The sequence below is a fragment of the Nocardia harenae NBRC 108248 genome (assembly GCF_001612885.1).
GTDB classification, from domain to species: domain Bacteria; phylum Actinomycetota; class Actinomycetes; order Mycobacteriales; family Mycobacteriaceae; genus Nocardia; species Nocardia harenae.
The window spans coordinates 1-224584 of record NZ_BDBH01000004.1; the positions used below are offsets into that span (position 1 = coordinate 1).

Sequence of the window (224584 nt, forward strand, 5' to 3'; positions counted from 1 at the left end):
CCGGCCGCCCCGGCCGCCGTGCCGACCGCGCTCCCGGCCCGCGCGCGAGCCCGGCCGCCGCCGGGCGTCCGTCCGCCCCGCCGCCGCCCGGCGCGCTCAGAACCACTCCGCGCGCATGTCCAGCGTGGTCCGATCCAGGCTCGCCAGCAGGTCGAGCCCCGGCCCGGTCCTGGGTAGCTCGTACCGGTGGAAGTACCGCGCCGCCTGCCGCTTCCCCTCGTGGAAGGCATCGTCACCGCCCGCGGCGGCCAGGTACTGCTCCAGCCAGATCCACGCCACCACGGTGTGCCCGAACACCTCGAGGTACACGCTGCTGTTCGCCAGCGCCGCCTCGATGTCCCCGCTCGCGTAGAGCCCGCCGGTCACCTCGGTCAGCCGCTGCCAGACCGCGCCGAGCCCGGCCGCCAGCTCGGCGGCCTCGTCGCCCGCGGCTGCGGCGGCCGCCAGCGTGGCCGTGATCCGCGCGTTCAGGGCGAGCAGGCTCGCCCCGCCCTGCTGTGTCACCTTGCGGCCGAGCAGGTCGAGCCCCTGGATTCCGTGCGTCCCCTCGTGGATGGGGTTGAGCCGATTGTCCCGGTAGTGCTGCTCGACGTCGTACTCGCGCGTGTACCCGTACCCGCCGAGCACCTGGATGGCCAGGTCGTTGGCGGTCAGGCACCACTGCGACGGCCAGCTCTTGGCGATCGGGGTGAGGATGTCGAGCAGCAGCCCGACGGAGCGCCGCTCCTCCTCGCTCTCCGCGATCCGCTGCTCGTCCACCAGCCGGGCGCAGTACAGCACCAGGGCGAGCGCGCCCTCGGCGTAGCTCTTCTGCGCCAGCAGCATGCGCCGCACGTCGGCGTGCTCGATGATCGGCCGCTGCGGGCTGCCGGGGTCGGCGCCGATCTTGGCCCGCCCCTGCGGCCTGCCCCGCGCGTACTCCAGCGACTTGAGGTACCCGGTGTAGCCGAGCGCCGTCGCCACCAGCCCGACCCCGATCCGCGCCTCGTTCATCATGTGGAACATGAGGCTCAGCCCCCGGTGCTCCGAGCCGACCAGGTACCCGACGGCGCCCGGCGCGCCGCCGGGGGTGTGCGTGCCCTCGCCGAAGTTCAGCAGCGTGTTGACGGTGCCGCGGAACCCCATCTTGTGGTTCAGCCCGGCCAGCGTGACGTCGTTGCGCTCACCGAGCGCGCCGTCCGCGCCAACCAGGAAGCGCGGCACCACGAACAGCGAGATCCCCCTGGTTCCCGCGGGGCCGCCGGGGATCCGGGCCAGCACCAGGTGCACGATGTTCTCGCCCAGCTCGTGATCGCCGCCGGAGATCCACATCTTGGTGCCGAAGAGCCGGTAGCTGCCGTCGCCCTGCGGCTCGGCCCTGGTGGTGATGTCGGCCAGCGACGACCCGGCCTGCGGCTCGGAGAGGCACATGGTGCCGAAGAAACGACCCTCCAGCATGGGCCGCACGAACCGCTCCACGTACTGCTCACCGTGCGCGACGAGCAGATTCGCATTGGCGATGGTGAGAAAGGGGTACGCCGCGGTGCCCGGGTTGGCGGCGTGGAACCACGCGAACGACGCCTGCGCCACGACCGCGGGCAGCTGGATCCCGCCCAGCTCGGCCGCCACCGTCGCGCCGGGCAGCCCCGCCTCGGCGAAGGCCCGCAGCGCCGTCGCCACCTCGGGAATCAGCTCCACCCTGCCGTCCACGAACCGCGGCTCGTTGGCATCGGCCTTCTTGTTGTGCGGCGCGAAGTGCGTCTCGGCGAGCTCGGCGCTGAGCGCCAGCACCGCGTCGAAGGTCTCCCGCGAGTGCTCGGCGAAGCGCGGGTGCTTCGTCAGCGCCTCGACGTCGAGCCACTGGTACAGCAGGAACTCCAGATCGCGAGGGTTGAGCAGCAGGGTGCGCATACGCCGTCCTTTCGAGACACGTACCGCGCAGAGTATCAAATACGCGCACCCGCCGGATCAGAACCGCAGCAGCTCCGCGATCCGCGCCGCCTGCCCGGCCGGGTCGCCGTCCTCGGGCCGCAGCACCAGGTCCGGCTGCTCCGGCGCCTCGTACGGCGCGTCGATCCCGGTGAAGCCGCGCACCTCGCCCGCGCGCGCCTTGGCGTAGAGCCCCTTGGGATCGCGAGCCTCACACACCGCGAGCGGCGTGTCGACGAAGATCTCCAGGAACGGGAGCCCGGCGTCCAGGTGCGCTCGCCGCGCCCGCTCCCGGTCCTCCCGGTACGGGCTGATCAGCGAGACCACCGCGAGGACCCCGGCCTCGGCGAAGAGCTTGGCCACCTCGGCCACCCGGCGGATGTTCTCGGTGCGGTCCGCCGGCGCGAAGCCGAGGTCGGCATTGAGGCCGTGCCGCAGATTGTCGCCGTCCAGCAGGAAGGCCGGCCGCCCGGCGGCGATCAGCCTGCGCTCCAGCTCCACCGCGACGGTGGACTTGCCGGAGGCGGAGAGCCCGGTGAGCCACACCGTGCCGCCGCGGGTGGCACGCTCGGTGCGCTCGACCGCGCTGCGGTGCCACACCACCCCGCCGGTGGTCGGCGTCGGCCCGGTGATCATGCCCGCGGCCACGGTGTTGTTGGTGGTGTCGTCGACCAGCACGAAGCTGCCGGTGCCGCGGTTGCGCCGGTACGGGTCGAAGAGCAGCGGCCGCCGGGTGCGCAGCTGCACCCGGCCGATCTCGTTGAGCGCCAGCGCGTTCGCGGTCTCGTCGCGGTGCAGGGTGTTGACGTCGAGGCGGTAGTCCAGCCGCTGCACCCGCACCGGCTCGGCGCGGGTGGTGTGCCGCAGGGTGTAGGTGGCGCCGGGGGTGAGCGCGCTCTCCTCGGCGAACCAGCAGATCATGGCGTCCAGGTCGCGCGCCGACTGCGGGCGGTTCGCCGGGCGGCAGAGCAGGTCGCCGCGGGCCACGTCCAGCTCGTCGGTGAGTTGCACCGTCACCGCCTGCGGCGGGAAGGCCTCGGCCAGTACCGCGCCGCCGGGGCCGTAGAGCGCCGCCACCGTGCTGCTGAACCCCGACGGCAGCACCGTGACCTCGTCGCCCGGCTTGAACACCCCACCGGCCACCGTGCCCGCGTAACCGCGGAAATCCGGGTCGTGCGTGCGGGTCACGTACTGCACCGGCAGCCGCGCGTCGATGAGGTTGCGGTCCGAGGCGATGTGCACCTGCTCCAGGTGGTGCAGCAGCGGCGTCCCCTCGTACCAGGGCATGCTCGCGCCGCGGTGCACGATATTGTCGCCGTGCAGGGCCGACACGGGGACGAAGGTCAGGTCGCTGACCTCCAACCGCGCGGCGAACCGGGTGAAGTCGTCCCTGATCTGCTCGAAGCGCTCCTGGCTCCAGTCCACCAGGTCCATCTTGTTCACGCAGAGCACCAGGTGCGCGACGCCGAGCAGCCCGGCGAGGAAGGCGTGCCTGCGCGTCTGCTCCACGATGCCCTTGCGCGCGTCGACCAGGATGAGCGCGACGTCGGCGGTGGAGGCGCCGGTCACCATGTTGCGGGTGTACTGGATGTGGCCCGGGGTGTCGGCGACGACGAATTTCCGCCGGGGCGTGGTGAAGTAGCGGTGCGCGACATCGATGGTGATGCCCTGCTCGCGCTCGGCGCGCAGGCCGTCGGTGAGCAGCGACAGGTCGGTCTGGCCCGCGCCGCGCTCCCTGCTGGTGCGCTCGACCGCGGCGAGCTGGTCGGCGAAGATCGCCTTGGAGTCGAAGAGCAGGCGGCCGATCAGCGTCGACTTGCCGTCGTCGACGCTGCCCGCGGTGGCCAGCCGGAGCAGGGTGGTCATCAGAAGTACCCCTCACGTTTGCGGTCTTCCATCCCCGCCTCGGAGATGCGGTCGTCGGCGCGGGTGGCGCCGCGTTCGGTGACCCGGGTGGCGGCCACCTCGAGCACCACGTCGTCGGGGGTCGCCGCGGTGGACTCCACGCAGCCGGTGCAGGTGGCGTCGCCGACGGTGCGGAAGCGGACGGTGGCCTCGTAGGGCTGCTCGCCGTCGAGCAGTCGCAGGAACCTGGTCCGCGCCAGCAGCATTCCGTCGCGCTGCACCACCTGCCTGCGGTGCGCGTAGTAGAGCGGCGGCAGCGCGATCCGCTCGGCGGCGATGTAGCTCCAGATATCCAGCTCGGTCCAGTTGGAGAGCGGGAAGACCCGGATGTGCTCGCCGCGCCGGTGCCTGCCGTTGTACAGGTTCCAGAGTTCGGGGCGCTGGTTGCGCGGGTCCCACTGGCCGTACTCGTCGCGGAAGCTGAAGACCCGCTCCTTGGCGCGCGCCTTCTCCTCGTCGCGCCGGGCGCCGCCGAAGACGGCGTCGAAGCCGCCCTCCCGGATGGCGCGCAGCAGGGTGTGCGTCTGCAGCCGGTTGCGGCTGGCGCGCGGGCCGGTCTCCTCGGTGACCCGGCCCGCGTCGATGTCGTCCTGCACGCTGCCGACCAGCAGCCGCAGCCCGAGCCTGCGCACGGTCTGGTCGCGGTAGGCGAGCACCTCGTCGAAGTTGTGGCCGGTGTCGACGTGCAGCACCGGGAAGGGCAGCGGCGCAGGCCAGAACGCCTTGGCGGCCAGGTGCAGCATGACCACCGAGTCCTTGCCGCCGGAGAAGAGCAGCACCGGGCGTTCGAAGGTGGCGGCCACCTCGCGGAAGATGTGCACCGATTCGGCCTCCAGCGCGTCGAGGTGCGACAGCTCCCAGCCGGTAGCGGACTTCTGGTTCGGGCTCACGAGAAAAAACTAGAACACGTTTCTATCGAACCGTCAACGCTTCAGCGCCGTGGCGCGTGCCCGCCCGCAGCCGCGGTGACGGCAGCCGCGGCGGCGGCGAGCGCGGTGCCGCGGCGTTCGATCTCGGCCCCGGTGATCGCGCGGCCGACGTCCATCGTGAGCACCATGCTCTGCCTGCCGCGCTCGTCGTAGGTGGGCGCGGCGAGCAGGCTCACCGGGTGCTCCTTGCGCGGCCGCAGATCGCTGCCCAGGTACACCCGTTCACCCAGGCTGGTCACCAGCTCGGCGACGAGTTCGCGCAGCTCGCCGGGCATGTCCTTGCCCGCCGCGCCGGCCAGCAGCGAGTACAGCCGCCTGCCTGCGGCGGAGACGCTCTCGATCAGGTACCCGCGCTCGCGGCACTCGGCCACCACCGTGCGCAGCCGGTGCTCGTCCTGCTCCAGCGGCACCGTGGCCGGGGTGCGCAGCCAGGCGTCGAAGGCGGCGTCGGTATCCCAGAGCACGTACATGAGCCCGACCGGCGGCGCGAAGGGGTAGGTGGCGCCCACCTGCACCCGGCCGGGGCCGGTGGCGTCCAGCACTACGATCTTCTCCCCGGCCACGGCCGATGCCGTGCAGGTGGTGCGGTATCGCTCGCTCAGCGGCTCCAGTTCGGCGCGGGCCAGCGCGGCGACCGCGAAGTTCTCCTTGGCCGCCCGCCCGGCCCCGATCAGCGCGGGGCCGAGGCCGTAGCCGCGGGTGCGCGGATCCCGGATCAGGTACCCGGCGGCGGTGAGCTCGGTGAGAATGCCGAGGCAGGTGGGCTTGGCCAGCCCGAGCTCGCGCGCGATCTCGGAGAGGCCGTACCGCGAGCCGCGGTTGGCCACCAGGAAATCCAGCACCCGCAGCACCCGCACGGTGGGCGCGGAGCGCCGGGCGACGGCGCCGTCTCCGATCGCGACCTCGGACACTGTTGACCACTCCTAGAACAAGTTCTAATCTGCGAACAGACGAAATGTACCACGCCGGTACATATATGGAACACGACCGGGAGGCTACGTGCTCAGCAAGCCGTTCGCGGAGGCGATCGCCGAGGCCGAGGAGATCATCACCTCGGCCGCGCAGGTGAAGTCCGAACAGGATCTCGTCGAGGGGTACGACTACCTGGGCGGCAGCATTCGCGCCGCGCTCCAGCTCGCCTGGGCCTACGACCGCGACTTCCCGTTCTTCGCCAGGTCCACCGGCCCCTACACCAAGATGGGGCTGGACAACCCGGACACCCTGTACTTCCACGCCTTCCTCCGCCCGGACGCGGAGTACCTGGTCACCGGCGTCCGCGGCAGCACCCGCGACCTGAGCTTCCAGGTGCTCAACGGCAACTACACCCCCGCCGAGGTGCCGGACAGCCTGACCGCCTTCGACGACCGCGAGCTCGATATCGCCCCGGACGGCAGGTACGAGCTCCGCTTCGGCCCCGGCCCGGCCCGCCCCGGCTACGTGCAGCTGGCCGCGGACTCGTCCATGCTCGCGGTGCGCGAGGTCTACGGCGACTGGTCCGAGCGGCCAGGCACCATCCGGATCGAGCGGGTGGACACCGTCGGGGACGCGCCGCCCGCGCCCACCCGCGACCTGCTGGCCAAGCGGTACCGGGTCGCGGCGAGAAACCTGACCTCCCGGCTGCGCACCTTCCTCGCCTTCCCGGAGTGGTTCTACCTGAACCTGCCGGTCAACACCATGACCGAGCCGCGCCGCACCCCCGGCGGGCTCGCCACCCAGTTCTCCTCGGTCGGCCACTACGACCTCGCCGACGACCAGGTGCTCATCCTGACCGTGCCCAAGTCCGACGCCCCCTACCAGGGCTTCCAGCTCGGCACCATCTGGTATTTCTCGCTGGATTACATCAACCACCAGACCAGCCTGAACGCCGACCAGTCCCGGGTGGACCCGGACGGCAAGATCCGGCTGGTCGTCAGCGAGCGCGACCCCGGGCTGGCCAACTGGGTCGAGCGCACCGGCCACGACCGTGGCTACCTGCAGTTCCGCTGGCAGCGGCTGGCCCGCGACCTGAAACCGGAGGACGGGCCGGAGGTGCGGCTCGTCTCCTTCGACGAACTCCCGGAGCAACTGCCCTACTACGACGAGGCCAGGGTGACCCCGGAGCAGTGGCGGGAGCGGATCGCCCACCGCCAGCGCACGCACGCGGATCGGATGCTGGGATGAGCGGCCCGAAAGCCACTGTCGCGGGGCAGGATTCGACGCCGGGTGCGGAGCCGAACGACCACGACGCGGCCGCGGATGCCGCGCTCGGCGGTGCGGGGCTGCTGGCGGGCAAGGTCGTCGTGGTCTCCGGAATCGGCCCCGGGCTCGGCCGCTCGATCGCCGTCCGGGCCGCGCGGGCGGGCGCCGACGTCGTGCTCGCCTCGCGGACCGAGAAGCGGCTGGCCAAGGTTGCCGCCGAAGTGCGCGAGATCGGCCGGAAGGCCCTGGTCGTCCCCACCGACATCACCGACGAGGCCGCCGCCGGGAACCTGGTGCGCGCGACCGTGGACGAGCTCGGCCGGGTGGACGCGCTGGTGAACAATGCCTTCGCCATCCCGCCGATCACCGACCTCGCCACCGTCGAGCTGGACGGCGTGCGCGCCGGGTTCGAGACCAATGTGCTGGCCGCGCTGCGGCTCACCCGGCTCTTCGTCCCCGCGCTCGCCGCGGCGAAGGGCTCGGTCGTGATGATCAACTCGGCGGTGCTGCGGCACTCCAGGCGCACCTTCGGCCCGTACAAGATGGCCAAGGCGAGCCTGCTGGCGCTGGCGCAGAGCCTGGCCACCGAGCTCGGCCCGCAGGGCATCCGGGTGAACTCGGTGGCGCCCGGCTACATCTACGCGGGCAGCCTGAAGTGGTACTTCGACTACCAGGCCGAGGAGCGCGGGATCACCCACGAGGAGGTCTACGCGGAGACCGCCGAGACCACCGACCTGCGCAAACTGCCGGAGCCGGACGAGATCGCCGACGCGGTGCTCTTCTTCGCCTCCCCGCTCTCCCGCATCGTCACCGGCGCCTGCCTCGACGTCAACGCCGGCGAATTCCACCACTAGGAGCCCTGTCATGACCACGATGGGCCGTGCCGAGATCGGCACGATCGACGACCTGCACGCCTCGGCGACGAAGGTGATCGGGCCGGCGGATTTCGGCGCCGACGACTACCGGGCCGGGCTCGGGGTGCTGCTGGAGTCCTATGCCGCGGACGCCGAACTCACGCCGTGGGGGAACAAGATCAACCGGGCCCTGCTGCGCGGCGCGCTGATCGCCAGGGCGCTGAGCGAGAGCGCCTGGCAGCGGTACCCGGAGTACGCGCGGGTGCCGATCGAGCGCCCGATCTTCGTCACCGGGCTGCCGCGCTCCGGCACCACCGCGGTGCACCGGCTGCTCACCGCCGACCCCATGCACCAGGGGCTGGAGATGTGGCTCACCGAGATGCCGCAACCGCGCCCGCCGCGCGCCACCTGGGCGGAGAACCCGGTATACCGGGGCATCTCGGCCGGGTACGAGAAACATCACGTGGAGCACCCGGAATTCATGGGCGTGCACCACATCTCGGCCGACCAGGTGGAGGAGTGCTGGCAGCTGCTCCGGCAGTCGGCCATGTCCATCTCCTACGAGTGCCTGGCCTACCTGCCCACCTACTCCGAGTGGCTGCGCGAGCAGGACTGGACCCCGGCGTATCGGCGGCACCGGAAGAACCTGCAGCTCATCGGGTTACCGGATGCCGGGCAGCGCTGGGTGCTGAAGAACCCGAGCCACCTCTTCGCGCTCGACGCGCTCTTCGCGGTCTACCCGGACGCGCTGGTGGTGCAGCTGCACCGCGAGCCGAGCACCATCATCGCCTCGGTGTGCAGCCTGAACGAGAAGGCGAGCGCGGGGTGGTCGGAGAAGTTCCGCGGCGACGTGGTCGGCAGCACCCAGCTCGAGCTGTGGGCGCGCGGCGCGGAGAGCTTCCTGGCGGATCGGGCGAAGTACGACCCGGCGCAGTTCATCGACGTCTACTACGACGACTTCGTGGCCGACCCGATCGCCGCGGTGCGCGGCATCTACCGGCACTTCGGCATCGACCTGAGCCCCGCCGCCGAGCAGCGGATGATCGCGCTGCACGGCCGCAGCACCTCCGGCGCGGCCCGGCCGCAGCACCGGTACGCGCTGGACGACTACGGCCTCACCGCCGGGCAGGTGGACGAGCGCTTCGCGGCCTACCGCGCCGCGCACTTCGGCTGATCACTGCTGACCCGGCCGGAGCACGATGAAGAGCCCGTGCGCCTCGGCGCAGAGCCGCTCGCCGTCGTGCAGGGTGGCGCGCACGAAGACCTTGCGGCCCTCCTGCCGCTCGGTCCAGGCGTGCAGCGCGAGCGGCCGGTCGAGCGGGGTGATGGCGCGGTAGTCGACGGTGAGCGAGGCGGTGCGGGTGATCGAGGCGGAGGAGAGCGCGGCGGCCATGCCGAGCAGGTCGTCGAAGCCGAGCGCGATGTGGCCGCCGTGCGCGGCCGAGTTGCCGCCGAGGTGGAAGGGGCGGAAGACGATGCGGGCGTGTACGCCGGTGGCGTCGGCGGACTCCACCTCGTACGGGGGCAGCGTGACGTTGCCGCGGGCGGGCAGGTCGGTGCGGGTCCAGTTCGGCAGCGACCACTCGTCCACCGCGGCGCCTGCCAGCTCGTCGTTCAGCTTGGTGAGCTGGGTGATGATGTGCTGGGAGAGCTCGTCGCCGGGGTCGGCCATGCGGGCCCGGTCCATCAGGATCCGGACCTGCTCGATGAAGTCGCCGTAGAGCTCGCCGCCGCGCTTCCGCGCATCCGGCGCCGCATTCGCCTCGATCAGCTCGACTATCGGCCGGAAGCCGCCTTCGTGGTGGTCGGCGCTGGGCAGCGCCGGGTCGAGCCGCTGTTCGTTCATCCCCTCACGGTAACCGTAACCGGATGGTCGCTTCGCACGTGGGAGCCACAGAGGTGAGCAGCTGCACACCCGACCCCTCGAGGGCGGGGAGCGCCGCGCTATCGGGCCTCGTACCGCCCGGCCTGCTCGCCGGCGAGCCGCCCGGGCGGGAGCCTGCGCCCGCAGAGCACGAGAAGCAGGTCCTGGGCGGCGCCGGTGACCACGGACCGCGGATCGTCGCCCGCGAGACCCCACTCCAGGTCCTCGGCGCGCAGCTCGACGCCGGTGAGGTCGGTGCCGAAGTACCGCACCTGCTCGGGCTTGGTATCGGCCAGCACGACCGCGACCCGGTCGACCGGGACCCGGCGCGGCAGGTCGAGCGCGACCGTGATGTCCATCCCGTGGATCACCTCGTGCGCCAGCGTGGCCTCGTACCCGCTGCCTGGCGGCTTCCAGGGGTGGCCGGCATGGTCGCGCAGGCTCGCCACCAGCTCCTCGGGGGTGAGCGCCGCGGCATCGGCGCGGGCCCGGCGGTCGGCCATGCGGTTGAAGTTGCCGCGCGCCCGCACCATCTCCAGCGCGAAGCGGGGGAGCGACAGGCGATAGGCCATGGTCATGTGCGCGAGCACCTCGCGCGGCCGCCACCCGGCGCAGAGCGTCGGCGCCTCCCACGCCGCCGCGTCCAGCCCGGCGAAGACCTCGGCGAGCTCGGTGCGCTCTGCCGCGATGCTGGCGCGCACCTCGGTTTCGGACATACCTCTCCCTTCGGAATTGCCTTCCCGAATGGAGACGGCGTGCGGCCCCGGAAGTCATCGGTATCTGCGACACTCGGGCTCGTGTCCGCCGAGAACCGCACGCCGCTGCTCGAGCTCCGCCGCGGCGCCTGCCACATCCTGGCCCGGCGGCTGCCGGACGGGGTGTACGAACTCGAGCACGGCGACGGCGGCGACCGGTTCCAGCTCTACACCTCCGACGCCGTGCTGGTCCGCGACGTGCTGGTGTCCTGGCTGGACGAGGCGGCGTGGTGGCATCGCAGCGTGGCCTGGGCGCGGGTCGACCCGGCCGTCGCGGAGATGCACGCGCTGCGCGACGAACTCACCGGCCTGCTCGACGGCGCTTGCGGCTTCGACGCCGCGCTCGGCGTCATGGACGACGCGCTGGCCCGCTTCGACGCCGGGCTCGCCGCGCTGGAGGCCGACGAGCCCTGATCAGCACGGGCGGAGGTGGGTGAGGACGGCGCGCTCGAGCACCCCGCCCAGCCACGGCGCGTACCGCTCCGGATGCTCGGCCAGGTCGCGGCTCAGCAGCGCCGGCTCCACCCAGGCGTAGTCGGCGACCTCGTCGGGGTCGGGCCGGAGTTCGCCGCCGAGGTGCAGCCCGGTCACGACGTGGTCGAACTCGTACTCCACCCGGCCGGTCCCCGGGTCCGCGGCCCGATACGTGAAGGTGCCCGCCTCGCGCAGCTCGGCGCCGAGCCCGAGCTCCTCGCCGAGCCGGATCCCGGCGGCCTCGGTGACCGGCTGCCCCGGCGCCGGGTGGCCGCAGCAGCTGTTGGCCCAGCGCAGCGGGAAGCGGGTCTTCACCGCCGCCCGCTGCTGCAGCAGCACCCGCCCCGCCCCGTCGACGAGCAGCACCGAGAAGGCGCGGTGCAGCAGGCCGGGGGAGCGGTGCGCCCGCGCCACCGAGCAGCTGCCGACGGCGATCCCCGTGCCGTCCACCAGCTCCACCGGCAGCTGCTCCCGGCTCACCACGTGCGGTCCGCCGCCAGCGCGGCCAGCCGGTCCAGCTCGGCGCCCGCCGCCGGATCGCGGGCCAGCTCGGCGATCATCGACCTGGCGCCCGCGCAGAGCTCGGCGGCCTGCTCCCGGCTCCAGGCCCTGCCGCCCGCCGCCTCGACGAGGTCGGCCGCGGTGAGCAGCTCGGCGTCGTCCAGTGGCTGCTCCCGGTGGTAGAGCGCGGCGAGCGCGGCGCCCTCCGCGGTGCCCGAGTTCAGCGCGAACACGACCGGCAGCGACTTCTTCCTGCGGCGCAGGTCGGAGTAGACCGGCTTGCCGGTGCTGTGCACGTCGCCCCAGATGCCGAGCAGGTCGTCGACGTGCTGGAAGGCGCGGCCGACCAGCCTGCCGATCTCGCGCAGCCGGAGCAGCTCGCCCGGCCCAGCGGCGCCGAAGAGCCCGCCGAGCTCGGCGGCGCAGCCGAAGAGCGCGCCGGTCTTCCGGTCGGTCATCGCCAGGCACTCGGTGACGGTCACGTCGCGGCGCCCCTCGAAGCTCAGGTCCGCGCACTGGCCCTCGACCAGCTCCAGCACCGCGCGGTCCAGCAGCTCGGCGGCGGCCGCCGCCTTCCCGTCCGCGGTGGCGGTGAGCAGGGCGAAGGCCTGCGAGGCCAGCGCGTCGCCCGCGAGGATGGCGGGGCCGACGCCGAAGACCGCCCACGCCGTCGGCCGGTGCCTGCGGGTGGTGTCGCGGTCCATGACGTCGTCGTGCAGCAGCGAGAAGTTGTGCACCAGCTCCACCGCGGCCGCGGCGTTCCCGGCGTCGGCGACATCGCCGCCGGTGAGGGTGGTGGCCGCCAGCACGAAGGCGGGGCGCAGCGCCTTGCCGCCCGCGTGCTGCTCGGGGCGGCCGTCCCGATCCCACCAGCCGAAGTGGTAGCCGGCGATGTGCCGGATGGTGGGCGGCATGGTGTGCACGGCGCTGCGCAGGGTCGCGGCGCAGGCCGCGCGGCCTTGGGCGAAGGTGTCGGTGTGGTGATCCTTGGCGATTTCCCGGGTCATGAGCGGTGTCCTGATCGGTTCGCAGGGACGGGAGGGTCTACAGACTCAGTTGCACGCCGGTGAGCGCGCCGAGCGCATCCGGCACCAGCACCGCCGCGGCGTGGTTCGCGCTCACCAGGTAGGTGGCGACCGCGTGGTCGTCGATCCCGGTGAAGCGCACCGAGATTCCGGGGCGGTACTCGTCCGGCACCCCGGTCTGCCGCAACCCGATCACGCCGTCGTCGCGTTCGCCGATCCGCATGGCGAGGACGGTGCTCGTCCCGGCGCGCGAGATCGGGATCTTGTCCGATGGCAGCAGCGGGATATCCCGCCACGCCTGCACCCGCACCCCCTCGACCAGCGCGGGCTCGGGGTAGAGGCCGCGCGCGGTGCACTCCCGGCCGAACTGGGCGATCACCCGCGGGTGCGCGAGGAAGAACGCGGTCTTGCGGCGGCGGGCGAGCAGCCGGTCCAGGTCCTCCGGGGTCGGCGGGCCGGTCGCGGGCACCAGCCGCTGCGTGGCGTCGACGCTGTGCAGCAGGCCGTACTCGGGATGGCCGAGCAGGTCGCGCTCCTGCCGCTCACGCAGCGCCTCGACGGCCAGCCGCAGCTGCTGCTCCAGCTGGTTCATCGGCTTGTTGTAGAGGTCGGTGACGCGGGTGTGCACCCGGAGCCGCAGCTGCGCGACGCCGAGCTGGTACTCCCGAGGCCGCGGCTCGTAGTCGACGTAGGTGCCGGGGACGGCGGGCTCGCCGTCGTGGCCCGCGGCCAGCTCGATCGCCGCCTGGCCGTGCTTGTCGACCCCGGTCACCTCCCGGAAGGAATCGAGATGCGCGGCGAGACCGGGGATCTCGGCTCGAAGCGGGTCGAAGCGCCCGCGCGGCAGGGTGAGCACCGTGCAGGCGGTCTCGGCGGTGGCGGTGAACTCCCAGATCGGCCGGGAGCCGGTGAGCAGCTCGGCGCCGAGGTGCGCGCCCGCGTCGGCCACCTCCAGCCGGACCTGCTCGCCGTACGCGTTCGGCGCGCCGACGGTGACCCGGCCGTGCGCGATCACGTGGATGCCGTCGACCTCGTTGCCGAACTCGCACAGCGTCTCCCCGGCCCGGTACTCGCGCTGCCGGAACGCGGCGGCGATGGTGCGCAGCGCGTCCTCGTCGAGCCCGCGCAGCGCCCGCAGCTCCTGAAGCTCGCCCGGCACCAGCCGGTACTCGCCGCCGGCTGAGGTGCTGGTGATGCGGCCGTCGCCGACGGTGTAGGTGAGCCGCCGGTTCACCCGGTAGGTGCCGCCGTCCACCTCCACCCAGGGCAGCATGCGGAGCAGCCAGCGCGGGGTGATGCCCTGCATCTGCGGGACCGATTTGGTGGTGGTGGCGAGGGTCCGCGCCGCCGCGGGGTGGAGTGCGGTGCGCACCTCGGCGGAGTCGAAGGTGGTCACGAAGCGGTCCTTCCGTCGAGTGCGGGAGCAGTCGTGCGATGACCGTGTGCGCGCGAGCCGATCCGGGCCGCCGACGTGCCGAGCCCGCGCGGCGCGCCGAGCCGCGGCGCCTCGGCCGCGGGGTGCCCGACCGGGTAGCGCAGATTCTCCGGCCGGTACCGGCTGGTGCCGCGGTGCCAGTGCAGGATGCCCGCGATCCAGTCGCGCAGCTCGCCGATGTAGCCGGTGACCCCGGCACGGGCCGCGGCATCCAGCCCGTGCAGCTCGAAGAGCACCGGCAGCTCCTCGGCGACCAGCCGCTGGAACTGCCGCATCCTGGCCCGCATGAGATCGTCGACCACGGCGGCGGCCTCGGCCCGCCCGCAGCCGAAGAACACCTCGACCACCAGCACGGCATTGTGCAGCTCGCCCTCGTACTCGATCTCCTTCTGATAGGAGAACAGGTCGTTGATCAGGCAGCCGAAGTCCTGGGCGGCGTGCTCGATGCCGCGCATGGTGCTCGACTCGAACACCGCGTCCGGCACGGTGCCGCCGCGGGCGAGCTTGGAGAGCGCGATGGTGAGATCCGAGCCGAAGGTGCGGCGCCGCATCTCCAGGTAGTCCACCGGATCCGGCACCCGGTGCTGGATGTGGTTGGCGAGCTCCCACAGCCAGCTCTCGACCATGGAGTTCACCGCGGCCGCGAAGGTGCGCCGCGCCGCGGGCGCCATCGGCCCCGCGGTCCGCGGCCAGAGGTCGGCGAGCCCGCGCTCGAGGGCATTGCCCGGCTCGGGGCCCGCCCCCGGCTCGACCGGCATGAACTCCGCCAGCCGGGCGGCGCACGCCTTCGCCGCGGCCATCGACCCGATCGAGCCGGCGGCCGGGAAGACCACCGGGAAGTAGTCGTCGCCCCAGGTGCCCCAGGTCAGCCACTCCGCCGAGAGGGTGAGCTCCGCCGCGGTGGCGTCCGGGTCGAGCCCGGCCGAGCACAGCGCGAAATCGAAGCCGACGGTATCGGCCCTGGTCCAGAGCCGCCGCCCGCCCAGCTCCGGCAGCGGATCGTGGAACCCGGCCCGCTCGGCCCACTCCACGCTCTCGGCCCGCGCGGTGCCGAGGTGCGGGCTCAGCCCGAGATCGAACGGGACGTCGAACTCGGGCAGCGGCAGCGGTCCGGTGCGGGCGAACGGCACCCGGGTGTGGCTGCGCGCACCGCCCGGCCCGGCCAGCCCGCGCCAGAACCCGGGGCGGGCGAGCGTGGTGCCGATTCCGCTCGGCCCCAGCGGCATCGCGTGCGCGCCCGCCGCGGCGTTCATGTAGCGGTTGGAGCGCAGGTGCCACTCGTGCCCGCCGGACTGCCAGTCCTGCAACCCCTGCGCGTAGGAGAGCGCCGCCGCGCGCTGCCCGGCATCCAGCCCGCGCTCCTCGAAGAGCGCGGGCAGCTCGGTCAGCACCGTGTTCTCGAACTGGTGCATGCGCGAGGTGAGCTGGTCGTTGACGATATTCGCGGCCTGCTGCGGCGAGCAGCCGAAGAACCGCTCGACCACGAGCACGCCGTTGTTCACCTCGCCCTCCTGCTCGGTCTCGCGCTGGTAGGAGAAGATGTCGTTGCGCAGGTGCACCGCGTCGGAGAAGGTGTCCTTCAGCACCCGCATGGCTCGCGTCCCGACCAGCGGCTCCGGGATCTCGGTGCCGCGCGCGTACTCCACCAGATCCGCCGACCACGGCGCGCCGCCGACCTTGCGCCGCATCTCGATGTAGTCGATCGGGTTCGGCACCCGCGCGGTGTTGATATTGCGCAGCTCCCAGACGCAGTCGAGCAGCAGGTTCCGCGTGCTCTGCGCGAACCGCTCGCGCCACCCCGCCGACATGGCGGGCACCGTGCGCGCCCACAGGTCGCCGAGGCCGCGCTCGTCCGGGTTCGTCGGCTCCGGCGCGGCGGCGCCGTCGGCGGGCATGAAGGTGGCCAGCCGATCGAGGTAGTCGCGCGCGCCGCTCAGGTCGCCGGTGCGCTTGAACCGCTCCAGGAAGTGGTCGTCGAAGTAGAAGACCCAGGTGTACCAGTCGGTCACGGTGTTCAGGGTCGGCGCGTCCGCCTCCGGGTGGGTGTACGCGCACAGCCCGGCATAGTCCATGCCGTCGAAGGCTTGCTCGTCCCACACCACCGCGCCGCCGACGGTGTCGCCGAGCATCCCCATCGCGTACGCCCAGCGCTTGGTGTGCGTGCGCGCGGTCTCCACGTGCGGGTTCAGCCGCGCCGGGTGCGCGGTGTAGAACTCCGGCAGTTCGAAGGGCTGCACGAGCTCAGCTCTCGGCGCCGAGCTGCACGTCGTCGAGCACGCCGAGCGCGTCCGGCACCAGGATCGCCGCCGAGTAGTAGGTGCTGACCAGGTAGGAGATGACGGCCCGGTCGTCCACGCCCATGAAGCGCACGTTCAGCCCCGGTTCGTACTCGTCCGGAATCCCGGTCTGCCGCAGCCCGATCACGCCCTGCGCGGCCTCGCCGGTGCGCAGCAGCAGGATCGAGGTGGTGCGGGTCGCGGAGACGCCGAGCTTGTTGCAGGGCAGCAGCGGGACTCCACGCCAGGACGGCACCCGATGGCCGTTCAGCTCGGTGGTCGACGGGTAGATGCCGCGCTTGCTGCACTCGGCGCCGAAGGCGGCGATGGCCTTGGGGTGCGCGAGCAGGAAACTCGGCTCCTTCCACACCGTGGCGAGCAGCTCGTCCAGGTCGTCCGGCGTGGGCGGGCCCGAGCGGGTGCTGATCCGCTGCTCCGGCGCGGCATTGTGCAGCAGCCCGAAGTCGCGGTTGTTGACCGTCTCGTCCTCCTGCCGCTCGCGCAGCGCCTCGATGGTCAGCCGCAGCTGCTGCTCGATCTGGTCCATCGGCTTGTTGTAGAGGTCGGCGACCCGGCTGTGCACCCGCAGCACCGTCTGCGCGACGCTCAATTCGTATTCGCGCGGGGACAATTCGTAGTCGACGAAGGTGCCGGGCAGCTGCGGCTCGCCCTGGTGCGCGGAGAGCAGGTCGATCGAGGCCTCGCCGTACGGATTGGCCGCGCCGTTGCGGTTGGTCTCGGCCAGCCGGGCGGTCCTCGCGTGCTCGCGCAGCGGCGCGATGCGGTCGCCCGCCTCGGCCAGCGCCCGCTCGGTGAGGACGAGGACGGTACACGGCGTGACGGCCCTGACGGTGAACTCCGCGGGGGTGCCGTCGCCGGCGAGCAGCTGCTCGCCGAAGAAGCGGCCGGTGGAGAGCACCTCGAGGCTGGTGTCCTCGCCGTACCGGCCGGTGCCGCGCTTGTCGGCCTTGCCGTGCGCGAGCACCACCAGCTCGGTCGCCGGGTTCCCGGCCTCGGCGATGACTTCGCCGCGCTCGTACCGCCGTTCGACGAAGCGGTCCGCGAGCGCCCGCAGCGCGTCGTCGTCGGCGAAATCGCGCAGGTAGCGCAGCTCGCGCAGGTCGCGGGCGAGCACCTTGGTCTCGCCCGCGGTGGTGACGCAGGTGATCAGCCCGTCGCCGAGGGTGTAGGTGAGCCGGCGGTTGACGCGGTACACGCCGCCGTCGGCCTGCACCCAGGGCAGCAAACGCAGCAGCCACCGCGAGGTGATGCCCTGCATTTGCGGAGTGGACTTGGTGGTGGTCGCGAGATTTCGCGCGGCATCGGTGCTGAGGCTCGACTGCGGAGCCTCGTCGAGCGCGGACACAGGTTCAGCCAGTTCGGTCATGGGCTTCTCTCGTTTCGCGGTATGCGTGCGTACAACAGATGACGTCCGAGCGCGAACACGGAGGGCTGGAGCAGCAATCCCCCGGTTAAAGAATGGTGCGCTCACGATGGTAGCTGAGATCGGCCCGCGCCCGCCAGTGCCGAAAATTGTTGAAGGGGAACAACTTTGCGCCGATTTACCGACCGTTGATCTTGTGCGCGGCGATCTCCGGCCCGGCCGGTCCGGTGCGAGCGCCGAAAGCCGGACGGGCGTCGGGTAATTGCCGGGGACACGGGCATCGGGACGGTATGAATCGCTGTGTCGCAGGGATTTCCGCCGTTTGACGAATCCGCCCTAGCCGCCGAGCGCGGTGCTGATGCGCTGCGCGGCAGCGATTGTCGCGGCCACGTACGCGTCGCGCTCGGCCCGCGGGACGGCGGGGCGCAGCGGCCCGAGCTGCACCTCGTGTGTGGCGATCGAGCCGGTGAAGACCGGGGCGGCCAGGTAGCTCACCGGCAGCGGGTCGGCGGAGTCCAGGTCGGCGGCGGTGTAGGGGCGGGCGGTGAGCTCGCTCAGCCCGCGCAGGGTGCGGGTGCGCAGCCGCGGCTCCAGCATCTCCGGCCCGAGCGCGGTGAGCAGGTCGGCGAGCAGCTCGACGGTGTTCGCGTCCTCGGGGCGCGGCCCGAACACCGCGACCCCGCGGGCCCGCACCAGCTCCGGCAGCGCGGCCGCGCGCTCGGCGTCCGCCGCCGTCGCCAGCCAGCGCCGCAGCTCGGCCCGCGGCCGCCACGGCAGCACCGCCGCGCCCACCGGGAAGCGGATCGGAATGCGGTGCCCGAGCGGCACGCCCGCGATGTCCCGGTCCGGGCCGTGCCGCACCGCGAGCACGGTGAGGCCGTCGCTGTCCACCCGGGCGAGCGTCGCGCCCGCGCCGGTGCGCGCCACCAGCGCGGCCAGCGCCTCGGCGACTCCGTTCGCCGGGGCGGCGCCGAAGAGCGCGGCGGGGGCGGGGCCGAGCCGATAGCGCCGCTCGCCATCGCGCTGCGCCCAGCCCGCCGCGGCCAGCTCGGCCAGGATCGCGGTCACCGTGGCGCGGGCCAGCCCGAGCCGGTCCGCCACCGCGGCCACCGACAGCGGCTCGGTGGCATCCGCCAGCAGCGTGAGCACCTCGAGCGCCCGCCGGGTCGGCGGCGATGGCGAGCGTTCCACGGCGACCTCCGGAGCGGATTCCGCGCGAGCCCTTGTGATCCGCGCGCACTGGTTCGTACCATGACGAATATTAGTCGTTTTTGTGTCGAATAGTCGACGAGAGGCAGGGATATGATCCTCGACAGGTTCCGGCTCGACGGCAGGGTCGCCGTCGTCACCGGTGCGGGCCGCGGGCTGGGCGCCGCCATCGCGCTCGCCTTCGCCGAGGCGGGCGCGGACGTGCTGATCTCGGCGCGCACCGAGGACCAGCTGCACGAGGTGGCCGAGCGGGTCACGGCGCGCGGCAGGCAGGCCCACGTGGTCCCGGCCGACCTGCGCGACCTGGAGGCGGTCGCCGGGCTCGCGGACGCCGCCGTCGCCCGCTTCGACCGGCTCGACATCGTGGTCAACAATGTCGGCGGCGCCCCGCCCGCGCCGCTGCTCGACCTGACGCCGAAGGCGCTCACCGCGGCCTTCGAGTTCAATGTCGGCACCGCGCACGCGCTCACCAGGGCCGCGGTGCCGCACCTGCTGGAGCACGCCGACGGCGGCTCCATCATCAACATCACCTCGGCCATGGGCAGGCTGGCCGGCCGCGCCTTCGCCGCCTACGGCACCGCCAAGGCCGCGCTCGCGCACTACACCCGGCTGGCCGCGCTCGACCTGAACCCGCGGATCCGGGTGAACGCCATCGCCCCCGGCGCCATCCACACCTCGGCGCTGGAGATCGTGGCGAACGACCCCGGCATGCGCGGCGAGATCGAGAAGCACACCCCGCTGCGCCGGCTCGGCGCCCCGGAGGACATCGCCGCCGCCGCCGTCTACCTGGCCTCGCCCGCGGGCGCCTACCTCACCGGCAAGGTGCTGGAGGTCGACGGCGGCCTGATCGTTCCCAACCTCGAACTCCCGATCCCGGATCTGTGACATGACACTTCGCGTAGCGCTCTTCGGCACCGGCAACGTGGGGCGGCACGCCCTGGCCGGAATCATCGCCCACCCCGGGCTGGACCTCGCCGGCGTGCGGGTCAGCTCCGACGCCAAGGCCGGGGTGGACGCCGCCACCCTCGCCGGGCTGCCCGACCTGTCCGGCGTCGCCGCCACCACCGACACCGCCGCGCTGCTCGCGGCGCGGCCGGACTGCGTCGTCTACTGCGCCATGACCGACAACCGCCTGTTCGAGGCGGTGCAGGAGCTGGCGGCGATCCTGCGCGCCGGGATCGACGTGGTGGCCTGCGCCCCGGTCTTCTTCCAGTACCCGTACGGCGTGCTCCCGGACGACCTGCTGCGCCCCATCGAGGAGGCCGCGGCGGCGGGCGGCGCCACACTCTGGGTCAACGGCATCGACCCCGGCTTCGCCAACGACCTGCTGCCGCTCGCGCTCACCGGCACCTGCCTCGCGGTCGAGCAGGTGCGCTGCCTGGAGATCGTGGACTATGCCAGCTACGACAACCGCGCGGTCATGGTGGACATCATGGGGTTCGGCAGACCGCTGGACGAGACCCCGATGCTGCTGCAACCCGGCGTGCTCTCGCTCGCCTGGGGCAGCGTGGTGCGGCAGCTCGCCGCCGGAATCGGGATCGAACTGGACGCCGTCACCGAGAGCTACGAGCGCGCGCCCGCCCCGGAGGCGTTCGACATCGCCACCGGGCACATCGCGGCGGGCAGCGCGGCGGCGCTGCGCTTCGAGGTGCGCGGCATGGTGGGGGAGCGGGTGGTGACGGTGCTCGAGCACGTCACCCGGCTGCGCCCCGACCTGTGCCCTGAGTGGCCGCAGCCCACCCACCCGGAGGGCTGCTACCAGGTGCGGATCACCGGCGAGCCGTCGTACGCGCTCGATCTCGTCGCCTCCAGCCGCCACGGCGACCACAACTACGCCACCCTGGTCGGCACCGCGATGCGGATCGTGAACGCGGTGCCCGCGGTGGTCGCCGCCGACCCCGGCATCCTGACCGCGCTCGACATCCCGCTCATCACCGCGCCCGCCGCGCGCTGACCGGACCGCCCCGGTGCGCGGCGCGGGGGCGGGTTCGCCGTTAACCGGAGCGGCGCTCGGTGTTCACCCGGGGCGCGGTGTCGCGCGGCACCCGCCGGGTAACCGGACGAACGGCACGGGGGAACCGTGCCGTGCCGAACCCGCACACCGAGGAGTTCTCCGATGAGCGACGAGCACATCGCCCCGCCCCCGCAGCACGACCCCACCCTCGATCCCGACGTCGCCCTGCACGCCGCCGCGCGGCGCCTGGAGCAGGAGTACGGCGACGTCGCCGACGAGACCACCATCGAGCGGGCCCTGCACGACTCGCACCAGGAGGTCGCCGAGGGCGCCTCCGTCGAGACCTTCCTGCCGCTGCTCGCCGAGCGCAATATTCGCGAGCAGCTGCAGGACGCGGCGGAGGCCGAGCGCACCGAATCCTGACCCCGGCCGGTCCGCGTCGAGGTTGCCGCCGCGACGGCCACCGAATTCCTGTGACGTGTCACACGTTAGAACCGCCAGGAATGGTGTGTCCACGGACGGAATCCCCCTAAGCTGGTCCCGCCAGGCTTTGGAGGATGTTGTGATGACGGTCGACGCGCTACCCCACGCGGACCACGGGGCCCGCTCGACCGCGGGCCGCTGTCCCGGCGCCGCGCCGGTCTCGATGATCGAGCGGATGACGCTGATCCTGGAGACCTTCGACGCCGCCTCGCCCGCCCTCACCCTGGTGGAGCTCTGCGAGCGCACCGGGCTGCCGCGCTCGACGGTGCACCGCATCCTGGATCAGATGATCAAGCTGCGCTGGCTGACGCACGCCCCTGGCGGCTACCGGCTCGGCTCCCGCACCCTGGAGCTCGGCGGGCTCGCCGCCGACCACAACGAGGTCAGGGAGGCGGTGAGCCCGCTGCTGCACGACCTCGCGCACCGTGCCGACATGGTCGGCCACCTCGGCGTTCTGGACGGCCGCGACGTGCTGTACCTGGACAAGGTCGGCCGCTCCGCCCCCACCCTGCCCACCCGGCTCGGCGGCCGCATGCCCGCGCACAGCACCGCGCTGGGCAAGGCGATGCTCGCCGCCCAGGAGCGCGGCGTCGTCGCCGCGGCAAGGGAGCCGCTGCCGCGCCTCACCCCGCGCACCATCTGCGACCGGATCGAGCTGAACCGCGAGCTCTCCCGGATCCGCGGCAGGCAGGGCGTCGCGGTGGACAGCGAGGAGTCCTTCGCCGGCGTCACCTGCGTCGCCGTCCCGGTGCGCGCCCGCGGCGCGGTGGTCGCCGCGCTCTCGCTCTCCGCCCGCGTCGGCGCCGAACTCCCCGCCATCGACACCGCCCGGCTGGCCGGGCTGCTGGTCGAGGTGGCCAAGGAGTGCGGGCGCTCACTGCGCCCGCAGCCCACCGGCAGGCACTGACCCGCCGTCGATCGCCCGGCCCGGCCGCTACTGCTCAGCTCCGCGCGAGCTCCGCGGCGATCGCGCGCCCGGCCGAGCGGCCGGAGAAGATGCAGCCGCCGAGGAAGGTGCCCTCCAGCGCGTTGTACCCGTGCACCCCGCCGCCGCCGAACCCGGCGACCTCGCCCGCGGCCCAGAGCCCGGGCAGCGGGCCGCCGTCCGGGCCGATCACCCGGGAGTCCAGGTCGGTCTGCAGCCCGCCCAGCGTCTTGCGGGTGAGGATGTTGAGCCGGACCGCGATCAGCGGGCCCGCCTCGGGATCGAGGATGCGGTGCGGTTTGGCGACCCGCCCCGCCTTGTCGCCGAAGAAGTTGCGGGCGTTGTGGATCGCCATCACCTGGGCGTCCTTGGTGAACTTGTTGGTGATCTCGCGGTCGCGGGCGACGATCTGGCGCTCCAGGTCGCCGAGGTCGAGCTTCGGCCCGCGCGCGATGGCGTTCATTCCGTCGACCAGGGCGGGCAGCGTGTCGGCGACCACGAAGTCGACGCCGTGCTTCTTGAACGCCTCCACCGGGCCGGGCGCGCCCTTGGCCACCCGGCTCTTCAGCACCAGTGTGAGGTCCTTGCCGGTGACGTCCGGGTTCTGCTCGGAGCCGGAGAGCGCGAACTCCTTCTCGATGATCGACTGGGTGAGCACGAACCAGGAGTAGTCGTGGCCGCCCGCCAGGATGGCCTTCATGGTGCTGGTGGTGTCGAAGCCGGGGAAGCAGGGGGCGGGCAGCCGCTTGCCCTCGGCGTCGAACCAGAGCGACGAGGGGCCGGGGATGATGCGGATGGCGTGGTCCGGCCAGATCGGGTCCCAGTTGACGATGCCCTCGGTGTAGTGCCACATGCGATCCCGGTTCACGATCCGGCCGCCCGCGGCCTCGGCGATGCCGAGCATCCGGCCGTCCACGTGCGCCGGGACGCCGGAGATCAGCGTCTCCGGGCACCTGCCGAGCCGCTCGGCAGGCCAGTTGCGCCGGATCAGGTCGTGGTTGTGGCCGATCCCGCCCGAGGTCACCACCACGGCCCTGCCGCGGAACTCGAACTCCCCGGTGACCTCGCGCGAGGAGGCCCGCCCGCGCTCCAGCTCGCTCGGCTCGAGCACGCTGCCGCGCACCCCGGTGACGCTGCCGTTCTCGACCAGGAGTTCGTCCACCCGGTGCCGGAACTCGAAGGTCACCAGTCCGCTCCGCTCGGCGGCGAGCACCGGCTCCAGGAAGACCCGCACCACCTCGGGGCCGGTGCCCCAGGTGAGGTGGAAGCGCGGCACCGAGTTGCCGTGGCCGTCGGCGAGCCCGCCGCCGCGCTCGGCCCAGCCGACGAGCGGGGTCACCCGCAGCCCGAGTTCGCGCAGGTACTCGCGCTTCTCGGTGGCGGCGAAGCGCACGTACGCCTCGGCCCAGCGGCGCGCCCAGTGGTCCTCGTCCTCGCGGTCGAACCCGGCCGAGCCGTACCAGTCCTGCAGCGCCAGCTCGTAGGAGTCGGAGATGCCGAGCCTGCGCTGCTCGGGGGTGTCGACCAGGAAGAGCCCGCCCAGCGACCAGGACGCCTGCCCGCCCAGGTTGGCCCGGTTCTCCTGGTCGAGCACGCGCACCCGGTGCCCGGCGCGGGTGAGCTCGTAGGTGGCGACGAGCCCGGCCAGCCCGGCCCCGACGACGATCACCTCGGGGTCGCTGCCGATCGATGTCATGGTCTTCCTTCCGTGGTGGTCCGCCGGGGGGTGCTGTAGGCGAGCACCACCCGCCGGAAGAGTTCGGTGCGCTCGCGCCGCACCGCGGGGTCGCCGGGGGCGAGCACCACCTGCAGGCTGGTGCCGTCGTGCACCGCGACCAGCGCGCGGCCCAGCCCGGCGGGGTCGGGAACGGCGCGGCCTGCGCGGGCGAGCGCGGCAACCACGGTCGGCACCAGCGCGGCCACGATGGCCTCCTCGCGCGCGGCGGTGACCCGGCGCAGCGCGGGGTTGCGCAGGGCGTGCGTGGTGAATTCGGCGGTGATCCGGTACCAGGGCTCGTCGACCGGAACGGCGCGCTCGAAGCGGGCGACCATGGCGGTGAGATCGGGCTCCGCCACCGCGGCGAGTTCGTCCAGGGCGGCGGCCACCCCGGCGACCATGGCGGCCGAGCGCTGCTCCCACATGGCGAGGAAGAGCTCGTCCAGCGAGGTGAAGTTGGAGTAGAAGGCGCCGCGGGTGAATCCGGCGCGCTCGCAGACCTTCTCGACGGTGGCGCGGCCGAAGCCGTCCTCGGCGAAGACCTCGTAGGCGGCGGCGAGCAGCCGGGCGCGCGTCTCCTCGCGCCGCCGGGTGACCCGTTTGCCGCCGATCGCGGGCATCATCGCCCCTTCCTCTCGATACGCGAACGTATCAGATACGTCCGTGTATCGAGCGGGAACGGCGATCAGACCTCGGCCATGGCGCGCCGCGGGGCGGCCGCGGTGCTGCGGTGCACGCTCGTGAGCGCGAGCGGGGCGGTCGCGGCCTCGCGTCGCCACTGGGCCCAGAGCCGGTCGGCGTAGCTGTCGAAGCCGGGCACCGCGATGCCGGTGTGCCGCAGCCGGGCGCGGGTGGTGTCGTCGATGAACTCGGCGGCCACCCGGACCTGGGCCGGGGCGTGCGCGGGGATGCCGAGCAGGTCGAGCACGTGGTCGCGGAGCAGCGGGTAGCCGGGCAGCTTGGCGAGCCGGTCGAAGAGGAGCCCGCTGCCGGGCACCGCGATCCCGCGCGGGGCGCCCGCCGCGCGGGCCAGCGCCGCGTACAGCTCGCCGAAGCTCTGCCTGGCCGGGTTGACCAGGTGGAAGGTGCGGCTGTGCTGGCCGGGCCTGCGCACCAGTTCGGCCAGCGCGGAGGCCACGTAGTCGACCGGCACCACATTGGTGGTGCCCCAGTCCGGCAGGATCAACGGCAGCTCGGCGGGGAGCTCGGTGAGCCGGGCGACCGCGGCCAGGAAGGGCGCGGTGCCGCAGGCGCGGTCGATCTCGCCGGTGCGCGAGTCGCCGGAGAGAATGCCGGAGCGGAAGATGCGCCAGCGCACGTCGCGGGCGCGCCGCACCAGCTCCTCGGCGGCGAAGGCGAGCCGGTGCGCGGCGCAGGTGAGCGGCTGGCCGATATCGAAGTCGTCCTCGAAGAACTTGCCGGGGTGCGCGCCCGCGACGGCCACCGAGGAGAGGTAGTTCAGGGTGGCGCCGAGCCGCGCGGCCGAGGCCAGGGTCCAGCGCAGCTCGGTGAGGTGGTTCGCCTGCGCGGTGCTGCCGCTCACCGGGCCGAGGTGCACGATGTGGTCGACCGCGGCGACGTCGCGCTGCGGCACCCTGACCCCCGCGGGCAGCGCGAGCAGGGTGGCGCCGGTGCGGTCGGTGGGCACGTGCACGACGGCCGAGCCGTCGGCGTCGAGTAGTTGCCGCACGACTCGCCCGCGCAGGAACTCGCTGCCGCCGGTGACGATATACGAAACCATGACTCCTCCGGGGTCGGCTGGGGTGCGTGCGGAGGCGGCGGTGCCTCCCGTGAGGTTCCCCGCGCCCTGGCCCGAGGCGCGGTGCGGACCGGCCTGTGTTGCGGCATCACGCCGCGAAAAGGGTGTGCGACAGCGGCATTCGGGCGGTAGCGGTGCGGGGAACCTGGTGCGGGAGCAGCGAGCGCGCTGCCTGCCGGCCCCCGCGGGTGGAACGTCGTCGTCCCGACTGATAGTCGATGGTAATGGTGCACCCGCACCGGGGGCAATGTGATCCGCTACCTGGCCAGATGCCGCACGGAACGGATCACCAAGTGCCGCAGGGGATTACCAGAAATATGTCGATCTGGTGTCAGGAGAGGCGGCGCTCGGCGAACTCGGCGTCCAGCTCGGCGAAGACCGCGGTGTTCAGCGCGAAGGCGCGCTGTCCCTCGTCGAGCACGCGGCGCCGCTCCAGGTCGTCCAGCTGCAATTCGTCCAGCAGGGCGCGGTATTCGCGTTTGAACGCGGCCGGATTGCGCACGCCCTCGAAGACGTAGAAGCGCACGCCGTCGCCGCGGTGCGGCAGGTCCCACAGCTTCTCGGCGGTGCCGCGGATCACCTGGCCGCCGGAGAGATCGCCGAGATAGCGGGTGTAGTGGTGGGCGATGTAGCCGGCCGGCCAGTCGCGGGCGCACTCGTCGATGCGGGCGGCGTAGGCGGCGGTGGCGGGCAGCGCGGTGAGGCCGTCGCGCCAGTCCGGGCCGACCAGGTGGGTCAGGTCGCGCTCGAGTTCGGCGGTGCGGGCCAGCTCCGGCTTGATGAACGGACCGGCCACCGGATCGTCGGCGAGCTCGGCCCAGCGGCCCTCCAGCGCCCGATACACGAACCACAGCTGGCCGGTGTAGCGCTGGTAGGAGTCGAGGCCGAGCATGCCGCCGAGCATGTCGGCCATGAAGCGGGAGTTCTCCGCCTCGGTGTGCTGCCGCTCGGTGGCGGTACGGATCTGAACGGAGAACGGAACCGTATCCGACATGAGCGGGCCTCCACCTCGACTCGCCGCCCGGCACCCGCCGGAGGACCTGATTGACGCTACGAACGATACCGGGCGGGTCTGTCGGCCGCAGCAGCGTTGTGCGCGATAGCGGCGTTGTGCGCGATAGCGGCGTTGTGCGCGACCCCCGCCGATTCGGCGCACCGCCGGGGGCCGGGTCAGCGCTTGCGGCGCAGCGAGATCTTCGGGCGCCGGACAATGGTCGGCTTGCGCAGCGCGCCGAAGCGGCGCAGGATCCGCGGCTTGCGCACGGTCCGGTCCACCCACTCGCCCAGCGTGACGCCTGCGGCCAGCGCGCAGCCGACGCCGATGGCGCCGAAGAGCTGGTTGAAGCCGAGCAGCAGCTGGTCGTTGAGCAGCCCGTACAGCCCCCGGTACAGCGCGAGGCCGGGCAGCAGCGGGGTGATCCCGGCGACCGCGACGACCAGCGGCGGGGTCAGCGCGCGGCGCGCCATCAGGCCACCGGCGAGCCCGACCACGACGGCCGCGAAGCCGGAGCCGGTCACCGGCCCGAAGCCGATGTGCCCGGCGACCACATAGCAGATGGTGCCCGCGGCCCCGCTGAACGCCGCCGCGGCCAGCGCGCGCCGCTCCGCGTAGCAGGCGAGCGCGAAGGCGGCTGCCGCGATCGCGCCCGCGATGATCTGCACCGGCAGGTCGGTGAGCGCGCGCGGCGGGCTCATGTCCACCGGCAGCACCGGGGTCGCGATCACCTCGCCGACCCGCAGCGCCAGCGCGATCCCGGCGATGATCGCGCCGGTCATCATGACGACCTCCAGCATCCGGGCCGCCGCCGTGATCGGCGCCCCGGTGATCGCGTCCTGCACCGAGCCGACCAGCGACAAACCGGAGAGCAGCACGGTGATCCCGGCCGCGATGATGAGCGTCGGGTCCACCGTGAGGCCGAGCGGCCCGGCCACCGCGGCCAGCCCGACGGCCGGGGCGGCGGCCAGCGCGCCACCCACCATGTGCTGGAAGAAGAAGGGCAGGCCGTACCGGTTCAGCAGCCGGTTGGTCCGGTCGATGGCGGCGGTGGTCAGGAAGGCGAGCAGCGCGACGATCGGCCCGGCGCCGAGCAGCGCGGCGATCGAGGCGGCCAGCAGCGACCAGCCCAGCGTCGCCGCCCAGCGCTGGTAGGGGTGCGGCGCACCGGTGATGGCGTCCAGCGCGGCGCGCGCGTCGCCGGGCGGCACGATCTCGGAGCGGATGCGCCGGGTCAGCCGGTCCACCGCGGCGAGCCGGGTGAAGTCCAGCGAGCGGTAGCGCACCACCCGCATGGTGCTGGCAGGCGGCAGCAGCGAGCCGCGGTCGGCCCAGATCCGGATGCTGTCGTAGGTGACATCGACGTCGACCTTGGCCAGGCCGTAGGTGGCGGCGATGAACTGCACCTGGGTGGTGGTGTCGACCACCCCGGTGCCGGAGGCGAGCACCACCTCGCCGACCCGGACCGCCAGGTCGAGCACCTCGGTGACCTGGGCGTCGTCGCCGAGGTCGATGGGTTGCAGCGGCGCGGGGGCGGCGACGATGGTGTCGGCGGTGGCCTGCCGGTCGGCGACCAGCAGGCCGACCGCCTGGCTCACCACCGGCGAGACCCGGCTGCGCCGCCGCCACGGCCCGCGCCGCCACCCGTGCTGTCGCGTGCTCCGGGCGGTCGCGCCGCCCGCTGTCTCGTCGGCGCCGACGCCGCGCGAGAGCGCATCCACTCCGGATCCGCCACCGAGGACGTCGGCGCGCGGGGCCCGGCCCGGCCCGCGACCATCGCGGGCCGGGACCACCCCGGGAAAATCTCCTCGCACCATGCCCGCGAAAGTAGTCACGTTCGGGCGGTCGCCGCATCCGCCCCCGGCCGGAAATGGCTCCGATCACACCAAGACCGGTCGGTGTCAGCGCAGATCACGCCGCCGAAAGCCGATCACCCCCGCCGCGAGCAGAATCGTGGCGATCGCGAGCAACCAGAGCAGCGGCTCGGCGGTGAATTCCGCGCCGGGCAGCTTGGGCGGGTGCGTGAACGGCACCAGGTCCATGACCCACTGCGGCAGCGCGTCCAGCGAGCCGACGAAGTAGACCACGATCATGGCGCTGAGCACACCCCAGGCGAACGGCGCGAAGCGGGGCAGCAGGCCGTAGAGCGCGGCCGCGATCCCGGTGACCACCCAGACCGCGGGCAGCTGCACCGCCGCCGCGGCCACCGTGGCGTCGAAGGTGTGCTCGGGGTCGGCGGTCTGCGGGGCGTAGACCAGTCCGACGGCCACGCCGGCCACGACCAGCAGCAGCGCGGGGCCGGCGAGGGCGAAGGTCAGGTGCGCGGCGGCGAGCCGGGTGCGGCTCACCGCACCGGCCAGGGTGGCCTCCATCCGGGAGCTCGATTCCTCGTCGTGCAGCCGGAGCAGCGCCGAGACCGAGTAGGCGGCGGCGACCGCGGCGAGCAGGGTGAGTGCGTAGGTGATGAAGGAGTCCTCCAGCGCCGTCGACCCGCCCATGCGGTCCATGAGGTCACGCAGGGTGTCGTTGTCGCCGAGCAGGTCGCCGACGCTGCCCACCGCGCCGCCGATCAGCAGCCCGTACAGCGCGAAACCGACGGTCCAGCCCAGCAGGGCGCCGCGCTGCAGCCGCGCCGCCAGGCCGAACGCGCCGGAGAGCGAGTTCCCGGCGGCCGGGCGGCCGGGGCGCTCGGCGAGCAGCCCGGCGCCGGTGTCGCGCCGGTCGAGCAGTGCGTAGGCGAACCCGGCCGCGAAGACCGCGACGGTGAGCAGGGGCAGCAGCACCCACCAGCGCTCCTGGGCGAAGGGGCGGATCTGCAGGCACCAGCCGATGGGGGAGAACCAGGAGAGCACGCCATTGCCCGCGTCGCCCGCCGCGCGCAGCGCGAAGGCGGTGCCGAGCGCCGCGAAGGCCATGCCGCGCGCCACCCTGGCGCCGGTGCTCGCCTGGGCCGCGACCGCCGCGATCCCGGCCCAGACCAGCCCGGACGCGGCCAGCGATGCTCCCCACGCCAGCGATCCGGCGAGCGGCTCGCCGCTGCCGAGCAGCGACAGCGTGCAGACCAGCCCGGCCAGCAGCGAGCCGCCGCCGGTGAGCAGCAGCGCGGCGGTGAGCCCGGCGAAGCGGCCGATGCCGGTGGCGCCGACGAGCTCCGCGCGCCCGGTCTCCTCCTCGACCCTGGTGTGCCGGATGACGGTGAGAATGGTGGCGATGGCGATGACGGTGTACATCGCCCCGGCCTTCCAGGTGCCGATCGAGCCGAGCGAGGTGCCGAACACCGGCCCGTACATGGCCAGCAGCGCCGGGCTGGCCGCGGTGGTCACGGCGAACTGCTCCAGCTGCTCCGGGGACGAGTACAGGTCCTTCACGCTGACCAGCTGCAGGGCGGGCATGAGCCCGATCACCAGCACCCACAGCGGCGCGACCACGCGATCCCGGCGCAGGGAGAGCAGCAGCAACCGGCGGGTACCGGTGAGATCCGCCGCCCGGCGCGGCGCGCGAGCGCCGCTCGCCGCGGGGCGATCCGGCGCGTGCCTCCGCGCTGCTTCCGCTCCCCGCTCCGGCGCGCTCATGCCCGCACCCGCTGCCGGTCGGCGGGCTCGGCGCCGTCGGCGCTGTAGTGCCGCAGGAACAGCTCCTCCAGCGTGGGCGGCGTGCTGGTGAGGCTGCGCACCCCGGTGTCGCCGAGCAGCCGGACGACGGCGCCCAGGTGCTCGGCGTCCACCTGCAACCGCAGCACCGACCCGTCGCGCTGCACATCAGCGACACCGGGCAGTGCCGCCACATCACCTGGGTCGCCGGTCAGTTCGGCGGTGATCGAGGTGCGGCTCAGATGCCGCAGCTGCGCCAGCGACCCGGTCTCCACCGTCTTCCCGGCCCTGATGATGGTGACCCGCTCGCACAGCGCCTCCACCTCGGAGAGGATGTGGCTCGACAGCAGCACCGTCGCCCCGCGCGCCCCCGCCTCCCGCACGCACTCCCGGAACACCTGCTCCATCAGCGGATCCAGCCCCGAGGTCGGCTCGTCGAGCAGCAGCAGCGGGACGTCGGAGGCGAAGGCCGAGATCAGCGCGACCTTCTGCCGGTTGCCCTTGGAGTAGGTGCGCGCCTTCTTTCGCGGGTCGAAGTCGAAGCGCTCGATCAGCTCCGCGCGCCGCCCGGCATTGATCCCGCCGCGCAGCCGGGCCAGCAGGTCGATGGTCTCCCCGCCCGAGAGCGAGGGCCACAGCGTGACATCGCCGGGCACGTAGGCCAGCTGCCGGTGCAGCGCCACCGCGTCGCGCCACGGATCCCGGCCGAGCAGCGCGACCGCGCCCGAGGTCGCGCGCAGCAACCCGAGCAGCACCCGGATGGTGGTCGACTTCCCCGCCCCGTTGGGGCCGAGGAAGCCGTGGATCTCGCCTTCGGCGACGGACAGTTCCAGCCCGTCGAGCGCGGCCACGTGGCCGAAGGTCTTGCGCAGGCCCTCGATGTCGATAACGGACATCACTTCTCCTGGAGGAAGGAATCGAGAACGGCGGGGTCGGTGAGCAGGCCCTGGGTGTACATCTCCAGCGCCGGGAGGGCGAACTCGGACATGAGATCGCGCAGCGCCTGCCGATCGTCCAGCTCCGGATCGCGGCGGCGCCGCATGCGCAGGTAGAGCAGCGTGGCGCCGAGATTGAGCAGCATGAGATACCGGGCGCGGGCCGCCGGATCCCGGCTCGGCTTGATGATTCCGGCCGCCACCGCCTCTTCGGTGTAGGTGACGGCATCGTCGACGATGTGGTCGAAGAGCGAATCCGCCAGCGGCCCCCCGTCCTCCAGGCTGCGCACCAGGTAGGCGAAGAGCGGTGCGTACTCCTCCATCTCGGCCATGGCGGCGAGCATCCCGCCCGCCATATCGCCGCCGGTCAGCACCTCCACCCGCTGATCGCGGACGAAGCCGAGCACATGGTCGTCGCAGGCCCGGCGCAATCCCTCCTTGGAGCCGAAATGATGGTTGACCAAACCGGGGGAGACCTCGGCGCGGGCCGCGATGGCCCGCACGCCGACCCCGAAGCCGTGCTGCCCGAACTCCAGCACCGCCGCGTCCCGGATGCGGGCGGCAGTGCTGAGGTCGGCACGGTCGTTGAACACCCGTTCAGCATATTAAACAACCGTTCAATCCACAAGGGGACAGGATGCGGCGACACGATGTTCGTCACGGTTTGCCCGGCATCCGGCGGGCTATCGTCTGGAATATGGAGAGCGGCACGTCGACGACGACTGAGAACCCGGTGATCACGCACCTGCGCGGTGCTCTGGACGGTCCGTGGGGCGCCGTCCGGGAGGAGGCCAGAGCGGCGCTGGCGGACGACAAGTTCGCCGGCGATCCGACTCTCGACTACCGGGCGGCCCGCACCCGGGTGCTCGAGCAGATGCGGGAGATCGTGAAGCTCGGCTTCGCGGACCGCAACTTCCGCCGCGAGAACGGCGGCACCGGGGAGCCCGGCGCCGCCGTCGTCGGGCTGGAGATGCTGGCCTACGCCGACCTCTCGCTCTGGGTGAAATCCGGCGTGCAGTGGGGGCTCTTCGGCGGCGCGGTGGAGAACCTCGGCACCGAGCGGCACCGGGAGTACGTGCGCAGGCTCATCTCGCTGGATCTGCTCGGCTGTTTCGCCATGACCGAGACCGGCCACGGCAGCGACGTGCAGAGCCTGGAGACCACCGCCACCTACGACCCGGCGACCGAGGAGTTCGTGGTGCACTCGCCGACCCCGTCGGCGCGCAAGGACTACATCGGCGGCGCCGCCGAGCACGCCCGGATGGCCGCGGTCTTCGCCCAGCTCATCACCGGCGGCGAGAGCAAGGGCGTGCACTGCTTCCTGGTGCCGATCCGGGACGAGGAGGGCAACGACCTGCCCGGCGTCACCACCTCCGACGACGGCCTCAAGGGCGGGCTGCCCGGCGTCGACAACGGCCGCATCGTCTTCGACCAGGTGCGCATCCCGCGCGAGAACCTGCTCAACCGGTACGCTGACGTCACCCCGGACGGCGAGTACACCTCCGATATCGAGAACCCGAGCAGGCGCTTCTTCACCACCCTCGGCACCCTGGTGCGCGGCCGGATCAGCGTGGGCGGCGCCGCCGCGGCGGGTGCGCGGGTGGCGCTCAGCATCGCGGTCAAGTACGCGGTGCAGCGCAGGCAGTTCTCCGACCCGGACACCGGGGAGGAGGTCGTGCTGATGGACTACCGGGCGCACCAGCGCAGGCTGATCCCGCTGATCGCCAAGTCCTACGCGCTGGCCTTCGCGCAGAACGACCTGGTGCGCCGGATGCACCTCATCCAGACCGGGCAGGACCTGGACACCAGCTCGCAGCGGGCGCTGGAGAAGCGCGCCGCTGGGCTCAAGGTGGCGCAGACCAGGCATGCCACCAGGGCCATCCAGGAGTGCCGCGAGGCCTGCGGCGGCGCGGGGTACCTCACCGAGAACCGGCTGGTGACGCTGAAGGCCGACACCGACGTCTTCACCACCTTCGAGGGCGACAACGTGGTGCTCACCCAGCTCGTCGCCAAGGAGCTGCTCACCGCCTACGCCGACGAGGTGCGCGACCTGGACGCGCTCGGCTGGGTGCGTTTCGTCGCCACCACCGCCGGCGACGTGGTGCGCAAGCGCTCCGGCGTGCGCCAGCTCATCCAGACGCTGCGCGACCGCGGCGACGACACCGTGGACGAGGGCGACCTCTCCCGCCGCTCCACCCAGCTCTCGCTCTTCGCCGACCGCGAGGACTACCTGGTGCGCACCGCCGCGCACCGGCTGCGCGCCAGGGCGCAGGAGACCGGCCCCTTCGAGGCCTTCAACAATGCCCAGGACCACATCCTGACCGCGGGCACCGCGCACATCGACCGGCTGGTGCTGGAGGCCTTCATCGAGGGCATCGCCGACATCGCGGACCCGGAGGCCCGCGCCCTCGCCGAGACCGTCTGCGACCTCTTCGTCTTCGCCACCCTGGAGGAGAACGCGGACTGGTACATCATGCACCGCTTCATGTCGGTGGAGCGGGCCAAGGCGGTGCGCCGCGGCGTCAACGAGCTGGTCGACCGCCTCCGCCCCGACGTCCTCACCCTGGTCGACGCCATGGGCGTTCCCGACTCCATGCTCCGCGCCGCCCTCCTCAGCGACGCCAGCGTCTACGACCGCACCTGATCCCACCGGGCCGGGCCCGCTCCGAAGGCCCGGCCCGGGTCAGGGCTGCTCGAGCACGTCGAACGGAATGGTCGCCTCCACCGGGTCGTCGAGGAGCAGCACCCGCCGGTGGACGGCGTGCACCCGGTACCGGCGCCCCGACCAGTCGAGCCGGTAGTCCTCGATCTCCTCGATGCGCTCTTCCTTCTGGTCGAGCCGGACGATCAGGTAGCGCGGGATGCCCGCGGTCGCGTACTGGATCCGCTTGTCGGTGATGTCGGCGTCGATGGTCGACTCGGAGGTCACCTCCACGACCAGCAGGAGATGGTCGCGAACCGTGTTCACGTCGTACGGTTCGCAGTCCCGGATCCAGATATCGGGGTAGCGGATGTTCAGTCGCCGATCCGCCGCCTGCGCCTCGGCATCCGCGAACCGCGCCGCGACGTCGGAGTCGACCTCCATGCACGGCCCGCCGTCGCGCCGGGCCGCCTCGAGCAGCCCGGCAAGCCGTCGGACGACCCGGCTGTGCAGGCGGCTCTGCGCCATCATGCGGATGACCCGGCCGTTCACGATCTCGATGTCACCCAGCTCCGAGGTTGCCCCGTCGGCGAACTCCGCGGCGGTGACATGACGCTCGCGGCTTCCGTCAGGTGCGCCCATGACGACGATCATCGCAGGTCGCGGTCGCACGGCACACGGCGGCTCAGGTGGCGACGGTGAGGATGGCGGTGACGACGAACCAGAGGATCCAGACGAAGGCGACGAACATGCCGAGGGCGAGGCCGGTGCGCATGACCGCCTGGCCGAAGTCGATGTCGCCGTGCTTGCGCGGGTACAGCTTCCAGGGGCTGTACCAGGGGGACTGCACGGAGAGCAGGGGGAGGCGGGTGTCGGTGCCCGCCGCCTGCTCGGCGGCGTACGCCTCGGCCTGCGCCTGGTTCGGCCCGCCGTGCCAGAGCGTGATGTCGATCGGCCCGAGGAACCCCTCGTTCAGCAGCTCCTGCGGGGCGGGCAGGTAGGGCAGGATGCCGAGGCCGCGGAAGGCGACGGCGACGTCGTTCGCCGTCCACAGGTGCTTCTCCTGCACCGCGAGCGTCTGGAAGTAGTGCCGCAGCCGCTCCGGGTCGTCGCCGAGGATGACGTCGAAACTCGGGTCGCTCCAGCCCTGTTCGACCGAGACGTCGGCGCCGCGCATCGGCACCACCAGCGCCAGCCCGTGCACCACCCGCTGCCCGAGCCCGCGCGCGGAGAGCCAGTCCTGCAGCGCGAAGGTGTGCTCCCGCGACCGCTCCAGCGGGGTGCGCCGATCCCGCCCCTCCAGGGCGGCGGGCTCGCCGTCGATGGTCCACGGCCCGTTCAGCGGAATGCGCAGGACACCGTCCTGGCGCGCGGCCAGCGCCTCGGCCTCGATGATCACGCAGCTGGTCGGCGTCCAGATCACCGCGTCCAGCGGGAAGAGCCGATTGGTGTGGAACAGGCTGACATTCAGCGTGGCGACGCCGTGCGGGCTGCGCGGGTCCTTCCAGGTGCGCAGCCAGTCGAGCAGGGCGCGTTCGGCATTGCTGCCCCCGGAGTTCTGCATGCGGACGAGCATTCGAGAGAACCGCCCTTCGCGTCGAAAGTGACGTGTTCGAAATTACCGGGGGTCGTCGGCCGCGACAACGCCGGAGCGGATCGCCGCGGTCAGCTCGGCGTGGTCGGCTTCCGTGCGGTCGGCGTAGCGCACCGCGAAGTTCTCGATCGCGGTGTCGAATTCCGCGTCGTCGCCGAGGTATCCGGCGAGCAGCCGCGGGTCGAGCGAGCGGGTGTGCGCCCTGGCCAGCAGGGCGCCCGCCAGCCTGCCGTAGTCGTCCAGGTCCCGGCTGGTGAGCCCGGCCGGGTCGATGCTGCCCTTGAGGTTGCGGAACTGCCGCACGATGAAGGGCAGCTCGGTGCCGGTGCCGTCCGGGTCGAACGAGGTCCAGCCGAGCAGGATGTCGGTGTCCACCTGAACCAGCCTGGCGCCCTGCACGATCCGCTCGCCGTTGTGCGCGGGCGGGGTGCCTGGCAGGAACGGCGCCAGCGAGGAGGGGATCGCCTGCTTCACCTGCAGCACCAGCGACTCGCCGTGGTTGCCGTGCAGCAGCGCCACGTAGGTGCGCAGGCCCACGCTGCCGGTGCCGACGATCCGGAACGCCACGTCGGAGAGCGCGAACCGGGAGAGCAGGTTGCGCCGCGATTCGCGCAGCGAGGCGCCGTACCGCTCCAGCCCGCCGAGCACCGCCTCGCGCACGCTCTCCTCGACCCGGGTCAGCAGCGGCGGGTCGCTGACGAAGCGGTGCCTGCGCAGCCCGGCGCCGTGCTCGTCGCTCTCCTCCACCCACTTGGCGACCACCTTGGCGCTGGTGTTCTTGCGCGCCTTCTTCGCGGCCTTCTCGAAGTCGTCGATCAGCCCGTGCGCCTGCGCCCGCTCCAGCACCGATTCGTCCGGCAGTGCGCACCAGGACTGCATGAAGGGCAGTTCGGCCAGCTCGTCGACGGCCCGGCGGTAGGAGCGCGCGGCATCGCGGGCCGCGGTGCGGCAGTCGTCCTCGCTCGCCCCCGCCACCCGACCGGCCAGCACCAGGCTGGCGGCGAGCCGCTCCAGATCCCACTCCCACGGGCCGTCGACGGTCTCGTCGAAGTCGTTGATGTCCATGATGATCTCGCCGGCGGCGCTGCCGTACAGCCCGAAATTGGCGGCGTGCGCGTCGCCGCAGAGCTGCGCGGTGAGCCCGGAGTCCGGCCCGCCTGCCAGGTCGGCGGCCATCAGCCCGGCGGCGCCCCGGTAGAAGCTGAACGGCGACGCCGCCATCCGCCCCATCCGCAGCGGGATCAGGTGCGCCAGCCGCTCGCGGTTGCTGGCCGCGATGAAATCGAGCACCGCGGGCCGGTGCGCCCCCTCGGCGGGGCGGTCGCGGGCGATGAGCGGCGTGCGCTGTCGCAGCGCGCGGCCGCGCTCGCGCATCTCCGCGGCGGGCAGGTAGGTGCGCAGGTCGAGCAGCTCATCGGACACGAAGGAATACGCTAGCCGGTTGCCGGGCAGACCGACGTGGCTGGTCCGGAACGTCCGTTTCGCCCGCGCCGCGGAAATGATCTTGCGCACACTCGCTGGTGCCGGGGTCGGGGAAACACCGGCCCGGCCGTGGCGCGGTGGCCGCCGGTGCGGTAAGCACGGGGCGTGACGAGCGACCGGATCCTCACCGTGCCCAACGTGCTGAGTGTGCTGCGCCTGGTCGGCGTCCCGGTCTTCCTCTGGTTGCTGCTCGTCGAGCGCGCCGACGGCTGGGCCTTCGCGCTGCTGATCGCGAGCGGCGTCACCGACTTCCTGGACGGCAAGCTGGCCCGGCTGCTCGACCAGTCCTCCCGGCTCGGCGCGCTGCTCGACCCCTTCGTGGACCGGCTCTTCCTGGTCACCACGCTGGCCGCCTTCGTGCTGCGCGACCTGCTTCCGCTCTGGGTGGCGCTGGTGCTCGTCGGCCGCGACCTGGTGCTGACCGCGACGCTCTCGATCTACCGGCGTCGCGAGCTGCCCCCGCCGGAGGTGATCTACCTGGGCAAGGCCGCCACCTTCGCGCTCATGTCGGCGCTGCCGTGGCTGCTGGCGGGGGAGATGGACTGGCCCGCCGACGGTTTCGGACGGGCCTTCGGCGGTGCCCTGTTGATCTGGGGCACGGCCGTGTACGTCTGGACCGGCCTGCTCTACCTCGGAAAGGCCATCGCGGTGGCGAGGGCGATCCCGCCGGTCGCCGGTGGCGGACCTCGCATAGAGTTGCCCCGACGTTCACGACGAAAGGACGGCCCGTGACCCTGACTCCGGAGGACCTGCGGTACACCGAGGAGCACGAGTGGGTGCGCCGGGTCGGCCCGGCGCGGGTCCGGGTCGGCATCACCGACTATGCCCAGTCACAACTGGGTGACGTCGTGTTCGTGCAGTTGCCCGAGGTCGACAAGGAGGTCGCCGCGGGCGACGGCATCGCGGAGGTGGAGTCGACCAAGAGCGTCTCCGACATCTACGCCCCGCTGGCCGCGAGAGTCGTTGCGGTGAACGGCGATCTGGGGTCGGAGCCGGAGGCGCTGAACAGCGACCCGTACGACGCCGGGTGGCTCTTCGAGCTGGAGGTCGCCGACGCGGGCGGCCTCGATGAAACGCTCGGTGAACTGCTCGACGCGGAGGGTTACCGAGGAGTTATCGGGGGCTGATCCGGCCTTCCCGGTTCTCCCTGCACAGCGACACCCTGGCAGGGTACGGTCGATGCCAACGCCATCGGCCGTCGCCGAGTGCGGAAATCCGGCGTCGCGGCACAGTCGTGTCGGACATGGCTTCACCTGCTTGCATGGATAATCAGGTTCGAGGAGGAGAGAAACGGTGAGCGAGAACAATGACCCGGGTTACGGGGAGAGCGCGGCCGAGACCACGTCGGTCTTCCGCGCGGATTTCCTGAACGAGGTCGACGCGTCGCGCTCCGCAGAGCCGACCGGCGAACAGCCGGTGCAGGGGGTCGAGGGGCTGCCCGTCGGGGCCGCCCTCCTGGTCGTCAAGCGGGGTCCCAACGCGGGTTCGCGATTCCTGCTGGACCAGCCGACCACGTCGGCGGGCCGCCATCCGGACAGCGACATCTTTCTCGACGACGTCACCGTGAGCCGTCGGCACGCCGAATTCCGGCAGGACGACGATTCGTTCCAGGTGGTCGATGTCGGCAGCCTGAACGGCACCTACGTCAACCGGGAGCCGGTGGACTCCTCGGAGCTGCAGAACGGCGACGAGGTCCAGATCGGCAAGTTCCGTCTGGTCTTCCTCACCGGGCCGCGGGCCTCGGTGAACGAGCCGTCGACGGGCGCGGGCAGCCGGTGAGACCGGCGGCGCCGGGGCAGGGCGGTGGGTCACCGCCGGGCCGCGGGCGCCGCGCACGGTTCCGGACGGAGGAAAGGGACGGATTGCGGTGACCGGGGCGGCGCAGTGGGCACGCGGAGGGATGTCGATCGGCTCCGTGCTGGATCTGCTGCGCCCCGATTTCCCGGACATCACCATCTCCAAGATCCGGTTCCTGGAATCCGAGGGGCTCATCCGCCCCGAGCGCACGCCGTCGGGGTATCGCCGCTTCTCGCCGGCGGACTGCGAGCGGCTGCGCTTCGTGCTCACCGCCCAGCGGGATCAGTACCTCCCGCTCAAGGTGATCAAGGAGCAGCTCGAAGCGATCGACAGTGGCGCCGCGACGCTCGGCGTGCGGGAGGCACGCGCGCGGGCGGCGGCGCCGGAGCGTCCGGCCGACCGCGCGCCGCGCGGTCCGGCGAGCGTGCCGCCGCCGCGCCGGCTCGGTGTCGTTCCGGGGGAGATCAGCGCGGACGAGCTGCGAGTGGACCACCAGATCCGGGTGACGAGGGCCGACCTGCTCGCGCAGGCGGAGATCACCGATGCCTTCCTCAACGATTTGATCCGCGCCGGGCTGATCACCCCCGGCGCGGCCGGCTTCTTCGACGGCGATGCCGTCACCCTGGCCAGGGTCGCGCGGGCGATGGCCGAGTTCGGGCTGGAGGCCAGGCACCTGCGCGCCTTCAAGCTGGCCGCCGATCGGGAGGCCGCGCTGGTGGCCCAGATCGTCGCGCCCATCGCCAAGAGCAGGGACGAGGGCGCGCGGGAGCGCGCCGAGGAGACCGTGCGCGAGCTGGCCGCGCTCTCGCTCACCCTGCACGCCTGCCTGGTGAAGGCGGGCGTGCGCGCGCTCGGTAGCTGACCCCGGCCCCGCCGGACCCCGGTCATGCTGGGGCAACGGTCTTCCGGCCCGGCGCACGGCGGAGATCCGGGTCATCGCGGTGCCGCTCGGAATTCGCTTAGACTCGTGGTGCGGCGAGCTCCGCGGCGTCATGCCGGTTGGCCGGCGAGGTATGGGAGGCAGTGCGATGAGCGAAATGCGCGTGATCGGCATCCGTGTGGAGCAGCCACAGAACCAGCCCGTGCTGCTGCTCCGCGAGGTCTCCGGCGACCGGTACCTGCCGATCTGGATCGGGCAGGCCGAGGCCACCGCGATCGTGCTGGAGCAGGAGGGCGTGACCCCGATCCGGCCGCTCACCCACGACCTGATCAAGCTGATCGTCTCCGAGCTCGGGCACACCCTCAAGGAGGTCCGCATCGTGGATCTGCAGGAGGGCACCTTCTACGCCGACCTGGTATTCGACAACGACAAGCGGATCTCCGCCCGCCCGTCCGACTCGGTGGCCATCGCGCTGCGCGTCGGCTGCCCGATCTATGCCGAGGAGCCGGTGCTGGAGGAGGCCGGGCTGGTGATGCCGGACGAGCGCGAGGACGAAGTCGAGAAATTCAAGGAATTCCTCGAGTCGGTTTCGCCCGATGATTTCAAGGCCACCGACAGCTGAGCCGGAAAATGTCTTGACCTGAGGTACAGGTCGAGACATTGACCGCGCGTCGCGTTTGGTTCGATGATGCCCTTCCACCGAGAATCAGGAAGAGTAATCTCGAAAGTTGGATCGGGACCCCAGGTGCGGGGAACCGGTGGTGACAAAGCCGGACGGTGACCAGAGCCGTGAGGTGAGCGCGGCTCGGTGCCGGGATGCATCGGGTGCGCGCCGGTCGGGTGCGGCGTCGCGTAGCAAGGGAGTGGTCAGTGGCAGAGGAATCGCAGGACGCAGTACAGCCAGGCCTGTTTCCCGACGACACGGTGCCCGACGATCTGGTCGGTTATCGCGTGCCCAGCGCCTGCCAGGTGGCCGGCATCACCTATCGTCAGCTCGACTACTGGGCCAGGACCGGCCTGGTGGTGCCGTCCGTCCGCGGTGCGGCCGGTTCGGGGAGCCAGCGGCTCTATTCCTTCAAGGACATCCTGGTCCTGAAGATCGTGAAGCGCCTGCTGGACGCCGGTATTTCCTTACAGAACATCCGGATCGCGGTCGATCATCTGCGCAGCAGGGGCGTGCAGGATCTGGCCGGGATCACGCTGTTCTCGGACGGCACCTCGGTCTACGAATGCACGTCGGCCGAGGAGGTCGTCGATTTACTGCAGGGCGGGCAGGGCGTCTTCGGAATCGCGGTGAGCGGCGCCATGCGGGAACTCACCGGCGTGATCGCCAACTTCCCGGCGGAGCGGGCCACCTCGGCCACCGACCGCCCGGAGGACGAGCTGGCATACCGTCGCAAGGCGAAATTGAACCGCAAGACCGGCTGAGCCACGGGGGACGGGCGGCGCCGGGCCGGGAGGGCCGGCCGGTGCCGCCGCGCAGCGGCTGGTGCGGATCGGCAGGTAAAGGGGGGACGTGAGCCAGGGGGACGTGATGGGGGTGGCCGAGGTCGTCGGCCGGGTCGGCCGGATCGACGCCTTCCCCACGGTGGACGAGCTGTACGCCTTCGCCGACCGGCTGGCCGCCGCGCACCCGGGCCGGGTGCGGATCAGCGAACTCGGCCGCTCCCGCGGCGGCACCCCGATCCGCGCGGTCCGCGTGGGGTCGGGCGGCCACGACATCCTGGTCTTCGGCAATCCGCACCCGAACGAGCCGATCGGGCTCGCCACCATCAGGCACCTGCTCGGCAGGCTGGCCGCGCCCGAGCACGACTGCCTCGGCGCCACCTGGCACTTCGTGCTCTGCGTCGATCCGGACGGCACCCGGCTGAACGAGGAGTGGTACGCCGGGCCGCACACCCGCACCGCGGTCGCGCGGCACTTCTACCGCCCGCCCGCGGCCGAGCAGCCGGAGTGGTGCTTCCCGACCACCTGGCGCGGGCGCCGGGTCGGGGTGCCGCTGCCGGAGACCGAGGCGCTGATGGCGCTCATCGACCGCACCCGGCCCGCGCTCATCGCCTCGCTGCACAACGCCGAGTTCGGTGGCGGGTTCTTCTACACCACCGGCGGCGACCCCGGGTACTGGGCGGCGCTCACCGAGCTGCTCGCGGCGGCCGAGCTGCCGCTGCACCGGGGCGAGCCGGACTCGCCGGGCGCGCGGGTGTGGGCGCCCGGCGTCTTCGAGCTGCCGCCGTTCGGGCAGATGGCCGAGGTGCTCGCCGCCGCGGGGGTGGAGCCGGTGGCGGCGCTCGGCGGCGGGGGCAGCCGCGACTACTCCGCCCGATTCGGCTCCGCGCTGCTGGTCAGCGAGTTGCCGCTGTGGATCGACCCGCGGGTCGCCGACCGCACCCCCGCCGACCGCTCGCTGGCCGATGTGCTCGCCGCCACCGCCGCCGACTACCGGGAGACCGGCGCCATCGTCGGCGCCGTGCTGCACCGGGTGGCCGGGGAGCTGAGCGGGCGGAGCCCGTTCGAGCGGGCGGTGCGCGCGGTGCTCGGCAATATCCCCGGGCTGGCCGCCGCCAAGGAGGCGCTTGGCCGGGAGCGGCCCGCCACGCTCGGCGAGATCTTCGTGGAGAAGTACGTCTGGACCGGCATGCTCCGGCTCCGGGTCGGCGGCATGCTGAGCCGGCTGCTCGCCGCCGAGGCCGGGGACTCGCCGCGCATCGCGGCCGAGCGGGACCGGTTCGCCGCGGTCTTCGCCGAGTGGTGCGCGGCCATCGACTCCGGCGCGCCCGGGTTCCGGGTGCCGATCGACCGGTTGGTCGCGGTGCAGGCGGCCGCCGTCGTCCTCGCCGCGGGGCGCGTGCGCGCCGGACTTCCGGTGTGACGCGGGGCGTCCGGAACACGGGCCCCGACACCGCCGATCGCCGGTGCCGGGGCGCGCTGCCCGCAGTGCCCGAGCGCGGGGCGCTGCCCGCAATGCGCGAGCGCGGGGCGCTGCCCGCAATGCCCGAAAGCGGGGCGCTGCCGCCGGGCCGCGTTCCCCGGCGACGTGAACCCAGGCTGGACCGTCGTCCGCCGGGCTGCGTTCCCGGCGACGTGGCCCCGAGCTGGGACCGTCGTCCGCCGGGTCGCGGCACCCGGGCGCGCCGGCATCCGCGCCGGACGTGACGAGCGCTACAGACCGGCGCGGGCGGGCGACCGGTCACCGCGTCGCGGCTTAGACTGACGGTGCGTCGTCGCCGTGCGGGAGAGTTCCGGCACCGACGAGGTCCGGGCGCCGAAGGAGCAGCACCTCCCCGTCAATCTCTCAGGCACCAGGGACCGTGCGGTCACCGGCGCCTCTGGAAAGCGGTGGCTCCGGGCCGCCCGCCGATGGGGAAAGGGGCCGGATCCGGCCGCCGAATCTCTCAGGCACCACGACAGAGGGGGAGGGCCCGCCGCCCGACCCTGGAGTAGCCGTGACCCGTTCCTTCGCCGACCGCCACATCGGCCCCGACGCGGCCGAGGTCGCCCGGCTGCTCGACGTGACCGGTGTCGCGTCGCTGGACGCCCTCGCCGCCGCCGCGCTGCCCGCCGACATCCTGGACGGCGGCGGCCTCGACGTGCTCCCGCCCGCCGCGGGCGAACACGAGGTGCTGGCCGAGCTGGCCGAGCTCGCCGCCGCGAACACCGTCGCCACCTCCATGATCGGGCTCGGCTACTACGACACCCTGACCCCGCCGGTGCTGCTCCGCAACCTGCTGGAGAATCCGGCCTGGTACACCGCCTACACCCCCTACCAGCCGGAGATCAGCCAGGGCAGGCTGGAGGCGCTGCTCAACTTCCAGACCATGGTCTGCGACCTGACCGGCATGGAGGTCGCCAATGCCTCCATGCTGGACGAGGCCACCGCCGCCGCCGAGGCCATGACGCTGCTGCACCGCGCGAGCCGCTCGAAGAGCAGCCGGGTGCTGGTGGACGCCGATGTCTTCCCGCAGACCCACACCGTCCTCGCGACCAGGGCCGAGCCGCTCGGGCTGGAGATCGTCGTCGCCGACCTGAGCAGCGGCGAGCTCCCGGACGGTGACTTCTTCGGCGTGCTCGTGCAGACCCCGGGCGCCTCCGGCCGGATCGTGGACTGGACCGGGCTGGTCGCCGCGGCGCACCAGCGCGGCGCCCTGGTCGCCGCCGGTGTCGACCTGCTGGCCGCGACCCTGGTGACGCCGCCCGGCGAACAGGGCGCGGACGTCTGCTTCGGCACCACCCAGCGCTTCGGCGTTCCCATGGGATTCGGCGGCCCGCACGCCGGCTACCTCGCGGTGCGCACCGCGCACGCCAGGCAACTGCCCGGCCGGCTGGTCGGGGTCTCGGTGGACGCCGACGGCGCCCCCGCCTACCGGCTCGCGCTGCAAACCCGCGAGCAGCACATCCGCCGGGAGCGCGCCACCTCCAATATCTGCACCGCCCAGGTGCTGCTCGCCATCGTGGCCGCCATGTACGCGAGCTACCACGGCGCCGACGGGCTGCGCGCCATCGCCCGCCGGGTGCACGGCCACGCCGCCGCGCTCGCCGCCGGGCTCGGCGCGGCGGTGGTGCACGGCAGCTTCTTCGACACCGTGCTCGCGCACGTCCCCGGCGGCGCCGACGCGGTGCTGGACAAGGCGCGCTCGCGCGGCATCAACCTGCGCCGGGTCGACGCCGACCACGTTGCCGTCGCCTGCGACGAGGCCACCACCGGCGCGCACATCGCCGCGGTGCTGGAGAGCTTCGGCGCCGCGGCGGAATCCGGCGGCGAGCCGGTCGAGATCGAAACCCGCGGCACCGCGTACCTGACCCACCCCGCCTTCACCCGGTACCACACCGAGACCGGCATGCTGCGCTACCTGCGTGCGCTCTCGGACAAGGACATCGCGCTGGATCGCAGCATGATCCCGCTCGGCTCGTGCACCATGAAGCTCAATGCCACCGCCGAGATGGAGCCCATCACCTGGCCCGGCTTCGCCCGGCTGCACCCGTACGCCCCCGCGGCCGACGCGGCCGGGACACTGCGGCTGATCGCCGACCTGGAGGGCTGGCTCTGCGCCATCACCGGCTACGACGCGGTGAGCCTGCAGCCCAACGCGGGCAGCCAGGGCGAGTACGCCGGGCTGCTCGCCATCCGCCGCTACCACCTCGATCGCGGGGACACGCACCGCGACACCTGCCTCATCCCGTCCAGCGCGCACGGCACCAATGCCGCCTCCGCGGCCATGGCCGGGCTGCGGGTGGAGGTGGTGCGCTGCCGGGAGAACGGCGACGTCGACCTGGACGACCTGCGCGCCAAGATCGGCGACCACGCCGAGCGGCTGGCCTGCATCATGATCACCTACCCCTCCACGCACGGCGTCTACGAGCACGAGGTCGCCGAGCTGTGCGCGCTGGTGCACGACGCCGGCGGGCAGGTATACGTGGACGGCGCCAATCTGAACGCGCTGGTCGGGCTGGCCCGGCCGGGTCGCTTCGGTGGCGACGTCAGCCACCTGAACCTGCACAAGACCTTCTGCATCCCGCACGGCGGCGGCGGGCCGGGCGTGGGCCCGGTGGCGGTGCGCTCGCACCTGGCGGCCTACCTGCCCGGCGATCCGCTGGTGACCGGGTCGCACGCGGTCTCCGCCGCGCACAACGGCTCGGCCTCGATCCTGCCGATCACCTGGGCCTACATCCGGATGATGGGCGCCGACGGGCTGCGCCGCGCCACCCTCACCGCCATCGCCTCCGCCAACTACATCGCCCGGCGGCTGGACGAGCACTTCCCGGTGCTCTACACCGGCGAGCACGGCATGGTCGCGCACGAGTGCATCCTCGACCTGCGCGCCATCACCAAGCGCACCGGCGTCACCGTCGACGACGTCGCCAAGCGGCTCGCGGACTACGGCTTCCATGCCCCCACCATGAGTTTCCCGGTGGCCGGGACACTCATGGTCGAGCCGACCGAGAGCGAGAACCTGGCCGAGCTGGACGAGTTCTGCGACGCCATGATCGCCATCCGCCGGGAGATCGACCAGGTGGGGTCCGGGGTGTGGCCCGCCGACGACAACCCCTTGCGCGGCGCCCCGCACACCGCCGAATCGCTGGTGGGGGCGTGGGACCACCCCTACTCCCGCGAGGTCGCGGTCTACCCGCGCGGGGTCGCGCACACCCGCGCCAAGGTGTGGCCGCCGGTGCGCCGCATCGACGGCGCCTTCGGCGACCGCAACCTGGTCTGCTCCTGCCCGCCGGTCGAGGCGTACGCCGACTGACCGCCGTGCGCTCGGCCATCGTGGTCGGCGCCCCTGGTTCACCGAGTGGGCCGCACACCGGAGCGCGCCGCACGGCATCGCGCCGCCCGGCCGCGAACCGCACCGTCGGCCCGGAGGGCGTGCTCCGGGTGGCGCGGGAGCCGGGGGCGCCGGTGCGGGTCAGGGGTTGGTGAGCGCCTGCACCACGGCGGTGCCGAACTTCAGGTCGTTGGTGCCTGGCACGGTGGCGTAGGTGCCGCCGGTGTTCGCGGCGAGGGTGCGCAGCGTATCGCCGTCACCGGTGCCGATCACCACCACGTCCACCCGGACCGGCGTGGATCCACCCGCCTCCGCGATCCGGGAGAGCAGCTCGGCGCCGGTGAGCGCGGAGTCGTCGTCGGGGCCGTCGGTGATGAGCAGGATGGAGTTGGTGCGGCCTGCGGCCGGTTCGGCCGCCACCTCCTGGTAGGCGGCGAGCAGCGTCGGGTACGCCTGATCGGTCGTGGAGTCCGACGGCTTGACCGCGTTGAGCGCGGTGTCCAGGGTGCTGCGCTGGGCGTCGGTGAGCGCGGCGGTCGGGGTCTGCACCTGGTACGGCCTGCTGCCGTCCAGGTTCTTGCCGAAGGTCCAGACGCCGAGCCCGAAGTCGGGCGGCAGGGTGGTGAGCGAGGAGCGCAGCGCGGCCAGCGAGTTCGCCAGCCGGGTCATGGCCCCCTCCCTGGTGCCCATGGACGACGAGACATCCAGCAGTACCGTGGTGCTCACCCCGAGCACCGGGTTCTCCACGGTCTGGCGCACGGCGTCGAGCGTGGCCTTGTCCGGTCCGGGCACGGCCATGGGCGCGGTGAACCCGGCCTGGGCGAGCAGCGCGGCCTGCGCGGGGGCGCGCAGGTAGTCGGTGAAGAGCCCGGCGATCAGGTTCTCGGTCTCGTCCACCCAGCCGCCGGTCATCAGCGCGGCCGGGTAGTCGGCGAGCGGGGCGGCCCCGATCGGCCGGTAGATCGCGGCCCCGGCCTGCGCCCGCACCTGCTGCTCGGTGGCGGCGACGGCGTGCACGGGGGCGTCCGGATTGTCGGAGGCGGCCTGGATGAGCGCGGTCAGCGGGTCCGCGGACTGCGGCGCCTCGGCGGCCAGCACGGAAATGGCCGAGACCACCTGACCGGTGCGCGCGGCCTCGACGGTGAGCGGGTCGGCGCCGGAGAGCGACGAGCCGACGGCGACCGCGGCCGCGGTGGAGGTGTCGCCCGCGGGCAGCGCCATCCGCAGCCCGCCCCAGCCACTCAGCCCGAGATCGCCGAGCGACCCCTGCTGCAGCCGAGGCAGATCCGACCACGCCGCCTTGGCCTGGTCGAGCGCGGCGCGCAGCGGCTCGGAGACCGCGAGCACGATGGCGCTGGTCGCTACCGAGGTGGGGTTTCCCTCGATCAGCCCAGGCACCCGGACCGCCTCCACCGAGCGGGTGGAGTCCGGGATCCAGAGCGCGGGCTGGGCGCCGAGCGGCGAGGTCCAGGTGCCCGACGCGAAGGCGGCGGCGACGTCGGCGGAGGCGCGGGCGGTCACGTGCACCTCGGCGCAGTGGTCGCGCACGCGGGGCGCGGTGGCGTTGTAGCGGTCGGCGATCGCCCGGACCGGATCGGCGAGCACCGGGTCGACCGTCACGTCCAGCGTGGCGGTGCCCTCCACGCACTCCGCGGCGGCGGCGGTGTCGCGGCTGTCGCCGCGGTCGCGCAGCTGGAACCAGCCCACGACCGCCACGATCAGCACCACCACCGCCACCACTGCGGCGATCACGCCTGCGCTGACGCCCCGCGAACCGGATTCGCTGCTGCGATGAGTTCCCACGGAGCGGCAGTCTATGTGGCGTCCGGGGGTGCGCGCCGCCACCGCTGTTCCGGCGGCGGCGCGCACCGTTCACTCCCGCACGAGCCGGCCGCGGTCGTACTCGCGGCCGCCCCAGACCCCGGACTGGCCGGTGTCCGCGGCGAACTCGGCGCACCCGGCGCGAATCGGGCAATTCGCGCAGATCGCCCGGGCGTAGCCGAAGTCCTCCGACGGGTACGGGAACCATGCCTCGTGGTTCGGGTCGCCCCGGCACGCGGCCCGGTGCCAGCCCCGCGCGTCCGAGAGCGGGAGCAGTACGGCCAGGGTGGTAGCGGTGTCGACGGTCACGTCCCTCTCCTTTCTCGGGTGGTCACTCGGCGAGCCGGCGCCAGATGTCCCGCTGCCGTTTGGCCAGCGGGTCGGGGGCCTTCGGCTGCCAGAGCAGTCTCAGCCCCGCCTCCTCGGGCGTCCGGTTCGCCTTGGCGGTGTTGCAGGGCGCGCAGCAGGCGACGAGGTTGGCCCAAGTGTTCGGGCCGCCCCGGCTGCGCGGCCGGATGTGGTCGACGGTGTGCGCCCGCGCGCCGCAGTAGCCGCAGCGCCGGTCGTCGCGGCGCAGCACGCCCGCCGCGGTCGCCGGGCTCTCGTCGTGCACGGCGGGCCGCTGCGCCACGTGCACGTACCGCAGCAGCCGGATGGTCTCCGGCAGCGCGATCTCGCAGCGCTGCGAGCGAATCGGGAAGTAGGGCTCGCGGGCGAACATGGCCTCCGCCGCCCCGGCGAGCACCAGGGTGACAGCGCGGTCGGCGGTGACCTCGTGCAGCGCCTCGTAGCTGGCATTCAGCACGAGCACGGCGGCGTGGATCCAGTTCTCGGCGGTGGGGGGAGGGTGCGCGGAAACGACGGAGAGCGTCATGGGACACCGGCCTTCGGGGTCGGGCGAGCGAGGAGGAAGCGGAGCGGCGCCGGGTCAGGCGGCCGGGTTGCCCTGGACGCCGTACCGCTGCCGCCGGTGGCCGGGCGGTGTCCGCGATTCGGTGCCCGCCGCGGCCTCGGTGAGGCGGCGGCCGTCACGATGCACACCGCGCATTCCGTCTCCGGGGTAGCTGTCGATCACGGCCGTCACCTCCTTCGCTGTGCTCGTTCCGCCCGATCGGCGGTATGCGGACATGGTGGCACACCGGATCGGCGGCTGTCCGCTCATTTTTTCGCCGGAAAGGGCGCTCGCGCAGCGGCTCCCGGGGTCAGACCGGGCGCAGCTCGGCGGCGCCGAAGGAGACGTCGAAGCGGTCGCACCAGATGGTGACGCTGGTCACCGCGGCGAGATCGGTCTGCGGCGGGATGGGGTAGTTCTGGTTGCCGCGGTTGCCCTTCAGCGCGCCGAGGTCGGTGTGCGCGCCGTCGTCGAAGACGAACCAGCCGTCCCTGCCCAGCAGCACCGGGGCGTCGGTGAGCCAGACGTGCAGGTCGGGGCCGTCGGAGGTGTCCAGGTTCTCCAGCCGGAGCACCCGGCTGCCGTCCGGCAGCGCGATCACCGCCGCGGAGCCGGTGGTGCCGTGCTCGTGCGCGATCAGATCGCCGCGCGCGAGCAGCCGGGGCTGCACGTCCGGGACGCCGGAGCCGGTGCTCGGCAGTACCGGCGCGGCCTCGTTCACGGTGGTGTTCGTGACCAGCCGCCATGGCTGGAACAGGGCGAGCCCGGCGACGACGCCGAGCAGCGCGACGGCGGTGACAGCCCAGGTGAGGGGTGTGCGGGCGAGGGCACGGATGCGGGACACGGAGCCTCCTGTGCGAGCGCGTCCGGTACGCGCCGTCGGACGCCCGACCCTAGCGACTTCGCGCCCGCGCAGCAGTACCGGAGCGTCAGGCGCCTTTACGCTCCTGCGCCTTCTTGGCGGGCGCCTTGCGCGCGGTGGTCTTCTTCGCGGTGCTCTTGCTCGCGGTCTTCTTGGCGGCGGTCTTCTTCGCCGGTTCCTTGGCGGCGGCCTTGCTCGCGGTCTTCTTGGCGGGCGCCTTCTTGGTCGCGCCACCACCCGCGGCCCGGCGCCCGCTCGCCTCCAGACTGCGCTGCAGCGCCGCCACCAGATCCACCACCTCGGCGTCGACCTGCTCCTTCTCCGGCTCGGGGCGGCTCACCAGGGTGTCCGAGCCATTGGCGATGGCCTCGTCCAGCACCTTGCGCAGCTCGATCTGGTACTCGTCGGTGAACTGCTCCGGCTCGAAGTCGTCGGACATCGACTCCACCAGCGTCTCCGCCATGGAGATCTCCTGCGGGCGCGGCTTCGAGGCGTCCTGCAGCGATTCGAAGTCGACCGCGCGCACCTCGTCCGGCCAGAGCAGGGTCTGCAGCAGCAGCACCCCGTCGTGCACCCGGAGCGCCGCCAGCCTGGTCTTCTGCCGCAGCGTGAAGTGCACGAGCGCGGTGCGGTCGATGCGCTCCAGGGTCGCGGCGAGCAGCACGTACGCCTTGGGCGTCGTGGAATCCGGCTCCAGGTAGTAGCTCTTCTCGAACAGGATCGGGTCGATCTGCTCGGATGGCACGAACTGCAGCACCGGGATCTCGTGTTTCTCCGCCGCGGGGAGCTTGGCGAAGTCCTCGTCGGTGAGCACGACCTTCGCGCCCTCCGGCGATTCGTAGGCCTTGTCGATATCGGCGTACTGCACGGATTCCCCGCACACGCTGCACACCCGGTCGTACTTGATCCGCCCGCCGTCCTTGGCGTGCACCTGATGGAACCGGATGTCGTGGTCCTCGGTGGCGGTGTAGACCTTCACCGGGACGTTCACCAGCCCGAACGCGATCGAGCCCTTCCAGATAGCCCGCATCACTCCATCATGGCCGAACCGCCCGGTCTCTGCGAGAGGACGCGCAGGTCGAGGGTTGCGCGAGCCACCGTGAGCCGGGTGCGGCGGGGGAGCCGCGGGAAGAGCCCGGCCATGGCGGCGAGCACCCCGGGCAGGTCGTCCGGGCCGGAGAGGTAGGCGCGCTGGCGGTGCGGCGGCAGGGTGAAGAAGGCGTCGAAGAAGTCAGGGACGCGCTCCGGCGGCAGGGCGAGCAGCGCCCGCAGCCCGGCCGCGCGCAGCACCGCGACCGCCCTGGCGCGCGGGGTCCAGTACGTCCCGCCGGTGGCGACGGTGTCGGCGGCGGCGAGCGCGGCGGCGACGCTGTAGCCGGTAGCCGGGTGCAGGAGGCCGCCCGCCGCGCCGAAGCGCTCCCGGCCCGGCCGCCCGCCCTGCACCGGGAAGCGGACCCGTTCGATCTCCTCGGCGCCGGTCAGGGTGATGTCGCGGGCGGTGAGGCGGTGGTGCAGGCGGCGGCGCAGTTCGCCGTCGTCCAGGGCCGGGCGCCCGGCCAGGCAGGTCTCCTCGAGCAGGACGGTGCCCGCGTCGAGGGGGACGGCGTAGAGGAAGGAGGGCGGGGCGGCGGGGTCGGCGCCGTTGTCGCGGCGCCAGTCCATGAAGAGCGTCTCGGTGCCGTGCACCCGCGCGGCGGGGACGAGCACGCCGTGCGCCGTCTGCTCGGCGCGGGCCGGGTCGCGGCGCAGGCCGCGCGCGTCGACGACCCGCTCGGCGCGCAGCTCGGTGCCGGCGGCCAGGGTCACGCTGTGCGGCTCGCAGCGCACCGCCCGGTCGGCGAAGACCGTCGCGCCGTCGGGGGCGAGCGCCGCCTGGAGCCGCCCGGTGTCGAGTACCGCGTAGGCGCGGGCGAGGCGGTGTTCGCTGCGCCCCCACGCCACCGGCTCCGGCACCGTCGCCGCGATCACGCCCCGATCGAGCCAGCCGGGAAGCTCGTCCGCCCACACCGCGTAGGTGGCCCGCCAGCGCCGCTCCGGCGCCGGGTCGACCACCGCGACCGTGCGGCCGTGCGCCAGGCACCGGTGCGCCAGCGCGCGCCCGGCCGGCCCCTGGCCGCAGACCACGACGTCGAACACCCCGTGTGCGGAATCCGCCATACTGCTCCTCCGGTTTCGCCCGGCAGCCTATCGTCCGCCGGTGCCGCCGCCCGGTGCGACGGGAATCACCTTCGCGCTCAGCGACGTTGCGGCGGGCATTGTTACTATCGCCGCGTGCCGGGCCGGTACGGCGGTGATCGCCCAGGTCGGCGGCGCGAAACGTGACGATCGCAGGACGAGGGGACTCTCGGTGTTCGAACTGACCAGGCGCCGCGCCCGGGTGCTCCTCGTCGTCTTCGCGGCGCTCGCCCTCGGCCTCGGCGCGTTCGGATCGGGGCTGTTCGACAAGGTGCAGGGCGGCGGCTACAGCGATCCGGGCAGTGAATCCGCCCGTGCCGCAACGGTTCTGCGCGATACCTTCGGCGAGGCGGCGCCCAACCTGGTGCTGCTCGTCGAGACCGGCTCCTCGGTGGACGACGCCGCCGCGGCCGCCGCCGCCACCACCCTCGCCCGCGACCTCGCCGCGGAGCCGGGCGTGGCCCGCGTCAGCTCCTACTGGACCGACGGCAAACCAGCAGCACTGCGCAGCGCCGACGGCAGCAAGGGGCTGATCGTCGCCGGTGTGCTCGGCACCGAGCCCGAGGTGGACGCGCGGATCGGCGACCTCGCCGAGCGCTTCGGCGGCGCGCACGACCCGGTCCAGGTCCGGGTCGGCGGCTACGCCATGCTGCTGCGCGAGACGGTGCAGCAGACCGAGAAGGACGTCGTGCTCGGCGAATCCATCGCCTTCCCGGTCACGCTGATCGCGCTGCTCTTCGTCTTCGGCGGGCTGGTCGCCGCCGCGCTGCCACTGGTGGTCGCCGCCGTCACCGTGCTGCTCACGGTGGGCGCGCTCACCGCCGTCGCGAGCCTCACCGATGTCGCCGCCACCGCGAGCAATGTCGCCACCCTGCTCGGCCTCGGCCTCGCCATCGACTACAGCCTGCTGCTGATCAGCCGATTCCGCGACGAACTCGACGGCGGCGCCGAGCCGGCGGCCGCGCTCGCCGCGACCATGCGCTCCGCCGGGCGGACCGTCGCCTTCTCCGCCGTCACCGTCGCCATCGCGCTCGCCGGGCTGCTGTTCTTCCCGCTGGTGGCGGTGCGCTCGATGGGGTATGCCGGGCTGCTGGTCGCGGCGCTCGCCGCGGTGGTCTCGCTGACCGTGCTGCCCGCGCTCCTGCTGCTGCTCGGGCCCCGGATCGACAGCGGGCGGCTGCGCCCGCGCCGCCGCGCCACCGGCGCCGCCGCCGACGGCTTCTGGCACCGGCTGGCCACCCTGGTCATGCGCCGCCCGCTGCCCATCGGGCTCGCCGTCGCCGCTCTGCTGCTGCTCCTCGGCGCGCCGTTCCTGCACGTCAACCTGGGATTCCCGGACGAGCGGGCACTGCCGGGGGACATGGCGTCGCGGCAGATCGCCGAGACGCTCGCCGCCGATTTCGGGATCACCGAGCAGAACGGGCTCTTCGCCGTGCTGCCGGACTCCGCCGACGGCGTCGGCGGGTACGCCACCGCGCTCTCCGAACTGCCCGACGTGCGCCGCGTCGACACCGTCACCGGCAGCTACGCGGGCGGGGCGCAGTTCGCCGCGCCCGGCCCGCTGCACTCCGGCTTCGGCGCGGACGGCGCCGCCTACCTGACCATCGTCCCCGCCACCGACGACCCCGCCGCGCTCGACCGCCTGGTCGACGAGGTGCGCGCGGTGCCTGCCCCCTCGCCGGTGCTGATCGGCGGCCTCGCCGCGACCAATGGCGACGCGCTGGCCTCGGTCACCGCCGCGCTGCCCTGGGCGCTCGGCTTCGTGATCGTGCTCATGCTCGTCGCGCTCTTCCTGCTCACCGGCAGCGTGGTGCTCCCGGTGCTGGCGCTGATCCTGAGCGCGCTCAGCCTCACCGCCACCTTCGGCGCGCTGGTCTGGATCTTCCAGGACGGGCATCTCTCCGGGCTGCTCGACTTCACCGTCACCGGCGACCTGCCGCCCACCGTCCCGGTCATGCTCTTCGGCGTCGCCTTCGGCCTCGCCATGGACTACCAGGTATTCCTGCTCAGCCGGATCGGCGAGGAGTACCGGCGCACCGGCGACAGCGAGGCCGCGGTGGCGCTCGGGCTGGAGCGGATCGGGCGGATCGTCACCGCCGCCGCCGTCCTCATCTCGCTGGTGCTGCTCGGCTTCCTCGCCTCCGACATCACCTTCATGAAGGCGTTCGGCATCGGGTTGCCGCTCGCCGTCCTGGTCGACGCCACCCTGGTGCGCGGGTTCCTGTTGCCCGCCGGGATGAAGCTGCTCGGGGATCGCGTGTGGTACGCGCCCGGGTTCCTGCGCCGGGTGCACGAGCGGTTCGGGTTCGGCGAGGGTTCGCCGGAGCCGGTTGCGGCCGCCGCGCCCGCGCGGTGGTTGATCGACGAGAAGCCGAGCGTTTCGCCCGCTCCGGTTCCGGCGCGGGAGTCGTCGGCGTTCCGGTCCGGGACGCGGGATCGGTCCGCCGTCGAGCGGAGTGGTTCGGCGGCCGCGCGGGCGGTGCCGTCCGGGGTTCGCGGGGGTTCGGCGCGTTCGGCCGAGGTCGCGGAGGTCGGCGAAGCCATTGCCTCGGTGGAGCCCGAGGCGGTGTCGCCCGCGGCCCCCGAGCCCACCGTGCGGAAGGGCGGTGTCGCCGCGTCCGCTGCCGAGAAGGCGTCGCCCGCGCCCGCCGAGCCCGTCGTCTCGAAGGAGGATGTCGCCGCGCCCGTCGCTGAAGCGGTGCCGGAGGCTGGTGAGCCCGCCTGTCCGGAGAGCGGTGTCGCGGCGCGCGTCGCCGAGGTCGATCGCACGCCGGATGTGCCCGACGCGGACCGCGACGCCTTGCCGGTTGCCGACGTCGATGCAGCGGCGACCGCTGCGGACCCGGTCGTCGAGCCGAGCAAAGGGGCGGGGGCGAAGTCCGGCGAGACGGTCGCCGCGGACTCGGCCGACGCGGCGGCTGCGGACAAGGGCTCGGTCACCGCGACCGCTGCCGGAACTGCCATGGTGGAGGTGCCCGGTCGGGCTGCGGCTGCGGAGACCGTTCCCGCCGAGCAGGCGACAGTGCGGAAGCGCACGCCGCGGAGGGCTGTCGTGACAGAGCCCGTCGAGGCCGAGGCTCCCCTCGAGAAGGCGCCCGCCAAGCGTGCGCCGCGCAAGGCGGCCGAGGCATCGGCCGCGGCGGTGGGCGGGGCGCCTGCCAAGCGCGCGGCGCGGAAGACGCCCGCCGAGAAGACGGCCGCGGCCGTCGCGGCGGACGAGGCGACGCCCGCGAAGAAGGCTGCCCCGCGTAAGACCGCTGCGCGCAAGCGGGTGGTCTCGGAACCGCAGGCACCGGTCGAGGGCGCAGCTCCCGTCCCGTCGGCGGCCCCTGCCGGTGCCGAGCCGACGCCCGTGAAGAAGGCTGCTCCGCGTAAGACCGCCCGCAAGGCGGCCGCTCCGCAGGCCGAGGTGCCGCTCGAGGCCCCCGCCGCCCAGGCTCCTGCCCCTGCCGGGGACGAAAACGCCCCGGCGAAGAAGACCGCGCCCCGCAAGGCGCCTGCCCGGAAAACGGCAGCGTCGGCGGCGGCTCCCGCCCGCAAGACGGCGGCACGGAAGACGCCGGCCAAGCGGGCGCCCCGCAAGGCCGCACCTCCGGCCCCCGCGCCGCAGCCGGAGTTCTCGGCCGACGCCGCCCTCCCAGTCGAACCCGCCCCTCCCGCCGAGGCCCCGACACCACTGCCGCTCTTCTCCGACGCGACCCCGCTCGCACCCGAAACCCCCTCCACCACAACCGCTCCCGCGAAGAAGGCAGCGGCCAAGCGCACGACCGCGCGTAAAACCTCCGCGAACGGCGCGACCAGAACCCCGGCCGGGCGCGCACCCCGCAAGACCACCGCGGCGCCGAAGGCCCCGGAGGAAACCCCGTAGCGTCGTCCGGCGGCGAACAGCGCGCCGCCGATCCGAACCGTCTCCTCGGCGAGGAGCCGGCTGCGCCCAGCGGACCGGCGCACTCCGACCGGACAGATCGGCAGCCCCGGCGGGGCCCCGCACGGCGACCGGTAAAATCGGTGGTTCCGGGGCGCCTGGGCCGCGCACACTGCGCGAAGAGAACCGATCGGCCCCGCCGTCCGAGACGAAAAGCGAGGAGATTTTCCTGTGATCACCGCGACCGACCTGGAGGTCCGGGCCGGAGTCCGCACCCTGCTCACCGCGCCCGGCTCGGCGCTGCGGGTGCAGAACGGCGACCGGATCGGCCTGGTCGGCCGGAACGGCGCGGGGAAGACCACCACGCTGCGCATCCTGGCGGGCGAGGGCGAGCCCTATGCGGGCACGGTGATCCGCTCGGGCGATGTCGGCTACCTTCCGCAGGATCCGCGCGAGGGCGACCTGGACGTGCTGGCCAGGGACCGGGTGCTCTCCGCCCGCGGCCTGGACGCGCTGATCCGGCAGATGGAGAAGCAGCAGGCGCTGATGGCCGAGGTCGCCGACGATGCCGAGCGGGAGCGCGCGGTGCGCAAGTACGGCAGGCTGGAAGAGCGCTTCTCCGCACTCGGCGGCTACGTCGCGGAGAGCGAGGCGGCCCGGATCTGCAGCAGCCTCGGGTTGCCGGACCGGGTACTCGGCCAGGCGCTGCGCACCCTCTCCGGCGGCCAGCGCCGCCGCATCGAGCTGGCCCGCATCCTCTTCGCCGCCTCGGACGGCAGCGGCGGCCGCTCGGACACGGTGCTGCTGCTGGACGAGCCGACCAACCACCTCGACGCCGACTCCATCACCTGGCTGCGCGGCTTCCTGCAGAACCACGACGGCGGGCTCATCGTGATCAGCCACGACGTCGAGCTGCTCGCCGACGTGGTGAACAAGGTGTGGTTCCTGGACGCGGTGCGCGGCGAGGCCGACGTCTACAACATGAGCTGGCAGAAGTACCTGGACGCGCGCGCCACCGACGAGCAGCGCCGCCGCCGCGAGCGCGCCAACGCCGAGAAGAAGGCCTCCGCGCTCAAGGCGCAGGCCGCCAAGCTCGGCGCCAAGGCGACGAAAGCCACTGCGGCGCAACAGATGGCCAAGCGCGCCGACCGGCTGCTCGCGGAGCTGGACGACGTGCGGGTCGCCGACAAGGTGGCCAGGATCAAGTTCCCGGAGCCGGCCGCCTGCGGCAAGACCCCGCTCATGGCCTCGAACCTGACGAAGATGTATGGCTCGCTGGAGATCTTCACCGGCGTCGACCTGGCGATCGACCGCGGCAGCCGGGTGGTGGTGCTCGGGCTGAACGGCGCGGGCAAGACCACGCTGCTGCGGCTGCTGGCCGGGGTCGAGCAGCCGAGCGCCGGGCAGCTGGACCCGGGGCACGGCCTCAAGGTGGGCTACTTCGCCCAGGAGCACGACACCCTCGACGATCGCGCCACCGTCTGGGAGAACATCAGGCACGCCGCGCCGGACGCGGGCGAGCAGGAGCTGCGCGGCCTGCTCGGCGCCTTCATGTTCACCGGGCCGCAGCTGGAACAGCAGGCGGGCACGCTCTCCGGCGGCGAGAAGACCAGGCTGGCGCTGGCCGGGCTGGTCTCCTCGGCGGCGAACGTGCTGCTGCTGGACGAGCCGACGAACAACCTGGACCCGGTCTCCCGGGAGCAGGTGCTGGACGCGCTGCGCACCTACGCGGGCGCGGTGGTGTTGGTGACGCACGATCCGGGTGCGGCCGAGGCGCTGAATCCGGAGCGCGTGATCCTGCTCCCGGACGGCGCCGAGGACCACTGGTCGGCCGAATATCTGGAATTGATTCAGCTCGCGTGAGTTTCATCACAAATCGCCGTTGATCGTGGCCGGTGCCTTGTCTAGCCTGGAATGAGCGCTGCTCGGCGACTCGGAGGAAGCCAATGAGCGACAGGCCCACACGCAAGGATCGGCCCGGAACCGGCAAGACTGCCGCGCCCAGGACAGCCTCTACCAGATCGGCCGGCGCGAAGGCCGCCGGTGAGCCGCCGCTCGCGAAGGGAACCCGGGTCACCGGGAAGTCCCGCGATCGGCTGCAGTCCCAGCTCAAGAAGCAGTACGAAGCCGGAGCCAGCATCCGATCGCTGGCCCAGTCGACCGGCCGCTCGTACGGCTTCATCCACAATGTGCTCGTGGAATCGGATGTGCAATTGCGCAGCCGCGGCGGAGCGAACCGGCGCAAGGCAGCGTCCTAGCGCCGGACTCCGGCGGTGCCCGGCTCGTCCGGGTGGCTCGGCTGTGCCCGGGAACGATTGCGGCGCACGGTGGTCCGGCCGAGCACCCGGCTCACAGGTCGGCCACCGCACCGTCCCCGCGGACGAGCAGGTTCGCCAGGCTGCGGAAGATGGGGAGCTCCGCCCTGGTGGCCAGGTGGGCGAATCGGCCCTGCGGGTCCACTTCGAGGAAGTAGTACTCGCCGTCCAGGCCGATCCGCAGGTCCAGCACCCCGAAGCTGAGCCCGAGCGCGCCCATGAGCGTGGTGAGCGACTTGCCCACCGAGGCGGGCAGCCGCTCCGGGCGCAGGTGGACCGGGTGCACGCCGCGATCGCCGTGGCCGGGCACCACCCGGACCGCCCACTCCACCCCGTCCACCCAGACCACGCGCAGGTCGCACTCGGCGGCGATGTAGTCCTGGAACGCGGTCGGGGTGTTCCGGATGGCCTCGATATCGCCCAGGTCGGCATCGGTGCAGAGCCGGGTGCGGGCGCGGCCGCCCGCGTTCCCGCGCTTGCGCACCACCGCCCCCGGCCGGGAACCGACGAAGCTGCGTGCCTCGTCCGGGTCGTTGGTGATCAGGGTCTCCGGGATGGCGAAGCCGGCCCGCCCGGCGGTCTCCAGCTGCACGATGCGCCGGGACGCCGTGCGGTCGGCGCCCGGGTCGTTCACCCAGTAGGCGGGGATGGACCAGAGCAGCCCCTGCAGGAAGCCGTCGCTCTCCGACTGTGCCTCCGCGCCGCCCGTGCGCGGGACGGTGTGCCCGGTGGTGCGCCGCCACCACACCGAGCGCACGTCGTCCAGCCCGACGATGCGGGCGAGCGAGCGCGCGGTGCCGCTCCGATCCACCCGGAAACTGCCGGTGCGGGAGGGGAATTCGCGCGGGTCGAGCCGGATGGCGTTGAGGCCGTGCTGTTCTCGCACGATCGTCGCCAGTGCGGCGGCGTGCCGGTCGTCGGCGTCGGCGACCACGAGGACCGAACTCGAGCCGTGTGCTGTCACCGGCGCTCACCCCCCTCGTCGTCCCGATTGCGGAGAGTTCGCCGATGGATCGCCAGAAGCGCGGGAAAACCGGAGGGAGCGGGCGCGGGCCGAGCGGTCGGTCGCGATCATCGGGGGCTCCGTCCTGCTCGGTTCTGCTGCTCGAGGTCGGGTCTATCCGGCGAGTACCAGCTCGCCGGGATACTCGAGCCATCGCTGCCACCGTGCCCGCCGAGCCGTTGACCACCCGATGCCCCGAGTTTGCGGGCGGCCGATGCACCTGTCCGAAGCTTAGCGCCTGGCGGTGCGTTTCACGGGGCTTTGACGCGGCTCGGGCGCACGTAATGCCGGGTTGTCAACGGCGATTGGCATTGCGTTCGCGCCACCAGTCCGGGGCATCCACGAAGTGGTTGTCGAATTCCTCCTGGCTCGCGGCCAGGTCGTCGAGGGTGGACTCGCCGCGCGAGATCCGCTCCAGCAGCCGGAAGTACTCGAAGCGGCGCACGCCCGGGACCAGCGCGATGAGGATGCGGGCGCCGCTGTCCGGGGTGGCGCCGAAGGCGTGCGGCATATGCCGGGGGACCAGTACCGAGCCGCCCGCGCCGACGGTGACGATGCGGTCGCCCGCCAGCAGCTGGAGTTCTCCGTCGGCGATGTAGAAGAGCTCGTCGGAGCGGGTGTGGAAGTGCGGGGAGGCCCCGTCGGCGCCGCGCGGCACGGTGACCTCGAGCGTGCTCACGGCGCCGCCTGCCGCATCGGCGTCGATGAGCAGGCGCATGGTGACCGTGCCGCGCGGCGCCGCTCGGGCGAGCCGTTCGCGCTCAACCCCTCCGCGCTGGCCGACACGCTCATGCTCTCCAGGGCCGGGATGACCGGGCGGCTGGACCGGCTGGAGCAGGCGGGGCTGGTGCGCCGCGACGCGGACACGGCCGATCGCCGCGCGATCAAGGTGGCGCTCACGACGCAGGGGCGCGCCCTGGTGGACCGGGCGGTGCGCGCGCACACCGAGAACGAGACCAGGCTGCTCGCGGTGCTTCCGGCGGCGGACCGCAGGGAGCTGGACCGCATCGCCCGTACCCTGCTGGCGGGGTTGGAGTCCGAGGGGTAGGCCGGCCGGAGTTCGGTCCGGCCGGGCTCCGCGACCGGGCCTAGGCCCGGCGCCGGACCGAGGCCTCGACCAGGTCGAGCACCGCGGTCAGGTTCTCGTTGGTGTGCCCGGAGGCGATCCGGGCGATCAGCCCGTCGAGCACCAGGTCCAGGTAGCCGAGCAGCACGTCGGTGGGGACGTCGTCACGCAGCGCGCCCGCGGCCTTGCGGCGCTCCAGCCGGGCCAGGGTGGCCGCGGTGAGCTCGGCCGAGCGCTGGCTCCACCCGGCCCTGAACTCCGGGTCGGTGCGCAGCCTGCGCGCGATCTCCAGCCGGGTGCCGAGCCAGTTGAACTCCTCCGGGTGCGCGAGCATGTCCCGCATGACCTGGACGATGCCCTGGTTGGCGGCGACATCGGCCATCCGCTCGGCATCCTCCTGGGCGAGCGCGAGGAAGAGCGCGTCCTTGTCCCGGAAGTGGTGGAAGATCGCGCCGCGGGAGAGCCCGATCTCGTCCTCCAGCCTGCGCACGGTGGCGCCGTCGTAGCCGTACTCGGCGAAGCAGCGCCGGGCGCCGTCCAGGATCTGGCTGCGGCGCGCGGCGAGGTGGTCATCGCTGACCTTGGGCATGGGGCTCCTCGGGGGAATACGGAGCGGTCCGCGCATCGCCGCGCGATGCACGGACCCACTCCGTGACGGAACCTGAGATCAGCCGCGGATCATATTGCGCAGCACGTACTGCAGGATGCCGCCGTTGCGGTAGTAGTCCGCCTCACCGGGGGTGTCGATTCGGACCACGGCGTCGAAGGTGACCTTCTCGCCGTCCTCCTTGGTGGCGGTCACCGTCAGCGTCTTCGGGGTCTTGCCCTCGTTCAGCGCGGTGATGCCCTCGATGTCGAACACCTCGGTGCCGGTCAGCCCGAGCGACTTGGCCGACTCGCCCGCCGGGAACTGCAGCGGGATGACGCCCATGCCGATCAGGTTCGAGCGGTGGATGCGCTCGAACGACTCGGTGATCACCGCGCGCACGCCGAGCAGCCGGGTGCCCTTGGCCGCCCAGTCCCGCGAGGAGCCGGAGCCGTACTCCTTGCCGCCGAGCACGACCAGCGGGATCCCCGCCGCCTGGTAGTTCTGCGAGGCGTCGTAGATGAACGCCTGCGGGCCGCCGTCCTGGGTGAAGTCGCGGGTGTAGCCGCCCGAGACGTCGTCCAGCAGCTGGTTGCGCAGCCGGATGTTGGCGAAGGTGCCGCGGATCATGACCTCGTGGTTGCCGCGCCGCGAGCCGAGCGAGTTGTAGTCCTTGCGCTCCACGCCGTGCTCGTCCAGGTACTGCGCCGCCGGGGTGCCCGGCTTGATCGGCCCGGCCGGGCTGATGTGGTCGGTGGTCACCGAGTCGCCGAGCAGCGCGAGCACGCGGGCGCCCCTGATGTCCTCGACCGGGGCCGGCTCCATCTCCATGCCGTCGAAGTACGGCGCCTTGCGCACGTAGGTCGAGTTCTCGTCCCAGGCGAAGGTGTCGCCCTCCGGGGTGGCCAGGTTCTGCCAGCGCTCGTCGCCGTCGAAGATCGTGGCGTAGGAGTTGCGGAACATGTCCTGGCTGATCGCCGACTTGATGGTGTCGTCGATCTCCTGGGCCGAGGGCCAGATGTCCTTCAGGAAGACGTCGTTGCCCTCGGTGTCCTGGCCGAGCGGGTCGGTCTCGAAGTCGAAGTCCATGGTGCCCGCGATCGCGTAGGCGATGACCAGCGGCGGCGAGGCCAGGTAGTTCATCTTCACGTCGGGGGAGATGCGGCCCTCGAAGTTGCGGTTGCCGGAGAGCACCGCGGTGACCGAGAGGTCGTTGTCGTTGACCGCCTTGGAGATCTCCTCCGGCAGCGGGCCGGTGTTGCCGATGCAGGTGGTGCAGCCGTAGCCGCCCAGGTAGAAGCCGAGCTTCTCCAGGTAGGGCCAGAGCCCCGCCTTCTCGTAGTAGTCCGAGACCACCTGCGAGCCGGGCGCCATATTGGTCTTCACCCACGGCTTGCTGGAGAGCCCCTTCTCCACCGCGTTGCGGGCGAGCAGGGCCGCGCCGAGCATGACCGACGGATTGGAGGTGTTGGTGCAGGAGGTGATGCCCGCGACCACGACGGCGCCGTGGTCGAGCACGAAGTCGCCGCGCTCGGCCGAGCGCACCGTGACCGGCTTGGTCGGGCGGCCCTCGGCGCCGTTCGCGGCGGACGGACGGGCGTCGACCGCGCCGTCGTCGGCGAAGGAGAGCACCGCCGGGTCGCTGGCCGGGAAGGACTCCTCGACCGCCTCGTCCAGCTGGGTGTGCGGGGTGTCCGCGGCGACCGCGCCCTCGGCGTCGCTGGTGTAGTTGTGGATGTCCTTGCGGAACGCCACCTTGGACTCGCTGAGCAGGATGCGGTCCTGCGGGCGCTTCGGCCCGGCGATCGACGGCACCACGGTGTTCAGGTCCAGCTCGAGGTACTCGGAGTAGGCGGGCTCGCGCTCGGCGTCGTGCCACATGCCCTGCTCCTTGGCGTACGCCTCGACGAGCGCGAGCTGCTCGTCGCTGCGGCCGGTGAGGCGCAGGTAGTTGATGGTCTCGCCGTCGATCGGGAAGATCGCGGCGGTGGAGCCGAACTCCGGGCTCATATTGCCGAGCGTGGCGCGGTTGGCCAGCGGCACCTCGGCCACGCCCGCGCCGTAGAACTCCACGAACTTGCCGACCACGCCGTGCTTGCGCAGCATGTCGGTGACGGTGAGCACCACGTCGGTGGCGGTCACGCCGGGCTGGATCTCGCCGGTCAGCTTGAAGCCGACCACGCGCGGGATCAGCATGGAGACCGGCTGGCCGAGCATGGCGGCCTCGGCCTCGATGCCGCCGACGCCCCAGCCGAGCACGCCGAGGCCGTTGACCATGGTGGTGTGCGAGTCGGTGCCGACGCAGGTGTCCGGGTAGGCCTGGCCGTTGCGGACCATGACGGTCGGGGCCAGGTACTCGATGTTCACCTGGTGCACGATGCCCATGCCGGGCGGGACGACCTTGAAGTCGTCGAAGGCGCCCTGGCCCCAGCGCAGGAACTGGTAGCGCTCGCCGTTGCGCTGGTACTCCAGGTCGACATTGCGCTCCAGCGCGTCGGCGCGGCCGAAGACGTCGAGGATCACCGAGTGGTCGATGACCATGTCGGCGGGGGAGAGCGGGTTGACCTTGTTCGGGTCGCCGCCGAGGGTGGTGACGGCCTCGCGCATGGTGGCGAGGTCGACGACGCAGGGGACGCCGGTGAAGTCCTGCATGATCACCCGGGCCGGGGTGAACTGGATCTCGATGCTCGGGTCGGCCGAAGGGTCCCACTCGGCGATGGCGCGGATGTGGTCGGCGGTGATGTTCGCGCCGTCCTCGGTGCGCAGCAGGTTCTCCGCGAGCACCTTGAGGGCGTAGGGGAGTTTCTCGGTGCCCGGCACGGCCGAGAGGCGGAAGATCTCGTAGGAGTTGCTTCCGACCTCGAGGGTGCCCTTGGCGCCGAAGGTGTCGTTGCTCGTCGTCACGTCAGCTCCACTCGTCTATGAGGGTTGGTCATCGGCGGGGCTGTGCCGGTGACCGAGTCTTTCGAGGGTCGTGTGGCGTCCCGAAGGGCTCGGTACGCTGCTTTCCTCGCGGCTCCGACCTTAACAGTACGCTTGTCCTGTGAACGGCAGGGGGCTGCCCGGCGTGCCGCAGGCGGAGCGCCGACGGCCCGGTCGCGTACTGTGCTCTCGGGCGTGTGCCGGTCGGATGCCGGAGAACCGCTGCCACTGTAGGAACCAGGAGCCTCCGCTGTCGAGGCGACGCGAGATCGGATGGATGCGACCACCGTGACCCACTCGGTTTTCGGCCCCATGGCCACCGGCCTGCCCGAGGGCGCCGACCTCGACGAGATCCGCGCGGACCTGGCCGGCGACCACGTGGCCGCGCCGAGCGGCAAGGACCAGTCGGAGCTGGCCGATCTGGTCGCCGCGGCGCGCGCCGACGGCATCGAGCTGAGCGTGGTCGTGGTGCCGGGCAACCCGTGGCACGATTCGCAGCTGCGCGATCTCGCCACCGAGGTGGGCAAGTTTCAGCACGGCACCGTCGCGGTCTTCAGCGACGACTGGATCGGCACCGACAGCGACAGCATCAGCCGGGTCCGGCTGGAGTGGGCCGAGGACCCGGCCAAGTACAAGGGCGGCGACACCGCCGAGGCGGTCGAGGTCTTCGCGAACCGGCTGGAGCAGCCGGAGGGGATCTCCTGGGCGGTGCTGACCGGTGTGCTCATCGCCGTCACCGTGCTGCTGGTCGGCGGGCTGGCCTGGCTCAAGGCGCGCAGGCGGGCCGCCGAGCACTCCTGAGCCGACGCGCCGTCACCGCTCCGGTGGCGGCTTTTTTCGGCCCGCCGTCGAAATTCCAGCTAACTTTTAGAACGCTCGGTTCGTTTCGCGCGGAACATCCCGATACCCCTCCGGCAAATTCGTGGCAATGTCCGAATTACGCGGGTGTAGTTCACCGGGAAAAGTTCCTTCGGTAACTCCTGTGACGTACGGTTCAACGTGATGCGCCTGGGGAAATAGTGGGGGAAGGGCTTCAAAGCAACCCACGTTCCCGGCGGGTCTGCTGTTGCTTCTGAGTAGTGGTGTCCCGCTGGAGGTGCCGATGCGTAACAGTGGCAAATCGAAGAAAAGCCGTCCCCTACGCGTCGCTGCGGGATTGCTGATCGCCGCGGTGTTGCTGGTCGGCACCGGCCAGGCGCTCGCGGTGCCGCCCCCGCCGCCGAACCCCAGCGACCAGGACATCGCGCGGGCCGGGGCGGCGGTGGACTCCGGCGTCACCGAGGTGAGCGGCCTCGTCAACGAGGTCGCCGTCGCCGACCAGCAGCTGCAGGTGCTCGACGACGAGGTGGCGCGCACCCGCGAAGAGGTCAACAAGGCGCTGGTCGACCTGCAGAACGCCAGGGACACCGCGGACGCCGCCGCGGCGCACGTGACCGACACCCTGCAGTCGCTCGCCGCCGCAGGCGACCAGGTGATCCGGGCCCGCTCCGACTTCGACGACTTCGCCACCGAGGCGTACACCCGCCCCGGCGCCACCTCCATGGTGAGCTACCTCTCCGCCGCCACCCCGGACGCCGCGCTGGACCGGGCCCAGGTGCTCGACCTGGTCTCCAGGCGGCAGCAGTCGGTGCTGGACGGGCTGCGCCGCGCGCAGATCGATCAGGGCAACCGGAATTCCGAGGCGCGCCACGCCAAGTCGGTCGCCGACACGGCCGCCGCCGACGCCGAGGTCAAGAAGGACGCGGCGCAGAACGCGGTGACCGCCGCGACCGCCGAGCTGGACCGGCAGACCGTGCAGCGGAATGTGCTGCAGCAGGCCCGCGACGCCGCCCAGGGCCGGCTGGACGCGGCGCGCTCCACCGTCTCCGGGCTACAGGACCAGCGCGCGGTCTGGATCGACTGGGATCGGCAGCGCAAAGCCGAGGAGGCGGCCATCAGGGCGGCGGCCGCGGCGGCCGCCGCCCGCGCCGCCGTCGACCAGGCCGCGCGCGACCGCGCCGCCACCCTGAACCAGGGCAGCAGGCCGCACACCCAGCTGGAGGCGACGCCGTCCACGCCGGGCAAACCGAAGAAGCCCAAGCCCGCCAAGCCCTCCTCGCCCTCGGTGCACGGCTCGGCGGCGGTGGAGACCGTGGTGGACCGCGCCATGTCCCAGCTCGGCGTCACCTACGCCTGGGGCGGCGGCGACGAGGACGGCCCCACCCTCGGCATCAGGGACGGCGGCGTCGCCGACCAGCACGGCGACTACAAGAAGGTCGGCTTCGACTGCTCCGGGCTGATGCTCTACGCCTTCGCAGGCATCGGGGTGGCGCTGCCGCACTACAGTGGCTACCAGTACAACGCGGGCACCCGCGTCCCGGTCGAGCAGCGGCGCCGCGGCGACATGCTCTTCTGGGGCGCGGGCGGGAGCCAGCACGTCGCGCTCTACCTCGGCGACGGCACCATGATCGAGGCACCGCAGTCCGGCGACGTCGTGAAGGTGTCGCCGGTCCGCACGGGCGGGATCATGCCGTACGCGGTGCGGATCGTCACCGGCTGACCGGGTGCGCGGCCTGCGAAGTCGCACCGGTTGCGGCGCAGCGGCCCATTACCTGGAATAGTTGTGGCAGCACGCACAGGACCGAGGCGAAAGCGGGGATGTTGGTGACTTCGACGGATGGTGTGAGCGGGGTAGGTCTGGCGAAGGAGTCGCCCGCACCCGGCAGCACCCTGGAGCGTGACGTGCAGCTCCTCGAGAAGGCGATCTACGAGGTCAAGCGGGTCATCGTGGGTCAGGACCGGCTCGTGGAACGGCTGCTCGTCGGCGTGCTCGCGCGCGGCCACGTGCTGCTGGAGGGCGTGCCCGGCATCGCCAAGACGCTCGCCGTCGAGACCTTCGCCACCGTGGTCGGCGGCTCGTTCTCCCGGGTGCAGTTCACCCCGGACCTGGTGCCGACCGACCTCGTCGGCACCAGGATCTACCGCCAGGGCAGGGAGGAGTTCGACACCGAGCTCGGCCCCGTGGTCGCGAACTTCGTGCTCGCCGACGAGATCAACCGCGCCCCCGCCAAGGTGCAGTCGGCGCTGCTCGAGGTGATGGCCGAGCGGCACGTCTCGATCGGCGGCAAGACCTACCCCATGCCGGATCCGTTCCTGGTCATGGCGACCCAGAACCCGATCGAGAGCGAGGGCGTCTACCCGCTCCCCGAGGCGCAGCGCGACCGCTTCCTCTTCAAGGTCGTGGTGGATTACCCCACGGTCGAGGAGGAGCGCGAGATCATCTACCGGATGGGCGTCACCCCGCCCACCGCGAACCGGATCCTCACCCCCGAGGACCTGATCCGGCTGCAGAAGCTCGCCGCCGACACCTTCGTGCACCACGCGCTCGTCGACTACGTGGTCCGGGTGATCGCCGCGACCCGCAAGCCGCTGGAGTTCGGCATGCAGGACGTCGCGAGCTGGATCGCCTACGGCGCCTCGCCGCGCGCCAGCCTCGGAATCATCGCCGCCGCCCGCTCGGTGGCGCTGATCCGCGGCCGCGACTACGTGGTCCCGCAGGACGTGGTCGAGGTGATCCCGGACGTGCTGCGGCACCGGCTGGTGCTCTCCTACGACGCGCTGGCCGACGAGGTCTCGCCGGAGGACGTCATCCGGCGGGTGCTGCAGACCGTCGGGCTGCCGCAGGTGGCGCCGCAGGCGGTCGCGGGCAGCAACGGCGCGGGTGCCCCGCCGGTCCCGGCCCAGCAGCAGCCGAACCCGGCGCAGCAGCAGGCCGTGCCGCCGCAGCCCGCCCCGCAGCAGCAGCCGTACGGCACGCCGGTCCCGCAGGCCGCCAACAACCAGTCGCAGTGACGGCGGCCTCCGAACCGGCTGCCCGCGTGATGAATCCGACCCACGCCCCGCCCTCGTTCCGGGCCGGCGAGCTCACCGACCCGAAGCTGACGGCGGCGCTGAAGACACTCGAGCTCACCGTGCGCAGGCGGCTCGACGGCGTGCTGCACGGCGACCACCTCGGGCTCATCCCCGGCCCCGGCTCGGAGCCCGGCGAGGCCAGGATCTACCAGCCCGGCGACGACGTGCGCCAGATGGACTGGTCGGTCACCGCCCGCACCACCAACCCGCACGTCCGGCAGATGATCGCCGACCGGGAGCTGGAGACCTGGATCGTGGTCGACCTCTCGGCCAGCCTGGATTTCGGCACCGCGCTCTGCCAGAAGCGCGATCTCGCCATCGCCGCCGCGGCCGCCGTCACCCACCTGACCAGCGGCGGCGGCAACCGGATCGGCGCGGTGGTCGCGACCGGCGAGCGGCTGGTGCGGATCCCCGCGCGCAGCGGTCGGGTGCACGCGCAGTCGCTGCTGCGCGATATCGCCACCACCCCGCACGCCGCCGACGGGGTGCGCGGCGACCTGAGGGCGGGCATCGAGTCGCTGCGCAGGCCGCAGCGCAAACGCGGCCTCGCGGTGATCATCAGCGACTTCCTCGGCGATATCGACTGGCAGCGCTCGCTGCGCGCCATCTCGGCGCGGCACGACCTGCTCGCCGTCGAGGTGCTCGACCCCCGTGACCTGACCCTGCCGGACGTCGGCGACGTGGTGCTGCACGACCCGGAGACCGGGCGCACCCGCGAGTTCACCGTCACGAACACCCTGCGGGCCGATTACGCGGCCGCCGCGGAGCAGCACCGTACCCAGGTGGAGCAGGCGCTGCGCAGCTGCGGTGCGCCGGTGCTCCCGCTGCGTACCGACCGGGACTGGATCGCCGACGTGGTCCGGTTCGTGTCCACCCGGCGCCACAGCTTCGGCGCCCCGACCGGCGGGGTGCCCCGGCAGTGAGCATTTCCCACTTCACCACACCGATCTGGCTCGGATTCCTCGCCGTCGTCGCGCTCATCGTGCTCGGCTACGTGCTGGTGCAGCGCGGCAGGCACCGGCAGATGCTGCGCTTCGGCAACATGGAGCTGCTGGAGAAGGTCGCGCCTGCCAGGCCGAGCCCGTTCCGGCACGCGCCGATCGCGCTCATGCTGGTCGGGCTGATCTTCCTGACCATCGCCGCGGCCGGGCCGACCAGCGTGCAGAAGGTGCCGCGGAACCGCGCGACCGTCATGATCGTCATGGACGTCTCGCTCTCCATGGAGGCCACCGACGTCGCGCCGAACCGGCTGCAGGTCGCGCAGAAGGCGGGCAAGGACTTCGTCGACGGGCTCCCCGAGGGGCTGAACATCGGCTTTGTGAGCTTCGCGGGCACCGCCTCGGTGATGGTCTCGCCGACGACGAACCACGAGGCGGTGAAGGCCTCCATCGACAATGTGAAGCTCGCCGAGCGCACCGCCACCGGCGAGGGCATCCTGACCGCGCTGCAGGCCATCGACACGCTCGCCTCGGTGCTCGGCGGGGCGCAGGAGCCGCCGCCCGCCCGGATCGTGCTGATGTCGGACGGCAAGCAGACCGTTCCCGACTTCAACGACCAGGACGATCCCCGGCACGAGTTCGTCGCGGCCCGGCTGGCCAAGACCAAGAACGTCCCCATCTCGACCATCTCCTTCGGCACCAAGTGGGGCGTGGTGCACATCCCGCGGCCCGAGGGCGGCACCGACGACGTCCGGGTCGAGGTGGACGACGACGCCATGCGCGAGATCGCCCGCCTCTCCGGCGGCGAGTTCTACACGGCGTCCTCGCTGCAGGAGCTGACCTCGGTCTACGACACCCTGGAGGAGCAGATCGGCTACGAGCTCACCAGGGGTGACGCCAGCCGCCCCTGGTTGCTGCTCGGCATGCTGCTCGTCGCCGCCGGCGTGGTCACCGGGCTGCTCCGGCGCCAGCGGCTGCCGTGATCCGTTGTGCTGTCTCACACGGCGGCGGCGGTGCGCGAATGACGGTCGGACAAACCTGGTGGCCTCGTCGTGATCTCGGGATTCGAGCGGGTAGGTTGATCGCATGTCGAACACCACATCCCGTTCGGTCCTGGTGACCGGAGGAAACCGCGGCATCGGGCTCGCGGTCGCCCAGCGTCTGCTCGCCGACGGTCACAAGGTCGCCGTGACGCACCGTGGTTCGGGGGTGCCCGACGGGCTGTTCGGGGTGAAGTGCGATGTCACCGACAGCGCGTCGGTGGACGCCGCGTTCACCGAGGTCGAGCAGCACCAGGGGCCGGTCGAGGTGCTGGTCGCGAATGCCGGGATCACCGACGACACGCTGCTCATGCGGATGGACGAGGAGCAGTTCACCCGGGTCCTCGATGCCAACCTGACCGGCGCCTTCCGGGTGGCCAAGCGCGCGAACCGCGCCATGCTGCGGGCCCGCTGGGGCCGGATGATCTTCCTCGGCTCGGTGGTCGGCCTCGGCGGCGGCCCCGGCCAGATCAACTACGCCGCCTCCAAGGCGGGCGTGGTCGGCATGGCCCGCTCGATCACCCGCGAGCTCGGCTCGCGCAGCATCACCGCGAACGTGGTGGCGCCCGGCTTCATCGAGACCGACATGACCGCCGAGCTCGGCGACGACCTGCGCGACACCGCGAAGAAGTTCATCCCGCTGCAGCGGCTCGGCAAGCCGGAGGACGTCGCCAATGTGGTGAGCTTCCTGGCCTCCGAGGACTCGGCCTACGTCTCCGGCGCGATCATCCCGGTCGACGGCGGCATGGGCATGGGGCACTGACCCCCGCTTTCCGACACTCTCACGAACCTCAGGAGAACCGAGAACCCATGGGCGGACTGCTCGAAGGCAAGACCATCCTGATCACCGGGATCATCACCGACGCGTCCATCGCGTTCCGCGCGGCGGCGATCGCGCAGGAGCAGGACGCGACCGTGCTGATCACCGGGATCCCGGAGCGGCTGCGGCTGATCGATCGGATCGCCAAGCGGCTCCCGAAGGAGGTCCCGCCCGCGATCGGCCTCGACATCACCAACGAGGACGACCTGAACGCGCTGGCGGGCAAGGTCCGCGAGCTGGCCCCGCAGGGCCTGGACGGCGTGCTGCACTCCATCGCCTTCGCCCCGCGCACCCTCATGGGCCCCGAGGCCAAGCCGTTCCTGGAGGGCCCCGGCCCGGACGCCGCCAAGGCCTTCGAGATCTCGGCCTGGAGCTACGCCTCGCTGGCCCGCGCGGTGCTCCCGGTGCTGAACGAGGGCGCCTCGCTGGTCGGCATGGACTTCGACCCGCGCACCGCCATGCCGTACTACAACTGGATGGGCGTGGCCAAGGCCGCGCTGGAGTCGGTGAACCGGTACGTGGCGCGCGAGGTCGGCGAGGCCAAGCGGGCCCGCTCCAACCTGGTCGCCGCGGGCCCGATCAAGACGCTGGCCGCCAAGGCCATCGCGGGCACCGCCACCGACGACGCGGCCAAGCTGAACCAGCTCAACGAGTACTGGGACGGTGCCTCGCCGATCGGCTGGAACGTGGACGACCCGACCGCGGTGGGCAAGTCCATCGTGGCGCTGCTCTCCGACTGGCTGCCCGCCACCACCGGCTCCATCGTCTACGTGGACGGCGGCGCCAGCCACAACACCTGGCTCCCGGAGAGCTTCAACTGACCGACCCCGAGGAGGCTCCCGTGGCCGCACAGGCCGACGCACTCTTGCTGCTGTCGTTCGGCGGCCCGGAGCGTCCCGAGGACGTGATGCCGTTCCTGGAGAACGTGACCAGGGGCCGCAATGTCCCCCGCGAGCGGCTGCTCGCGGTCGCCGAGCACTACCACCACTTCGGCGGGCGGTCGCCGATCAACGAGCTCAACCTGGCGATCATCGCCGCGGTCGAGGCGGAGCTCGCGGCCGCCGGGCTGGAGCTGCCGGTGTACTTCGGCAATCGGAACTGGCACCCCATGGTGGAGGACACCGTGCGCCGGATGGCGGCCGACGGGGTGCGCTCGGCGCTGGTCTTCCCGACCTCGGCGTGGGGCGGGTACTCCGGCTGCCTCCAGTACCACGAGGACATCGCCCGTGCCCGGGGTGCGGTGGGCGATTCCGCGCCGCGGCTGCTGAAGCTGCGGCAGTACTTCGACCACCCGCTGCTCATCGCGGCGTTCGCGGACGCCGTCGAAACCGCTGTGGCCGAGCTGCCCGCCGATCGGCGCGACCGGGCACGGCTGGTCTTCACCGCGCACTCCGTTCCGGTCGCCGCGGACGGCACCGCGGGCCCGCCCGCGCTCGGCGGGCACCTGTACTCCCGCCAGGTCACCGAGGCGGCCCGGCTCTGCGCCGAGGCGGCCGGGTTCGCCGACTTCGACGTGGTGTGGCAGTCCCGCTCCGGCCCCCCGCACATCCCGTGGCTGGAGCCCGACATCGTCGACCACCTGGACGCGTTGAGCGGCAAGGGAATCGACGCCGTCGTGGTCTGCCCGATCGGCTTCGTCTCCGACCACCTCGAGGTCATCTGGGATCTGGACAACGAGGCCGAGGAGCGCGCCCGCGAACTCGGTATGGCCTTCGCCCGCGCCGGCACCCCCGGCGCCGACCCCCGCTTCGCCCAGCTGGTCCTCGAGCTGATCGACGAGCACCTCGCCGCCGCCCCCGCCCGCAAACTCGGCACCGTCCCCGGCTTCGGATCGACTGCTGACGGCACCCCGTGCGCCGTCGGCTGCTGCGCACCCCCGCGACGCCCTTCCTGAGCGAAGGCGAGCTGGTGCCGAAAGCAGGAGTGGCCCCGGAGAGATTTCTCCGGGGCCACGGTGGTAGCGGGGACAGGATTTGAACCTGCGGCCTCTGGGTTATGAGCCCAGCGAGCTACCGAGCTGCTCCACCCCGCGTCGCATCCCCTACGTTACACACCGCCCGCCGAGAAGCGAAATCGCCTGCATACGGCACGATGCTGTGATGCTGCCGGAAATCCTGAACGGCGCGGGCATCGCCGTCTTCGCCGCCTCTGGCGCCCTGGTCGGGGTGCGCAAGGACCTCGATCTGTGGGGCATCCTCACGGTCGGCGTGCTGACCGGGGTGGGCGGGGGCATCCTGCGCGACGTGCTGCTCGGCCGGGTACCGCCGGTCGCGGTGCAGGACTGGGTGCCGATCGGCATCGCCTCGCTCGCGGCGCTGCTGGTCTTCTTCTTCCATCCGGCCTTCACCGCGCTGCGCCGGACGATCCTGGTGTTCGATGCCATCGGGATGGGGCTCTTCGCCGCCACCGGCGCCGCGATCGCGCTCGACCTGCACAGCAGCCCGTCGGCGGCGGCGCTGGTCGGGCTGCTCACGGCGGTGGGCGGCGGCATCCTGCGGGACGTGCTGGTCCGCGAGATCCCGTTGCTGCTGCAGCCATCGGATCTGTACGCGGTGCCCGCGGTGCTCGGGGCGGCGATCGTGGCGCTCGGCGGCACCTACACCGCCGTCGCGCAGTCGGTGTGGCTGGTCATCGGCGCGGTGGCGGCGACCGTGCTGCGGCTGCTCGGCCTGCTCTTCGGCTGGCGGCTGCCGACGGCACCCCGGCCCCGGTTCCCGGGTTGAGCGGCAGCCGGGCCGAAGGGCGCGCGGATCGCTGCCGAACAGTGCCGCGCGGCGGGTCCGCAGGCGGGGCGTGCCGTGCCGTGCCGCCGAACGGCGGTCCTCAGGTGGGGCGTGCCGCGGCGTGCACGGCGACCAGCCGGGCGGCGCGAATGGCGTCCCAGAGCGGGCGCAGCAGCGTCTCCTGCGCACCGTGCGAGCTGGCCGAGGTGGGGCGCGCGGCCGGTTCCCGCTGCGCCACGGTGAGAATGGCGGCGACATGGTCGGCGGTGTCCAGAATTCGCCTGGCGCGCAGCGGAACCGAGTCCGGGTAGTCGTGCCGGGAATAGTCGGCGAGCTCGGCCTCGATCAGCTCGCGCGGATCGCCGGAGCCGCCGCCCATGGCGGTGGTGTGCAGCTGCTGCAGCGCGTCGGCAGCATCCCGGACGGCCTCGCGCATGGCGTACTCGGCCTCGCCGAGCGACATGTCCTGGCCGTGCTCGGGCCGTACCGGCGCGCTGTAGACGGTCCACTGCAGGGTGCCCTCGTCGGTCCAGTGCGGAATCAGCCCGGTGCCCTCGCCGCCGGGGACCCCGATCAGCAGCCCCTCCTCGGCCTCCAGTGCGTCCGCGGCGAACGCGGTGCCCGGCGGCAGGCCGCGCAGGTCACCGGGGACCGGGAGGACCAGCCGCATGCGGGCGCCCGGCTCGGCCATCGCCTCGCGGATCACCTTGAGTAGCGCCATGATTCCGGCTCCGGCATTGCCGTGCGCGGACCAGGGCAGGTCGGTGCGGCCGCCGGTCACCGGGTCGCCCGCCGCGATGGTGTGCGTCGGCGACCAGGCCTGCAGCGCCTCCAGGACGTCGTCGGGTGCGCTGCAGCCGGCCAGCCAGGAGCCGGCCCAGACCGTCAGCGTGGCACTGGGGGAGCACATGACATTCGAGCATAGAGGCTGTCCGCGAGCGGCGGGCGACGTCGAGGGCGGCACCGGCGCAACCGGGCGAACGGCGGTCACTCCGGTTCGGTGACGAAGTCGATCAGCCGCTCCACCGCGCCGATCAGCGGCGATTCCAGATCGCGGAAGCTGTGCACCGCGGCCTGCACCCGCCGCCAGCCGTCCTGTGGCGAACCCCACCGCAACCGGGTGCAGATCCCGGTCTTCCAGTCCTCGCCGCGCGGTACCTGCGGCCACTCCGGGATCCCGAGCGCGGCGGGCTTCACCGCCTGCCACACGTCGACGTAGGGATGCCCGGTGACCAGCACATACGGCCCGAGCCCCTGGGTCAGCCGGTCCTCCTTGGTCCCGGTCACCAGGTGGTCGACGAGCACCCCGACCCGGCGGCCGGGGCCGGGGCCGAACTCGGCGAGCCGGGCGGCCAGGTTGTCCAGCCCCTCCAGGTGCTCCACCACCACGCCCTCGACCCGCAGGTCGTGCCCCCAGACCCGCTCCACCAGCGCGGCGTCGTGCACGCCCTCGACCCAGATCCGGCTGCCCCGCGCGACCCGGGCGCGCAGCCCCTCCACCCGGGTGGAGCCGGAGGCCGAGCGGGTCGGCGCCGCGGGCGCCGCCGCAGCCGGGCGCACCAGGGTGACCGGTTCGCCGTCGAGCAGGAACGCCGCCTCGCGCAGCGCGAACAGCCGGACCACGCCGCGCCGGTCCTCCAGCTTCACGAACTCGCCGTCGTAGCTGCGGTCGAATCCGACCACGGCCCCGCAGAATCCGCTCGCCGCGTCCTCCACCACCAGGTCGCGCTCGGCGGTGACCTCCGGAACCGCGCGCCGCTTCGCCCTGGAATGCCCCGAGAAGATATCGCCGCCGTACCTGTCGCGCCCGCTCACGGCTCCCGAAACTACCCCGCGGCCCGCCGGTTCCGGCCGCGCCGCGCGCAACCGCGCGCAACGTCGGCCCCGGCGGCTAGAGTTGGGGCGTGGCCGCAATCGTCTGGCTGGTCGCGGGCATCCTGCTCGCGGCGGCCGAGATCTTCACGGGGGAGCTGACCCTGCTCACGCTGGGGCTGGCCGCGCTCGGCACCGCGGGGGTGAGCGCGGCGTTCGACACCTCGCTGGTCGTCGACGCGCTGGTATTCGCCGCCATCACGCTGGTACTTTTCGCCGGGGTGCGGCCGGTGCTGCGGCGCAAGTTCGGCACGCCGCCGCCGATCGCCACCAACGTGGACGCGCTGCCCGGCAAGACCGCGCTGGTACTGCAGCGGGTGGCCGAGCACGCCGGGCAGGTCAAGATCGACGGCGAGGTGTGGACCGCGCGCCCGCTGAATCCGGACGAAACCTACGACGAGGGCGCCAGCGTGTACGTGATGAAGATCGACGGCGCGACCGCCGTCGTCTGGAAGGGGCCGTAATGGCTGTACTGATCGTCGCCGCCGTCCTGGTCCTGCTGGTCGTGGTGGTGGTGTTCAAGTCGATCGCGCTGGTGCCGCAGGCCGAGGCCGCGGTCATCGAGCGGCTCGGCCGCTACTCGCGCACCGTCTCCGGTCAGCTGACGTTCCTGGTCCCGTTCGCGGACCGGGTGCGCGCCAAGGTCGACCTGCGCGAGCGGGTGGTCTCCTTCCCGCCGCAGCCGGTGATCACCCAGGACAACCTGACGCTGCAGATCGACTCGGTGGTGTACTTCCAGGTCACCAGCCCGCAGGCGGCGGTCTACGAGATCAGCAACTACATCGCGGCGGTCGAGCAGCTCACCGTCACCACGCTGCGCAACGTGGTCGGCGGCATGACCCTGGAGGAGACGCTCACCTCCCGCGACGAGATCAACAGCCAGCTGCGCGGGGTGCTCGACGAGGCCACCGGCCGCTGGGGCCTGCGGGTCGCCAGGGTCGAGCTCAAGGCCATCGACCCGCCGCCGTCGATCCAGGAGTCGATGGAGAAGCAGATGAAGGCGGACCGGGAGAAGCGGGCCATGATCCTCACCGCCGAGGGCACCCGGGAATCCCAGATCAAGACCGCCGAGGGCCAGAAGCAGGCGCAGATCCTGGCCGCCGAGGGTGGCAAGCAGTCCTCGATCCTGGCGGCCGAGGGCGAGCGGCAGAGCCGCATCCTGCGGGCCCAGGGCGAGCGCGCCGCCGCCTACCTGCAGGCGCAGGGCCAGGCGAAGGCGATCGAGAAGGTGTTCGCCGCGATCAAGTCCGGCAAGCCGACCCCGGAGCTGCTCGCCTACCAGTACATGCAGACGCTGCCGCTGGTCGCGAAGGGCGACGCCAACAAGGTGTGGCTGGTGCCGAGCGATTTCGGCAAGGCGCTGGAGGGCTTCGCGAAGAGCTTCGGCAGCCAGGGCGCGGACGGCGTCTTCCGCTACGAACCGCCCGCCGCCGACACCGCGCAGAGCCGCCCGGAGGACGGCGACGACGAGGTCGCCGACTGGTTCGACACCGCGCCCGACCCGGACATCGCGCAGGCGGTGCGCGCCGCCGAGGAGACCGCCCGTACCCCGGTGGACGCCTCCCCGCCCACCGGGAGCGTCAGCAGGCGCGAGCCCTCGCCGCACCAGCCGGTGCTCCCGCCGCAGCAGGCCTTCCCCCCGGCGCAGCCGCAGCAGCCCGAGCCGCAGCCGGAGCCGCAGCAGCGTCCGCCCGCACCCCGGGCGGACGACCCGCACGGAAAGCCGTGGCAGCCGCCGGGCACCTTCCAGTAGCGAAACGGGGCGAGACCGAGCGGTCTCGCCCCGTTCCGGCTTTCGCCACGGTGACGTGGACGCGAACATCCGTCTGTGCGATTGACGAACGGGCACAGCGGGTTTTCTAATGGTCGGCGGCGCACGTCGCGCGTCCACCCCTGGAGCTCGTGCGCGGAAGTCGGGTGCGCTCCGGGGACCCTCGCTCACGGACTGGAAGGGCCTGCCATGACCACCATCCACCCGACCGCCGAGAAGTGCCCGCGCGCAAGCATTCTCCGCGCGGCAGCAGCAGTCTCGCACGGAGGATAGGGCGCCGTGGCCGTGTCCGCCGCCTCTCCCGTCCGCTTCGACACCGAGGTCCTGCAGAAGCACTGGATACCGCTGCCCGCGGGCGACCACGACACCGCCGCCGTGCTCCGCGAGCGGCTCGGCGTCGACTTCGCCGAGGCGGGCGAGCGGATCTGGGCCACCGAGGACTTCCTCTACGTCCCGGTCGCGCTGGAGCACCTGCGCGCGGGCCGGGTGGAGCACAGCAGCGTGGTGTTCGCGCTCGGGCGCGAGTTCCTGGTAACGCTGCAGCCGCGCGAGCACTTCCCGCCGTTCGACGCCGCCATCGTCGAGATGCGCAGGCGCGCGGAGCTCACCGCCTCCCCGCACGGCGTCATGTACACGCTGCTCTGGGCCATGAACGACGCCGCCGAGCAGGTCGTCGGGCACGGCGGCGCGCTGCTCGACGCGCTGCGCGACGATATCGACGGCCCCGGCGGGGTGCACTACGGCCGGGAGATCGCCCCCACCGCGGTGCGCGAGCTCATGAGCCGGATCGGCGCCGCCGAGGACATCCTGTCCATGGCCCGCCGCTCCCAGGTGCGGCTGGCGCGGGCCGCCAGGCACCTACGGGCCGAGACCGCGGGCCGCGGCGCCGCGCTGCGGCCGCTGCTGGACGACCTGCTCGACGATATCGACGGGGTCGCGCAGCAGGCCGGGTTCGAGCACGACCGGGTCGGCTACCTGCAGCAGTCGCTGCGCACCCGGCTGGATGCCGAGCACACCCGGATCGTGAAGGCGTCGGCGGTGCTCTCGGCGGTGCTGCTGCCGCCCATTCTGATCGCCGCGCTCTACGGCATCGATGCGAGCTGGATGCCGGAGCTCTCCTGGCAGCACGTGGTGCTCGCGACGGTGCCGCTGACCATGCTCGCGGTGGCCGTCGCGCTCGCCGTCGTGGCGCGGCGCACCCGCTGATCCGAGCGGGCCGGGCCGGCGGGACAATCGCCGGGAAACACGCCGTGAGACCGATGTTTTCGGCGTGGCGGCAGCCGGATCGGTGCACCCTGAACGGGGATGTATCCAGCCGGTGAGCAGGGGTGGTGCGCGGTGTCGCGAGAGTTCGAACCCGAGGAGCTGCCGGAACCGGCGCAGGCCGGGGAGCCGGTGCCGGACGCCTACTCGCGCGCGGTCGGCGCGGTCGCCGATACCGTGCTGCCCGCCGTCGCCGGGGTCGCCACCCGGCGCTCGGCCGGCTCGGCGGTGGTGTTCACCGATGACGGGCACCTGCTCACCAGCGCGCACTTGCTGGGCCCGGCCGAGAGCGCCGACGTGCGGTTCGCCGACGGCACCGTCACGGTCGCCGACGTGACCGGCGGCGACCCGCTCAGCGACCTCGCGGTGCTGCGCGCCCGCGGCGGCGGCCCGGCCCCGGCGCGGCTCGGCGATGCCGACGCGCTCACGCTGGGCAGGCTGGTGGTGGCGCTGGCCGACCCGGCCGGGCCCGGCGGCGCGGTGAGCGCGGGCGTGGTCGGGGCCGTCGACCGCGCGGTGCCGGTGCTCTCCCGGCGGGCGGGGCGGCTGGTGGAGCAGGTGTTGCACACCGATGTGCGCTGCGAGCCGCACGCCGCCGGCGGGCCGCTCGCCGATTCCGCGGGGCGGGTGGTGGGGGTGCTCACCGGGGTCGCGGGGATCGGCGGGCTCGGGGTGCCGATCGGGGCGGTCGCGCACCGGGTGCTCGACGCGCTGCTCGCCGAGGGCCGGGTGCGGCGGGCCTACCTGGGGATCGTGGTCGCGGCGGCGCCGGTGCCGCCCGAGCTGCGGGCGGCGGCCGGGCAGGCCGCCGCGGCCAGGGTCACCGCGGTGGTGCGCGGCGGCCCCGGCGACCGGGCCGGGATCCAGCGCGGCGATCTGCTGCTGCGCGCGGGCGACGCCGTGCTCACCGGCGCGCGGGAGCTGCAGCGGCTGCTCTTCGCCGAGGCGATCGAGGTCGCGCTGGCGGTGACGGTGCTGCGCGCGAGCACCGTGGTGACCGTCGAGGTGACCCCGCCGGAGTGGCTGCCCTCCTGATCGGATCGCGCCGATCCGAATGCTTCTCGGGCACGGGGGTCGGCGCCAGGGACGGTGACTCTCGACGAGCCGTCACCGCCGCGACGCTCCCGCTCCGCGCCTACTGACCCTTCCCGGCGATCCCGAACAGCAGCGCATCGATCCCGGCCCGGAACGCCGCATCGGCATCGAACCCGCCACCCGCGGCGGGCGCACCCGCGAAAAGCGCGGCCAGATGCGGATAGTCACCCCGCGCCACCATGGCGAGCATCGCCCTCGGATCCTGCCCAACCGCCCCCGCCCCCTCCTGTGCCGCGAAGGTACTGATCCACCCGGTGAGCTGCGCGATCCCGACCATGACGGTGGTGCCGTCCAAGCCGGCGGGGGCCAGCGCCCCCGCCAGGTGGTCGAGGTAGCGCAGCGAGTTCGGCCCGAGCGCGGTCGGAATCACCCGCTGCACCCACGGATGCCGCCGGTGCAGCGCCCGCGCCTGCTCCGCCACCGCGAGCACGTCCGCGCGCACATCGCCGGTGAGCGGCGCCAGCTCGTACTCCGCCGCCACGTGGTCGACCATGAGCGCGAAGAGATCGTCCTTGCCGTCGACGTAGCGGTACAGCGAGGCGGCCGCGGTGCCGAGCCGCTCCGCCACCCGCCGCATGGCCACCGCCGCCAGCCCGGACTCGTCGGCGATCCGCACGCAGGCGGCGGCGATGTCGTCCAGGGTGTGCGCGGGCCTCGGCCCCGGCCGCACCTGCTCGGCCCGCAGCCACGGTGAGTTCGCGGATGACATCGGACCAGAATGCCTCGAGCCGATAATTGCGAACGTTGTACGCGGTCAGGTAGCGTGAACTGCGAACGTTGTTCCCAAACGAGGGGTTGTGGTGTCCGCCATCGAAACCGAAGCGCTCCGTAGGCAATACGGCGAGCGCGCCGTCGTGGACGGCATAGATCTCCGGGTGCCGGAGGGCACCGTGCACGCGCTGCTCGGCCCGAACGGTTCCGGCAAAACCACCACCGTGCGCATGCTCGCCACCCTGCTGCGCCCTTCCGGCGGCCGCGCCCGGGTGCTCGGCCACGACACCGTGACGGCGGCGCGCGCGGTGCGGCGGCGGATCGGGCTGGTCGGCCAGTTCCACGCCGTCGACCCGCTGGCCACCGGACGGCAGAACCTGGTGATGTTCGCCCGGCTCAACGGTCTCGCCGCCCCCGCCGCCCGCCGCCGCGCCGACGAGCTGCTCGCCCGCTTCGACCTCGCGGAGGCCGGAGATCGCCTGGTGCGCACCTACTCCGGCGGCATGCGGCGCCGCCTGGACATCCTGGCGGGCACCGTGGTCCGCCCCGAGGTCCTCTTCCTCGACGAGCCGACCACCGGCCTCGACCCGCACAGCCGCGACGACATCCACCGCTACCTGGCCGAGGCGGTGGCCGCGGGCACCACCGTGCTGCTCACCACCCAGTACCTGGACGAGGCCGAGCGGCTCGCCGACGCCGTCACCATCCTGGACGCCGGGCGCATCGTGGCCACCGGAACCCTGGCCGAGATCGTGCGGACCGTCGGCGTCCGGCTGGAGGTGGCGGTGCCGGACGAGCAGCGCGCTGCCACCGCCGCGGTCATGGTCCGCCTCGGCGGAACGCCGGTGCCGCACAGCGATTCGGCCTACACGTTCGGAGCCGCCGCCCCCGCCCTGCTCACCGTGGTCCGCGCCCTGGACGCCGCCGGAGTCGAGGCGCGCGACATCGGCAGGCGCACCGGCACCCTGGACGACGCCTTCCTCGCGCTCACCGCCCGGCGGTCCGCGTGACCGCCCCCGACCGCGCCACCTCGGCGGGCACCGCGGTCCGCGTCCTGGTCCGCCGCGTGCTCACCGACCACCGCAACAACCCCGCCCTGCCCGCCATCACCCTGGCCGCCCCCGCGGGCATGATGCTGCTCTTCGGTTTCGTCTTCGGCGGCGCGCTCGCCGCCGGGCAGGACGTCGTCGCCTACCGCTCCTACCTGACCCCCGGCATCCTGGTGCTGGTCGCCGCCACCGGTGTGGTGGCCACCGCGGTCACCGCCGCCGCCGACCTGCGCAGCGGGCTCACCGACCGGATCCGCGCCCTGCCGCTCGCGCCCGTCGCCGCCCCCGCCGGGATCGCCGTGGCGGAGACGCTCATCGGCATCCTCGCGCTCGGCGTCATGGCCGGGGTGGGCTTCCTCTCCGGCTGGCGGATCACCGCCGGTCCGGGCGAGATCGCGCTCGCCCTCGCGCTGCTCGTCGGCTTCCGGTTCGCGCTGGCCTGGCTCGGCGTCGCGCTCGGCGCGACCATCCGGGACGAGCAGGTACTCCAGCAGACGGCGCCGCTGATCTTCGGCACCATCATGTTCTCGAACATCTTCGTGCCGACCAGCACCATGCCCGCCGTGCTCGCCGCCGTCGCGGAGTGGAACCCGGTGAGCGCGGTGGTGGCGGCGCTGCGGCTGCTCCTCGCCGACGCGCCTGCCGCCGCCGACGTGAGCTGGCCGCTCCGGCATCCCGTCGCGGCGAGCCTGCTCTGGATCGCCGCGCTGCTCAGCCTCGCGGCTCCGGTAGCGGTGCGGCGGTATTCGGGGGCGAGCCCGCGGTGACGACGGCGCCATCGGTCTCGGCCGCCGGCTGCCAGCGACTGTCCAGCACCAGCCCGCCCACCCCCATCAGCAGGCACGCCACCGACACCGCGATCATCTCCGGCGAGGCCCCGCCGACCAGCGCGTCCGCCAGGATCACGGTCGCGGCCGTGCCGGGCAGCGACCCGAGCACCGTAGCCACGAGATACGGCCCGAAGCGGATCGCGGAGAGCGCGCAGCAGTAGTTCACCACCGAGAACGGCGCGAACGAGATCATCCGCAGCGACCACACCGCCAGCCAGCCCCGGCGCCGCAGCCGCTCGTCCACCGCGCGCACCGCGGGGTGCGTGAGCCGCGCCGCCACCCGGCGCCCGTCCAGCCTGCGCACCAGCAGCAGCGCCAGCGCGGCGCTCACCGTGGTCGCGGCCAGCGCGACGGTGAGCCCGAGCGCGACCCCGAAGAGCACCCCGCAGCTCACCGTGAGCACGGTTCGCGGCACCGGCGCGATGGTCACCAGCGCGTAGACGGCGAAGAAGACCAGCGGGAACACCGGCCCCACCGAATCGGCCCACTCCTGCACCCGGGCCGGGCCGGGCAGCGGGGCGAACAGCGCCGCCGCGCACACCACAAGCACCGCGGCGAGCAGCGCGAGGGCGCGGGGGGAGCGGATGAGCTGGATCACCCGGGCGAGGTTACCGGTTGGTAGTGCCGGGCCTCGGTCGGCGGCCGGGAGCGGGCCGCTAGCATCGAAGTGACGACAGACGAATCCTCGTTAACCGGAAGCCCCGCTGAGCTGGGCGGATACCCGGTTCGGGCCGGTGCACGCGCGGTGCCGTCCCGGCGAGGGGAGAGAGAAGAGCAGCGATGCCGATTGCTTCAGATCCGGCCACCGAGCCGGTGCCGGAGTACGCCGCGTGGCGCAGGGGTGTGGCGGGGGTGCTGGCGAAGGCGCGCAAGGTCGACGCCGCCGAGCTGCCCGACGAGCCGGAGACGCTGCTGACCGAGACCACCTACGACGGTCTCGCGGTCGCCCCGCTCTACACCCGGCGTGACGAGCGCCCGGAACCGCCACTGCCCGGGACGTTCCCGTTCGTCCGCGGCGTCGACGCCAACCGCGACGTGCACCGCGGCTGGTTCGTCTCGGGCCGCGTCACGGACGCCGACCCGGCCGCGGCCAACCGCAGAATCCTGGCCGGGCTGGAGAACGGCCTCTCCGCGCTCTGGCTCGGCGTCGGCGAGCGCGGCGTGCCGGTGGCCGGGCTCGGCACCGCGCTGAGCGGGCTGCTCTTCGACCTCGCCCCGATCACGCTGGACGCGGGCACCGAGGTCGGTGCCGCCGCCGAGGCGCTCTTCGCCGCGCTGGACGGCTACCAGGCCACCGACCGCACCGCCATCCGCGTGGCGCTGGCCGCCTCGCCGCTCACCGACGAGTTCGCCGGGATCGCCGGAGTCGCGCTGGACGACGCGATCGCCCTGGCCCGCACCGCCGTCGCCCGCCCCGAGACCGTGCGCGCGATCACCGTGGACGGCACCGCCTTCCACGACGCGGGCGCCTCCGAGGCGCAGGAGCTCGGCGCCGCGGTCGCCGCCGGGCTGGAGTACCTGCGCGCGCTCACCGCCGCCGGTACCGATATGGCGGATGCGCTGAAGCAGCTGGAGTTCCGGCTCGCCGCCACCGACGACCAGTTCGCCACCATCGCCAAGTTCCGCGCCGGGCGCACGCTCTGGGCCCGGGTCGCGCACGTCTGCGGCGCCCCCGAGTTCGGCGGCGCGCCGCAGCACGCGGTCACCTCGGCGGCCATGATGGCGCAGCGCGACCCCTGGGTGAACCTGCTGCGCACCACGCTCGCCGCCTTCGGCGCGGGCGTCGGCGGCGCCGACACCGTGACGGTGCTGCCCTTCGACTCCGCACTCCCGGCCGGCGAACTCGGCGTCTCGCAGAACTTCGCCGACCGTATGGCGCGCAATACCCAGCTGCTGCTGCTGGAAGAGTCGCACCTGGGCCACGTGCACGACCCCGGCGCCGGCTCCTGGTACATCGAGGACCACACCGCGCGGCTGGCGGAGGCCGCCTGGGAGTTCATGCGCGAGATCGAGGCCGCGGGCGGGTACCGGGCGGCGCTCGGCGCCGGGCTGCTCGCCGAGCGGATCGGCGCAACCAGGGCGGCCCGCGACGCCGACGTCGCGCACCGCCGCTTCGCCGTGACCGGCGTGAACGAATTCCCGAACCTGGCCGAGGCCGCGCTCTCCGAGCAGGCCCGCGAGCCCGGCCGGGTGGCCCGCTACGGTGCCGCCTTCGAGGCGCTGCGCGACCGCTCGGATGTGTACCTGGCCGCCAACGGCGCCCGGCCGCGGGCGCTGCTGGTACCGCTCGGCAAGGTCGCCGAGCACAATGTCCGGGTGACCTTCATCGCGAACCTGCTGGCCTCCGGCGGGATCGAGTCGGTGAACCCCGGCCCGCTGGCGATCGACGGCATCGCCGCCGCCGCGAAGGAGTCCGGCGCGAGCATCGCGGTGCTCTGCGGCTCCGACGCGCGCTACGCCGAGCAGGCGGGCGAGGCGGTGCGAGCGCTGAAATCGGCGGGCGTGCAGACGGTCCTGCTGGCCGGCTCGGCGAAGGCCGTGGCCGGGGTCGCGGATCAGCCCGACGGCTACCTGGCCGCGAAGATCGATGCGGTGGCGGCGCTGTCCGGGCTGCTGGAGAAGGTGGGAGCATGACGACCGGTGAGATCGAGCACGTGATCGGCAGCTTCGCCGACGTGCCGCTGCACGAGCACGCCCCCGCGCCTGCCGACGTCGGCCCGGACGCGGTCGCGGAGTTCGTCGCCGCGGCCGCGGCCGCCACCAACTACGCCCCCGAGCAGCTGACCTGGGCCACCCCCGAGGGCATCGACGTCCCGCCGGTCTTCACCAAGGCCGATCGCGACGCCGTCGCCGCCGAGGGCTACCCGCTGGACAGCGTGCCCGGCGTGCAGCCCTTCCTGCGCGGCCCGTACCCCACCATGTACGTGAACCAGCCGTGGACCATCCGGCAGTACGCCGGCTTCTCCACCGCCGCCGACTCCAATGCCTTCTACCGGCGCAACCTGCAGGCCGGGCAGAAGGGGCTCTCGGTCGCCTTCGACCTGGCCACGCACCGCGGCTACGACTCCGACCACCCGCGGGTGCAGGGCGACGTCGGCATGGCGGGCGTGGCGATCGACTCCATCCTCGATATGCGGCAGCTCTTCGACCACATTCCGCTGGACCAGGTCTCGGTCTCGATGACCATGAACGGCGCGGTGCTGCCGATCCTGGCGCTCTACGTGGTCGCCGCCGAGGAGCAGGGCGTCGCCCCCGAGCAGCTGGCCGGAACCATTCAGAACGACATTCTGAAGGAGTTCATGGTCCGCAACACCTACATCTACCCGCCCAAGCCCTCGATGCGGATCATCTCCGACATCTTCGCCTACACCAGCGCGAAGATGCCGAAGTTCAACTCGATCTCCATTTCCGGCTACCACATCCAGGAGGCCGGTGCCACCGCCGACCTGGAGCTGGCCTACACCCTCGCCGACGGCGTGGAGTACATCCGGGCCGGGATCGCGGCGGGCATGGAGGTCGACAAGTTCGCGCCCCGGCTCTCCTTCTTCTGGGCCATCGGCATGAACTTCTTCATGGAGGTAGCCAAGCTGCGCGCCGGGCGGCTGCTCTGGAGCGAGCTGGTCGCGAAGTTCGAGCCGAAGAGCGCGAAGTCGCTGTCGCTGCGCACCCATTCGCAGACCTCCGGCTGGTCGCTCACCGCGCAGGACGCCTACAACAACGTCGCCCGCACCTGCATCGAGGCCATGGCCGCCACCCAGGGCCACACCCAGTCGCTGCACACCAACGCGCTCGACGAGGCGCTGGCGCTGCCCACCGACTTCTCCGCGCGGATCGCCCGCAATACCCAGCTGCTGATCCAGCAGGAGTCCAACACCACCCGCCCGATCGACCCGTGGGGCGGCTCGTACTACGTCGAGTGGCTCACCCACCAGCTCGCGAACCGCGCCCGCGCGCACATCGCCGAGGTGGAGGCGCACGGCGGCATGGCCCAGGCCATCGGCGAGGGCATCCCGAAGCTGCGCATCGAGGAGGCCGCCGCCCGCACCCAGGCCCGCATCGACACCGGCCAGCAGCCGGTGATCGGCGTGAACAAGTACCAGGTGGAAGAGGACCAGCAGGTCGAGGTCCTCAAGGTGGAGAATTCCCGGGTGCGCGCCGAGCAGCTGGAGAAGCTGCGCTCGCTGCGCGCCGAGCGGGATTCCGACGCAGTCGAGCGGGCACTGGCCGAACTCACCCGCGCCGCCGCCTCGTCCGAGGGCGGCATGCAGAACAATCTGCTCGCGCTGGCCATCGCCGCCGCGCGCGCCAAGGCCACCGTCGGCGAGATCTCCGACGCGCTGGAGAAGGTGTACGGCAGGCACCAGGCCGAGATCCGCACGCTCTCCGGGGTGTACCGCGACGAAGCCGGAAAGGTCACCAATATCAGCACCGCGAGCGAGCTGGTCGAGGAGTTCGCGGAGGCCGAGGGCCGCCGCCCGCGCATCCTCGTCGCCAAGATGGGCCAGGACGGCCACGACCGCGGCCAGAAGGTGATCGCCACCGCCTTCGCCGACCTCGGCTTCGACGTCGACGTGGGCCCGCTGTTCCAGACCCCCGAGGAGGTGGCGCGCCAGGCGGCCGACAACGACGTGCACGTGGTCGGCGTCTCCTCGCTGGCGGCCGGTCACCTCACGCTGGTGCCCGCGCTGCGGCAGGCACTGGCCGATGTCGGGCGCCCCGACATCATGGTCATCGTCGGCGGCGTCATCCCGCCCGGTGACTTCGACGAGCTCTACGAAGCGGGCGCCGCCGCGATCTTCCCGCCCGGCACCGTCATCGCCGACGCCGCGATCGACCTGCTGCGCAAGCTCGCGGGTGCGCTCGGCCACGAGCTCGGCGGTGGCGCCGCGGAATGAGCAAGCGCGTCATCGATGTCGACGCACTGGCAGGCGCGGTCCGCTCGGGTGAGCGGGCCGCGCTGGCGCGCGCCATCACCCTGGTCGAATCCACCCGCTCCGACCACCGGGATCGGGCGCAGGAGCTGCTGCTCCGGCTGACCCCCGAGGGCGAGGTCGCCGCCTCCAACCGGGTCGGCATCACCGGCGTGCCCGGTGTCGGCAAGTCCACCTTCATCGACGCGCTCGGGATGGACCTCATCCGCAAGGGCCACAAGGTCGCGGTGCTGGCCGTCGACCCGTCCTCCACCCGCACCGGCGGCTCCATCCTCGGCGACAAGACCCGCATGGCCCGGCTTTCGCTGGAAGCCGACGCCTTCATCCGCCCGTCCCCCACCGCGGGCACCCTCGGCGGCGTCGCCAAGGCCACCCGCGAGACCATCGTCCTGCTCGAGGCCGCCGGGTACGACGTCATCCTGGTGGAGACCGTCGGCGTCGGCCAGTCCGAGGTGACCGTCGCCAATATGGTCGACGTCTTCTGCTTCCTCACCCTGGCCCGCACCGGCGACCAGCTGCAGGGCATCAAGAAGGGCGTGCTCGAGCTCGCCGACCTGGTCGCGGTGAACAAGGCCGACGGCAAGCACGAGATCGAGGCCAAGGCCGCCGCCCGCGAACTCGCCGGGGCGCTCCGGCTCATCCACCCGCACGACGCGCTCTGGAAACCGCCGGTGCTCACCATGAGCGGGCTGGAGGGGCTCGGGCTGGACAAGTTCTGGGACACCGTGCTCGAGCACCGCCGGGTGCTCACCGACGCCGGGGAGTTCGCCGAGAAGCGGCGGCGGCAGCAGGTCGATTGGACCTGGACCATGGTGCACGACCAGCTCTTGCGCCGGCTCGCCGAGAATCCATCGGTGAAGGCGGTGCGCGGCGATGTCGAGAAGCAGGTGCGGGAGGGGACGCTGACCGCCGCCCTCGCCGCCGAGCAGCTGGTCCGGGCGTTCGACGGAGATTAGACTCCGCCGTTGCCTGTCAGTGCAATTCGCTATTGCCGAGCGGGCCGATCCAGATCGAAGAGCTCGGCGCCGTTGTCGTGCAGCACCCCGCGCACCCACTCGTCGCCGAGTTCCAACCGCTCCAGCGCCTCGACGGCGTGCGCGTACTCGTAGGGGATATTCGGGAAGTCGCTGCCGAACAGGATCCGGTCGCCGAGATCGCGAACCCGCCCGTACTCCGAGCGCGGGAACGGCGCGTTCTCCTCGCTGAAATCGGTCCAGACCATGGTGGTGTCCAGCCGGACGTCCTCGTACCGCGCGGCGAGATCGAGGAACTCGGTGTACTCCGGCAGGCCCATGTGCGCGATGATCAGCGGCAGCCGCGGAAACCGGCGCAGCACGCCTGCGATCCGGCCGGGGCCGGTGAACTCCCCGGGCGCGGGGCCGGAGCCGCAGTGGATCACCACCGGCACGCGGGCGTCGGACAGGATGCCCCAGACCGGGTCGAGCAGCGGGTCGTCGGGGGCGAAGGCGCCGACCTGCACGTGCACCTTGAACACCCGCGCTCCGGCTTCGACAGCCTCCGCCACATACGTTTTCGCCTCGGGCTCGGGGTAGCAGGTCGCGGTGTGCAGGCAGTCGGGGGTCACCGCGGCGAACGCGGCGGTCCAGGCATTGAGCCAGGCCGCCATCTCCGGCTTGTGCGGGTACACCAGCGAGGTGAACGCCCGCACGCCGAACGAGCGCAGGGTGGCGAGCCGTTCGTCCTCGCCGGCCCGGTAGGTGATCGGCCACTCCCGCCCGGTCAGCGGCCCGACCTGGTCGAAGTAGGCCCACACCTTGCGCATGACGTTGTGCGGCATGAAGTGCGTGTGCACGTCAACGATCCCGGGAATCCGCAGCCGTGCGCGGAGCGCGGCGAGCCGCTCGGCCTCGGTCACGGCGCCTCCCGGTACACGGCCCCGGCGAAGTCGCCGACGCGGTCGATGAGCCGGGTGAAGAACAGCTCCGGGTCGGTGCCGACCACGATGTCGGCGTTGGGCTCCCGCCCCCACATCCCCGACCAATCCGCGACGGTGGTGCCGCGGGTGAGCGCCCCGGTGAGCTCGACGGCGACCGTCGCCGCGCGGGTCACGGCCAGCGCGGGGTCGAGCGTGACGGCGGCGGCGAACGGGTCGTGCATGTGCGCCAGGTAGCCGAGGTCGTAGGAGCGGTGGAAGTCGAAGTAGAAGCGGACGGCGTCGGTGAGGTGCCGCACGATGGGGTTCGAGGTCGCGCTGCGGAAGGCGATCGGGTCGTCCGGGCCGACCGTTTCGACCGGCGCGCTGCCCGCCCGCTCGGCGAGCCGGGTGAGGTGCTCGGGCAGCATCTCGATGGTCTCGGTGATGTCGAGCCCGCAGATCAGCGGGCGCTGCGGCGCACCGGAGAAGGCGTCGAAGACCTCGGCGGCGGCTTCGGGGTCGACGTGGATGTTCCACTCGGCGGTCGGGGTGGTGTTGCCGGGGTGGTTGAAGGCGCCGCCCATGATCACCAGGCGGCGCAGCAGCCGGGGGAGCGCGGGTTCGGCGCGCAGCGCGAGCGCCAGGTTGGTGAGCGGGCCGGTGCAGAGGCCGGTGATCTCGCCGGGGTGCGCGCGCACGGTGTCCACCCAGAGTTCGGCGGCGGTGCGCGGGGAGAGCGCGCGGGTGGTCGGCGGGAGGTCGGCGTAACCGACGCCGTGCGGGCCGTGCGTGTCCTCGGTGGTGCGCAGCGGGATGGCCAGCGGGTCGGCGACGCCCAGCGCGACCTCGATCTCCGGTGCGCGGCACACGTCCAGCCAGGCCAGATTGTTGGCGGCGACCCGGGCGGCCGCCACGTTGCCCGCCGTGGAGGCGATGCCCACGATCTCGGCCTCCGGCGAAGCGAGCAGGTAGAGCAGCGCCAGTGAGTCGTCGATCCCGGTGTCGACGTCGAGCAGAATCCGCACGTGGCGAGCGTAGCCGGGCGGTCGTCCCCGCTGTCGCGGTCGTCGCCCCGACAGCCGCCACGCCGGAAACCACCGGCGCGCGGACCGGCCGGGCAATCGCGGCTCAGCGCAGCGCGGCCGCCCACTCCAGCGGCGACGACCCGTACTTCGGCGCGGGCCACGGATACTCGGGGTACTCGGCGAAGGCGGGCCGCGCGGTGGTCGCCCCGCCGCCGGTGATGGTGAGTTCCGGCGCGGCGGGGGTGGCGGCCGGGTGCCGCGGCGTGCGGTCCGGCGCGGCGAGCAGCCAGGAGGCGGTGCGGGCCAGCGCGGCGCGCACGTCCCGGCCGGAGCCGTCGACGGTGCGCAGCGCCAGCGCGTCCAGCACGCCGGCGGCCAGCAGGTAGCCGGTGGCGTGGTCGAGCGCCTGCGCGGGCAGCATGCCCGGCGCCACCTCGGCGCCCTCCAGCACCGCGATCCCGGCAGCGGCCTGCACGATGGAGTCGAAGCCGCGGCGCTGCCCCCACGGGCCCTTCTCACCCCACGCGCTCACCCTGGCATGAATCAGCCCTGGCCGCACCGACGGGTCGACCCCGGCGAACTCCAGTGCGCCCGGCCGGTACCCGGTGACCAGCACATCGGCCTCGGCGAGCAGCTCGTGGAAGCGGTCGAGATCGGTGCCGAGGTCCAGCAGCGCGGAGCGTTTGCCCTGGCAGGTGTCGGCGAACTGGAGCGGGATCTCGGGCAGCTCGGGCGGGTCGATCCGGAGCACGTCGGCGCCGAGCAGGGCCAGCGCCCTGGTCGCGACCGGCCCGGCGATCACCCGGGTCAGATCCAGCACCCGGAGTCCGTGCAGCGGGCGCGCCGGATCGGTGCCGAGCTTCACCCGGTCGCCGCCGATATCGGCGCGCCGGTCCATGGCGACCAGCGGCCCCGCGGCGGCGGCGCGCCCCTGCTCGCTCTGCGCCCACTCCTCCTCGGTGCGCACCCGAACCACGATGGCGCCGTGCTCGGCGGCGCGGTCCTCCAGGTCGCCCGCCCGGTTCATGGCCAGGTGGGTGACGGCGAGGTCGGTGCTCGCGTCGGCGGGCAGCCCGAGCGCGGAGAGCAGCGCGGCCCGGTGGTGCGGGTAGTTCGCGTGCGTTCGGATCCAGCCGTCGAAGGTCGGGAAGAAGCCGGAGAGATCACCGAAGGCGCTCACCGGCTCGCCGTCGAGCCGCAGCACGTGGTCGGAGGCGAAGGCGGTGCTCACCCGCGCCGGGTCGAGCTCGATCGGCGCGACGGGCAGCCCGCGCACCGCGCGCAGGCGGTTGGCGGCGGCGGTGACGGCGGTCAGCGAGCCGGCCGCCAGCGTCCAGACCGGCAGCGTGGCGGCGAGGTGGTTACCCGCCTCGACGACGGCGGCGGCGCCGGAGGGTGTGATCCCGATCCCGGTCTCGTAGGCATGGACCAGCGGATCGTGGGTGTTCACCGGCACGGAACCCCCCTCTGCGACGTGCTCGTGACTCACGAGGGGACATCGTTCCACAGTGAGCGACGCCGTGTCGCGGTGGAGTGGGCCGTGTCTCGGCCGCGAACCGGGGTGGGCGGGAAAGGTTCATGCCCGCCCGGTTCAGCTCTCGGCGAGCGCCCTGATGTGCCCGAGCAGGTCGGGGTAGCGCTGAGTGTGCGCGCCGCCGTCGAGCGCGATGTTCGAGCCGGTCATCCAGCCCGCCGCGGGCGACGCCACGAAGGCGACCGCCGCCGCGATGTCCTCGGTGGTTCCGGCCCGGCCGAGTGGAGTGTTCGCCACGAAATCCTCGACCAGACCGGGCACCAGTGCCGCGCCCCTGGTGAGCGCGGTCGGCACGAAACCGGGGGAGATGGCGTTCACCCGGATGCCGCGCGGCCCGAGCTCCAGCGCCGCCACCTCGGTGAGCATGGCGACGCCGGCCTTGGCCGCGCAGTACGCGCCCATGGCGGCGCCCGGCTGAGTGGCGTTCAGCGAGGCGATGAGCACGATCGATCCGCCCTCGCGCAGCGCCGGCGCCGCGTGCTTGACCACCAGGAAGGCGCCGGTGAGGCAGACGTCGACGGTGGCGCGCCAGTCCTCGGCGGTCAGGTCGGTGAGCGCGCCGGGGCGGGAGATGCCTGCGCAGTCCACCACGGTGTCGATGCCGCCGTGCTTCTCGGCAACGGTCGTGATCAGTGCCTGCACGCTCGCCTCGTCGGTCACCTCGACCGGCAGCGCCTCGGCGCCGAGCTCGGCCGCGTACTTGCGCGCGTCCGCCTCGTTGCGATCGGCGATCACCACGGTTTCGCCGTCGGCATGCAGCCTGCGAGCGGTGGCCAGCCCGATGCCGGACGCGCCGCCGATCACGATGCTCACCCGCTGGGTCATCTCGTTCCCCGTTCTGTGTGGACAGTGCTCCGCACAGGTGTACAGGAGCCGGCCGGTGCGCGGGCCGGAAACCCGGCGGTCCGGTATCGTCGGCCGGTGACCCTCGAGGCGACCGCATGGCTGCGGATCCTGCGCGCCGAGCCCGCGGCGACTCGCAGCCTGGTGTGCTTCCCACCGGGCGGCGGCTCGGCCTCCGCGTATCGCGAGCTGGCGAACGAGCTCGCCCCCGGCACCACGGTGGCCGCGGTGCAGTACCCCGGCAGGCAGGACCGCTTCGGCGAGCCGCGGGTGCAGAGCATAGCCGCCATGGCGGATGCGGTTGCCGAGGATCTGATCCGGCTGCCGATCGAGCCGGGCGTCGCGCTGTTCGGGCACAGCATGGGTGCCACCGTCGCCTTCGAAACGGCGCGCAGGCTGAGCGCCGCCGGACGCGGGCCGACGGTCCTGATCGTCTCCGGCAGGCCCGACCCGCGCTACGTGGAACCCGGTGCGCTGCACGAGGCCCCGGACGCAGCGCTGCTCGCCGACCTGGAGCGGCTCGCCGACGACCCCGCCTCGGTCGCGGTGCTGCGCGACGACCCCGGCCTGGCCGAGCTGGTACTGCCCGCCGTGCGCGCCGACTACCGGGCCGTCGAGACCTACCGGTACCAGCCGGGCGAGCCGCTGCGCTGCCCGATCGTCGCCCTGGTCTCCGACGCCGACCCGACCACCACCCCGGAGCAGGCCGACGCCTGGCGCGAGCACACATCGGGCCCGTTCGAGCGGATCGTCTTCCCCGGCGGGCACTTCTACCTGGACGCCGCCGTGGCCGAGGTGGCGGCCGCGATCTCCGCCCGGCTGCGCTGATCGTCACCGCGGGATCAGCCAGATCGCCAGGCCGAATCCGCACAGCGCGATCACCCAGCGCAGCGGTCGCGCGGGCAGCACCTTCACCACCGCCGGGCCGCACCAGCCGCCCGCGAACGCCCCCAGCGCCATGGCCGGTGCCGCCACCCAGTGCACCGGGCCGAACAGCGCGAAACCCAGTGCCGCCATCAGATTCGCGATCCCGAGCAGGTAGCTCTTCATGATGCTCGCACGCCAGATGTCCGAGGCGGAGGCGACCAGCACCAGCGCCAGGACCATCACCCCTGCTCCCGCGCCGAAGTAGCCGCCGTAGACCGAGATCAGCACGATTCCGATCGGGTAGGCGCGCGGGAACGTCCGGTGTCCTGCCAGCTCGCGCAGCGTGGGTTGCAGCAGCAGGCTCAGCGAGGCCGCCGCGATCAGGAACGGTACGGCGATCTCGAAGGCGGTGGCCGGGGTGCCGAGCAGCAGCCCGGCGCCGATCGCCCCGCCGAGTGCCGCGCAGAGCCCGTACCGGATCAACGTGCGCCGGTCCTCCTGCAGCGCCGAGCCCGAGTTGGCCGTCGAGCCGACCCCCACCGCCACCATGGCGACGGTATTGGTGACATTGGCCGCGACCGGCGGGAGCCCCGCCGCGAGCAGCGCCGGGTAGGAGATCAGCGAGGCGATGCCGGTGACGTAGCCGATCAGCCCCGCGAAGAACCCGGCGACCACGACCAGCCCGATGGTGAGCAGGGTCAACGGTTTCGCCCCGGGCGCGTGGTCATGCCCGGAGCCTATCGACGGCTGTTTCCGGCCCGGCCCGGCCGGTCCGGTGCTGTGGACCACATCACGCGGTAGCCGGCTCGGCCCGGCGGCGCAGCACCGCGACCCCGGCCCACGAACTCAGGACCAGCGCTGCCACCCCGACCTGCACCAGCGTCAGCGCGCTCGCCGGATAGAGCACCCCCGTCAGATAGTGCGCGATGAATCCGCTGTCCGGCAGCGGTTGTTGCCCGCCACGCTCCCTGGCCCAGCTCTCCAGCGCTGTCAGGGGGCAGTCGTAGCCGATCAGAATCCCGCCGAACCCCCAGGCGACCGCCGCAGTGTGCGCCCAGATCGTGCGCGGTCGGCGCCAGGCGAGGAACCCGCCGACGACGACGTACCCCACGAAGGCGTAATGCACGGCCATCGTGCCGTCGGCGAGCAGGCGGTACAGCATGAACCCAGGTTACGCGCGGTATTCGCGTCCGCCATGAGCATTTCTACCGTGTTCGATCGGTGCCGTCCGGTCGACTCCCGCACCGAGTGGAAGATCATCTGAGCGAGATTCTCGCGGAAGCCGCCGTATTCGGCGGCCTCCGCCGGTGACAGGGGCTGCTACCAGCCGTAGATCGAGAAGCGGCGCTCGGCAGCGATGTGCCGCAGTGCTTCCCGGCAGTACGGGATCATCCGCTCCGGCAGCGCGTCGAGCGCGAACCACGCCAACTCGTCGCACTTGTCCGGCTCCCTGTTCGTCCGGCGCGAATCACCCGGACTATCCCTGATTTCAGAGACCCGGTGAAGGATCTTCCCCGACTGGACTGACGCGGGCGGAGCCGGCTCGCCAGAAGCCGACCGGTGGTGATTCGGTCCGGCTTCGTCGGTCACCAGCCTCGCGACCATCCGTGACGTGCCGTCGGCACCTCTACCAGGGGGACGGCTCGTAGTCCTTGAGAAAGCAGCCGAAGAGATCCTCCCCCGACTCCCCGCGAACGATCGGATCGTAAACCCGAGCCGCCCCGTCCACGAGATCGAGCGGCGCGTGAAACCCCTCCTCCGCAAGCCGGATCTTCGTGTGATGCGGCCGCTCATCGGTAATCCACCCGGTATCAACCGCGGTCATCAAAATCCGGTCCGTCTCGAACATCTCCCGGGCGCTGGTGCGCGTCAGCATATTCAGCGCCGCCTTGGCCATATTCGTGTGCGGATGCCCCGGTCCCTTGTACCCCCGCCCGAACTGCCCCTCCATGGCCGAGACATTCACCACGTACTTACGCCGCGCGGCCGCAGCCGCCATGGCCGGACGCAACCGCGACACCAGAATGAACGGCGCGACCGAGTTGCAGAGCTGAACCTCCAGCAGCTCGGTCGTCTCCACCTCGGCAACGGTCTGCACCCAGCTATTGGTATGCGTGACATCCGGAACCAGCCCACCGGCATCGATGGCAACACCGCGAGCGATCCGCTCGGGGGTAGCCGACCCCGCCACCAACGCCAGCTCGGCGACGTCGGCGGCGGTCAACTCGGGCGCGAGCGCGGCGGTGAGCGCCGTCGGGTGCTGCTGCACCCCGGAGCTCAGCGTCATCACGTCCGGGCGCGGCCCGGACGGCAGCGGCGCCGATTCCGCCTCGACCAGCGCGCTGTAGGCTCCGGTCGAACGCCGCACGGTCTGCGCCGCATTGTTGATCAGAATATCCAGCGGCCCCTGCGCGGCCACATCATCGGCGAGCGCGATGACCTGACCCGGATCCCGCAGATCGATCCCGACGATCCGCAATCGGTGCAGCCAGTCCGCACTGTCCTCCATAGCGCTGAACCGCCGCACCGCATCATTCGGAAACCGCGTGGTGATGGTGGTATGCGCACCGTCCCGGAGCAACCGCAACGCGATATACATCCCGATCTTGGCCCGCCCACCGGTGAGCAAGGCCCGCCGCCCGCTCAGATCGGTACCGGCGTCCCGCTTGGCGTGACTTCGAGCAGCGCACTCCGGACAGAGCTGGTGGTAGAACGCATCCACCCGCGTGTACCGCTGCTTGCAGATGTAGCACGGCCGCGGCCGCAACAGCGTGCCCGCACTGGCCCCGGCGGCAGTGGACGTCAGCCGGATGCCTGCCGTCTCGTCGTCGATCCGATTGGGCGACCCGGTCGCGGTAGCGGCGACAACCGCCTTGTCCGCCGACGCGACAGCCTCGCGGACAGCGTCCCGCCGCGCCTGCTTCAGCTTCTTGAACATGTGCCCCACCGCCCGCTGCACGACGAGCGAATCGGGGTGGTTCCTGTCCAGCCGCCCGGCCTGCTCCAGGACGCGAAGACAGGTCGCGAGGTCGGTGGGATCGATCGTGGTTTCGGCCATCGCGGCGTGCGGCATCTTTCGAGAGTGGGACAACGACCTGCCCATTCTCCCAAACGCCGCGCAGTAGCCCACCCCACCCCGCACCGCTTGTTGACAGCGCGCCAATAGTGCTTGAATCTGGAGCGAACCCGAACGAGGAGCAGAGATGGCACGCGCCGTGTGGAGTGACGACGAGGTCGAGGCGGTCCGGGAGCTGGCCCGGACGTTCTTCGAGAAGGAGGTCGTGCCGCACGCGGAGAAGTTCGTGCAGCAGGGCCACCCGGACCGCGCGCTGTACAACCGTGCGGGCGAGCTCGGGCTGCTCTGCACCGGCATCCCGACGGAGTACGGGGGCGGCGGTGGCACCTTCGCGCACGAGGCCGCCATCATCGAGGAGCAGACGCGGGCGGGCGACGGCTCGCTCGGGATGCCGGTGCACACCTCGATCATCGCGCCCTACCTGCACCACTTCGGCTCCGAGGAGCTCAAGCGGCGGGTGCTGCCCAAGGCGGCCAGCGGCGAGATGGTGCTTTCGATCGGCATGACCGAGCCGGGCACCGGCTCCGACCTGCAGAACATCAAGACCCGCGCGGTCCGCGAGGGCGACGAGTACGTGATCACCGGCTCGAAGATCTTCATCACCAACGGCTGGCTCTGCGATGGCATCATCATCGCCGCCAAGACCGACCCGACCAAGGGCGCGGCGGGTGTCTCGCTGATCTTCGCCGAGGTGAGCGACGACACCCCGGGCTTCGAGCGCGGCCGCATCCTGGACAAGATGGGCGGCAAGTCGCAGGACACCGCCGAGCTCTTCTTCGACGGCCTGCGGGTGCCCGCCGCGAACCTGCTCGGCGAGGCCGAGGGCCAGGGTTTCTATCAGATGATGCAGCTGCTGGCCCAGGAGCGGCTGGTCACGGCGATCATCGCGGTCGCCATGATGGAGCAGGCGGTGCAGCTCACCGTCGAGTACACCAAGGGGCGCGAGGCGTTCGGCAAGCCGCTCTTCGCGCTGCAGAACACCAAATTCGAACTCGCCGAGTGCGCGACGCTGGCCAGGGTGAGCCGCATCTTCCTGGACGATTGCATCGCCAAGCACCTGAACGGCGAGCTGGATATCCCGACCGCTGCCATGTCGAAGTACTGGCTCACCGATCAGCTCGGTATCGTTGTCGATCGCTGCCTGCAATTGTTCGGCGGCTACGGCTACATGACGGAGTATCCGATTTCCCAGCTCTACACCGGCGCCCGCGTGCTGCGCATTCTCGCGGGCAGCAACGAGGTGATGAAGGATCTCGTTGCCCGCTCGCTCTGAGGCCGGCCCGGAGGAGGCGCCGCGCCGCCGTCGGCTGGAGCCGGACGAGCGGCGCGCGCAGATCCTGGCGTGCGCGATCGACATGTTCGGGGAGCGACCGTACGCGGCCGTCTCCACCGCCGAGCTGGCGCAGCGCGCCGGGGTCGCGCGCGGCCTGATCAACCACTACTTCGGCAGCAAGCGCGACCTCTACCTGGCGGTCGTGCGCCGGATGGTGACCCTGCCGCACCAGGACGACATGGTGGTGCCGGTCGGCTCGCCGCGGGAGCGGGTCGGGGCCAGCGTCACCTGGCTGCTCGACACCATCGCCGAGCACGGCAGCACCTGGGTCAAGGTCACCAGCCACGAGGGCGTCGGCGAGGACCCCGAGGTGCAGCAGCTCCTCGACCAAGCCGACGACGCCGCCGCGGACCGGCTGCTCTCCATGGTCGGGCTCGGCGAATCACCGCACGGCGAGGAGTTGCGCGCGGTGGTCAGGGCCTTCGGCGGGCTGGTGAAAGTCGCCGGGCGGGAGTGGATAATGCGGGGGTCGCTGGAACGTGACCAAGTCCACATTCTGTTGACAGACGTGCTGCTCACCCTGGTGACGACGACGATGCCGGAGATCGATCGGCCGCGGAAGTAGCGACCGTTCCCGACCGCTTGCCGGTTTCCTTCCTGGCTCCCGGGCAGTTGCCCCTATTCTTCTCCGTTATCGGGGCGTTATCGGGGCATTTCGCCGCGAGACGAGGTGAGAGGGACCAGATGGCACGGACCGATCGTTGGGTCGAGGACCGCCGCGCGGAGTACCGCTACGGCGACCGCTGGAGCGAGGAGGAGCGCGACGAACGCCCCTCCGGCCAGTGGCCCCGGGTCGAGGACGACGACGAGGGGGACCGCGGTCCGCTGGTCAACCCGTACGCCGTGATCGCGCTGGTCGGCGCGCTGCTGCTGCTCTTCCCCATCGCCCTGGTCTTCGGGTTGATCGCCTTCGCGCACCCGCGCGGCAAAACCATGGCGGTCTTCGCGCTGCTGCTCGGCAGCGCCGAGGCCGCGGTGCTGGCCGGGCTCTTCGTGCTCGGCGGCTCGGCCTGGGAGGACGTGCTCGACCGGGCGCAGAACACCGTCCGCGACACCAGTCAGACTTCCGCGGTGAGCCTGCCGCAGGCGCCGGCTCCGACGCTGCCCGCCACGGTCGCGGTCCCCACCACCGGCGACGCGGGGCCCGGCGCGCCGGAGCCGGTCGCGACCGTCGCGCGCGAGGGTGCCTCCTGCACCGAGGTGCCGGTCGGCGCCATCGGCACCACCGCCGACGGCGACACCATGCTCTGCCTCGGCAGCTCCGCCGGGCAGACCTGGATCGGCCCCTTCACCATCAACACCACCGTGCAGCAGCCGGGCGGCAGCTGCGACCCGAGCAAGGGAAAATCCGCCCGCACCGGCGACAATCGCGCCCTGATCTGCGAGAACGGCTCGCGCGGTACGGTGTGGGGGCTCTGGACCACCGAGTAGTCAGCGGGTGGTGCGGGCGGTCAGATCGTCCAGCAGGATCATCACCTCGCCCGCGCGCGGCACCACCTCGACCAGCCGCACCCGCAGCGCCCTGACCTCGGCGCCCACCAGCGGTTGCACCGGCTCGTGGCCGATCCGGCACCAGTCCCCGGCAGCGGGCACCCGGCCCAGCGGCACTTCGCAGCGCGCGCCGTCCGCGGTGACCAGATCGGCCGAGACCCGGATCTCGGCGTGCGGCGAGCGTACGTACACCCCGACCGCCGACACCTCGCCGCTCGGCGCGAACGCCGGGTCCGGCCGCGCTTCCAGCTCGATATCCAGGTCGTTCTCGGCGTCCCGCACCAGCAGTACCAGGGCCCGCCGGTCGGCTCCGCGCCTGCCGTCCGCGTAGCCGACCGGTTGCTTGTCCGGGGCGCCCTCGGCGAAGGTGGTGAGGTGGGTGCGGGCCGCGCCCGCGCCGGCCGGCGTCCAGCGCGCGGTGTTCTCGAAGTCGTCGAGGAGCACCTCGGTGGTCTCCGGCATCGTCTGCGTCCCTTCGTCGATCGCCGGAGCACCTCCGGTCCGACTGCACCCTATCGCCGCGGGACGCCCGCCGGTCAGCCTTCCTTGCGCGCCTTGCTCGGCTGTACCCGCGGCGGTTCGTTCGGCATCTTGGGATAGTTGGGTGGCCAGGGCGCGTCCATCAGGCCGTCGGCCAGGTCGCGCTCGGACCACTCCAGCAGGGTGGCGATGGACTGCGGGGTGCGGCCGGCCCAGGGATCGCCGTGCTCGCGGAGCAGAGCGGGGACGGTGGCGATGGTGAGCTCCTCGGGGACCACGGTCGCCAGCGCCTCCCAGGTGAGCGGCGTCGAGACCTGCGCGCCGACCTTCGGGCGCACGCACCACGCGCCGAAAACCGTCTTGTGCGGGGCGTTCTGGTTGTAGTCGACGAAGACGCGGCTGCCGCGCTCCTCCTTCCACCAGGCGGCGGTGATGGTCTCCGGGTACCTGCGCTCGAGTTCGCGGGCGAGCGCGACGGCGGCGGCGCGCACCTGGTAGGCGTCCCAGCGCGGTTCCAGGTCGATGTAGAGGTGCAGGCCGCGGGAGCCGGAGGTCTTGACCCAGGTGCGCATGCCGAGTTCGGCGCAGAGCTCGCGGACGCGGAGGGCGGCGGCGCGCAGCTCGGCGAAGCCGATGCCGGGGGAGGGGTCGAGGTCGATTCGGAGTTCGTCGGCGATCGCCATCTCCGGCACGCGGTGCGGCCAGACGTGGAAGCCGAGGCAGCCCAGGTTCACCGCCCAGAGCACGTGCGCGAGGTCGTGCGCGACCAGGGCGTCGCCGGTGGTGCCGTTGGGGGTGGCGACCTCGACGGTGTGCAGCCAGTGCGGGGCGTTGGCAGGCACCCGCTTCTGGAACCAGGACTTGCCGGAGGCGCCGTCGGGGTAGCGCTCCAGCATGAGCGGGCGGTCGCCGATGGCGCGCAGCAGCGGCTCGGCGACGGCCTCGTAGTAACGCACCAGGTCGAGCTTGGTCTCGCCGCGCTTGGTGAAGTAGACCTTGTCCGGGTTGCTGATGGTGACCGTGCGGTCGCCTGCCTCGATCTCGATGCCCTTGGTGCTCACCGGGTCTCCTCGCGGAAGAGGGCGTGCAGCTCGGCCGGGGCCACCTCGTCGAGCTGGGCGTAGGTGCAGGATTCCGGGGTGCGGTCGGTGCGGAAGCGGACCAGCCTGCCGCCGTGCCGGAGCCGCCCGGACTGCACGTGCTCGTAGCGCACCTCGGCGACCAGCTCGACGCGCAGCGCCTCCCAGGAGAGGTCCTTGCCGCCGGTCCAGCGGCTCACCCCGCCCGGCATCTTGCCCTCGGCGGCGGCCTGCGCGGCGGCGTCGGCCCACTCCTTCCACGGATGCTCGGCCAGCGCGTTCTCCCGCAGCGGGGCCAGCTCGTCGACGAGTTCGCGGCGCCGGGCCGCGGTGAAGCTGCTGGCCACGCCGACGTGATGCAGCCTGCCCTCGTCGTCGAAGAGCCCGAGCAGCAGCGAGCCCACGCCCTCGCCGTCCTTGTGCCAGCGGAACCCGGCGACCGCGCAGTCCGCGGTGCGCTCGTGCTTGACCTTGAGCATCACCCGCTTGTCCTGCTGGTACGGCTCGTCGTCGCGCTTCACCATGACGCCGTCGAAGCCGGCGCCCTCGAACCGGGTGAACCAGTCCTCGGCGACCTCGGGATCGCGGGTGATCGGGGTCAGGTGTACCCGGGCCAGGGTGGTGTCGAGGATGCCCTCCAGCCTGCGGCGGCGCTCGGCGAAGGGCTGCTCGGTGAGGTCCTCGTCGCCGAGCGCGAGCAGGTCGAAGGCGACGAAGCTGGCCGGGGTCTCCTTCGCCAGCTTGGCGACCCGGGAGGCGGCGGGGTGCAGGCGGTTCTGCAGGGTGTCGAAGTCGAGGCCGTCGTCGGTGACCACCACGATCTCGCCGTCCACCACGCAGCGCGGTGGCAGCGCCTCGGCCAGCAACTCGGCGACCTCGGGGAAGTAGCGGGTGAGCGGGCGGTCGTTGCGCGACCCCAGCTCGACCTCGTCCCCGTCGCGGAACACCACGCAGCGGAACCCGTCCCACTTGGGCTCGAACGCGAGCCCCGCTTCCCGCGGCACGGCGGGAGCGGTCTTCGCCAGCATCGGCCGTACCGGTGGCATCACAGGCAGATCCACGCAACCTCCTCGGTCGAAAGACAGACGCCCCGACAACCCGAAACTCATCGTTGCACGAGCCTCAGGACGTAACCCGACCACAAGGGGGGCGAGTCTTCAGAGCCCCCGGAGGTAACCCGCCCGGCGCAGCCGGGTAATCAAACACCACCCTCGATCCACCCGTGTTGCTCGGCGAACTCGGTGAGCCGGTCGCGGATCGTGAGGATCTCACCGGCGGTGAGCGCCGGACTCGCCTCGAGCAGCAGTTCCGTCACGAGACGTTTGTGCTCCTCGGCCCCGAGCGGCCCGGCGGCGCGATCGCGCCGGTGCTGCCGCGGCGCGGGGGTGGGCCCGGCGGCGGTGAGGTTGATCGCCTTCGGCCCGCGGTCACCCTCGGTCATGTCGAATTCGAAGACCCTGCCCTGGCGCAGCTCGTCCTCGTCCAGGCCGATGTCGTTCACGTGGACGAAGACGTCGGGGCCGCCGTCCTCGGGGCGGATGAACCCGAATCCACGTGCGGCGTCGAACGACACCAATTTCCCGATGGCCACCAACTCGCTCCTCGCCGTCGCCGTGCGGCCACTGTAGCTCGGGGGGCGGGAGCGGGCCGGGGGAAAGCCGCCTTCTGTCGGGCGCCGCCGCGGATCAGGGCCGATACAGCGCGCGGTAGGCGGTGATGGTCGCCACCAGGTGGTCGGTCATCTGGTCCCGGGTGGCCCGCAGCGACCCGTTCAGCCAGGCCGCGAAGACCCCGGCATTGCCGCTGGCCATGGCGACCGCGGCGAGCCTGCGTCGTACCGGATCCGCGATGTGCGCGAAGAGGTGGTCCTGCAGCAGCCGGGTGAAGGCGGGCATGACCGCGATGGTGGTCTGCCCGAGCCCGGTGCTGGAGTACGGCTCGACCAGGAAGAGCCGGGACTTGCGCGGGTCGTCGAGCACCTTGTCCACCAGCAGCTCGGAGAGCGCCCGGTCCCTCGACGGGTCGTCGGCGACGGCGAAGGCCGTCATCGGCTCCAGGAATTCCTCGGCGACCTGGCGGTACAGCACGTCGAGCAGCTCGTCGCGGCCGGCGAAGCTCTCGTAGAAGTAGCGGTCGGTGAGCCCGGCCCGGCGGCAGACGGCCCGCATGGTGACCCCGGCGGCGCCGGATTCGCCGATCAGGTCGAGCGCCGCGTCCAGCAGACCGGCGCGGCGGGCCTCCCGGCGCTCGGTGAGCGTGGTCCCACCCCAGATCCGGGCTCCCGTGTCGTCGGCTGGTCTGTCGGTCTGCACGGCCTCACCCTAGTCGGTGGTGGTCATGGCTCCGGCCTGCGGCTCCGCGGGTTTCCGGCAAACGGGAATCGACATACCGAACGGAAGGTTTTCGATGAATTGCCGAAATCGCCGGGTCCGTTCTTCCAAGAATAAAAACCGACCGCCTGGAATTGTTCTAGCCGGGTGAACATCGGAATTCGAGAAAACCGGCACTCGTGCCGAATATCGAAGCGGTTATTCGTCGTCCAGGCCGGCTGAGAGATACGCCGCCGCCGCGAGCCACTGCCTGCAGCTGGGGCCGTGCGCGTCGTGCGCCCGCAGCATCTCCCTCGCCTGACGGTAGGTGAGCCCGCGCGGCTCCGAATTGCAATCCGGCACAGTCGAATCCGGCACCGGGCGCGGAATCTGCGCGCTGATCGCGGTGGCCCCGGCGATCCCTGTCCGGTGGGAGGTTCGGAATGGCTGGCTCATCTGGACCGCCCCTCACGTCTGGCTGCGGGAGGCGTCGACACCAGCGGGAACGGCCCGCCGGGCCGAGATGGAGATACCGCGTGCCTCCCCGACTTTCGAGGTCGAGTTTTACATTCATCGCTTACAAATGCAAGTACATCTGTACGAACGATCGACGTCCGCGACGGTCGGGCTCACCGATCTTGCTGGTGCCGATCACCGTTGTGCCTCACGCCCTTCCGGCCTCGCCGCCGGTCCGGGAGAAGGGCCGCGCGCGCCGGGCCGGGTGGGGTCGAGGATACCGGTGCCGTGCCGGGCGGCGCCGTGCCAGAGTTGCCGGATCCGCCACGATCGCGGATCGGTTGCGGCGCGGCGTCTTTGGGTTGGCGCGCGACAGGCAGGGCACTCCCTGTGGGTGGCGCTGGGAAGCCGGGCCGGTAAGGGCACTTGATCGCGAGATCCGGCCTGGCAGTGGCGACGTGGGGGTAAACGCCAGGTCAACGACGTTCCCCGAGACCGCCCCTGACCCCGGCGCCCGTGCTACAGTCCGGACTGTGGGTACAGATGCAAGAACGTTTGCGTGTGCATCTGCAAATTCTGGCGATCTGTCGTAGGAAAACAGGAGACCGAGAATGTCTGCAACATCGGTGCGTGCAACGGAGCGGCCGGCCGACGACGCGTGGAAGAAGAGCACCTTCAGCAATCCGAGCGGGAACTGCGTGGAAGTCGCGGAGACCAGCAACGGCCTGGTGGCGGTGCGCAATTCGCGGGAGCCGGACGGCGCGGTGATCTACTACACCCGCCCGGAGATCGACGCCTTCGTGCGCGGCGCGAAAGCGGGAGAGTTCGACTATCTCACCGCCTGAGCGGTAGTATTGGCGATCGGTGCGGTGTGCCCCACGGCTCGAAGGGTGTTCGGCGAGTAAAGCTGTTCGTGCAAACGAGAAAACAGCGGAAACTCGGAGCGGTGGTGGCACACTGTGGGCTATCCCCGAGTATCGGAGAAGAACCTCCATGATCGCTGAACCCGACGGCTTCGACGAAACCGACGGCACAACCGGCTCCGGCAGCCTCGACGGCTCCGCGGTCCCCGCATCGGGCGGCCGCGGCACCCCCGCCCCCGATCGCGGGCCCACCGTGCTGCGCATCGCGCTCGGCGGCCAGCTCCGGAAGCTCCGGGAACACAAGAACATCACGCGTGAGCAGGCGGGGGATCACATCCGCGGTTCGCACGCGAAGATCAGCAGGCTCGAGCTCGGCCGCACCGGCTTCAAGGAGCGCGACATCCGCGATCTGCTGACGCTCTACGGCGTCACCGATCGAGCGCAGCGCGACGAATTCCTCGAGCTCGCCCGGCAGGCGAACGAGCCGGGCTGGTGGCACCACTACAACGATCTGCTGCCCTCGTGGTTCGGCACCTACCTGGGGCTGGAGCAGGCGGCGAGCAAGATCCGCACCTACGAGGCGCACCTCATTCCCGGGCTGCTGCAGACCCCGGACTACACCAGGGCCGTGGTCTCGCTCGGCTACGAGGACGCCAATACCGAACGTCGCGTCGACATGCGGATGCGCAGGCAGGAGATCCTCACCCGCACCGACCCGCCGGTGGTCTGGGCGGTCGTGGACGAGGCGGCGCTGCACCGCCCGGTCGGTGGCCCGGCCGTGCACCGCGCGCAGATGGAGCACCTGATCGAGCTCGCCGCGCTGCCCAATGTCACGCTGCAGGTACTGCCCTACACCGCCGGCGAGCACGCCGCGGCGGGCAGCTCGTTCAGCATCCTGCGCTTCGCCGAGCAGGAGCTGCCCGACGTCGTCTACCTCGAGCACCTGACCAGCGCGCTCTACCTCGACCGCAGGCAGGATCTGGCGCTCTACCTCTCGGTCATGGACCGGCTGAGCGTGCAGGCCGCGACGCCGGAGGCGTCGCTGAAGCTCTTCGCGGAGTACGCCGAGAAGGTCGACCCGCGGTAGGAACCATCCCCAGACCAGCGCCGCACCGGTGAATACCGGTGCGGCGCTGGTGTTCTCGGCCCCGTGCTCGCGCGCGCCGGTGGGGACGCGCGCGGTACGCCGAAGTCCTGTTCGGTTGTGGCCCGCCACCCGCCGGACCGTTCGTGACGGTGGCCGGGCGGGTGCCGGGCGCGACGGCACCGGCGCGGCGGCGGATCGGCGCCGTCGCGCGCGGATGCGGCGCCCGCCCGCGCCGGGCTCAGCGAGCCGCGCGGGCGGTGCGGATCACGGCGTCAGGCAGGTGGCGGCGATCCGCCAGAAGGTGTCCGGCTGCAGTGCCTCGACATCCCAGTCGTCGGAGAGCGCGTGCGCCGTGCTGACGATGCGGTCGATGTCGAAGTCGGCGCGGGTGGCCGCCCCCGTCGATTCGACCGCATGGATGACGAAGGCCGTCGCGGACTCCCGCGTGCCGATCATCGCTGCCTGTTGCCCGTACCGGGCCGAGAAAGTGCTCATGATCAAACCGTTCGCCGGCCCGTCGGCCAGTGCGATCCCGGCGGCGCCGTCGCGATCGCCGTGTAGTGGTGGATTCATTCGATTAACCCCTTACCTCCGACGGCAGTGAACACCCGGCAACAAATCGCCGGCCACTCCCTGCCGTGGCCTCCCTGTGTCCCCTGTCGTGCGTTGCGCGACCGAGTTTAGGGCTGCCCGCCTTTCAAATGCAAGCACATCTGTACATCCGCCTGACTGTCGGAAACACCGGCCAAAACGTTACGGACCAGTAATTACGCGTGGTAAAGGGTGGTTGGAGCGCCAGTTTTCGGTGGGCATCCGGGGGCTGCACCACGAGTCTTTCAGATCTGCGAATCCCGCGCCGGAGGCAGCTGTGGCCGTAAATATTCCGGTTGAGAACCGGCGGACTCTGCGTATTCGCCGGTCCGGCCCGGTTTGCCTGTGAAGCTCATTCGGGAATCGAGTTATTCGGACGGGTGACCAGTTGCCTGTGGCGCTCGGTATCCGGTATTCCTCCCCGCCGTGCCGGGTGCGCGCCCGGGCCAATTGCCGGGAATGGCGGCAGGCCTTTCCGCTTTATTTGCCGGGAGAAAGCCGGGCGCGCACCGACGGCTATTTCGGAGTTACCGGAGCGCGGCGAGCGCCGCCGCGATCGGAGTTTCCCCGGCGACCACTTCCAGGGTTGCTCCGGCCGTTTCCGGGGCGTCCAGCAGCGCCAGCAGCACCGCCGCGACATCGGCGCGCGGAATGTCGGAGCGGCCGACCCGTTGCCCGATCGTGACCGAGCCGGTGGCCGGGTCGTCGGTGAGCCGGCCCGGCCGCAGCACGGTCCAGTCCAGGTCGCGGTCGCGCAGATCCTGCTCGGCCTGGGTCTTGGCGTCCAGGTAGGCGCGCCACACCTCGTCGGTGCCCGCGGGCGCGGGCTCGCCGGCGCCCATGGCCGAGATCTGCAGAAAGCGGCGCACGCCGACGGCCTCGGCGGCGGTGGCGGCCATCACCGAGCCGTCCCGGTCCACGGTGTACTTGCGCGCGGCGCCGCTGCCCGGCCCCGCGCCCGCCGCGAAGACCACGGCGTCGGCGCCCGCCAGCGCGGCGGCGAGTTCATCGGGGCCGGTGTTCTCCACATCGAGCAGCACCGGCCGGGCGCCGGTGGCGGCCACCTCGGCCTCGTGCGCCGGATTGCGGATCAGCGCCACCGGCTCGTCGCCGCGCTCGCTGAGCAGCCCCGCCAGCAGCAGGGCGATCTTGCCGTGTCCACCCACCAGGACGACACGCATGGTGATCTCCTTCCGGTTCGCTTCGCCCGGCGCCGGAGATCAGCGCTCCGGGCCGCCGGGATTACAGGCCGCCTGCACCACCGCGTCGTAGCCGACGGCCGGACGCCAGGGTTCCAGATTCCAGCTCGGCTTGGTGGGAGCGGCCAGCCGCGCCCATACCCAGTGGCAGCGGAACTGGTCGTACATGCCGGGGGTGTCGGCGTCCGGTGCGCCGGTGAGAATCTCCAGCCAGGCGCGGTTCTCGGCGCCGGGGAAGGGGGTGCGGCGCCCGGCCTCGGTGGGGAAGACCAGCAGCCGGGCGCCGTCCTGGCCCGCGGTCCACTCGGTGCGGTCGATGAGCGGCAGGCCGGCGTAGGGGTCGACGGTGGGCAGCCCGGCCGCGGTCAGCTCGGGGGCGGGACGGGGCAGCGTGCTGCTGGTACTCGGCGTTGCCGTCGGGGCCGGCGCCGTCGTTGTGGTCGGAACGGCGGCGGCCGGTTCGTCCGCACCGCACCCCGCCGTGAGCGCGACGGCGGCCGAGACCGCCGCGAATACTCCGCTTACCCGCCTCGACACGCTCCGGTCCTCCCCGTTCGGCACCCGGCGAGCCTAGCGGGTGCGGGTCAGTGCCAGAGCGAGCGGCAGGGCAGCCTGCCCAGCTCGGGGCGCACCTTGCCGTCCACGGTCACGGTGAGCCCGGCCTGCACCGCGGCGGAGGTGAACTCCCATGCCTCGGTGTGCGTGGCCGCGTACTCCAGGACCAGCAGATCGTCCGGGCTCGGGCCGTCGAAGTAGACGGTGATCCGGCGGGTGGGAACCTCCTCGGTGCCGACGAGTGGGTAGCGGGCCGTGCTGGTGACCGTGCTGTCCATGACGCCGTCTCCTTTCCGGCGCCGGAATGCGACGCCGCCCCTCGACGGTAAATCCAGCACCATGGCCGGGAACATGTTCCGTCGCGGGGCTTGGACAACTCACAGCCCCCTCCGGGGCCGGTGTGGCGTTCTCACGAGGGGGACCAGCGGGGACCCACGTCCGGTTCACAGCGAAACCGCCCGGTGGTTGTGACGTGTCGGTATGTTGTCATCGCGCTCGTCGGACCGGGGTCTTTGCGAACAGTGATGGTCGGTAGCTCGTAGCCAAAGAAGGGCGGAGCCATGGGTCGTACGCGGGTCGTTCTGCGGGGATCGCGAAGACGGTTGGTGGTGCTCGCCGCCCTCGCCATCGGGCTGGCGCCCGCGGCGCCGCCGGGCACCGCCGCCCCGCTCTACCCCGATCCCGACCCCGACCCCTTCTACTCCGCCCCCGCCGACATCGCCGAGCTGGCGCCGGGCGACGTGATCGCGGTGCGGCCGATGCCCGCCCTGCCCGCCTTCCCGGCGACCGCGGTGACGGTGGTGCGCTTCCGCTCCACCAGCTCGGAGGGCGCGCCCATCGCGGCGACCACCACCGTGCTCACCCCGCGCGGGCACCGGCCGGACGGGCCGCTGCTCTCCTACCAGCACATCATCAACGGCCTCGGTGCCGAGTGCTCGGTCTCCCGGGTGCTCTACACCTCGGACCCCGATCTCACCGTGAAGGAGGCGCCCGCGCTGAACCTCGCGCTGGCCAGGGGCTGGAGCGTCGCGCTTCCCGATCACCTGGGCCCCAACTTCGCCTACGGCGCCGCCAAGCTCGGCGGCATGATCACCCTGGACGGCATCCGCGCGGTCAGGCAGGTCGGCGAGCTCGGTGTCGGCGGCTCGCCGGTGACGATGGCCGGGTACTCCGGCGGCGGCATGGCCACCGCGTGGGCGGCGGCGCTCGCCCCGCGCTACGCGCCGGAGCTGGAGATCGCGGGCGCCGCGCTCGGCGGGGTGCCGATGAACCTGGTGTCGATGATGGAGCGGCTCGGCTTCGCCGCGCACCCGGTCTTCGGGCTGGCGCTGGCCGCGGGGCTCGGGCTGGAGCGCGAGTACCCGGACCGATTCCCGCTCAGCGAGCAGCTCAACGACCGCGGCCTGGCGGCGCGCGCGGTCATGGCCAACAGCTGCACCAACGGCATCATCGCCGCGGGCGCGGGCCGCGGCGTCATGGACTTCGCCCGCACCACCTCCATGATCGGCAGCCCCACCGCCCGCGCGGTGGTGGAGGAGAACAGCCTCGAGCTCTACGACGGCGTCCCGGACATGCCGATCTACGAATGGCATTCGCCGATCGACGGGCTCATCCCGATCGACGCCATCGTGCAGACCGATCGGCGCTGGTGCGCGGCGGGCACCCCGCTGCAGGCCGAGCTCACCCCGGTGCCCGATCACCTCACCGCCGCGGTGCTCGGCGTGCCCGGCGCCCTCACCTGGCTGGAGGGCCGCTTCCGGGGAGATCCGGCGCCGAGCAACTGCTGAGGCGTGACAAACGGGTCGCGAGATTGTCTCGGCGCCCGGTTTCCGATTGCGAATCGGCGACGCACCCCCAACGGAACGAATACACGCACCTGCGAGCAACCTTCGTCCCCCACACTGATCTCCCTGGCCTCGGTGCCGGAGGGGGGATTTCGGGGGCCGGAGTCCGCACTTCTCCGATGCCGTGGCAACGCCACCGCACCCGGGGATGTGTGCCATGCGAACTCGTGCCACTGTCGTCACGCTGTTGCTCTGCCTTCCGATCATCGCGGCGCCGGCCGCGTTCGCGGAGCCTGCCGAGCCGCCGCCGGCTCCGCCCATGCTGAATCTGCCCGGGCTGCCGCCGATTCCGCTGCCGGTGCTGCCGGCGCCCGCCCCGGCGGCGGGCATCCCGGTGCCGCCGCTGCACGAGCTGGTGGACGCGCTGGTGCCCGCCCCGCCGGTGCCGATGCTCCCGGTGCCTGCCGCCGGGGGCGAAGTGCCCGAGCTGGCACCGGATCTCGCGGCGTTCCGGCAGGCGGTGCTGCCCGCCGCCACCGGTGACCCGCTCTTCGACGGCTGGCCGCTCGACCTCGCCGACCGGCTGCCCGGCGAGGTGCTGGAGATCCGCGACGTCACCGCCTCGGCGGCGCCGCTGATGCTGGTGCCGATCCGGCAGGCCACGCTGCTCAAGTTCCGCACCACCGACGCGCACGGCGCGCCCTCCTTCGCCACCGCGACGCTGGTGGTGCCCGCCGCGCCGTGGACCGGCGACGGCCCGCGGCCGGTGCTGGTGAACAACCTGCCGATCGACGCGCTCGGCAAGCGCTGCACTCCCGGCTACACCATGGCGCACGGCCTCTCCTTCGATACCAATGTCACCGACTTCGTCCCGCCGACCACCGCGCTGGCCGCCGCCCGCGGCTACGCGGTGCTCATCCCGGACCACGAGGGGCCGTGGATGGCCTACGCCGAGCCGGTGGTCGCCGGGCACGCCGTGCTCGATGCCATCCGCGCGGCGCGCGGCTGGAACCACGAGGAGTTCGCCGAGAGCCGCTTCGCCATGACCGGGTACTCCGGCGGGGCGATCGCCACCCACGGCGCGGTGAAGATGCTGCCCGGCTACGCCCCCGAGCTCGCCGACGCGGTGGTCGGCGCCGCGCTCGGCGGGGTGCCCGCCGACTTCGAGATCCTGGCCCGCAGCATGAACGCGAACCTGGCGTCCGGGGTGTTCATGGGCGCCATCCTGGCCATCGGCCGGGAGCGGCCGGAGATCCTGGACCGGATCAACCACCTGGGCCGCTGGGTCGCGCTCTCGCCGATCAAGGACGAGTGCATCGGGGTCTTCGCGCTGCCTGGGCTGCTGCAGCTGCCGATCGACGTGGCCGCCGACATGGCGAACCCGCTCGGCTCCGAGCTCGCCGCCGAGATCTACGAGGTGACCAGGATGCCCGGCATCCGCACCCCGGTGCCGCTCTACATCTACAACGGCGACCAGGAGTTCTGGATCCCGGCCGAGGGCGCGCGCAACCTGTACCGGGAGCAGTGCGCGCTCGGCGCGAACGCCGTCTACCGCGGAGTGCTCGGCGAGCACATCATCGGCGCGGCGACCGGCTACCCGGAAGCGGTGGGTTGGCTGGACCAGCGACTCGGCGGGGTTCCGGCGATCTCGGAGTGCTGATGTGAGCCTTCGGCGCACGCCGTGCGTCCGCATTGTTGCCCGGCACAGAATCGGCGGCGGCGGCGCGGTCCGCGGCGCGGGGGGCGGTACCGTGAGCCGCTCCGGTCGCACCCGGCGGGCGGAGTTCGCGGAGAGAACCAGATGAACGACAGCACCACCGTCGCCTCCGACCAGGCGAAGGCCCTGGTCGGGTCGCACTTCCGGCTCGCTGACCACTTCGAGGTCGGGCGGGAGAAGATCCGCGAGTTCGCCAGGGCGGTGCAGGACCACCACCCCGCGCACTGGCGCGAGGACGCCGCCGCCGAGCTCGGGTACAAGGGCGTCATCGCCCCGCTGACCTTCCCGTCCATCGTGTGGATGCTCATGCAGCGCGCGCTCTTCGAGTCGGTGCTCACCGGTTACGACATCAGCCAGATGCTGCAGACCGAGCAGCGCATCCGGATGCACCGGCCGCTGGTCGCGGGCGATGTGCTCGGCTGCGACGCCTGGTTCGAGTCGTTCCGGCAGTTCGGCGACAAGGACTTCCTGGTCAGCCGGAATGTGCTGACCGATGCCGAGGGGCAGGTGCTGCAGACCGCGCACACCACGGTGGTCGCGCAGACCGGCCCGGCCCGGGTCACCGGCTTCGCCGACGCGGTGGACGGGGTGATCATGACCGGCAGCTCGCTGAGCGCCCGCACCGGCGCGGCGGCGGGCCCGGCCGAGCCGGGCCTCGTCCCGGTCACCGGCGAGCCGGACGCCGCGCCGGGGGTGCACGAGTCGGCGGTGCGCATCCCGCGCACCCGGCTCGCCTTCGAGGAGTTGCGGGTCGGCGACGAGCTGCCCGCCCGCTCCTTCCCGCTCTCCCGCGGCGACCTGGTGAACTACGCCGGGGTCTCCGGCGACACCAACCCGATCCACTTCAGCGACGAGATCGCGGCGGCCATCGGGCTGCCGGACGTGGTCGCGCACGGACTGCTCACCATGGGGCTCGGCGCCGGCTACCTCAGCGCCTGGCTCGGCGACCCGGCCGCGGTCGTCGAATACGGCGTCCGGTTCAGCGGTTTCGCGCCGGTGGCCGCCGCCCGTGCGGCATCGGTGCGGTTCACCGGACGAGTCAGGGCGCTGGATCCGGTGCGCCGCTCGGCCACCCTGAGCATCGGCGCCACCTGCGGCGGCAGCAAACTCTTCGGCAAGGCGAGCGCGGAGGTGCTGCTGCGCTGAGCCGTCAGGGCAGGGCGGGGGGCGATGCCGGGTCGCGGAGCCCGGTCGCGGTGCCGGTCGATCACAACGGCGAGGCCGGAGCGTGTTCCGCTATGCTCAGCGATTGCCCTGCGCCGGTGCGGAATTCGCTGTTCGTGCAGATGTAAGCACAGATGAGTGCGCCGATGTGAACCGGCGTCGGTGATCGTGGATTCATGTCGTATCCCCATGGCAGTATCGGTCCATGCGAGCCTCGCAAGGACGACTCTCCCCCGTGCGGAACAGCGAAACGCGGTACTCAGAAGTGCAATCTTCAGACGAATCGCCCGATTCGGTTCCGGCCCGCGGGGGTGAGGGCGGGCCGACCGCGCTGCGGATGGTGCTCGGCGCCCGGCTGCGCAGGCTGCGTGAGGCCTGCGGCATCACCAGGGAGGGCGCGGGCGAGGCGATCCGCGGCTCGCACTCCAAGATCAGCAGGCTGGAGCTGGGCCGCACCGGTTTCCGCGAGCGCGACCTGAACGACCTGCTCGCGCTCTACGGCGTCACCGATCCCGAGGAGTGCGCGGAGTACCTGGAGCTGGCCAGGCAGGCCAATGCCTCCGGCTGGTGGCACCGGGACAACGACTGGCTGCCCAAGTGGTTCGACACCTACCTCGGGCTGGAGAACGCGGCGCGGCTGATCCGCGGCTTCGAGCCGCGCGTGGTGCCCGACCTGCTGCAGACCCCCGAGTACGCCCGCGCCCTCATCGCGCTCGCGCACCCGGGGGAGACCGAGGACGTGATCGAGCGCCGGGTCGCGCTGCGCATGCGCCGCCAGGAGATCCTCGACCGTCCCGACCCGCCGCAGCTCTGGCTGGTGGTCGAGGAGGCCGCGCTGCGCCGCCCGATCGGCGGCTCCATGATTTGGCAGGCCCAGCTGGACCACCTGGAGCAGGCGGCGGCGCGGCCGAACGTCACGGTGCAGGTGATCGCCGACCACGTGGGCGGCCCCGCGGTGGCCGACGGCAGCTTCACCGTGCTCCGCTTCGCCGAGCCCGACCTGCCCGACATCGTCTACCTGCAGCAACTCACCAGCGCGCTCTACCTGGACAAGCGCGCCGACGTGGACGCCTACCTCGCCGTCGCCAACCAGCTCTCCGTGCACGCGGCCCCGCCGGAGTACACCCCGGGGCTGCTCGCCGCGCTGCGCAGGCGGCAGCCGGAGATCATGGACCGCCCGGCCGGGGAGCAGTAGCACCGAATACGACGCAGCCGCGCCGCGCGGGCTCCGGTAGCCGAGTGCCCGTGTGGCGCCCCCGGCGGGCGGGGGCGCCGGGAACGGTCCGCGCCGCGGCGATCCGGGGACCGGGTCAGCCGCGCAGCGTGCGCACCGGGAGGCGGCCGTACCGCCGCTGGTAGGCGGCGGCGAACCGGCCGGGGCTGGAGAAACCCCAGCGCAGCGCGATTCCGGCGACGGTCTGGCCGTCGCCGGGGATCGCGGCGATCAGATCGGCGTTGGCGCGCTCCAGCCGGATCTCGCGCAGGTAGCCGAGCGGGGTGGTGTCGTGGTGGGTGCGGAAGGCGTACTGCAGCGCGCGCGGCGTGACCCCGGCCGCCACCGCGATATCGGCGACGGTGACCGGCTCCGCGGCGTGGTCGTGCAGGAACTCGGTCGCCCGGCCGAGCGCGGTGCCCGCGGCAGCGCCGGTCTGCGGCGCGGCGCCGGTCATGGTGGTGTTCGGGAAGACCGCGAGCGCGGAAGCGGCCAGCGCCGCGGCGAATTCGGTGGCGACCAGCGCATTGCCGAGCGCCGAGCCGGCGGTGAAGAGCTCGCGGCAGACGGTGTGGAACAGCCCGTTCCACCACCGGGAGGCGGACTCCGAGACCGGCTGGAAGCCGAGGAAGCGGAAATCGCCCGCCGCCGTGCCGAGTTCGGCCGCCGCCGCCAGCACCGGGGCCAGCGGCAGCCGCAGCCCCGGCATGTCGACCCGGTCGGCGTCGAAGCGCAGCTCGGTGCCGAGCGGGAAGAGCACCGTCGGCCCGCCCGCGTACTGCCGCAGCTCCCGGTCGGCGCCGCCGACGGTCAGCCGTCCCGCGGTGAGCCGGGTGACGAACAGGTAGTCGATGGGCTCGGTGTCCACCCGGTAGCCGATGGTGGAGCTGATCCGATCGGCGGCGAGCAGGCCGTTGCTCGCGGTCGCCACCGCTACCGCGGCGTCCGGGCCGACGTCGTGGAAGGCGGTGTGGTTGCCGACGTAGAGCTGCTCGAACACCGCGGTCGCCGCGTCGGCGTCGGCGGCGCGGAACTCCGCGTGCCGGATGGGCAGCGCTGCCGGTGGGGCCATGGCCGTTCTCCTGCCCGGTACCGATTGCAAGGGACCTGCCGACGGTACCCCGCCCGGACGCACCGAATCCCGGACCGGCGATCCCGGTCAGGTAGGCGGCGATCCGCTCGCGCGGCGCGTCGATCCCGGCGAGGCTCGCCTCGACGGCGTCGGTCGCGCGCTCGAAGAAGTGCACCGTCGCGGCGGTGACCAGCCGCTCCTTGCTGCCCGCCAGGGTGTAGAGCGCCGACTTCGAGCAGCGCAGCCTGGCCGCGATGGCATCCAGCGGGCCGACAGTACTCTGAGGTGGCATCGAGTACTGATGCCCGTACCCAGTTCGAGGAGAGCCTGTGGCCGTCGACCGACTCCTGCCCACCGACGAGGCGCGCGACCTCATCGGGCTCACCCGCGAGCTGGCGGACAAGGTGCTCGCCCCGATCGCCGACGCGCACGAGAAAGCCGAGACCTACCCCGACGGCGTCTTCGGCACGCTCGGCGAAGCCGGGCTGCTGAGCCTGCCCTACCCGGAGGAGTGGGGCGGCGGGGGCCAGCCGTACGAGGTCTACCTGCAGGTACTCGAGGAGCTGGCGGCGCGCTGGGCCGCGGTGGCGGTCGCGGTGAGCGTGCACAGCCTCGCCTGCCACCCGCTGCTCGCCTTCGGCACCGAGGAACAGAAGCGGCGGTGGCTGCCGGAGATGCTCGGCGGCGCCACCATCGGCGCCTACAGCCTCTCCGAGCCGCAGGCCGGGTCGGACGCGGCGGCGCTCACCTGCAGGGCGGTTCCCGCGGACGGCGGCTACCTGGTCACCGGCGCCAAGGCGTGGATCACGCACGGCGGCATCGCCGACTTCTACAACCTCTTCGCCCGCACCGGCGACGGCACGAAGGGCATCTCCTGCTTCCTGGTGCCGCGCGAGCTCGACGGACTGAGCTTCGGCAAGCCGGAGGAGAAGATGGGGCTGCACGCCGTCCCCACCACCTCCGCGTACTACGACGGCGCCTTCCTCCCGGCCGAGCGGCGGATCGGCGCCGAGGGGCAGGGGCTGCAGATCGCCTTCAGCGCACTGGATTCCGGGCGGCTCGGGATCGCCGCCGTCGCCGTCGGGCTGGCCCAGGCCGCGCTGGACGAGGCGGTGGCCTACGCCGAGGAGCGGACCGCGTTCGGCCGCAGGATCATCGACCACCAGGGGCTCGGCTTCCTGCTCGCCGACATGGCCGCCGCGGTGGACTCCGCGCGCGCCACCTACCTCGACGCCGCCCGCCGCCGCGATGCCGGGCTGGCCTACTCCCGGCACGCCTCGGTGGCCAAGCTGGTCGCCACCGACGCGGCCATGAAGGTCACCACCGACGCGGTGCAGGTGCTCGGCGGCTACGGCTACACCCGCGATTTCCGGGTCGAGCGGTACATGCGCGAGGCCAAGATCACGCAGATCTTCGAGGGCACCAACCAGATCCAGCGGCTGGTGATCAGCAGGCATCTCGCGGGCCAGGGTGGCCCGTGATCTCCGTGGCCTCCTGGAACGTCCTGCACCGCGTGCACGCCGAGAACTGGTACGAGGCGGTCGCGCTGCGCTGGCCGGACGAGGCGGCGCGCAATGCCGCCGTCGCCGAGCGGGTGGCCGGGCTCGGCCCCGGGTTCGCGGTCGCCGAGCTGCCGCCGGAGCTCCCGACCCGCCCGCGCCGGGGCAGCGCGCGGAAATCGCAGTTCATCGACCACATCGTCACGCGCGGCACGCTCACCACCACTCGAGCACGGGCTGCAGTTCCCGGCCGAGCGGCCCCGCGAGCGAGCGGGAGTAGCTCGCGGTGAGGTGGTGCTCGTCGTGGTAGACCAGCACGTTGCCCTCCACCACCGCGCACACCTCGGGCTCGCAGACGGCGTCGGTGAGGTCGATGGGGAAGACCGCCGGGTAGTGCGAGGCCGGTTCCAGCAGCGGGTTCACCTCGTCCAGGGCGGCGCCGCGCGGAATGCCGCAGCTCAGCCGGTTACCGCCGGCGGCGAGGCAGTCCACCGCCTTGTAGCGGACGGCGTCGCGGCGCAGCCAGGGGGTGTCGCGGATGGTGATGGTGCGCAGCCCGCGGTCGGAGAGCGCCGACCAGACGTCGAGGTACTCGGCCGGGGTCTCGTCGCCGAGGTCGGGGCGTGGGCGGGTGCCGGTGGTGAAGACCCAGTCCGGGGCGTCGGCGCCGAGCCGGTCGATGACCTCGCGGCTCCAATCGCGGCAGTCCGGGATGGGCTCGCCCTTGTAGGTGACGTCGTCGTCCAGGGTGAGCGGGCAGCCCATCTTCAGGTACACCTGGATCCGGAAGGAGTGCTCCGCGGCCAGCACCTGCAGCGCCGGGAGCCAGTGCTCGGCGTGCGAGCTGCCGACCACCGCGAGCGTGCGCCCTGCCTCCTGGTCGCCGTAGGTGCAGCTGATCACCTCGCGGGTGTCCCAGTCCGCGATACAGCCGTCGTGCGTGGGCGGCGGGCCGTCGGTCGGCGCCTCCAGCAGGGTCGGGCGCATCCGCATCTCCGGCACCGCCGCGCCCGCGACCAGCGCCTCGGCGCCGGGGTAGAGCCGGGCGTCCAGCGCCTCCACCGCCGACCCCGGGTGCAGCCGGTCGGTGATCACCAGCCAGCTGCCTCCTGCCACGAGCACCGCGCCCGCCAGCACCAGCACCCCGGCGCGCCCGCGCCGCGCCGCCGCCGGTGCGGCCGCGCGCTCGCGCAGCGGCTCCTCGATCCAGCGGTGCGTGATCCAGGCCAGCACCAGCGAGATCCCGATGATGACCAGCCCGTCGGCGAACCCGGCCCGCGGCTGCCCGCGGTCGGCCAGGTAGAAGATGAGGATCGGCCAGTGCCACAGGTACAGCGGGTAGGCGATCTCCCCGAGCCGGCGCGCGGTACGCGAGGCCAGCAGCCGGTTCGGCCATGGCCGGTCCGGGGCCGCCGGCCCGTTGCCCGCGACGATCACCGCGGCCGCCGCGCCCACCGGCAGCAGCGCGGCCGGGCCGGGGAAGCGGTTCGCGCCGTCCAGGATCAGCCAGCCGCAGCCCACCACGCCGAGCACCCCGGCCACCGCCAGCACCGAGCGCAGCGGCCGCGGCGGCGTCAGCACCGGGGCCAGCAGGATGAGCGCCGCGCCCGCGCACAGCTCCCAGCCGCGGGCCAGGCTGTCGTAGTAGTTCCAGCCCTGTGCGGTCGCGGCGCCGCGGGTGGCGTGCAGCAGCGAGGCGAGCAACAGCACCGCGACGATGGCGAGCAGCGCGCCGCGCACCGGCGGCGTCCCGCCCCGGCGCCGCGCCACCCAGGTCACCGCGACCACCACGAGCAGCGCGGCCAGGTAGAACTGGCCCTGCACCGCCATCGACCACAGGTGCTGCAGCGGGCTCACCGACGGGTCGGCGGCCAGGTAGTCCGACCAGGACCAGGCCAGCTGCCAGTTCTGGTAGTAGAAGAGCGAGGCCAGCGTCTGCTGCGCCAGCGTCGACCACTGCGTGTACGGGCGCAGCGCCACGGTGGCCACCACCACCGCGGCAAGCACCGTCACCAGCGCGGGAAGCAGCCGCCACGCGGTGCGGCGCAGAATCGCGCCCGCAGGCACCGGCTCCTGCCGCTCCGCACGGCGCAGCAGCAGCCCGGTGAAGAAGAACCCGGAGAGCACCAGGAACACGTCCACCCCGCCGGAGACCCGGCCGAACCAGACGTGGAAGACCACCACCAGCGCGATGGCGATGCCGCGCAGCCCGTCCAGATCCTCCCGGTATCCGGCCCTGCGCTCCGGGGGCGCGGCGGTGGTCGCAGGCGGCTCCTGGCGTGTGCTCACGGCACCTCCCTGATCGGGTCCGGTTCGGCACACGCCGAGTTATCACCCCCGATTATCCCTGTGCGGAGGGATTGCCCTTGCACCTCCCCCGAGGGGAGGTCGCAGGCCGCAGGCCGAGCTGAGGACGCGGCGCTCGTCCATGGCAGGCTGATGCGGTGCGCATCGTGGCCGGAATCATCGCCGCCGCTTCCGGCGCGTTCTGGCTGCTGTGCGCATTCCGGGTGCTGCAATCGCGCTGCACGACCGATCCGGCGGTAAATCCGCACGGCTACGCCCTGATCTTCGGCGCGGTACTCGCCCTGCCCGCCGGGTTGATCTGCGCCCTCGCGCTGCCTGCCCGGGCGCGGCGGATCGCGCTGCCGGTCTACGCGGTGGTGTCGGTGCTGCTGCTCGCGGCCTGGTTCACGGCGTAGGGAATGCGGTACCGGCCCGGAGGCAGCTGCCTCCGGGCCGGTACGCGGGGATGCGGGTCAGCGCTGGCGCCAGCTCAGCGGCCCCGGCAGATCGACGCTGTTCTTCTTGGTGCGGGAGTTCCACGACCAACGGCCGATCTTGATCCCCCACGAGGACATCCCGTTCTGGGTGAAATTGAACTTCAGCGGCCCGAAGGACTTCCGCTGACGGTACTTGATGGGCATGGCTACCTCCCTGGTTCGCACAGTGGATAGCCAATCCTCGCCGAGCCAAACGGGTTTCGCCCGCCGGAAATTTCTGCCGCGGCAGCGATGAGTTCTCCCGGGATGCTCCGTCGTATCCAGTGACTCCCCCACCGACCCGAAGGACCCGAGATGACCACCGCCACCGCCCCCGCCGCCACCCGCCCCGGAACCGTCCGCAACCGCGTGCTGTGGACCCTGCAGATCCTGCTCGGGCTCTTCTTCGTGATCGCCTCCGGCGCCCCCAAGCTCATCATGCCCGGCACGCTCAGCGAGAACGCCTCCGCGAATCTCTCCATCCCGTTCGCGCTCCTCATCTTCATCGGGATCGCCGAGGTCGCGGGCGGTATCGGCCTCATGGTGCGCAAGCTGAGCGCGCTGGCCGCCGCCGGGCTCTCGGTGCTCACCGTGCTCGCCGCGGGCACCCAGGCGTTCATCGCCGACATGCCGGGCATGGCGATCTTCCCGCTGGTGCTCGCCGCGATCTTCGCCTGGATCGCCTACGAGCGCCGCGGCACCGTCACCGAGCTGCGGAACTCGCTCTCCCGCTGAACCATCCCGCGCGCACGGCCGGCGATCACCCGATCGCCGGCCGTCCGCGCTGTCCGGGGTCAGGCGCCGGTGAAGCGCTCGCCCGAGATGGAGATGGACGGCTCGCCGTCGACCCCCACCGGGATATCGCCCTCCAGCGTCGTCCGGTAGAGCACCCGGGTGACCTCGAGGTGGTCGAGGTCGCTGGGCGCGAGGTGCGCGGTCGCCCGATTGTCCCAGAACGCGATGGTGCCCGGCCGCCAGCGCAGCGCGACGGTGAAGGCGGGCTCGGCGATCTGGTCGAAGAGCAGCTTCAGCACGGCGTCGGACTGGGCAGGGCTCAGCCCGATGATTCGCGTGGTGAAGCCGGGGTTCACAAAGAGCGCGCGCTCCCCGGTCACTGGGTGCACCCGGACCACCGGGTGCTCGGTGACGAGCGGTGCCGCCGCCACCTTGCGCGCGTAGTCGCTGTCGTCGGACCAGGCGGGTTTGCTGCCGCCGAAGCGGTGCTCGGCGCGCAGCCCGTCAGCGAAGACGCGCAGCGCCTCCGGCAGGTTCTCGTAGGCGGCGACCAGGTTGGTCCAGCGGGTGTCGCCACCCCGCTCCGGGGCGATCTCGGCGCGCAGAATGGAGGCGGCGGGCGGGTTGATCAGCGCCGAGACATCGGTGTGCCAGTGGTTGGTGTAGCTGAACTTTCGCACCCCGAAACGCTTCTCGTAGAGCCTGCTGTCGACAGCGAGGATCTCCGGGTGCTCGGTGGGGGCGTCGGTGTCGTAGGGGTGCGACGGGGTCACGGCGCCGAACCGGCGGGAGAAGGCGATCTGCTCGGCGTGGCCGATCTGCTGGTCGCGGAAGAACAGCACCTTATAGGTGTGCAGGGCATCGGTGACGGCGTGCACCTGTTCGTCGGTCAGCGGCTGGCGCAGGTCGATGCCGGAGATGTCGGCGCCGATGTGCCCGGCGACCGGGTCGACCCGGACGGCGGTGGTGGCGGCGGATTCGTGGACTGCGGTCATGGGAGGCTCACTCGGGGAGTAGGGATGCGGATCGCGGGCGGGCCGGGCGACAGCCGCGCCGGGGCACATCGATCGGGTCGGTCATCGGATCACCCTTTCCTCGAAGATCCAGGATCGGCGCACGGGGCTCATGCGCTTGCTTCGGCGCGGTCGCCGGCGAAGCGGCTCGCCACCGGCTCGAGTCCGTAGTGGCCGCGCAGCGTGTCGGCGGTGTACTCGTTGCGGAAGAGGCCGCGCCGCTGCAGATCGGCACCACCTGCCCGACGAAGTCCTCGAGTCCGCCGGGCAGGTAGGACGGCATGATGTTGAAGCCGTCCGGCGGCGCCGTTCTCGAACCAGCTCTGCAGGTCGTCGGCGATCTGCTCGGGGATCCCGGCGAAGGAGCGGTGCCCGCGCCCGCCGCCGAGCTTGCCGATGAGCTCCCGCACGGTGAGCCGCTCGTTCTCCGCCAGCTCCTTGACCAGCACGTAGCGGTGGACGCCCCCCTGCCTCCGCTGCCCGGGTCATCTCCGACGACCCGGCCTTGCACCAGCAGCGGCCTGCCCTGCGGGCTGCGCGGCGAGTTCAGCGGGCCGCGCTCCGCGATCCGCCCGAGCTCCTGGCAGTGCGCCACCTCGAGCACCCGGTGCGCCTCGGTGCGCGGGTGCCGCCAGGCCGCCTCGTGGTGGCCGACGCCCATCAGGGAGGCGTTCAGATGGAACTGTCTCGCAGTCATGCCACGTCCCTCCGGGTCAGCGGTCGTTCGGCACGCGCCACCGCGAGAAGCGGCGCTCCAGCGCGACCAGCAGGCCGTTGAAGGTCAGCCCGAGCAGCGAGATGGCCAGGATGCCCGCGTACATGTCCGGGATCTGGAAGTTCTGCTGCGCGGCGGTGATGAGGTAGCCGAGCCCGGCGCGCGCGCCGACCATCTCGGCGGCGAGCAGCACCAGGATCGAGCTGGCCGCGGCCATCCGCAGCCCGGTGAAGACAGCGGGGATCGCCGCGGGCAGGATCACCTTCTGGAACAGTCGCAGCGGGCTCAGCCCAAGCGAGGCCGCCGACTTGATCAGCAGCGGGTCCACGGTGCGCACGCCGGTGATGGTGTTGAGCAGGATCGGGAAGACGCTGGCATACACCACCAGCGCCACCTTCGAGGTCTCGCCGATGCCGAGGATCAGCACGAAGACCGGGAGCAGCGCCAGCGCCGCGGTATTGCGGAAGAGCTCCAGGATCGGGTTGAGCAGCTCGGCCACCGGCTTGTACCAGGCGATGGCGATGCCGAGCGGCACCGCGATGGCGAGCGCCAGCGCGAAGCCGGTCAGCGAGCGGCCGAGGCTGGCCTCCATGTGGATCCACAGCTCACCGCTGGCGAGCAGGTCGGCGAAGGCCTGCACCACCGTGCTGAACGTCGGCAGGAACACCTCGTCCACCAGCCCGGCGCGCGGCGCGACCTCCCAGAGCGCGAGAAAGACGGCGATGGCGATGAGCGGTTTCAGCAACCGCAACAGGGTGCGGAACACCGGCCCGGCGATCCGGGCGCGGACACCGCGTGCCTCAGCCGCCGGTCCGGTACCGGGCGCGGCTTCGGTACCGGGATCCGGTGCGGCGGTGCCAGGCTTCGGCGCCGTCGCGGGGGCGGCGTCGCGGACGAGTTCGGCTGCGGTGGTCATGGCTTCGGCCTCTCGGTGGGTTGGCGTTCTTGGTCCTGGGCGCGCTTCACCTCGCTGTGCAGCAGTGACCAGATCTCGTGCCGGTAGGCGCGGAAGGTCTCGGTGGAGCGAATGTCCTCGCCGCTCTCCCGATCGAGTTCGACCTCGATGACCGCCTTGATCCGGCCCGGCCGCGAGGTAAGCACCGCCACCCGCTGCCCCAGGTAGACGGCCTCATCGATGCCGTGCGTGATGAACAGAATGGTCTTGCCCGTCGCCCGCCAGATGCGCAGCAGCTCGTCCTGCAGCGCCTCCCTGGTCTGCGCGTCGAGCGCGGCGAAAGGCTCGTCCATCAGCAGCACCTCGGGGTCGAAGGCCAGGCTGCGGGCAATGGCGACGCGCTGCTTCATGCCGCCGGAGAGCTCTTGCGGGTAGCGGTCGCCGAACCCGGTGAGCCCGACCAGCTCCAGGTAGCGGTCGGCGATCTCGCGCCGCTCTTTCCTGCGGAGCCCCTTGGCCTCCAGCCCGAACTCGATATTGGCGCGCGCGGTGCGCCACGGCAGCAGCGCGTACTGCTGGAAGACGATGCCGCGGTCCAGCCCCGGCCCGGTGACCGGGGCGCCGTCCAGCAGGATCTGCCCCGAGGTCGGCTTGCTCAGCCCGCCGAGCAGGTCCAGCAGCGTCGACTTGCCCGAGCCGCTCGGCCCGACCAGCACCAGGAACTCGCCCGCCCGCACGTCGAGCGTGATGTCGTCGAGCGCGGTGAACTTCTGCGCCGAGCCGCGCACGGAGAACTGCCTGCGCACCCCGCTCAGCGCGAGTTTGGTCGCGGTGCTCACTTGGCGAGCACCTCCCCGGCCGGGCCGCTCGCGGGCTGGTAGGTGCCGTTGGCGTAGGGGTTGAACTCGTTGGTGAACAGGTCGATGGCCTTCAGCTGGCCCTCCCTCAGCTCGCCGTTGCGCACCAGCCAGTCGATCCAGATCTGCAGCTCCTTCTCCGCTACGACCGCACCCGGCACCGGCAGCCCGGAGCTCTTCCAGAACTTCAGCAGCTCGGTGTTCTCCTGGCGGCCACGCTTCTCGATGATCGTGGCGAACCTGGCCACCACCTCGTCGCGCGGGGTCACCTGTAGCCAGCGGGTGGCGCGGGCGGTGCCCTGCACGAAGTCGGCGACGGCCTCCCTGTTCTTGCCGATGAAGTCGTCGCGGAACACGTACGTGCCGTAGTCGAACTCGCCGAAGATGGCCGTGTCGGTGTAGAGCGGCCGCAGCCCGCCGCGCTCCAGCGCGGTGTCCCGGAAGACCGAGCCGAGCGTGCCGACGTCGACCTGCCCCTTGCGCAGCGCGTCCTCGGTATTGGCAGGTGGCACCACCACCAGCTGCACCTGCTCGATCTCGGCCTCGGAGAGCCCCTGCTGGTGCAGCCACTCCCTGGTGATGAACTCGTGGTGTGCGCCGAGGGTATTGACCGCGACCTTCTTGCCGATCAGGTCGCGCGCGCTGGTGATGGGCGAGTCGTCCAGCACGTAGTAGCCGCTGAAGGACTTCTCGTCGGCGCCGTAGGAGCTGAGCACCGAGGTTACCCTGGCGCCGCCGGAGATCAGCTTGACCACCGCGCCGTTGAAGGCGCTGCCGAACTCGACCTGGTTGGTCGCGGCCGCCTGGATATTGGCGGGGCCGCTGGTGGTGTCGCCCTCCCACTGCAGCGAGATCTTCTCGAAGTACCCGAGGTCCTTGGCCAGCTCGAAGGGGGTGACCTGGCCGGTCTGGCCCTGGTAGCGCAGCACCGTCCTGCCGTCGGCGGTGGTGGCGGTGCCGGACCCGCCGCAGGCGGTCAGCATCGAGAGCCCGGCCAGGGCGGCGAGCGCGGCGGCCGCGATTCGTTGTCTTGCGGTGGAGAACATGGTTGTTCCTTCTGGGGGCAGGCCCGGCCGGGCATGCGGGGAGAACGGGAGAATTCCCGGAAAAAGGAAAGGGGCGCTGGATCAGCGGCGACATATCCCGTGCGGGGTGCGCATCAGGTCGATCGCGCGACGGCGGATCAGCGCGGTGCGAGACAGCACGTCGGCACCTTTCGTCGAGGTGAAGCAGGGTGGCTTGGCTCTCATCGTGAGCGCGGTGCGATCCTGCCGACAACAGCCTTTCCACAATGTGGAAATCACGGTGAGCCGAATGACGGTGCGGGACAGCCGCTCTGCCGGACGACCGCCCCGACGCGCGCGGCGACCTGCCGCATGGCCGGAAGTATGTCCCTGACCAGGGCATCGTCCAGGCGGGCGCAGCGCGCCTGCACGCCGAGCGCGCCCCAGACCTTGCGGTCCCGGTCGAACACCGGGACCGCGACCGAGCGGATGGGGTCGTCGTCGAGCTCCTTGAACTCGAACTCCTCGGAGGCGAACCCCTTGCGGCGCACCACGTCGAGATCGGTCCGCAGCCCGTCGCGTGCGCCGGACCAGGCCAGCAACGCCTGCCCCGGCGCGCTCCGCCGCAGGTGCCTGCGCTGCCGCGGCACCTGGTGCGGGCAGAACAGCACCGGCGGGCGGGCCTCCAGCACGGTGAGCGCCGCGTCGTCGTCGAGCACGCTCAGACTGGTCGTGATCGTGATTCCGGCGGAGAGCGCGTAGAGGTGCGGAGCCGCCGAGTCCAGCCCGAGCCGGGTGAGCGCGGGCCGAGCCAGGGTCGCCAGCCCGTGTCCGACCCGGTAGCGGTCGGTGAGCAGATCCTGCTCCAGCAACCGCCCGCGCACCAGCGCCTGGGCCAGCCGGTGCGTGGTACTCACCGGCACCCCGGCCAGTGTGGCCAGCTCGCTCACGGAGAGTTCGGGGTCGTCTCCCTCGAAGCAATTCAGCAGGTGGATGGCGCGCTCGACCGCCTGGGAGCCGGTGCGCGTCTGGTCAGTGGGGGCCATGGCACCGTCCTCGGGTCCGGTTGCGCTGTGTCGCGGTGAACTGTTCCGCACGGCCCCCGCACCGGCAATCGTTCGGCGCGGGCTGCGCACAACCCTCGGCCTCAGGTGAGCAGGTAGGCGTGCGCCGCGGCGCCCGAGACCGCGGTGACGGCGAGCGCCGCCACCCCGGCGTGCAGCCGCCGGTAGTGCGTGGTGAGCACCGCCGCGAACTCGCGCAGGAATGCCGCCGGGATGAAGTACAGCGCTGTGCGCGCCCCGGCCACCTGCGCCTGCACCCCGAGCCGCCGGGTGAGCGCGGCCGCGCGCAGGGCGTGGAAGTTGCTGGTGACCACGGTGATTCGGGCGTTGCCGAGGTCCATGCCGCCGTCGCGCAGCAGCGCGAGGCTGTTGCGCAGGTTCTCCTCGGTATTGCGCGATTCCCGCTCGCGCACGATGGACTCGTCCGAGACCCCGGCCCGGATGAGGTAGGTCGCCATGGCGTCGGCCTCGCTCAGCGCCTCGTCGCTGCCCTTGCCGCCGGAGGTGACGAGCAGCGGGCCGCGCCCGGCGGCGGTCTCGGCGCGGTAGACGCGCAGCGCTCGCTGCAGCCGCGAGGCCAGCAGCGGGGTCACCCTGTTGCGGTTGAGCCCGCAGCCGAGGACCACGATGGCGTCGGCGCCGATCTCGTCCGGGAGCCGGTCGTAGACCACCGCGTGCCCGGCGAAGGCGAGCAGGTGCGCCAGCAGGTACCCGCCGGCCAGTGTGGTCGCGGTGGCGAGGAGGAGCAGCCACGGCGGCACCTCCGGCCCGCTGCGCAGCGCGGACGCGACCGCCACCGGGAGGATCAGCAGCCCGACCCCGGCGAGCACCGGGGTCAGCGTGATCGGCCGCACCCCCTCGCGCAGCATGACCGCGATGCCGTTGCCGAGCAGCCCGAACCCGGTGGCGAGCACCGCGAGCAGGAACAGCCCGCGCACCGCCAGCGAGATGGTGTCCAGGACATCCGGCGCCGCCACCCGCGCGACTGCCGTCGCCGCGCCGACCAGCACCAGCGAGAGCGCCACCAGCAGCAGGAGTCCGGTGGAGAGGCGGCGCGGCTCCCGGCGCATCCGCACCGTGCCGAACACCGCTGTCGCCCAGCCCGCCACCAGCAATACCGCAGGGTCCACCGACCGCCTCCTCCGCTTCCGGTCGCTGTATACCCAGCGGGGCGCGATTACCATGGCCCGGTGCACGCCATGTCCCTCGCCTCCGTCGTGGCCGCGGTGCGCCGCCGGAGCGATGCCGTGACCGGGCCGGAGCTGGTCGGGCCGGGCGTGCGGCGCGCCCCGGAGGCGTGATGCTCGCGCACACCGCCCTGGCCGGTACCGGCACCCCGCTGGTCTTCCTCGGCTCGATCGCCTCGGACCGCACCATGTGGCGGCCCCAGCTGGACGAGCTCGGCGGCCCCGCGCTCGCCGTCGACCTGCGCGGGCACGGCGGCTCGCCCGCCCCCGCCGGGCCGTACACCGTCCCCGAGCTGGCCGGGGATGTGCTCGAGCTGCTCGACCACCGGGGGATCGGCAGCGCCCACCTGGTCGGGCTCTCGCTGGGCGGCGCTGTCGCCCAGTGGATCGCGGCCCATCACTCGGACCGGGTCGAAGCGCTGACACTCTTCTGCACCGCCGCCCGCTTCGGCACCCCGGCGATGTGGGCCGAGCGCGCCGAACTCGTGCGCCGCGACGGCACCGCGAGCCTCGCCGAATCCGCCCTCACCCGTTGGTTCACCCCCGGCTTCACCGCCGCGCACCCGGAGATCGCCGCCCGCTGCACCGCCATGATCGCGGGCACCGACGACGAGGCGTACGCCGGATGCTGCGCGGCGCTGGGGGAGTGGGACGGCCGCGCCGACCTCGCCCGCATCACCGCCCCCACCCTGGTCGTCGCGGGCGCGCAGGATCCCGGCACCCCGCCGGAGGTGGTCGCCGAGGTGGCGCGGGGCATTTCCGGCGCCGAGTTCGTGGTGCTCGACGACGCCGGGCACCTGCCGACCCTGCAGCACCCGCGCGCGGTCTCCGCGCTCATCGCCCGGCGCTGAGGGGAACGCCGGCTCGTAGCCGCGAGCCTCCCGGCCCGCGGATTACGGTGGAGCCGTGCGCACCGACATCGACCCCGGCGAACTCGGCTTCGGCGGCTTCTACCGCATCCTGACCAGCGTCGTCGTCCCGCGGCCGATCGCCTGGGTCGCGACCCGCTCGGCCGACGGCATCGACAATCTGGCGCCGCACTCGTTCTTCACCGTCTCCTGCGTGCGCCCGCCCATGGTGCAGTTCACCTCGGTCGGGGCCAAGGATTCGCTGCGCAATGTCCTCGATACCGGCGAGTTCGTGGTCTGCCTCGCCACCGAGCCCGCCTTCGAGCGAGTGAACGCCACCGGCACCGACTTCCCGGCCGAGCTCTCGGAGTTCACCGAGGTCGGGCTCACCCCGGAGCCGAGTGCCACCGTCGCCCCGCCGCGCGTCGCGGAGTCGCCGGTCGCGCTGGAGTGCCGCCTGGAGCGCACCGTGGAGCTCGGCGATTCCACGGTGGTGATCGGCCGGGTGCTGCATGCCGCCATCGACCCCGAGGTCTTCGTGACCGACGAGCACGGCGTCAGCCTCCCGGCCGTCGACCGGCTGCGGCCGCTGGCCCGGCTCGGCCGCGACGAGTGGTCGACCATCGGGGAGGTGCTCGATATCGGCCGCATCCCGTACGACCGCTGGCCGGGCCACTTCCGCCGCTGAGCCGGACCGGTACGGTCGGAGCCATGCCGATCGAACTGGAGCTCTCCCCGGACGAACTGCTCACCACCACCAGGGCCGTGCGCAAGCGGCTCGATCTGGATCGCGCGGTCCCGCTGGAGGTCGTGCGGGAGTGTCTGGAGCTCGCGGTGCAGGCGCCGAGCGGGTCGAACCGGCAGGGCTGGCACTGGGTGGTGGTCACCGATCCCGCGAAGCGGAGGGCGCTCGGCGAGCTGTACCGGCGCGGTTTCGAGGCCTACCGGGCCGACCCCGGCTACCTGGGCAGCAAGGTCAGCGGCGATCCCGAGGTGGACGCCGCGCGCCGCCGGGTGGCGAGCTCGGCGGAGTACCTGGCCGAAAAGATGGGCGAGGTGCCGGTGCTGCTGGTGCCGTGCCTCTCCGGCCGGGTGGACAATGCACCGAGCGCGGCCAGCGCCTCCTACTGGGGCTCCCTCTTCCCCGCGGTCTGGAACTTCTGCCTGGCAGCGCGCTCGCGCGGGCTCGGAACCACCTGGACCACACTGCATCTCGGCTACGAGCGGGAGGCCGCCGAGGTGCTCGGGATTCCCTACGAGAAGGTGTCGCAGGGCGCGCTGCTGCCCGTCGCCTACACCAGGGGCACCGATTTCAAGCCTGCCGCCCGCACCGACCTCGACGCGATCGTGCACGTCGACAGCTGGTGACCGGCACGGCACCGCACCCGGGAGCCGACGCGCTCGGCGACGGCGAACGCGTGGCTGCTCGAACGGCGGTGCCGGTCAGCGCCGGAACCCCGCCGCCGCCGATCCGGCGGTGAGCGCCTCCAGCCCGAAGGCGTCCACCGGGCCGAGCGCGCCGGTGGCGCGCAGGCCGCCGTCCAGGGCCGTGATCGCGCCCCAGGCCAGGATGGCCGAGGTGAAGTCGTAGGGGTCGTTGCCGTTCAGTGTGACGGTGGCCAGCACCGTCCCGTTCGCGTCGGCGGCCTCGGCGACCGCCCAGGAGCGGGTGCGTGCCCGCGACTCCGGCCCCGGCCCCCCGGTCGAGCCCTGCACCACCCTCGCCAGCGCGCCCTCGGCCAGCGCCTTCGCCGGGGCGACCCGCCCGAGCAGCCCCGCGACCAGCGCGCCGCCCCGCAGCCCGCGCGCGGCGAGCGGCGGCAGGCCGAGGAAGACGTCGGCCTCGCGCAGCCCCGGGTGGACCCGGCTCAGCGCGAGGTGCTCGGAGCCGGGGATGGAGACGCCGGTGCGCTGCCTGCCCACCACGTCGAAGCTCCGGATCCGCGCCCCCGGGCGCTCCGGCACCACCCGGCCGCCGCGCAGCGCGAACCCGTGCTCGAAGAGCATCCCCGCGATCGAGGCCCTGGTGCCGCCGCTGGTCCCCGGCGCCTCGACGAAGTAGCCGACATCGACTCGCGTCGCCTCCGGCGCCTCCGCCAGCGCCAGCGCGGCGACGAGATTGCCTGGCACGTAGTCGAACCCGAAGGCACTCAGCAGCCCGACCCCCGCCGTGCGGGCCTGCGCGTCGTGGTCGAACACGGTGCGGATGAACGGCCCCTCACCGGTGGAGTCGAAGTAGTGCGCCCCCGCCGCCAGCGCCGCCGCCAGCGCGGGTGCGCCGAACCGCAGGAACGGGCCGACGGTCGTGATCAGCACATCGCCCGCGCCGAGCAGCGCCCGCACCGAGTCCGGGTTCGTCACATCTGCCACCGCGGTCTCCGCGCCGCCGATATCGGCCGCGAGCTTCGCCAGCGCGTCCGGGTTGCGCGCGGCCAGCACCGGGCTCGCGCCCGCGTCGGCCAGCGCCCGCGCGGTCAGCCGGCCGGTGTAGCCGGTGGCGCCGAACAACACGATCTTCGGCATCTGCCGTCACCTGCATTTCTGTTCGTCGGGGTTCGGGATCAGCAGCCCCGTGCCGACCGCTGTCGCGAGCGGCGGGAGCACGGCGTCCGGGTCGGCGCGGTGCCGGTCACGGGTGGACGATAACTCATTCCAATTGTGGATGACCTTCCAGAAGTCTGCGATCCGGGCTCGGCCGGAAGCGCGAGGGGTGCGGGTCGAACAGGGCGCGCCGCAGCCGCTTCGGTCACCCCCGCAGTCGCGCACGCGGCTCCGACACGAAGGCCGACGAGCGCAGCAGCCGCAATCCGTTCAATCCGACGAGGATGGTCGACCCCTCGTGCCCGGCCACCCCGAGCGGCAGCGGAAGCGTGCCCAGCAGATCCCAGGTCACCAGCACCACGATGAAGGTCGCGGCAATGGCCAGGTTGGCGATCACCACCCGACGCGCCCGCCTCGACAGCGCGATAACGGCGGCGACGGCGCCGAGATCGTCTCGCACGACGACGGCATCCGCGGTCCGCAGCGTGAGATCCGACCCCGCCCCGCCGAGCGCGATCCCGGCGTGCGCGGCAGCCAGGGCGGGCGCGTCGTTGATGCCGTCCCCGACGACCGTGACCCGCTCCCCGGCCGCCTCCAGCTCCCGCACCGCGGCGACCTTGTCGTCCGGCAGCAGGCAGGCCCTGATGTCGCCGATCCCGACCTCGGCGGCGAGCCGCTCCGCCGTCACCCGATTGTCCCCGGTCAGCAGCACCGGAGCCGTTCCGGTCAGCGCGGTCACCGCGGCGACGGCGCCGGCCGCCTCGGACCGCGTCCGATCGGCGATCCCGAGCACCCCGACCGGCTCCGCGTCCACGGTCACCACGACCGCGGTGTGCCCCAGCTCCTGTAGCGACGCCACCTCGGCCAGCCCGGGAAAATCGGCGGGGGAGACCACGGTGACCGGGGAATCCCCGACCACCCCCTCGACCCCGCGCCCCGGCCGCGCGACGAAATGTCGCACCGCGCCCGGCGCCACCCCGCGCGCACGGGCCGCCCGCACCACGGCGGCGGCCAGCGGATGCTCACTCGGCACCTCCACCGAAGCCGCGAGCCGCAGCACCGCGTCGGCGTCGAAATTCTCGGTGAGACAGCGGATCTCGACCAGCTCGGGCGTCCCGCGGGTCAGCGTCCCGGTCTTGTCGAACGCCACCCGCGTGGTGGTCCCGAGCCGCTCCATCACCACCGCCGACTTCACCAGCACCCCGTGCCGCCCCGCGGTGGCGATGGCGGCGAGCAGCGGCGGCATGGTCGCCAGCACCACCGCGCACGGCGAGGCCACGATCATGAACGTCATGGCCCGCAGCAGCGCCCGCTGCACCGTCTCGCCGAGCAGCAGCGGAACCGCGAAGACCGCCACCGTCACCGCGACCATTCCCACCGAGTACCGCTGCTCGACCTTCTCGATGAAGAGCTGCGTCGTCGCCTTGGTCCGGCTCGCCTCCTCGACCAGCGCCGCGATCCGCGCCACCACCGAATCCGCCGCCCGCCGATCCACCCGGACGCGCAGCGCCCCCGTGCCGTTCGACGTCCCGGCGAACACCTCGTCGCCGGCGGTCTTGTCCACGGGAAGCGGCTCGCCGGTGATCGTCGCCTGATCGACCTCGCTACCCCCGGCGAGCACCGTCGCGTCGGCGGCGATCCGCTCGCCGGGCCGCACCAGCAGCACGTCCCCGACGGCGAGGTCGGCGGCGCGCACCGGCTCCTCGCCGCCGTCGGTGAGCCGGGTGGCCGTCTCCGGCGCCAGATCGACCAGTCCGCGCACCGAATCCTCGGTCCGCGCGGTGGCCAGCGCCTCCAGCGCCCCCGAGGTCGCGAAGATGACGATGAGCAGCGCCCCCTCGGTGATCTGCCCGATCGCCGCCGCCCCGACCGCGGCCACCACCATCAGCAGATCCACATCCAGCGTCTGCTCCCGCAGTGCCCGCAGCCCGGCGAGCCCCGGCTCCCAGCCGCCCGCGGCGTAACAGGCCAGGTGGAGCCCCCACCACAACCACTCCGGCGCGCCGGTGAGCTGCGCGGTCAGCCCGGCCAGAAAGAGCGCGAGAGCCAGTGCGGCCCAGCGCACCTCGGCCAGCGCGATGAGCCGGGTGCGCCGCACGGGTCCGGCGGAGGCCGCGGATGGGCGGGTCGGGACGACCACGGGCGAACCTCCGGAGCGATGCGGGCACGAACCCGTTCGAGACTAACAGAAGAGATGAACACCTATTCATGCATACGGACCGGAGTAGGATGCGCGCTCATGGGACACGGAGTCGAGGGCCGCAGCCGACCGGCCGCACGCCTCGACGCCGCCGCGGCCGCGCACGTCGCCACCACCCTGCAAGCGCTCGCCACCCCGAGCCGCCTGCTCATCCTCACCGAGCTGCGCAACGGCCCCCGGCCGGTCTCCGCGCTCGCCGAGGCCGTCGGCATGGAGCAGTCCGCGGTCTCGCACCAGTTGCGGCTGCTGCGCAACCTCGGGCTGGTGGTCGGCAACCGCAGCGGCCGCTCCATCGTCTACAGCCTCTACGACGCGCACGTGGCGCAGTTGCTGGACGAGGCCGTCTACCACAGCGAGCACCTGCGGCTCGGCCGGCCGGACCGGCTCCGCGACACCGACGCGGGCTGAGCACCGCCCCTGCGGCGGTGCGAGATTCAGGGTGCGAATCAGGGTTCAGGCCCTCGCGGCGGCTCCCTCGATCTTCTACGATTCGGGGGACAGCCGGTGCGGTTGCTGATACCGAGGAGGACCACGTGAGCACGAGCGGTTACGACCCCCAGATCACGCCCACGACCGGTTCCCCCGGCGGCCTCGGCAAACGCGCGGGCGCCCGGTTCATCGACTGGATCATCGCGGGCGCCATCGGCCTCGTCGTCTTCTGGCTGCTCGACCGGTCGGTGAATACCCCCGACTGGGTCTCGGTGCTGCCCGGCGCCGGCTTCGGCTTCCTCTACTTCCTCTTCTTCGAGGTGCTCACCGGCGAGACGCCGGGTAAGAAGCTGCTCGGCCTGCGGGTGCGCGGCTCCGGCGGCGCCGCCAAGCCGAGCATCGTCGACTCGGCCAAGCGCAATGCCTACATGCTGCTCAACCTGATCCCGTGCGTCGGCGGGCTGCTCTGGTTCATCGCGGCGATCTACATCGCGGTCACCATCAGCTCCAGCCGCACCAAGCAGGGATGGCACGACAAGTTCGCCGGCGGCACGCAGGTCGTCGGTGGCTGAGGGCGCACCCGCACCCCGGGTCACCGTCCGCGGGTTCCGGGTTCCCGCGGCGGAAACGGGGTAGGCAACTCGCGCACGACGAGTTCCGGAGGGCGGGAGACGCGATGCGATCGAGAAGGAAGCGCGGCCGGGTCCCGGCGTGGTTCGCCCGGCTCGACCCCGACGCCAAGCTGGCGCTCCTGGACGACCCGTACCGGGAACTCACCGAACCGCTGGTCACCGCGCTCGGCGCCGACGCCGAGTACGTGGTCGGCCGCGTCTACACCGCGCACGAGCGCAGCACCCGCTACTACCTGGCGCCACGCGCCGCCGTCGAACTCGTCACCACCCGCGATCGGCTGCGCCGCCGGTATCGCACGCGCTCTCCGCTGCACCGGCTGCTGCTGCGGAACCGCCGTGGCGCCCGCCGGCGGCGCCGACCGGCACGCAAGGGCGAGGCGCTGCTGGAGCGCGCGGCGCATTCCTGCCACCCGCCCCGGAAATGCTGAGCGCGGAGCGCGTGTTGTCCGGGGTGTGAAGATTCGATTCGGCGTCGGCATCGGCGCGAACACCGACCCGGAGGAGCTGGCCGGGCTGGTGGACGGGCTCGAGCAGGCCGGTGTCGACTCGCTCTGGTTCTCCGAGCTGATCTACTCACCGGCTGTCGACCCGGTCGTCGGCATGGCGTTCGCGCTGTCGCGTACCCGGAATCTGAAGGTCGGCACCTCGGTCGCGATCCTGCCCGGCCGGCACCCGGTCCTGGTGGCGAAGCAACTCGCGTCGCTGGCCGCGCTCGCTCCCAAGCGCGTGCTCCCGGTCTTCGGTCTGCAACCGGCCGGGCCGGGGGAGCGCGACCTGTTCCCGGTCGCAGGCCGCCGCGGTGAGGTCTTCGACGAATCCCTGGCGCTGCTGCGCGCCGTATTGCGTTCGGACGATGTCGATTTCGAGGGTGCGTACTTCACCGTGCGCGGCGCCGGAGTGGGCAGGCGCCCCGGCCGCCCGCTCGACATCTGGCTCGGCGGCCGCGCCCCCGCCGCCTTCCGCCGCATCGGCCGGTACGGCGACGGCTGGCTCGGCAGCTTCCTCACCCCCGCCGAAGCCGCCGCCGGGGTTGTCGCCATCAACCGGGAGGCCGCCGAAGCCGCGCGGGAAATCGAAGCGGACCACTTCGGGATCACCCTGCTCCTCGCCGAAGACGGCATCCCCGGCCCCCTCGCCTCCCGCATCCGCAGCCAGCGCCCCGACACCGACCCCGCCGACGTCATCGCAGGCAGCTGGCCCGACCTGCACCGCCTGATCGACGGGTACCTGGAGGCCGGGCTCACCAAGTTCGTCGTGGTCCCCGCGAGCGGCAAACCGGTGGACGGCTTCATCGACCGCTTCGTCGCCGAACTCGCCCCCAGGCAGAACTGATCAGCCGCCGCCGCTCAGCTCGGCGATGATCGCCGCCACCCGCCGGTCCCTTGTCTCCTGCTGCTTCGCCGCCGCCACCGGCTCGGCGCGCTGCCGCTGCTTGCTGTAGGACAGGGCGTCGAACGCGGCCCGCGCGGCGGGGTTCTCCGCGAACGCCGCCGCCAGTTCCTCCGGGATCTCGACCGTTCGCTCGGCGGTGTCGAGTTCGATCGTCACCTCGACGGTGTCGCCCGCCGCGATCCCGGCCGCCGCCCGATTGGCCGAGCTCAGTGGAATCTTGTGCCCGCCGCCCCGGACGGCGATGCTGCTCGCATAGGTGTGCCCGCCGATCGTCACCGAGACCTTGGGCCGCTTCCCGCCGCCCAGCGCCTCGACCACCTCGTCCGGCACCGGCAGCCCGGTCGCCGTCTTGCCATCGAGCTCGACCCGCGTCGTGAAGGTCTCCGCCATCGCATGTTCTCCTCAGCCGGGTATGAATGCGTCGCCATCGTCGCACGTCGCTCCCCGCCCGACGAGCCGCGCGACCTCGGCGATCGTGCACCCGGCTCCTGCCGGAGTTCGCGGAGGTGTCGGCGACCGGGGCTGTCGGTGGAATAGATCCGCTCGACCACCGGGTTGGTCCGGCTATGGCCAAATACGATCTCGGCAAGTTCGGTGTGTGGCGCGGCTACCAGGGGTTCACCCCGGAGGACGCCGCGGAACTGGAGAAACTCGGGTTCGGCGCGCTGTGGCTCGGCGGTTCCCCGCCGGCCGAGCTGCCGGTGGTGGAGGCACTGCTGGAGGCGACGGAGCGGCTCACGGTCGGCACGAGCATCGTGAATATCTGGGCGGCGGAGGCGAAGGCCACCGCGGAGTCGTTCCATCGGATCGAGGCCCGGTTCCCGGGTCGGTTCCTGCTCGGGATCGGTGTCGGGCACCGGGAGAACGACGGGTCGGAGGCGATCAAGCCGTACGAGGCGCTGGTGCGGTACCTGGACGAGCTCGACGCGGCGGGCGTGCCGGTCGAGAGCAGGGCGCTGGCGGCGCTCGGACCGCGGGTGCTCGACCTCGCGCGCGACCGGTCGGCGGGGGCGCTGCCGTATCTGGCGCCGCCGGAGCACACGCGGAATGCCCGCGCGCGGCTCGGCGCGGGTTCGCTGCTGGTGGCCGAGCAGAAGGTGGTGCTGGACGAGGACGCGGAGCGGGCGCGGGAGGTCGCCCGGCGCATGGTTCCGTTCTATCTGGGGCTGACGAACTACGTGAACAATCTGCGTCGCCTCGGATTCACCGAGGAGGATCTCGCCAAGCCGGGGAGCGATCGGTTGATCGATGCGCTGGCGGTGCACGGTTCGCCTGCCCAGGTCGCGGACGGGGTGCTGGCGCATCTGGATGCGGGCGCGGATCACGTCGCGATCCAGGCGTTGGACGACGATTACCTCGCGGCGCTGCGCGCGCTGGCCGAGGTACTGCCGACCGACTAGCGGCTCAGCGCGGCACCGGGGCGTGCGGGCCGCCGTAGGGGGTGGGGATCGACTGCGGGCCGACCGGCGGCGGGTCGGCGGTCTGCAGGGGATCGCCGGGCGGGTCGGCGGGGACGGGGTCGTTCGGTGGGCGGGGGGCGTTGGCGGCGCCGCGCGGGATGAGCGTGGGGTCGGGGCACCGCGCGTTCAGGTAGGGCGGAGCGTAGTCGGGGACCGAGCCGGGGCGGCGCGGTGTGCCGTAGTCGCAGGCGTAGCGGGGGTAGATGCTGGCCAGCGCCCAGACGCCGCCGTCGTGGAAGGTCGAGGCGACCGCGTCGAGCGCCGAGCCGGCGCGCTGCTGCGGGAAGAAGAACTCCGCCATCGCGGGAATGCGGGTGTAGGCGACCTGGGAGACGGTGGCCAGGTCGCCGAGCAGCTGGACCATGGTGGGGGAGTTCTGCGCGAGGAGCGCGTCGACGCTGCTCAGCAGGGGCGGGGTCCGGGCGAGGAGCTGTTCGTAGCCGCCGGTCATGGCCCCCAGCCCGCCCGCGGTGACGGCCAGGTCGGCGGCGGTGGATTCCAGGGTGGGGCTGCCGAGCGTCGCCAGCACGACCCTGCTGTTGTGCAGCAGGTTCACGGTCTGCGGGAGCACCGTGTCCAGGGTCGAGACCAGGAACGTGCCGCCGTCGATGATGGCGGCCAGTTTGTCGGGGCCCGCCCGGCCCACGCCGAGCTCGCGGGAGATGGCGGCGAGCCGCTCGGGGTCGATCTGGGCCAGGGTGCCGGCGAGGCTCTCCAGCATCTCCGCGAGCGGGACCGGGGTGGCGGTGCGGTCGGCGGTGATCACGGCGCCGTCGGCGAGGTAGGGGCCGTCGTTGGTGCTCGGCTGGAAGTCGAGGTACTGCTCACCGGCCGCGGAGAGGGCGGCCACCCGCACGAGCCCGGCCGCGGGGATGCGGTCGCGCTCGCCGATGGCGGCGACGGCGACGACCCGGTCCCCGGCGACCTCGACGGATTCGACCCTGCCCACCCGGACCCCGCGCAGGGTGACGTCCTGGCCGGGCAGCAGCCCGCCGGATTGCGCCAGCTCCACCCGCACCCGGTACGGCTCGTCGAACGGGTCCATCCGCAGGGTGCCGATGCCGAGGTAGGCGGTCGACCCGGCGAGGATCACGAGCAGCCCGGCCAGCGAGAGCGCGAGCCGCCGCCGATGCGCGCGCCGCACGGCGCCGACGAGCAGCCGGGCGATCATCGCGGCGGCTCCTGCAGCCGGGAGCCGAGGCGGTCGAGCATGTGCTGCAGCGAGCCGACGAAGGCGGTCCAGTCGGTCGGGTCGGGGAGCCTGGCGCCCGCGGTGCCGGGGAAGCCGGGGTCGGGGACGGCGCCGACGGCGATCTGGGTGATGTCGGCGTTCACGTGGCCGTTCGGGCCGCTGATCATCTTGATGACGACGCCGAGCATGATGTTCAGCTCGTTCAGGTCGGCCTCGGGGTTGAGCGCGGCGGCGTTCAGCCCGGCGGCGAGCTGGTTGATGTTCGCCGCCATCGAGGTGGTGTTGGTGCCCGCGACGCTGGGGAAGCGGGCGAGCTGGGTGGTGAGGGCGTCGATGCGGTCGACCACGGTGAGCAGGGCGTCGGTGTTCTCGGCGAGCGTCCGCACGGCCGGGCCCGCGGCGGTCACGGCGTCGGTGAGCGTTGGCTGTCCGGCGGCGAGCGTGGTGCTGAGATCGGCGGCGGTGTGCAGGATTTCGTCGATTCGGCCGGTGCGGGCGGTGAGCGTGTCGAGCAGGGCGCGGGTTTCGGCGAGGAGCGTCGCGAGGCGTTCGCCGCGCCCGCCCGCGTACTCGCCGAGCGCGGAGATCACCGAGGTCAGGTGCTCGATGGCGCCGCCGCTCACCAGGAACGAGGCGCGGGTGAGCAGCTCCTCGATGGTGCTGGCGGCCGAGGTCGCCGTCAGCGGGATGGTGTCGCCGTCGGCGAGGAACGCGGTGCCTGCCTCCGGGGGCGGGCGCAGCGCGACGAAGACGTCGCCCATGGGGGTGGCCGAGCGCAGCTCGGCGGAGGTGCCCGCGGGGAGCCGCACGCCTGCGGTGACGCGCAGGGTCACCGCGGCGGTGTAGTCGCGGGCGGTCATGGCGTCCACCTGGCCGATGTCGACGCCGTCGAGCTTCACCTTCGCCTTCGCGGGCAGGTTGAGCGCGTTGCTGAAAATGGCGGTCAGGCTGTAGGTTTCGCCGCTCAGCCCCGGCGCCGGGAGCGGGAGCCGGTCCAGGCCGCCCGCACAGCCGGTCAGCGTGAGGGCGGCGGTGAGCAGGGGGAGCAGGTAGCGGGTCATCGGCTGTTCCGTTCCGCGAGGCCCGCCAGGATGGCGGTGATGCCGAAGTCGGGGCCCATGTCGCGCATGGTGCCGGTGGCGCAGCCGAGGTTCTGCAGCTGCAGCAGGTTGCAGATCTCCTTGACCATCTGGCCGTCGAGCAGGAACCGGTTGATGTCGATCGCGGCGCGCAGCGCGCCGACATTGTGGTCGATGGCGTTGTAGGCGTTGTCGGTGACCAGGGGGAAGACGTCCAGGAATTCGGCGAGGTTCCCGTCGTAGTCGGCCAGCGTGCCCGCGAGGGTGCCCACGTCGGTGGTGAGCCCGGCGATGGTGTCGCGGTGCCGGGTAAGCAGCTCGGCGACCTGGACGATGATCCGGTTCAGGGCGGCGCCGGCGTCGCCGGAGCCGAGCTGCTGGCCGGCCAGGAAGTCGCTGAGCCGGGCGACGGCGGAGCCGAAGTCGCGCAGGGTCGCGTCGTTGCGCGCGGCGGTCGCGGTGAGCGTGTCGAGGTGGGTGACGACGGTGGTGACGGCGTCGCGGGTGGCGGCGCCGTTGTCGGGGCCGAGCTGCAGCGCGCGGGCGAGCTCGCTGAGCGCGGCCCGCATGTCGGGGCCGTTGCCCGCGGTCGCGGCGGTGCCGAGGGACATCAGGTCGGCGATCGGGCCCGCGCCGTCGCCGTCGCCGCCGAGCGAGGTGGAGAGTTCGCGGGCCATGGCGAGCAGGGCGTCGAACTCGACCGGGGTCTTGGTGCGGTCGGTGCCGAGGACGGCGTGGTCGGGGAGGGTGGGGCCGCCGCGGTAGACGGGGGAGAGCTCGACGTGGCGGTCGGTGAGGATGGAGTCGGAGATGGTCACCGCCTGCACGTCGGCGGGCAGCGCGATCCCGTCCTCGATCCGCATCTCCACCTCGACGTCGGTGCCGCGGGGGGTGATCCGCACGATCTTCCCCACGCGCATGCCGAGCACGGCGACGGCATTGCCCTCGTAGAGGCCGTTGGCGTTCGCGAAGCGGGCGGTCACCGTCGTGGTGTCGCCGCTGCCGGTTCCGCAGCCGGCCAGGCAGGCGGCGGTGAGCGTCACCGCGGCCAGCTTCACCATGGTCAGGGTGCGGCTCATCGGCAGTCCTCGAGGTAGGGGTCGCGGCCGGCGGCGACGGCGGTGGCGCTCAGCGCGCACATCCAGGAATCGATGAAGGCGCCGTCGGGGGCGTTGGCGTCGAGTTCGGGGCCGCTGCCGGTGGCGTCGGCGAAGAGCCGCCACGGGACCGGGAGGATCTGCAGGATATTGCGGAGCAGGTCGTCGTGCGCGGCGATCATGGCGGTCATGGCGCGCAGGTCGGACAGCAGCTGCTCGATCTCGGCCTGCTCGCCGACCGCGATCGGCTCCAGCCGCTGCACCAGCCCCGTTGTCGCGGTGAGCAATCGGCTCAGCGCGGCCTGGCGGGCATTGATCTGCTGGAGCAGGGTGCGGCCCTCGCCGACGACGGCGGCGAGATCGGCCTGCTGCCGGTCGATGACGGCCCCGACCTCGCCGGTGCTGGTGAGCAGCGCGCCGATCTGGTCGCGGCGCTGGGCGATGATGCCGGAGAGCGCGCGGACGTCGCGCAGGACGCCGGGGATCAGCGCGGGCACGCCGTCGAGTTCGCGGGAGAGCGTCGTCATGGACTCGGCGATGCGGTCGGCGTCGATGCCGTCGAAGGTGGTGGTGACGTCCTGCAGCGCGGTCTCCAGGTCGTAGGGGACGGTGGTCTGCGACACCGGGATCCGGTTGCCGGGCAGCGTGCCCGCGCCGGAGGAGGTGAGCTCCAGGTAGCGGGAGCCGAGCAGGGTGGTGAGCTTGATCGCGGCGCGGGTGTCGGCGCCGAGGACCACGGCGTCGTCCTCGATCCGGATCGTCACCTCGACGTGGTCGCCGGCCAGCCGGGTGTCGGTGACCGTGCCGACCGGGATCCCCGCCCAGGTCACGGCGTCACCGGCGCTGATCCCGGCGGCCTGGGCGAAGTCAGCGCGGTAGGTGCGGCCGCCGATCGGGAGCGTGCCGAGTACCACCAGCACCGTGAGCGCCACAGTGAGCGCCGCGGCGGCGATGATCCCGACCCGCAGCGCGGAGTCGATCTCGGGGCGCGAGCTTGTCATGGTTCACCTGCAGATCGGGGAGTGCTGGGGGCGGCCGGTGGGTGAGGAGCCGGCCAGGACCCGGTCGATCACCGGGTCGATGCCGGGGATCAGGCTAAGGCCGATGTCGCAGACGTAGGCGTTGACGAAGGCGCCGCTGTCGACGGCGCGCACCATGGCCTGCAGCAGCGGCGGCAGGTTGAAGCCGAGGTAGGCGAAGCGGTCGCTGCCCTCGACGAAGTGGTGCGCGAATCCCGGCTCGCGGCCGATGAATTCGGTCAGCGCGGGGGCGGCGCCCTCGACGACGGTGGCGGCGTCGGCGACCACGGTGGCGATGCGGTCGGTCTGGTCGAGCAGGGCGTCGCGGTGGGCGGCGAGGCCGTCGAGCAGGGCGCGGGTCTGGGCGAGGGTGTCCCGCAGGCCGGTGCTCTGGGCGGCCAGGGTGGTCATCACCGACGCGAGGTTGTCGATCAGGGTGCCGAGGATCTGGTCCGGGCCCGCGAAGGTCCGGGCGAGCGCGGCGGTCCGGGCGATCAGGGCGGTGACGGCGCCGTCGTCGCCCTGCAGCGCGCGGATCAGCGCGGAGGTCAGGTTGTCGACGTCGGCGGGGTCGAGCGTGCTGAACAGCGGCTGGAAGCCGTTCAGCAGCCCGGAGATGTCGAAGGAGGGCTGGGTGTGCTCGAGCGGGATGCGAGCGCCGGGGGCGAGCGGTGCGGGGTCGCCGAAGTCGGCGCGGCTCAGCCCGAGATAGCGCTGGCCGATCAGGTTCTGGTAGGTGACGGAGGCGAGGGTGTCGCCGTGCAGGGGCTGGTCGCGGTGTACCCGGAAGGTGACCTCGGCCTGCTGCCCGTGCACGGCGATGGCGTCCACCCGGCCCACCCGCACCCCGGCCACCCGGACGTCGTCGCCGACGCGCAGCCCGGAGACGTCGCTGAAGAGCGCCGAGTAGGTGTCGGTCTCGCCGGTGACGTCGCGCTGCAGGGTGACCTGCACCATCCAGGTCAGCACGGCGGCGACGAGCAGGAACGCGGTCAGCCCGATCAGGTCGCGGCGGTGGGTCATCGTGGCTCCTCCGGGGATGGCGCGACACCGAACAGTTCGGCGAGCGCGCCGGATTCGGGTGGGAGGCCGAGCAGCTCGGTGAGTTCGCGCCGCTGCTCGGGGCTGTCGAGGGAGTCGATCACCGAGGGGCCCGCGGCGGGGCCCGCGGTGCAGCTCGGGGCGGTCAGCTCGCCGTAGCGGGGACAGTCGGTGCGGGTGTACTCCCGGTGCGGGGTGAGCTCGACGATCACCTTGGCGGTGCCGCTCTGGTCCTCGGCGTTCCAGAACTCGTTCGTGAAGACCCGCGCGACCCGGGTCTGCGAGGTGGTCATCTGCACGAAGTTGCCGCTGCCCGCGGCCAGGAGCTGCAGCACCGGGCCCATCCGGCTGTTCACGCCGATGAGGGTGTCGCCGTGCCTGGTCAACGCGGTGCCGAGGGTGGAGGTGGTGGTGCCCGCACCGGTCAGCAGGGCGGTCAGGTCGGCGCGCTTCGCCGCGACGGTCTGCAGCGGGACGACCGCCTCGTGCAGGGCGGTGAGCAGGTCGGGGGACGACTGCTGCAGCCCGGTCACCCCCTCCAGCAGCGCCACCAGGTAGGAAGGCCGGCCGGGTGCGGTCGCCTCGGCCCGATAGGTACGCACGATCCGCTCCAACTGGCCCGCGGCGGCGAGCGCCTCCTCGCCGCGGCCGCGGGTGGCGCGCTCCAGCGTCTCCAGGATGCCGACGGTGGGGTCGTTGCCCGGACGCCCGACGGCGGCGGCGAGCTCGCTGAGCGCGGTCAGCGAGGTCTGCAGCTGCACGCCCGCCCTGCTGCGGTCCTCCGGGATGCGCGCGCCCTCGCTCAGCGCGGGGCCGGGCCCGTTGTCGATGAGCTGCACCGACGGGACGGCGAACACATTGCTCGGGACGACGCGGGCGGTCACCGTCGCCGGGATCCCGCCCGCGTGCGCGGGGAGCAGGTCGATGCGCACCGCGTTGCCCGCCTCCGCCCGCACCACCTCCCGCACGCTGCCGACCAGCACGCCGCGGTACTTGACGTCGGAGCGGGCGGGCAGCCCGTCGCCGACATCGCTCAGCACCGCGGTGACCTCGACGGTGCGCGCGAAGGCCCCCTCGGAGCGGGCGATCATGGCGGTGGCCGTGGCGGCGATGACGGCGAGCACGGCCAGGCCGCGCACGAAGAGCCCGGCATTGGAGAGATTCCGGTCGTCGGATTCGAAAACGATCGCCACGGCGCTACCCACTGATCCTGGAGCCGGCGTCGAAACCCCACAGCGCCAGCGTCATGAGCAGGTTCACCGTGATCATCACGGTGATGCTCGCGCGCATCGCGCGCCCGGCCGCGATGCCGACGCCCTGCGGCCCGCCGCGCGCGTAGTAGCCGTAGTAGCACTGGATGGTGGTGGTCACGATGACGAAGACGATGGCCTTGAGCAGCGAGTAGACGATGTCGGTTCCGCTCAGCACCAGGTCGAAGTAGTGGTCGTAGGTGCCGAAGGACTGGCCGCCGGCGATCCCGACGAAGAGCTTCACCGCCAGGTAGTCGGCGGCCAGCGCGGCCAGGAAGAGCGGGACCATCGCCACCACGGCGGCGACCAGCCTGGTGGTGACGAGGAAGGGGACCGGGCGGATCGCGATCGAGTCCAGCGCGTCGATCTCCTCGGCGATCCGCATGGCGCCGAGCTGCGCGGTGAACCGGCAGCCCGCCTGCGCGGCGAAGGCGATCGAGGCCATGATGGGGGCCAGCTCGCGGGTGGCGGCCGTGGCCGCGATCATGCCGGTGGCGGGCTGCATGCCGAGCAGTTTCAGCGCGTTGAACCCCTCGATGCCGACGATGCCGCCGGCCGCCGCGCCCAGGATGATCATGATCCCCGCGGTGCCGCCGCCGACGATGAGCGAGCCGTTGCCCCAGGTGACGTCGGAGATGATGCGCAGCGTCTCGCGCCGGTACTGCCGCAGCGTCAGCGGGATCGCCAGCACCGCGCGGGTGAAGAAGGTGACCATGTGCCCGAGCCCGATGATCCCCCGCGCGGGCGGCCCGGCCACCGCGGCCACCGTGCGCACGCCGGGCGGGTGGTAGACGCTGGCCATTACAGCGTCGTCCTCGGGAAGAGCATGGTGTAGAGCTGGGTGAAGCCCAGGTTCACCACCATGAGCACGACGATCGAGGCGACGACGGCCGCGTTCACCGAGTTCGCCACCCCGCCCGGCCCGCCCTTCGTGTTCAGCCCCTTCTCGCAGGCGACCACCACCACGATCACCCCGAACACGGCGCCCTTCACCATCGCCAGGTACAGGTCGCCCGAGGTCGCGAAGGAGGAGAAGGTGGCCAGGTAGCTGCCCGGCGTCCCGTCCTGGACGTAGACGTTGAACAGGTAGCCGGCCAGGAACCCGACGAAGCAGCTCACCCCGGTCAGCGCCATCGCGACGATGACGCCGGCCGCCAGCCGCGGCACCACGAGCCTGCGCAGCACCGAGATGCCCATGACCTCCAGCGCGTCGATCTCGTCCCGGATCGTGCGCGAGCCGAGGTCGGCGCAGAGCGCGGAGCCCACCGCCGCCGCGAGCAGGATCGCGGTGACCAGCGGCGCGGACTGCCGGATCACGGCGAGCCCGCTCGCCGCCCCGGCCAGCGCGGTCGCGCCGACCTGGCCGGCGAGCAACCCGAACTGGATCGACAGCGTCGCGCTGATCGGCAGCGCGACGGCCACCGTCGGCAGCAGCGAGGTCTTGACCATGAAGGCCGCCTGGGCGATGAACTCGCCGAACGGGAAGCGCCGGGTGGCGATGTCGGTGACGAGGTGCCGCACGGCCCGCTGCCCGAGCGTGACCTGCCTGCCGACGGTCCGCAGCGCGGCGCCGGGGTGCCTGCGGGCATATCCGCGGGCCCAGTCGGTGATCTCGGTGGCTGGCGGGGAAATCGGGACCGGATCGGTGGTCATTCCGGGCCTCCTGTCGTTGGCCGGTCAGCGGGAGACGGCGAGTTCGCGCAGCGCGGTGAGGAACAGTTCGTCCATGCGCGGGCTGAGCTCGCCCAGGGTGGTGGCACTGGCGTGCCCGGCCGAGCCGAATACCCGCGCGAGGGCGTCGTCGGTGGTCGTCGCGCCGATGGTCAGGCAGAGGCAGGCGACGCCGTCGGCGCGCAGCTCCGCCAGCGCCCTGTGCGCGTCGGCTTCGGCGTAGCGGCCCTCGTACCCCTCGTCGTAGGGGTGGCCGTCGGAGAGCACCACCAGCAGCCGGTTCTGCGTTCCGGCTCGGTTCTTCAGGATGTCGCCCGCCCCGCGGATGCCCGCACCGAGGCGGGTGTAGCTTTCGGGTCGGAGCTGGTTCAGCCTGGCCCGCCCGGCCGCGCCGAAGCGCTGGTCGAAGGTCTTGATGGCGGGCAGGTGCACGGCGTGGCGGCCCTGGGAGCGGAAGGCGTAGACGGCGACCCGGTCGCCGAGCTCCTCCAGCGTGTGCGCCATGGTGGCGGCCGCGCGGCGCTGGTGGTCGTGCACCGCGAGGCCGTCGGTGTCGGTGTCGGTGGCCGAGCCGGAGGCGTCGAGCAGGATCAGCACCCCGAGGTTGCGCTCCAGTTTGCGGCGTTCGAGGTAGATGTTCTCCGCGGGGGAGTGGCCGGAGCGCAGGTCGACGACGAGGTCGATCAGCGCCTCGATGTCGAGCTCGTCGCCATCGGGACGGCTGCGCAGCACCGTGGGGCCGAGTCCGATCCGGGAGAGGCGGCGGCGCAGGACGTCGTCGTCGGCGACGCCCGCGTCGGTGATATCGGCGGCGACGGTGAGCGGGAAGTCGAGCACCCGGCACCAGTCCGGTTTGTAGCGCCTGGCGTGCACGTCCCACTCCGGGTGCAGCGCGCCCCCGATCCCGAGCGCCGCGCCCGGCTTCCCGTCCTCGGTGAACTGGATCCTGGTGGGCAGCGGCTGCGCGCTGGCGCCCACCCGCTGCACCTTGCGCACCGCGCGGACCTGCATCTCCGCCCCGGCGGGGCCGTCGCCGGCCGAGCGGGAGTTGCCGAAGAGCTTGCGCAGCTGGTCGGAGAGGGCGCGGGAGTTGAAGAGCGGGTTCTCGAACAGCTTCAGGATCTTGCTGCCGCCGACCTGGTCGCCGCCGTCGTCGTCGTCCTCCTCGCCCTCGGGCATCTCGATCGGGTCGAACTCGAGGCGCAGCTCCTTGGCGGTGGCCTTCCCGCCCGCCCCCGGCTGCCGGGCCAGCAGCCGGGAGGGTTTGATGACTCCGAACCACGCGGGCGGGTCGGGCACCGGCGCTCGGCCGGTCGCCAGCGCGAGCGACTCCTCGGCCGTCGCGGTGCGCGGCGGCTCGTACGAGCCGGGCACGGCCGCCTCGGAGAGGACGGCGCCGAGTCCGGCCAGCACCCGGCTGCCCTCCAGCGCCAGGTAGCGGCGTGCCGCCGCGGGCCGTGCCCGCAGTGCGCGCACCAGGTGGTTGTCCAGGCTGCCCGCGCCGAGCAGAGCCGCCTGCAGCAGCATCTCCCGGCGTTGCGCGGCGGCGGAGCCGTCGGCCGAGACGTAGACGGCACTGCCGGTGGTGTGGGCGCTCTCGCCCGCCGGCGCCCGCGCGACATCGACCGCCCGGCCGGCGACGTAGCTCGCCAGCAGCCGGAGGTGGCCGACATCGCCGGCCCGCACGACGGTCATGACCGGGGCAGCACGGCGTCGGCGAGCTCGCCGAGCGCCCGCACCACGTCCGCGTCGTCGGAGAGCGTCCGCACCACCGCCGACTGCACGGCGGCGCGCAGCGGCAGCCCCTCGGCGACCAGCCCGCCGGCCAGGATCAGCAGCCGGGTGGAGGCCGCCTCGCGCAGCGGCGACCCGTCGATGCGGCGGATGGCCTGGCCGAGCCGCACCAGCGTGGCCGCCGTCTCCGCGTCGATCCCCGCCTCGTAGGCGACCACGTCGGTCTCGATCTCGGCGGGCGGGAAGTCCAGCTCGATGGCGACGAAGCGCTGTCGGGTCGACTCCTTGAGGCTCTTCAGGACGCTCTGGTAGCCGGGGTTGTAGGAGATCACCAGCTGGAAACCGGGGGCGGCCGGGACGCTGGTGCCGAGGCGGTCGATCGGGAGTTCGCGCCGGTGGTCGGCGAGCGGGTGGATGACAACGGTGGTGTCCTGCCTGGCCTCCACCACCTCGTCCAGGTAGAAGATCGCGCCCGAGCGCACCGCGCGGGTCAGCGGGCCGTCGACCCAGACCGTCTCCCCGCCCTGCAGCAGGAACCGGCCGACCAGATCGGCCGCGGTCATGTCCTCGTGCCCGGCGGCGGTGATCAGCTCGCGGCCGAACTCGTGCGCCATGGCCTCGACGAAGCGGGTCTTGCCGCAGCCGGTCGGGCCCTTGAGCAGGACCGGGGAGCCGCGGCGCGCGGCGGCACGGAAGACCTCGGTCTCGTCGCCGACCGAGCGGTAGAACGGGGCGCGGGTGATCCGCGGTTCGGTGGTCAGGGTCATGTCAGTTACCTCGCTCGTGGGGGACGATCTTCGGCAGCTCGACGCCGTCGGGGAGGACGAGCTTGCCGTCGGGGTCGATGTAGGCGGTGTCCCGGCCGGGGATGGGCAGCGCCGGGTCGGGGCAGAGCCTGCCGGTGCCGTCGCCGCAGACGCCCATGTCGAAGTAGGAGCGCTTCTGGATGTCCTCCGGCCACGGGTCGGCGTTCATCGCGAACCACTGCGCGGGCAGGTTGTAGCAGACGAAGAAGAAGATGCTGCACGCGGCGAAGATGGCGAGGAATCTGGTGCCCTGCTGCCGGACGAAGCCGCCGCCGGTGCGCTCCAGCCCGCGCTCGACGAAGGTGCGGCCGCGGTCGTCGGTGAAGTAGCGCAGCGCGCACAGCCCCGCCTGCACCCCGCCCCACATGAGCCCCTCGTAGATGGGCCACTGGTAGTAGGTGCCCGCGTTGATCGAGAGCGACTGGATGGCGCCGGGGTAGGTGAAGAGCCCCATCGGCATCAGGAACAGCCCCTCGATGACCAGGTCGAAGAAGAACGTCCAGACGATCAGGATCCCGATCAGCCCGTAGTTGTTGATGTTCGGCCACTTCTTCTTGGCCTGCCGCATCACGAAGCAGCCGAGGATGGTGCAGAGCAGCACGCCGTAGGAGTAGCCCGCCGCGTTCATCAGCAGCGGCTCGGCCATCATGGCGCCCGGCTCGGCGTAGGAGCGCCAGCCCGGGATCTCCGCGACCCAGGAGCCGCGGTTGAACATCCAGGTGTTGTAGGTGCTCCAGGTGTTGAAGTAGTTGAGCAGCGGGTCCTGGAAGAACAGCAGCCCGCAGGCCACGAGCAGCATGCCGTCCAGGGTGATCCGGCGCTCGCGCCGCCACGGGCGGACGATGAACCACCAGACGCCGACCGGCCAGCCGGCCAGGATGACGGTGGTCCAGGTGCCGAGGATGATCTTCATCCAGGTCGGCGGATCGCTCGGCCCGGTCGGTACCCGCTCGAAGTGCGGCCCGATCGCCCAGCTCGCCCAGATGTAGATCTGGAAGGCGAGGATCAGCCCGCCGATGATCGCCCAGATCACCACCGGTCTGGAGGCGGATGGTGTTTTCGATCCCAGATCCGCTGTCGCGCCGACTGATTCGGTGACAGTGGAGGGTTTCTTGTTCTCTGCCGGTGCGCTCATCGCAGACCCCTAATTCGGTGACTCAGCAGTTCTCAAGATACCAATGAGTATCTCAGGAGGGGAAGAGTTTCTCAGATTCGGTGGCATACTCGCTGCCATGGCGGAACGATGGACCAGGGAGCGGCGGCTGGAGCACACGCGCGGGCTCCTGCTGGAGGCCGCGCAGGAGGTCTTCGCCGAGAAGGGCTTCACGGCCGCGACCCTCGACGACATCGCCTACGCCGCCGGATACACGAAAGGCGCCATCTACAAGCACTTCTCGACCAAGGAGGAGCTCTTCCTCGCGGTCAACGACTGGTACTGGCAGCGCTACTTCGACACCTTCACCGAGGTGGTGTCGGCGGCCAAGGCCGGCGCGCACGAGCTGGACCGGATCGCGGAGCTCTGGCAGCGGCTCAGCGACGACCGCGGCGCCGAGCACGCCGCGCTCGGCATGGAGTTCACGCTGTACCTGCTGCGGAATCCGGAGGCGAGGCAGCGGGTGGCGGCCAGGCGGGAGCAGGTGGTCGAGGCGGTGGCCCGCTTCATCACCGAGGGGATGGCGCAGGTCGGCGCGACCCTGGCCATCCCGCCGCTGACCTTCGCGCGGATCCTGGTGCACACCACCGACGCGGTGGTGCTCGGCACCAAGCTCGACGACATCGATCTTCATCGGCCCGTCCTGGAGATGTACATGTCGGTGATCGAGCTGCCCTGAGCGTCAGCTCCGGGGCAGCCCGAGTACCCGCTGGGCGATGATGGTGCGCTGGATCTCCGAGGTGCCGCCCGCGCCGGGCTCGCTCATACCGAGTGCCGCGGTGATCTGCGCACGCAGGATCGGCACCGCCCACTCGCGCTTCTGCTCCTCGGGGTCGAACGACAACCGCACAGCGTCTCCTCTAGATTCCGGACACGGATTTGGTGGTGAGGTAGCCGGCCAGCCCCTCGCGGCCGAACTCGCGGCCGATCCCGCTGGCCTTGACCCCGCCGAAGGGGGCGACCGGATCCATGCTGTAAGCGGCATTGATCCCGACGGTGCCGCTGCGGATCCGGCGCGCCACCGCCAGCGCCCGCTGCGGGTCGGCCGACCAGACCGAGCCGGAGAGGCCGTACGCGGTGGCGTCGGCCAGCGCGACGGCGTCGTCGTCGCCGTCGTGCGTGAGCACGGTGATCACCGGGCCGAAGATCTCCTCGGTCGCGATCCGCATTCCGGGCTCGACCTCGGTGAACAGCGTGGGCCGGACGTACCAGCCGCGCTCGCAGCCGGGCGGCGCGCCCGTCCCGCCGACCACCGCCTTCGCGCCCTCGCGGAGCCCGACCTCGAGGTAGCCGTGCACGCGGTCGCGCTGCCCGGCCGAGACCAGCGGGCCGATGTCGGTGGCCTCGTCGGCCGGGTCGCCGACGCGCAGCTTCCAGACCATCTCGCTCAGCGCCTCGACGTGCTCGCGGTAGCGGTGGCGCGGCACCAGGATCCGGGTCTGCGCGACACAGGCCTGGCCGCCGTTCATCAGCGCGGCCACCTGGGCGCCGGTGGCGACCTGCTCGGGATCGGCGTCGTCGAGCACCACCGCGGCCGATTTGCCGCCCAGCTCCAGGCTCACCGTGCGCAGTGCGGGGGCGCAGGCCGCCGCCACCCTTCTGCCCGCCGCGGTGGAGCCGGTGAACGACACCTTGTCCACGCCGGGGTGTGCCACCAGGTGGGCGCCGAGTTCGCCGTCGCCGGGCAGGATGGAGACGACGCCGGGCGGAATCGGGCTGTCCGACAGCAGCTCCGCCATGAGGTAGGCGTCGAGCGGGGTCTCCGGTGACGGCTTGAGGACGACGCTGCACCCCGCGAGCAGCGCCGGGATCAGCTTGGCAACGGTGAGGAAGACCGGCATGTTCCACGGGACGATCGCGGCGACCACCCCGACCGGCTCGTGCGTGACCAGCACGTCGGCCCCGAGGTAGCCGGGGCGGGTCTGCTCCCACGGGAAGGTCGCCGCCACGTCGGCCAGCGCGCGCATCAGCACGCCGGGCAGTTTCGCGTGCGCGGAGCGGGCGAAGCGGGCAGGTGCGCCCATTTCGGCGGTGACCAGGCCGGCCAGCTCCGGTTCGCGGGCGGCGTAGCGATCGGCCAGGGTGCGGATCGCCGCGACCCGGTCGGCGACCGGGGTACGGCGCCACGGGCCGTGGTCGAAGGACTCGCGGGCGGCGAGCACAGCGGCGTCGACATCGGCGACGCCGGGCGCGGCGAGCCGGGCGATCACCGCCTCGGTGTGGGGGGAGACGACCTCGAGGACGCCGTCGCCGGTGGGCGGCTGCCAGCGCCCGCCGATGTACAGCCGATCGTGGGGCTGCGGTGGTGGCACGGCCATCTCAGGGCCGGTAGCAGGCGATGTCGCGGAGCAGCCGGACGGTCGGCGGCGGATCGGTCCGCAGCCCCACCGGCGGCGACGTGTTCTCGGACCGGTCGTGGTAGGCGGCGGCCTCGTCCGCGGACTCGGGGCTCGATTCGACGGAGAGGATTCCGGTCGGCATGGTGACTCCTGTCAGGCGGTGGTGTTCTTGTGCACCACGCCGCCCTTCATGACGAAGGCGACGTGCTGGGTGCGGGTGATGTCGATGGTGGGATCGCCCGGTACGGCGATGATGTCGGCGAGCAGCCCGGGTTCGAGCCTGCCGCGGTCGGTGACGCCGAGCAGTTCGGCGCTCACCACGGTGGCCGCGCGCAGTGCCTGCGCCGGGGTCATGCCGCGGTCGACCAGCGCCCACAGCTCCTTGGCGTTGTCGCCGTGCGGGACGGCGGGCGCGTCGGTGCCGCAGGCGATCTTCACCCCGGCCGCGATGGCCTTCCCCAGCATGCGGCGCGCCCGCGGGAAGACCTCCGCTGCCTTCTCCTGCAGTGCGGGCGGCGCTTTCGAGACGTCGAGCCCCTCCGAGAGGTAGCTGGTCGGCACCAGGTAGGTGCCGTGCTCGACCATCATGGCGATGGTGTCGTCGCCGGCCAGTGAGCCGTGTTCGATGCAGTCGACCCCGGCGCGGATGCAGGCGCGGATCCCGGCGTCGCCGTGCGCGTGCGCGGCCACGTGCAGCCCGGCCCGGTGCGCCTCGTCCACGATGGCGGCCAGCTCCTCGTCCGAGTACTGCTGGATGCCGGGCGCGGTGCTGTGCGACATCACCCCGCCCGAGGCGGAGACCTTGATCAGCTGCGCGCCGTACTTGATCTGGTAGCGCACCGCGTGCCGCACCTGGTCGACGCCGTTGGCGATCCCCTCCTCCACCGCCAGCGGCATGATGTGCGGGGCGAGGCGCTGGAACATGGTGGGGTCGAGGTGCCCGCCGGTGGGGGTGATGGCGTGGCCCGCGGAGTGGATGCGCGGGCCGGGGAACCAGCCCTGCTCGATGGCGCGGTGCAGGTCGACATCGAGCAGGTAGCCGCCGGTCTTCACCATCAGCCCGAGGTTGCGGACCGTGGTGAACCCGGCCTCCAGGGTGATCCGGGCATTCACGGTGGCGCGCAGCGTGCGGTAGACCGGGTCGTCCTGCACCCCGTGCATGGGCAGCGGTAGCCCGGTCGGGGTCTCCGGGCCGCCGATGAGCAGGTTGATCTCCATGTCCATCAACCCGGGCAGCAATGTGACGTCGCCGAGGTCGTGCAGCACCGCGCCGTCCGGGACGACGTCGGGGTCGATCGCCGCGATGTGCTCGCCCCGCACCACGAGCACGGCGGGCGAGTGCAGCTCCCCGGTGTCCACGTCCAGCCACCTGGCGGCGCGCAGGACCACCGTCACGAGCGCGGCTCCAGCACGCAGTGCAGCGCGGCCGCACCGGAATCCGGCACCCTCGGCTGGCTCCACACCTCGACCGGGAAGGAGACCATGATCATCGAGTGCAGCAGCCACAACAGCCTGCGGGCATCGTCGGGCAGATCGTCCAGGGTGAATCGGTCCAGGTAGGTCAGGGCGGCCTCGGCGCGCGGGGTGATCGCGTCGTAGAAGGCCTGCATCTCGGGCATCGAGCCGGCCATCCGGCGGTCGTAGCGCTCGGGTTCGGTGGCCAGGGACCAGGTCTCGGCCCACGGCTCCAGGTCGGCGAACTCGGCGGGCAGCAGCGCGCTCATCGGACCGCCTCGCTCCGGTACGCGCCCACCCACTCGCCCGCGACCTTGTGCAGGTGCCGCAGCAGGATCTCCTGGTCGTTCAGCGGGAAGCGCCGCACCGCGCGGGATTCCAAGGAGATCTGGGTGGCCTCCAGGGTGTTGGAGTCCTGCAGCGCGTACTCCTTGAAGGTCACCGCCGCCATCTCCAGCGCCAACCGCTCGCGCGGGGTCTTCGCCGGGACGAAGTACAGGTTGCCCTCGAAGATGTGCCGGTTGTAGGCGGTCGGCCAGTAGTGGTAGGTCAGGTACCAGCCTGCCGACCAGATCAGGATGGTGAAGTTCGGGAAGAGCTGGAACGAGTCCAGCCCCCACGGGTCGCACTTGGCCGGGTTCAGCCCGCTCGGCATCTCGCCGAGCTCCGGCTGCTGCCACGGGCCGAAGAGCCCGCTGCGGGTGATGTCCTCCATCGGCTTGCGCATGCTCGGGTCGAGCTCCCACGTCACCACACCGGAGGTGCTGACCAGCCGGTGCGGCCCCTCCAGCTGATAGTGCGGCGCCTCGAAACCGGCCGTCTGGGCGGCGGTGGCGTAGTTGTCCGGCGACTGGCTCGCGTGCAGTACCGGCGCGTGGTAGAACTCCTGGAACGCGTCCATGTAGAGCTTCCAGTTGGCGCCCACCTCGGCGCGGTAGGTGAAGCGGTCGGTCATCCGGTCGAAGGGGTAGCCCTCCAGATCGGTCACCATCGGGCCGAGGAATTCGCGCAGGGTCTGCGCCGGTTCGGCGGCGAGATTGACGAAGATGAACCCGGACCAGACCTCGCACCGCACCGGCGCCAGCCCGTAGGCGCCCTTGTCCAGGTCGAAGAACTCACCCTCCTGCTGGACGAAGTTCAGCCCGCCGTCCAGGCCGTAGCGCCAGCCGTGGTACTTGCAGGTGAACTGCCTGCAGGTGCCGGAGGTCTCCTCGCGCGGGAACTCGTTCCACACCAGCTTGTTGCCGCGGTGACGGCAGACATTGTGGAAGGCGCGGACCTGCTTCTCCCGGTCCCGCACGATGATCACCGAGCTGCGCGCGGCGGCGATCTCCCTGGTGTAGTAGCTGCCCACCTTCGGCAGCTGTTCCACCCGGCCGACATTGAGCCAGGCCCGCTCGAAGATGGCCTTGCGCTCCAGCTCGTAGAACTCGGGGGAGATGGAGTCCTCGTAGGACATGGGGTCGGTGCCGAGGTCCGGGTAGTGCTCGGTCCAGCTGCCCTCGGGGGGCTTGGGCCAACGCGGCATGGTCGTACTCCTCACTGAATGGGTTCGTCGCCGAGCACGGTGGTGCGCAGCATCTCGCGCGGCGATTCGGCGTCGTAGGGGGCGGCCCGGTGGATGACGCCGCGGTTGTCCCAGATCACCGTGTCGCCGACGGTCCACTCGTGGCGGTACACCTTCTCCGGCGCGGTGCTGCGGTCCAGCAGCCCGTCCAGCAGGGTCCGGCTCTGCTCGGCGTCCAGCCCGACCACCTCGCCCGCCGAGGCGCCGAGCACCAGCGAGCGCCGCCCGGAGCGGTGCGTCCAGATGATCGGGTGCTCGCGCACCGGCCGCCGTCGCCAGGCCGCGAGCTGCTCCGGGGCCGGGTCGGGGGTGAGCCGGCGCTGCGACGCCTCCAGCGAGTGCACCACCCGCAGCCCGGCCAGGTACCGCTGCTCGGCGGGGTCGAGATCGTCGTAGGCCGAGTAGGTGCTGGCGAATTCGGTCTCCCCGCCGGACTCCGCGACCGCCTTGGCCGAGAGCATGGTCGCCATCTGCGGGTAGGCGTCGTCCTCCGGCGTGCAGCCGTCGATGTGCCAGTCGAAGGTGGCCCGCAGGTAGCTCGCCGACGAGTTCTTCGCGGTGTCCAGGCTGACCCGGTAGATCCCCTCGACCGGGTGGTGGCCGGGGGAGGTGTCGATCGGGCCCAGCGTGCGGCAGAACTCGACCTGGGTCTCCGGGTCCAGGTGCAGGCCGCGGAAGACCAGCACCCCGTTGTCCTCCAGCGCCTGCCGGATCGCGGCGGGCACGCCCGGATCGCCGAGCAGTCGCTCCGGGGTGAGCCCGATGATCTCGGCGCCGACCTCGCGGCCCAGCTTCTCGACGGTGAGTGTCGTCATGGTGGTCTCCGTTCAGGGGGTCGGCTCGCCGACCCGGTCGAGATAGGCGTCGGCGCTGTCCACCGGGGCGGGCTGGGAGAAGATCTCCACCGCCATCGCCGCCTGGACCAGCGAGTACACGAGGTGCAGCAGGTTCAGCGCGTCGTCGGGCAGGTCGTCGAGCGGGAACTTGTCGCAGTAGACGATGGCGTCGTCCAGCCGCGGGAAGAAGGCGTCGTAGAAGTCGGTGAGCTCGGCCATCGAACTCGCCAGGCGCTTGTTCCAGCGCTCCGATTCGGTGGGCAGGCACCAGCTCGCGGCGAAGCGCTCGCACTCGGCGAAAGCGGCGGGCAGCATCGGCATGTCAGCGCACCCCTGCCCCGTGGAAGGCGCCGACCCAGTCCGCGACGGTCTTGTGGAAGTGCCGCACCAGGATCTCCTGGTCGTTCACCGGGTAGTCGGTGATCCCCGCGGTGCGGTACGCCTGCTCCAGCGCGGTCTGGGTGCCGGTGAGCATGCCGGCGTCCTGCAGCGCGAACTCCTTGAACACCACCGAGGAGACCTCGTGCTCGATCCGCTTGCGCACCGAGTCGGCGGGCTGATAGCAGAGCGTGCCCTCGAAGGTGTGCGTGTTGTGCGAGGTCGGCCAGTAGCGGTAGATCAGGTACCAGCCGCGGTAGAAGAGGATCTCGACGTTCGGGAAGATCTGGAAGTTGTCGATGCCCCACGGGTCGATGCGGCCCGGGTTGATGCCGGGCGGCAGCTCCCCGATGTCCGGCGATTCCCACGGCCCGACCAGGCCGCTGCGGGTGACCCGCTCGATCGGGTACATGAACTCCGGCGGCAGCGTCCAGCGGCGGGCGCCACCGGTGCTCACCATCCGGTGCGGGCCGTCCACTTGGTAATGCGCGCAGGTGAATCCGGTGTCCGGCCGGCGCACCGCGCCCGGCACCTGCTGCGAGTGCAGCCCGGGGACGTGGTAGTACTCCTGGAAGGCGTCGGCGAAGAGCTTCCAGTTGCTCGCGTTCTCCGCCTTGAACTCGTACTGCTCGGTCATCCGCTCGAACGGGTACTCCGCCAGCGCGCCGACCATGGGGCCGAGGAACTCGGTCAGCGTCTGCGGCGGCTCCGGCGCCAGGTTCACGAAGACGAAGCCCGCCCAGATCTCGCAGTGCACCGGGACCAGCCCGAACTCACCCCTGTCCAACCCGAAGAACTCCCCCTCCTGCTGCACGAAGTTCAAGCCGCCGTCCAGGCCGTAGCGCCAGCCGTGGTACTTGCAGGTGAACTGGCGGCAGGTGCCCGTGACCTCGTCGCGCGGGAACTCGTTCCACACCAGCTTGTTCCCGCGGTGGCGGCACACATTGTGGAAGGCGCGGATCTGCCGCTCACGGTCGCGCACCACCAGGATCGAGGTGCGCGCGATGGCGATCTCCTTGGTGAAGTAGCTGCCTGCCTTCGGCAGCTGCTCCACCCGGCCGATGGTGAGCCAGGCGCGTTCGAAGATCGCGGTGCGCTCGAGTTCGTAGAACTCCGGGGAGACCGAGTCCTCGAAGGACATCGGCCCGGTCCCCAGATCCGGGTAGTGCTCGGTCCAGCTGCCCGCCGCGGGCTTGGGCCAATCGGTCATCGCGGGTACTCCTTCGTCGGGTCAGATGACGGTGCCGCCGTTGACACCGACCACTTGGCCGGTGATGTAGCGGGCGTCGTCGGAGCAGAGGAACGCACAGGCGGCGGCGATATCGTCGCCGGTGCCGAGGAAGCCGACGGGGATCGCGCTCGCCATGGTGGCGCTGTCCGGCAGCTGCCCGGCGGCCTGCGAGGAGCGCGACATCGGGGTGTCGATACCGGACGGCGGAATGGTGTTCACCGTGATGCCGCGCGCGGCGTACTCGCGGGCGAGCCCCTTGGTCATGGCGATCACCGCGCCCTTAGAGGCGGTGTAGTGCACCATGCCCGGCGAGCCGCGCTGCGCGCTGGAGGAGGAGATCGTGACGATCCGGCCCCAGCGGCCGGCCAGCATGTCCGGCAGCACCGCCTGCACGCAGTGGAATGTCCCGGTGAGGTTCACCGCGAGCACCCGGTTCCAGGACTCGAGCGAGATCTCGGTGAACGGCTGGAAGGCGACCAGCCCGGCGCTGGTGACCAGGACGTCGATCGGGCCGTAGGTCGCGCGGGTCGCGGCCAGCGCGGCGTCGACGGCGGCGCGGTCGGTGACGTCGGCGGCGAAACCCGTTGCGGTGTCGCCCTTGTCGCGGATCTCGGCGGCGGCGCGCTCGGCGCCCGCGCCGTCCAGGTCCAGGATCGCCACCCGGTCGCCGCGGCCGGCCAGGCGCTGTGCGATGGCCAGCCCCATGCCGGAGGCGCCGCCGGTGACCACGGCGGTGTGGGATGAGGGCATCGGTGGCTCCTAGTCGTCGTAATCGACCCGCAGCAGCGGGGTCGCAGGCACGGCCTGGCAGGTGAGCACCCAGCCCTCGGCCACCTCGTCCGCGGTCAGCGCGTCGTTGACGCGCATGACCGCGCTGCCCTCCGTCACCCGCGCGATGCAGGTGGCGCAGTTGCCCATCTCGCAGGAGGAGGGCGGATTCAGCCCGAGGATGCGGGCGATCTGCAGCACCGTGTTGCCGTCCCGGTGCTCGCCGGTGGCGGTGCGGTTGCCGCAGCGGACCGTGACCCTGGCGGGGGTGTCGGGTGCCATGGCGTCCTCCGATCCTCGGGTAGTTTGATCACTCGGTTAAATTGATCGGGTGGTTAAAGTTATAGGGTGGGCTCGATCCCGATGTCAAGGGCCGATGGAGGTGGCGGTGAAGACCGAACGGGCGAGCAGGGCCGATGGTGCGGCCACCCGGGTCGCGCTGCTGGACGCGGCCGAGCAGATCATGCTCGACGAGGGCTACGCGGCGGTGAGTTCGCGGCGCCTCGCCGCGCGGGCGGGGGTGAACCCGGGGCTGGTGTACTACTACTACGACACCATGGACAACCTCTTCGTCGAGCTGTTCCGGCGCGGCGCCGAGCGCAGCTACCGGCACCAGCGCGAGGTGTTCGAGGACGCGCAGCCGCTGTGGGGGCTGTGGGAGGCCGTGCACGGGCAGTCGCAGACCGCGCTCACCATGGAGTTCATCTCGATGGCGGTGCACCGCAGGACGATCCGCGCCGAGATCGCGGAGTCCTCCCGGCGCTTCCGCGAGCTCCAGCTCGCGGAGGTGGGGCGGATCCTGGCCGGGTACCGCGATGTGCCGCCGCCGTGGACCGCGACCACGGTGGTCATGCTCATGTCCAGCGTCTCCCGGCTGCTGCGGATGGAGGAGTTCTTCGACATCGACACCGGGCACGCCGAGACGGTGGCGGTGATCGAGGAGTTCCTGCGCACGGTCGAGGGGGAGCGGGTGCGGCCTCCCGCGGAGCGGGATTCCCCGCTACGCTGAGCGGGTGCACAGCGAGCCGCGGCTGCCCCCGCTGCCGATCGAGAAGTGGGACGACGACGCCCGCGAACTCTTCCGCGGGCGGGTCGGCATGGCCGACCGCTACCTCTCCGGCGCCCCGGATGCCCCGCCGTTGCCGAATATCCTCGGCGTGCTCGGTCACCACCCCGAGCTCGGCGCCGCCTGGCTCGGCTACAACGGATTGCTGCTGGAGCGCGGCACCCTCGCCCCCCGCTCCCGCGAGCTGCTGATCCTGCGCGTGGCCTGGCGCACCGGCTGCCGCTACGAGTGGGAGCAGCACGCGCGAATCGCGCTGCGCCACGGCTTCTCCCCGGAGGAGGTCGCCGCGGTGAAGCACGGCCAGGACGCCGCGATCTGGCCGCGCCCTGAGCGCCTGCTGCTGCGCGCCGCCGACGAACTGCTGGCCGGGCACCGGGTCGGCGACGACACCTGGCGCGAGCTCGCCGCGCACCACGACGCCCCCGAGTTGCTGGAGCTGCTCTTCGTGGCCGGGTCGTACCTGTGCCTCGCCCTGGTCGCCAACAGCGCCGACCTGCGCTCCGACCCGGCGGCCGAGCCGCTTCCTGCCGGGCTCGGGTTCGACGACTGACGGGGCTCAGCCCGAGGCGATGTCGCCCGCGAGCGGCGCGACCGCCGCGATGATCTCCCCGGTCAGCTCGCGCGGCACCCCGGCGTCGGTGAGCGCGTCCGCGAGGTACCCCGTCACCAGCCCGAAGTGTTCCGGCGTGATACCGCGGCCCCGGTGCACCCGCTTCATCGGGGCGCCGGTGTAGGGCTCGGGGCCGCCGAGCGCGGCGGCGAAGAACTCGACCTGCCTGCCGCGCAGGCGGTTCAGGTTCACCCCGGTGAAGAAGCCGGCCAGCCGGTCGTCGGCGAGCACCCGGGTGCAGAAGTCGGCGACCACCGCCTCCAGGGCCTCGTAGCCGCCGATCCGGTCGAGGATCGGCCCGGAGATGTTGCTGGGGGATTCAGGTGAGATAGACATGGAAACTTGCTCCGATCACGAAGAACAGGTCGAAACCCGGGCACATAAGTTACCGTTGATTCTGCCTCGACGTCGAGAGTGGAGAATTGATGTACCCGAGCCGCTTCCCGTTCGTCAGCTTTCCGCACTGCTCGGGCAGGCACGTGTCGACGCTGCCGCAGGCCTTCCAGGCCACCGTCACCGTGCGCCCGGACGCGGTGGCGCTACGCGGACTCGACCCGGCGCGCAGCTACACCTGGGCGCAGTACCGCGACGCGGTGCGCGACATCGCGGCCGGGCTGGCCGCGCTGCGGGTGCGGCCGGGCGAGACCATCGCGCTGCTGCTCGCGAATCGCCCCGAGTTCCACCTGGTCGACACCGCCGCGCTGCACCTGGGCGCGGTGCCGTTCTCGCTCTACAACACCGCGGCGCCGGAGCAGATCGCCGAGGTCTGCGGCAATGCCGGCAACCGGGTGGTGATCACCGAGCGCGCGCTGCTGCCCCGGCTGACCCGGACCGGCCTGCACTTCGCCGCCGTCGTCTGCGTCGACGAGCCGGGCTCCGGCGCCATCTCGCTGGCGCGGCTCATCGAGAACGCCGACCCGGACTTCGATTTCGACGCGTGCTGGCAGCAGGTGCGCCCGGACGACCTCGCCACCCTCACCTACACCGCGGGCACCACCGGCTCACCCAAGGGCGTCGAGCTGACACACTCCAATATCCTGGCCCAGCTGGTGGCGCTCGGCGAGCACCTGCCCGCCGACTTCGACGACCGCATCGTCTCCTACCTGCCCGCCGCGCACATCGCCGACCGGATCACCGCGCACTACGCCGCCACGGCCCGCGGCATCCAGGTGATCTCGCTGGCCGACCCGGCCCGGATGGGCGAGGTGCTCACCGAGGTGCGGCCCACCGTGCTCTTCGGCGTGCCGCGGGTGTGGCAGAAGGCGCGGGCCGGGATCGAGGCCGCCATCGAGGCCGAGCCGCGCCGGGCCAAGCGCGCGGTGGCCGGGTGGGCGGTGCGCACCGGCAGCGCGCACGCGCGGGCCACGCTCGGCGGCGGGCGCCCCGGCCCGGTGCTGCGGCTGCGCTACCGGATCGCGGACCGGCTGGTGCTGCGGAAGATCCGCGCGGGGATCGGGCTCGACCGCATCCGCTTCGCGGCCTCGGGCGCGGCGCCCATCCCGCCGGAGGTGCTCGAGTACTTCCACGGCCTCGGGGTCGGGCTCACCGAGGTGTGGGGGCTCTCGGAGGCGGCCGGGGTCACCACCACGACCACCGCGGGCAACCCCGGGCTCGGCACCGTCGGCGAGCCGCTGCGCGGCGCCGAGGTGCGGCTGGCCGCCGACGGCGAGCTGCTGGTGCGCGGCCCCATGGTGATGCGCGGCTACCACCGCGACCCGGAGCGCACCCGCCGGGCCTTCTACCGCGGCGACTGGCTGCGCACCGGCGACCTCGGGGAGCGCGACGAAGCGGGCAACTACCGCATCGTCGGCCGCCGCAGCGACATGATCATCAACGACTCCGGCAAGAACATCGCGCCCGCCCGGATCGAGAACGCGGTGCGCGCGGCCTCGTTCCTGGTCGGGAATGTGGTGGTCTTCGGCGAGCAGCAGCCCTTCCTGACCGCGCTGATCACCCTGGACACCACCGCCATCGCCGCGGACGCGGCGAGCAACGGGGTGGTGGCCGCCGACGTCGCCGTTCTCGCCGGGCGCCCGGCCATCGGGCACCGCATCACCGAGGCGGTGCGCGAGGGCAATGCCAGGGTCTCGCGGCCGGAGCAGATCAAGCGCTTCGTGCTGCTCGACCACGTCTGGGAGCCGGGGAGCCCCGAGCTCACCCCGAAGCTCACCGTGCGCCGCGAGGTGATCGCCCGCCGCTACGCGGAGCTGCTGGAATCGCTCTACGCCGAGGCGCCGGACCGGCAGTTGGTGACCGAGGTGCCCGCCCCGGCGGAGCCGCGGCTGCGCCGCTCCGGCAGCCGGCGGCTGCCGCGCCCGGCGTGACTACGGCTCGGGGGTGTCGCGGGCGCGTGCCCAGCGCAGCCGGTGGCTCGCCGCCGGCTCCGGATCCGGTTGCGCGACTGCGGGTTCGGTGGCGTAGTCGCCGCAGGGGTCGACCCGGCCCACCAGAATCATCGGGATCTCCAGTGCTGTGCTCATTGCGTTCAGCACAACATATTTCACGCCGTCTCGGACGCGCTTCGCAGCAAATCCTCTGGTGACGCCGACTGGTCGGTCCGAACTGTGCAAATGTACTTACATCCGAAATCCGGCAACCTCCTGGCGACGATCGCTCGCGCTGCGGGTCAGCGGCCCCACGGCCCCTCGGTCTGCACGCAGCGCAGCCCCTGCACGTCGTCGGGGAGCCGCACCACGCCCTCCTTGCAGGTGAAAACGGTGCGTGCGGCCGGGAACTCGAGCCGGAGCGGCCGGCGCACCGAACCCGAGGGCGCGCCATCCGATGCGGTGCAGTTCTCCCGGCCGGTGGTGACCCCGGTGATGTTCTGGTCGAGTAGCCGGCAGCTGTAGGTCGGCAGGGTCAGCGGGTCGGCGGTGGCGGCGGGCGCCACCACCAGCCCGCCGCCGACCGCGGCCCCGAACACCAACGCAGCCACCCCATCGCGCCACGACATCGCCACCACCTTCCGGGACGGGAGAACCCGCCCGCACATTCGTGGTTATCGGGTACCCCGCGGGCCGGTGCGGTAAGCGGTGACCCCGCTCTCGGGCAGGTCGTGGCGCGAGGTTCGATGTCGTCCGCGGTGGGCAGCGTGGGGTCGCGTACGCCGAATGGCCGCGGATCCCGGCGCGGATCGTCGCCCGCGGCGGCCGGTGGTGGCCCGGTCAGCGCAGCCGGTGCCGGGCGAGCAGGTCGTGGTCGCCGAGGATGTCGCCGATCGGCCCGTCGGCGACGATCCGCCCGCCGTCGAGGAGTACCGCGCGCGAGCACAGCCGCTCGGCGTACGGGAGGTCGTGGGTCACCAGCAGCAGCGTGGCGGGCAGCGTCGCCAGGATCTCGGCGAGCTCGCGGCGGGCGACCGGATCGAGGTTGGCGGCGGGCTCGTCGAGGACCAGCACCTCGGGGCGGCAGGCGAGCACGGTGGCGAGCGCGGCGCGGCGGCGCTCGCCGAGTGAGAGCCGGGTGGGGGAGCGGTCGGCGCGGCCCGCCATGGCGACGGCATCGAGCGCGAAATCCACGGCGGCGGTGAGCTCGGCGCCGCGGACGCCGAAATTGTGCGGTCCGAAGGCGACGTCCTGGGCCACGGTCGGCATGAAGAGCTGGTCGTCCGGGTCCTGGAACACCACCCCGACCCGCCCGCGGATCTCCCGCACGGTCCCGCGCTCCAGCCGGGTGCCGCCGATCAGCACCTCGCCGGAGCTCGCCCTGAGCACCCCGTTGAGGTGCAGCATGAGCGTGGACTTCCCGGCGCCGTTCGGGCCGAGCACGGCGACCCGCTCGCCCGGCTGAACGGTGAGCGAGAGGCCGTCCAGCGCGCGGGTGCCGTCCGGGTAGGCGAAGGTCAGGTCGGTGAGCCGCACCGCGGGGGCGATGCTCATCGCGCGAGCCAGGCGCAGGCGCAGACAGCGGCCGCGGCCAGCACGGCGGCGGCCGCGGTGAGCCAGTGGCGGGGTGCGGCGGGCCCGGTGCCTGGCGCGGGGACGCTGCCGGTGAAGCCGCGCGAGAGCATGGCCAGGTGCACCCGCTCGCCGCGCTCGTAGGAGCGCAGGAACAGCGCCCCGGCCCCGCGCGCGGTCGCGGCGATCTGGGCGAGCGAGCGCGGGTCGTCGCCGCGCGAGATCCGGGCCAGCCGCATGCGGGCGGCCTCGTCGGCGACGACGTCGACATAGCGCAGCATGAGCACCACGATGGTGACGATCAGCCCGGGAACCCGCAGCCTGGTCAGCCCGCCGGGCAGCTCGCGCACCGCGGTCGTGGCCGCCAGCGTCAGCGAGATGCCGAGGCCGAGCGTTCCCTTCACCGCGATGCCCCAGGCCGCCCAGAGCCCGGCCGTGGAGAGCGAGAGCCCGAGCAGCACCGTCCGCGGCTCGCCCGCGGCGAAGGGCAGCAGCAGCGCGAGCACCAGGAACGGCACCTCGATGAGCAGCCGCGGCGCGATCCACCGCGGCGGAATGCGCGCCGCCGCCCAGAGCGCGAGCAGCCCGGCCGCGAAGACGGCGTACGGCCACACCGTGTCGCGCGGGGTCGCCACCACGGCCACCACCAGCAGCACCGCACCGGCGATCTTCACCTCGGCGGGCGCCCGGTGCAGCGCGGAGCCGCCGGGCAGGTAGAGCCGGTCCGCTCTCACCCCGCCCGGCTCCGGCTCGGCTTCAGCACGCGCACCAGGGCGAACAGCACGGCGAAGGTAGCCGCGACCCCGAGGATCCCGGCGATGCCGGTGAGCGCGGCGTCACCGCCGATCGTGTAGTCGGCCAGCGGGGAGTCCGCCAGCCCGTGCTCCTCCGCGCGCTGCGCGATGCACTCGCCCTCCAGCTGCTCGGCGACCACCGTGCAGCCGCGCTGGGTGGTGGCGTCCAGCCCGTCCGGCTGCGAACTGGCCAGGTACGACAGCGCCCCGGCCACCAGCACCGCCGCCGCGGCGAAGCCGAACAGGAAGGCGTTCAGCGAGACCCGCGGCGCACCGGAACTGCGCAGCAGGTACACCAGATCCGGCCTGGCCTCGGCCACCGCGACCACGGTGAGCGCGGTGATCAGCCCCTCGCCGACGCCGATCAGCGCATGCGTGATCAGCATGTACCCGGTCACCGCGCCGAGCGTGGACCCGGCGGCTCCGCCGATCGCGTACTCCAGTACGAACCCCAGTGCCGCGCAGAGCGTTCCGATCAGCGCGGCGGCGAAGGCGACCACCCCGATCCCGCCGCGCCGCGCGAAGACCGGCAGCAGCCCGCGCGCGACCAGGTACCCCGCCCCGACGCCGATCAGCGCCATATTGGTGATGTTCGTGCCCAGCGCGCTGAGCCCGCCGTCGGCGAAGAGCAGCGCCTGCACTACCAGCACGATCGCCACGCAGAGCGCGCCCACGTACGGTCCGACCAGGATGGCGGCGAGCGCGCCGCCGAGCAGGTGCCCGCTCACCCCGGGCAGGATCGGGAAGTTCACCATCTGCACCGCGAAGATGAAGGCCGCCACCAGCCCCGCCATCGGCGCGGCGCGCTCGTCCAGCTCGGCCCGCGCCCGCCAGGCCGCGACGGCGAGCCCGGCGGCGGCGAGCACCGCGAAGATCGCGGAGGTGGGGGCGTCGACGATGCCGTCGCTCATGTGCATGGCGAAGGTGCTGACGTTCACCCGCCGAGATAATACTCGGAATATCTGAACATGCAGACCGATATCGGCGCGCGGGCTGGCCCCGCCGTCCCCGGACCGGCAGAGTGGAGCCGTGCCCGCCCCCACCTCGCTCGGCTCCGAGCCCGCCGTCCCCGGCCTGGACACCACCGGGATCGCGGGCTGGGCGCAGCGCTTCGAACTGCTCGCCGACGCCAATCGGCTGCGGCTGCTGGTGTGCCTGCACCACACCCCGGACCAGAACGTCACCGAGCTCGCCGCCGCCGTCGGCATGAGCGCCACCGCCGCCTCGCACGCGCTGCGCATCCTGCGGCACCAGGGGTGGGTCACCGCGACGCGGACCGGGCGGGTGATGCGGTACCGGCTCACCGACGAGACCATCCACCGGTTGCTGCACTGGATCGGTGCCCCGCACGCGCCCGCGCCGCGTCCGGAGTGAGGGAACCGCGCCGTACCGGTTGAGAAATCGATCTCGGGGTACTGCACGAACGCGCCCGGGCCGCGGTGAAGAACGTCGATACCACGATCGTCCGGACGTGGTGCGTCGCCCGGGGGCGGGTCCAGCAGCGCGGCTTGTCTCGGGCGGCGCTCGCGCGAGCGGCGCGACCGCCGTCCGCACCCCCGCGGCCTCCGCCACGATCCGCGCGAACTCGGGGCCCATCCGCACCGACAGCGCCCGCGCCGCCGCCCCGGATCAGCCCCGTTCCACCGTCGACAGCAGGTGCACCCCGTCGAACCCCTTCAGCCTGACCTCGCGCGTCGCGGTCACCGCGATCCCGGGCAGCGCCGCGACGGCGTCCCGCACCTCCGCGCTGACCAGCACCTCGGCCCCGCCCGCCGCCCCGGCGACCCGCGCGGCCATGGCCACATTGCGGCCGAAGAGGTCGTCGCCGCGGCGCACCGAGACCCCCATGTGGATGCCGATCCGCACCCGGATCCGCTCCTCCGGCTCGGTGCCGCGGGCCAGGGCCGCCTGGATGTCGAGGCCGCAGCGCACCGCCTGCTCGGCCTCGGCGAAGGCGATCATGAAGCCGTCGCCCTGGCTCTTGATCACGTGCCCGCCGTGCGCGGCGACCTGCTTGCCGACCAGCCGCTCGTGCCTGGCCAGCAACCGCACCCAGGCGCGGTCGCCGAGCCGCTCGTTGAGCGCGGTCGAGCCCTCGATATCGGAGAAGGCGATCGCGACGTGGCCGTCCGGGGCGAGCGTGGCCAGATCCGGCCGCTCGACCTGGGCCCAGCCGGCCAGGTCCTCGATCGAGCTGAGCAGCGCGCCGCGGAAACCCCTGCGCCGCAGCAGGCTCGCCGCACCCCAGACCGTCTTCACCGCCTCGCGCGAGCCGCTCACCCACGCCTGCCTGGCATCGATCCGCCGCCGCGCCGCCGCCAGCTCCCGCCGGGTGCGGACGAGCAGGACGCCGAGCACGATCAGCCCGGCCGCCTCCGCGGCGGCGATCAGCGCGAGGACGAGTACGAGCGACACAGGCAACCACCGACGGGTCGAGGTGGGCACGGACGCCCCCGACCCTAGCGGTGTTCCGGCGATTCCCGCGCGTTCCGGGGCGGCATCGGCGCCGACGGTGTGCAATGGGGGCATGAGCAGAGCGGCGGTCCTCCTCGGTGCGTGTGTCCTCGCGGCGGTATCGGCGGTGGTCGCACCGCCGGCCGCGGCCGCCCCGGTCTGCGCGGGCGCGGGGCAGCCGACGCTGCCCGCCGCCACCGTCGCGGGCGCGCTGGAGGGGCTGACGGTCGATCCCCGTGGCCGCGCCTTCACCACCGATATCGTCACCGGCCGCGTCTACCGGATCGACGCGCCCGGCGCCGCCCCGGTCGCCGTCGGCACCGTGCCGAGCGGCGGCGGTGGCGCGCTGGCCTGGACCCCGGACGGCGGGCTGCTCGTCGGCTACGGTGCCGACGCCAGGGTGCTGGCGGGCGACGCGCTGCGCGCCGCGGGCATCGTCCGCATGGACCCCGACACCGGCGCCACCACCCCGGTCGCCAGCGGGCTGAGCGCCGCCAACGGTCTCGCGGTCGCCGCCGACGGAACCATCTACGCCACCAACGACTTCGGCAGCCTCGTCGGCCGGGTCGCCCCCGGCGGCGCCGTGCAGCCCGACTGGGCCCGCTTCCCCAGCGCCAACGGCGCCGCCCTCGACCGCGCCGGCCAGTACCTCTACGTCGGCCGCACCTTCAGCAACCCCGGGGTGAGCCGTATCCCGCTGGCGAACCCGGCTACCCCGCAGTCGCTGCTCGATCTCGGTGGCGCCGACGCGCTCGCCGCACCGGACGGGCTCACGCTCGACTCCGCGGAGCGCCCCGTGGTCCCGTTCAACAGCGCGGGCCAGGTCGTCCGCATCGACGCACCCCAGCGGTACTGCGTGCTGAGCAGCGGGAATCCGTTCACCAGCGTCGTCACCTACGGCCGCGGCGCGACCGGTTTCTCGGCGGGCCGCCTCTTCGCCGCCACCTTCACCGGCTCGATCTACGAGATCCCCGGCGGCTTCGACCCGGCCGCCACCACCGCCGCGCCCTGACCCGCTCGGGCCGATCGCCCCGGCGGTGTCGATGCCGACGGCTGCCCGCCTCGGACGGGTGCGACACCGACGGCGGGACGGCGCTGCCTACCGCGGGGTGCCGAGCCCGAGCTGCTCGGCGTAGCGCGCCCTGAGCTCGGTCCAGCCGTGGTCGAGCGCGTCCGGCCCGGTGACCGGGCCGACCGGGGTGCCCGCGAGCAGCAGCTCGACCACGTCGAGGCAGATGTGCCACCCCGCGGCCGCCATGTCCGAGCTCGCGGGGTCGGTGAGGTGGTGTGTGAGGCGCAGCCTGGTGCCGTCCGGCGTTTCGGTGAGTTCCCAGCGCAGGACATCGGTGTCCCAGGTGAATTCGAGCAGGGCGGGCGGATCGGCGGCGGTGATCTCGCCGGGCAGCGCGCGCTCCTCGGCGTCGTCGATCGCGATGAGCGTGACCGGGCCGGTGGCGGTGAGCGGGCGGTCGGCGGTGTAGGGGGACCACTGCCTGAGCTCGTCCGGGTCGGTCAGCGCCGCCCAGACCGCGGCGGGCGGCTGCGGGAAGTCGCGGGTGAAGATCAGCGCCCACCGGTCGCCGCTGCGGGTGACCTCGGCCTTCCGGATCGGGCCGGGCTCATAGGAATTCGTGGTCACGGGGGAGGGTCCTTCCGGTCGAGATGCCGGGCGAGGGCATCGAGGTGGTGGTCCCAGAGCCGCAGGTACGGGGTCAGCCAGCCCTCCAGCTGCTGGAAGGGGGCGGGGGCGAGCCGGTAGATCCGGCGCTGCCCGGCCACCTCGCAGCTGACGAAGCCGGAATCGCGCAGCACGCGCAGGTGTTTCGAGACGGCGGGCTGCGGCAGCTCCAGGTGTTCGACGAGGTCGCCGACGGTCGCCTCGCCGGTGCGCAACCGCTCCAGGATCCGGCGGCGCTGGGGTTCGGCCACCACCGCGAACGGGTCACTCGTCACCGGGTAAAGATACCTCTGTGGTTATATGTCTGGCAAGGCATATTTCGGAGCAGGAGGAGTCAATGGTCGACGATCCGGTGCGGGCTGCCGCTCACCGTCGAGGCAGGCAGCCCGCCCGAGTCGTTACTGGCTGGGCTGCGGCAGGTCGACGTCGCAGTCGGTCTTCGGGTTGGCGCCCAGGTAGTTCAGCGGGCCCGCGATGATGGTGAGCGCGATGGTGCCGGTGCTCGCGCAGTTCGTCGGGGCGCTGTCGTAGTAGTTGCGCTGCGCTCCGGCGATCACGCCGATGAGCAGCCAGACCAGCACGATCACACCGAGCAGGCTGGTATTGCGGGTCGCGGAACGACGGCGGGCGAAGGTGGGCATCTCGACTCCTGAGCTGGGATGGACTGGTTCGGCAATGCCCGTTCCGCCGTGCGGGAAACGCTGCCGCCCCGGAGATTCCGGCGCTCCGGGGACCGGGTGCCCGCGCGCCGCGCAACCCCCTTCACCACCCGCCGTTCAGTCGTCGAACGCCGCGCGACGATTCCGCTTGGTGACCCCGCGCCGCTTCTTCGCCGCGATCCGCCGCTCCTGCGACCCGCGCGAGGGTGTGGTGGCCCGGCGCACCGGGGGCGGCGCGGCAGCGGCTGCGCGCAGCAGCGCGGCCAGCCGTTCGCGCGCCGCCGCGCGATTCTGCAGCTGCGCGCGCTGCTCGGAGGCGGCGATCGTCAGGACCCCGTCGGCCAGCCGGGAGCCGAGCCGCTCGACCATCCGCGTGCGCAACCGCTCCGGCACCGATGGCGAGCGCGCGAGGTCGAACGACAGCTCCACCCGGCTGTCGGTGGTATTGACGCCCTGCCCGCCGGGCCCGGACGACCGGGAGAACCGTTCACGCAGCTCGGACGCGGGAATGACCAGTGCCCGCGTTACCGCGAGGTCCGCCGCCACGATCCGCCTCCTCTCCGCCTCGGGTACCCCCAGGAAACCGCGGCGGCGCAGGGCGCGCAAGCCGATTTCAGAGCAGGGTCTTGCGCTCGGTCGGCGCGATCGGCGCGGCCGCCGGGCGGGCCAGCGCGGCGAGCCGCTCGGCCAGCGGCGCCGAGTACTGGCCGACGCCCGTGCTGCGGCTCAGTGCGGTCGCGGGCATCATCTGCGGCGGCGGTCGCCCTGTACGTGCTCGGGCTGTCGGCGCTGTGCCTGACCTTCCTGCTGCCGACCCCGATCGTGCGGATCGGCCACGTGGTCGGCGGGGCGGGCACGGTGTGGCTGGCGCTCACCCTCCGGCGCGCGGTCCGGCACGCCGGCCCGCGGCCCCGCTCAGCGCACGACGACGTGGTGCGTCCCGTGCGGTAGCGGGATGCGCTGCACCGGGGTGAGCCCCTCGGCACCCAGCTCGTAGACCTGCAGCCCCGACCCCGGCCGGTCGGGGCTGTACCCCTGGAACACCGTCGCCAGGAAGTACCGGCCGTCCGGGTCGAAGGCGCCACCCTCGGGCAGCACCCCGTCGAGCGGGTATTCGCCCACGCGAGTGAGGGTTTCGCCGTCCAGGCGGAGCAGCGTGACCGAGGAGCGGTCGTCGTGGCCGGGCGTGCCCGGCGGCAGGGCGGAGCCGCGCATGTTCACCGTGGCGACGTGGCGGCCGTCCGGGCTGACGGCGAGCCCCTCGGCGGACTCGCCGGAATCGACGGTGGCCACGACCGTGTGCGCGCCGGTGTCGTCGAGGCGGATCAGGCTGATGGTGGAGGCGCGATCGGGGAGGCGCTCGGCCAAGCTGGGCGCGGTCAGGTTCCGGCCCCAGTTCGAGGTCAGGTAGTGGCGGCCGTCGGGGGTGAAGCGGCCGACGAAGGGGTCGGGGCCGGTCGGCACCGGCGCGCCCCACGGCCGCACGGTGGGGCCGTCCACGGTCAGGAAGGCGACGCGGTCCTGGGTGTCGACGTTCACCGCGAGCGCCCTGCCGTCGGGGTGCCACTGGACATTGGTGGCGGTGACCCCGCCGCGCGGGCCCGGCCCGGCGCCGGTGACGCCGAGCGCGGCCAGGTCGAAGCGGAGCGGGTCGCCGAAGGCGGTGCCCGCCCAGGGCAGCAGCCACAGCTCGGCGGCTGCTGCGTTGGCGACCACCGCCAGCCACTCCCCGTCCGGGGAGACCGCGAGCGCCTCCGGCGACGGCACCCGGACGGTGTCGACGACCTCCGGTGCTCCGGAATCCGGCAGCCGCACCGCGGTGACGAGCGCACCGGCGGGCAACTCGGCGGCCCGGGTGACCCCCGGCGCGGGCCTGCCCAGCCGCTCGGCGACGAAGGCGACCGAGCCGTCCGGGGTGAGATCGACGACCTCGGGTGGCGCGGTCACCGAATTGGAGACCGCCACCTCCCCGGTCGCGGTGACCTGGCCGTCCCGGAGCGCCGAGGTGACGAGCAGGTCCTGGTTGCCGGGGGGAGCGAGGATGCCGTCACCGTAGGTGCTGGCGAGGTGGTCGCCGTCGGCGATGGTGACGATGCGGTCGATGGTCGGCCCGGCAGGCGCGTCGTCGGCCGCGCAGGCCGTGACGAGGGCGGCCGCCGAGCAGGCCGCGAAGAGTCTGAATCCGATCACCTGTTCAGTGTCGAGCGCCCGGTGATCGGCAATCAATCGGAAGTTCGGACTCCGTGATAAGGAACTACGATCACGGGGGTGGACCTGCGATCGATCGAGTGCTTCCTGCGCGTCGCGGAGACCCTGCACTTCGCCAGGGCCGCCGAGGACCTGCACCTCAGTCAGCCGGCGCTGAGCCAGCGTATCCGCACGCTGGAGCGCGAGGTCGGGGTGGCGCTGCTGGAGCGCAATCGCCGCGGCGTCCGGCTCACCGCCGCGGGCGTCGCCTTCCGCGACCCGGCCGCGGCCGCGCTGGCCAGGGGCGAACAGGCCGCCGATGCCGCCCGCGGGGCCGCGCGCGGACTGCGGGGCAGGCTGCGGCTCGGCTTCACTGTCATCGCCTCCTACACCGCGCTGCCGCACGCGGTGCAGCGCTTCCGCGGCGCCTGCCCGCAGGTCGCCGTCGACCTGACCGAGGTCAACTCGCCCGCCCTGGAGGAGGCGCTCGACCGCGGCACGATCGACCTCGGCGTGCTGCACCCGCCGCTGGAGCGCCCGCACCTGCGCAGCACCGAGCTGCCCGGCGAGCAGCTCGTCCTCGCCGTCCCGGCCGGGCACCGCCTCGCCGGGCAGCCCGATATCGGCTTCGCCGACCTGCGCGGCGAACCCCTGCTCGCCGCGCCGAGGCATATCGGCCCCGCCCTCTTCGACGCGCTCGTTTCCCGCCTCCGCGCGGCGGGCGCCGAGCCGCGCATCGTGCAGGAGGCGACTCCGATGACCACGCTGGCCGGGCTGGTCGCGGCAGGCGCCGGGGTCGGCTTCGTGACCAGCGGGATCGCCCGCGCCACCCGCCCCGGCGTGGTCTTCCGCCCGGTGCCAGGCGCGCCCGCGGTCCCGCTGGCGGCGGCGTGGGCGACCCCGGAGCCGTCCCCGGCCGCGGCGCGGTTCCTGGAGGTCCTCGCGGCCACGGAAAGTAAAGTGGACACCTGTCTGGACGACTGACTACGACTTGGGTAGCGTGATCGGATCACCGATCCCGAAAGCAAGGACGCCGGTCTCGATGCCGAACCACTCGATCCCGTCCGGTCCGCGGGACATCACCGCGCACTGGCTCACCGACGTGCTCGGCGTGGCCGTCGACGCCGTCCGCGTCGAGCCCATCGGCACCGGCCAGACCGGCGCCACCTACCGCGTGACGCCCACCGCCCCGCCGGAATCCGGGCTCCCGCCCACCCTGGTCGCCAAGCTCCCCGCCCGGGACCCGGCGATCCGCGAGCGCTGCGCACTCGGCTACCGCTCCGAGTGCGCCTTCTACGACGAGGTCGCCGCCTCGGTCGCGGTGCCGCTCCCGGCCGTCTACCACTGCGACATCACCGAGAGCGCCACCGATTTCGTGCTGCTCCTGGAGGACCTCGCCCCGGCGGCCCAGGGCGACCAGCTCGCCGGCTGCCCCCCGGAGCAGGCGGAGCCCGCGGTCACCGCGCTCGCCGGGCTGCACGGCCCGCGCTGGTGCGACCCGGCCTGGCTGACCTTCACCGGTACCGCCATGCCGAAACCGGACGCGAACCTGGCCGCCGGGCTCGCCGCGATCACCCGCACCGCCCTCGACATCACCCTGGACAAGCTCGGCGACCGCCTCGCCGACCGCGCCACCCTCGCCCTGGTCGCCGAGCTGACCGAGCCCTGGCTGCTCTACGCCCCCGACCGCTTCGCGGTGCTGCACGGCGACTTCCGCGTCGACAACCTGCTCTTCCACCCCGGCGGGACCCGGGTCACCGTGGTCGACTGGCAGACGGTGAGCGTCGGGCTGCCCGCCCGCGACCTCGCCTACTTCCTCGGCACCAGCCTGCTGCCTCCGGTGCGCGCCGCACGGGAGCGCGAGCTCGTCGCCCACTACCACCGCGAGCTCACCGGGTACGGCGTTACCGGCTACACCGCCGAAACCTGCTGGCAGGACTACCGCGTCGGCATGCTGCAGATCCCGGTGCTGACCGCGCTCGGCTTCGCCTTCGCCGCCGCCACCGACCGCGGCGACGACATGATCGCGACCATGCTCGACCGCGGCTGCCGCGCCATCCGCGAACTCGGCACCCTCGACCTGATCGCCGCCGCGTGAGCCCGCCGCGCAGCGCCCGCGAGGTGGTGGCGTCGGGTAACCCGGGCGTGCGCAGAACGCTCGACGATCTCGGCTACTACCTGCTCGCGGGCGCGGGCGACCCGCGCACCCTGGTCGAGGAGGCCAGGCAGGGCGAGGCGCTCGGCCTCGGCACCGCCTTCATCTCCGAGCGGTGGAACGTCAAGGAGGCGTCCTCGCTGGTCGGCGCGGCCTGCGCGGTGACCGAGCGGATGCGGATCGCGACCGCAGCCACCAACCACAACACCAGGCACCCGCTGATCACCGGGGCATGGGCGACGACCATGCACCGGCTCTCCGGCGGGCGGTTCACCCTCGGCATCGGGCGCGGAATCGCCGCTGTCCACACCGCCTTCGGCGTCCCGGCGGTCACGACCGCGCAGCTGGAGGACTTCGCCGGGGTGATGCGGCGGCTGTGGCGGGGCGAGGTGATCGTGAACCACACCGGCCCGATCGGGGAATACCCGGTGCTGGTGCTCGACCCGGAGTTCCGCGAGGACATTCGGCTGGCCCTGGTCGCCTTCGGCCCGCGGACCCTCGCACTGGGCGGGCGCGCCTTCGACGACGTGGTCCTGCACACCTTCTTCACCCCGGAGACCGTGCGCCGCAGCGTGCGCATCGTGGAGGAGGCCGCCGAGCGGGCCGGGCGCGACCCCGGCGAGGTGCGGGTGTGGTCGTGCTTCGCGACCGTCGGCGACCACCTTCCCGAAGAGCTGCGGCTGCGCAAGACCGTGGCCAGGCTCGCGACCTACCTGCAGGGCTACGGCGACCTCCTGGTGCGCACCAACGACTGGGATCCCGCTGTGCTGGAGCGCTTCCGGCGGGACCCCGTCGTCACCTCGGTGCCGGGCGGCATCGACCACAGGGCCACCCCGGACCAGATCGAGCACATCGCCGGGCTGCTGCCGGACGAGTGGCTCGAGCCCGCCGCCACCGGCAGCCCCGCGCAGTGCGCCGCCCGCATCCGGCAGGAGTTCGACCACGGCGCCGATCGCGTCATCCTGCACGGCGCCACCCCCGCCGAGCTCGAACCCATCCTGGCCGCGTACCGGCCCGGAACCGAGCGCTGAGGACGTGACCGAGATCGCCGCCGGCGCGATGGCTCCGACCGGCACCTCGATCGGCGCGCTCGGCCCACCTGTCCCGGAACCGGTTCGGCGGGACCGGGGGACCGCTCAACGCCGGCGCTCCAGCGGCAGCCCCGCATCGCGCCAGGCGGCGATACCGCCCGCCAGGCTGTGCGCGTCGTACCCGGCCCGCCGGGTCAGCGCGGCGAAGTGCCGGGAGATCCGCCCGACCGGGCACACGAAGATCAGCGGGCGCGAGCGGCAGAACGGCAGCTGATCGGGGTGCAGGTCGCCGAGCAGGTCGTCGCGCAGATTGATCGAGCCGGGGATGTGCGCGACCCGGTAGGCCATGGCGCCGCGGGTGTCGACGATGGTGATCCGGGTGCCGCGGTCGAGTTCGTCCAGCTCGGCGGGGGTGAGCCGGGGGACCGCGGCGAGCTCGGCGGGGTGCGGCGGCGCCGGGCGGGCGGGGTCGTCGAAGAGCTCGGGGCGGCGGGCCCGCAGGTAGGACAGGTAGGGCTCGAGCCGGTCGCAGACGATGAGCACGGCGACCAGATCCGGGTCACCGGGCCGCAATTCCGCTGCGGCCGGGCGCAATACGTCCAGGGCGGCGGCGTAGGCGGCGCCGGAGGTCGGCCCGGCGAGCACGCCGTAGCGGTGCGCGAGCAGCAGCGTGGCGCTCACCGCGTGCTCGGCGGCGACCGCGACGATCCGGTGGTAGAAATCCGGCTGGAAGAGCCCGACGTCCCACATCTCGGTCTCCGAGCGGATACCCGGGATGAAGTCGTCGCGCGCGGCGACCACGCCGACGGTGCGCAGCGCCGGGTTGTGCTCGGCGAGCGCGGTGGCGGTGCCGCGGGTGGAGCCGGTGGTGCCGAGCCCGCCGATCACGTAGTCCACCCGGTCGATCCCGCTCCCGGCGAGCGCGTCGCGGATCTCCCGGCCGGTGCCGCGGTAGTGCGCCTCGACATTGCGCTCGTTGGTGTATTGCGAGGGGTGGTACCACTTCCCCGGTTCCCTGGCCAGGGTGGCGGCGATGACGGCGGAGACGTCGTCGGGGGCGGTGGGGTCGGGGCACTCGGAGAGCCCGGGCAGCTCCACGATCTCGGTGCCGAGCAGCCGCAGCGTATCGCGCACCTCCTCGACCTTGATCCGATTGGTCACCGCGCGCAGCCCGATCCCGTGTCTCGCGCCGAGCACGCGCAGCGCCTTGGCGGTATTGCCGCTGGACGCCTCCAGGAAGCCGCGGCCGCGCAGCGACGGCAGATCGTCGCGGATCATGCCCCAGGCGGCGCGGTCCTTCACCGAGCCGAAGGGGTTGTGCGACTCCAGCTTCGCGAAGAGCCGCACCCGCTCGATGCCGTGCACGGCCGGGTCGAGGCGGAGCAGCGGGGTGTCGCCGATCAGTTCGGTGATGTCGTCGTAGGCGCGCACGGGCCCTCCTCGGTGGGGCGGTAGCCGGCGTCGGGGCCGGTGCTGAAGGTGGACCGCTCCCGGGTGACGGCGAGCCGGGGCGGCGCCGGGTGCATGGCCGCGGTGGCCGCGGAGAGGTCGGAGTGGTAGCCGGCGGTATTCGGGAAGACCAACAGGTCGCCGGGGCGGGGGCGGCAGGGGAGGCGGATCGCGCGGGTGCTGACCATGTCGCGCTCCAGGCAGAGGTGTCCGGCGAGGAATGCGCCGAGCGGTGCGGGGGCGGCCGGTTCCGCGGGGAGGAGGAGCGGGTCGACCAGGGTCTCCTGGTCGGCCGGGGTCACCTGGTCGCGGCTGAGGTCGAGGTTGACCAGGACCGTCCCGTCCGGCAGGTCCCTGGTGAACTCCACCGCCGCGACGGTGATCCCGGCGTGGTCGGCCAGTGCCTTGCCCGGCTCGAGCCAGAGTTGCAGCAGGTTGTCGGTGAGGACGGCGGCCAGCGAGCGGTGGTGGCCGGGGATCTCGGCATCCAGCAGCGCGGCGAGCTCCTCGGCGGCGGGGACGGTATTGGCGTACTTGTGGAAGACCGGTGTGCCGTGCGTCGCGGTGTCGCCGATCCGGTAGCCGAAGGTGGCGCCGGACCAGGCGAGGCCCGGTTGCCGGTCGAGCAGGGATTCGCGCAGCGCGCGGGTGTAGGTGTCGTAGGCGCCGGGGTCGGCGGTGAAGACCTGGCGGAGGCCGCCGCCGATATCGAGGACGTCGGGGGCGAGGCCGCCTGCCCAGGCGCTCTCCAGCAGGGCCAGGCAGCCGGCGACGGCGCGCAGGCGGTCGCGGTGCGCACCGGTGTCGAGGTGGAACGAGAGGCCGCGCAGCTCCACGCTGTCGCGGCAGGCCGCCAGCACCGGCCAGAGCCGTTCCACCTCCTCCGGCGGCATGCCGAAGCGGCTCGCGGCGGTGCCGGGAAATCCGCTGACCCGCAGCAGGATCGGGGTGGGCCGCTCGGCGAGGGCGATGATCCGGTCGAGTTCCCACCGGTTGTCGACATTGACCGTGACCCCTGCCGCGAGCAGCCGCTTCAGGAAGCGCTCACCCTTGGGGCCGGTGGCCTCGACGCGCGCCGCCGGGAAACCCGCGCGCAGCGCGCTGTCCAGCTCCCCGGCCGACGCGACATCGATGTCGAGGCCGAGGCGTCGGGCCTCGCGCACGAAGGCCTGCGATCGGTTGACCTTGTGTGCGTAGCAGAGCCGGTGGTCGATACCGCGCGCCGTGAGCACATCGCGCAGGTTCCCGGCATTGCGGGCGAAGACCTGGGGGAACACCAGGTGCAGGGGAGTGCCGTGGTGCTCCGCGACCGCCGGGAGGGCGATCTCGAGGAACTGGCGCACCAGCGGGTCGAGGAGGGCGGGGACCGCGGGCGGGGTCACCATCGCGGCTCGGGACGGGCGGGGCACATGGGCGTCTACCTCGGTTCGGGCGAGACCCGGGCGCAGATCGGCGCCGGGTCGGGGCGGCGCACACCGCCGTGCCGGTGCGCGGGCGCTCAGCGGTCCGCCGACCTCAGCGAACCGCGAGCTCTCTCGGCCACTCCGCGGCCACCGGCGGCCCACGCCGGGAGAGCGCGTGCCGCAACCACACCCCGCGCAGCGGCACCGGACCCGGGCACTCGACCGGCGCCACCCCCGGCGGCACGCGCACCGTGAACCGCACGGGCAGGACCACCCGGGTGTACAGCGCGCGCACCAGCGCGAACAGCGCCCGCTCCCCGCGCAGCAGCCAGAGCCCGCAGAGCAGCGCGGCCAGCCCGTGCGCGGCGAGCATCCCCGCTCCGCCCCCGTGCGCACCGTGCTCGACCCCGAACCACAGATGCAGCACGACCTGCCCGGCGGCCAGCCCGCCGGCGACGGCGACCGGCCCCCGCTCCCGCCCGGCCGCCACCCAGGCCACCGCCCCCACCGCGAGCAGCGCCGAAACCAGCGTCGGCACCGGCACCGCGGCACCGGTGGCGTCGGCGTGCCCGGCCGCGGAGAGCGCCACGCAGAGCAGGGCGAAGAACGCCGACCGGCACAGCCGTAGGGCGGGGAGCGCTCCCGCGCCGGACGTCATCGCCGCATCCACCCCCTGCCGTACGGTCTTCGCACCGTGCCGGTCAGCGTAGGCCGGTGCCCGGGCGGCACCGCGCCGGGGTCGGGTGCAATGCTGTTGCGGGTGAACCGGTCCGGGCGGAGCTGCCCCGCCGGTCGTGATGCGAAGGAGTGATGCGGGTATGCGGAAGTGGCTGCGAATGCTGGTCCTGACGATGGCGGCGGTGGCGGTGATCCTCGCGCCGAGCGCCGTGGCCGGTGCGCACACCTCGCTCAGCACCACCGATCCCGCGCCCGCCTCGGTCGTCACCGTCGCCCCGCAGCAGGTCACGCTGACCTTCGCCGCCTCGCTGCTGCCCGACGCCGCCGCGCTCACCGTGACCGGCCCGGACGGGGTGCAGTACCAGACCGCCACCGTCGTCTCCGGCAGGCAGGTCTCGACCGTGCTGCGCGGGCTCGGCCCGGCCGGGGTCTACACGGTGAACTATGCCGTCCGCTCCGACGACGGGCACCTGCTGCGCGACGGGTACGGGTTCCTCTACGCCCCGGTCGCCTAGCGGGACAGCGACGCGGCCCCGGTCGGGTGGGTCAGCGCGGCAGGAGCAGCAGCTCGACCGGGCCACCGCGATCGGCGGCGGGATCGAGCAGCGCCAGCGCGTCGGCGCCGATGAGCCCGGCCAGGTGCGGGGTCTGCACCGCGCCGATGCTCTGCCAGACGCCACCGGGCAGCTGCCGCACCGGGACCGCGCGGGCCACCGTCCCGCTCATCGCGGCCCCGGTGACCCGGCCGTAGCGGCGCGCCCGCGTGCTGCGGGCGGTCAGCGCGTCGACGATGGCGGGAGCGGTGACCAGCAGCGCGGCGACCGCCGCGAGCGGATTGCCCGGCAGCGCCAGCAGCACCTGCCCGCCGGGCAGCACCGCGACCAGCTGGGAACCGCCGGGGCGCAACCCGACCCCGTCGAGCAGCACCCGCGCACCGAGCGCGGCGAGCGCCGCGCGCAGATGATCGGCGCTGCCCCGGCCGGTGGCGCCGACCATGATCACCAGCTCGCGGCGCTGCTCGGCACCGAGCCACGCACTCAGCAGGTCGGGGCAATCGGGCAGGTGCCGCAGCTCCGCGCAGCCGATATCGACGGCCCGCAGGTACTCCGGCAGCACCGCGGCGAGGCTGTCGCGGGTCTGCCCGTGGCGCAGCGGCCCCGCGTCGGTCCGGATCTCGTCTCCGGTGAGCACCACGTCCGCCTCGACCGGGCCGCGCACCCACAGCTGCACCGCCTCGGCACTGGCCGCCGCCGACACCACCGCCGGGCACACCCTGGTGCCTGCCGCCGCGAGCAGCTGCCCCTGCGGCCAGTGCTCACCGGCGCGGCGGGTGTCGTCCCGCGCCGGCTCGGAGCGATCGTGCACCACCGTGGCGCGCTGCCCCTCGCGGTGCAGCCGCACGACCTCCGAGCGCAGCACCGCGGTGGTGCCGCGCGGGGTCGGCGCCCCGGTGGCGATCCGCACCGCGGTCCCGCCCGCGAGGGTGCGGCTGCTGGGGTGGCCCGCCCGCACGACCTCCGAGCGCAGCACCCACGGCCCGGCTCCGGCGACCGCATAGCCGTCCATGGCGGCGGTGTCGACCAGGGGCAGCGCGGTCGCCGTCACCAGATCGGCGGCCAGCGTCGCGCGCAACCCCGCCGCGGGGGAGCAGGCGCGCGGTGCGAGCGCGGCGATCCCCTCGGCGAGGAGGGCGGCTATCCCGGCGACCGCCACGGCGGTGCCCGGTTCGGCCGCCCGCGTCATCACGTCCACACCGGGCTCCTCCGCTCACCTGCGACCACTACCGCGATGATCCTCACCACCGGAGATGACCGGCGATTTTCTCGGCAATTGCGGCGCGGTCACCATCCGCTCACCCGGCGGCAGGCGGCGCTGTGCGCCGAGCTCGATGACCTCGTCGGCCAGCCGCTCGACGACCTGCTCCTGGTGGCTGATCACGAGCAGGGCGACTCCGGCGGCGCGGAGTTCGCCGAGGAGATCGAGCACGGCCGCGGCGGTGCGCCGGTCCAGCGAGGCCGTGATCTCGTCGCAGAGCAGCACCGCCGGACCGGCGGCCAGCGCCCTGGCCAGCGCGGCCCGCTGCTGCTGCCCGCCGGAGAGCTGGGCGGGGCGCCGCGCGGCCAGCCCGGGATCGAGCCGCACCGCCGCGAGCAGCCGCCGGGTCTCCGAGGCGGCCTCGGCCGCGGTCATGCCGCGCAGCAGCCGCAGCGGCCGGGTGATCTGGGCGCCGACCGAGTGCGCGGGGTTGAGCGAGGTGGCCGGGTTCTGGAAGACCAGCTGGATCGCGCGCCGCTGCGCGCGGGTCCGCCGGTCCACCCGCGGGTGCAGCGCCCGGCCGTCGAGGGTGAGGCTCCCCGAGCGCGGCGGGTGCAGGCCGGCCAGGGTGCGGGCGAGCGTGGTCTTGCCCACCCCGGACGGCCCGGTGACGGCCAGGCAGCGGCCGGGCCGGAGCGTGAACGACAGCTCGGCGGCCACCGCGCGGTCGTGCCCGATGGTGAGGCCGGTGACGCGCAGGATCGGCTCGGTCTCGGTGCAGGCGGGCGCTTTCCGGATGGCAGGCGACGGCGGAACGGCGACCCCCGCGGGCCGGAGCGACACCAGCCTGCCGCGATCCAGTTCGGCGATGTGGTCCACGACGGAGCCGAGAGCGGCCGGGTCGTGGGTGATCACCAGCAGCGTGCTCGCGGTGTCACGGCGCAGCCGCCGCAGGGTGGCCACCAGCTCTTCCCGCGCCCCGGCGTCCAGCCCGGTGGCCGGCTCGTCGAGCACCACCACCGCCGGGTCGCCGAGCAGCGCCATGGCCAGCAGCACCCGCTGCTGCTGCCCCCCGGAGAGCTGGTGCGGATACCGGCGGCGGAACTCGCGGTCGTCCGGCAGCCCCACGCGCCGCAGTGCCGCGCCGACCGGGGCGCCCCCGTGCGGGCGGGCGATCTCGGCGATGGCGGTGCCGATCCGCAGCGCCGGGTTGAGCCCGGTGGCCGGGTCCTGCGGCACATAGCCGACGGTGCGCGCCCCGTCTCCGGCACCGGTCGACACCTGCCCCTCCGCGCTGAGCCCGTCCGGCAGCGCACCGAGCACCGCGTGCGCGAGCGTCGTCTTCCCCGCCCCGGAGGGCCCGATCACGGCGACGGCGCTACCGGCAGGGAGCGCGAAATCGATCCCGTCCAGAATCCGAGTCCCATCGGCGGCCCGCACACCGAGCCCGCACACCCGCAGGCCGTCCCCGTCGCCCCGACCGGGCTGGCGCGCTGCCCGGCCGGTGTCGAGTGCGCGGTCGCTCACCATGTTCACGGCGACGACCAGCGCCATGATGAGCAGCGCCGGGGCGAGCACCGCCACCGGCTGCACCGCGAACCCCTGGCGATTCTCGGTGATCATGAGCGCCCAGTCCGCCGACGGTGGCCGCAGCCCGAGCCCGAGGAAACTGCTCACCGCCACGATCGACACGGTCGCCGAGAGCCGCACCCCGGCATCGGCGGCGAGCACCGGCCGCAGATTCGGCAGCACCTCCACCAGCGCCAGCCGCCACAGCGGCTCGCCGCGTGCCCGCGCGCTCTCCACGTAGCCGGTGGCGGCGATCTCCACCGTCGCGGTGCGCACGATCCGCACGATCCAGGGTGTCGAGGCCAGCGCGGTCGCCGTCGCCACCGCCACCGGACCCGCCCCGAGCGCGGTGGCGAGCACCGCGAGCAGCAGGAACCACGGCAGCACCACCACGGCGTCCACCGGGCGGCTGATCCACGGATCGGCGCGCCGCCGCAGCCCGGCCACCACCCCGAGCCCGATCCCGGCGGCGTAGCTCAGCGCCAGCGCGAGTGCCGCGATCGACACCAGCGGCAACCCGCCGTGCAGCACCCGGGAGAGCACGTCGCGGCCGATCACGTCGGTGCCGAGCGGGTGCCCCGCGCCGGGGGAGCGGAACGGCGCGCCGATCACCGCGGTCGGGGAGTGCGGTGCGAGCACCGGCCCGGTCAGCACGAGCAGGAGCACCGCCGCCGCGACCAGCGCCCACCCGGTTCTGATCCGCGTCATCGCCGCTCCAGCACCAGATCACGCGCGCGCGGCGAGGTCAGCATGGTCACCAGGTCGGCGAGCAGGTAGAGCCCGATCCCGGCCGCGGCCAGCAGCACCGCCGCGGACTGCACGAAGGGGAAGTCCCGCCCCGCCACCGCGCGCAGCAGCTCCTGCGAGACCCCCGGATACCCGAACAGCGTCTCCACCACCGCGACCCCGCCGATCAGCCCGACCAGCGAGCCGGCAAGCGGATGCACCGCCGCCGAGACGGCGTTCGGCGCCACGTGTTTCAGCAGCAGCCGCGGCCCGCGCACCCCGTTGAGCCGCGCGGTGCGGATGTAGGGCGCCGCGACGACCTGCGCGGTCTGCGCGCGCACCATCCGCACCGGGTGCGGCGCCAGCCCGGCGAGCAGGCAGAGCACCGGCAGCACCAGGATCTGCGGCCGGCTCCAGGCGGGCACCCCGGTCGGCAGCAGCGAGACCGCGGGCAGCAGCCGCAGCGTCAGCGATACCGTGGCGATCAGCACCACCCCGGAGGCGAAGGGCGGCAACGACTCCGCGGTCAGCGCCCCCATACTGATCGCCCGATCGGTGCGCGAGCCCGGCCGCGCCCCGGCCAGCAACCCGAGCCCGAGCGCCAGCGGCACCAGCAGCACCGCCGTCACCAGCGCCAGCACCGCGCTGTTCGCCATCCGGCCGAGCAGCACGTCCGCCACCGGCCGCCCGGAGAGCAGCGAGGTGCCCAGATCGCCGTGCGCGAACCGCGATGCCCAGTCGGCGAAGCGCACCGGCGCGGGCCGGTCCAGCCCGAGCTCGGCGCGCAGCGCGGCCAGCTGCTCGGGGCTGGGCTCGGCCCCGCCCCGGCGCGCGAGCACGACCGTGGCGGCATCGGAGTCCAGCGCCTCGAACAGCACGAAGACCAGCACCGCCACCGCCGCCAGGACGACGACGGCGGTGCCGAGCCTGCGCAGCGCCCACCGGGTGAGCGCCGCGTTCACCCCGCCAGCCAGGTGGTGGCGTAGTTGGCCCAGTCGTCGGTGCCCGGTACCCCGTCCCGCATCCCCCCGACCTTCGCGCGCGCCGCGTCCGGGCGCTTGGCGAAGCTGTGCAGGATGAGCCCGCCCTCGTTCCAGAGCTCCTCCTGCAGCTCGGCGTAGAGCGCGGTGCGGCGGGCCGGGTCCATGGCGGCGCGGGCCTCGGCGAACTTCGCGTCCCAGCCGGGGCGGCGCCAGCCGGTGCCATTGCTCGGCGAGGTGCTGGTGGCGGTCTGGCCGTAGAAGTAGTCCAGGCTGTAGTTCCACCAGCCGAGCTGGGTGAGCGGCTGCTTGCCGCTGATCTGCGAGAAATAGGTGTCGGCGGGGGCGGATTGCAGCGTGATGGTGATGCCTGCCTTCGCGGCGTGCTCGGCGAAGAGCGTGGCGGCCTCCACCTGGCCGGGCAGCCCGTCGGCGGTCGGCAGCGTGACGGTCAGGTTCTCCTTGCCCGCCGCGCGCAGCAGCGCCCGCGCCCGCTCCGGGTCGTAGCCGCGCTGCGGCAGCCGGTCGTGGTAGAAGGGCGCGCCCTTGCCGTAGATATCGTTGCCGACCTCGCCGTAGCCGTAGTACAGCGCATCCGCCATGGCCTGCCGGTCCACCGCGAGCCGCATGGCCTGGCGCACCCGGACGTCGTCGAAGGGGGCCATGTCCACCCGCATCTGGAAGGCGCCCATGAGCCCGGCGGGCGGCACGATCACCCTGGCATCGGGGTCGCCGGCCAGGGTGCTCGCCTGCAGGTAGCTCATCTCGTGCACCACGTCGGCCGCGTTGGAGAGGAAGGCGTTCATCCTGGCCTCGGTCTCCGCGATCTGGATGATCTCGACCTCGTCCAGCAGCGCAGGGCCGTCCCAGTGCAGGTCGTTGCGGCGCAGCAGCGTCCGGTCGCCGGGCGCCCAGTGCGCCAGGGCGAACGGGCCGGTGCCGACCGGGAGCGTGCGCGCGTCGAAGGTGGTGGTGCCCGCCTTGATGACGTAGCAGTACCAGCCCGCGAGCACCGAGCCGAAGTCGGCGAGCGGGTACTTCATCCGCACCACCACCGCGTGCTCGCCGTCGGCGCGGGTGTTCGCCAGGTCGATCATGGCGAGGTCGCCCGCCGACGGCTTGCCCGGGTCGAGCATGCGCTCGAAGCTGAAGAGCACGTCGCGCGAGGTCAGCGGGGAGCCGTCGCTGAAGCGCACGCCCCGCCGCAGCACGATGCGCCAGACACTGCCGTCCGCGTTCGGCTCCAACGCCTCGGCGAGGCGGTAGCGCAGGGTGAGGTCGTTGTTGTAGGCGACCAGCTTGTCCCAGACGTTCTTCGCGACCGCCCCGCCCGCGGAGCTGCCCGCCTCGTACGGGTCGAGCACGTCGGCCGCCGCCGAGCGGCCCGCGATCGCGGCGCGCAGCCGCCCGCCCCGCCGCGGCGGTCCCTCGGCGACCAGCGGGCCGTCGCCGGTGCCGCAGCCGGTGAGCAGCGCGGCGCCGCCGAGCGTCAGCCCGGCCGTGCCGAGCAGAAATCCGCGCCTGCCGATGCGGGCGCGCGGTGTGGAGTTGTGCATTGCCATCCTCGTGGGGTGTGTTCCCGGTACCGCGGACGCAGGTGTCCTGGCTCCCGGATCGACGCTCCCCACCGGCCTTCCGACCCGGGTAGGTCGTGGCCACGAAATCGGCGGGTCACTCCTCGGTGACAGTTGCGGGACAGCCCCGGATTCGCACCGGTGTTCCCTGCCTTCCGCCGCCGAACGTTACCGGGTGCCGCGATCGCGGCCGTACACGAACTACCCGGGGGTGATATCGCCCGCCGGCCTCGCGGCCGCCCTACTCGACGGTCCGCGAACCGACGGTGTGCACGATCACCATCCGTGGCTCCCACGGAACGATCTCGGCGACGCGGCGGCGCAGCTCCGCGGGGTCGGGCAGCTGCGGCGGGCCGAGGATCGAGATCGTGGCGGTGTGGCCGTCCACGGAGACGTCGGTGACCCGGGCGCCGGGAACGTCGCCGATCCAGCTCTGCGCCGCGTCGGCGATCCGGCCCGCCCACAGGGTGGAGAGCGAGTTCACCACCATCGGGATCGCGACCAGCAGCAGGGCCGCGGCGAGCACGACGTAGGCGCGCCCGCGCCGGGAACCCGCGCCCCCGGTGGCGTAGCCGGCCGCCACCAGCACCACGGTGCAGGTGACGATCAGGGCCAGGACATTGGAGGTGAACAGCACGAGCGCGCCCAGCGCCGACGCCGGGGCCCCGGAGCCGAGGCACACGCCGACCACGCCGAGCGGCGGGACCAGCGAGATCGCGATCGCCACCCCGGGCAGCACATCGCCGACATCGCGGCGGGTGACGGCGACCGCCGCGACCAGACCGGTGGCGAGGGCGGCGGTGAGGTCCATGAGCTTCGGGGAGGTGCGGCCGAGCACCTGCGAATTGGCCAGCACATCACCCGGATTCGGCAGCACCTGCGCGAACAGGAAGCCCAGCCCCACCACCAGCGCCACCCCCGCGAGCACGAGCAGCAGGCTGCGCGCGATCAGCGCGGCACTGCCGGTCGCGATGCCGAGCGCGATACCGAGGATCGGCACCGACAGCGGGGCCACGATCATCGCGCCGATCACCGTCGCGGTGGAGTCGCCGATCACCCCGGAGACGGCGATCACCGCCGAGAGCGTGAGCATGATCCAGAACGCCGACCGCTTGGCCAGCCGGTCGCCGGCCGACAGGTCGAGGCGATCGTGGAGCTCGGACACCGAACGCCGCTGCTCGGTGGGGAGGAGATGCTGCATCGCGGACCGTCCTTCCGTACCGCCCGCATCACCGTAGGCCCGCGGGAGCGGCGGCGATATCACCCGAAACGGGTGATACCCGAACACCGTTAGCGCCGATACCGTCGCCGCTGACGCCGCCGACCGCGCGGTGCCGGAGGGAGCCGGAAGATGTCGGTTTGGGAAGCCTTGTGGCTGGTCGTGGTGAGTTTCGCCTTCATCGCCTACCTGCTGCTGCTGTTCTTCATCATCGGTGACCTGTTCCGGAACCGGGAGAGCTCCGGCTGGGTGAAGGCGATCTGGGTGGTGTTCCTGTTCGTGTTCCCTCTGCTGACCTCGCTGGTGTACCTGATCGTGCACAGCCGCGGGATGGCCGAGCGCTCGGCCGAGGCAGCGCGCCGGGCGCACGACGCCCAAACCGCCTACATTCGCGAGACCGCGGGCACCAGCTCGGCCGCCCAGATCGCCGACGCCAAGAAGCTGCTCGACGAGGGCACCATCAGTGCCGAGGAGTTCGAGCAGCTCAAGTCCAAGGCCCTGGCCTGACACTCGCACGGAGGTAGGCATGACCGAGCAGCTGGACTTCGAGGACACCACCGACTTCGACAGCGCCACCCGCGGCTACCTGGGCGCGCTCGACCCCGCGGTGATCACCACCGCCGACGGCCGCCCGGTATGGGACGGCACCGCCTACGACTTCCTCACCGGCGCCTGCCCGGACACCGTGCACCCGAGCCTGTGGCGGCAGGGGCAGCTGTGCAACCTGCAGGGGCTCTTCGAGGTGTGCGAGGGCATCTACCAGGTCCGCAACCTGGACCTGTCGAACATGACCCTGGTCGAGGGCGAGCGCGGGGTGATCGTGATCGACCCGCTCATCTCCGCCGAGACCGCCGCCGCCGCGCTGGAGCTCTACCGGCGCCACCGCGGCGACCGGCCGGTGACCGGGCTGATCTACACGCACTCGCACGTCGACCACTTCGGCGGCGCCCGCGGCGTACTGCCCGACGCCGACGCGCAGGTGCCGGTGCTGGCCCCCGCCGGTTTCCTGGAACACGCCGTCAGCGAGAACGTCTACGCGGGCAATGCCATGACCCGCCGCGCGATCTTCATGTACGGCACCGGGCTGGAGCGCGGCCCGGCCGGGCAGGTCGGCTGCGGGCTCGGCATGACCACCTCCACCGGCGCCGTCACCCTGATCCCGCCGACGGTCGACATCACCGCCACCGGGCAGACCGAGACCGTGGACGGGGTCCGCATCGTCTTCCAGCTCACCCCGGGCACCGAGGCGCCCGCGGAGATGAATTTCCTGTTCCCGGAGCGCCGCGCGCTGTGCATGGCGGAGAACGCCACGCACAATATGCACAATGTGCTCACCCTGCGCGGCGCGGTGGTGCGCGACAGCCGCGTCTGGGCCCGCTACCTCGACGAAGCCGTCGCGCTCTTCGGCGAGCGGGCCGACGTCGCCTTCGCCTCGCACCACTGGCCCACCTGGGGCGCCGAGAATTGGACCAGCTGGCTCACCGGCCAGCGCGACATGTACGCCTACCTGCACGACCAGACCCTGCGGCTGCTGAACCGCGGCATGACCGGCACCGAGATCGCCGAGGAACTGCGTTTCCCGCCCGCCCTGGACCGGCTGTGGGCCAACCGCGGCTACTACGGCTCGCTCTCGCACAATGTGAAGGCCGTCTACCAGCGCTACATGGGCTGGTACGACGGCAACCCCGCGCACCTGTGGGAACATCCGCCGGTCGAGACCGCCCGCCGCTTCGCCGCCGACTACGGCGGCGTGGACGCGCTGGTCGCCAGGGGCCGCGACTACGCCGAGCAGGGCGACCTGCGCTTCGCCGCCACCCTGCTCAACCACGCCGTCTTCGCCGAGCCCGGCCACGACGGCGCCCGTGCGGCGCTCGCCGAGGTCTACGATCGCCTCGGCCACGGCGCCGAGAACGGCACGTGGCGCAACTTCTTCCTGGTGGGCGCGGGTGAACTCCGCACGGGGGTGACCGACGTGACCGTCGACACCGCCGACCCGCAGATGATGCTCGCCCTCCCGGTCGAGATGCTCGTCGACTCGCTCGCCATCCGGATCGACGGAATGCGTGCCGCCGCCACCGATTTCACCATGGACTGGCACCTCACCGACCTCGACCGCACGATCCGCCTCACCCTCTCCCGCGGCGCCCTCACCCAGCGCACCGACACCCCCGAGACGCCGCTGCCCGGCAAGGCCGACGTCACCCTGACCCTCACCAAACCGCAGCTGCTCGGGGTGCTCGGCGGCGCCGGGCTGGACGGGGTCGGCATCGACGGCGACGACTCCCTGCTGACCACGCTGACCGGCCTGGTCGAGACCCCCGATCCCCGGTTCCCCATCGTCACCCCCTGACCGTTCGCGCCGGGTGCCCGCGCTCGCCCCGCCGGTGGGAGTACTCGCGGCCGAGCGAGCCCCTCGGGTGCGGGTCGCCCGGCATGCTCGCGGTGAACGGCGGCCACTCGAACCGCGCGGCGGCCGGCGGCGCGCCTCGTGGCTACCAGCGGATCGCCGCGAGCGAATCCAGCGGCGCGGCCGCCGATTCCGCGCCGATCGGCAGATCGGCCTCGTGCAGCACGGCCGGGAACCGCACCCCGGTGCGCTGCTCGATCGCGGTCAGCGGCACCTGGAAGACCCGGAACTCGTCGAGCTCCAGCGCCTCCAGCGGCGCCAGGTTCTGGCCGAGCAGGAAGGCGCGCGCCCGCAGCGCGCCGCGCTCGGTGAAGACCAGGACCTTCCAGTACTCGCGCGGGATCGGGACGCCGCGGTAGACGCGGTCGTCGGCGGCGAGGACCGGGCCGCCGAAGACACTGACCTCGAGCGCGTCGACCTCGGCGTCGTCGAAGACGGCGTCCTCGAGCCTGCCCCAGAGCCCGGCGCGGGCGCTCTGGTTGAAGTCGTCCATCTGCGGGGCGATATTGGTGTAGAAGAACGAGTCGGCATTGGCGCGCTCGGCCTCGCGCAGCGGACCCCAGAGCAGATCGGCGCGGCGCGCGATATGGCCGCGGTCGAGGCGGTTGTCGCGGTAGAGCTCATTGCCGATCTGCGCGTCGTCGGGCAGCCTGCGGTCCTTGACGAACTCCAGGTCCGTGCGGGGAAGCCGTTTCAGCGCCGCGCCGTCGATATTCCACGCCACCCAGATCGCCAGGCGGCGGGCCGGGCTCATGGTCAGCGAGAAATGCGTGTACGGCAGCGGGGGGGTGCTGTCGGCGTGCGCGGGCGCGGGGACGGCGGTGGCGAGGAAGGCGGGGTCGTAGCCGGTGGCGGCGGTGCGCTCGCGGCCGTCCAGCACGGCCCCGGCGGAGTTGTCGATGATCATGGGACACCTCGGGTTCGGGAGTGGTCAGCGGGAGAGCTTGCTGCCGATGGCGGTGGCCACGGCGGGGTGGGCGAGGTACTCGGCGATGTCGTGGGCGCGCTCCTTCGGGTTCTGGACCGGCAGGTCGCGCAGGTCGCCGCCCCAGGCGCGCTGCAGCGGGCAGCCGATGGCGATCGGGTCGCCGCCGTAGAAGGTGTTGATCCACTCGCCGACCCGCTCGGGGCGTTTCGGCCCGCCTGCCAGCAGCCGCTGCTGCACGGCGTCGAGCCCGAGCGGGCTGCCCGCGGTGGCGAGCAGGCTCACCTCCACCTCGGGCGGCAGCTCGGTGAGCAGGTCGAGCGCGACGACGGTGCCGAGACTGTGCGCGACCAGGATCAGCTCGCCGCGCGCGGGCAGGTCGGCGCGCACGGCGTCGAGTACCCCGCGGCGCACCGCCTCGTCCTCCAGGTAGGCGGCGACGTCGCGGAAGATCGCGCGGATGAGCAGCGAGTCCAGCCCGCTGTGCGCGGCCACCCAGGAGAGTCCGGTGCGTGCCAGGGAAAGCACGTCGGCGAATGCCTCGTCTGCCACCGGATCGACGGGCGTGGCGCCGGTCTCGGGCATTCCGACCCGTCGCGCCGCCTCGGCGACCAGGTCCGCGTAGAGCGGGGTCTCGGCGTCGGCGAGCCGTTCCCGTCCGATGCTGCCCGCCAGCTGGTCGCCGTAGAACGGGAAGGTGATGTCGGCGGGGTCGACCGGGCGCAGCCCGGCCAGGGTGAGCCCCTTGTTCAGCCCGGCCGCCCAGCCGCGCCGCAGCTCGGCCGGGTCGCGCCCTTGCTGCCCGCGGCCGTGCAGGAACACCACCGTGCGCCGGCCGGCGAAGGCGCCGGTGGCGGCGCGGATTCCGCGGCCGGGGATGGGCAGCGCCTCCCGGGTCGCGGGCGTTTCCGCGCCGGTCGAGAGCGATGCGGCGGGGCCGAGCTCGTCGAGCAGGGCGCGCTGGGCGGCGTCGAAGGCGCGCCCGCGCAGGTCGCGCAGCAGCGCGCTGACCCGGGCGCCCTCGTTGGCGATCCAGTGCACGGCGTCCTCGCCGTCGCCGGGCTGCCAGCGCTTGCCGTCGGTGCGCAGCGGGTGGCCGTCGCTGTCGGTGGCGGCGACCCCGGAGTGGTGCAGCGCGACCAGCTCCCACTGGTCGTTGAAGACCGGCGAGCCGGAGCTGCCCGGCTCGGTGTCGGAGGAGTAGTGCAGGAAGTCGTCGAGCTGCAGGTCGAGGCGGTTGCTCCGGATGGAGATCTCCTTGAGCCGCCCCATCGGGTGCCCGATGACGTTCATCGCCTCGCCGATCACGATCTTGCCCTGGTCGGCGATGAGCGGGTTCCAGCCGAACACCGCGCCCGGTGCCCTGCCGTCCGGGCCGGGCGCCACCCGGACCAGGGTGTAGTCGAGGCCGGCGTCGGTGACGAAGAAGTCCGCGGGCGCCGGCCGCAGCCGCACCGGCGCGGCCTGGGTGTTGTCGATCCCGGCCTCCGCGCGGAACTCGACCACTACCGCGGCGGCCCGCTCGGCCGACGGCAGCACGTGGTTGTTGGTGAGCAGCAGCTGCGGGGAGACCAGCGAGCCGGTGCCGAGCGGCATCTCGCGACCGTTGTGGCACAGCGAGATCCGCGCCACGGTGTCGGCGGCGCGGACGCCGCGGGTGAGGAAATTGACGGCCTGCAGTTCGTTGGCCTCGTCGATGATGCGCTCCAACGCGCGCAGGCTCTCGACCGTGGTCCGCGCCGGCACCTCGCCGGTGGCGCGCAACCGCTCGGCGCGGGCCTCGATCTGGTCGGGGGCGTCGACGACGGCGGTATTGCGGCGCGCCCGGAGCCGATCCACCTCCGCGCGCTCGGCCGCGTGCTCGCTGAAGCGTTGCGACGCGGCCTCGACCTGTCGGCATCGCGCGGTGGTCTGTGCGTCGCTACCGGTACCCATCCCGATCACCTCGGAGTGCAGAGTGTTTGCGGACTGTGCGCCAAGCATGGGCCTGATGGACCGACGGGAGCGTGCGTAGCGGGGTACGCCAATCGGGACCGCGTCTCCGGCGCTGCCCGGGTCGGCGCACCGCTCCGGCCGCGCGAGCCGAGTCCGGGACCGGGTGCGGCAGGGGCGACCGGGTAGGCCACTACCCCAATCGCTCAGCGCGGGGTGTCGGGCCAGATCAGCGCGGCGAGCTGCTCCCGGTCGGTGGTGTCGAGCTTCTGGCAGGCGCGGTAGATGTGGCCCTCGATGGTGCGGATGGAGACCACCAGCCGCTCGGCGATCTCCCGGTTGGTGAGGCCGCGCGAGATGAGCGCGGTGATCTCGCGCTCGCGCGCGGTCACCGGCAGCGGCCGGGCCGCCGCGAGCAGCGCCGGGGTGCTCGCCCCGTCGCAGCGGGCGGCGAGCCGCAGCGCGCGGGCGGCGGCCTCGGCCGCGGGCCTGCGCTGCCCGGCGCGCTCGTGCCTGGTCACCGCCTGGGCGGCGGCATCGGCCGCGGCGGGCAGCAGCCCGGCCGCCTCGAACTCCGCGCTGACCGCCGCCAGCGCGCGGGTTCCCGGCGCGGCGAGCGCGGCGGCGTGGCGGGCGTAGAGCGCGGCGAGCGGGCCCTGCACCCGCGGCGCCAGCGCACCGAGCCGGGCGGCGACGGTCCGGTCGCCGAAGCGCGCCGCGTGGTGCAGCGCCTCGGCCTCGAAGCCGAGCTGGCCGCCACGGTGCGCGAGATCGGCAGCCGCGCGGGCACATGCGATGGCCGAATGGACATTGTGGCCCGCGGCGGCGAGCCAGGCGCCCGCCAGCAGCCGGTGCGGTTCGTGCAGCGCGGTGTGCGGGCCGTCGTGCTCGCCCGCGGCCGCGAGCACCCGCTCGGCGGCGGCGACGTCGCCGAGGGTGGCGTAGGCGCGGGCAAGCAGCAGCTGCGCGGGGAGCTGCCAGGAGAGCGCGGTCTCGGCCACCAGCGCGGCCAGCGCCTGCTCCAGCGCGGTGACGGCCTCGCGGAACCGGCCGCGCGCCGCCGCCACCGTCGCGGTGCAGATCTTCTCGATCGCCCAGCCGGCGAACTGGCCGGAGGTGGAGAACTGCCCGGAGCGGGTGGCCCGCGCCTCGGCCTCGTCCAGCGCGCCCACGCTCACCAGGGCCAGCGCCTCGCCGTAGCGGATCATGGCCCGGATGACGCCGTCGGTCGGCTTGTGCTCCGCGCGGCAGCGCTCCGCGATCGGGGCGAAATCGAGCCCGCGCCCGGCCACCGGCATGGCCAGCCCGGCGGCGAAGGCCGCGAAATCCACGGCCTGGGACGGCGAGCCGGGCTGCGCGAGAACGTGTTCGGCGAGTGCGATCCCGTCCGGGATGCGGTTCTCGTGCACCGCGACGGCGGCGCGCAGCGCGTCAACGGCGAGCCGCAGCACCGGATGCCGAACCCGGTCGGTGAGCAGGGCGAGCGTCCGGTGCGCGCCCGCCGCGTCGCCGGCGGCCCAGAACCGCAGGCTCGCCACCGGGAACCCCCACTGCACCAGCTCCAGCTCGTCGAGGTGCGCCGGATCGAACCCGGCAAGCACGGCGTAGCCGTCGCGCGCCCGCCCCTGCCAGAGCAGCGCCCGGGACAGCAGCTCGGCGGCGGCGAGCCCGCCGTCGCGCTCGTGCGCCGCGCGCGCCAGCTTCTCCCCGAGCGGCAGATCCGACAGCGCCACGGCGTCTTTCGCGGCGGTGATCAGCAGCCCGGTGTCGATCGGCTGGTCGCTGTCGACGCAGAGCTGCGCCATCCGCAGCCGGGCGGGGGCGGTGTCGAGCGGCTGCCCGCGCAGCGCGGCCACGATCCGGCCCCGCCGCCGCCGCGCCGAGACCCGGCCGATCCGTTCCCGCACCACCTCCCCGAGCAGCGGGTGGGTGAAGCGCGCGGCTTCGGCGCCGTGGTCGGTGGTGATGCGGAGCAGCCCGGCCAGCTCGGCGGCGTCCACCGCGTCGGCGCTCTCCAGGTCGGCGAGGAGCTCCAGGTCGAAGGGTTCGTGCAGGGCCACCATGCGCAAAACGTCGAGCACCGCCTCGTCGGCGTGGCTCAGCCGCTCGTCCAGCAGCTCGGCCAGCCCCGACGGCACCGCGGCAGCCCCGCGCAGCTGCCAGATCCCGCCCACCCGGCTCAGCCCGCCCGCCGCCACCGCGCCCTCGACCAGGGTGCGCAGGTACAGCGGATTGCCGCCGGACGACTCCCACACCACGTCGGCGCTGAGCCCCTCCAGCGGCCCGGCGAGCACCGCCTCGACCAGGTCGAGGCACTGCTGCCGTTCCAGCGGCGCCAGCTCGCGCCGCTCCAGGTAGCCGTCCTTCCACAGCGAGGTCACCGCGCCGGGAACGCTCTCCCCGGTGCGAACGGTGGCGACGATGCGGGCGCTGCCCTCCACCGCGATCTGGTGCAGCAGCGTCGCCGAGAGCTGATCGAGCAGGTGCGCGTCGTCCACGCCGATCACCGGCTCCGCCCCGGCGACCAGGTTGTCGCGCGCCGAGGAGAGCAGCGCCAGCGGATCGCGCGAGGCGGGCGCGCTGATCCACGGCGCGAAGGCGCCGAGCGGGATCGCGCGGGAGGACTCCGTGCAGGCCGCCCAGCGCACCGGCGCCGCCAGCTGGGCGGTGACGGCGCGGGCCAGCGTGGTCTTGCCGACCCCGGCAGCGCCGACCAGCACGATCCCGCCCGCGGCGGGTGTGGTCAGCGCGGCGCGGACGGCGTCGCACTCGGCCGGGCGTTCGAGCAGTTGCCAGCTCCCACCCATGGAATGGGAGTTTAGTTCGTTTTCTGTCCAGCCGTCGCGGGTTGCGGCCGGGATTATCAGACCCGTCGCGGCAGGGTCGGGAGCACGTAGCCGGAGCGGGCGGGCCGCTCCGGGAGGCCCGATTCGCGCACCGCGAGCAGGTCGGGCAGCGTGAACGGATCGGCGGCGGCGACGTCGACCAGATAGCCCATGTCGGCGAGCGAGCCGACGGTGATCCGGCTGATCGGGTTGGCGATCCCGGCCGCGGAGATGAACCCGGTCATCAGCTCGGTGCCGAAGACGGCGTCGCGCCAGTGCGCGCCCGCGGTGCCGGGCCCGCCCTTGTCCTCCACCGGCACCGGCTCGGCGGCCGACCCGGTGAGCGCCCCGTATTCGTCCATGGCGGAGGGCCCCACGAAGACCGGGCCGTCGGTGCCCGCGTCCCGCAGCAGGCCGTGGTCGCTCCAGAGCGAGCCGATGCCGAGCACGTGCCCCATCTCGTGGGTGATGGTGTCGCCCAGCCGCCCGTCGGCCTCCAGCCCGGCCAGATCCGCGGAGTCGAAGGTCATCTCGCCCGCGATGGGCAGCAGGGAATCGCGCCGGATCCAGGTCGGGCCCGCCTGCCCGAGGATGGTGCCGGGGCCGTCGATCTGCCGTCCCTCGGCGAAGATCAGCACGTCGTCCACGGCGATGGTGCCGCCTGCGCCGTCCGGGATCCGCGCCTCCGGGAGATCGCCGACGATGAGCGTCGCCCACCGGTCGGCCGCCGCCGCGAAGGCGGCCTCCTGGCTGTCGGTGAGGCCGCCGACGAAGCGCACCTCGATGGTGAACGGCGAGTCGGTGAGCGCGAGTTCCTGAGCCCGTACCCGGTCGGCGCGGGCGAAGTGGGAGTGGGTTGCTGTGCGAGTCATGGGGGTGACCTTTCCGGAGGCGGTTCCCGAGCGTGGTTTCGTTCATGGTCGCCCGGGATGCTGGAGGGTTACCAGGGTGTGGGGGTACTCCATGCACCCGCTGCACGGTCCGGCACAGCTGGTGCGGCACGGCCAGCACGACCACATGGTCATCGGGCGCAACGAGCTCGGGGTGCAGCACATGATCCGCACCTTCGCCGCCGGACTCGGCGTCGCCCTGGACCGACCGCGGAATCGCGCCGGCCGCGCGGGTGGCTCAGCCGAGCCGGTCGGCGAGCCGCCCGCGGAAGTGCGGGCAGGTCATGATGTCGTCGTGCGGGCATTCGAGGCCGCCGTCGAGCATGGCGAGCGCGGCTTCGGCGCGCGCGATCCGGGCCAGCAGCGCGTCGCGGTGGCGGGACATGAGTTCGTGCCTGGCGGCGGCGGGACGGGCGGTGAGCATGTCGCGGATGCCGGCGAGACCGAAGCCCGCCTCCTTGGCGATCATGATGGCCGCGACCCGGTGCAGATCGGCATCGGTGTAGCGGCGGCGGACGCCCGCGCGGGCGGGGGTGAGCAGGCCCTGGGTCTCCCAGTGCCGCAGGACGTGCGTCGGCAGGCCGAAACGGGCCGCCACCTCACCAATTGACTTCATGTCGACATTAACTCGAAGAATGGCGGCCATGTCCACACTGCTTTCCCTGCTCGACGCCTTCGACGAGCTGCCACAGGCCCGTGCGCTGCGCGAACTCACCTACCGAGGGCTCGGCGATGCCGTTGTCGACGTCGGCTGCGGCGGCGGGCGCGCCGTCGGCGAGCTCGTCGCCCGCGGGGTCGCGGCCATCGGCGTCGACCTGCATCCCGGCATGGTCGAGGCGGCGGCCGAGCGCTGGCCGGGCGGGGAGTTCCGGGTCGGCGACGCCACCGCGCTGCCGCTCGCCGACGGGTCGGTCACCGGATACCGCGCGGACAAGGTGCTGCACGCCGTCGCCGAGCCGGGGCGAGCGGTCGCGGAGGCGCGACGGGTGCTGGCGCCGAACGGCCGTGCGGTGCTGCTCGGACAGGACTGGGACACCTGGGTGATCGAGTCCGGCGACCCCGCCCGCACCAGGGCGCTGATCCGTGCCCGCGCGGAGCGGGTCGCCCACCCGCTGGTGGCCCGCCGCTACCGCAATCTCCTGCTGGACAACGGGTTCGCCGACGTCACCGCCGAGGTACACACGATCGTGTGGACGGACGGCACCTGCCTGCCGGTGCTCGCCGATCTCGCGGGCGAGGGCGCCTGGCTGGACGAGCAGATCGCGCGGGCGCGGGCGGACCGGCTGTTCCTGGCGCTGCCGATCATCGTCGCCACCGGGACCCGCACCTGAACCCGCCCTTTCCGGGGCGCCGCGCCGAGCCGGATGCGAGGTCGGTTTGCCGCCGGCGCCCGGGACCGCGTGCCCGCACGCTGAACGCCAGGGCCGCGGCTCGCTCAGGCCGGACCGGCGTCGGCGCGCTGGGTGCGTGCCGCGGCGGCGAGGGTGGCGGCGAACAGGTCGGCGATGGTGGCGACCGCCGGTCCGAAGGCGAGGCCGTTGTTGGCGAAGCCGTGGGTGTAGCCGTCGAAGCGGTGTGCGGTGACCGGGACGCCGTGCTCGCGCAGGCGCCGGGCGTAGAGCTCGCCTTCGTCGCGGAGCGGATCGAATCCGGCGGTCACGATCAGCGCGGGCGCCACTCCGGCCAGGCTCGGGGCCGCCAGCGGCGAGACGCCGGGAGCGGCACGGTCGAGCGCGGGCGGCAGGAAGCAGCGGGCGAAGAACTCCAGGTCGACGCGGGTGAGGTCGAAGCCGCGGGCGAGGGTCCGGCGGGAGGCGCAGGCGCCGGTGAGGTCGGTGACCGGGTACAGCAGCAGCTGTGCCGCGGGACCCGGGGTGCCGCGGTCCGCCGCCTGCTGGGCGACCAGCGCGGCGAGGTAACCGCCCGCACTGTCGCCGCCGACGGCGACCCGATCCGGGGTGGCGCCGAATTCGGCTGCGCGGGCGACGATGTCGGCGTACGCGGCCAGGGCGTCCTCGACCGCGGCCGGGTACGGGTGTTCGGGGGCGAGCCGGTAGGCCACCGAGACGACCGTGGTGGCGCCGCGGTCGGCGAGGGTGCGGCAGAGTGCGTCGTGGGTGTCGAGGTCACCGGCGACCCAGCCGCCGCCGTGGAACCACACGAGCACGGCGCCACCGGTCGCGGGCGCGTAGACGCGGGCGGGCAGCGGGGTCGCGGCGCCCGCGACGGTGATGTCGGTGACCGGAACGGCGCGGGCCCGGCCCGCCCCGACGGCGGCCATCCGGCGCGCCGCGGCGCGCATCCGCGGGGGCGAGGTCACCGGATCCAGCCGCGGGCGCGGCCACGCGCTGTTGATCCGCAGCAGCATCTGGGTGTCGAGGTCCAGTTCCAGGCCGTCGCGGTGGACGGCGGGGCCCGCGATCCGGCGTTTGATCCGGGGCGGCAGCGCGAGCAGCCTGCGCATCGTCGCGCTCGCGCCGCGCGCGCCGACGCCCGCCCGGCCGGACCCAGGGTTCCGCTTCGTCGATCTCACCTGTGTACCGCCCGCTCCGTTGTCCGAGATACCTTCGGCGCTCTCGGTTTTCGCCGCGCGTTCGCTATACCCGGGCGGCGCGGTTGTACGCGCGGCTCAGCGGGTGGCGAGGACGTCGATCACCACGTCGTCGTCGCGGTAGTGCGCGACCCGGTGGTGCGGCAGGGTGGCCAGGACGATGTCGTTGGCGCGGTCGCCGTCGAGGTGGTGGTCGGGTTCGCGGTGGCGCCAGTGCGCGGCCAGCACGGTGGTGCCGGGGTCGAGGCGGGTGCCGAGGTCGGCGATGGTGGCGGTGAGGTCGGGGGCGGACTGGTAGTAGGCGACTTCGCTGAGCACGACCAGGTCGAAGGGGTCCGTCCAGGGCCACGGGCTGCCGAAGGCCCATTCGCGCAGGGTGACGTGGGGCAGCTCGGCGCAGCGGGCGCGGGCCAGCGCCAGTGCGCTCGGCGCGATGTCGGTGGCGGTGACGTGGTCGCAGCGCCCGGCCAGCACCCGGGTGAGGTGGCCGTTGGCGCAGCCGGGTTCGAGCGCGCGGCGGTAGCGCGGGGCGGGCAGCATCGCGGCCAGCAGGGTGCGTTTGCGGATCTCGTACCAGGCGGTGTCGAAGCGCCACGGGTCGGGATCGGCACGGAACATGGCGTCGAAGAACTCCGGGTCGCTGCGCGGGTTCACGCGAAGACCACCTCCTCCAGGTCGAGCAGCCGGGCCAGGATGTGCGCGGGCAGCACCGCGCGGTCGGCGGGGTGCGGGGAGAGGGGCGCGATCTGGGAGGTGAAGGCGGCCGCGGCGCGGCGCTTGCGCTCGGCGTGCGCGGGGGCCGCGGGCAGGCGCCGGGCGCGGGTCCAGTCGATGTCCGGGTCGTCGGGGTGCGCCCAGTGCCACAGCCAGATCGGGTATTCCAGCACCGGCAGGCCGCGGGCGCGGGCGGCGGCCGTTCCCGCGCGGGCGGTGGCCTCGTGGTCGGGGTGGCCGTCGGCGTGGAAGGGCACGGCGACGGTCGCGCCGGCGGGCAGGTGCGGGGCGAGCAGCTCGCCCAGCCGTTCCTCGGCGGCGGCGACGGCACCGTCGGGCAGTCCGAGGTGCACGATCTCGGTGACGCCGAGTACCGCGGCGGCGGCTGCGGATTCGCGGCGGCGGAGTTCGGCGAGCGCGGCGGGGGTGTGGGTCGGCGAGCCGGGGTGGGAGGCGTCGCCGTCGGTGACGGCGATGATCGTGACCGGTACCCCGCGGTCGGTGAGCGCGGCGGTGAGCGCGCCGAGGCCGAGCACCTCGTCGTCGGGGTGCGGAGCGATCAGGACCAGGGCGGCCATCCGGGGTTCGGCCACGGGCAACGCCGCGACCAGGGGTTGCCAGGTCGCGGTCGGCGTTCCCGGTTCGGCGGGATCGAAGTGTCGGGCGGGGATGGCGGCACCTCCGGGGATTCAGGACCGGGCGACGAGGGCGCCGAGGTCGGCCAGGTCCTGCTCGGCGTGGCTCTGGCGCAGGTAGACGGTCAGATCGGCGACGCGCCCGGCATGGACGCGGTCGAGGGCGAGCGGGCCGGCGCCGAGTGCGCGCCCCACCCGGTCGATGGTGCCGGTGGCGGCGGCCTCGACGATCGCGCGCACCCGCCTGGCCCGGATCCGGGCGGCGCCGAGCTCGCCGGGCCCGGCATCGATCTCGGCCGCGGCGCAGGTCAGCGCGGAGTGCGCCGCGTAGAGGGCGGCATCCACCGCACCGCGGTGCGCGGCGGTGATCGGGTCGTCGCGCCGGGACCGCAGCAGGGGCTCGGCCACGGCTTGCGCGGCGCCGAGCCAGCACGCGCTCACCCCGATCGCGCCGTGCCAGAACCCGGGCCGGTCCACATAGGCGCCCTCGGCGCCGACGAGCCGCGCGGGCACGGCGTCGAAGTCCACCGACAGCGTCGCCGAGCGGGCCATGCCCACCCCGTGCCAGCTGCCGGGGACCACCGCGACGCCGGGCTCGGAAAGGTCGACGGCGAACATGGCCGCACCCCGTCCGGTCTCGGCGGTGACCAGCGCGTGGGTGCAGATCCCCGCTCCCGAGCACCAGGGTTTGCGGCCGGAGAGCAGCGTCCGGCCGCGGGTGGTCTCCGCGCGCAGAACGGGCTCGGGCGGCTCGGCCGCCCACACGCCCCAGAGCTCGCCGTGGCGCGGGGGAGGGGCGCCGAGTTCGCGGGTGATCGCGCAGGCGTCGGCGTGCGCCTCGGCCAGCCTCCCGATCACGATGTCCGTGCGGCAGGCGCTGGTCAGGGCCTGCCAGCGGGCGAGGGTGTCGCCGTGGCCGGGCAGTGGCCAGGCCGAGGCTTCGGCGGCGGGGATCTCGTCGCGGCGCGGTGTCGTCATGCGCAGTCCGGGGTGGCGTCGGCCAGGTCGCGCAGGTAGCCGCCGAACCCGCCGTCGACGCGGTTGTCGCTTCGGTCGCCGGTCAGCACCGGCGGGTGCTCGGCCCAGATCGTGCGGGCGCCCGCGCGCCGCAGCCGGGCCACCAGGTCCACGTCCTCGTCGGCGGGGAGCAGCGCGAATCCGCCGGCCGCGTGGTAGCAGGCGGCACGGAAGCCGAGGTTGGCGCCGTGCACGTGCCCGTGCGCGCCGGGAACGGCCCGGTAGCGGCGTTCGTACTCCGCGCGCACGGCGGGGTGGTGCTCGCGCCAGCGGACCGTGACCGTTCCGGCGACCAGGTCCGCGGTGCGGGCGTGCTCGAGCTGGGTGGTCAGCCAGTCGGCGGGGACCACCGAGTCGGCGTCGGTGGTCGCGTACCACACGCGGTGCGGATCCAGGTGGTCGAAGTGCGCCGCCGCGGCGTCGAATCCGGCGGCGCGGGCGGCGCCGACACTGCGCGCGCCGATCGGGACGGTGTGTGCCCAGCCGGGTACCCGGCGTGCGGAATCGTCGGTGCAGGTGTCCAGCACGACGATCGTGCGCACCGGTATCGGCACCGCGGCGGCCGCGCGCCGCACCGCGCGCAGGCAGTGCGGCAGCAACCGCTGCTCGTTGTGCACCGGAATCACCACCGCCACCGCCTCCGGCGCCGCCCGGACAGCGTCTGTGACCTCACCGCTCACCATTCACCTCGCCCTGTTCTCCACTGCCTCCCGGTTTCGAGGCCGTACCCGGCCGGGCCGACGCGCAAACGATGCGCGAACGTGCAGCGCGCCACGGTGTCGGATGCCGGGGCCGACGGTCGTCCGGGGCGCGGTGAGTCAAGTTTCGGTGCGGGGGGAGTCCGCCGCCGCACGGATGTGGGCGACGAACAGGTCCACCGACGAGGACGGGTTGTCGTCCGGGAACGCGGTGCCGTCCCGATGGCCTTCGCCAGGGATGCCAGGTAGCGGGGCCCGTCGACGTTCTTGCCGTCCGAGCCGTCGAGCTCGCGCCGGAGCCGGACTGCGTCCTCGGTGCTCAGGTGTGCGTGCTGACGTCGATGATGGAGCACGAGCCACAGCTCGAAGCAGGGGTTGCTGATCGCGAGCTCGATCCCGTTGTCGCGCGCCATCTGCCGGGCACGGTCGAGGTGGGGGTGGCGGGTCGGATACTCGACGTCGAAGATGCACCAGTGGTGGTCGATGTCGAGATCGCGGCGCCGCTTGTCGTCGCGCGCGCTCTCGACCAGGTGCATCGGGGTCGCCCCTGCTTCTTCGACCACGATCTGCACCGCCACCGAGTCGGCGAGCTCCGGAAGCCGTCGCAGGGCGTCGATATAGTCGGGCTCGGTCTGCCTCCCTTCCGTGTACACCCGGAAGGTCGCGCGGACAGGCACGGTCCCGGAGCTGCGTTCGAGCGCCTTGCCTCTCCTGCCTCGTTCCCTGGCACTCACCCGATCAGTCCCAGATCGCGCAGCACATCGGCACGGGACACGTCGGGCAGCGCTCCGAACCGGCCGCTGAGATAGCCACTCTCGAGGTTGGCCGAGCGACGGACCCGTTCGCCCGCGAAGTCCGAGATCGCGGCGAAGCGGGTCGACCCGCTGTCGTCCTTGGCGGTGAGCCAGATCTCGTCGCGGTTCAGATGGTTGAGGAGGTTGGTGTCGTGGGAGGTGAAGATCAGCTGGGCGCCGTGCGGGTTGGAACCGCGTCGCTCGAACAGATCGATCAGCCGGGCCGTGAGGGTGGGGTGCAGGCCGGCGTCCAGCTCGTCGAAGACGAGGGTGTCGCCGCGGCGCAACGCCTCGAGCACCGGGCCGATCAGTTCGAACCATGCCCGCGTCCCGGCCGATTCGTCGCGGTACTCGAAGGGGACTCGTTCGTCGTTCACCGTGTGGATCAGCTGCGGGGATCGCCGCCTATAGGAGTCTCCGCGGCCGGAATCAATCCGGGTCTCCTCGATCTCGACATCCGCCACCCCGAGATCGGCGAGCCGCAGCAGCGACATCGCCCGTTGCCGGACCGCCCGTTCTTCGGGCCCATCGGGGTGATCGTCGTCGAAAACATCGAGTTCGAGTTCGTCGGGGCGGCGCCCGTCGAACAGCCGCAGGGTCGATGACAGCGTGGCAGCCGGGTTCCGCCGGTGACGCAGCAGCGGTTGCCCCAGGATGGCGATGTGCAGGAGCGTGCGGGCGAACGCCGAGGTGAGGGGCTCGTCGAAGCGGCGCATGATCGAGAGGGCGAGGGAGCGGTCGGTCAGCAGGGCGCGGGTGCCCGACAGCTCGCCGAGCCCGCGCTGCAGCGTCAGCTCGTTGCCGTCGCGTTCGAAGACGCGGCGCCGCTTCTTCTCCGGGTAGTGGAAGAGCGCCTCGTAGGTGACGCGATGCCGGCCGAGGTCGAGCAGGTATTCGAAGCGGATGCCCTCGATCTCCAGCTCGAGGGCGAACGAGGAGTCACGGCCGCGCGCGTCACCGAAGGCGAACGGTTCGACCGGGATCTCGTCGTCCCAGTTCCGCAGCGAGTTCCGCACCGCTTCGCGCAGCCAGGCGAGCGCCGCCAGCATGTTGGACTTGCCGGAGGCATTCGGCCCGAAGATGCCGGCCACCGGTACGAGGGAGGCGCCGAAACCGGGAAACGACCGTACTTCCGGCCGGTCGTCGACGGCGACCATGGACAGCTCGGCCGGTCCGAGCACCGAGCGGAAATTCTCTACCTCGAATCTGATCAGCACGGTACCTCGCTGCAAATATCGGCCGCTTTCTGTCGAAACTCTACCAAAATGGCCTTCTGTCCGCTTGGTGCTCAGCAGGCACAGGTCTCGCGCGTTCTGGTCTGCGCCGAGGCTTCGGGTGCCACGAAGCGTCGACCCGAGATCGGGGCCGCTGGGCACATCAGCCGTGGTGGGGCCGGGATGCATCAAGCTGGTGTTCCCGCGACAGAGGGAGAGGGCACGCATGCGGAACACTGCGCCATCCCACGCCGAGCCGGTGGGCACGCTGTCCATTCCCGGCCTGCGCTCGGAGTACATCCGGCTGGACGCGAACTGGGGCGAGCTCACCACCCGCGGCGTCGTCGTCCTGCTGGCCGCGCACCTCGTCGGCACCTACGCGGCGGGGGCCCGCCCGCCGTGCCGGCTCGGCCTCCGCGACCTGCGCCGGGTCGACGACTTCATCGGTGCGAACCTGAGCGAGCGAATCGGAATCGAAAACCTCGCCGCCGCAGTCCCTGTCAGCCCCTTCCACTTCGCCCGCACCTTTCGGGCGACCACGGGCATGACACCGCTGGAATACCTGACCGCGCGGCGGATCGAAACCGCCGTCGCGCTGCTGCGCAGGCCGGGCGGCACCGTGCTCGAGGTCGCCGCCGCGGTCGGCTACACCAACGTCGGCCACTTCCGGCGGCTGCTGGTGCGGCACACCGGGGCCACGGCCGCCCAGCTGCGCACCGGGTGAGGACAGCAAGATCCGACCTACCCGGGCCGCCGGTGAGTGGCCAGGATCGCGGGGGTGGAGATCATTTCGACCCCGGTCATGTTCGCGGGCGGCGACGGCACGCTGGCCGGCCGGCTGTACCGCGCCACCGCCGACCCCTTCGCCCGGCACCCGGGCATCGTCGTCACCGGCTCCTGGCTCACCGTCAAGGAGCAGATGGCGCACACCTACGCCACCGCGCTCGCCGCCCGCGGCTTCGCCGTGCTCACCCTCGACCATGCCGGATTCGGCGAATCACCCGGCCATCCGGCCGCGGCCGAGCTCCCCGGCCGCAAGATCGCCGATATCACCGCGGCCGTCCGCTACGCGGCCACGCTGTCGGTGGTGGCCGGTGACCGGGTCGGGTACCTGGGCGTTTGCGCGGGCGCCCAGTACGGCTTCGCCGCGGCGGCGGCCGGCGCCCCCGTCGCCGCGCTCGCCTCGGTGGCGGGCTGGTTCCACGACACCGCCACCGTCGCCCCCTTCTACGGTGGCCGCGACGGCGTCGACCTGCGGTTGCGGCGCGGAGCCGCCGCGCTCGAGCACTACCGCAGCACCGGGCAGGTCACCACCGTCCCCGCCTACGAACCCGGCAACGACCGCGCCGGAATGTTCATCGACCTCGACTACTACGCCGACCCCGCCCGCGGTGCCATCGACGCCTGGCCCAACCGGATGGCCGAGCTGAGCTGGCAGCCCTGGCTCGGCTACGAAGGCATCACCCCCGCCGCCGCGGTCACCGTGCCCAGCCTGTTCGTGCACTCCGCCGACTGCGTCTTCCCCGACATCGTGCGCGACCTCGCCACCCGGCTCGGCGCCCGCGCCGCCCTGATCGAATCCGCCGGCGGCCAGACCGACCACTACGACCGCCCCGCCCAGGTCACCCTGGCCGCCGACGCGGCCGCCGACCACTTCCGCACCGCATTGGAGCCCCGTTGACCACACCCGGCACCACCCTGACCCGCCTGCTGTGGGCGATCGACCTGCTCGACTGGGACGGGGTCCAGGCGACTCTCGCCGACTCCGTCGAGCTCGACTACACCTCGCTCTTCGGCGGCGCCGTGGAAACGGTGGCCCGTGCGGAGGTCGTGCGCCGCTGGCAGGGCCTGCTGCCCGGGTTCGACGCCACCCAGCACCTCACCGGGCCCGTGCTCGCCGAGGTCGACGGCGATATCGCGCAGCTGCGCACCCCGGTGCGGGCCTATCACGTGCTGCGGACCGGTGCGGTGTCCGGCGTCTGGATGATCGCGGGGCGTTACCTCGTCGACGCCAGGAAGGTCGGGGGAGCGTGGCGCATCGGCCGGATCGTCCTCGAAGCGCTCTACGAGGAGGGCGGGCGGGAGCTTGTCGCCGAAGCCACGCGGCGGGCCGGTGCTTCGCCCCGGACCTGAGCAGTCCGTGCGTCCGGATGGAATTTTCAGGCGTCGTGCCCCGGCTCGAGGTGATCGACCATGAGAAAGCGCAGGGTCTCGACGTCCGCGGGCGGCGCCACCCCGGTGTCGGGCGCGAGCAGCATTACGGTGTGGTCACCGAAGTCGTGACGTTCCAGGATCTTCCCGCCGAACCAGCCCGCGGCCGCGCTGAGCACCGGCAGCCCGGTCGAGTCCGGGTGCCAGGCGCAGCGGGCGAATTTGTCGATCTCGTCGCCGGTCTCGCTGCCGAAGAGCGCCGCCAGCTCGACCTGGTCCTGCCCGAGCAGATGCACATTGAGCCGCTCGGCGCGCTGCGCGACCCGGTGCGTGTGGTTGCGCTGGGAGAGCCCGACCAGGAAGCGCAGTGGATTGATGCTGACCTGTGCGGTGAAGCCGACCAGGCAGCCGCTGGTCTCCTCGCCGGCGCGGGTGGTGACCACGAAGACCGGGAAGTCCGCGGCCGCGATCACCGCCTCGCAGGTCGAGCCCGCCTCGCTGATGCTGTCCGTCATGTGCGTCCCTTCGTGGCGCGGCTCAGGAGCGGTCGCGAATCCACTGCACCATGAGCGTGCCGTCGTCGTCCGCGAGCATATGCCCCCGGCGCAGGGGGCGGCGGGTGGCGGTGGGGGAGTGCGCGATCCGGCTCGCCCGCCCACCGAGGGCGAGTGGTGAGGTGGTGACGCACAGCTCGTCCACGGCGTCGTCGCCGAGCAGCTGCCCGAGCAGGGTCGGGCCGCCCTCGCAGAGCACCCGAAGCAGCCCGAGCCCGGTGAGCGCGGCGAGCAGTTCGGCGCTGGTCACCTCCGGCCCGGCGGAGCGGACGACCCGCACCCCCGCCCGCTCCAGCGCCGCGACCCGCCCCGGGTCGGCCGTCGCGGCGGTGACGAGCACCGGCGCGACCCGCGCGGCGGTGACCAGCCGGGCGTCCGGCTCGATCCCGGCCGAGCCGGAGACCACGACCACCGGCGGGATCGGGGCCAGCCCGTGCGCGGCGCGCCACCGCTGCACCTCGTCGTCACCGTCGGCCGGGCCGTAGTTCTCCGCGCGCACCGTCGCGGCGCCGACCAGCACCGCGTCCGCGACGGCGCGCAGCGCGAAGAACAGCGCCTTGTCGGCGGGGGTGGCCAGCGACGAGACGGTCTCGCCGTCGGTGATCGCGCCGTCGACGCTGCTCACGAAGTTCACCCGGACGTAGGGCCGGGTGAGCTCCGGTGGATAGCCGTAGAGTTCGCGCAGCGCGAGATCGTCGAGGTCAGGGGCCCGAGCCGGGGATTCGAGGCGTCGCACAACCATCGTCCGACCCTACGTCGTGTTTACCGGCCCGCGCTCGGGCTATCGCATCGGTGCAGGCTCGCGGACGTCAAGGTCCGCGAGCCCCACTTCGGAAGGGACATGCGATGAGCGCTACCGACAAGGCCAAGAATAAGGTCGAGGATCTCGCGGGCAAGGCCAAGGAGGCGGCGGGCAAGGTGACCGGCGATCGGCGCACCGAGAACGAAGGCAAGGCCGATCAGACCAAGTCCGACCTCAAGGGGGCGGGGGAGAAGGTCAAGGACGCCCTCCGCGACTGACCTCGGCCGGCCGGGCAGCGCGTTCAGCGCCGGCCCGGCGTGCCGTGCGCTGCCCCCGGCCACCGGTGCTTCCGGTCCGGCGGTGGCGCCGCGCTGGGCGGGCGTGGTGAACCGGGATCAGCGCAGAGCGGACTCGGCGCCGGTCTTCATGACGGTCAGGCTCTCCCGCATGACCGCGGGCATGGTCTGCGCGACCTGGACGGCGACCAGCGGGTGGAGCAGCGCGGTTCGGTGTAGGCGGGCGGTGCGGGCGGCGGGGCCTGTCCGGCGACGGAACTCAGCGCCACGGCGAGTGCGGCGAGCAATGTGCTGATGACGGAAGTGATCACGGTGGCGCCCTCTTCGGGTTGACGTCGTCAACCCGAAGGTAGAAGACCGGGTTGACGTTGTCAACCTCGATCGCTGAAGAACAGAGCGCTCGGGCTCACACACTGCCGGTGCGCCGGCGGCGCATTCGCCTGGTCACGAACCAGCCGAGCGCGAGCACCACCGCGGCGATCACCCCGTACTGGAGCACTTCCGTGTACGGCTCCACCCGATGCCAGTTCGCCCCGAGCGCGTACCCGGCCAGCACGAAGACCGTGTTCCAGATCAGGCTGCCCGCCGCGGTCAGCACGCTGAAGTACAGGAAGTTCATCCGCTCGACCCCGGCGGGGATGGAGATGAAGCTGCGGAACATCGGGATCATCCGGCCGAAGAACACCGCCTTGCCGCCGTGCCTGCCGAACCAGGCGGCCGAGCGGTCGACATCGCCGGGGTCGAGCAGCGGGATCCGGCCCGCGACGCGGCGCAGCCGCTGGTGCCCGAGCCCCGCGCCGAGGCCGTAGAGCAGCCAGGCGCCGAGCAGCGAGCCGATCGTGGTCCACGCGATCGCCTCGACGAGCGAGAAGTCGCCGAGCCGGGCGGCGAACCCGGCCAGCGGCAGGACCACCTCGCTGGGCAGCGGCGGGAAGAGGTTCTCCAGGAAGATGGCGAGCCCGGCGCCGGGGCCGCCGAGCCTTTCCATCAGGTCGACGGCCCAGCCTGCCAGGCCGTCGGGTGGGGCGGATTCGATGGCGGGGCTCCTTCCGTCGCGGGCGGCGGACGAACCGCCCGCTCCGGATATTCCCCATCGGAGCGCCGGGACACCTCCGCCCGATTCAGCGCAGCGCGGCGGTGAGCAGCTCCAGGGTCTGGATGCGGCCCGTGCTCTCGTCGAGCGGCTCGGCCTCGAACTGCCCGGCGGCGGCGGAGATCATGATCTCGTCCACGCCGTGCTCGGCGGCGAAGGCGCGCAGCCGCTTGGCCACGTCGCCCGGCTCGCCGATGAACCAGTTCCGCGCCTGGAGGTCGATGATCCGCCGCTCGGCCTCGTCGGAGGGGGCGGCGCGCACCTCGTCCACGGTCTCGGCGGCGCGCAGCGGCAGCCCCGAGCGCATGCGTGCCATCATGCGCAGGTGCGGCAGGGCGCGCTCGAATGCCTCGTCGTAGGTCGGGGCGACGACGGTGTTGGCGGTGAGGAAGCTCTTCGGCTCCGGATGCTCGGCGGAGGGCCGGTACTGGGTCCGGTAGAGCGACATGGCGTGCTCCAGGTGGTCGCCGGCGAAGTGGTTGGCGAAGACGTAGGGCAGGCCGAGCTGGGCGGCGAGCCGCGCGGAGTAGTCGCTGGAGCCGAGCAGCCAGACCTCGGGCGTGCTGGTCGCGACCGGGGTGGCCTTCACCGTGTACTCGCCGCCGGAGGCGAAGCGCAGGCTCGCGCCGTCGGGATGCGCGAGCGCGATGATGTCGGTGATGTTGTCGGGGAAGCGGTCGACGTCGCTGGTCGCGCCGGACTGCCGCAGCAGCTGGGTGATCACCGGGTCGCTGCCGGGCGCGCGGCCGATGCCGAGGTCGATGCGGCCGGGGGCCAGCGCCGCGAGCGTGGAGAACTGCTCGGCCACGATGAGCGGCGAGTGGTTCGGCAGCATGACCCCGCCCGAGCCGAGCCGGATCCGCTCGGTGCGGCTCGCGGCCGCGGCGATGAGCACCGGCGGCGAGCTGGAGGCGATGGCGGGCATGTTGTGGTGCTCGGCGAACCAGTAGCGGTGCACCCCGAGCTCGTCGGCGCGCCGGACGAGCTGCATGGAGGCCGCGACCGCCTGCGCGGTGGTCTGGCCGGTGCGCAGCGGGACGAGGTCGAGCAGGGAGAGGGTGAGGGTCATGGTTGGTACCAATCCTTCGCCACGGCGGGCGTCGTCGGTGGGTGGTCAGCGGCCGGTGGGGCGGCCGAGTTCGTCGAGGGTGCGCCGGAGGTGTTCGAGCTCGTCGGCGGTGTGCGGGCAGACCTCGTCGACCTTGGCGGTGACCGCGCGGACCTCGGCCTCCAGCGCGCGTCCGCGCTCGGTGAGGTCGACCAGCACCCGCCGCTCGTCGCCCGGGTCGCGGCGGCGGGTGACGAGCCCGGCCGTCTCCAGCCGCTTGACCAGCGGGGTGATGGTGCCGGTGTCCATCTCCAGGCAGCCGCCGAGCGCGCCGACCGTGCGCGGCGCGCCGTCGAGGAGCGCCAGGACCACCAGGTACTGCGGGAAGGTCAGCCCCAGCGGTTCGAGGATCGGTTTGTGGTGCCGGATCATGCGGTTCGCCGCCCCGTACAGCGCGAACGAGAGCTGCCTGCCCAGCTCGCCCTTCCATTCTCTAGCGCGTGATTCCATAGTGCACTAGATACTAGCGCGCTGGAGCACGGAAGGGATCACGCTCACTCGCCCAGGTGTTCGCCCTGGAGGATGCCCATGCGCAGCGCGTTCCGGTAGCGGCCCGCGGCGAAGTACTCGTCGCGCAGGATGCCCTCGTCCTGGAAACCGAGCTTGCGGTAGACGTGGATCGCCTTCTCGTTCACCACGTCCACGATCAGGTACACCTTGTGCAGGTTCAGCACGGCGAAGGCGTAGTCCAGCGCCTTGCCGGTGGCGATCGAGGCCAGCCCGCGGCCCTGGTACTCCGGCGCGACGATGATCTGGAACTCCGCGTTGCGGTGCACCGGCGCGATCTCCCGCAGCTCCACCAGCCCGGCCTGCGCGCCCTCCACATCCAGGACGAAGCGGCGCTCGCGCTCGTCGTGGATGTGCCGGTCGTAGATGTCGCGCAGCTCGACCAGCGCCTCGAAGGGCTCGTGGAACCAGTAGGACATGATCTGCGCGTCGTTGAAGAGCTGGTGGACGAAGGGCAGATCCTCGCGCTCGAGGGCGCGCAGCCGGGTGCTCACGCCCACCAGTCTATTGCTGGAAGGTTGCTATTTGGCGCGGAAGCGGAGCAGCTGCGCGGACGCGAAGCGCTTGGACTCGATCGGCCGGAGCCGGATGCGCTCGGCCAGCGCCGGGAACATGGGGGTGCCGCCGCCGAGTACCACCGGGGAGATGTAGACGTGGTACTCGTCGATCAGGCCGTGCGGGATGACGGCGGCGGCCAAGTCCGCGCCGCCGATCTCGGCGAGGCCGTCGCCCTCGGCCTTGAGCCTGCGCACCTCCTCGACCGCGTTACCCGTGACCAGCGTGCTGTTCCAGGCGACCTCGGTGAGCGTGCGGGAGAAGACGACCTTCGGCACCGCCGTCCAGAGCTGCCCGAACTCGCGCTCGACCGGCGGCGCGTCGCCGGGCACATGCGGCCAGTACTCGGCCATGAGCTCGAAGAGCCTGCGGCCGTTGAGCACCAGCTCGAGCTCGCGGAACCGGTCGTTGTGGTGCTGGTGCAGCTCGTCGTCGGGGTCGGACCAGTCGATGCTGCCGTCGCGGTCGTTGATATAGCCGTCCAGGGACACGCCGAAGCCGTAGATCAGTCGTCTCATGCCGGGTAGACCTCCTCTGCGCCGGAAACTCATCGGGTGCGGCGGTGCGGTAGCTTCGGGTGGGGGGCAGCGGGGCCCCTCAGGTGGGGCCACCGGCGCGGATTCCGGCGGTGTCGATGCCGAGGGCCCGCAGCCGGGCCAGGTAGGTCTCGACGGTGCGCAGCTTGACCTCCTCGTACCCACGCACCAGGTCGGCCGCTTCGGCTACCGCGACGGCGCGCGGGTGGTTGCCGGGGGTGAGATCGGCGATCAGGGCGCGGATCGTCTGCTCGTAGTGCGCCGCCAGGCGGCGCTCGAGCCGCCGCATCCGCGTGTGCCCGAAGGGGTCGAACGGTGTCCCGCGGAGGCCGCGGCCGCGGGCGAGCGCGCGCAGCACGGCGGGCGAGCGCAGCCCGATCTTCCGGTTCCGGCCGAGGGCGCGCAGGGCCGGGGGATGCAGCTTGTAGGTGAGGGCGCCCGCGCCGGGCAACTCGTCGCGCACCGCGCCGAGGAAGGCGGGGTCGGCGAGCATGCGGGCCACCTCGTACTCGTCCTTGTAGGCCAGCAGCTTGTGCAGCCCGTGCGCCACCGCGGCGGTGAGCTCGCTGCCCGCCCCGATCGCCTGCTCGGCGGCCCAGACCTCCTGCACCCGCCCGAGATAGCGGGCGGCGAGCGCCTCGCCCTGGTAGGCGACGAGCTGGGCCCCGCGCCGTTCGACCGCCGCGCGCACCGCCCCGGTCACCCGCAGCGGCGCGAGCAGCCGCGCGGGCAGCGGGGCATCGTCGCTGCGGTGCGCGCGCTCGCCCGCGCGGGTGGCCGCGGCGAAGGCGTCCGGGTCGGCGACGGCGACCCGGCCCCAGGCGAAGGCCCGCTGGTTGGCGCGCACCGCGACCCCGTTGAGCGCGATGGCCTCCTCGATCGCGGCGGCGTGGATGGGCAGCGCCCCCGCCTGGTAGGCCGCGCCGACGAGCAGCGAATTGGCGGTCGCGGAGTCGCCGAACAGCACCTCGGCGGCGGCCACCGCGTCGAACCGCAGCACCGCCCTGCCCACGGTCGCGAGCCGGTCGAGCAGCACGCTCTCCGCCGGGTAGGCCACCGAGGCGTCGTGCACCATGTCGCCGGTCGGGGTGCGGCTGGTGGAGGCGACGACCAGGGTGCGCTCGGCGCTGCCGTAGCACAGGTTGCGGTCGTCGGCGGCGGTGAGCAGGTCGAAGGCGAGGAAGCAGTCGGCGCCTGCCGGGGCGATGCGGTTGGCGGCGCCGGCCGCGCGCCTGCTCAGCCGCAGGTGCGAGGTGACCGGCCCGGCCTTCTGGCTGAGCCCGGTCTGGTCCAGCCCCTCCACGTGCAGCCCGGCGCGCAGCGCGGCGGTGCCGAGCACCTGGTTGGCGGTGACGATGCCGGTACCGCCGACCCCGGCCAGGAAGACATCGAAGGTGCCGTCGATCTCGGGCAGCTCCGGGGCGGGGACCTCCGGCGGGGCGGGGGCCGCGGTGCGGGCCCGCGGCGCGGGCACCTCGGGCAGCTCGACGGTGACGAAGGCGGGGCAGTCGCCGTCCAGGCAGCTGTAGTCGGTATTGCAGCCGGTCTGGTCGATGCGGGTCTTGCGGCCGAACTCGGTCTGCACCGGCCGCACCGACAGGCAGTTCGACTTCACCCCGCAGTCACCGCAGCCCTCGCAGACCGCCTCGTTGATCAGCACCCGGGTGCGGCGCACCGGCGCCTCCCCGCGCTTGCGCTTGCGCCGGGTATCGGCCGCGCACGGCTGGTCGTAGATGAGCACCGTCACGCCGGGCACCTCGCGCAGCAGGCGCTGAGCCTCGTCGAGGCGGTCGCGATCCCATACCAGGACGCCCGCCGCGAACGAGGCGCCGCGGTGCCGCCCCGGATCCTCCGCGCAGACAATGGTCTTCGCCACGCCCTCGGCGGCGAGCTTGTGCGTCAGCCGCGGCACCGAGAGGCCGCCCTCGGCGGGCTGGGCGCCGGTCATGGCCACGGCGGCGTTGTAGAGGATCTTGTAGGTGATGTTCACCCCGGCCGCGATACACGCCTGCACGGCGAGCTGCCCGGAGTGGAAATAGGTTCCGTCGCCGACATTCTGGAAGATGTGCCCGATATCGGTGTACGGCGCCTGGCCGATCCACTGCGCGCCCTCGCCGCCCATCTGGGTGAGCCCGGTGACCTGGGAATCGGTGCGCGCGGACATGGTCACGAGGGTGTGGCAGCCGATGCCGCCGCCTGCCAGCGAGCCGTCCGGGATCGCGGTGGAGCGGTTGTGCGGGCAGCCGGAGCAGAAGAAGGCGGTGCGCTTGGTGTCGAGCACGCTCAACGGGAGGGGCGCGGGGAGCGGGGTGCGCAGCGGGACCCGTTCGCGCAGAACACTTCGCAGGGGGCCGAGCAGCCGGGCCGCGGTGAGCTCGCCGTCGGCGGGGACCAGCGGGCGGCCGTCGGCGCCGCGCTTGCCCAGGATGCGCGGCGCCCCCGCGGTGCCGTAGAGCGCCTCGAGCACCTGGGACTCCGCGAACGCGGTCTTGTCCTCGACCACCAGCACCGTCTCCACCCTCGCGGCGAGCAGGCGGACCTTGCCCGCGTCCAGCGGATAGGGCATCCCCACCCGCAGGATCCTGACCCCCGCCCGCCGCGGGTCGTCCACCCCGAGTTCCTCCAGTGCCTGGCGCACCGCGTCGTAGGCGGTGCCGACCGCGACGATGCCGAGCCAGGCATCGTGCGCATCGACCTCGATGCGGTCGATGTCGTTGGCGGCGGCGAACTCTCGCACCATCGCCCACCGCGGGCCGTACAGCTCCGCCTCGGCCAGCACGCTGTCCGGCGGGGCGGCGAGCACCCGCTGCCGGTACGTCCACGGCCGCCCCTCCCACTCCAGCCGGGGCACGGTGATGCGGAAATCGGTGAAATCGCGGTCCAGCGTCCACAGCCCGTCGGCGACGTCCGCGACCAGTTTCAGTGCGGGCCAGCACCCCGACGCCCGCGACAGCGCCACCGCGTACAGCCCGAACGCCACGACCTCCTCGGCATTGCGCGGGAACAGCACCGGCATCGACAGCGCCGCCAGCGACCGCTCACTGGCCGCGGGCACCGACGACGACTTCGCGGCGGGATCATCCCCGACCAGCGCCAATGCCCCACCGGCCGGATGCGCGCCGTACATGGCGGCGTGCCGCAGCGCGTCACCCGCACGATCCAGCCCCGGCCCCTTGCCGTACCAGACCCCGATCACCCCGTCGTGGGTCCGCGTCCCCTTGGGCAGCTCCAGCTGACTGCCCCACACCGAGGTCGCCGCCAGCTCCTCGTTCACCCCGGGCACCAGCCGGACGTCGTGCTCGGCGGCCAGTTCCGGCAGCCCGGCGAGCAGCCGGTCCAGCCCGGCCAGCGGGCTGCCCTGGTACCCGGAGACGAAGGTCGCGACCCGCCGCCCCGCCCGCCGATCCCGCTCGTGCTGCTCCACCAGCAGCCGCGCGATCGCCTGCACCCCGGTGAGCAGCACCGGACCCGTCGAACTCCGGTACCGATCCGCCAGATCCACGGAATCGGCCACCGGCTGAACATCGTCGACGTGCGTCATATCCGCACCGCCTCGGCAGAACTCGACATCTGGCGCCCCCAGTATCGATATCGGTTGAATCCGGTCAACGAAGCATCGAGATCAACGAACCGACGGGCCCGAAACGCGGCCTGACACCCGCACCGGCTCGGTGGAGCACAATCGCCCGGCCGCGTGGCGGCGGGATCAGCGGCCGATGCTACCCCCTGCCGGGGATCCCGCGGGCCGGGGGCCGCTTGCCTGTTTGCGTATCTCTGCAATTGCGCATCTCATGGAGTACGGTGGGCGCACCGACGGAAGGAATCGCTGTGGCCCACATGGAAGTCGCGTTGAAGGATCTGATGATGCTGGACGGCGCGATCGCCGCGGCCGTCGTCGACCACGGCAGCGGCATGCCGCTCGGCACGGCGGGCGGCTCCAGGGACTTCGATATCGACCTGGCCGCGGCGGGCACCACCGAGATCGTGCGGGCCAAGATGCGGACCATCGGCGACCTCGGGCTGAACGAGGAGATCGACGACATCCTGATCACCCTGCGCACCCAGTTCCACCTGCTGCGGCCCACCGGCAACGGGCTCTTCGTCTACGTGGTGCTCGACCGCGGCCGCGGCAACCTGGCGCTCGCGCGGCACAGCCTCGCGGCCGTCACCAGGGAGCTCGAGGTCTGATCGGCGGCTCGGCGCGGCCGAGGGGTCCGGCGTCGGCGATTTGCTAGGGTTGGCGAGCAAATCTTCGGTGCGCCGGTGCGCTGGTTGGAGGGTCGACGTGGGCGGTGTGCGCCGGCCGCTGTACCGCATGAAGGCCGACTTCTTCAAGACGCTCGGGCACCCGGCGCGGATCCGGGTGCTGGAATTGCTCAGCGAGCGCGAGCACACGGTGGCGGAGATGCTGCCCGAGGTCGACGTCGAGCCGGCCAATCTCTCCCAGCAGCTCGCCATCCTGCGCCGCACCGGGCTGGTCACCGCCCGCCGCGAAGGGCTCTCGGTCACCTACGCGCTGACGTCGCCGCAGGTCGCCGAGTTGCTGCGGGTGGCGCGGGAGATCCTGACCACCGTGGTCACCGGCCAGGCGCAGCTCTTGGACGAGCCGGAGAACGCGGACGAATAGCCGGCGGGACCGGCGCCCGGCGCGGAGCCGGACGCCGATTCCGCCCTGGGCTCAGGCCGGAACGCCACGGCCCAGGTGCTCGGCGAGGAACGCCGTCGAACTCGCACGCTCGGACGCGGGCACCTCGTGGTAGCGGCCCGCGTGCGCGTGCAGCGTCTTCTCGGCCGAGCCGAAGGCGTCGAAGAGCGCGAGCCCCGAAGCGCGGTCGAAATCGTCGTCGTGCCACGGGATCCGATACTGTACCGGGACGCCGATCCGCCCGGCGACCTCGAGCAGCGGCTCGGTGACGAAGACCGCGCCGAGGCTGAGCGCCCCGATCCGGGGGTCGGCCGCCGCGAGCAGCAGCCCGGTGACCACGCCCAGCGTCATGCCGCCGTAGCCGATCGGGGCATCGGCGCCGATCTCGGGGAGTTCTCGCAGGGCGTCCAGCGCCGCGCGGCATTCGGGTGCCGCCCGCTCGGCCACCCACCAGCTGTAATCGGCGACGATCGGGGCGATGGGCTCGCCTGCCGCCCTCGCCCGGTAAATGGCTTCGCCGCAGTGCATGTCCCGCTCGGTGCGGGGCCGGTCGCCGTGGCCGGGGGCGTCGAGCGCGGCCACGGTGTACCCGGCGGTGGTGACGCTGTGCGCGGCATGGGCGACCAGCCCGGGCGCCCGCTTGTGCATGCCGCCCGCGTGGCCGAGCAGGAGCAGTGGCGCACCCGCGGTGGCGGCCGCGGGTGACCAGAGCACGCCGGTGATCCCGTCCAGCGTGAAGTGCCGTTCGACGACACCGTTCGACGATGTCTCGGAGGTGAAGTGCATGGTAGTGCCTCTCGGAAGTGCCGATTCCGGGCGCTCCCGGCGACACCTACGACAGCCGCCCGACCGTGGACACGAGTGGGAGCACCCACCTGTTTGCAACGAACATGGTGCTCACCTCCTCGCGTGCGAATCACGGTCGATGGCACGGTATCAATCCGCCCGCGGCGCCGTCGACTCCTTTTCCGCCCGCTCGGGCGGGACCGGCGCGGCCGGCGGGCCGACCCCGTCCACCTCGGCGGTCCGGGTGCCGTCAGTGGCGAAGGAGCCGGATGCCGGTGCGGTGCGCAGCAATTCGAGAATGTCGTGCGCGGTCCGGCCTGGCCCCGGAGCGCAATTCTCATGCGGCAGAACGTAGCCGGGGCCGGTGACAGCGTCGTGCTGTCCCGGAACTGGGACTTGCCCGCCCGGGGCGCCCTCGGCAACCTCGCAGGTGGAGCGGGAATCCGCGGTACCCGCCGAAACTCACCGAAATCAATGCCATTTCGAGGACCAAAGTCCCTAGCTTTCGGCTACACTCGCAGTGTCCGGGTTCGGCTTGAGCCGCCACGACCCGGGCGATTCGGATACCGGTGGTCCGGGTCGGGGTGCGCTTCGCAGCTCGGCCCGGCACCATCCGGATCGTCACTCCGGGCCGGCGTCGCCGATCAGGGCGCGCGCAACCCGTCGAGCAGCAGCCGCGTCGTGCTCGCCACCCAGTCGTCGCCGAGGCCGTCCGGCCCGCGGAAGAGCAGGGCGGCCAGCGCCGCGCCGATCACCACCTCCAGCAGCACCCCGCCGTCGTACCCCCGCCGCAGCTCGCCGCGTTCGACAGCGGCGGCGAGGTGGCCGTCCAGCCCGCGCCAGCCCTGCGCCGCGAAGCGGTCGAGCAGCCGCTGGTTCAGGGTGGCGTCGGCGGCGGCCTCGCCGATCAGCCCCGGCACCGCGAGCCGGGCCAGCGGCGAGGTGAGCAGCGCGACGGTCCGGGTGACGATCGCGCGCAGGTCGGCCTCCAGCGAGCCGGTGGCGGCGACGGCCGAGGTGTCGGCCTCCAGGAACACCGCCTCGTGCACCAGGTGCGCCTTGCTCGGCCAGCGCCGGTAGACGGCGGGACGCGAGGTGCCCGCCCGGTCGGCGATGGCGGCCATGGTCAGATCGGCGTAGCCGACCTCGGCGAGCAGCTCGGCCGCCGCGCTCAGGACCGCCGCATCGATCCTGGTGTCGCGGGGCCGGCCATTCTCGCCCGTCATTTCCGTGCCACGCGTAACGTTTCCCGGGTGGGCACACCCGGACCCGTCGTCGCCGACCTGCGCGACATCACGGACGACAGCTTCGGCGGCAAGGCGCGCGGGCTCGCCGAACTCATGCGGCTCGGCCTGCCGGTGCCGCCCGGCTTCGCCATCGCCGACGCCGCCGCGGTCCCTGCTGCTGCCGTCATGGAACGATTCTCGCGCATGCGGGTGGCCGGATCGACGCCGGTGGCGGTGCGCTCGTCGGCCGCGGGCGAGGACGGAGCCGAGCTCTCCTTCGCGGGCCAGTACGAGACGGTGCTCGGCGTCGGCACCGAGCGCGACCTGGTCGCCGCCGTGCACCGCTGCGTCGCCTCCGCCGATGGCCGCGCGGCGCACTACGGCGCGGGCGGCGCCATGCACGTGGTGGTCCAGCAGTTGGTCGACGCCGCCGCGGCCGGGGTGGTCTTCACCGCCGACCCGGTCTCCGGGCGCCGCGACCTGCTGGTGATCGACGCCGTGCACGGGCTGGGGGAGAGCCTGGTGGACGGCTCCGCGCACTCGGAGCACCATGTCCTCACCGCCACCGGCACGCCGGTGACCAGCGAGGTCGGCCCGCGCCCGGTGCTCACGCCCGGCCGGCTCACCGCCATTCGCCGGGGCGCCCAGCTGGCCGCCGAGCACTGGGGGCGGCCGCTCGATCTGGAGTGGGCCATCGACCGCGCCGGGACGCTGTGGTGGTTGCAGGCCCGCCCGATCACCACCCTGCCCGGCGAGCTGGACGAGATGGACACCCCGGTCTCCCCGGGCCACGTCTACACCCGCTGCAATATCGGCGAGATGATGCCGGGCGCGTTCTGCCCGCTCACCGCGGCGGTGAGCGGCCACGCCATCGACTACGCCATGCAGATGGTGCAGGTCGCGGGCGGGGTGCAGCGGGGGTACGAGGAGCGCTGGCCGCAGGTCGGCTACTTCTACGGGCACATGTTCCTGAATCTCACCGAGGGGACCGCGCTGAGCTCGGGCATTCTCGGCAACTCGCGCGAGCAGTTCTCGCTCTCGGTCTGCGGACGGGTGGTCGAGGAGCTCGCGGCGGCGCCGCCCCGGCCGTTCGGGCAGCGGTTGCGGAATACGGTGCGGCTGAGTGCTTTCACGCTCGGCGTGGGTCCGGCCATCCGGCGGCTGCCCGCCGAGATCGACGGGTTTCCGCCGATCTCCGGGCGTGATCCGCGGGTGATCCTGGCCCGGCTGGAAGCAGGCGTCGAGCTGTATCGCAGGGTGACGCTCACGCACGTGCGCTCGTCGTCGCGGGCGGCAGTGGCGGCGAACATCCTGGAGGAGCGGCTGATCCGCGCGGCGGTCCGGCGGGGTGCGAGCGAAGCGGACGGGCGCGCCGAGGCCATCCGGCTGCTGGCCGGGGCGACCGGCGTCGAGAGCGTCGTCATGGTCGAGCAGCTGACCGGCGTCATCACCCTGCTGGCCACCGATCCGGATGCCGCCGCGGCGTTCCTCGCCGCGGCGCCCGCCGACGCGGTCGGACGGCTGGCGGCGGCGGCGGGCCCGGCGGGTGCGGCGCTGCGCGGGTTCCTGGCGCGGCACGGCCACCGCGGCTACCGCGAGCTGTGCATGCGCGACCCGTCCTGGGCCGACGACCCGGACGGCCTCGGCTCGATGATGCAGATCATGCTGCGCGCCCCCGCGCCGGAGCGCGACGACACCGCCGCCCCCGGCCCGCGCCGCGGCGCGCTCGGCATCCTGGCCCGGCTCGCACAGGGCGGCGCGAGGGGCCGGGAGGAGACGAAATCCCGCATGGCCCAGGTCGCGCACCGGCTCAAGCGCGGCTACCGCCACCTCGGCGCGGTGCTGAGCGAGCGCGGCGACCTCCCCGACTCCGACCTGGTCTTCTTCTTCGACCGCGCCGAGCTCGCCCGGCTCGTGGCGGGCGACACCGCGCTGGTGGCGCGGGCGGAGCAGCGCCGCCGGGCACTGCCGTTCCAGGCCGCGCTGCACTTCCCGGACGTCTCGGTCGGGCGGCCGGAGCCCGCGCCGCCGCGCGCCGCCGTCGCCGTCCCGGCGGCCGGGGAACTCGCCGGGCGACCGGCGGGGCGCGGGGTGGTGGCGGGCGTCGTCCGGGTGGCGCAGTCCATCGTCGAGGCGCGCGAACTCCGGCCCGGCGAGGTGCTCGTAGCCCCGGTCACCGACGTGGGCTGGACGCCGTACTTCGCGGTGATCGCCGCGCTCGTCACCGATATCGGCAGCTCGGTCTCGCACGGCGCCGTCGTCGCCCGCGAGTACGGCCTGCCCTGCGTGGTGAACACCCTGGTGGCGACGACCGCGCTGCGCACCGGCGACCGCGTCCGGGTGGACGGCGACCGCGGCATCGTGACCCTGCTCAGCCGTCCCTGAACCGAATCCGAGGAGCCGAACGTGCAGCACGCGCCCGGGGTATTCCCGCTCGACGAGTACCCCATCCACCAGATCCCGGCGCCCATCGAATGGGTGGGCGGCGACCGCAACTTCTACGACCGCTCCTACTGGAACGCGCTCGACCACTCCGGCGAGCTCATGCTGATCACCGGCATCGGCTACTACCCGAACCTCGGCACCAAGGACGCCTTCCTGGTACTCCGCCGCGGCGCGGAGCAGATCGCCCTGCACTTCGGCGACGCCATCGACAGCGACCGGCTCAACCAGCACTGCGGCAACTATCGGCTCGAGGTGATCGAGCCGCTGGCCACCTCGCGGCTGGTGATCGCCGAGACCGACGGCATCGCCGTCGACATGACCTGGCGCGCCTCGTTCCCGGCCATCCCCGAGCAGCGCCACGTCATGCGCTCGGGCAGCCACCGCACCATCATCGACGCGCAGCGCTTCGCCCAGGTCGGCACCTGGGAGGGGACGATCAGCGTCGACGGCACCACCTACGAGGTCACCCCCGACCGCTGGACCGGCACCCGCGACCGCTCCTGGGGGCTGCGCCCGATCGGCGAGGCCGAGCCCGCCGGACGCCCGGCCGACCCGTCCTTCGGCGGCATGTGGTGGCTCTACGCCCCCATCGCCTTCGAGGACTTCGCCGTCGTGATCATCATCCAGGAGGACGCCGACGGCGAGCGCAGCCTCAACGACTGCCACCGCATCTGGCCCGACGGCCGCACCGAGCAGCTCGGCTGGCCGCTCGTCCGCACCCGCTACCACCCCGGCACCCGGCTGCCCGCCACCGGGACGCTCGCGCTGCGCACCCGCGACGGCGTCGAGGTGCGGGTGGAGCTGGAGTCGAAGCTGTTCCTCGCCATCGGCGTCGGCGGCGGGTACAGCCCCGACCCGGATTGGCTGCACGGCCAGTGGCACGGCGAGAACTTCACCGAGCGCCGCGACTACGACATGAGCGCCCCCGAGGTGGTCGGCAGGCTGCCCTTCGGGTTCACCGACAATGTCGGGCGCGCCGTGTGGCACGAGGAGGGGAAGGAGCCGCAGGCCGGGTGGGGGCTCTACGAGCACGGCGTGATCGGCGTGCACCGGCCGAGCGGCTTCACCGACTTCTTCGGGGCGGCGCCGGAGTAGCGCTCAGGTCGGCACGCTGCGTTCCCGGTCCAGCCGGCTCATCACCCACCCCGCGCTGGCGCCGTGCACCAGCACCGAGAGCACGATGGTGAACGCGGTGACCGCCCAGATGGTCTCGCCCGCCTGCCCGAAATCGGCCTGCGCGAGCGCGTAGGCGACGTAGTACACCGAGCCGATGCCGCGCACCCCGAAGAACGCCGTCACCCGGCGCTCCCCGGCATCCAGCTCCGGGCAGCGGCGCAGCGACAGCCAGGCCGCCGCCGGGCGCACCACGAAGACCAGCAGCACGCCGAGCAGCGCGCCCCGCCAGTCCAGCGCCGCCAGCAGCCCCGAGGTCAGCGCCGCGCCGAGCAGCAGCAGCACGACCAGGGTGAGGACGTGCTCGAGCTGCTCGACCAGGCTGTGCATCTCCTCGTGGTAGTCGTTGTCGCGCTCGATCCGGCGGATGGCGATGGCGCAGGCGAAGACCGCGATGAAGCCGTACCCGCCGATCAGCTCGGTGCACCCGTACACCGCGAGCACCGCCGCCAGCGCCACGATCGGCTCACCGCGGTCGGCGAGCCTGGCATTGCGGAGGGGGAAGCGGAAGAAGGCGCGGCCGAGCAGATCGCCTGCGAGGAATCCGGCCGCCGCGCCGAGCACCACCTTGCCGATGAGTTCCCATGCCACCCAGCCCGGCAGCCAGGTCAGCACCGGCCCCGCGGTCGCGAGCATGATCGCCAGGTAGACGAAGGGGAAGGCGAGGGCATCGTTCAGCCCGGCCTCCGAGGTGAGCGCGAACCGCACCTCGTCGTCCTCCTCGTCCGACCCCTCGCCCGGCGTCGGCCCCTCGACCTGCACGTCCGAGGCGAGCACCGGATCGGTCGGGGCCAGCACCGCGCCGAGCAGCACCGCCGCCGCGGGCGGCAGCGCCACCGCCCACCAGCCGAACACCGCCACCGCCGCGATGCACACCGGCATCGCGATGAGCAGCAGGCGCCGGGTGGAGCGCCAGGTGCGCCAGTCCAGCGGCCGGTCGATCGCCAGCCCGACACCCATGAGCGCCACGATCACGCACAGCTCGGAAAGGTGCTCGATCACCGCCGGATGCGCGAGCGGGGAGACCACGTCGATGCCGGTCCTGCCGATCGCGAGCCCGGCCAGGGCTCCGATGGCGACGACCAGCATCGGGGCGGTGATGGCGCGGTCCTTGAAGAGGCGGGGGAGGGTGGCCGCCAGCAGGAGCGCGAGTCCGGCGGCCAGGTAGGCGCCTTCGATATCGTTCTCGGTCATCGTCGTTCGCCGTGCGGCACCCATCTCTCGGAGCAGTAGGTCTGCTCTACCCGGGGGGTGCCGGGCGAAACGGCGTCACCCGCCCGCTACTCCCGATGCAACCGCTCCCGCACCGCCGCCATCCGCGCCGCCAGCTCGTCCGGCGCGATGACACCGCGCTCCAGCAGGGTGTGCGCGGTGACCACCGCCGACCGGGTGCGGACCGGGAAATCGCGGTAGAGCGTCTCGCCGAGCGCGTCCTCGGCGTGCCTGCGCTCCAGGTTGTCGAGTGCACCGCGCCAGGAGAGGCACTCGCAGGTGGCCTGCATACTCGATTCCCAGGGGTCGGGCCTGCGGTCCAGGTCGGGCAGGGTGCGCTCGCGCTCGGCGCCGGCCGGGAGGGTGGCGAGCAGGACGTCGTAGGGGGTGGTCATGCGCGGACCTCCCCGGGCACGGCGTCCGCGGCCTGGCTGGGCGGCTTCCGCGCGGTCCAGCCGACCTGCGGGAGCGCGACCCCGATCATGGTGTCGCGGGTGACGATGGCGGCCAGCTGCTCCTCGGTCCAGCCCTCGGTGCCCGCGGGGCGCATGGGCATGACCATGAACCGCGACTTCTGGTTGGAATCGTGCACCCGCACGTCCACCTCGGCCGGGAAGTGCAGCCCGAATTCGGCGAGCACCTCGCGCGGCCGGCGCACCAGCCGCCTCCGGTAGTTCGGCGTGCGGTACCAGTCCGGGGACATGCCGAGCACCGGGCGCGGGTAGCAGGAGCACAGCGTGCAGACGATGACGTTGTGCACCTCGGGGGTGTTCTCCAGGACGTAGAAGTAGGTGTAGTCGCTGGGGGTGCCGGAGCCGGTGGGGTCGCGCCAGTCGATCCCCACCTCCTTGCAGGTCTCGGTGCCGTCGGCGAGCAGCCGGGCCTTGAACGCGGGGTCGGTCCATGCCTTCGCCACCAGTGTGGAGCCGCCGTGCGGGCCGACCGTCTCGGCCCACTCGGCGAAGCGGCGGTGGTCCTCGCGGGAGAAGAGCCCCTTCTCGATGGCGAGCTCCCGGATCGCGGTCTCCAGCACCTCGAATTCGCTGATCTGGCCCGCGGTTTCGATGGGGGTGTGGTCGTGGTCGTGGCTCACTGCGGGTCGTCCTCCTGTGCGGGGGTCAGCCAGTGTTCGGAGATCTCGGTCTGCAGGGTGTCGGCGGGGAAGCCGGTGTAGCCGGGCCAGAGGTCGTGCTGGCGGAAGCGCACCACGTAGAACGGCTCGGTGCGGCCGTCGTCGCGGCCCCACGCCTCGTCCTCGGGGATCACCCACTCCGGGCGGTGCTCGACGACGGTTCCGGTGCGGCCGCGGGTGTAGAGCTGGGTGCGGGTGTGGAACAGGGTGGTGGCCTCGCGCACGGTCACCCGGTCGCCGACCTCGAACCGGCGGCCGGTCACCGCCCCGCCTGCCTGCCGCGGACCTCGTCGAGCTTGGCGCTCAGCTCGTCGGGGGTGATGTACCCCTTCGCCACCAGGGTCTTGGCGGCGACCATGGCCCAGCGGGCGTAGTAGGGGAGGCCGAAGTAGAGCGTGGCGCCGAGGTCGTTCTCGGCGCGGCGCCGCTCCTCGGAGTTCCACACCCCGCGCCAGCCGAGGCACTCGCAGGTGACGTAGGTGTTCATCTCCCATGCCTCCTCGGTCTTCTCCAGGTAGGGGACCGGGAGGTCGGGCTGGCCGCCGACGTCGTGCAGCACGTGGCGCAGCGCGGCGAAGAGCTCGCCGGAGATGTCGTACGGGGAGTCCAGCGGTGTGCGCGCCACCGGCGCCACCCCGGCCACCAGGGAGGCGAGCCGGTCGAACTGATGCGGTGTACTCATTGCGCCTCCGCAGTGGCGTGGGTCACGTTCGATGTCCGTAGAACATAACACGTGCTCGGAGCGGCTACGTTTACGCGGCCGCGCCGGTGGAAATGCGAGGGCGGACAGACGGCGGGACAGGGGACGGGCAGATGGTCGCGGGATTCTCCAGGGCACGGCTGATAGCGGGCGTGCTGGGGCTGGCGTTGCTCGCGGGATGCGCCGAATCGCCGCCCGAGCAACTCGGCCGCGAGGACCGCGCCGCCGCGGTCCCGCGCTTCGAACTGCACATGCCCGAGCAGGTGTGGCAGCGCACCGACGTCCGGCTCGGCGATCCCGGCGTCGAGGACCCGGTGACGCTGGTCCCGGAGGCCGACGGCATGGTCCGCATCGACCTGACCGGCGAGCAGATGGCCGACTACCTCGTCGCGCTCGACCACAACGCGCACGGCGGCATCTCCGCCGACGACCCCGAACTCGCCACCGCCGTCTACGACCTCGTGGCCCGGGCGATCGACACCCTCCCGCCGCCCGCGCCGGGGCAGCCCGCGCCGAGCATCGTCGTGCCCGCCACCGTGCTGTCCCCGGCCTGATCGCCGGCGAACCCACCGCCCGATCTGGTCTACTGACGCGACCTCGAAAGCCGGACCGGCCGGGGTCCCGTGCACGCGGAGGAGGCGCTGCTCGATGTGCTGTGGGTGTTCATCGCCGATGCGGAGCCAGGTGGCCTCGCTGCCCGTCTCGGCCGGTGAGCCGATATGAGCGGTCCGTCGCTGGCGAGCGAGTACGCCGATCCGACGCCGTTGCAGGTCCGGATAGCCGCGCATCGCGACTACTCGGAGCGGGCCGACGACCCCGCCGCGGCCGTTCTCGCGGCAGTGCGGTTGACCGGTGCCGAGGATCTCGCGGATATCGGGTGTGGTGATGCCCGGTTCCTCGCGCGGCTGAGCGCGGGCGGGCACGCGGGGCGGCTCGTCGGGGTGGACACCGCTCCCGCCATGATCGCCGCCGCGAACGCGGTTCCCGGTGTCGACGGCGTCCCCGGCGATATCCGCGCCCTGCCCTTCGGCGACGACGAATTCGATGTCTGCACCGCTCGGCACATGCTCTACCACGTGCCCGACCCGCCCGCCGCGCTCAGGGAGCTGCGCCGGGTCACCAGGCCGGGCGGGACGGTGGTGCTGACCGTCAACCACGCTCGAACCTGCGCCCGCACGAGAGAATTGGTCTGCCTGCACGCGCGCAGCCACGGCCTGCGACCGCCGGACGGCATGCTCAACGACGCCGTGCACAGCGCTACCCTGCCGCCGATGATGCGGGAGGTGTTCGGTGACGTCACGGTCGAGAACTACGACAACGCCCTGATTTTCGACCGGCCGCGGCCGCTGATCGCCTTCGCCGAGGCGCTGTTCTCGTTCTGCGGGGTCGCGGCAGGCGAGCCACGTCGCGCACAGGTTCTCGGGGACGTGTCGGACGAGGTCGAGCGCTGGTTCGCCGAGCGGCCGGGCGCGGTGTGGCGGGATCCGAAGGGGTACATCGTGGTTGCCGCGACCGTGGCGTGACGGCCGCCGGGTGGCGGGGGCGCCGAACCGGACCCGGCGAATATCGACGGTGGGCGCCCGTCGCCCTCGTCGGTTCCCTGGCGCCGCGCGACCGGCGTAGAATGCACACCGGGACGAACGCTTCGGCACGTGAGGGGGACGTGAGATCAGCGAGAACAAGGTGACGGCGTCACACCCACTGCCCAGCACTGCGAGCCCGCGCCCCGTAGGGCAGGCGTCCGAGGGGGCCGAGCACCCCTCGCTGCCGGTCCTGCCGTCGTGGCCGCGCGATACCATCGCGGTCCTGACGACCGCCGACGACGCCCTGCACGCGATCCCGGTCTCGTGGCCGGTCCGAGCGGGTGACCGGCGAATCCTGTTGAGCCTGCGGGAGAATCGTGGCTCGCTGGCACGGCTGCGGGCCCGCTCGGAGGTGGTGTTGACCATCCTCGGCGGGGATAATGTCGCGCTGACCGCGCACGGTAGCGCGCGGGTGCTGGCCGACCCGATGCCGGGCGCCCCCGACTACGTCGCGATCGCCATCGAGGTCGACGCGATCGATGACCATCGGCAGGGCGCGTTCCTGGTCGAGGCCGGTATCCAGCGCACGGTGGTCGACCAGGCGGAGCTGGACTACCTCGAATCGCGTTTCGCCACCCTGCGCGAGATCGCCCGCCACATCCCCTAGCCGGACCCGTGCGTGCGCGCCGGCGGAACCGGTGACCCTGACGTTTCCGGGCGTCGCCTGCTTTGATCGGGCGGCACGGTGGTCACCGGTGGCTCGCGAGCTGTCCGTCGATCCAGACAAGCCGGACCAGTGCCGCGTCCGGGGTGTCGAGTGCGGTGCGCAGGGGTGCGGCCAGCACGAGGAGATCCGCGGGCGCGCCGACGGCGACTGCTCGCGGGCGGAGGCAGGCATCGCGCAGGAATCCGTCGAGTACGGTGCGTACCGGGACGCGCTCGTGCGGGCCGAGGTCCCGGCTCGCGGCCGCGCGCATGATCGCCCACGGGTCGAGCGGGCCGTAGGGGGCGTCGCTGCTCGGCAGCACCGCGACATCGGCGGCGAGCAGGGTTGCGTAGGGGTAGAGGTGCGGGAGGTCCTCGGGATCGACCTCCGCGCGATATCTTTCGCGGTGGGCGACCACGAATCCGGGCTGGGTGACGACGGTCAGGCCGCGCAGTAGCTCCGGGTCGGGGACGACGGCGCCGTGCTCGATCCGGTCACCGGGGAGCATGCCCACCTCGTCCAGCACAGCCAGAGTGAGCAGTAGCGAGACCCTGGTCACGCAGTGCACCGCCACCGGGAGGCCGCGTCGGTGCAGCGCCGCGATCCGGTCGCGGAGCTCGTCGTAGCCGGGGAGGTCGTGGTCGTGCAGCAGCAGTTTGCGCGCGCCGAGTAGGGTGACGCGCTGGGGCAGTGCGGGGGGTTCGGTGAGGCCGGGGGTGGCGTCGGTGACGCCGGTGATGCCGAAGGCCGTGAGTTCGCGGCCGAGGGCGGTGAGATCGCCTCGGGGAGGCCAGGTCCCGCGCAGCAGGTAGTCCAGGCGCCAGAGCCGGCCGGTCGGCTCGCCGGCGGCATCGCGTTCGACGCCGGGGAGGTGGGGGAGGGGGGCGAGTTCGGCGAGCGCCGGGGTATTGAGCATCCAGAGGGCGCCGGAGCGGTGCTGGACGCGGACCGGCCGGTCGGGGACCAGCCGGTCCAGGGTGTGCCTGTCGACCGAGACGCCTGCTCCCACCGCGCGGATACGGGCGGAGCTCGCACCGGTCAGCGCAGCCAAACCGCCCGTGCAGTCGATGGATTCGCGGGCTGCCGCCGCGCCGTGCAGGTGGATGTGGTGATCGTGCAGGCCGGGCAGCAGGACGCCGCCGCCGCCGTCTACCTCGGTTTCCGCACCGGTGCGCAGTCCGGGGCCGATTTCGGTGATCACCCCGCCGCCGAGGCGCACGTCGAGGCCGGCGCGGCCGTCGGCGAGCGAGACATCGCGGATCAGCCAGCTCACAGCAGTGACTCCAGGGGGTGCGCGCCCGATTCCGGGGCCGGGCCGGGTGCGGCGCGCGGGGCGGGGGCGGCGACCGGGACCTCGCCCGCCGCACACTCGACCCACCACTGTCCGGCGCGCAGCG

General features: G+C 72.7%; 223 protein-coding genes, 1 tRNA gene, 4 pseudogenes and 2 riboswitches (1 of these 230 cut by a window edge). Of the genes and pseudogenes, 86 read left to right on the forward strand and 142 right to left on the reverse strand.

The annotated features are described in order from the left end of the window. Positions 1-96 precede the first annotated feature (96 nt). Genes NH2_RS06070 through NH2_RS06085 form a run of 4 tightly spaced genes read right to left on the reverse strand, consistent with a single transcriptional unit; the run spans position 97 to position 5653 of the window. Positions 97-1890: an acyl-CoA dehydrogenase gene (locus tag NH2_RS06070; RefSeq protein WP_067649591.1), complete on the reverse strand. Its 1794-nt coding sequence runs from the start codon at positions 1888-1890 to the stop codon at positions 97-99. Positions 1891-1947: 57 nt separating this feature from the next. Continuing rightward, positions 1948-3774: an adenylyl-sulfate kinase gene (cysC, locus tag NH2_RS06075; RefSeq protein ID WP_067649593.1), complete on the reverse strand. Its 1827-nt coding sequence runs from the start codon at positions 3772-3774 to the stop codon at positions 1948-1950. Continuing rightward, on the reverse strand, positions 3774-4703 hold the full coding sequence (cysD, locus tag NH2_RS06080) for a sulfate adenylyltransferase subunit CysD (protein ID WP_067649596.1): 930 nt from the start codon (positions 4701-4703) through the stop codon (positions 3774-3776). Before cysD ends, cysC begins: the two co-directional genes overlap by 1 nt. Positions 4704-4744: 41 nt before the next feature. Then, on the reverse strand, positions 4745-5653 hold the full coding sequence (locus NH2_RS06085) for a helix-turn-helix domain-containing protein (RefSeq protein WP_245650454.1): 909 nt from the start codon (positions 5651-5653) through the stop codon (positions 4745-4747). A gap of 88 nt (positions 5654-5741) precedes the next feature. Here NH2_RS06085 and NH2_RS06090 point away from each other — a divergent pair, with 88 nt between their 5' ends. The 3 genes from NH2_RS06090 to NH2_RS06100 are packed head-to-tail and all read left to right on the forward strand — an operon-like array spanning position 5742 to position 8948. Next, positions 5742-6902 carry a hypothetical protein gene (locus NH2_RS06090; protein WP_067649604.1) on the forward strand — a complete coding sequence of 387 codons (1161 nt, stop codon included), beginning with the start codon at positions 5742-5744 and terminating at the stop codon, positions 6900-6902. Further along, positions 6899-7774, forward strand: a complete 876-nt coding sequence (locus NH2_RS06095) for an SDR family oxidoreductase (protein ID WP_084505271.1) — start codon at positions 6899-6901, stop codon at positions 7772-7774. Before NH2_RS06090 ends, NH2_RS06095 begins: the two co-directional genes overlap by 4 nt. A 10-nt stretch (positions 7775-7784) precedes the next feature. Then, positions 7785-8948: a sulfotransferase family protein gene (locus tag NH2_RS06100; RefSeq protein ID WP_169811456.1), complete on the forward strand. Its 1164-nt coding sequence runs from the start codon at positions 7785-7787 to the stop codon at positions 8946-8948. On the opposite strand, the gene NH2_RS06105 is transcribed toward NH2_RS06100, so the two are convergent. Then, positions 8949-9620 carry a PaaI family thioesterase gene (locus tag NH2_RS06105; protein ID WP_067649608.1) on the reverse strand — a complete coding sequence of 224 codons (672 nt, stop codon included), beginning with the start codon at positions 9618-9620 and terminating at the stop codon, positions 8949-8951. 98 nt (positions 9621-9718) lie between these two features. After that, entirely contained in the window at positions 9719-10354 is a 636-nt protein-coding gene (locus tag NH2_RS06110; RefSeq protein ID WP_067649611.1) for a maleylpyruvate isomerase family mycothiol-dependent enzyme, read from the reverse strand. 81 nt (positions 10355-10435) lie between these two features. Between NH2_RS06110 and NH2_RS06115 the strand changes: the two genes are divergently transcribed. After that, entirely contained in the window at positions 10436-10807 is a 372-nt protein-coding gene (locus NH2_RS06115) for a hypothetical protein (RefSeq protein ID WP_067649613.1), read from the forward strand. Here NH2_RS06115 and idi read toward each other — a convergent pair whose 3' ends face one another. The 6 genes from idi to NH2_RS06145 form a co-directional block, all read right to left on the reverse strand. Then, positions 10808-11350, reverse strand: coding sequence for an isopentenyl-diphosphate Delta-isomerase (gene idi, locus NH2_RS06120; RefSeq protein ID WP_067649616.1), 543 nt, complete (start codon positions 11348-11350; stop codon positions 10808-10810). Then, entirely contained in the window at positions 11344-12375 is a 1032-nt protein-coding gene (locus tag NH2_RS06125; RefSeq protein WP_067649623.1) for a polyprenyl synthetase family protein, read from the reverse strand. The genes idi and NH2_RS06125 overlap by 7 nt, the downstream gene beginning before the upstream one ends. Before the next feature lie 37 nt (positions 12376-12412). Further along, positions 12413-13789 carry a family 2B encapsulin nanocompartment shell protein gene (locus NH2_RS06130; RefSeq protein WP_067649625.1) on the reverse strand — a complete coding sequence of 459 codons (1377 nt, stop codon included), beginning with the start codon at positions 13787-13789 and terminating at the stop codon, positions 12413-12415. Then, positions 13786-16065: a terpene synthase family protein gene (locus NH2_RS06135; RefSeq protein ID WP_067649627.1), complete on the reverse strand. Its 2280-nt coding sequence runs from the start codon at positions 16063-16065 to the stop codon at positions 13786-13788. The genes NH2_RS06130 and NH2_RS06135 overlap by 4 nt, the downstream gene beginning before the upstream one ends. Before the next feature lie 4 nt (positions 16066-16069). Beyond that, positions 16070-17491: a family 2B encapsulin nanocompartment shell protein gene (locus NH2_RS06140; RefSeq protein ID WP_067649630.1), complete on the reverse strand. Its 1422-nt coding sequence runs from the start codon at positions 17489-17491 to the stop codon at positions 16070-16072. Between the two features lie 333 nt (positions 17492-17824). Beyond that, entirely contained in the window at positions 17825-18679 is an 855-nt protein-coding gene (locus tag NH2_RS06145; protein WP_067649638.1) for a helix-turn-helix domain-containing protein, read from the reverse strand. Positions 18680-18790: 111 nt separating this feature from the next. Between NH2_RS06145 and NH2_RS06150 the strand changes: the two genes are divergently transcribed. From NH2_RS06150 to NH2_RS06165, 4 genes are all read left to right on the forward strand, one after another. Further along, complete coding sequence (locus NH2_RS06150) at positions 18791-19582, forward strand: SDR family oxidoreductase (protein ID WP_067649641.1); 792 nt, start codon at positions 18791-18793, stop codon at positions 19580-19582. 1 nt (position 19583) lies between these two features. Next, a complete protein-coding gene (locus NH2_RS06155) occupies positions 19584-20651 on the forward strand; it encodes an NAD(P)H-dependent amine dehydrogenase family protein (RefSeq protein ID WP_067649644.1) in 1068 nt (355 codons plus the stop codon). A 162-nt stretch (positions 20652-20813) separates the two neighbouring features. After that, complete coding sequence (locus tag NH2_RS06160; RefSeq protein ID WP_067649647.1) at positions 20814-21074, forward strand: three-helix bundle dimerization domain-containing protein; 261 nt, start codon at positions 20814-20816, stop codon at positions 21072-21074. A 142-nt stretch (positions 21075-21216) separates the two neighbouring features. Next, complete coding sequence (locus NH2_RS06165) at positions 21217-22041, forward strand: IclR family transcriptional regulator (RefSeq protein WP_067649650.1); 825 nt, start codon at positions 21217-21219, stop codon at positions 22039-22041. Positions 22042-22075: 34 nt separating this feature from the next. Here NH2_RS06165 and NH2_RS06170 read toward each other — a convergent pair whose 3' ends face one another. The 8 genes from NH2_RS06170 to NH2_RS06205 all read right to left on the reverse strand — a co-directional run bounded on the left by NH2_RS06170 (position 22076) and on the right by NH2_RS06205 (position 31647). After that, positions 22076-23755 carry an FAD-binding dehydrogenase gene (locus NH2_RS06170; RefSeq protein WP_067649653.1) on the reverse strand — a complete coding sequence of 560 codons (1680 nt, stop codon included), beginning with the start codon at positions 23753-23755 and terminating at the stop codon, positions 22076-22078. Beyond that, positions 23752-24399, reverse strand: coding sequence for a TetR/AcrR family transcriptional regulator (locus NH2_RS06175; RefSeq protein ID WP_157103629.1), 648 nt, complete (start codon positions 24397-24399; stop codon positions 23752-23754). The genes NH2_RS06170 and NH2_RS06175 overlap by 4 nt, the downstream gene beginning before the upstream one ends. A 62-nt stretch (positions 24400-24461) precedes the next feature. Next, on the reverse strand, positions 24462-25517 hold the full coding sequence (locus NH2_RS06180; RefSeq protein ID WP_067649655.1) for an SDR family oxidoreductase: 1056 nt from the start codon (positions 25515-25517) through the stop codon (positions 24462-24464). 349 nt (positions 25518-25866) lie between these two features. Continuing rightward, positions 25867-26529, reverse strand: coding sequence for a biliverdin-producing heme oxygenase (locus NH2_RS06185; protein ID WP_067649657.1), 663 nt, complete (start codon positions 26527-26529; stop codon positions 25867-25869). Between the two features lie 176 nt (positions 26530-26705). Next, positions 26706-28127 (reverse strand): threonine/serine exporter family protein, encoded by a 1422-nt coding sequence (locus NH2_RS06190; protein ID WP_245650513.1) that lies wholly within the window; start codon positions 28125-28127, stop codon positions 26706-26708. A 303-nt stretch (positions 28128-28430) separates the two neighbouring features. Further along, complete coding sequence (locus tag NH2_RS06195; protein WP_067649658.1) at positions 28431-30101, reverse strand: ABC transporter permease; 1671 nt, start codon at positions 30099-30101, stop codon at positions 28431-28433. Further along, positions 30098-31018 (reverse strand): ABC transporter ATP-binding protein, encoded by a 921-nt coding sequence (locus NH2_RS06200; RefSeq protein ID WP_067649660.1) that lies wholly within the window; start codon positions 31016-31018, stop codon positions 30098-30100. Before NH2_RS06200 ends, NH2_RS06195 begins: the two co-directional genes overlap by 4 nt. Beyond that, entirely contained in the window at positions 31015-31647 is a 633-nt protein-coding gene (locus NH2_RS06205; RefSeq protein WP_067649663.1) for a TetR/AcrR family transcriptional regulator, read from the reverse strand. The genes NH2_RS06200 and NH2_RS06205 overlap by 4 nt, the downstream gene beginning before the upstream one ends. A 104-nt stretch (positions 31648-31751) precedes the next feature. On the opposite strand from NH2_RS06205, the gene NH2_RS06210 reads away from it, so the two are divergent. Next, positions 31752-33698, forward strand: a complete 1947-nt coding sequence (locus NH2_RS06210) for an acyl-CoA dehydrogenase family protein (protein WP_067649666.1) — start codon at positions 31752-31754, stop codon at positions 33696-33698. Between the two features lie 39 nt (positions 33699-33737). On the opposite strand, the gene NH2_RS06215 is transcribed toward NH2_RS06210, so the two are convergent. Genes NH2_RS06215 through NH2_RS06225 form a run of 3 tightly spaced genes read right to left on the reverse strand, consistent with a single transcriptional unit; the run spans position 33738 to position 36663 of the window. Next, a complete protein-coding gene (locus NH2_RS06215) occupies positions 33738-34337 on the reverse strand; it encodes a Uma2 family endonuclease (protein WP_067652380.1) in 600 nt (199 codons plus the stop codon). 43 nt (positions 34338-34380) lie between these two features. Further along, positions 34381-35259 (reverse strand): nuclease-related domain-containing protein, encoded by an 879-nt coding sequence (locus NH2_RS06220; RefSeq protein ID WP_245650455.1) that lies wholly within the window; start codon positions 35257-35259, stop codon positions 34381-34383. A gap of 54 nt (positions 35260-35313) precedes the next feature. Beyond that, entirely contained in the window at positions 35314-36663 is a 1350-nt protein-coding gene (locus NH2_RS06225) for a DUF2252 domain-containing protein (RefSeq protein WP_067652382.1), read from the reverse strand. A 213-nt stretch (positions 36664-36876) separates the two neighbouring features. Here NH2_RS06225 and NH2_RS06230 point away from each other — a divergent pair, with 213 nt between their 5' ends. The 8 genes from NH2_RS06230 (at position 36877) to gcvP (ending at position 45690) form a co-directional block, all read left to right on the forward strand. Then, positions 36877-37503 carry a CDP-alcohol phosphatidyltransferase family protein gene (locus NH2_RS06230; RefSeq protein ID WP_067649671.1) on the forward strand — a complete coding sequence of 209 codons (627 nt, stop codon included), beginning with the start codon at positions 36877-36879 and terminating at the stop codon, positions 37501-37503. Continuing rightward, complete coding sequence (gene gcvH, locus NH2_RS06235; protein ID WP_067649674.1) at positions 37500-37898, forward strand: glycine cleavage system protein GcvH; 399 nt, start codon at positions 37500-37502, stop codon at positions 37896-37898. Before NH2_RS06230 ends, gcvH begins: the two co-directional genes overlap by 4 nt. A gap of 166 nt (positions 37899-38064) precedes the next feature. After that, a complete protein-coding gene (gene garA, locus NH2_RS06240; protein WP_067649677.1) occupies positions 38065-38550 on the forward strand; it encodes a glycogen accumulation regulator GarA in 486 nt (161 codons plus the stop codon). Positions 38551-38671: 121 nt separating this feature from the next. Beyond that, a complete protein-coding gene (gene ftsR / locus NH2_RS06245) occupies positions 38672-39430 on the forward strand; it encodes a transcriptional regulator FtsR (protein ID WP_067649680.1) in 759 nt (252 codons plus the stop codon). 166 nt (positions 39431-39596) lie between these two features. Next, positions 39597-40070 (forward strand): bifunctional nuclease family protein, encoded by a 474-nt coding sequence (locus NH2_RS06250; RefSeq protein ID WP_067649689.1) that lies wholly within the window; start codon positions 39597-39599, stop codon positions 40068-40070. 248 nt (positions 40071-40318) lie between these two features. Continuing rightward, positions 40319-40876 carry a MerR family transcriptional regulator gene (locus tag NH2_RS06255; RefSeq protein ID WP_157103630.1) on the forward strand — a complete coding sequence of 186 codons (558 nt, stop codon included), beginning with the start codon at positions 40319-40321 and terminating at the stop codon, positions 40874-40876. Between the two features lie 88 nt (positions 40877-40964). Next, on the forward strand, positions 40965-42317 hold the full coding sequence (locus NH2_RS06260) for a M14 family zinc carboxypeptidase (RefSeq protein ID WP_157103631.1): 1353 nt from the start codon (positions 40965-40967) through the stop codon (positions 42315-42317). 350 nt (positions 42318-42667) lie between these two features. After that, positions 42668-42767, forward strand: a riboswitch (glycine riboswitch). A 124-nt stretch (positions 42768-42891) separates the two neighbouring features. Next, positions 42892-45690: an aminomethyl-transferring glycine dehydrogenase gene (gene gcvP / locus NH2_RS06265; protein ID WP_067649696.1), complete on the forward strand. Its 2799-nt coding sequence runs from the start codon at positions 42892-42894 to the stop codon at positions 45688-45690. A 159-nt stretch (positions 45691-45849) separates the two neighbouring features. Here gcvP and NH2_RS06270 read toward each other — a convergent pair whose 3' ends face one another. From NH2_RS06270 to NH2_RS06295, 7 genes are all read right to left on the reverse strand, one after another. Then, positions 45850-47511, reverse strand: a complete 1662-nt coding sequence (locus NH2_RS06270; RefSeq protein ID WP_218021665.1) for a VWA domain-containing protein — start codon at positions 47509-47511, stop codon at positions 45850-45852. Positions 47512-47580: 69 nt separating this feature from the next. After that, positions 47581-47838, reverse strand: coding sequence for a WhiB family transcriptional regulator (locus NH2_RS06275; RefSeq protein WP_067649697.1), 258 nt, complete (start codon positions 47836-47838; stop codon positions 47581-47583). A gap of 22 nt (positions 47839-47860) precedes the next feature. Then, positions 47861-48403, reverse strand: coding sequence for an HNH endonuclease (locus NH2_RS06280; protein ID WP_067649698.1), 543 nt, complete (start codon positions 48401-48403; stop codon positions 47861-47863). A 54-nt stretch (positions 48404-48457) separates the two neighbouring features. Next, entirely contained in the window at positions 48458-48604 is a 147-nt protein-coding gene (locus NH2_RS28580) for a hypothetical protein (RefSeq protein ID WP_157103632.1), read from the reverse strand. Positions 48605-48731: 127 nt separating this feature from the next. Then, positions 48732-49265 carry a DM13 domain-containing protein gene (locus NH2_RS06285; RefSeq protein WP_067649701.1) on the reverse strand — a complete coding sequence of 178 codons (534 nt, stop codon included), beginning with the start codon at positions 49263-49265 and terminating at the stop codon, positions 48732-48734. 85 nt (positions 49266-49350) lie between these two features. Continuing rightward, positions 49351-50313 (reverse strand): non-homologous end joining protein Ku, encoded by a 963-nt coding sequence (gene ku / locus NH2_RS06290; RefSeq protein ID WP_067649704.1) that lies wholly within the window; start codon positions 50311-50313, stop codon positions 49351-49353. Then, positions 50313-51440: a lycopene cyclase family protein gene (locus NH2_RS06295; RefSeq protein ID WP_067649706.1), complete on the reverse strand. Its 1128-nt coding sequence runs from the start codon at positions 51438-51440 to the stop codon at positions 50313-50315. The genes ku and NH2_RS06295 overlap by 1 nt, the downstream gene beginning before the upstream one ends. A gap of 190 nt (positions 51441-51630) precedes the next feature. Here NH2_RS06295 and NH2_RS29465 point away from each other — a divergent pair, with 190 nt between their 5' ends. The 3 genes and pseudogenes from NH2_RS29465 to NH2_RS06310 all read left to right on the forward strand — a co-directional run. Beyond that, positions 51631-55326 carry an MMPL family transporter gene (locus NH2_RS29465; protein ID WP_218021666.1) on the forward strand — a complete coding sequence of 1232 codons (3696 nt, stop codon included), beginning with the start codon at positions 51631-51633 and terminating at the stop codon, positions 55324-55326. A gap of 228 nt (positions 55327-55554) precedes the next feature. Continuing rightward, complete coding sequence (locus tag NH2_RS06305) at positions 55555-57186, forward strand: ABC-F family ATP-binding cassette domain-containing protein (RefSeq protein WP_067649709.1); 1632 nt, start codon at positions 55555-55557, stop codon at positions 57184-57186. A gap of 191 nt (positions 57187-57377) precedes the next feature. Continuing rightward, positions 57378-57581, forward strand: a pseudogene (locus tag NH2_RS06310) (helix-turn-helix domain-containing protein); the annotation flags it as partial. A 91-nt stretch (positions 57582-57672) separates the two neighbouring features. Here NH2_RS06310 and NH2_RS06315 read toward each other — a convergent pair. Both NH2_RS06315 and NH2_RS28585 read right to left on the reverse strand, forming a co-directional pair. Continuing rightward, entirely contained in the window at positions 57673-58602 is a 930-nt protein-coding gene (locus NH2_RS06315; RefSeq protein ID WP_067649712.1) for an MvdC/MvdD family ATP grasp protein, read from the reverse strand. A gap of 334 nt (positions 58603-58936) precedes the next feature. After that, complete coding sequence (locus NH2_RS28585; protein WP_157103633.1) at positions 58937-59359, reverse strand: cupin domain-containing protein; 423 nt, start codon at positions 59357-59359, stop codon at positions 58937-58939. 90 nt (positions 59360-59449) lie between these two features. On the opposite strand from NH2_RS28585, the gene NH2_RS30380 reads away from it, so the two are divergent. Further along, entirely contained in the window at positions 59450-59689 is a 240-nt protein-coding gene (locus tag NH2_RS30380) for a MarR family winged helix-turn-helix transcriptional regulator (RefSeq protein WP_501193503.1), read from the forward strand. A gap of 40 nt (positions 59690-59729) precedes the next feature. Here NH2_RS30380 and NH2_RS06330 read toward each other — a convergent pair whose 3' ends face one another. Both NH2_RS06330 and NH2_RS06335 read right to left on the reverse strand, forming a co-directional pair. Beyond that, positions 59730-60296 (reverse strand): TetR/AcrR family transcriptional regulator, encoded by a 567-nt coding sequence (locus tag NH2_RS06330; RefSeq protein ID WP_067649715.1) that lies wholly within the window; start codon positions 60294-60296, stop codon positions 59730-59732. Positions 60297-60374: 78 nt separating this feature from the next. Continuing rightward, positions 60375-63197: an aconitate hydratase gene (locus tag NH2_RS06335; protein WP_067649718.1), complete on the reverse strand. Its 2823-nt coding sequence runs from the start codon at positions 63195-63197 to the stop codon at positions 60375-60377. A 306-nt stretch (positions 63198-63503) separates the two neighbouring features. Here NH2_RS06335 and NH2_RS06340 point away from each other — a divergent pair, with 306 nt between their 5' ends. The 8 genes from NH2_RS06340 to NH2_RS06375 all read left to right on the forward strand — a co-directional run bounded on the left by NH2_RS06340 (position 63504) and on the right by NH2_RS06375 (position 71798). Next, the gene (locus NH2_RS06340; RefSeq protein WP_245650457.1) at positions 63504-64016 is read left to right on the forward strand and encodes an Rv1476 family membrane protein; all 513 of its coding nucleotides are present in this window, start codon (positions 63504-63506) and stop codon (positions 64014-64016) included. 301 nt (positions 64017-64317) lie between these two features. Next, positions 64318-65754 (forward strand): NlpC/P60 family protein, encoded by a 1437-nt coding sequence (locus NH2_RS06345; protein ID WP_067649723.1) that lies wholly within the window; start codon positions 64318-64320, stop codon positions 65752-65754. Positions 65755-65852: 98 nt separating this feature from the next. Beyond that, positions 65853-67046, forward strand: coding sequence for an AAA family ATPase (locus tag NH2_RS06350; protein ID WP_067649726.1), 1194 nt, complete (start codon positions 65853-65855; stop codon positions 67044-67046). 29 nt (positions 67047-67075) lie between these two features. Beyond that, positions 67076-68029, forward strand: coding sequence for a DUF58 domain-containing protein (locus tag NH2_RS06355; RefSeq protein WP_067649729.1), 954 nt, complete (start codon positions 67076-67078; stop codon positions 68027-68029). After that, positions 68026-69027 (forward strand): VWA domain-containing protein, encoded by a 1002-nt coding sequence (locus NH2_RS06360; protein ID WP_067649732.1) that lies wholly within the window; start codon positions 68026-68028, stop codon positions 69025-69027. Before NH2_RS06355 ends, NH2_RS06360 begins: the two co-directional genes overlap by 4 nt. A 103-nt stretch (positions 69028-69130) precedes the next feature. Then, the gene (gene fabG1, locus NH2_RS06365) at positions 69131-69847 is read left to right on the forward strand and encodes a 3-oxoacyl-ACP reductase FabG1 (RefSeq protein ID WP_067649735.1); all 717 of its coding nucleotides are present in this window, start codon (positions 69131-69133) and stop codon (positions 69845-69847) included. Between the two features lie 47 nt (positions 69848-69894). Next, positions 69895-70725: an NADH-dependent enoyl-ACP reductase InhA gene (gene inhA, locus NH2_RS06370; protein ID WP_067649738.1), complete on the forward strand. Its 831-nt coding sequence runs from the start codon at positions 69895-69897 to the stop codon at positions 70723-70725. Between the two features lie 20 nt (positions 70726-70745). Beyond that, entirely contained in the window at positions 70746-71798 is a 1053-nt protein-coding gene (locus NH2_RS06375) for a ferrochelatase (protein WP_084505276.1), read from the forward strand. A 61-nt stretch (positions 71799-71859) separates the two neighbouring features. On the opposite strand, the gene NH2_RS06380 is transcribed toward NH2_RS06375, so the two are convergent. Beyond that, positions 71860-71936, reverse strand: a tRNA-Met gene (locus NH2_RS06380). 67 nt (positions 71937-72003) lie between these two features. Here NH2_RS06380 and NH2_RS06385 point away from each other — a divergent pair. Continuing rightward, the gene (locus NH2_RS06385; RefSeq protein WP_067649745.1) at positions 72004-72627 is read left to right on the forward strand and encodes a trimeric intracellular cation channel family protein; all 624 of its coding nucleotides are present in this window, start codon (positions 72004-72006) and stop codon (positions 72625-72627) included. Between the two features lie 100 nt (positions 72628-72727). On the opposite strand, the gene NH2_RS06390 is transcribed toward NH2_RS06385, so the two are convergent. Next, complete coding sequence (locus tag NH2_RS06390) at positions 72728-73537, reverse strand: Rv1486c family protein (protein ID WP_067649748.1); 810 nt, start codon at positions 73535-73537, stop codon at positions 72728-72730. A gap of 77 nt (positions 73538-73614) precedes the next feature. Then, positions 73615-74442, reverse strand: a complete 828-nt coding sequence (locus NH2_RS06395) for a DUF3097 domain-containing protein (protein ID WP_067649750.1) — start codon at positions 74440-74442, stop codon at positions 73615-73617. Between the two features lie 89 nt (positions 74443-74531). Between NH2_RS06395 and NH2_RS06400 the strand changes: the two genes are divergently transcribed. From NH2_RS06400 to NH2_RS06415, 4 genes are all read left to right on the forward strand, one after another. After that, complete coding sequence (locus NH2_RS06400) at positions 74532-74963, forward strand: NfeD family protein (protein ID WP_067649753.1); 432 nt, start codon at positions 74532-74534, stop codon at positions 74961-74963. After that, positions 74963-76252, forward strand: a complete 1290-nt coding sequence (locus tag NH2_RS06405; protein ID WP_067649756.1) for an SPFH domain-containing protein — start codon at positions 74963-74965, stop codon at positions 76250-76252. The genes NH2_RS06400 and NH2_RS06405 overlap by 1 nt, the downstream gene beginning before the upstream one ends. A 297-nt stretch (positions 76253-76549) precedes the next feature. Next, a complete protein-coding gene (locus NH2_RS06410; RefSeq protein WP_067649759.1) occupies positions 76550-77476 on the forward strand; it encodes a CorA family divalent cation transporter in 927 nt (308 codons plus the stop codon). A 99-nt stretch (positions 77477-77575) separates the two neighbouring features. Then, complete coding sequence (locus NH2_RS06415) at positions 77576-78568, forward strand: S1C family serine protease (protein WP_084505277.1); 993 nt, start codon at positions 77576-77578, stop codon at positions 78566-78568. 100 nt (positions 78569-78668) lie between these two features. On the opposite strand, the gene NH2_RS06420 is transcribed toward NH2_RS06415, so the two are convergent. Further along, on the reverse strand, positions 78669-79337 hold the full coding sequence (locus NH2_RS06420) for a TetR/AcrR family transcriptional regulator (protein ID WP_067649762.1): 669 nt from the start codon (positions 79335-79337) through the stop codon (positions 78669-78671). 91 nt (positions 79338-79428) lie between these two features. Here NH2_RS06420 and NH2_RS06425 point away from each other — a divergent pair, with 91 nt between their 5' ends. Next, entirely contained in the window at positions 79429-80349 is a 921-nt protein-coding gene (locus NH2_RS06425; RefSeq protein WP_369690031.1) for an ABC transporter ATP-binding protein, read from the forward strand. Further along, complete coding sequence (locus tag NH2_RS06430) at positions 80346-81155, forward strand: ABC transporter permease (RefSeq protein ID WP_067649769.1); 810 nt, start codon at positions 80346-80348, stop codon at positions 81153-81155. The genes NH2_RS06425 and NH2_RS06430 overlap by 4 nt, the downstream gene beginning before the upstream one ends. Here the strand turns inward: NH2_RS06430 and NH2_RS06435 are convergent. Further along, complete coding sequence (locus NH2_RS06435) at positions 81100-81816, reverse strand: TVP38/TMEM64 family protein (RefSeq protein ID WP_067649772.1); 717 nt, start codon at positions 81814-81816, stop codon at positions 81100-81102. The two genes, NH2_RS06430 and NH2_RS06435, sit on opposite strands and share 56 nt — an antisense overlap. A gap of 182 nt (positions 81817-81998) precedes the next feature. On the opposite strand from NH2_RS06435, the gene NH2_RS06440 reads away from it, so the two are divergent. The 3 genes from NH2_RS06440 to meaB are packed head-to-tail and all read left to right on the forward strand — an operon-like array spanning position 81999 to position 87105. Then, a complete protein-coding gene (locus NH2_RS06440) occupies positions 81999-83852 on the forward strand; it encodes a methylmalonyl-CoA mutase family protein (protein ID WP_067649775.1) in 1854 nt (617 codons plus the stop codon). Then, positions 83849-86113 (forward strand): methylmalonyl-CoA mutase, encoded by a 2265-nt coding sequence (gene scpA / locus NH2_RS06445; RefSeq protein WP_067649778.1) that lies wholly within the window; start codon positions 83849-83851, stop codon positions 86111-86113. The genes NH2_RS06440 and scpA overlap by 4 nt, the downstream gene beginning before the upstream one ends. Continuing rightward, the gene (gene meaB, locus NH2_RS06450) at positions 86110-87105 is read left to right on the forward strand and encodes a methylmalonyl Co-A mutase-associated GTPase MeaB (protein WP_067649781.1); all 996 of its coding nucleotides are present in this window, start codon (positions 86110-86112) and stop codon (positions 87103-87105) included. The genes scpA and meaB overlap by 4 nt, the downstream gene beginning before the upstream one ends. 29 nt (positions 87106-87134) lie before the next feature. Here meaB and NH2_RS06455 read toward each other — a convergent pair whose 3' ends face one another. The 4 genes from NH2_RS06455 to NH2_RS06470 all read right to left on the reverse strand — a co-directional run bounded on the left by NH2_RS06455 (position 87135) and on the right by NH2_RS06470 (position 91409). Then, complete coding sequence (locus tag NH2_RS06455; RefSeq protein WP_067649784.1) at positions 87135-88025, reverse strand: amidohydrolase family protein; 891 nt, start codon at positions 88023-88025, stop codon at positions 87135-87137. Beyond that, positions 88022-89050 carry a nucleoside hydrolase gene (locus NH2_RS06460; RefSeq protein ID WP_067649787.1) on the reverse strand — a complete coding sequence of 343 codons (1029 nt, stop codon included), beginning with the start codon at positions 89048-89050 and terminating at the stop codon, positions 88022-88024. Before NH2_RS06460 ends, NH2_RS06455 begins: the two co-directional genes overlap by 4 nt. 103 nt (positions 89051-89153) lie before the next feature. Next, on the reverse strand, positions 89154-90500 hold the full coding sequence (locus NH2_RS06465) for a CoA transferase (RefSeq protein WP_084505411.1): 1347 nt from the start codon (positions 90498-90500) through the stop codon (positions 89154-89156). A gap of 141 nt (positions 90501-90641) precedes the next feature. Then, positions 90642-91409 carry an SDR family NAD(P)-dependent oxidoreductase gene (locus NH2_RS06470; protein WP_067649794.1) on the reverse strand — a complete coding sequence of 256 codons (768 nt, stop codon included), beginning with the start codon at positions 91407-91409 and terminating at the stop codon, positions 90642-90644. 96 nt (positions 91410-91505) lie between these two features. Between NH2_RS06470 and NH2_RS06475 the strand changes: the two genes are divergently transcribed. Continuing rightward, complete coding sequence (locus NH2_RS06475) at positions 91506-92255, forward strand: thioesterase II family protein (protein WP_067649797.1); 750 nt, start codon at positions 91506-91508, stop codon at positions 92253-92255. Between the two features lie 3 nt (positions 92256-92258). On the opposite strand, the gene NH2_RS06480 is transcribed toward NH2_RS06475, so the two are convergent. The 3 genes from NH2_RS06480 to NH2_RS06495 all read right to left on the reverse strand — a co-directional run bounded on the left by NH2_RS06480 (position 92259) and on the right by NH2_RS06495 (position 95352). After that, a complete protein-coding gene (locus tag NH2_RS06480) occupies positions 92259-92996 on the reverse strand; it encodes a sulfite exporter TauE/SafE family protein (RefSeq protein ID WP_067649800.1) in 738 nt (245 codons plus the stop codon). A gap of 88 nt (positions 92997-93084) precedes the next feature. Continuing rightward, the gene (locus NH2_RS06485) at positions 93085-93456 is read right to left on the reverse strand and encodes a DUF2784 domain-containing protein (protein WP_067649803.1); all 372 of its coding nucleotides are present in this window, start codon (positions 93454-93456) and stop codon (positions 93085-93087) included. 465 nt (positions 93457-93921) lie between these two features. Then, positions 93922-95352 (reverse strand): SDR family NAD(P)-dependent oxidoreductase, encoded by a 1431-nt coding sequence (locus NH2_RS06495; protein ID WP_067652393.1) that lies wholly within the window; start codon positions 95350-95352, stop codon positions 93922-93924. Positions 95353-95497: 145 nt separating this feature from the next. On the opposite strand from NH2_RS06495, the gene NH2_RS06500 reads away from it, so the two are divergent. The 3 genes from NH2_RS06500 to NH2_RS06510 all read left to right on the forward strand — a co-directional run bounded on the left by NH2_RS06500 (position 95498) and on the right by NH2_RS06510 (position 98134). After that, a complete protein-coding gene (locus NH2_RS06500) occupies positions 95498-96643 on the forward strand; it encodes an acyl-CoA dehydrogenase family protein (protein ID WP_067649808.1) in 1146 nt (381 codons plus the stop codon). Further along, positions 96627-97268 carry a TetR/AcrR family transcriptional regulator gene (locus tag NH2_RS06505; protein WP_067649811.1) on the forward strand — a complete coding sequence of 214 codons (642 nt, stop codon included), beginning with the start codon at positions 96627-96629 and terminating at the stop codon, positions 97266-97268. Before NH2_RS06500 ends, NH2_RS06505 begins: the two co-directional genes overlap by 17 nt. Positions 97269-97387: 119 nt before the next feature. Then, the gene (locus tag NH2_RS06510; protein WP_067649814.1) at positions 97388-98134 is read left to right on the forward strand and encodes a hypothetical protein; all 747 of its coding nucleotides are present in this window, start codon (positions 97388-97390) and stop codon (positions 98132-98134) included. Here the strand turns inward: NH2_RS06510 and NH2_RS06515 are convergent, their stop codons facing one another. The 5 genes from NH2_RS06515 to NH2_RS06535 form a co-directional block, all read right to left on the reverse strand. After that, positions 98135-98656 carry a hypothetical protein gene (locus tag NH2_RS06515; RefSeq protein WP_067649817.1) on the reverse strand — a complete coding sequence of 174 codons (522 nt, stop codon included), beginning with the start codon at positions 98654-98656 and terminating at the stop codon, positions 98135-98137. 74 nt (positions 98657-98730) lie between these two features. Then, a complete protein-coding gene (gene ligD, locus NH2_RS06520) occupies positions 98731-99735 on the reverse strand; it encodes a non-homologous end-joining DNA ligase (protein ID WP_067649820.1) in 1005 nt (334 codons plus the stop codon). Continuing rightward, positions 99732-100814, reverse strand: coding sequence for an ATP-dependent DNA ligase (locus tag NH2_RS06525; protein WP_218021667.1), 1083 nt, complete (start codon positions 100812-100814; stop codon positions 99732-99734). Before NH2_RS06525 ends, ligD begins: the two co-directional genes overlap by 4 nt. Positions 100815-100951: 137 nt before the next feature. Continuing rightward, complete coding sequence (locus NH2_RS06530; RefSeq protein WP_067649826.1) at positions 100952-101347, reverse strand: cold-shock protein; 396 nt, start codon at positions 101345-101347, stop codon at positions 100952-100954. Positions 101348-101438: 91 nt separating this feature from the next. Next, positions 101439-102065: a TetR/AcrR family transcriptional regulator gene (locus NH2_RS06535; protein WP_067649829.1), complete on the reverse strand. Its 627-nt coding sequence runs from the start codon at positions 102063-102065 to the stop codon at positions 101439-101441. 1064 nt (positions 102066-103129) lie between these two features. On the opposite strand from NH2_RS06535, the gene NH2_RS06545 reads away from it, so the two are divergent. Both NH2_RS06545 and NH2_RS06550 read left to right on the forward strand, forming a co-directional pair. After that, positions 103130-103363: a DUF397 domain-containing protein gene (locus NH2_RS06545; RefSeq protein ID WP_067649835.1), complete on the forward strand. Its 234-nt coding sequence runs from the start codon at positions 103130-103132 to the stop codon at positions 103361-103363. A 148-nt stretch (positions 103364-103511) separates the two neighbouring features. Continuing rightward, the gene (locus NH2_RS06550; protein ID WP_084505280.1) at positions 103512-104468 is read left to right on the forward strand and encodes a Sco1979 family transcriptional regulator; all 957 of its coding nucleotides are present in this window, start codon (positions 103512-103514) and stop codon (positions 104466-104468) included. A gap of 264 nt (positions 104469-104732) precedes the next feature. On the opposite strand, the gene NH2_RS06555 is transcribed toward NH2_RS06550, so the two are convergent. From NH2_RS06555 to NH2_RS06570, 4 genes are all read right to left on the reverse strand, one after another. Next, a complete protein-coding gene (locus NH2_RS06555; protein WP_084505413.1) occupies positions 104733-104963 on the reverse strand; it encodes a hypothetical protein in 231 nt (76 codons plus the stop codon). Positions 104964-105586: 623 nt separating this feature from the next. Further along, positions 105587-106240, reverse strand: a complete 654-nt coding sequence (locus NH2_RS06560; RefSeq protein WP_067649838.1) for an NAD(P)H-binding protein — start codon at positions 106238-106240, stop codon at positions 105587-105589. A 39-nt stretch (positions 106241-106279) separates the two neighbouring features. Then, the gene (locus NH2_RS06565) at positions 106280-106795 is read right to left on the reverse strand and encodes a DUF2599 domain-containing protein (RefSeq protein ID WP_067649841.1); all 516 of its coding nucleotides are present in this window, start codon (positions 106793-106795) and stop codon (positions 106280-106282) included. A 47-nt stretch (positions 106796-106842) separates the two neighbouring features. After that, positions 106843-107091 carry a hypothetical protein gene (locus NH2_RS06570; RefSeq protein WP_067649844.1) on the reverse strand — a complete coding sequence of 83 codons (249 nt, stop codon included), beginning with the start codon at positions 107089-107091 and terminating at the stop codon, positions 106843-106845. Positions 107092-107373: 282 nt separating this feature from the next. On the opposite strand from NH2_RS06570, the gene NH2_RS06575 reads away from it, so the two are divergent. The 4 genes from NH2_RS06575 to NH2_RS06590 all read left to right on the forward strand — a co-directional run bounded on the left by NH2_RS06575 (position 107374) and on the right by NH2_RS06590 (position 112673). Continuing rightward, positions 107374-108600, forward strand: coding sequence for a lipase family protein (locus NH2_RS06575; RefSeq protein ID WP_067649847.1), 1227 nt, complete (start codon positions 107374-107376; stop codon positions 108598-108600). Positions 108601-108814: 214 nt separating this feature from the next. Continuing rightward, complete coding sequence (locus tag NH2_RS06580; RefSeq protein ID WP_067649850.1) at positions 108815-110257, forward strand: lipase family protein; 1443 nt, start codon at positions 108815-108817, stop codon at positions 110255-110257. A 141-nt stretch (positions 110258-110398) separates the two neighbouring features. Then, on the forward strand, positions 110399-111460 hold the full coding sequence (locus NH2_RS06585) for a fused (3R)-hydroxyacyl-ACP dehydratase subunits HadA/HadB (protein WP_067649853.1): 1062 nt from the start codon (positions 110399-110401) through the stop codon (positions 111458-111460). A 283-nt stretch (positions 111461-111743) separates the two neighbouring features. After that, on the forward strand, positions 111744-112673 hold the full coding sequence (locus NH2_RS06590; RefSeq protein WP_501193504.1) for a Sco1979 family transcriptional regulator: 930 nt from the start codon (positions 111744-111746) through the stop codon (positions 112671-112673). A gap of 115 nt (positions 112674-112788) precedes the next feature. On the opposite strand, the gene NH2_RS06595 is transcribed toward NH2_RS06590, so the two are convergent. Together NH2_RS06595 and NH2_RS29640 are read right to left on the reverse strand one after the other, a co-directional pair. After that, positions 112789-113763, reverse strand: coding sequence for a helix-turn-helix transcriptional regulator (locus tag NH2_RS06595; RefSeq protein ID WP_067649858.1), 975 nt, complete (start codon positions 113761-113763; stop codon positions 112789-112791). A gap of 79 nt (positions 113764-113842) precedes the next feature. Next, a pseudogene (locus NH2_RS29640) lies at positions 113843-114028 on the reverse strand (TetR/AcrR family transcriptional regulator); the annotation flags it as partial. A gap of 64 nt (positions 114029-114092) precedes the next feature. On the opposite strand from NH2_RS29640, the gene NH2_RS06600 reads away from it, so the two are divergent. Further along, entirely contained in the window at positions 114093-115244 is a 1152-nt protein-coding gene (locus NH2_RS06600; protein ID WP_067649861.1) for an acyl-CoA dehydrogenase family protein, read from the forward strand. Beyond that, complete coding sequence (locus NH2_RS29370; RefSeq protein ID WP_067649864.1) at positions 115241-115552, forward strand: hypothetical protein; 312 nt, start codon at positions 115241-115243, stop codon at positions 115550-115552. The genes NH2_RS06600 and NH2_RS29370 overlap by 4 nt, the downstream gene beginning before the upstream one ends. Here NH2_RS29370 and NH2_RS06610 read toward each other — a convergent pair. After that, a complete protein-coding gene (locus NH2_RS06610; protein WP_067649867.1) occupies positions 115479-117551 on the reverse strand; it encodes an acyltransferase family protein in 2073 nt (690 codons plus the stop codon). The genes NH2_RS29370 and NH2_RS06610 overlap by 74 nt on opposite strands. A 155-nt stretch (positions 117552-117706) precedes the next feature. On the opposite strand from NH2_RS06610, the gene NH2_RS06615 reads away from it, so the two are divergent. Then, entirely contained in the window at positions 117707-117964 is a 258-nt protein-coding gene (locus NH2_RS06615) for a hypothetical protein (protein ID WP_084505281.1), read from the forward strand. A 57-nt stretch (positions 117965-118021) separates the two neighbouring features. Here NH2_RS06615 and NH2_RS27960 read toward each other — a convergent pair whose 3' ends face one another. Next, positions 118022-118189 carry a DUF4236 domain-containing protein gene (locus NH2_RS27960; protein ID WP_084505282.1) on the reverse strand — a complete coding sequence of 56 codons (168 nt, stop codon included), beginning with the start codon at positions 118187-118189 and terminating at the stop codon, positions 118022-118024. A 150-nt stretch (positions 118190-118339) separates the two neighbouring features. Here NH2_RS27960 and NH2_RS06620 point away from each other — a divergent pair, with 150 nt between their 5' ends. Beyond that, the gene (locus tag NH2_RS06620) at positions 118340-118759 is read left to right on the forward strand and encodes a DoxX family protein (protein WP_067649870.1); all 420 of its coding nucleotides are present in this window, start codon (positions 118340-118342) and stop codon (positions 118757-118759) included. A 59-nt stretch (positions 118760-118818) separates the two neighbouring features. Here the strand turns inward: NH2_RS06620 and NH2_RS06625 are convergent, their stop codons facing one another. The 7 genes and pseudogenes from NH2_RS06625 to NH2_RS06655 form a co-directional block, all read right to left on the reverse strand. Further along, positions 118819-119754, reverse strand: a complete 936-nt coding sequence (locus tag NH2_RS06625; RefSeq protein ID WP_067649873.1) for a TauD/TfdA dioxygenase family protein — start codon at positions 119752-119754, stop codon at positions 118819-118821. Positions 119755-119882: 128 nt separating this feature from the next. Beyond that, positions 119883-120242, reverse strand: a pseudogene (locus NH2_RS30385) (LLM class flavin-dependent oxidoreductase); the annotation flags it as partial. 243 nt (positions 120243-120485) lie between these two features. Next, a complete protein-coding gene (locus NH2_RS06635) occupies positions 120486-121403 on the reverse strand; it encodes an ABC transporter permease (protein WP_067649879.1) in 918 nt (305 codons plus the stop codon). Further along, complete coding sequence (locus NH2_RS06640; RefSeq protein ID WP_067649882.1) at positions 121400-122221, reverse strand: ABC transporter ATP-binding protein; 822 nt, start codon at positions 122219-122221, stop codon at positions 121400-121402. The genes NH2_RS06635 and NH2_RS06640 overlap by 4 nt, the downstream gene beginning before the upstream one ends. Beyond that, on the reverse strand, positions 122218-123285 hold the full coding sequence (locus NH2_RS06645; protein ID WP_067649885.1) for an ABC transporter substrate-binding protein: 1068 nt from the start codon (positions 123283-123285) through the stop codon (positions 122218-122220). The genes NH2_RS06640 and NH2_RS06645 overlap by 4 nt, the downstream gene beginning before the upstream one ends. 254 nt (positions 123286-123539) lie before the next feature. After that, positions 123540-124289, reverse strand: coding sequence for an IclR family transcriptional regulator (locus tag NH2_RS06650; RefSeq protein ID WP_067649888.1), 750 nt, complete (start codon positions 124287-124289; stop codon positions 123540-123542). A gap of 101 nt (positions 124290-124390) precedes the next feature. Continuing rightward, positions 124391-125437 (reverse strand): YdcF family protein, encoded by a 1047-nt coding sequence (locus tag NH2_RS06655; RefSeq protein ID WP_169811458.1) that lies wholly within the window; start codon positions 125435-125437, stop codon positions 124391-124393. A gap of 170 nt (positions 125438-125607) precedes the next feature. Here NH2_RS06655 and pcaD point away from each other — a divergent pair, with 170 nt between their 5' ends. The 3 genes from pcaD to NH2_RS06670 are packed head-to-tail and all read left to right on the forward strand — an operon-like array spanning position 125608 to position 127710. Next, positions 125608-126345, forward strand: a complete 738-nt coding sequence (pcaD, locus tag NH2_RS06660; RefSeq protein ID WP_067649895.1) for a 3-oxoadipate enol-lactonase — start codon at positions 125608-125610, stop codon at positions 126343-126345. A gap of 55 nt (positions 126346-126400) precedes the next feature. Next, on the forward strand, positions 126401-127030 hold the full coding sequence (locus NH2_RS06665) for a flavin reductase family protein (RefSeq protein WP_067649898.1): 630 nt from the start codon (positions 126401-126403) through the stop codon (positions 127028-127030). A gap of 29 nt (positions 127031-127059) precedes the next feature. Then, a complete protein-coding gene (locus NH2_RS06670) occupies positions 127060-127710 on the forward strand; it encodes a nitroreductase family protein (protein ID WP_067652399.1) in 651 nt (216 codons plus the stop codon). A gap of 75 nt (positions 127711-127785) precedes the next feature. Here the strand turns inward: NH2_RS06670 and NH2_RS06675 are convergent, their stop codons facing one another. After that, complete coding sequence (locus tag NH2_RS06675; protein ID WP_067649901.1) at positions 127786-128865, reverse strand: saccharopine dehydrogenase family protein; 1080 nt, start codon at positions 128863-128865, stop codon at positions 127786-127788. Positions 128866-129088: 223 nt separating this feature from the next. Continuing rightward, complete coding sequence (locus NH2_RS06680; RefSeq protein WP_067649904.1) at positions 129089-131023, reverse strand: heavy metal translocating P-type ATPase; 1935 nt, start codon at positions 131021-131023, stop codon at positions 129089-129091. Between the two features lie 99 nt (positions 131024-131122). Here NH2_RS06680 and NH2_RS06685 point away from each other — a divergent pair, with 99 nt between their 5' ends. The 4 genes from NH2_RS06685 (at position 131123) to NH2_RS06700 (ending at position 133476) form a co-directional block, all read left to right on the forward strand. After that, complete coding sequence (locus NH2_RS06685) at positions 131123-131491, forward strand: ArsR/SmtB family transcription factor (protein WP_067649907.1); 369 nt, start codon at positions 131123-131125, stop codon at positions 131489-131491. Between the two features lie 125 nt (positions 131492-131616). Continuing rightward, positions 131617-132084: an RDD family protein gene (locus NH2_RS06690; RefSeq protein ID WP_067649910.1), complete on the forward strand. Its 468-nt coding sequence runs from the start codon at positions 131617-131619 to the stop codon at positions 132082-132084. A 104-nt stretch (positions 132085-132188) separates the two neighbouring features. After that, entirely contained in the window at positions 132189-132572 is a 384-nt protein-coding gene (locus NH2_RS06695) for a hypothetical protein (RefSeq protein ID WP_067649913.1), read from the forward strand. A 25-nt stretch (positions 132573-132597) separates the two neighbouring features. Then, the gene (locus NH2_RS06700) at positions 132598-133476 is read left to right on the forward strand and encodes a TIGR03854 family LLM class F420-dependent oxidoreductase (protein ID WP_067649916.1); all 879 of its coding nucleotides are present in this window, start codon (positions 132598-132600) and stop codon (positions 133474-133476) included. Here NH2_RS06700 and NH2_RS06705 read toward each other — a convergent pair whose 3' ends face one another. After that, positions 133477-133926, reverse strand: a complete 450-nt coding sequence (locus NH2_RS06705; RefSeq protein ID WP_067649920.1) for a YdeI/OmpD-associated family protein — start codon at positions 133924-133926, stop codon at positions 133477-133479. A gap of 176 nt (positions 133927-134102) precedes the next feature. On the opposite strand from NH2_RS06705, the gene NH2_RS06710 reads away from it, so the two are divergent. Next, the gene (locus tag NH2_RS06710) at positions 134103-134936 is read left to right on the forward strand and encodes an LLM class F420-dependent oxidoreductase (RefSeq protein ID WP_067649923.1); all 834 of its coding nucleotides are present in this window, start codon (positions 134103-134105) and stop codon (positions 134934-134936) included. Positions 134937-134940: 4 nt separating this feature from the next. On the opposite strand, the gene NH2_RS06715 is transcribed toward NH2_RS06710, so the two are convergent. The 11 genes from NH2_RS06715 to NH2_RS06765 are packed head-to-tail and all read right to left on the reverse strand — an operon-like array spanning position 134941 to position 147020. After that, entirely contained in the window at positions 134941-136167 is a 1227-nt protein-coding gene (locus NH2_RS06715) for an MlaD family protein (RefSeq protein ID WP_067649926.1), read from the reverse strand. Next, entirely contained in the window at positions 136164-137249 is a 1086-nt protein-coding gene (locus NH2_RS06720; protein ID WP_067649929.1) for an MlaD family protein, read from the reverse strand. Before NH2_RS06720 ends, NH2_RS06715 begins: the two co-directional genes overlap by 4 nt. Then, on the reverse strand, positions 137246-138346 hold the full coding sequence (locus tag NH2_RS06725; RefSeq protein WP_067649932.1) for an MCE family protein: 1101 nt from the start codon (positions 138344-138346) through the stop codon (positions 137246-137248). Before NH2_RS06725 ends, NH2_RS06720 begins: the two co-directional genes overlap by 4 nt. After that, positions 138343-139365: an MCE family protein gene (locus NH2_RS06730; protein WP_067649935.1), complete on the reverse strand. Its 1023-nt coding sequence runs from the start codon at positions 139363-139365 to the stop codon at positions 138343-138345. The genes NH2_RS06725 and NH2_RS06730 overlap by 4 nt, the downstream gene beginning before the upstream one ends. A 3-nt stretch (positions 139366-139368) precedes the next feature. Then, complete coding sequence (locus NH2_RS06735; protein WP_067649937.1) at positions 139369-140406, reverse strand: MlaD family protein; 1038 nt, start codon at positions 140404-140406, stop codon at positions 139369-139371. Beyond that, positions 140403-141617, reverse strand: coding sequence for an MlaD family protein (locus NH2_RS06740; RefSeq protein ID WP_067649940.1), 1215 nt, complete (start codon positions 141615-141617; stop codon positions 140403-140405). The genes NH2_RS06735 and NH2_RS06740 overlap by 4 nt, the downstream gene beginning before the upstream one ends. A gap of 4 nt (positions 141618-141621) precedes the next feature. Beyond that, positions 141622-142476, reverse strand: coding sequence for an ABC transporter permease (locus NH2_RS06745; protein ID WP_067649943.1), 855 nt, complete (start codon positions 142474-142476; stop codon positions 141622-141624). Further along, the gene (locus NH2_RS06750) at positions 142476-143327 is read right to left on the reverse strand and encodes an MlaE family ABC transporter permease (RefSeq protein ID WP_067649946.1); all 852 of its coding nucleotides are present in this window, start codon (positions 143325-143327) and stop codon (positions 142476-142478) included. Before NH2_RS06750 ends, NH2_RS06745 begins: the two co-directional genes overlap by 1 nt. A gap of 24 nt (positions 143328-143351) precedes the next feature. Then, entirely contained in the window at positions 143352-145040 is a 1689-nt protein-coding gene (locus NH2_RS06755) for a nitric oxide reductase activation protein NorD (protein ID WP_067649949.1), read from the reverse strand. Further along, the gene (locus tag NH2_RS06760; protein WP_067649952.1) at positions 145037-145846 is read right to left on the reverse strand and encodes a CbbQ/NirQ/NorQ/GpvN family protein; all 810 of its coding nucleotides are present in this window, start codon (positions 145844-145846) and stop codon (positions 145037-145039) included. The genes NH2_RS06755 and NH2_RS06760 overlap by 4 nt, the downstream gene beginning before the upstream one ends. A 1-nt stretch (position 145847) precedes the next feature. Next, positions 145848-147020, reverse strand: coding sequence for a spirocyclase AveC family protein (locus NH2_RS06765; protein WP_067649955.1), 1173 nt, complete (start codon positions 147018-147020; stop codon positions 145848-145850). Between the two features lie 97 nt (positions 147021-147117). Here NH2_RS06765 and NH2_RS06770 point away from each other — a divergent pair, with 97 nt between their 5' ends. After that, on the forward strand, positions 147118-147717 hold the full coding sequence (locus NH2_RS06770; RefSeq protein WP_067649958.1) for a TetR/AcrR family transcriptional regulator: 600 nt from the start codon (positions 147118-147120) through the stop codon (positions 147715-147717). Between the two features lie 3 nt (positions 147718-147720). Here the strand turns inward: NH2_RS06770 and NH2_RS28595 are convergent, their stop codons facing one another. From NH2_RS28595 to NH2_RS06815, 11 genes are read right to left on the reverse strand one after another with little or no spacing between them, the layout of a single operon-like run. Next, complete coding sequence (locus NH2_RS28595; protein ID WP_157103636.1) at positions 147721-147888, reverse strand: hypothetical protein; 168 nt, start codon at positions 147886-147888, stop codon at positions 147721-147723. Between the two features lie 10 nt (positions 147889-147898). Then, positions 147899-149356, reverse strand: a complete 1458-nt coding sequence (locus tag NH2_RS06775; RefSeq protein WP_084505284.1) for an aldehyde dehydrogenase — start codon at positions 149354-149356, stop codon at positions 147899-147901. Between the two features lies 1 nt (position 149357). Continuing rightward, a complete protein-coding gene (locus NH2_RS28600; RefSeq protein WP_157103637.1) occupies positions 149358-149519 on the reverse strand; it encodes a hypothetical protein in 162 nt (53 codons plus the stop codon). An 11-nt stretch (positions 149520-149530) separates the two neighbouring features. Then, positions 149531-150772, reverse strand: a complete 1242-nt coding sequence (locus NH2_RS06780; RefSeq protein ID WP_067649961.1) for a metal-dependent hydrolase family protein — start codon at positions 150770-150772, stop codon at positions 149531-149533. Continuing rightward, positions 150769-151101, reverse strand: a complete 333-nt coding sequence (locus NH2_RS06785) for a hypothetical protein (RefSeq protein WP_067649964.1) — start codon at positions 151099-151101, stop codon at positions 150769-150771. The genes NH2_RS06780 and NH2_RS06785 overlap by 4 nt, the downstream gene beginning before the upstream one ends. Next, the gene (locus NH2_RS06790) at positions 151098-152360 is read right to left on the reverse strand and encodes an aromatic ring-hydroxylating oxygenase subunit alpha (RefSeq protein WP_067649968.1); all 1263 of its coding nucleotides are present in this window, start codon (positions 152358-152360) and stop codon (positions 151098-151100) included. Before NH2_RS06790 ends, NH2_RS06785 begins: the two co-directional genes overlap by 4 nt. An 11-nt stretch (positions 152361-152371) precedes the next feature. Further along, on the reverse strand, positions 152372-153214 hold the full coding sequence (locus NH2_RS06795; protein ID WP_067649971.1) for a TauD/TfdA dioxygenase family protein: 843 nt from the start codon (positions 153212-153214) through the stop codon (positions 152372-152374). Between the two features lie 12 nt (positions 153215-153226). Then, positions 153227-153556 (reverse strand): hypothetical protein, encoded by a 330-nt coding sequence (locus tag NH2_RS06800; RefSeq protein ID WP_067649974.1) that lies wholly within the window; start codon positions 153554-153556, stop codon positions 153227-153229. Between the two features lies 1 nt (position 153557). Further along, a complete protein-coding gene (locus NH2_RS06805) occupies positions 153558-154823 on the reverse strand; it encodes an aromatic ring-hydroxylating oxygenase subunit alpha (protein ID WP_067649977.1) in 1266 nt (421 codons plus the stop codon). Between the two features lie 21 nt (positions 154824-154844). Then, positions 154845-155594, reverse strand: a complete 750-nt coding sequence (locus tag NH2_RS06810) for an SDR family NAD(P)-dependent oxidoreductase (RefSeq protein ID WP_067649980.1) — start codon at positions 155592-155594, stop codon at positions 154845-154847. A gap of 9 nt (positions 155595-155603) precedes the next feature. After that, positions 155604-155894, reverse strand: coding sequence for a 2Fe-2S iron-sulfur cluster-binding protein (locus NH2_RS06815; RefSeq protein ID WP_067649983.1), 291 nt, complete (start codon positions 155892-155894; stop codon positions 155604-155606). Positions 155895-156000: 106 nt separating this feature from the next. Between NH2_RS06815 and NH2_RS06820 the strand changes: the two genes are divergently transcribed. Both NH2_RS06820 and NH2_RS06825 read left to right on the forward strand, forming a co-directional pair. Continuing rightward, complete coding sequence (locus NH2_RS06820) at positions 156001-156621, forward strand: TetR/AcrR family transcriptional regulator (protein ID WP_245650458.1); 621 nt, start codon at positions 156001-156003, stop codon at positions 156619-156621. A 4-nt stretch (positions 156622-156625) separates the two neighbouring features. Continuing rightward, positions 156626-157228, forward strand: coding sequence for a carboxymuconolactone decarboxylase family protein (locus NH2_RS06825; protein ID WP_218021668.1), 603 nt, complete (start codon positions 156626-156628; stop codon positions 157226-157228). A 6-nt stretch (positions 157229-157234) separates the two neighbouring features. On the opposite strand, the gene NH2_RS06830 is transcribed toward NH2_RS06825, so the two are convergent. Beyond that, complete coding sequence (locus NH2_RS06830) at positions 157235-157624, reverse strand: group I truncated hemoglobin (protein WP_067649992.1); 390 nt, start codon at positions 157622-157624, stop codon at positions 157235-157237. A gap of 89 nt (positions 157625-157713) precedes the next feature. Here NH2_RS06830 and NH2_RS06835 point away from each other — a divergent pair, with 89 nt between their 5' ends. Next, positions 157714-159612, forward strand: a complete 1899-nt coding sequence (locus tag NH2_RS06835) for an AMP-dependent synthetase/ligase (protein WP_067649995.1) — start codon at positions 157714-157716, stop codon at positions 159610-159612. On the opposite strand, the gene NH2_RS28605 is transcribed toward NH2_RS06835, so the two are convergent. The 6 genes and pseudogenes from NH2_RS28605 to NH2_RS06855 all read right to left on the reverse strand — a co-directional run. Continuing rightward, positions 159613-159768, reverse strand: a complete 156-nt coding sequence (locus NH2_RS28605) for a hypothetical protein (protein ID WP_157103638.1) — start codon at positions 159766-159768, stop codon at positions 159613-159615. It lies immediately after the preceding gene. A 146-nt stretch (positions 159769-159914) separates the two neighbouring features. Continuing rightward, on the reverse strand, positions 159915-160241 hold the full coding sequence (locus NH2_RS06840; protein WP_157103639.1) for a hypothetical protein: 327 nt from the start codon (positions 160239-160241) through the stop codon (positions 159915-159917). A 211-nt stretch (positions 160242-160452) separates the two neighbouring features. After that, positions 160453-161166, reverse strand: coding sequence for an energy-coupling factor ABC transporter ATP-binding protein (locus NH2_RS06845; protein WP_067650001.1), 714 nt, complete (start codon positions 161164-161166; stop codon positions 160453-160455). Further along, complete coding sequence (cbiQ, locus tag NH2_RS06850) at positions 161163-161918, reverse strand: cobalt ECF transporter T component CbiQ (RefSeq protein WP_067650004.1); 756 nt, start codon at positions 161916-161918, stop codon at positions 161163-161165. The genes NH2_RS06845 and cbiQ overlap by 4 nt, the downstream gene beginning before the upstream one ends. Continuing rightward, positions 161915-162235, reverse strand: coding sequence for a PDGLE domain-containing protein (locus NH2_RS29645; RefSeq protein ID WP_439951743.1), 321 nt, complete (start codon positions 162233-162235; stop codon positions 161915-161917). The genes cbiQ and NH2_RS29645 overlap by 4 nt, the downstream gene beginning before the upstream one ends. After that, positions 162227-162895, reverse strand: a pseudogene (locus tag NH2_RS06855) (energy-coupling factor ABC transporter permease); the annotation flags it as partial. The gene NH2_RS29645 and the pseudogene NH2_RS06855, both read right to left, overlap by 9 nt. Before the next feature lie 112 nt (positions 162896-163007). Here NH2_RS06855 and NH2_RS06860 point away from each other — a divergent pair. Beyond that, the gene (locus NH2_RS06860; protein WP_084505285.1) at positions 163008-163352 is read left to right on the forward strand and encodes an ArsR/SmtB family transcription factor; all 345 of its coding nucleotides are present in this window, start codon (positions 163008-163010) and stop codon (positions 163350-163352) included. 255 nt (positions 163353-163607) lie between these two features. Here NH2_RS06860 and NH2_RS06865 read toward each other — a convergent pair whose 3' ends face one another. Then, a complete protein-coding gene (locus NH2_RS06865; RefSeq protein WP_439951738.1) occupies positions 163608-164393 on the reverse strand; it encodes an adenylate/guanylate cyclase domain-containing protein in 786 nt (261 codons plus the stop codon). Positions 164394-164505: 112 nt separating this feature from the next. On the opposite strand from NH2_RS06865, the gene NH2_RS06870 reads away from it, so the two are divergent. Beyond that, complete coding sequence (locus tag NH2_RS06870) at positions 164506-165444, forward strand: SMP-30/gluconolactonase/LRE family protein (RefSeq protein WP_067650010.1); 939 nt, start codon at positions 164506-164508, stop codon at positions 165442-165444. 87 nt (positions 165445-165531) lie between these two features. On the opposite strand, the gene NH2_RS06875 is transcribed toward NH2_RS06870, so the two are convergent. The 5 genes from NH2_RS06875 to NH2_RS30110 form a co-directional block, all read right to left on the reverse strand. Next, entirely contained in the window at positions 165532-166071 is a 540-nt protein-coding gene (locus tag NH2_RS06875) for an SRPBCC family protein (RefSeq protein WP_067650013.1), read from the reverse strand. Next, positions 166068-166385, reverse strand: coding sequence for an ArsR/SmtB family transcription factor (locus NH2_RS06880; RefSeq protein WP_067650016.1), 318 nt, complete (start codon positions 166383-166385; stop codon positions 166068-166070). Before NH2_RS06880 ends, NH2_RS06875 begins: the two co-directional genes overlap by 4 nt. Before the next feature lie 123 nt (positions 166386-166508). Further along, positions 166509-166751, reverse strand: a complete 243-nt coding sequence (locus tag NH2_RS06885; protein WP_067650019.1) for a hypothetical protein — start codon at positions 166749-166751, stop codon at positions 166509-166511. 135 nt (positions 166752-166886) lie between these two features. Beyond that, positions 166887-167315, reverse strand: a complete 429-nt coding sequence (gene arfB / locus NH2_RS06890; protein ID WP_067650022.1) for an alternative ribosome rescue aminoacyl-tRNA hydrolase ArfB — start codon at positions 167313-167315, stop codon at positions 166887-166889. A 67-nt stretch (positions 167316-167382) separates the two neighbouring features. Next, positions 167383-167517 (reverse strand): hypothetical protein, encoded by a 135-nt coding sequence (locus tag NH2_RS30110; RefSeq protein WP_281202014.1) that lies wholly within the window; start codon positions 167515-167517, stop codon positions 167383-167385. 23 nt (positions 167518-167540) lie between these two features. Between NH2_RS30110 and NH2_RS06895 the strand changes: the two genes are divergently transcribed. Further along, a complete protein-coding gene (locus NH2_RS06895) occupies positions 167541-167720 on the forward strand; it encodes a hypothetical protein (RefSeq protein WP_067650025.1) in 180 nt (59 codons plus the stop codon). Here the strand turns inward: NH2_RS06895 and NH2_RS06900 are convergent. Further along, complete coding sequence (locus tag NH2_RS06900) at positions 167685-168959, reverse strand: lactonase family protein (protein ID WP_067652406.1); 1275 nt, start codon at positions 168957-168959, stop codon at positions 167685-167687. The genes NH2_RS06895 and NH2_RS06900 overlap by 36 nt on opposite strands. 78 nt (positions 168960-169037) lie before the next feature. Here NH2_RS06900 and NH2_RS06905 point away from each other — a divergent pair, with 78 nt between their 5' ends. From NH2_RS06905 to NH2_RS06915, 3 genes are read left to right on the forward strand one after another with little or no spacing between them, the layout of a single operon-like run. Continuing rightward, positions 169038-169940 (forward strand): LysR family transcriptional regulator, encoded by a 903-nt coding sequence (locus NH2_RS06905; protein WP_067650028.1) that lies wholly within the window; start codon positions 169038-169040, stop codon positions 169938-169940. A 58-nt stretch (positions 169941-169998) separates the two neighbouring features. Then, positions 169999-171054 carry a phosphotransferase family protein gene (locus NH2_RS06910; RefSeq protein ID WP_067650031.1) on the forward strand — a complete coding sequence of 352 codons (1056 nt, stop codon included), beginning with the start codon at positions 169999-170001 and terminating at the stop codon, positions 171052-171054. Positions 171055-171101: 47 nt separating this feature from the next. Further along, a complete protein-coding gene (locus NH2_RS06915; protein ID WP_067652408.1) occupies positions 171102-172142 on the forward strand; it encodes a TIGR03857 family LLM class F420-dependent oxidoreductase in 1041 nt (346 codons plus the stop codon). Positions 172143-172247: 105 nt separating this feature from the next. On the opposite strand, the gene NH2_RS06920 is transcribed toward NH2_RS06915, so the two are convergent. The 3 genes from NH2_RS06920 to NH2_RS06930 form a co-directional block, all read right to left on the reverse strand. Continuing rightward, positions 172248-173573 (reverse strand): pyridoxal-phosphate dependent enzyme, encoded by a 1326-nt coding sequence (locus NH2_RS06920; protein WP_067650035.1) that lies wholly within the window; start codon positions 173571-173573, stop codon positions 172248-172250. Beyond that, complete coding sequence (locus tag NH2_RS06925; protein WP_157103640.1) at positions 173543-174976, reverse strand: alanine racemase; 1434 nt, start codon at positions 174974-174976, stop codon at positions 173543-173545. The genes NH2_RS06920 and NH2_RS06925 overlap by 31 nt, the downstream gene beginning before the upstream one ends. A gap of 130 nt (positions 174977-175106) precedes the next feature. Beyond that, positions 175107-175652 carry a hypothetical protein gene (locus NH2_RS06930; RefSeq protein ID WP_067650039.1) on the reverse strand — a complete coding sequence of 182 codons (546 nt, stop codon included), beginning with the start codon at positions 175650-175652 and terminating at the stop codon, positions 175107-175109. A gap of 160 nt (positions 175653-175812) precedes the next feature. Here NH2_RS06930 and NH2_RS06935 point away from each other — a divergent pair, with 160 nt between their 5' ends. After that, on the forward strand, positions 175813-176187 hold the full coding sequence (locus tag NH2_RS06935) for a copper resistance CopC family protein (RefSeq protein ID WP_067650042.1): 375 nt from the start codon (positions 175813-175815) through the stop codon (positions 176185-176187). A 31-nt stretch (positions 176188-176218) separates the two neighbouring features. On the opposite strand, the gene NH2_RS06940 is transcribed toward NH2_RS06935, so the two are convergent. The 5 genes from NH2_RS06940 to NH2_RS06960 form a co-directional block, all read right to left on the reverse strand. Then, positions 176219-177415, reverse strand: coding sequence for a molybdopterin-binding protein (locus tag NH2_RS06940; protein ID WP_067652413.1), 1197 nt, complete (start codon positions 177413-177415; stop codon positions 176219-176221). A 24-nt stretch (positions 177416-177439) separates the two neighbouring features. Next, a complete protein-coding gene (locus tag NH2_RS06945) occupies positions 177440-179704 on the reverse strand; it encodes an ABC transporter ATP-binding protein/permease (protein WP_067650045.1) in 2265 nt (754 codons plus the stop codon). Further along, on the reverse strand, positions 179701-180684 hold the full coding sequence (locus NH2_RS06950) for an ABC transporter permease (RefSeq protein WP_067650048.1): 984 nt from the start codon (positions 180682-180684) through the stop codon (positions 179701-179703). The genes NH2_RS06945 and NH2_RS06950 overlap by 4 nt, the downstream gene beginning before the upstream one ends. After that, positions 180681-182258 carry an ABC transporter substrate-binding protein gene (locus tag NH2_RS06955; RefSeq protein WP_067650051.1) on the reverse strand — a complete coding sequence of 526 codons (1578 nt, stop codon included), beginning with the start codon at positions 182256-182258 and terminating at the stop codon, positions 180681-180683. The genes NH2_RS06950 and NH2_RS06955 overlap by 4 nt, the downstream gene beginning before the upstream one ends. Before the next feature lie 39 nt (positions 182259-182297). Beyond that, positions 182298-182426: riboswitch (cobalamin riboswitch) on the reverse strand. Positions 182427-182517: 91 nt separating this feature from the next. Beyond that, complete coding sequence (locus tag NH2_RS06960) at positions 182518-183477, reverse strand: DUF389 domain-containing protein (protein WP_067650054.1); 960 nt, start codon at positions 183475-183477, stop codon at positions 182518-182520. A gap of 150 nt (positions 183478-183627) precedes the next feature. Between NH2_RS06960 and NH2_RS06965 the strand changes: the two genes are divergently transcribed. Together NH2_RS06965 and NH2_RS06970 are read left to right on the forward strand one after the other, a co-directional pair. Next, positions 183628-184002, forward strand: a complete 375-nt coding sequence (locus tag NH2_RS06965; RefSeq protein ID WP_067650056.1) for an SHOCT domain-containing protein — start codon at positions 183628-183630, stop codon at positions 184000-184002. Positions 184003-184021: 19 nt separating this feature from the next. Beyond that, positions 184022-185845 (forward strand): alkyl/aryl-sulfatase, encoded by a 1824-nt coding sequence (locus tag NH2_RS06970; RefSeq protein ID WP_067650059.1) that lies wholly within the window; start codon positions 184022-184024, stop codon positions 185843-185845. Between the two features lie 142 nt (positions 185846-185987). Here NH2_RS06970 and NH2_RS06975 read toward each other — a convergent pair whose 3' ends face one another. From NH2_RS06975 to NH2_RS06995, 5 genes are all read right to left on the reverse strand, one after another. After that, a complete protein-coding gene (locus NH2_RS06975) occupies positions 185988-186809 on the reverse strand; it encodes a DNA/RNA non-specific endonuclease (RefSeq protein ID WP_067650062.1) in 822 nt (273 codons plus the stop codon). Between the two features lie 24 nt (positions 186810-186833). After that, positions 186834-188762: a trypsin-like serine peptidase gene (locus tag NH2_RS06980; RefSeq protein ID WP_067650064.1), complete on the reverse strand. Its 1929-nt coding sequence runs from the start codon at positions 188760-188762 to the stop codon at positions 186834-186836. 203 nt (positions 188763-188965) lie between these two features. Then, a complete protein-coding gene (locus NH2_RS06985) occupies positions 188966-191566 on the reverse strand; it encodes a helix-turn-helix transcriptional regulator (RefSeq protein ID WP_067650067.1) in 2601 nt (866 codons plus the stop codon). 56 nt (positions 191567-191622) lie between these two features. After that, the gene (locus tag NH2_RS06990; RefSeq protein WP_067650070.1) at positions 191623-192456 is read right to left on the reverse strand and encodes a leishmanolysin-related zinc metalloendopeptidase; all 834 of its coding nucleotides are present in this window, start codon (positions 192454-192456) and stop codon (positions 191623-191625) included. Between the two features lie 256 nt (positions 192457-192712). Then, positions 192713-193120, reverse strand: coding sequence for a helix-turn-helix domain-containing protein (locus NH2_RS06995; RefSeq protein ID WP_245650459.1), 408 nt, complete (start codon positions 193118-193120; stop codon positions 192713-192715). Here NH2_RS06995 and NH2_RS07000 point away from each other — a divergent pair. After that, positions 193119-193805 (forward strand): methyltransferase domain-containing protein, encoded by a 687-nt coding sequence (locus NH2_RS07000; protein WP_067650076.1) that lies wholly within the window; start codon positions 193119-193121, stop codon positions 193803-193805. The genes NH2_RS06995 and NH2_RS07000 overlap by 2 nt on opposite strands. Positions 193806-193909: 104 nt before the next feature. Here NH2_RS07000 and NH2_RS07005 read toward each other — a convergent pair whose 3' ends face one another. The 7 genes from NH2_RS07005 to NH2_RS07035 all read right to left on the reverse strand — a co-directional run bounded on the left by NH2_RS07005 (position 193910) and on the right by NH2_RS07035 (position 200364). Next, positions 193910-195007, reverse strand: a complete 1098-nt coding sequence (locus tag NH2_RS07005; protein ID WP_157103641.1) for an alpha/beta hydrolase — start codon at positions 195005-195007, stop codon at positions 193910-193912. A gap of 96 nt (positions 195008-195103) precedes the next feature. After that, positions 195104-195679: a class I SAM-dependent methyltransferase gene (locus NH2_RS07010; protein ID WP_157103642.1), complete on the reverse strand. Its 576-nt coding sequence runs from the start codon at positions 195677-195679 to the stop codon at positions 195104-195106. Beyond that, positions 195676-196332 (reverse strand): PIG-L deacetylase family protein, encoded by a 657-nt coding sequence (locus NH2_RS07015; RefSeq protein WP_245650460.1) that lies wholly within the window; start codon positions 196330-196332, stop codon positions 195676-195678. Before NH2_RS07015 ends, NH2_RS07010 begins: the two co-directional genes overlap by 4 nt. Before the next feature lie 96 nt (positions 196333-196428). Next, the gene (locus NH2_RS07020) at positions 196429-197352 is read right to left on the reverse strand and encodes an acyl-CoA dehydrogenase family protein (RefSeq protein WP_067650085.1); all 924 of its coding nucleotides are present in this window, start codon (positions 197350-197352) and stop codon (positions 196429-196431) included. Continuing rightward, positions 197349-198074: a glycosyltransferase family 2 protein gene (locus NH2_RS07025; RefSeq protein WP_067650088.1), complete on the reverse strand. Its 726-nt coding sequence runs from the start codon at positions 198072-198074 to the stop codon at positions 197349-197351. The genes NH2_RS07020 and NH2_RS07025 overlap by 4 nt, the downstream gene beginning before the upstream one ends. Then, positions 198068-198823 (reverse strand): RloB family protein, encoded by a 756-nt coding sequence (locus NH2_RS07030; protein WP_084505290.1) that lies wholly within the window; start codon positions 198821-198823, stop codon positions 198068-198070. Before NH2_RS07030 ends, NH2_RS07025 begins: the two co-directional genes overlap by 7 nt. Then, a complete protein-coding gene (locus NH2_RS07035) occupies positions 198820-200364 on the reverse strand; it encodes an AAA family ATPase (RefSeq protein ID WP_245650461.1) in 1545 nt (514 codons plus the stop codon). The genes NH2_RS07030 and NH2_RS07035 overlap by 4 nt, the downstream gene beginning before the upstream one ends. Between NH2_RS07035 and NH2_RS29170 the strand changes: the two genes are divergently transcribed. Genes NH2_RS29170 through NH2_RS07050 form a run of 3 tightly spaced genes read left to right on the forward strand, consistent with a single transcriptional unit; the run spans position 200357 to position 202230 of the window. Beyond that, positions 200357-200821, forward strand: coding sequence for a helix-turn-helix transcriptional regulator (locus tag NH2_RS29170; RefSeq protein ID WP_067650098.1), 465 nt, complete (start codon positions 200357-200359; stop codon positions 200819-200821). The two genes, NH2_RS07035 and NH2_RS29170, sit on opposite strands and share 8 nt — an antisense overlap. A gap of 54 nt (positions 200822-200875) precedes the next feature. Next, entirely contained in the window at positions 200876-201778 is a 903-nt protein-coding gene (locus NH2_RS07045) for an alpha/beta hydrolase (protein ID WP_067650101.1), read from the forward strand. Beyond that, on the forward strand, positions 201775-202230 hold the full coding sequence (locus NH2_RS07050; protein ID WP_245650462.1) for a nuclear transport factor 2 family protein: 456 nt from the start codon (positions 201775-201777) through the stop codon (positions 202228-202230). The genes NH2_RS07045 and NH2_RS07050 overlap by 4 nt, the downstream gene beginning before the upstream one ends. Before the next feature lie 26 nt (positions 202231-202256). On the opposite strand, the gene NH2_RS07055 is transcribed toward NH2_RS07050, so the two are convergent. Then, on the reverse strand, positions 202257-202763 hold the full coding sequence (locus tag NH2_RS07055; protein WP_067650104.1) for a flavin reductase family protein: 507 nt from the start codon (positions 202761-202763) through the stop codon (positions 202257-202259). A gap of 22 nt (positions 202764-202785) precedes the next feature. Further along, the gene (locus tag NH2_RS07060) at positions 202786-203544 is read right to left on the reverse strand and encodes a pyrimidine reductase family protein (protein ID WP_084505292.1); all 759 of its coding nucleotides are present in this window, start codon (positions 203542-203544) and stop codon (positions 202786-202788) included. 104 nt (positions 203545-203648) lie between these two features. Here NH2_RS07060 and NH2_RS07065 point away from each other — a divergent pair, with 104 nt between their 5' ends. Continuing rightward, complete coding sequence (locus NH2_RS07065) at positions 203649-203822, forward strand: CsbD family protein (RefSeq protein ID WP_067650107.1); 174 nt, start codon at positions 203649-203651, stop codon at positions 203820-203822. A 424-nt stretch (positions 203823-204246) separates the two neighbouring features. Here NH2_RS07065 and NH2_RS07070 read toward each other — a convergent pair whose 3' ends face one another. The 6 genes from NH2_RS07070 to NH2_RS07095 form a co-directional block, all read right to left on the reverse strand. Then, on the reverse strand, positions 204247-204828 hold the full coding sequence (locus NH2_RS07070) for a DedA family protein (RefSeq protein ID WP_067650110.1): 582 nt from the start codon (positions 204826-204828) through the stop codon (positions 204247-204249). A gap of 133 nt (positions 204829-204961) precedes the next feature. Continuing rightward, a complete protein-coding gene (locus tag NH2_RS07075; RefSeq protein WP_067650113.1) occupies positions 204962-206002 on the reverse strand; it encodes an LLM class flavin-dependent oxidoreductase in 1041 nt (346 codons plus the stop codon). Between the two features lie 45 nt (positions 206003-206047). Further along, entirely contained in the window at positions 206048-206491 is a 444-nt protein-coding gene (locus tag NH2_RS07080) for a MarR family winged helix-turn-helix transcriptional regulator (protein ID WP_067650116.1), read from the reverse strand. Between the two features lie 44 nt (positions 206492-206535). Beyond that, complete coding sequence (speG, locus tag NH2_RS07085) at positions 206536-207042, reverse strand: spermidine N1-acetyltransferase (RefSeq protein ID WP_369690032.1); 507 nt, start codon at positions 207040-207042, stop codon at positions 206536-206538. A 27-nt stretch (positions 207043-207069) separates the two neighbouring features. Continuing rightward, a complete protein-coding gene (locus NH2_RS07090; protein WP_067650124.1) occupies positions 207070-207621 on the reverse strand; it encodes a dihydrofolate reductase family protein in 552 nt (183 codons plus the stop codon). Positions 207622-207700: 79 nt separating this feature from the next. Continuing rightward, a complete protein-coding gene (locus NH2_RS07095) occupies positions 207701-211180 on the reverse strand; it encodes an indolepyruvate ferredoxin oxidoreductase family protein (protein ID WP_067650127.1) in 3480 nt (1159 codons plus the stop codon). A gap of 296 nt (positions 211181-211476) precedes the next feature. Between NH2_RS07095 and NH2_RS07100 the strand changes: the two genes are divergently transcribed. Beyond that, positions 211477-211827 (forward strand): hypothetical protein, encoded by a 351-nt coding sequence (locus NH2_RS07100; protein ID WP_369690039.1) that lies wholly within the window; start codon positions 211477-211479, stop codon positions 211825-211827. A 127-nt stretch (positions 211828-211954) separates the two neighbouring features. Next, entirely contained in the window at positions 211955-212266 is a 312-nt protein-coding gene (locus NH2_RS07105) for an ArsR/SmtB family transcription factor (protein WP_067652422.1), read from the forward strand. A 51-nt stretch (positions 212267-212317) separates the two neighbouring features. Here NH2_RS07105 and NH2_RS07110 read toward each other — a convergent pair whose 3' ends face one another. Both NH2_RS07110 and NH2_RS07115 read right to left on the reverse strand, forming a co-directional pair. Continuing rightward, on the reverse strand, positions 212318-213070 hold the full coding sequence (locus NH2_RS07110; protein WP_067650134.1) for a dienelactone hydrolase family protein: 753 nt from the start codon (positions 213068-213070) through the stop codon (positions 212318-212320). A 644-nt stretch (positions 213071-213714) separates the two neighbouring features. Then, positions 213715-214296, reverse strand: coding sequence for a TetR/AcrR family transcriptional regulator (locus NH2_RS07115; RefSeq protein ID WP_067650137.1), 582 nt, complete (start codon positions 214294-214296; stop codon positions 213715-213717). Positions 214297-214323: 27 nt separating this feature from the next. On the opposite strand from NH2_RS07115, the gene NH2_RS07120 reads away from it, so the two are divergent. Then, positions 214324-216681 (forward strand): PEP/pyruvate-binding domain-containing protein, encoded by a 2358-nt coding sequence (locus NH2_RS07120; RefSeq protein WP_067650140.1) that lies wholly within the window; start codon positions 214324-214326, stop codon positions 216679-216681. Between the two features lie 21 nt (positions 216682-216702). Further along, complete coding sequence (locus tag NH2_RS07125) at positions 216703-217836, forward strand: Rv3169 family protein (RefSeq protein WP_067650143.1); 1134 nt, start codon at positions 216703-216705, stop codon at positions 217834-217836. A gap of 3 nt (positions 217837-217839) precedes the next feature. Here NH2_RS07125 and NH2_RS07130 read toward each other — a convergent pair whose 3' ends face one another. The 5 genes from NH2_RS07130 to NH2_RS30285 all read right to left on the reverse strand — a co-directional run bounded on the left by NH2_RS07130 (position 217840) and on the right by NH2_RS30285 (position 220940). Next, positions 217840-219108 carry a cation:proton antiporter gene (locus NH2_RS07130; RefSeq protein ID WP_067650145.1) on the reverse strand — a complete coding sequence of 423 codons (1269 nt, stop codon included), beginning with the start codon at positions 219106-219108 and terminating at the stop codon, positions 217840-217842. A gap of 86 nt (positions 219109-219194) precedes the next feature. Further along, positions 219195-219521, reverse strand: a complete 327-nt coding sequence (locus NH2_RS07135; RefSeq protein WP_067650149.1) for a nitrile hydratase subunit beta — start codon at positions 219519-219521, stop codon at positions 219195-219197. After that, positions 219518-220219: a thiocyanate hydrolase subunit gamma gene (gene scnC / locus NH2_RS07140; protein WP_067650152.1), complete on the reverse strand. Its 702-nt coding sequence runs from the start codon at positions 220217-220219 to the stop codon at positions 219518-219520. The genes NH2_RS07135 and scnC overlap by 4 nt, the downstream gene beginning before the upstream one ends. After that, positions 220216-220521 (reverse strand): SH3-like domain-containing protein, encoded by a 306-nt coding sequence (locus tag NH2_RS30280; protein ID WP_067650155.1) that lies wholly within the window; start codon positions 220519-220521, stop codon positions 220216-220218. Before NH2_RS30280 ends, scnC begins: the two co-directional genes overlap by 4 nt. Beyond that, positions 220518-220940, reverse strand: a complete 423-nt coding sequence (locus NH2_RS30285) for an SH3-like domain-containing protein (RefSeq protein WP_067650158.1) — start codon at positions 220938-220940, stop codon at positions 220518-220520. The genes NH2_RS30280 and NH2_RS30285 overlap by 4 nt, the downstream gene beginning before the upstream one ends. Positions 220941-221071: 131 nt before the next feature. On the opposite strand from NH2_RS30285, the gene NH2_RS07155 reads away from it, so the two are divergent. The 3 genes from NH2_RS07155 (at position 221072) to NH2_RS07165 (ending at position 223148) form a co-directional block, all read left to right on the forward strand. After that, positions 221072-221512: a hypothetical protein gene (locus NH2_RS07155; protein ID WP_157103643.1), complete on the forward strand. Its 441-nt coding sequence runs from the start codon at positions 221072-221074 to the stop codon at positions 221510-221512. Positions 221513-221677: 165 nt separating this feature from the next. Beyond that, entirely contained in the window at positions 221678-222481 is an 804-nt protein-coding gene (locus tag NH2_RS07160; protein WP_067650164.1) for a class I SAM-dependent methyltransferase, read from the forward strand. Positions 222482-222641: 160 nt separating this feature from the next. Continuing rightward, positions 222642-223148 (forward strand): hypothetical protein, encoded by a 507-nt coding sequence (locus NH2_RS07165; protein ID WP_245650463.1) that lies wholly within the window; start codon positions 222642-222644, stop codon positions 223146-223148. An 82-nt stretch (positions 223149-223230) separates the two neighbouring features. Here NH2_RS07165 and NH2_RS07170 read toward each other — a convergent pair whose 3' ends face one another. Together NH2_RS07170 and NH2_RS07175 are read right to left on the reverse strand one after the other, a co-directional pair. Next, entirely contained in the window at positions 223231-224460 is a 1230-nt protein-coding gene (locus NH2_RS07170; protein WP_067650167.1) for an amidohydrolase family protein, read from the reverse strand. Continuing rightward, positions 224457-224584, reverse strand: partial view of a CoA transferase gene (locus NH2_RS07175; protein WP_218021669.1) — the end only. It continues 1105 nt past the right edge of the window; only the last 128 of its 1233 coding nucleotides appear in the window; its start codon lies beyond the right edge, outside the window; the stop codon is at positions 224457-224459. The genes NH2_RS07170 and NH2_RS07175 overlap by 4 nt, the downstream gene beginning before the upstream one ends.

Excerpts from the sequence above, each read along its gene's own strand:
- NH2_RS06070 (WP_067649591.1), bottom strand. The coding sequence starts at position 1,890 with ATGCGCACCCTGCTGCTCAACCCTCGCGATCTGGAGTTCCTGCTGTAC.
- cysC (WP_067649593.1), bottom strand. The coding sequence starts at position 3,774 with ATGACCACCCTGCTCCGGCTGGCCACCGCGGGCAGCGTCGACGACGGC.
- NH2_RS06095 (WP_084505271.1), top strand. The coding sequence starts at position 6,899 with ATGAGCGGCCCGAAAGCCACTGTCGCGGGGCAGGATTCGACGCCGGGT.
- NH2_RS06100 (WP_169811456.1), top strand. The coding sequence starts at position 7,785 with ATGACCACGATGGGCCGTGCCGAGATCGGCACGATCGACGACCTGCAC.
- NH2_RS06105 (WP_067649608.1), bottom strand. The coding sequence starts at position 9,620 with ATGAACGAACAGCGGCTCGACCCGGCGCTGCCCAGCGCCGACCACCAC.
- NH2_RS06110 (WP_067649611.1), bottom strand. The coding sequence starts at position 10,354 with ATGTCCGAAACCGAGGTGCGCGCCAGCATCGCGGCAGAGCGCACCGAG.
- NH2_RS06125 (WP_067649623.1), bottom strand. The coding sequence starts at position 12,375 with ATGACCCGGGAAATCGCCAAGGATCACCACACCGACACCTTCGCCCAA.
- NH2_RS06140 (WP_067649630.1), bottom strand. The coding sequence starts at position 17,491 with ATGACCGAACTGGCTGAACCTGTGTCCGCGCTCGACGAGGCTCCGCAG.
- NH2_RS06150 (WP_067649641.1), top strand. The coding sequence starts at position 18,791 with ATGATCCTCGACAGGTTCCGGCTCGACGGCAGGGTCGCCGTCGTCACC.
- NH2_RS06155 (WP_067649644.1), top strand. The coding sequence starts at position 19,584 with ATGACACTTCGCGTAGCGCTCTTCGGCACCGGCAACGTGGGGCGGCAC.
- NH2_RS06160 (WP_067649647.1), top strand. The coding sequence starts at position 20,814 with ATGAGCGACGAGCACATCGCCCCGCCCCCGCAGCACGACCCCACCCTC.
- NH2_RS06165 (WP_067649650.1), top strand. The coding sequence starts at position 21,217 with ATGACGGTCGACGCGCTACCCCACGCGGACCACGGGGCCCGCTCGACC.
- NH2_RS06170 (WP_067649653.1), bottom strand. The coding sequence starts at position 23,755 with ATGACATCGATCGGCAGCGACCCCGAGGTGATCGTCGTCGGGGCCGGG.
- NH2_RS06175 (WP_157103629.1), bottom strand. The coding sequence starts at position 24,399 with ATGATGCCCGCGATCGGCGGCAAACGGGTCACCCGGCGGCGCGAGGAG.
- NH2_RS06180 (WP_067649655.1), bottom strand. The coding sequence starts at position 25,517 with ATGGTTTCGTATATCGTCACCGGCGGCAGCGAGTTCCTGCGCGGGCGA.
- NH2_RS06185 (WP_067649657.1), bottom strand. The coding sequence starts at position 26,529 with ATGTCGGATACGGTTCCGTTCTCCGTTCAGATCCGTACCGCCACCGAG.
- NH2_RS06195 (WP_067649658.1), bottom strand. The coding sequence starts at position 30,101 with ATGAGCGCGCCGGAGCGGGGAGCGGAAGCAGCGCGGAGGCACGCGCCG.
- NH2_RS06210 (WP_067649666.1), top strand. The coding sequence starts at position 31,752 with ATGGAGAGCGGCACGTCGACGACGACTGAGAACCCGGTGATCACGCAC.
- NH2_RS06215 (WP_067652380.1), bottom strand. The coding sequence starts at position 34,337 with ATGGGCGCACCTGACGGAAGCCGCGAGCGTCATGTCACCGCCGCGGAG.
- NH2_RS06220 (WP_245650455.1), bottom strand. The coding sequence starts at position 35,259 with ATGCAGAACTCCGGGGGCAGCAATGCCGAACGCGCCCTGCTCGACTGG.
- NH2_RS06225 (WP_067652382.1), bottom strand. The coding sequence starts at position 36,663 with ATGCGCGAGCGCGGCCGCGCGCTGCGACAGCGCACGCCGCTCATCGCC.
- ftsR (WP_067649680.1), top strand. The coding sequence starts at position 38,672 with ATGTCGATCGGCTCCGTGCTGGATCTGCTGCGCCCCGATTTCCCGGAC.
- NH2_RS06250 (WP_067649689.1), top strand. The coding sequence starts at position 39,597 with ATGAGCGAAATGCGCGTGATCGGCATCCGTGTGGAGCAGCCACAGAAC.
- NH2_RS06280 (WP_067649698.1), bottom strand. The coding sequence starts at position 48,403 with ATGACGCTCTCCGTCGTTTCCGCGCACCCTCCCCCCACCGCCGAGAAC.
- ku (WP_067649704.1), bottom strand. The coding sequence starts at position 50,313 with ATGCGGGCTATCTGGAAGGGCTCGATCGCGTTCGGGCTGGTGAACGTC.
- NH2_RS06295 (WP_067649706.1), bottom strand. The coding sequence starts at position 51,440 with ATGGCGGATTCCGCACACGGGGTGTTCGACGTCGTGGTCTGCGGCCAG.
- NH2_RS28585 (WP_157103633.1), bottom strand. The coding sequence starts at position 59,359 with ATGCGCCTGCTCATCGACGCCGATGCGGCAGGCGGCGCCGTGAGCACG.
- NH2_RS30380 (WP_501193503.1), top strand. The coding sequence starts at position 59,450 with ATGACCGGGCGGCTGGACCGGCTGGAGCAGGCGGGGCTGGTGCGCCGC.
- NH2_RS06330 (WP_067649715.1), bottom strand. The coding sequence starts at position 60,296 with ATGCCCAAGGTCAGCGATGACCACCTCGCCGCGCGCCGCAGCCAGATC.
- NH2_RS06345 (WP_067649723.1), top strand. The coding sequence starts at position 64,318 with ATGCGTAACAGTGGCAAATCGAAGAAAAGCCGTCCCCTACGCGTCGCT.
- NH2_RS06350 (WP_067649726.1), top strand. The coding sequence starts at position 65,853 with ATGTTGGTGACTTCGACGGATGGTGTGAGCGGGGTAGGTCTGGCGAAG.
- NH2_RS06355 (WP_067649729.1), top strand. The coding sequence starts at position 67,076 with ATGAATCCGACCCACGCCCCGCCCTCGTTCCGGGCCGGCGAGCTCACC.
- fabG1 (WP_067649735.1), top strand. The coding sequence starts at position 69,131 with ATGTCGAACACCACATCCCGTTCGGTCCTGGTGACCGGAGGAAACCGC.
- inhA (WP_067649738.1), top strand. The coding sequence starts at position 69,895 with ATGGGCGGACTGCTCGAAGGCAAGACCATCCTGATCACCGGGATCATC.
- NH2_RS06385 (WP_067649745.1), top strand. The coding sequence starts at position 72,004 with ATGCTGCCGGAAATCCTGAACGGCGCGGGCATCGCCGTCTTCGCCGCC.
- NH2_RS06390 (WP_067649748.1), bottom strand. The coding sequence starts at position 73,537 with ATGTGCTCCCCCAGTGCCACGCTGACGGTCTGGGCCGGCTCCTGGCTG.
- NH2_RS06405 (WP_067649756.1), top strand. The coding sequence starts at position 74,963 with ATGGCTGTACTGATCGTCGCCGCCGTCCTGGTCCTGCTGGTCGTGGTG.
- NH2_RS06415 (WP_084505277.1), top strand. The coding sequence starts at position 77,576 with ATGTATCCAGCCGGTGAGCAGGGGTGGTGCGCGGTGTCGCGAGAGTTC.
- NH2_RS06420 (WP_067649762.1), bottom strand. The coding sequence starts at position 79,337 with ATGTCATCCGCGAACTCACCGTGGCTGCGGGCCGAGCAGGTGCGGCCG.
- NH2_RS06440 (WP_067649775.1), top strand. The coding sequence starts at position 81,999 with ATGCCGATTGCTTCAGATCCGGCCACCGAGCCGGTGCCGGAGTACGCC.
- scpA (WP_067649778.1), top strand. The coding sequence starts at position 83,849 with ATGACGACCGGTGAGATCGAGCACGTGATCGGCAGCTTCGCCGACGTG.
- meaB (WP_067649781.1), top strand. The coding sequence starts at position 86,110 with ATGAGCAAGCGCGTCATCGATGTCGACGCACTGGCAGGCGCGGTCCGC.
- NH2_RS06470 (WP_067649794.1), bottom strand. The coding sequence starts at position 91,409 with ATGACCCAGCGGGTGAGCATCGTGATCGGCGGCGCGTCCGGCATCGGG.
- NH2_RS06485 (WP_067649803.1), bottom strand. The coding sequence starts at position 93,456 with ATGCTGTACCGCCTGCTCGCCGACGGCACGATGGCCGTGCATTACGCC.
- NH2_RS06495 (WP_067652393.1), bottom strand. The coding sequence starts at position 95,352 with ATGGCCGAAACCACGATCGATCCCACCGACCTCGCGACCTGTCTTCGC.
- NH2_RS06500 (WP_067649808.1), top strand. The coding sequence starts at position 95,498 with ATGGCACGCGCCGTGTGGAGTGACGACGAGGTCGAGGCGGTCCGGGAG.
- NH2_RS06510 (WP_067649814.1), top strand. The coding sequence starts at position 97,388 with ATGGCACGGACCGATCGTTGGGTCGAGGACCGCCGCGCGGAGTACCGC.
- NH2_RS06515 (WP_067649817.1), bottom strand. The coding sequence starts at position 98,656 with ATGCCGGAGACCACCGAGGTGCTCCTCGACGACTTCGAGAACACCGCG.
- NH2_RS06545 (WP_067649835.1), top strand. The coding sequence starts at position 103,130 with ATGTCTGCAACATCGGTGCGTGCAACGGAGCGGCCGGCCGACGACGCG.
- NH2_RS06550 (WP_084505280.1), top strand. The coding sequence starts at position 103,512 with ATGATCGCTGAACCCGACGGCTTCGACGAAACCGACGGCACAACCGGC.
- NH2_RS06555 (WP_084505413.1), bottom strand. The coding sequence starts at position 104,963 with ATGAGCACTTTCTCGGCCCGGTACGGGCAACAGGCAGCGATGATCGGC.
- NH2_RS06560 (WP_067649838.1), bottom strand. The coding sequence starts at position 106,240 with ATGCGTGTCGTCCTGGTGGGTGGACACGGCAAGATCGCCCTGCTGCTG.
- NH2_RS06570 (WP_067649844.1), bottom strand. The coding sequence starts at position 107,091 with ATGGACAGCACGGTCACCAGCACGGCCCGCTACCCACTCGTCGGCACC.
- NH2_RS06575 (WP_067649847.1), top strand. The coding sequence starts at position 107,374 with ATGGGTCGTACGCGGGTCGTTCTGCGGGGATCGCGAAGACGGTTGGTG.
- NH2_RS06580 (WP_067649850.1), top strand. The coding sequence starts at position 108,815 with ATGCGAACTCGTGCCACTGTCGTCACGCTGTTGCTCTGCCTTCCGATC.
- NH2_RS06585 (WP_067649853.1), top strand. The coding sequence starts at position 110,399 with ATGAACGACAGCACCACCGTCGCCTCCGACCAGGCGAAGGCCCTGGTC.
- NH2_RS06595 (WP_067649858.1), bottom strand. The coding sequence starts at position 113,763 with ATGGCCCCACCGGCAGCGCTGCCCATCCGGCACGCGGAGTTCCGCGCC.
- NH2_RS27960 (WP_084505282.1), bottom strand. The coding sequence starts at position 118,189 with ATGCCCATCAAGTACCGTCAGCGGAAGTCCTTCGGGCCGCTGAAGTTC.
- NH2_RS06620 (WP_067649870.1), top strand. The coding sequence starts at position 118,340 with ATGACCACCGCCACCGCCCCCGCCGCCACCCGCCCCGGAACCGTCCGC.
- NH2_RS06625 (WP_067649873.1), bottom strand. The coding sequence starts at position 119,754 with ATGACCGCAGTCCACGAATCCGCCGCCACCACCGCCGTCCGGGTCGAC.
- NH2_RS06635 (WP_067649879.1), bottom strand. The coding sequence starts at position 121,403 with ATGACCACCGCAGCCGAACTCGTCCGCGACGCCGCCCCCGCGACGGCG.
- NH2_RS06645 (WP_067649885.1), bottom strand. The coding sequence starts at position 123,285 with ATGTTCTCCACCGCAAGACAACGAATCGCGGCCGCCGCGCTCGCCGCC.
- NH2_RS06650 (WP_067649888.1), bottom strand. The coding sequence starts at position 124,289 with ATGGCCCCCACTGACCAGACGCGCACCGGCTCCCAGGCGGTCGAGCGC.
- pcaD (WP_067649895.1), top strand. The coding sequence starts at position 125,608 with ATGCTCGCGCACACCGCCCTGGCCGGTACCGGCACCCCGCTGGTCTTC.
- NH2_RS06675 (WP_067649901.1), bottom strand. The coding sequence starts at position 128,865 with ATGCCGAAGATCGTGTTGTTCGGCGCCACCGGCTACACCGGCCGGCTG.
- NH2_RS06685 (WP_067649907.1), top strand. The coding sequence starts at position 131,123 with ATGGGACACGGAGTCGAGGGCCGCAGCCGACCGGCCGCACGCCTCGAC.
- NH2_RS06695 (WP_067649913.1), top strand. The coding sequence starts at position 132,189 with ATGCGATCGAGAAGGAAGCGCGGCCGGGTCCCGGCGTGGTTCGCCCGG.
- NH2_RS06705 (WP_067649920.1), bottom strand. The coding sequence starts at position 133,926 with ATGGCGGAGACCTTCACGACGCGGGTCGAGCTCGATGGCAAGACGGCG.
- NH2_RS06710 (WP_067649923.1), top strand. The coding sequence starts at position 134,103 with ATGGCCAAATACGATCTCGGCAAGTTCGGTGTGTGGCGCGGCTACCAG.
- NH2_RS06715 (WP_067649926.1), bottom strand. The coding sequence starts at position 136,167 with ATGATCGCCCGGCTGCTCGTCGGCGCCGTGCGGCGCGCGCATCGGCGG.
- NH2_RS06720 (WP_067649929.1), bottom strand. The coding sequence starts at position 137,249 with ATGACCCGCTACCTGCTCCCCCTGCTCACCGCCGCCCTCACGCTGACC.
- NH2_RS06725 (WP_067649932.1), bottom strand. The coding sequence starts at position 138,346 with ATGAGCCGCACCCTGACCATGGTGAAGCTGGCCGCGGTGACGCTCACC.
- NH2_RS06730 (WP_067649935.1), bottom strand. The coding sequence starts at position 139,365 with ATGACAAGCTCGCGCCCCGAGATCGACTCCGCGCTGCGGGTCGGGATC.
- NH2_RS06735 (WP_067649937.1), bottom strand. The coding sequence starts at position 140,406 with ATGACCCACCGCCGCGACCTGATCGGGCTGACCGCGTTCCTGCTCGTC.
- NH2_RS06745 (WP_067649943.1), bottom strand. The coding sequence starts at position 142,476 with ATGGCCAGCGTCTACCACCCGCCCGGCGTGCGCACGGTGGCCGCGGTG.
- NH2_RS06750 (WP_067649946.1), bottom strand. The coding sequence starts at position 143,327 with ATGACCACCGATCCGGTCCCGATTTCCCCGCCAGCCACCGAGATCACC.
- NH2_RS06755 (WP_067649949.1), bottom strand. The coding sequence starts at position 145,040 with ATGACCGTCGTGCGGGCCGGCGATGTCGGCCACCTCCGGCTGCTGGCG.
- NH2_RS06760 (WP_067649952.1), bottom strand. The coding sequence starts at position 145,846 with ATGACCCTGACCACCGAACCGCGGATCACCCGCGCCCCGTTCTACCGC.
- NH2_RS06765 (WP_067649955.1), bottom strand. The coding sequence starts at position 147,020 with ATGAGCGCACCGGCAGAGAACAAGAAACCCTCCACTGTCACCGAATCA.
- NH2_RS06770 (WP_067649958.1), top strand. The coding sequence starts at position 147,118 with ATGGCGGAACGATGGACCAGGGAGCGGCGGCTGGAGCACACGCGCGGG.
- NH2_RS06775 (WP_084505284.1), bottom strand. The coding sequence starts at position 149,356 with ATGGCCGTGCCACCACCGCAGCCCCACGATCGGCTGTACATCGGCGGG.
- NH2_RS28600 (WP_157103637.1), bottom strand. The coding sequence starts at position 149,519 with ATGCCGACCGGAATCCTCTCCGTCGAATCGAGCCCCGAGTCCGCGGAC.
- NH2_RS06785 (WP_067649964.1), bottom strand. The coding sequence starts at position 151,101 with ATGAGCGCGCTGCTGCCCGCCGAGTTCGCCGACCTGGAGCCGTGGGCC.
- NH2_RS06790 (WP_067649968.1), bottom strand. The coding sequence starts at position 152,360 with ATGCCGCGTTGGCCCAAGCCCCCCGAGGGCAGCTGGACCGAGCACTAC.
- NH2_RS06795 (WP_067649971.1), bottom strand. The coding sequence starts at position 153,214 with ATGACGACACTCACCGTCGAGAAGCTGGGCCGCGAGGTCGGCGCCGAG.
- NH2_RS06800 (WP_067649974.1), bottom strand. The coding sequence starts at position 153,556 with ATGCCGATGCTGCCCGCCGCTTTCGCCGAGTGCGAGCGCTTCGCCGCG.
- NH2_RS06805 (WP_067649977.1), bottom strand. The coding sequence starts at position 154,823 with ATGACCGATTGGCCCAAGCCCGCGGCGGGCAGCTGGACCGAGCACTAC.
- NH2_RS06810 (WP_067649980.1), bottom strand. The coding sequence starts at position 155,594 with ATGCCCTCATCCCACACCGCCGTGGTCACCGGCGGCGCCTCCGGCATG.
- NH2_RS06815 (WP_067649983.1), bottom strand. The coding sequence starts at position 155,894 with ATGGCACCCGACACCCCCGCCAGGGTCACGGTCCGCTGCGGCAACCGC.
- NH2_RS06830 (WP_067649992.1), bottom strand. The coding sequence starts at position 157,624 with ATGTCTATCTCACCTGAATCCCCCAGCAACATCTCCGGGCCGATCCTC.
- NH2_RS06835 (WP_067649995.1), top strand. The coding sequence starts at position 157,714 with ATGTACCCGAGCCGCTTCCCGTTCGTCAGCTTTCCGCACTGCTCGGGC.
- NH2_RS28605 (WP_157103638.1), bottom strand. The coding sequence starts at position 159,768 with ATGAGCACAGCACTGGAGATCCCGATGATTCTGGTGGGCCGGGTCGAC.
- NH2_RS06840 (WP_157103639.1), bottom strand. The coding sequence starts at position 160,241 with ATGTCGTGGCGCGATGGGGTGGCTGCGTTGGTGTTCGGGGCCGCGGTC.
- NH2_RS06845 (WP_067650001.1), bottom strand. The coding sequence starts at position 161,166 with ATGAGCATCGCCCCCGCGGTGCGGCTCACCGACCTGACCTTCGCCTAC.
- NH2_RS06870 (WP_067650010.1), top strand. The coding sequence starts at position 164,506 with ATGAGCAGAGCGGCGGTCCTCCTCGGTGCGTGTGTCCTCGCGGCGGTA.
- NH2_RS06885 (WP_067650019.1), bottom strand. The coding sequence starts at position 166,751 with ATGCCCACCTTCGCCCGCCGTCGTTCCGCGACCCGCAATACCAGCCTG.
- NH2_RS30110 (WP_281202014.1), bottom strand. The coding sequence starts at position 167,517 with ATGATGCCCGCGACCGCACTGAGCCGCAGCACGGGCGTCGGCCAGTAC.
- NH2_RS06910 (WP_067650031.1), top strand. The coding sequence starts at position 169,999 with ATGCCGAACCACTCGATCCCGTCCGGTCCGCGGGACATCACCGCGCAC.
- NH2_RS06925 (WP_157103640.1), bottom strand. The coding sequence starts at position 174,976 with ATGGTGACCCCGCCCGCGGTCCCCGCCCTCCTCGACCCGCTGGTGCGC.
- NH2_RS06930 (WP_067650039.1), bottom strand. The coding sequence starts at position 175,652 with ATGACGTCCGGCGCGGGAGCGCTCCCCGCCCTACGGCTGTGCCGGTCG.
- NH2_RS06935 (WP_067650042.1), top strand. The coding sequence starts at position 175,813 with ATGCGGAAGTGGCTGCGAATGCTGGTCCTGACGATGGCGGCGGTGGCG.
- NH2_RS06940 (WP_067652413.1), bottom strand. The coding sequence starts at position 177,415 with ATGACGCGGGCGGCCGAACCGGGCACCGCCGTGGCGGTCGCCGGGATA.
- NH2_RS06945 (WP_067650045.1), bottom strand. The coding sequence starts at position 179,704 with ATGACGCGGATCAGAACCGGGTGGGCGCTGGTCGCGGCGGCGGTGCTC.
- NH2_RS06955 (WP_067650051.1), bottom strand. The coding sequence starts at position 182,258 with ATGCACAACTCCACACCGCGCGCCCGCATCGGCAGGCGCGGATTTCTG.
- NH2_RS06960 (WP_067650054.1), bottom strand. The coding sequence starts at position 183,477 with ATGCAGCATCTCCTCCCCACCGAGCAGCGGCGTTCGGTGTCCGAGCTC.
- NH2_RS06965 (WP_067650056.1), top strand. The coding sequence starts at position 183,628 with ATGTCGGTTTGGGAAGCCTTGTGGCTGGTCGTGGTGAGTTTCGCCTTC.
- NH2_RS06970 (WP_067650059.1), top strand. The coding sequence starts at position 184,022 with ATGACCGAGCAGCTGGACTTCGAGGACACCACCGACTTCGACAGCGCC.
- NH2_RS06975 (WP_067650062.1), bottom strand. The coding sequence starts at position 186,809 with ATGATCATCGACAACTCCGCCGGGGCCGTGCTGGACGGCCGCGAGCGC.
- NH2_RS06980 (WP_067650064.1), bottom strand. The coding sequence starts at position 188,762 with ATGGGTACCGGTAGCGACGCACAGACCACCGCGCGATGCCGACAGGTC.
- NH2_RS06985 (WP_067650067.1), bottom strand. The coding sequence starts at position 191,566 with ATGGGTGGGAGCTGGCAACTGCTCGAACGCCCGGCCGAGTGCGACGCC.
- NH2_RS06990 (WP_067650070.1), bottom strand. The coding sequence starts at position 192,456 with ATGACTCGCACAGCAACCCACTCCCACTTCGCCCGCGCCGACCGGGTA.
- NH2_RS07000 (WP_067650076.1), top strand. The coding sequence starts at position 193,119 with ATGTCCACACTGCTTTCCCTGCTCGACGCCTTCGACGAGCTGCCACAG.
- NH2_RS06995 (WP_245650459.1), bottom strand. The coding sequence starts at position 193,120 with ATGGCCGCCATTCTTCGAGTTAATGTCGACATGAAGTCAATTGGTGAG.
- NH2_RS07020 (WP_067650085.1), bottom strand. The coding sequence starts at position 197,352 with ATGACGACACCGCGCCGCGACGAGATCCCCGCCGCCGAAGCCTCGGCC.
- NH2_RS07025 (WP_067650088.1), bottom strand. The coding sequence starts at position 198,074 with ATGGTGAGCGGTGAGGTCACAGACGCTGTCCGGGCGGCGCCGGAGGCG.
- NH2_RS07055 (WP_067650104.1), bottom strand. The coding sequence starts at position 202,763 with ATGACGGACAGCATCAGCGAGGCGGGCTCGACCTGCGAGGCGGTGATC.
- NH2_RS07060 (WP_084505292.1), bottom strand. The coding sequence starts at position 203,544 with ATGGTTGTGCGACGCCTCGAATCCCCGGCTCGGGCCCCTGACCTCGAC.
- NH2_RS07065 (WP_067650107.1), top strand. The coding sequence starts at position 203,649 with ATGAGCGCTACCGACAAGGCCAAGAATAAGGTCGAGGATCTCGCGGGC.
- NH2_RS07070 (WP_067650110.1), bottom strand. The coding sequence starts at position 204,828 with ATGGAAAGGCTCGGCGGCCCCGGCGCCGGGCTCGCCATCTTCCTGGAG.
- NH2_RS07075 (WP_067650113.1), bottom strand. The coding sequence starts at position 206,002 with ATGACCCTCACCCTCTCCCTGCTCGACCTCGTCCCGCTGCGCACCGGC.
- NH2_RS07080 (WP_067650116.1), bottom strand. The coding sequence starts at position 206,491 with ATGGAATCACGCGCTAGAGAATGGAAGGGCGAGCTGGGCAGGCAGCTC.
- NH2_RS07090 (WP_067650124.1), bottom strand. The coding sequence starts at position 207,621 with ATGAGACGACTGATCTACGGCTTCGGCGTGTCCCTGGACGGCTATATC.
- NH2_RS07095 (WP_067650127.1), bottom strand. The coding sequence starts at position 211,180 with ATGACGCACGTCGACGATGTTCAGCCGGTGGCCGATTCCGTGGATCTG.
- NH2_RS07100 (WP_369690039.1), top strand. The coding sequence starts at position 211,477 with ATGGAAGTCGCGTTGAAGGATCTGATGATGCTGGACGGCGCGATCGCC.
- NH2_RS07105 (WP_067652422.1), top strand. The coding sequence starts at position 211,955 with ATGAAGGCCGACTTCTTCAAGACGCTCGGGCACCCGGCGCGGATCCGG.
- NH2_RS07110 (WP_067650134.1), bottom strand. The coding sequence starts at position 213,070 with ATGCACTTCACCTCCGAGACATCGTCGAACGGTGTCGTCGAACGGCAC.
- NH2_RS07115 (WP_067650137.1), bottom strand. The coding sequence starts at position 214,296 with ATGACGGGCGAGAATGGCCGGCCCCGCGACACCAGGATCGATGCGGCG.
- NH2_RS07130 (WP_067650145.1), bottom strand. The coding sequence starts at position 219,108 with ATGACCGAGAACGATATCGAAGGCGCCTACCTGGCCGCCGGACTCGCG.
- NH2_RS07135 (WP_067650149.1), bottom strand. The coding sequence starts at position 219,521 with ATGACCACCCCCTACGACGTCCTGCTCGCCACCCTCCCGGCCGGCGCC.
- NH2_RS30285 (WP_067650158.1), bottom strand. The coding sequence starts at position 220,940 with ATGAGTACACCGCATCAGTTCGACCGGCTCGCCTCCCTGGTGGCCGGG.
- NH2_RS07155 (WP_157103643.1), top strand. The coding sequence starts at position 221,072 with ATGGTCGCGGGATTCTCCAGGGCACGGCTGATAGCGGGCGTGCTGGGG.
- NH2_RS07160 (WP_067650164.1), top strand. The coding sequence starts at position 221,678 with ATGAGCGGTCCGTCGCTGGCGAGCGAGTACGCCGATCCGACGCCGTTG.